Source organism: Catellatospora tritici (genome assembly GCF_019083965.1).
GTDB classification, from domain to species: Bacteria; Actinomycetota; Actinomycetes; order Mycobacteriales; family Micromonosporaceae; genus Catellatospora; species Catellatospora tritici.
The window spans coordinates 367,391-595,841 of the sequence record NZ_JAHRCY010000003.1; the positions used below are offsets into that span (position 1 = coordinate 367,391).

209 protein-coding genes (1 of these 209 only partly in view) are annotated in these 228,451 nt (G+C 71.9%); 139 read left to right on the forward strand and 70 right to left on the reverse strand.

Features of this window, described 5'->3' with window-relative positions; genetic code table 11:
• Positions 1–845: the 3' portion of an acyl-CoA dehydrogenase family protein gene (locus tag KUA19_RS08830; RefSeq protein WP_217395648.1), read on the forward strand. 787 nt of this gene lie to the left of the window's left edge; 845 of the gene's 1,632 nt are visible here — the last part of the coding sequence; its start codon lies beyond the left edge, outside the window; its stop codon occupies positions 843–845.
• 10 nt (positions 846–855) lie between these two features.
• On the opposite strand, the gene KUA19_RS08835 is transcribed toward KUA19_RS08830, so the two are convergent.
• Genes KUA19_RS08835 through KUA19_RS08845 form a run of 3 tightly spaced genes read right to left on the reverse strand, consistent with a single transcriptional unit; the run spans position 856 to position 2,081 of the window.
• Positions 856–1,308 (reverse strand): hypothetical protein, encoded by a 453-nt coding sequence (locus KUA19_RS08835; protein ID WP_217395649.1) that lies wholly within the window; start codon positions 1,306–1,308, stop codon positions 856–858.
• 12 nt (positions 1,309–1,320) lie between these two features.
• Positions 1,321–1,752, reverse strand: a complete 432-nt coding sequence (locus KUA19_RS08840; protein WP_217395650.1) for a hypothetical protein — start codon at positions 1,750–1,752, stop codon at positions 1,321–1,323.
• Positions 1,753–1,772: 20 nt separating this feature from the next.
• On the reverse strand, positions 1,773–2,081 hold the full coding sequence (locus KUA19_RS08845) for a DUF4190 domain-containing protein (RefSeq protein ID WP_217395848.1): 309 nt from the start codon (positions 2,079–2,081) through the stop codon (positions 1,773–1,775).
• A gap of 90 nt (positions 2,082–2,171) precedes the next feature.
• On the opposite strand from KUA19_RS08845, the gene KUA19_RS08850 reads away from it, so the two are divergent.
• Positions 2,172–2,900, forward strand: a complete 729-nt coding sequence (locus tag KUA19_RS08850; protein WP_217395651.1) for a Type 1 glutamine amidotransferase-like domain-containing protein — start codon at positions 2,172–2,174, stop codon at positions 2,898–2,900.
• A gap of 183 nt (positions 2,901–3,083) precedes the next feature.
• A complete protein-coding gene (locus KUA19_RS08855; RefSeq protein WP_308167385.1) occupies positions 3,084–6,338 on the forward strand; it encodes a carbohydrate binding domain-containing protein in 3,255 nt (1,084 codons plus the stop codon).
• Positions 6,339–6,434: 96 nt separating this feature from the next.
• On the opposite strand, the gene KUA19_RS08860 is transcribed toward KUA19_RS08855, so the two are convergent.
• Together KUA19_RS08860 and KUA19_RS08865 are read right to left on the reverse strand one after the other, a co-directional pair.
• The gene (locus KUA19_RS08860) at positions 6,435–7,061 is read right to left on the reverse strand and encodes a 4a-hydroxytetrahydrobiopterin dehydratase (protein WP_217395652.1); all 627 of its coding nucleotides are present in this window, start codon (positions 7,059–7,061) and stop codon (positions 6,435–6,437) included.
• A 122-nt stretch (positions 7,062–7,183) separates the two neighbouring features.
• The gene (locus tag KUA19_RS08865) at positions 7,184–7,822 is read right to left on the reverse strand and encodes a DUF2238 domain-containing protein (protein WP_308167386.1); all 639 of its coding nucleotides are present in this window, start codon (positions 7,820–7,822) and stop codon (positions 7,184–7,186) included.
• A 106-nt stretch (positions 7,823–7,928) separates the two neighbouring features.
• On the opposite strand from KUA19_RS08865, the gene KUA19_RS08870 reads away from it, so the two are divergent.
• Positions 7,929–8,546 (forward strand): M48 family metalloprotease, encoded by a 618-nt coding sequence (locus KUA19_RS08870; RefSeq protein ID WP_217395654.1) that lies wholly within the window; start codon positions 7,929–7,931, stop codon positions 8,544–8,546.
• On the opposite strand, the gene KUA19_RS08875 is transcribed toward KUA19_RS08870, so the two are convergent.
• Positions 8,522–8,962: an NUDIX hydrolase gene (locus KUA19_RS08875; RefSeq protein WP_308167387.1), complete on the reverse strand. Its 441-nt coding sequence runs from the start codon at positions 8,960–8,962 to the stop codon at positions 8,522–8,524. The two genes, KUA19_RS08870 and KUA19_RS08875, sit on opposite strands and share 25 nt — an antisense overlap.
• A 145-nt stretch (positions 8,963–9,107) precedes the next feature.
• Between KUA19_RS08875 and KUA19_RS08880 the strand changes: the two genes are divergently transcribed.
• Together KUA19_RS08880 and KUA19_RS08885 are read left to right on the forward strand one after the other, a co-directional pair.
• Entirely contained in the window at positions 9,108–9,626 is a 519-nt protein-coding gene (locus KUA19_RS08880) for a hypothetical protein (protein ID WP_217395655.1), read from the forward strand.
• A gap of 238 nt (positions 9,627–9,864) precedes the next feature.
• Positions 9,865–11,061, forward strand: coding sequence for a hypothetical protein (locus tag KUA19_RS08885; RefSeq protein ID WP_217395656.1), 1,197 nt, complete (start codon positions 9,865–9,867; stop codon positions 11,059–11,061).
• A 96-nt stretch (positions 11,062–11,157) separates the two neighbouring features.
• On the opposite strand, the gene KUA19_RS08890 is transcribed toward KUA19_RS08885, so the two are convergent.
• From KUA19_RS08890 to KUA19_RS08905, 4 genes are all read right to left on the reverse strand, one after another.
• Positions 11,158–13,320, reverse strand: a complete 2,163-nt coding sequence (locus tag KUA19_RS08890) for a transglycosylase domain-containing protein (RefSeq protein WP_217395657.1) — start codon at positions 13,318–13,320, stop codon at positions 11,158–11,160.
• Between the two features lie 70 nt (positions 13,321–13,390).
• A complete protein-coding gene (locus tag KUA19_RS08895) occupies positions 13,391–15,142 on the reverse strand; it encodes a serine/threonine protein kinase (RefSeq protein ID WP_217395658.1) in 1,752 nt (583 codons plus the stop codon).
• A gap of 204 nt (positions 15,143–15,346) precedes the next feature.
• The gene (locus KUA19_RS08900; protein WP_217395659.1) at positions 15,347–15,709 is read right to left on the reverse strand and encodes a PH domain-containing protein; all 363 of its coding nucleotides are present in this window, start codon (positions 15,707–15,709) and stop codon (positions 15,347–15,349) included.
• A gap of 29 nt (positions 15,710–15,738) precedes the next feature.
• Positions 15,739–17,238 (reverse strand): hypothetical protein, encoded by a 1,500-nt coding sequence (locus tag KUA19_RS08905; RefSeq protein ID WP_217395660.1) that lies wholly within the window; start codon positions 17,236–17,238, stop codon positions 15,739–15,741.
• 186 nt (positions 17,239–17,424) lie between these two features.
• On the opposite strand from KUA19_RS08905, the gene KUA19_RS08910 reads away from it, so the two are divergent.
• Positions 17,425–18,540 (forward strand): YihY/virulence factor BrkB family protein, encoded by a 1,116-nt coding sequence (locus KUA19_RS08910; protein ID WP_217395661.1) that lies wholly within the window; start codon positions 17,425–17,427, stop codon positions 18,538–18,540.
• Positions 18,541–18,611: 71 nt separating this feature from the next.
• Here KUA19_RS08910 and KUA19_RS08915 read toward each other — a convergent pair whose 3' ends face one another.
• Complete coding sequence (locus KUA19_RS08915; protein ID WP_217395662.1) at positions 18,612–19,100, reverse strand: glutathione peroxidase; 489 nt, start codon at positions 19,098–19,100, stop codon at positions 18,612–18,614.
• A gap of 111 nt (positions 19,101–19,211) precedes the next feature.
• Between KUA19_RS08915 and KUA19_RS08920 the strand changes: the two genes are divergently transcribed.
• Both KUA19_RS08920 and KUA19_RS08925 read left to right on the forward strand, forming a co-directional pair.
• On the forward strand, positions 19,212–19,667 hold the full coding sequence (locus tag KUA19_RS08920; RefSeq protein WP_217395663.1) for a hypothetical protein: 456 nt from the start codon (positions 19,212–19,214) through the stop codon (positions 19,665–19,667).
• Between the two features lie 152 nt (positions 19,668–19,819).
• Positions 19,820–20,980, forward strand: coding sequence for an acetyl-CoA C-acyltransferase (locus KUA19_RS08925; RefSeq protein ID WP_217395664.1), 1,161 nt, complete (start codon positions 19,820–19,822; stop codon positions 20,978–20,980).
• Here KUA19_RS08925 and KUA19_RS08930 read toward each other — a convergent pair.
• A complete protein-coding gene (locus KUA19_RS08930) occupies positions 20,977–23,841 on the reverse strand; it encodes an AfsR/SARP family transcriptional regulator (protein ID WP_217395665.1) in 2,865 nt (954 codons plus the stop codon). The genes KUA19_RS08925 and KUA19_RS08930 overlap by 4 nt on opposite strands.
• 471 nt (positions 23,842–24,312) lie before the next feature.
• On the opposite strand from KUA19_RS08930, the gene KUA19_RS08935 reads away from it, so the two are divergent.
• Entirely contained in the window at positions 24,313–25,281 is a 969-nt protein-coding gene (locus KUA19_RS08935; protein ID WP_217395666.1) for a GNAT family N-acetyltransferase, read from the forward strand.
• 1 nt (position 25,282) lies between these two features.
• Here KUA19_RS08935 and KUA19_RS08940 read toward each other — a convergent pair whose 3' ends face one another.
• The 4 genes from KUA19_RS08940 to KUA19_RS08955 all read right to left on the reverse strand — a co-directional run bounded on the left by KUA19_RS08940 (position 25,283) and on the right by KUA19_RS08955 (position 28,410).
• Positions 25,283–25,465, reverse strand: a complete 183-nt coding sequence (locus KUA19_RS08940; RefSeq protein WP_217395851.1) for a DUF4236 domain-containing protein — start codon at positions 25,463–25,465, stop codon at positions 25,283–25,285.
• A 49-nt stretch (positions 25,466–25,514) separates the two neighbouring features.
• The gene (locus tag KUA19_RS08945) at positions 25,515–26,387 is read right to left on the reverse strand and encodes a PfkB family carbohydrate kinase (RefSeq protein WP_217395852.1); all 873 of its coding nucleotides are present in this window, start codon (positions 26,385–26,387) and stop codon (positions 25,515–25,517) included.
• A gap of 99 nt (positions 26,388–26,486) precedes the next feature.
• Positions 26,487–27,464, reverse strand: a complete 978-nt coding sequence (locus tag KUA19_RS08950; RefSeq protein ID WP_217395667.1) for a Vgb family protein — start codon at positions 27,462–27,464, stop codon at positions 26,487–26,489.
• 64 nt (positions 27,465–27,528) lie between these two features.
• Entirely contained in the window at positions 27,529–28,410 is an 882-nt protein-coding gene (locus KUA19_RS08955) for a hypothetical protein (protein WP_217395668.1), read from the reverse strand.
• A 168-nt stretch (positions 28,411–28,578) separates the two neighbouring features.
• Here KUA19_RS08955 and KUA19_RS08960 point away from each other — a divergent pair, with 168 nt between their 5' ends.
• Entirely contained in the window at positions 28,579–29,370 is a 792-nt protein-coding gene (locus tag KUA19_RS08960) for a hypothetical protein (RefSeq protein ID WP_217395669.1), read from the forward strand.
• A 48-nt stretch (positions 29,371–29,418) separates the two neighbouring features.
• On the opposite strand, the gene KUA19_RS08965 is transcribed toward KUA19_RS08960, so the two are convergent.
• Together KUA19_RS08965 and KUA19_RS08970 are read right to left on the reverse strand one after the other, a co-directional pair.
• Positions 29,419–30,471 carry a S66 family peptidase gene (locus tag KUA19_RS08965; protein WP_217395670.1) on the reverse strand — a complete coding sequence of 351 codons (1,053 nt, stop codon included), beginning with the start codon at positions 30,469–30,471 and terminating at the stop codon, positions 29,419–29,421.
• A gap of 41 nt (positions 30,472–30,512) precedes the next feature.
• Positions 30,513–30,860 carry an Imm51 family immunity protein gene (locus KUA19_RS08970; RefSeq protein ID WP_217395671.1) on the reverse strand — a complete coding sequence of 116 codons (348 nt, stop codon included), beginning with the start codon at positions 30,858–30,860 and terminating at the stop codon, positions 30,513–30,515.
• Between the two features lie 343 nt (positions 30,861–31,203).
• Here KUA19_RS08970 and KUA19_RS08975 point away from each other — a divergent pair, with 343 nt between their 5' ends.
• Positions 31,204–31,626, forward strand: coding sequence for an NUDIX hydrolase (locus KUA19_RS08975; RefSeq protein WP_254549094.1), 423 nt, complete (start codon positions 31,204–31,206; stop codon positions 31,624–31,626).
• Here KUA19_RS08975 and KUA19_RS08980 read toward each other — a convergent pair.
• The 3 genes from KUA19_RS08980 to KUA19_RS08990 form a co-directional block, all read right to left on the reverse strand.
• On the reverse strand, positions 31,616–35,683 hold the full coding sequence (locus KUA19_RS08980) for a PDDEXK-like endonuclease domain-containing protein (RefSeq protein WP_217395673.1): 4,068 nt from the start codon (positions 35,681–35,683) through the stop codon (positions 31,616–31,618). The two genes, KUA19_RS08975 and KUA19_RS08980, sit on opposite strands and share 11 nt — an antisense overlap.
• Before the next feature lie 116 nt (positions 35,684–35,799).
• Complete coding sequence (locus KUA19_RS08985; RefSeq protein WP_217395674.1) at positions 35,800–36,213, reverse strand: PPOX class F420-dependent oxidoreductase; 414 nt, start codon at positions 36,211–36,213, stop codon at positions 35,800–35,802.
• Positions 36,214–36,223: 10 nt separating this feature from the next.
• Complete coding sequence (locus KUA19_RS08990; protein WP_217395675.1) at positions 36,224–36,865, reverse strand: TetR/AcrR family transcriptional regulator; 642 nt, start codon at positions 36,863–36,865, stop codon at positions 36,224–36,226.
• A gap of 48 nt (positions 36,866–36,913) precedes the next feature.
• Between KUA19_RS08990 and KUA19_RS08995 the strand changes: the two genes are divergently transcribed.
• Positions 36,914–37,618, forward strand: a complete 705-nt coding sequence (locus KUA19_RS08995) for an ABC transporter ATP-binding protein (protein WP_217395676.1) — start codon at positions 36,914–36,916, stop codon at positions 37,616–37,618.
• Complete coding sequence (locus KUA19_RS09000) at positions 37,611–38,348, forward strand: ABC transporter permease (RefSeq protein WP_217395677.1); 738 nt, start codon at positions 37,611–37,613, stop codon at positions 38,346–38,348. Before KUA19_RS08995 ends, KUA19_RS09000 begins: the two co-directional genes overlap by 8 nt.
• Before the next feature lie 205 nt (positions 38,349–38,553).
• Here KUA19_RS09000 and KUA19_RS09005 read toward each other — a convergent pair whose 3' ends face one another.
• The 3 genes from KUA19_RS09005 to KUA19_RS09015 form a co-directional block, all read right to left on the reverse strand.
• Entirely contained in the window at positions 38,554–39,636 is a 1,083-nt protein-coding gene (locus KUA19_RS09005) for a DUF5925 domain-containing protein (RefSeq protein ID WP_217395678.1), read from the reverse strand.
• 75 nt (positions 39,637–39,711) lie between these two features.
• Positions 39,712–41,175 carry a PhoX family protein gene (locus KUA19_RS09010; protein ID WP_217395679.1) on the reverse strand — a complete coding sequence of 488 codons (1,464 nt, stop codon included), beginning with the start codon at positions 41,173–41,175 and terminating at the stop codon, positions 39,712–39,714.
• 88 nt (positions 41,176–41,263) lie between these two features.
• On the reverse strand, positions 41,264–41,575 hold the full coding sequence (locus tag KUA19_RS09015; RefSeq protein ID WP_308167388.1) for a MazG-like family protein: 312 nt from the start codon (positions 41,573–41,575) through the stop codon (positions 41,264–41,266).
• 140 nt (positions 41,576–41,715) lie between these two features.
• Between KUA19_RS09015 and KUA19_RS09020 the strand changes: the two genes are divergently transcribed.
• Entirely contained in the window at positions 41,716–42,966 is a 1,251-nt protein-coding gene (locus KUA19_RS09020; RefSeq protein ID WP_217395680.1) for a DNA polymerase III subunit beta, read from the forward strand.
• 89 nt (positions 42,967–43,055) lie between these two features.
• On the opposite strand, the gene KUA19_RS09025 is transcribed toward KUA19_RS09020, so the two are convergent.
• A complete protein-coding gene (locus KUA19_RS09025) occupies positions 43,056–43,604 on the reverse strand; it encodes an NUDIX domain-containing protein (RefSeq protein ID WP_217395854.1) in 549 nt (182 codons plus the stop codon).
• 575 nt (positions 43,605–44,179) lie between these two features.
• Positions 44,180–44,974, reverse strand: coding sequence for a hypothetical protein (locus KUA19_RS09030; protein ID WP_217395681.1), 795 nt, complete (start codon positions 44,972–44,974; stop codon positions 44,180–44,182).
• Positions 44,975–45,129: 155 nt separating this feature from the next.
• On the opposite strand from KUA19_RS09030, the gene lysX reads away from it, so the two are divergent.
• From lysX to KUA19_RS09045, 3 genes are all read left to right on the forward strand, one after another.
• Positions 45,130–48,378 carry a bifunctional lysylphosphatidylglycerol synthetase/lysine--tRNA ligase LysX gene (gene lysX / locus KUA19_RS09035; RefSeq protein ID WP_217395855.1) on the forward strand — a complete coding sequence of 1,083 codons (3,249 nt, stop codon included), beginning with the start codon at positions 45,130–45,132 and terminating at the stop codon, positions 48,376–48,378.
• A gap of 284 nt (positions 48,379–48,662) precedes the next feature.
• Positions 48,663–49,529: a glycosyltransferase family 8 protein gene (locus KUA19_RS09040; protein WP_217395682.1), complete on the forward strand. Its 867-nt coding sequence runs from the start codon at positions 48,663–48,665 to the stop codon at positions 49,527–49,529.
• Between the two features lie 75 nt (positions 49,530–49,604).
• The gene (locus KUA19_RS09045; RefSeq protein ID WP_217395683.1) at positions 49,605–50,531 is read left to right on the forward strand and encodes a polysaccharide deacetylase family protein; all 927 of its coding nucleotides are present in this window, start codon (positions 49,605–49,607) and stop codon (positions 50,529–50,531) included.
• Between the two features lie 5 nt (positions 50,532–50,536).
• Here KUA19_RS09045 and KUA19_RS09050 read toward each other — a convergent pair whose 3' ends face one another.
• Entirely contained in the window at positions 50,537–51,481 is a 945-nt protein-coding gene (locus KUA19_RS09050; RefSeq protein WP_217395684.1) for a hypothetical protein, read from the reverse strand.
• A gap of 285 nt (positions 51,482–51,766) precedes the next feature.
• Here KUA19_RS09050 and KUA19_RS09055 point away from each other — a divergent pair, with 285 nt between their 5' ends.
• Entirely contained in the window at positions 51,767–52,540 is a 774-nt protein-coding gene (locus tag KUA19_RS09055) for a DUF2127 domain-containing protein (protein ID WP_217395685.1), read from the forward strand.
• Between the two features lie 39 nt (positions 52,541–52,579).
• Here the strand turns inward: KUA19_RS09055 and KUA19_RS09060 are convergent, their stop codons facing one another.
• Positions 52,580–52,981: a YidB family protein gene (locus KUA19_RS09060; RefSeq protein ID WP_217395686.1), complete on the reverse strand. Its 402-nt coding sequence runs from the start codon at positions 52,979–52,981 to the stop codon at positions 52,580–52,582.
• Between the two features lie 125 nt (positions 52,982–53,106).
• Between KUA19_RS09060 and KUA19_RS09065 the strand changes: the two genes are divergently transcribed.
• Positions 53,107–53,505, forward strand: coding sequence for a hypothetical protein (locus tag KUA19_RS09065; protein WP_217395687.1), 399 nt, complete (start codon positions 53,107–53,109; stop codon positions 53,503–53,505).
• Between the two features lie 144 nt (positions 53,506–53,649).
• Here KUA19_RS09065 and KUA19_RS09070 read toward each other — a convergent pair whose 3' ends face one another.
• From KUA19_RS09070 to KUA19_RS09080, 3 genes are all read right to left on the reverse strand, one after another.
• Positions 53,650–54,168 (reverse strand): 2'-5' RNA ligase family protein, encoded by a 519-nt coding sequence (locus KUA19_RS09070; protein ID WP_217395688.1) that lies wholly within the window; start codon positions 54,166–54,168, stop codon positions 53,650–53,652.
• A gap of 71 nt (positions 54,169–54,239) precedes the next feature.
• On the reverse strand, positions 54,240–54,983 hold the full coding sequence (locus KUA19_RS09075; protein ID WP_254548996.1) for an SIR2 family NAD-dependent protein deacylase: 744 nt from the start codon (positions 54,981–54,983) through the stop codon (positions 54,240–54,242).
• A 130-nt stretch (positions 54,984–55,113) separates the two neighbouring features.
• Positions 55,114–55,725 carry a DUF6220 domain-containing protein gene (locus KUA19_RS09080; RefSeq protein ID WP_217395689.1) on the reverse strand — a complete coding sequence of 204 codons (612 nt, stop codon included), beginning with the start codon at positions 55,723–55,725 and terminating at the stop codon, positions 55,114–55,116.
• Between KUA19_RS09080 and sigJ the strand changes: the two genes are divergently transcribed.
• The 3 genes from sigJ to KUA19_RS09095 all read left to right on the forward strand — a co-directional run bounded on the left by sigJ (position 55,724) and on the right by KUA19_RS09095 (position 58,176).
• Positions 55,724–56,665 (forward strand): RNA polymerase sigma factor SigJ, encoded by a 942-nt coding sequence (sigJ, locus tag KUA19_RS09085; RefSeq protein WP_254548998.1) that lies wholly within the window; start codon positions 55,724–55,726, stop codon positions 56,663–56,665. The two genes, KUA19_RS09080 and sigJ, sit on opposite strands and share 2 nt — an antisense overlap.
• Before the next feature lie 111 nt (positions 56,666–56,776).
• A complete protein-coding gene (locus KUA19_RS09090) occupies positions 56,777–57,274 on the forward strand; it encodes a SigE family RNA polymerase sigma factor (RefSeq protein ID WP_308167390.1) in 498 nt (165 codons plus the stop codon).
• Entirely contained in the window at positions 57,271–58,176 is a 906-nt protein-coding gene (locus KUA19_RS09095) for a hypothetical protein (protein ID WP_217395691.1), read from the forward strand. Before KUA19_RS09090 ends, KUA19_RS09095 begins: the two co-directional genes overlap by 4 nt.
• A 49-nt stretch (positions 58,177–58,225) precedes the next feature.
• Here KUA19_RS09095 and KUA19_RS09100 read toward each other — a convergent pair whose 3' ends face one another.
• Both KUA19_RS09100 and KUA19_RS09105 read right to left on the reverse strand, forming a co-directional pair.
• A complete protein-coding gene (locus KUA19_RS09100; protein ID WP_217395692.1) occupies positions 58,226–59,314 on the reverse strand; it encodes a serine/threonine protein phosphatase in 1,089 nt (362 codons plus the stop codon).
• Positions 59,315–59,374: 60 nt separating this feature from the next.
• Positions 59,375–61,465, reverse strand: a complete 2,091-nt coding sequence (locus KUA19_RS09105; RefSeq protein ID WP_217395693.1) for a prolyl oligopeptidase family serine peptidase — start codon at positions 61,463–61,465, stop codon at positions 59,375–59,377.
• A 220-nt stretch (positions 61,466–61,685) separates the two neighbouring features.
• Here KUA19_RS09105 and KUA19_RS09110 point away from each other — a divergent pair, with 220 nt between their 5' ends.
• Positions 61,686–62,726 carry a glucose 1-dehydrogenase gene (locus KUA19_RS09110; protein ID WP_217395694.1) on the forward strand — a complete coding sequence of 347 codons (1,041 nt, stop codon included), beginning with the start codon at positions 61,686–61,688 and terminating at the stop codon, positions 62,724–62,726.
• 186 nt (positions 62,727–62,912) lie between these two features.
• Here KUA19_RS09110 and KUA19_RS09115 read toward each other — a convergent pair whose 3' ends face one another.
• The 3 genes from KUA19_RS09115 to KUA19_RS09125 are packed head-to-tail and all read right to left on the reverse strand — an operon-like array spanning position 62,913 to position 66,060.
• The gene (locus tag KUA19_RS09115) at positions 62,913–63,698 is read right to left on the reverse strand and encodes an alpha/beta fold hydrolase (RefSeq protein WP_308167391.1); all 786 of its coding nucleotides are present in this window, start codon (positions 63,696–63,698) and stop codon (positions 62,913–62,915) included.
• Complete coding sequence (locus KUA19_RS09120) at positions 63,695–64,582, reverse strand: SDR family oxidoreductase (RefSeq protein ID WP_217395695.1); 888 nt, start codon at positions 64,580–64,582, stop codon at positions 63,695–63,697. The genes KUA19_RS09115 and KUA19_RS09120 overlap by 4 nt, the downstream gene beginning before the upstream one ends.
• On the reverse strand, positions 64,582–66,060 hold the full coding sequence (locus tag KUA19_RS09125; protein ID WP_217395696.1) for a flavin-containing monooxygenase: 1,479 nt from the start codon (positions 66,058–66,060) through the stop codon (positions 64,582–64,584). Before KUA19_RS09125 ends, KUA19_RS09120 begins: the two co-directional genes overlap by 1 nt.
• A 158-nt stretch (positions 66,061–66,218) precedes the next feature.
• Here KUA19_RS09125 and KUA19_RS09130 point away from each other — a divergent pair, with 158 nt between their 5' ends.
• Positions 66,219–66,842, forward strand: a complete 624-nt coding sequence (locus tag KUA19_RS09130) for a TetR/AcrR family transcriptional regulator (RefSeq protein WP_217395697.1) — start codon at positions 66,219–66,221, stop codon at positions 66,840–66,842.
• 63 nt (positions 66,843–66,905) lie between these two features.
• Here the strand turns inward: KUA19_RS09130 and KUA19_RS09135 are convergent, their stop codons facing one another.
• The gene (locus KUA19_RS09135) at positions 66,906–67,397 is read right to left on the reverse strand and encodes a MarR family winged helix-turn-helix transcriptional regulator (protein WP_217395698.1); all 492 of its coding nucleotides are present in this window, start codon (positions 67,395–67,397) and stop codon (positions 66,906–66,908) included.
• Positions 67,398–67,445: 48 nt separating this feature from the next.
• Here KUA19_RS09135 and KUA19_RS09140 point away from each other — a divergent pair, with 48 nt between their 5' ends.
• On the forward strand, positions 67,446–67,820 hold the full coding sequence (locus KUA19_RS09140; RefSeq protein ID WP_217395699.1) for a VOC family protein: 375 nt from the start codon (positions 67,446–67,448) through the stop codon (positions 67,818–67,820).
• Between the two features lie 402 nt (positions 67,821–68,222).
• Positions 68,223–70,346 (forward strand): glycoside hydrolase family 6 protein, encoded by a 2,124-nt coding sequence (locus KUA19_RS09145; protein ID WP_217395700.1) that lies wholly within the window; start codon positions 68,223–68,225, stop codon positions 70,344–70,346.
• 96 nt (positions 70,347–70,442) lie between these two features.
• Here KUA19_RS09145 and KUA19_RS09150 read toward each other — a convergent pair whose 3' ends face one another.
• Both KUA19_RS09150 and valS read right to left on the reverse strand, forming a co-directional pair.
• Positions 70,443–72,800: a transglycosylase domain-containing protein gene (locus KUA19_RS09150; RefSeq protein WP_254548999.1), complete on the reverse strand. Its 2,358-nt coding sequence runs from the start codon at positions 72,798–72,800 to the stop codon at positions 70,443–70,445.
• 197 nt (positions 72,801–72,997) lie between these two features.
• Complete coding sequence (valS, locus tag KUA19_RS09155; RefSeq protein WP_217395702.1) at positions 72,998–75,571, reverse strand: valine--tRNA ligase; 2,574 nt, start codon at positions 75,569–75,571, stop codon at positions 72,998–73,000.
• Positions 75,572–75,927: 356 nt separating this feature from the next.
• Here valS and KUA19_RS09160 point away from each other — a divergent pair, with 356 nt between their 5' ends.
• The 4 genes from KUA19_RS09160 (at position 75,928) to KUA19_RS09175 (ending at position 78,151) form a co-directional block, all read left to right on the forward strand.
• Positions 75,928–76,134, forward strand: a complete 207-nt coding sequence (locus KUA19_RS09160; protein WP_217395703.1) for a TM2 domain-containing protein — start codon at positions 75,928–75,930, stop codon at positions 76,132–76,134.
• 120 nt (positions 76,135–76,254) lie between these two features.
• The gene (trmB, locus tag KUA19_RS09165; protein ID WP_217395859.1) at positions 76,255–76,923 is read left to right on the forward strand and encodes a tRNA (guanosine(46)-N7)-methyltransferase TrmB; all 669 of its coding nucleotides are present in this window, start codon (positions 76,255–76,257) and stop codon (positions 76,921–76,923) included.
• Positions 76,924–77,169: 246 nt separating this feature from the next.
• A complete protein-coding gene (locus tag KUA19_RS09170; protein ID WP_217395704.1) occupies positions 77,170–77,367 on the forward strand; it encodes a hypothetical protein in 198 nt (65 codons plus the stop codon).
• Positions 77,368–77,638: 271 nt separating this feature from the next.
• Entirely contained in the window at positions 77,639–78,151 is a 513-nt protein-coding gene (locus KUA19_RS09175) for a hypothetical protein (RefSeq protein ID WP_217395705.1), read from the forward strand.
• A 144-nt stretch (positions 78,152–78,295) separates the two neighbouring features.
• Here the strand turns inward: KUA19_RS09175 and KUA19_RS09180 are convergent, their stop codons facing one another.
• Entirely contained in the window at positions 78,296–80,107 is a 1,812-nt protein-coding gene (locus tag KUA19_RS09180) for a tetratricopeptide repeat protein (RefSeq protein WP_217395887.1), read from the reverse strand.
• Positions 80,108–80,157: 50 nt separating this feature from the next.
• Between KUA19_RS09180 and KUA19_RS09185 the strand changes: the two genes are divergently transcribed.
• On the forward strand, positions 80,158–81,123 hold the full coding sequence (locus KUA19_RS09185; protein WP_308167392.1) for a ketopantoate reductase family protein: 966 nt from the start codon (positions 80,158–80,160) through the stop codon (positions 81,121–81,123).
• Here the strand turns inward: KUA19_RS09185 and KUA19_RS09190 are convergent.
• Entirely contained in the window at positions 81,118–82,020 is a 903-nt protein-coding gene (locus KUA19_RS09190) for a DMT family transporter (RefSeq protein WP_217395707.1), read from the reverse strand. The two genes, KUA19_RS09185 and KUA19_RS09190, sit on opposite strands and share 6 nt — an antisense overlap.
• Positions 82,021–82,090: 70 nt before the next feature.
• Here KUA19_RS09190 and KUA19_RS09195 point away from each other — a divergent pair, with 70 nt between their 5' ends.
• The 7 genes from KUA19_RS09195 to KUA19_RS09225 all read left to right on the forward strand — a co-directional run bounded on the left by KUA19_RS09195 (position 82,091) and on the right by KUA19_RS09225 (position 89,975).
• Positions 82,091–83,035, forward strand: a complete 945-nt coding sequence (locus KUA19_RS09195) for a LysR family transcriptional regulator (protein WP_217395708.1) — start codon at positions 82,091–82,093, stop codon at positions 83,033–83,035.
• Positions 83,036–83,046: 11 nt separating this feature from the next.
• Complete coding sequence (locus KUA19_RS09200) at positions 83,047–83,883, forward strand: SDR family NAD(P)-dependent oxidoreductase (RefSeq protein ID WP_217395709.1); 837 nt, start codon at positions 83,047–83,049, stop codon at positions 83,881–83,883.
• 115 nt (positions 83,884–83,998) lie between these two features.
• Positions 83,999–84,823, forward strand: coding sequence for an SGNH/GDSL hydrolase family protein (locus tag KUA19_RS09205; RefSeq protein ID WP_217395710.1), 825 nt, complete (start codon positions 83,999–84,001; stop codon positions 84,821–84,823).
• 252 nt (positions 84,824–85,075) lie between these two features.
• The gene (locus tag KUA19_RS09210) at positions 85,076–86,650 is read left to right on the forward strand and encodes a cellulose binding domain-containing protein (RefSeq protein WP_217395711.1); all 1,575 of its coding nucleotides are present in this window, start codon (positions 85,076–85,078) and stop codon (positions 86,648–86,650) included.
• Between the two features lie 282 nt (positions 86,651–86,932).
• Positions 86,933–88,939 carry an MDR family MFS transporter gene (locus KUA19_RS09215; protein ID WP_217395712.1) on the forward strand — a complete coding sequence of 669 codons (2,007 nt, stop codon included), beginning with the start codon at positions 86,933–86,935 and terminating at the stop codon, positions 88,937–88,939.
• 161 nt (positions 88,940–89,100) lie between these two features.
• Positions 89,101–89,547, forward strand: a complete 447-nt coding sequence (locus tag KUA19_RS09220; RefSeq protein WP_254549000.1) for a TlpA family protein disulfide reductase — start codon at positions 89,101–89,103, stop codon at positions 89,545–89,547.
• Positions 89,544–89,975 carry a DUF4395 domain-containing protein gene (locus KUA19_RS09225; protein WP_217395713.1) on the forward strand — a complete coding sequence of 144 codons (432 nt, stop codon included), beginning with the start codon at positions 89,544–89,546 and terminating at the stop codon, positions 89,973–89,975. The genes KUA19_RS09220 and KUA19_RS09225 overlap by 4 nt, the downstream gene beginning before the upstream one ends.
• 414 nt (positions 89,976–90,389) lie before the next feature.
• On the opposite strand, the gene KUA19_RS09230 is transcribed toward KUA19_RS09225, so the two are convergent.
• Positions 90,390–92,603 carry an ATP-binding cassette domain-containing protein gene (locus tag KUA19_RS09230; protein ID WP_217395714.1) on the reverse strand — a complete coding sequence of 738 codons (2,214 nt, stop codon included), beginning with the start codon at positions 92,601–92,603 and terminating at the stop codon, positions 90,390–90,392.
• A gap of 574 nt (positions 92,604–93,177) precedes the next feature.
• Between KUA19_RS09230 and KUA19_RS09235 the strand changes: the two genes are divergently transcribed.
• A complete protein-coding gene (locus KUA19_RS09235; protein ID WP_217395715.1) occupies positions 93,178–96,456 on the forward strand; it encodes a S8 family serine peptidase in 3,279 nt (1,092 codons plus the stop codon).
• A gap of 61 nt (positions 96,457–96,517) precedes the next feature.
• On the opposite strand, the gene KUA19_RS09240 is transcribed toward KUA19_RS09235, so the two are convergent.
• Positions 96,518–97,678: a lytic polysaccharide monooxygenase gene (locus KUA19_RS09240; protein WP_308167393.1), complete on the reverse strand. Its 1,161-nt coding sequence runs from the start codon at positions 97,676–97,678 to the stop codon at positions 96,518–96,520.
• A 255-nt stretch (positions 97,679–97,933) separates the two neighbouring features.
• On the opposite strand from KUA19_RS09240, the gene KUA19_RS09245 reads away from it, so the two are divergent.
• From KUA19_RS09245 to KUA19_RS09255, 3 genes are all read left to right on the forward strand, one after another.
• Complete coding sequence (locus tag KUA19_RS09245) at positions 97,934–98,461, forward strand: hypothetical protein (protein ID WP_217395716.1); 528 nt, start codon at positions 97,934–97,936, stop codon at positions 98,459–98,461.
• A 24-nt stretch (positions 98,462–98,485) separates the two neighbouring features.
• Positions 98,486–99,385, forward strand: a complete 900-nt coding sequence (locus KUA19_RS09250; protein ID WP_217395717.1) for a Gfo/Idh/MocA family protein — start codon at positions 98,486–98,488, stop codon at positions 99,383–99,385.
• Between the two features lie 81 nt (positions 99,386–99,466).
• A complete protein-coding gene (locus KUA19_RS09255) occupies positions 99,467–100,846 on the forward strand; it encodes a serine/threonine-protein kinase (protein WP_217395718.1) in 1,380 nt (459 codons plus the stop codon).
• Between the two features lie 99 nt (positions 100,847–100,945).
• Here the strand turns inward: KUA19_RS09255 and KUA19_RS09260 are convergent, their stop codons facing one another.
• A complete protein-coding gene (locus tag KUA19_RS09260) occupies positions 100,946–102,379 on the reverse strand; it encodes a GH1 family beta-glucosidase (protein ID WP_217395719.1) in 1,434 nt (477 codons plus the stop codon).
• Between the two features lie 689 nt (positions 102,380–103,068).
• Here KUA19_RS09260 and KUA19_RS09265 point away from each other — a divergent pair.
• Positions 103,069–103,824, forward strand: a complete 756-nt coding sequence (locus tag KUA19_RS09265; protein WP_308167394.1) for an SDR family NAD(P)-dependent oxidoreductase — start codon at positions 103,069–103,071, stop codon at positions 103,822–103,824.
• A 330-nt stretch (positions 103,825–104,154) separates the two neighbouring features.
• Here KUA19_RS09265 and KUA19_RS09270 read toward each other — a convergent pair whose 3' ends face one another.
• From KUA19_RS09270 to KUA19_RS09280, 3 genes are all read right to left on the reverse strand, one after another.
• Complete coding sequence (locus KUA19_RS09270; RefSeq protein ID WP_217395720.1) at positions 104,155–105,114, reverse strand: carbohydrate ABC transporter permease; 960 nt, start codon at positions 105,112–105,114, stop codon at positions 104,155–104,157.
• Positions 105,111–106,130, reverse strand: coding sequence for a carbohydrate ABC transporter permease (locus tag KUA19_RS09275; protein ID WP_217395721.1), 1,020 nt, complete (start codon positions 106,128–106,130; stop codon positions 105,111–105,113). The genes KUA19_RS09270 and KUA19_RS09275 overlap by 4 nt, the downstream gene beginning before the upstream one ends.
• 102 nt (positions 106,131–106,232) lie before the next feature.
• Complete coding sequence (locus KUA19_RS09280) at positions 106,233–107,576, reverse strand: ABC transporter substrate-binding protein (RefSeq protein ID WP_217395722.1); 1,344 nt, start codon at positions 107,574–107,576, stop codon at positions 106,233–106,235.
• A 359-nt stretch (positions 107,577–107,935) separates the two neighbouring features.
• Here KUA19_RS09280 and KUA19_RS09285 point away from each other — a divergent pair, with 359 nt between their 5' ends.
• The 3 genes from KUA19_RS09285 (at position 107,936) to KUA19_RS09295 (ending at position 110,389) form a co-directional block, all read left to right on the forward strand.
• Positions 107,936–108,139, forward strand: coding sequence for a cold-shock protein (locus KUA19_RS09285; RefSeq protein WP_217395723.1), 204 nt, complete (start codon positions 107,936–107,938; stop codon positions 108,137–108,139).
• Between the two features lie 319 nt (positions 108,140–108,458).
• Positions 108,459–109,232 (forward strand): trans-aconitate 2-methyltransferase, encoded by a 774-nt coding sequence (locus KUA19_RS09290; RefSeq protein ID WP_217395863.1) that lies wholly within the window; start codon positions 108,459–108,461, stop codon positions 109,230–109,232.
• A gap of 134 nt (positions 109,233–109,366) precedes the next feature.
• Positions 109,367–110,389 (forward strand): adenosine deaminase, encoded by a 1,023-nt coding sequence (locus KUA19_RS09295; RefSeq protein ID WP_217395724.1) that lies wholly within the window; start codon positions 109,367–109,369, stop codon positions 110,387–110,389.
• Here the strand turns inward: KUA19_RS09295 and KUA19_RS09300 are convergent, their stop codons facing one another.
• The 3 genes from KUA19_RS09300 to KUA19_RS09310 form a co-directional block, all read right to left on the reverse strand.
• Positions 110,390–110,842: a type II toxin-antitoxin system PemK/MazF family toxin gene (locus KUA19_RS09300; RefSeq protein ID WP_217395725.1), complete on the reverse strand. Its 453-nt coding sequence runs from the start codon at positions 110,840–110,842 to the stop codon at positions 110,390–110,392.
• A gap of 88 nt (positions 110,843–110,930) precedes the next feature.
• A complete protein-coding gene (locus KUA19_RS09305) occupies positions 110,931–113,897 on the reverse strand; it encodes an EAL domain-containing protein (RefSeq protein WP_217395726.1) in 2,967 nt (988 codons plus the stop codon).
• Positions 113,898–114,029: 132 nt separating this feature from the next.
• Positions 114,030–115,169, reverse strand: a complete 1,140-nt coding sequence (locus KUA19_RS09310; protein WP_254549001.1) for a class I SAM-dependent methyltransferase — start codon at positions 115,167–115,169, stop codon at positions 114,030–114,032.
• A gap of 168 nt (positions 115,170–115,337) precedes the next feature.
• Here KUA19_RS09310 and thrS point away from each other — a divergent pair, with 168 nt between their 5' ends.
• The 5 genes from thrS (at position 115,338) to KUA19_RS09335 (ending at position 120,059) form a co-directional block, all read left to right on the forward strand.
• Positions 115,338–117,386 carry a threonine--tRNA ligase gene (gene thrS, locus KUA19_RS09315; RefSeq protein ID WP_217395727.1) on the forward strand — a complete coding sequence of 683 codons (2,049 nt, stop codon included), beginning with the start codon at positions 115,338–115,340 and terminating at the stop codon, positions 117,384–117,386.
• A complete protein-coding gene (locus KUA19_RS09320; protein ID WP_217395728.1) occupies positions 117,383–117,853 on the forward strand; it encodes a GNAT family N-acetyltransferase in 471 nt (156 codons plus the stop codon). Before thrS ends, KUA19_RS09320 begins: the two co-directional genes overlap by 4 nt.
• Complete coding sequence (locus KUA19_RS09325; RefSeq protein ID WP_217395729.1) at positions 117,850–118,350, forward strand: HIT family protein; 501 nt, start codon at positions 117,850–117,852, stop codon at positions 118,348–118,350. Before KUA19_RS09320 ends, KUA19_RS09325 begins: the two co-directional genes overlap by 4 nt.
• Before the next feature lie 57 nt (positions 118,351–118,407).
• Positions 118,408–119,118, forward strand: a complete 711-nt coding sequence (locus tag KUA19_RS09330; protein WP_217395730.1) for a VOC family protein — start codon at positions 118,408–118,410, stop codon at positions 119,116–119,118.
• Positions 119,119–119,264: 146 nt separating this feature from the next.
• Positions 119,265–120,059 carry a polysaccharide deacetylase family protein gene (locus tag KUA19_RS09335; protein WP_308167395.1) on the forward strand — a complete coding sequence of 265 codons (795 nt, stop codon included), beginning with the start codon at positions 119,265–119,267 and terminating at the stop codon, positions 120,057–120,059.
• 147 nt (positions 120,060–120,206) lie between these two features.
• Here KUA19_RS09335 and KUA19_RS09340 read toward each other — a convergent pair whose 3' ends face one another.
• Entirely contained in the window at positions 120,207–122,366 is a 2,160-nt protein-coding gene (locus tag KUA19_RS09340) for an elongation factor G-like protein EF-G2 (protein WP_217395731.1), read from the reverse strand.
• Positions 122,367–122,503: 137 nt separating this feature from the next.
• On the opposite strand from KUA19_RS09340, the gene pgsA reads away from it, so the two are divergent.
• From pgsA to pdxS, 5 genes are all read left to right on the forward strand, one after another.
• The gene (pgsA, locus tag KUA19_RS09345; RefSeq protein WP_217395732.1) at positions 122,504–123,139 is read left to right on the forward strand and encodes a phosphatidylinositol phosphate synthase; all 636 of its coding nucleotides are present in this window, start codon (positions 122,504–122,506) and stop codon (positions 123,137–123,139) included.
• Entirely contained in the window at positions 123,136–124,032 is an 897-nt protein-coding gene (locus tag KUA19_RS09350; RefSeq protein WP_217395733.1) for a phosphatidylinositol mannoside acyltransferase, read from the forward strand. The genes pgsA and KUA19_RS09350 overlap by 4 nt, the downstream gene beginning before the upstream one ends.
• Position 124,033: 1 nt before the next feature.
• Positions 124,034–125,188 carry a glycosyltransferase family 4 protein gene (locus KUA19_RS09355; RefSeq protein WP_217395734.1) on the forward strand — a complete coding sequence of 385 codons (1,155 nt, stop codon included), beginning with the start codon at positions 124,034–124,036 and terminating at the stop codon, positions 125,186–125,188.
• A gap of 44 nt (positions 125,189–125,232) precedes the next feature.
• Positions 125,233–125,712 carry a hypothetical protein gene (locus tag KUA19_RS09360; RefSeq protein ID WP_217395735.1) on the forward strand — a complete coding sequence of 160 codons (480 nt, stop codon included), beginning with the start codon at positions 125,233–125,235 and terminating at the stop codon, positions 125,710–125,712.
• Positions 125,713–125,862: 150 nt separating this feature from the next.
• Complete coding sequence (gene pdxS / locus KUA19_RS09365) at positions 125,863–126,771, forward strand: pyridoxal 5'-phosphate synthase lyase subunit PdxS (protein ID WP_212831205.1); 909 nt, start codon at positions 125,863–125,865, stop codon at positions 126,769–126,771.
• A gap of 158 nt (positions 126,772–126,929) precedes the next feature.
• Here pdxS and KUA19_RS09370 read toward each other — a convergent pair whose 3' ends face one another.
• Positions 126,930–127,400, reverse strand: a complete 471-nt coding sequence (locus KUA19_RS09370) for an Lrp/AsnC family transcriptional regulator (protein WP_217395736.1) — start codon at positions 127,398–127,400, stop codon at positions 126,930–126,932.
• A 60-nt stretch (positions 127,401–127,460) separates the two neighbouring features.
• Here KUA19_RS09370 and KUA19_RS09375 point away from each other — a divergent pair, with 60 nt between their 5' ends.
• From KUA19_RS09375 to KUA19_RS09390, 4 genes are all read left to right on the forward strand, one after another.
• A complete protein-coding gene (locus KUA19_RS09375) occupies positions 127,461–128,753 on the forward strand; it encodes a trans-sulfuration enzyme family protein (protein WP_308167396.1) in 1,293 nt (430 codons plus the stop codon).
• A gap of 36 nt (positions 128,754–128,789) precedes the next feature.
• Positions 128,790–129,398 (forward strand): pyridoxal 5'-phosphate synthase glutaminase subunit PdxT, encoded by a 609-nt coding sequence (pdxT, locus tag KUA19_RS09380; protein WP_217395738.1) that lies wholly within the window; start codon positions 128,790–128,792, stop codon positions 129,396–129,398.
• A 40-nt stretch (positions 129,399–129,438) separates the two neighbouring features.
• Positions 129,439–130,191 (forward strand): YebC/PmpR family DNA-binding transcriptional regulator, encoded by a 753-nt coding sequence (locus tag KUA19_RS09385; protein ID WP_217395739.1) that lies wholly within the window; start codon positions 129,439–129,441, stop codon positions 130,189–130,191.
• A 95-nt stretch (positions 130,192–130,286) separates the two neighbouring features.
• Complete coding sequence (locus tag KUA19_RS09390) at positions 130,287–130,574, forward strand: 4a-hydroxytetrahydrobiopterin dehydratase (protein WP_217395740.1); 288 nt, start codon at positions 130,287–130,289, stop codon at positions 130,572–130,574.
• Positions 130,575–130,694: 120 nt separating this feature from the next.
• On the opposite strand, the gene KUA19_RS09395 is transcribed toward KUA19_RS09390, so the two are convergent.
• Positions 130,695–131,474, reverse strand: coding sequence for a VOC family protein (locus KUA19_RS09395; RefSeq protein WP_217395741.1), 780 nt, complete (start codon positions 131,472–131,474; stop codon positions 130,695–130,697).
• Between the two features lie 296 nt (positions 131,475–131,770).
• Between KUA19_RS09395 and KUA19_RS09400 the strand changes: the two genes are divergently transcribed.
• On the forward strand, positions 131,771–133,369 hold the full coding sequence (locus KUA19_RS09400; protein WP_217395866.1) for an MFS transporter: 1,599 nt from the start codon (positions 131,771–131,773) through the stop codon (positions 133,367–133,369).
• Between the two features lie 12 nt (positions 133,370–133,381).
• Positions 133,382–133,990, forward strand: coding sequence for a TetR/AcrR family transcriptional regulator (locus KUA19_RS09405; protein WP_217395742.1), 609 nt, complete (start codon positions 133,382–133,384; stop codon positions 133,988–133,990).
• Positions 133,991–134,061: 71 nt separating this feature from the next.
• Here KUA19_RS09405 and KUA19_RS09410 read toward each other — a convergent pair whose 3' ends face one another.
• Positions 134,062–134,832, reverse strand: coding sequence for an alpha/beta fold hydrolase (locus KUA19_RS09410; RefSeq protein ID WP_217395743.1), 771 nt, complete (start codon positions 134,830–134,832; stop codon positions 134,062–134,064).
• A gap of 178 nt (positions 134,833–135,010) precedes the next feature.
• Between KUA19_RS09410 and ruvC the strand changes: the two genes are divergently transcribed.
• The 8 genes from ruvC (at position 135,011) to KUA19_RS09450 (ending at position 143,901) form a co-directional block, all read left to right on the forward strand.
• Positions 135,011–135,550 carry a crossover junction endodeoxyribonuclease RuvC gene (ruvC, locus tag KUA19_RS09415; RefSeq protein WP_217395867.1) on the forward strand — a complete coding sequence of 180 codons (540 nt, stop codon included), beginning with the start codon at positions 135,011–135,013 and terminating at the stop codon, positions 135,548–135,550.
• Positions 135,547–136,143 carry a Holliday junction branch migration protein RuvA gene (gene ruvA / locus KUA19_RS09420; protein WP_217395744.1) on the forward strand — a complete coding sequence of 199 codons (597 nt, stop codon included), beginning with the start codon at positions 135,547–135,549 and terminating at the stop codon, positions 136,141–136,143. Before ruvC ends, ruvA begins: the two co-directional genes overlap by 4 nt.
• Entirely contained in the window at positions 136,140–137,204 is a 1,065-nt protein-coding gene (ruvB, locus tag KUA19_RS09425; RefSeq protein ID WP_217395745.1) for a Holliday junction branch migration DNA helicase RuvB, read from the forward strand. The genes ruvA and ruvB overlap by 4 nt, the downstream gene beginning before the upstream one ends.
• A gap of 193 nt (positions 137,205–137,397) precedes the next feature.
• Positions 137,398–137,685: a preprotein translocase subunit YajC gene (gene yajC, locus KUA19_RS09430; RefSeq protein ID WP_217395746.1), complete on the forward strand. Its 288-nt coding sequence runs from the start codon at positions 137,398–137,400 to the stop codon at positions 137,683–137,685.
• A gap of 99 nt (positions 137,686–137,784) precedes the next feature.
• Entirely contained in the window at positions 137,785–139,590 is a 1,806-nt protein-coding gene (gene secD, locus KUA19_RS09435) for a protein translocase subunit SecD (RefSeq protein WP_217395868.1), read from the forward strand.
• Positions 139,587–140,675 (forward strand): protein translocase subunit SecF, encoded by a 1,089-nt coding sequence (gene secF, locus KUA19_RS09440; RefSeq protein WP_217395747.1) that lies wholly within the window; start codon positions 139,587–139,589, stop codon positions 140,673–140,675. The genes secD and secF overlap by 4 nt, the downstream gene beginning before the upstream one ends.
• A gap of 101 nt (positions 140,676–140,776) precedes the next feature.
• Positions 140,777–141,334: an adenine phosphoribosyltransferase gene (locus KUA19_RS09445; RefSeq protein WP_217395748.1), complete on the forward strand. Its 558-nt coding sequence runs from the start codon at positions 140,777–140,779 to the stop codon at positions 141,332–141,334.
• 293 nt (positions 141,335–141,627) lie between these two features.
• A complete protein-coding gene (locus KUA19_RS09450; RefSeq protein ID WP_254549133.1) occupies positions 141,628–143,901 on the forward strand; it encodes a RelA/SpoT family protein in 2,274 nt (757 codons plus the stop codon).
• 78 nt (positions 143,902–143,979) lie between these two features.
• Here KUA19_RS09450 and KUA19_RS09455 read toward each other — a convergent pair whose 3' ends face one another.
• The 4 genes from KUA19_RS09455 to KUA19_RS09470 form a co-directional block, all read right to left on the reverse strand.
• Positions 143,980–144,126, reverse strand: coding sequence for a GPGG-motif small membrane protein (locus KUA19_RS09455; RefSeq protein ID WP_217395749.1), 147 nt, complete (start codon positions 144,124–144,126; stop codon positions 143,980–143,982).
• Between the two features lie 46 nt (positions 144,127–144,172).
• Positions 144,173–145,003: a peptidylprolyl isomerase gene (locus KUA19_RS44470; RefSeq protein ID WP_217395750.1), complete on the reverse strand. Its 831-nt coding sequence runs from the start codon at positions 145,001–145,003 to the stop codon at positions 144,173–144,175.
• A 144-nt stretch (positions 145,004–145,147) separates the two neighbouring features.
• Positions 145,148–145,978 (reverse strand): peptidylprolyl isomerase, encoded by an 831-nt coding sequence (locus KUA19_RS09465; RefSeq protein ID WP_308167398.1) that lies wholly within the window; start codon positions 145,976–145,978, stop codon positions 145,148–145,150.
• A 23-nt stretch (positions 145,979–146,001) separates the two neighbouring features.
• On the reverse strand, positions 146,002–146,961 hold the full coding sequence (locus KUA19_RS09470; RefSeq protein WP_217395751.1) for a peptidylprolyl isomerase: 960 nt from the start codon (positions 146,959–146,961) through the stop codon (positions 146,002–146,004).
• Positions 146,962–147,267: 306 nt separating this feature from the next.
• On the opposite strand from KUA19_RS09470, the gene KUA19_RS09475 reads away from it, so the two are divergent.
• From KUA19_RS09475 to KUA19_RS09485, 3 genes are read left to right on the forward strand one after another with little or no spacing between them, the layout of a single operon-like run.
• Entirely contained in the window at positions 147,268–147,957 is a 690-nt protein-coding gene (locus KUA19_RS09475) for an MBL fold metallo-hydrolase (RefSeq protein WP_217395752.1), read from the forward strand.
• Between the two features lie 35 nt (positions 147,958–147,992).
• Entirely contained in the window at positions 147,993–149,327 is a 1,335-nt protein-coding gene (gene hisS / locus KUA19_RS09480) for a histidine--tRNA ligase (protein ID WP_217395753.1), read from the forward strand.
• A 56-nt stretch (positions 149,328–149,383) separates the two neighbouring features.
• Positions 149,384–150,943 carry a glycoside hydrolase family 3 protein gene (locus KUA19_RS09485; protein ID WP_217395754.1) on the forward strand — a complete coding sequence of 520 codons (1,560 nt, stop codon included), beginning with the start codon at positions 149,384–149,386 and terminating at the stop codon, positions 150,941–150,943.
• A gap of 199 nt (positions 150,944–151,142) precedes the next feature.
• Here the strand turns inward: KUA19_RS09485 and KUA19_RS09490 are convergent, their stop codons facing one another.
• Both KUA19_RS09490 and KUA19_RS09495 read right to left on the reverse strand, forming a co-directional pair.
• Positions 151,143–152,462, reverse strand: coding sequence for a HAMP domain-containing protein (locus KUA19_RS09490; RefSeq protein ID WP_308167399.1), 1,320 nt, complete (start codon positions 152,460–152,462; stop codon positions 151,143–151,145).
• Entirely contained in the window at positions 152,459–153,154 is a 696-nt protein-coding gene (locus tag KUA19_RS09495; protein WP_217395755.1) for a response regulator transcription factor, read from the reverse strand. The genes KUA19_RS09490 and KUA19_RS09495 overlap by 4 nt, the downstream gene beginning before the upstream one ends.
• A gap of 35 nt (positions 153,155–153,189) precedes the next feature.
• On the opposite strand from KUA19_RS09495, the gene KUA19_RS09500 reads away from it, so the two are divergent.
• Positions 153,190–153,789, forward strand: coding sequence for a hypothetical protein (locus tag KUA19_RS09500; protein ID WP_217395756.1), 600 nt, complete (start codon positions 153,190–153,192; stop codon positions 153,787–153,789).
• On the opposite strand, the gene KUA19_RS09505 is transcribed toward KUA19_RS09500, so the two are convergent.
• Positions 153,731–154,753 (reverse strand): lytic polysaccharide monooxygenase auxiliary activity family 9 protein, encoded by a 1,023-nt coding sequence (locus KUA19_RS09505; protein WP_254549002.1) that lies wholly within the window; start codon positions 154,751–154,753, stop codon positions 153,731–153,733. The genes KUA19_RS09500 and KUA19_RS09505 overlap by 59 nt on opposite strands.
• A gap of 215 nt (positions 154,754–154,968) precedes the next feature.
• Here KUA19_RS09505 and aspS point away from each other — a divergent pair, with 215 nt between their 5' ends.
• Genes aspS through KUA19_RS09520 form a run of 3 tightly spaced genes read left to right on the forward strand, consistent with a single transcriptional unit; the run spans position 154,969 to position 158,340 of the window.
• Positions 154,969–156,762 carry an aspartate--tRNA ligase gene (aspS, locus tag KUA19_RS09510; protein WP_217395757.1) on the forward strand — a complete coding sequence of 598 codons (1,794 nt, stop codon included), beginning with the start codon at positions 154,969–154,971 and terminating at the stop codon, positions 156,760–156,762.
• Entirely contained in the window at positions 156,759–157,571 is an 813-nt protein-coding gene (locus KUA19_RS09515) for an SDR family oxidoreductase (protein ID WP_217395758.1), read from the forward strand. Before aspS ends, KUA19_RS09515 begins: the two co-directional genes overlap by 4 nt.
• 43 nt (positions 157,572–157,614) lie before the next feature.
• On the forward strand, positions 157,615–158,340 hold the full coding sequence (locus tag KUA19_RS09520) for a M50 family metallopeptidase (protein WP_217395759.1): 726 nt from the start codon (positions 157,615–157,617) through the stop codon (positions 158,338–158,340).
• A 121-nt stretch (positions 158,341–158,461) separates the two neighbouring features.
• Here the strand turns inward: KUA19_RS09520 and KUA19_RS09525 are convergent, their stop codons facing one another.
• Complete coding sequence (locus tag KUA19_RS09525) at positions 158,462–159,199, reverse strand: GNAT family N-acetyltransferase (protein ID WP_217395760.1); 738 nt, start codon at positions 159,197–159,199, stop codon at positions 158,462–158,464.
• A gap of 107 nt (positions 159,200–159,306) precedes the next feature.
• On the opposite strand from KUA19_RS09525, the gene KUA19_RS09530 reads away from it, so the two are divergent.
• The 14 genes from KUA19_RS09530 (at position 159,307) to aroQ (ending at position 173,912) form a co-directional block, all read left to right on the forward strand.
• A complete protein-coding gene (locus tag KUA19_RS09530) occupies positions 159,307–160,710 on the forward strand; it encodes a replication-associated recombination protein A (RefSeq protein WP_217395761.1) in 1,404 nt (467 codons plus the stop codon).
• Positions 160,707–162,947: a hypothetical protein gene (locus tag KUA19_RS42540; protein WP_254549004.1), complete on the forward strand. Its 2,241-nt coding sequence runs from the start codon at positions 160,707–160,709 to the stop codon at positions 162,945–162,947. The genes KUA19_RS09530 and KUA19_RS42540 overlap by 4 nt, the downstream gene beginning before the upstream one ends.
• A gap of 75 nt (positions 162,948–163,022) precedes the next feature.
• Positions 163,023–163,475 carry a DUF948 domain-containing protein gene (locus tag KUA19_RS09540; protein ID WP_217395762.1) on the forward strand — a complete coding sequence of 151 codons (453 nt, stop codon included), beginning with the start codon at positions 163,023–163,025 and terminating at the stop codon, positions 163,473–163,475.
• 1 nt (position 163,476) lies between these two features.
• A complete protein-coding gene (locus KUA19_RS09545) occupies positions 163,477–163,794 on the forward strand; it encodes a hypothetical protein (RefSeq protein WP_217395763.1) in 318 nt (105 codons plus the stop codon).
• 115 nt (positions 163,795–163,909) lie between these two features.
• Positions 163,910–164,368 carry a Holliday junction resolvase RuvX gene (ruvX, locus tag KUA19_RS09550; RefSeq protein ID WP_254549005.1) on the forward strand — a complete coding sequence of 153 codons (459 nt, stop codon included), beginning with the start codon at positions 163,910–163,912 and terminating at the stop codon, positions 164,366–164,368.
• Complete coding sequence (gene mltG / locus KUA19_RS09555; RefSeq protein WP_217395765.1) at positions 164,365–165,582, forward strand: endolytic transglycosylase MltG; 1,218 nt, start codon at positions 164,365–164,367, stop codon at positions 165,580–165,582. The genes ruvX and mltG (KUA19_RS09555) overlap by 4 nt, the downstream gene beginning before the upstream one ends.
• A gap of 131 nt (positions 165,583–165,713) precedes the next feature.
• Positions 165,714–166,973, forward strand: a complete 1,260-nt coding sequence (gene mltG, locus KUA19_RS09560) for an endolytic transglycosylase MltG (protein ID WP_217395766.1) — start codon at positions 165,714–165,716, stop codon at positions 166,971–166,973.
• Positions 166,961–167,791 (forward strand): shikimate dehydrogenase, encoded by an 831-nt coding sequence (locus KUA19_RS09565; RefSeq protein WP_217395767.1) that lies wholly within the window; start codon positions 166,961–166,963, stop codon positions 167,789–167,791. The genes mltG (KUA19_RS09560) and KUA19_RS09565 overlap by 13 nt, the downstream gene beginning before the upstream one ends.
• 220 nt (positions 167,792–168,011) lie before the next feature.
• Positions 168,012–169,256, forward strand: a complete 1,245-nt coding sequence (gene mltG, locus KUA19_RS09570; RefSeq protein ID WP_217395768.1) for an endolytic transglycosylase MltG — start codon at positions 168,012–168,014, stop codon at positions 169,254–169,256.
• Positions 169,257–169,368: 112 nt separating this feature from the next.
• Positions 169,369–170,469 (forward strand): glycerophosphodiester phosphodiesterase, encoded by a 1,101-nt coding sequence (locus KUA19_RS09575; RefSeq protein WP_217395769.1) that lies wholly within the window; start codon positions 169,369–169,371, stop codon positions 170,467–170,469.
• 210 nt (positions 170,470–170,679) lie between these two features.
• Positions 170,680–171,858 carry a chorismate synthase gene (gene aroC / locus KUA19_RS09580; protein ID WP_217395770.1) on the forward strand — a complete coding sequence of 393 codons (1,179 nt, stop codon included), beginning with the start codon at positions 170,680–170,682 and terminating at the stop codon, positions 171,856–171,858.
• Positions 171,859–171,869: 11 nt separating this feature from the next.
• Positions 171,870–172,376, forward strand: a complete 507-nt coding sequence (locus tag KUA19_RS09585) for a shikimate kinase (protein WP_308167400.1) — start codon at positions 171,870–171,872, stop codon at positions 172,374–172,376.
• Positions 172,377–172,381: 5 nt separating this feature from the next.
• Positions 172,382–173,458: a 3-dehydroquinate synthase gene (gene aroB, locus KUA19_RS09590; protein WP_217395771.1), complete on the forward strand. Its 1,077-nt coding sequence runs from the start codon at positions 172,382–172,384 to the stop codon at positions 173,456–173,458.
• Between the two features lie 19 nt (positions 173,459–173,477).
• Positions 173,478–173,912 (forward strand): type II 3-dehydroquinate dehydratase, encoded by a 435-nt coding sequence (aroQ, locus tag KUA19_RS09595; protein WP_217395772.1) that lies wholly within the window; start codon positions 173,478–173,480, stop codon positions 173,910–173,912.
• Positions 173,913–173,915: 3 nt separating this feature from the next.
• Here aroQ and KUA19_RS09600 read toward each other — a convergent pair whose 3' ends face one another.
• A complete protein-coding gene (locus tag KUA19_RS09600; protein WP_217395773.1) occupies positions 173,916–174,461 on the reverse strand; it encodes a hypothetical protein in 546 nt (181 codons plus the stop codon).
• A 54-nt stretch (positions 174,462–174,515) separates the two neighbouring features.
• On the opposite strand from KUA19_RS09600, the gene KUA19_RS09605 reads away from it, so the two are divergent.
• Together KUA19_RS09605 and KUA19_RS09610 are read left to right on the forward strand one after the other, a co-directional pair.
• Complete coding sequence (locus tag KUA19_RS09605) at positions 174,516–175,667, forward strand: branched-chain amino acid ABC transporter substrate-binding protein (protein ID WP_217395774.1); 1,152 nt, start codon at positions 174,516–174,518, stop codon at positions 175,665–175,667.
• A gap of 18 nt (positions 175,668–175,685) precedes the next feature.
• Positions 175,686–176,300: a hypothetical protein gene (locus KUA19_RS09610; RefSeq protein ID WP_217395775.1), complete on the forward strand. Its 615-nt coding sequence runs from the start codon at positions 175,686–175,688 to the stop codon at positions 176,298–176,300.
• 154 nt (positions 176,301–176,454) lie between these two features.
• Here KUA19_RS09610 and KUA19_RS09615 read toward each other — a convergent pair whose 3' ends face one another.
• Positions 176,455–177,747 (reverse strand): sensor histidine kinase, encoded by a 1,293-nt coding sequence (locus tag KUA19_RS09615; protein WP_217395776.1) that lies wholly within the window; start codon positions 177,745–177,747, stop codon positions 176,455–176,457.
• Positions 177,744–178,409 (reverse strand): response regulator transcription factor, encoded by a 666-nt coding sequence (locus KUA19_RS09620; protein ID WP_217395777.1) that lies wholly within the window; start codon positions 178,407–178,409, stop codon positions 177,744–177,746. Before KUA19_RS09620 ends, KUA19_RS09615 begins: the two co-directional genes overlap by 4 nt.
• Positions 178,410–178,534: 125 nt before the next feature.
• Here KUA19_RS09620 and efp point away from each other — a divergent pair, with 125 nt between their 5' ends.
• Positions 178,535–179,092 (forward strand): elongation factor P, encoded by a 558-nt coding sequence (efp, locus tag KUA19_RS09625; RefSeq protein ID WP_217395874.1) that lies wholly within the window; start codon positions 178,535–178,537, stop codon positions 179,090–179,092.
• A gap of 54 nt (positions 179,093–179,146) precedes the next feature.
• A complete protein-coding gene (gene nusB / locus KUA19_RS09630; RefSeq protein WP_217395875.1) occupies positions 179,147–179,563 on the forward strand; it encodes a transcription antitermination factor NusB in 417 nt (138 codons plus the stop codon).
• A gap of 155 nt (positions 179,564–179,718) precedes the next feature.
• Here nusB and bldD read toward each other — a convergent pair whose 3' ends face one another.
• Positions 179,719–180,210, reverse strand: a complete 492-nt coding sequence (gene bldD / locus KUA19_RS09635) for a transcriptional regulator BldD (RefSeq protein WP_212831120.1) — start codon at positions 180,208–180,210, stop codon at positions 179,719–179,721.
• A 366-nt stretch (positions 180,211–180,576) separates the two neighbouring features.
• Between bldD and pyrR the strand changes: the two genes are divergently transcribed.
• The 14 genes from pyrR (at position 180,577) to KUA19_RS09705 (ending at position 197,613) form a co-directional block, all read left to right on the forward strand.
• The gene (gene pyrR / locus KUA19_RS09640) at positions 180,577–181,134 is read left to right on the forward strand and encodes a bifunctional pyr operon transcriptional regulator/uracil phosphoribosyltransferase PyrR (protein WP_308167401.1); all 558 of its coding nucleotides are present in this window, start codon (positions 180,577–180,579) and stop codon (positions 181,132–181,134) included.
• The gene (locus KUA19_RS09645) at positions 181,131–182,039 is read left to right on the forward strand and encodes an aspartate carbamoyltransferase catalytic subunit (RefSeq protein ID WP_217395778.1); all 909 of its coding nucleotides are present in this window, start codon (positions 181,131–181,133) and stop codon (positions 182,037–182,039) included. Before pyrR ends, KUA19_RS09645 begins: the two co-directional genes overlap by 4 nt.
• On the forward strand, positions 182,036–183,343 hold the full coding sequence (locus KUA19_RS09650; RefSeq protein ID WP_217395779.1) for a dihydroorotase: 1,308 nt from the start codon (positions 182,036–182,038) through the stop codon (positions 183,341–183,343). The genes KUA19_RS09645 and KUA19_RS09650 overlap by 4 nt, the downstream gene beginning before the upstream one ends.
• Complete coding sequence (gene carA / locus KUA19_RS09655; protein ID WP_217395780.1) at positions 183,340–184,443, forward strand: glutamine-hydrolyzing carbamoyl-phosphate synthase small subunit; 1,104 nt, start codon at positions 183,340–183,342, stop codon at positions 184,441–184,443. The genes KUA19_RS09650 and carA overlap by 4 nt, the downstream gene beginning before the upstream one ends.
• Position 184,444: 1 nt before the next feature.
• Positions 184,445–187,801: a carbamoyl-phosphate synthase large subunit gene (gene carB / locus KUA19_RS09660; protein ID WP_217395781.1), complete on the forward strand. Its 3,357-nt coding sequence runs from the start codon at positions 184,445–184,447 to the stop codon at positions 187,799–187,801.
• Positions 187,802–187,898: 97 nt separating this feature from the next.
• Positions 187,899–188,912, forward strand: coding sequence for a quinone-dependent dihydroorotate dehydrogenase (locus KUA19_RS09665; protein ID WP_217395782.1), 1,014 nt, complete (start codon positions 187,899–187,901; stop codon positions 188,910–188,912).
• A 77-nt stretch (positions 188,913–188,989) separates the two neighbouring features.
• Positions 188,990–190,243 (forward strand): adenosylmethionine--8-amino-7-oxononanoate transaminase, encoded by a 1,254-nt coding sequence (locus KUA19_RS09670; protein WP_302498971.1) that lies wholly within the window; start codon positions 188,990–188,992, stop codon positions 190,241–190,243.
• 19 nt (positions 190,244–190,262) lie between these two features.
• Positions 190,263–191,108 (forward strand): orotidine-5'-phosphate decarboxylase, encoded by an 846-nt coding sequence (pyrF, locus tag KUA19_RS09675; protein ID WP_217395878.1) that lies wholly within the window; start codon positions 190,263–190,265, stop codon positions 191,106–191,108.
• A 210-nt stretch (positions 191,109–191,318) separates the two neighbouring features.
• A complete protein-coding gene (gene mihF, locus KUA19_RS09680) occupies positions 191,319–191,633 on the forward strand; it encodes an integration host factor, actinobacterial type (RefSeq protein WP_120320109.1) in 315 nt (104 codons plus the stop codon).
• Positions 191,634–191,955: 322 nt separating this feature from the next.
• Positions 191,956–192,570 (forward strand): guanylate kinase, encoded by a 615-nt coding sequence (gmk, locus tag KUA19_RS09685; protein WP_217395783.1) that lies wholly within the window; start codon positions 191,956–191,958, stop codon positions 192,568–192,570.
• Positions 192,571–192,606: 36 nt separating this feature from the next.
• Complete coding sequence (rpoZ, locus tag KUA19_RS09690; protein ID WP_212831103.1) at positions 192,607–192,873, forward strand: DNA-directed RNA polymerase subunit omega; 267 nt, start codon at positions 192,607–192,609, stop codon at positions 192,871–192,873.
• Positions 192,874–192,884: 11 nt separating this feature from the next.
• The gene (gene coaBC / locus KUA19_RS09695; protein WP_217395784.1) at positions 192,885–194,078 is read left to right on the forward strand and encodes a bifunctional phosphopantothenoylcysteine decarboxylase/phosphopantothenate--cysteine ligase CoaBC; all 1,194 of its coding nucleotides are present in this window, start codon (positions 192,885–192,887) and stop codon (positions 194,076–194,078) included.
• Positions 194,079–194,226: 148 nt separating this feature from the next.
• Positions 194,227–195,417 (forward strand): methionine adenosyltransferase, encoded by a 1,191-nt coding sequence (gene metK / locus KUA19_RS09700; RefSeq protein ID WP_217395785.1) that lies wholly within the window; start codon positions 194,227–194,229, stop codon positions 195,415–195,417.
• Positions 195,418–195,693: 276 nt separating this feature from the next.
• Positions 195,694–197,613 carry a primosomal protein N' gene (locus tag KUA19_RS09705; RefSeq protein ID WP_217395879.1) on the forward strand — a complete coding sequence of 640 codons (1,920 nt, stop codon included), beginning with the start codon at positions 195,694–195,696 and terminating at the stop codon, positions 197,611–197,613.
• A 170-nt stretch (positions 197,614–197,783) separates the two neighbouring features.
• Here KUA19_RS09705 and KUA19_RS09710 read toward each other — a convergent pair whose 3' ends face one another.
• Entirely contained in the window at positions 197,784–198,074 is a 291-nt protein-coding gene (locus KUA19_RS09710) for a hypothetical protein (RefSeq protein WP_217395786.1), read from the reverse strand.
• Between the two features lie 124 nt (positions 198,075–198,198).
• On the opposite strand from KUA19_RS09710, the gene def reads away from it, so the two are divergent.
• The 10 genes from def (at position 198,199) to KUA19_RS09760 (ending at position 207,661) form a co-directional block, all read left to right on the forward strand.
• The gene (gene def / locus KUA19_RS09715) at positions 198,199–198,756 is read left to right on the forward strand and encodes a peptide deformylase (RefSeq protein WP_217395787.1); all 558 of its coding nucleotides are present in this window, start codon (positions 198,199–198,201) and stop codon (positions 198,754–198,756) included.
• 4 nt (positions 198,757–198,760) lie between these two features.
• Positions 198,761–199,687: a methionyl-tRNA formyltransferase gene (fmt, locus tag KUA19_RS09720; protein WP_217395788.1), complete on the forward strand. Its 927-nt coding sequence runs from the start codon at positions 198,761–198,763 to the stop codon at positions 199,685–199,687.
• On the forward strand, positions 199,684–201,141 hold the full coding sequence (locus tag KUA19_RS09725) for an RsmB/NOP family class I SAM-dependent RNA methyltransferase (RefSeq protein WP_372451784.1): 1,458 nt from the start codon (positions 199,684–199,686) through the stop codon (positions 201,139–201,141). Before fmt ends, KUA19_RS09725 begins: the two co-directional genes overlap by 4 nt.
• 142 nt (positions 201,142–201,283) lie before the next feature.
• The gene (gene rpe / locus KUA19_RS09730) at positions 201,284–201,958 is read left to right on the forward strand and encodes a ribulose-phosphate 3-epimerase (RefSeq protein WP_217395790.1); all 675 of its coding nucleotides are present in this window, start codon (positions 201,284–201,286) and stop codon (positions 201,956–201,958) included.
• A gap of 29 nt (positions 201,959–201,987) precedes the next feature.
• Positions 201,988–203,007: a GGDEF domain-containing response regulator gene (locus KUA19_RS09735; protein WP_254549011.1), complete on the forward strand. Its 1,020-nt coding sequence runs from the start codon at positions 201,988–201,990 to the stop codon at positions 203,005–203,007.
• Between the two features lie 90 nt (positions 203,008–203,097).
• Positions 203,098–204,171 carry a bifunctional diaminohydroxyphosphoribosylaminopyrimidine deaminase/5-amino-6-(5-phosphoribosylamino)uracil reductase RibD gene (gene ribD, locus KUA19_RS09740; protein WP_217395880.1) on the forward strand — a complete coding sequence of 358 codons (1,074 nt, stop codon included), beginning with the start codon at positions 203,098–203,100 and terminating at the stop codon, positions 204,169–204,171.
• Between the two features lie 55 nt (positions 204,172–204,226).
• Positions 204,227–204,832, forward strand: coding sequence for a riboflavin synthase (locus KUA19_RS09745; RefSeq protein WP_217395791.1), 606 nt, complete (start codon positions 204,227–204,229; stop codon positions 204,830–204,832).
• Positions 204,829–206,079 (forward strand): bifunctional 3,4-dihydroxy-2-butanone-4-phosphate synthase/GTP cyclohydrolase II, encoded by a 1,251-nt coding sequence (locus KUA19_RS09750; protein ID WP_217395792.1) that lies wholly within the window; start codon positions 204,829–204,831, stop codon positions 206,077–206,079. Before KUA19_RS09745 ends, KUA19_RS09750 begins: the two co-directional genes overlap by 4 nt.
• The gene (gene ribH, locus KUA19_RS09755) at positions 206,079–206,576 is read left to right on the forward strand and encodes a 6,7-dimethyl-8-ribityllumazine synthase (protein WP_217395793.1); all 498 of its coding nucleotides are present in this window, start codon (positions 206,079–206,081) and stop codon (positions 206,574–206,576) included. Before KUA19_RS09750 ends, ribH begins: the two co-directional genes overlap by 1 nt.
• A 200-nt stretch (positions 206,577–206,776) precedes the next feature.
• Positions 206,777–207,661 carry a GerMN domain-containing protein gene (locus tag KUA19_RS09760; RefSeq protein WP_217395794.1) on the forward strand — a complete coding sequence of 295 codons (885 nt, stop codon included), beginning with the start codon at positions 206,777–206,779 and terminating at the stop codon, positions 207,659–207,661.
• Here the strand turns inward: KUA19_RS09760 and KUA19_RS09765 are convergent.
• Entirely contained in the window at positions 207,658–208,605 is a 948-nt protein-coding gene (locus KUA19_RS09765) for an NADP-dependent oxidoreductase (protein ID WP_254549012.1), read from the reverse strand. The two genes, KUA19_RS09760 and KUA19_RS09765, sit on opposite strands and share 4 nt — an antisense overlap.
• 90 nt (positions 208,606–208,695) lie before the next feature.
• Between KUA19_RS09765 and KUA19_RS09770 the strand changes: the two genes are divergently transcribed.
• From KUA19_RS09770 to KUA19_RS09820, 11 genes are all read left to right on the forward strand, one after another.
• On the forward strand, positions 208,696–208,959 hold the full coding sequence (locus KUA19_RS09770; protein ID WP_372451785.1) for a phosphoribosyl-ATP diphosphatase: 264 nt from the start codon (positions 208,696–208,698) through the stop codon (positions 208,957–208,959).
• 113 nt (positions 208,960–209,072) lie between these two features.
• Positions 209,073–209,918, forward strand: a complete 846-nt coding sequence (gene hisG, locus KUA19_RS09775; RefSeq protein WP_217395796.1) for an ATP phosphoribosyltransferase — start codon at positions 209,073–209,075, stop codon at positions 209,916–209,918.
• Positions 209,919–210,039: 121 nt separating this feature from the next.
• Positions 210,040–210,432, forward strand: coding sequence for a PH domain-containing protein (locus tag KUA19_RS09780; RefSeq protein ID WP_217395882.1), 393 nt, complete (start codon positions 210,040–210,042; stop codon positions 210,430–210,432).
• Positions 210,433–210,764: 332 nt separating this feature from the next.
• Positions 210,765–211,361, forward strand: coding sequence for a translation initiation factor IF-3 (gene infC, locus KUA19_RS09785; protein WP_217395883.1), 597 nt, complete (start codon positions 210,765–210,767; stop codon positions 211,359–211,361).
• A gap of 70 nt (positions 211,362–211,431) precedes the next feature.
• Positions 211,432–211,626 carry a 50S ribosomal protein L35 gene (gene rpmI, locus KUA19_RS09790; RefSeq protein WP_217395797.1) on the forward strand — a complete coding sequence of 65 codons (195 nt, stop codon included), beginning with the start codon at positions 211,432–211,434 and terminating at the stop codon, positions 211,624–211,626.
• A gap of 83 nt (positions 211,627–211,709) precedes the next feature.
• Entirely contained in the window at positions 211,710–212,084 is a 375-nt protein-coding gene (gene rplT / locus KUA19_RS09795; protein WP_217395798.1) for a 50S ribosomal protein L20, read from the forward strand.
• A gap of 5 nt (positions 212,085–212,089) precedes the next feature.
• A complete protein-coding gene (locus KUA19_RS09800) occupies positions 212,090–212,905 on the forward strand; it encodes a TrmH family RNA methyltransferase (RefSeq protein WP_254549013.1) in 816 nt (271 codons plus the stop codon).
• Between the two features lie 313 nt (positions 212,906–213,218).
• The gene (gene pheS, locus KUA19_RS09805; RefSeq protein ID WP_217395799.1) at positions 213,219–214,310 is read left to right on the forward strand and encodes a phenylalanine--tRNA ligase subunit alpha; all 1,092 of its coding nucleotides are present in this window, start codon (positions 213,219–213,221) and stop codon (positions 214,308–214,310) included.
• A 1-nt stretch (position 214,311) separates the two neighbouring features.
• On the forward strand, positions 214,312–216,792 hold the full coding sequence (gene pheT, locus KUA19_RS09810) for a phenylalanine--tRNA ligase subunit beta (RefSeq protein ID WP_217395800.1): 2,481 nt from the start codon (positions 214,312–214,314) through the stop codon (positions 216,790–216,792).
• A complete protein-coding gene (folP, locus tag KUA19_RS09815; protein ID WP_217395801.1) occupies positions 216,792–217,682 on the forward strand; it encodes a dihydropteroate synthase in 891 nt (296 codons plus the stop codon). The genes pheT and folP overlap by 1 nt, the downstream gene beginning before the upstream one ends.
• Before the next feature lie 9 nt (positions 217,683–217,691).
• Complete coding sequence (locus KUA19_RS09820; RefSeq protein WP_217395802.1) at positions 217,692–218,399, forward strand: dihydrofolate reductase family protein; 708 nt, start codon at positions 217,692–217,694, stop codon at positions 218,397–218,399.
• Positions 218,400–218,492: 93 nt separating this feature from the next.
• On the opposite strand, the gene KUA19_RS09825 is transcribed toward KUA19_RS09820, so the two are convergent.
• The gene (locus KUA19_RS09825; protein WP_308167402.1) at positions 218,493–219,752 is read right to left on the reverse strand and encodes an MFS transporter; all 1,260 of its coding nucleotides are present in this window, start codon (positions 219,750–219,752) and stop codon (positions 218,493–218,495) included.
• Positions 219,749–220,321 (reverse strand): ArsR/SmtB family transcription factor, encoded by a 573-nt coding sequence (locus KUA19_RS09830; RefSeq protein WP_217395803.1) that lies wholly within the window; start codon positions 220,319–220,321, stop codon positions 219,749–219,751. The genes KUA19_RS09825 and KUA19_RS09830 overlap by 4 nt, the downstream gene beginning before the upstream one ends.
• 192 nt (positions 220,322–220,513) lie before the next feature.
• On the opposite strand from KUA19_RS09830, the gene KUA19_RS09835 reads away from it, so the two are divergent.
• The 8 genes from KUA19_RS09835 to argH all read left to right on the forward strand — a co-directional run bounded on the left by KUA19_RS09835 (position 220,514) and on the right by argH (position 228,269).
• Positions 220,514–220,762 (forward strand): hypothetical protein, encoded by a 249-nt coding sequence (locus KUA19_RS09835; RefSeq protein ID WP_217395804.1) that lies wholly within the window; start codon positions 220,514–220,516, stop codon positions 220,760–220,762.
• A gap of 73 nt (positions 220,763–220,835) precedes the next feature.
• Positions 220,836–221,849 (forward strand): N-acetyl-gamma-glutamyl-phosphate reductase, encoded by a 1,014-nt coding sequence (gene argC, locus KUA19_RS09840; protein ID WP_217395805.1) that lies wholly within the window; start codon positions 220,836–220,838, stop codon positions 221,847–221,849.
• 55 nt (positions 221,850–221,904) lie between these two features.
• Positions 221,905–223,059 carry a bifunctional glutamate N-acetyltransferase/amino-acid acetyltransferase ArgJ gene (argJ, locus tag KUA19_RS09845; protein WP_217395806.1) on the forward strand — a complete coding sequence of 385 codons (1,155 nt, stop codon included), beginning with the start codon at positions 221,905–221,907 and terminating at the stop codon, positions 223,057–223,059.
• Positions 223,056–223,940: an acetylglutamate kinase gene (gene argB / locus KUA19_RS09850; protein ID WP_217395807.1), complete on the forward strand. Its 885-nt coding sequence runs from the start codon at positions 223,056–223,058 to the stop codon at positions 223,938–223,940. The genes argJ and argB overlap by 4 nt, the downstream gene beginning before the upstream one ends.
• A 67-nt stretch (positions 223,941–224,007) precedes the next feature.
• Positions 224,008–225,261 carry an acetylornithine transaminase gene (locus tag KUA19_RS09855; RefSeq protein WP_217395808.1) on the forward strand — a complete coding sequence of 418 codons (1,254 nt, stop codon included), beginning with the start codon at positions 224,008–224,010 and terminating at the stop codon, positions 225,259–225,261.
• Positions 225,258–226,178 (forward strand): ornithine carbamoyltransferase, encoded by a 921-nt coding sequence (gene argF, locus KUA19_RS09860; protein ID WP_217395809.1) that lies wholly within the window; start codon positions 225,258–225,260, stop codon positions 226,176–226,178. Before KUA19_RS09855 ends, argF begins: the two co-directional genes overlap by 4 nt.
• Before the next feature lie 19 nt (positions 226,179–226,197).
• A complete protein-coding gene (locus KUA19_RS09865) occupies positions 226,198–226,719 on the forward strand; it encodes an arginine repressor (protein WP_217395810.1) in 522 nt (173 codons plus the stop codon).
• Positions 226,720–226,856: 137 nt separating this feature from the next.
• Positions 226,857–228,269 (forward strand): argininosuccinate lyase, encoded by a 1,413-nt coding sequence (argH, locus tag KUA19_RS09870; RefSeq protein WP_217395811.1) that lies wholly within the window; start codon positions 226,857–226,859, stop codon positions 228,267–228,269.
• Positions 228,270–228,451: the final 182 nt, after the last annotated feature.

A 228,451-nucleotide genomic window follows, 5' to 3' on the forward strand; every position in this document is an offset into this window, starting at 1 on the left:
CCAGCGCCGAGCCGGAGTTCGACGGCACGGTGGCGTGGCTGGTCGGCGAGCAGGGGCGCGGCGTCGCCGTGATCATCGAGATGGTGTCCCTGACCCGCCTGGACTCCAGCCTCGGCTCGGCCGCGGGCATGCGCGCGGCCCTGGTCCAGGCCGTGCACCACGCCCGGCACCGGCACGCGTTCGGCGGTCCGCTGCTGGACAAGCCGCTGATGCGCAACGTGCTCGCCGACCTGGCCGTGGAGTCGGAGGCGGCGACGACGCTGGTGCTGCGGGTGGCGGGCGCGGTCGACCGGGCGGCGCGCGGCGACACCGGTGAGCAGGCGTTCGGCCGGATCGCCACCGCGCTGGCCAAGTACTGGGTGTGCAAGCGGCAGCCCGCGATGGTCGCCGAGGCCCTCGAATGCCTGGGCGGCAACGGGTACACCGAGGAGTCGGGCCTGCCGCGCCTCTACCGGGAGGCGCCGCTCAACGGCATCTGGGAGGGGTCGGGCAACGTCAACGCCCTGGACGTGCTGCGCGCGCTGGAGCGCGAACCGCACAGCCTGGCCGCGTACGAGCAGGAGGTCGCGCTCGGCCTCGGCGCCGACGACCGGCTCGACCAGGCGTGGCGGGAGCTGCGCAAGGAGCTCGCCGACCCCGCCGACGCGCAGCTGCGGGCCCGCCGTCTGGTGGAGCGGATGGCGCTGGTGCTGCAGGGCAGCCTGCTGGTCCGGCACGCCCCGGCCGCCGTCGCCGACGCGTTCTGCGCCTCACGCCTGGCCGGGGACCGGGGCCTGGCCTTCGGCACGCTGCCCCCGGGCCTGGACCTGGCGGGCATCCTCGCCCGTACGCCCCCGGCCGCCTGACCGGCCGGGCTCAGGCGACGTTGGCCGTGATGAGCAGCACCAGTCCGCAGAACGCCGCGACCAGGTGGATGACCTGCAGAGCCACGATCACATGGAGGTCCTCGCCGGGACTGCGGTAAGGAAGGGTGTGCTCGGGGTCGTCCGGACTTTTCGGACCGAAGTGCTGGTGACACACCTCGGAACGCTTGCTGTGCCTGCTCGCGTCGCGTAGGCAGTAGCCGACCACGAAAACGCTGAACACGCCGGTGGCCAGGAACACCATCGCCGCGCCGACGGTAGGCCCGACGGCGGGTGAGAAGTGGTAGTGCTTGCCGAGGTCCCGCCCCGCCAGGATCAGCATGGCAGCGACCAGGCCGTAGACCAGCAGCCCGGCGGCGCTCCAGAGCGTCGCCAGACGCTGGGCGCCGAGCAGCGCGGCGCGCTCCTCCTGCCAGAGCCGTAGGTGGAACTCGCGTTCGTCCATGGTCACTTCCTGTCAGCTCGTAGCGGTGGCGAACGCGCCGCACAGCGTCAGCAGGCCGAGCGTCGCGACAGCGAGGTGCACGCCCCACAGCACCACGTGCAGGTCGGTCGGAGCGGGCGCATCCGGACCCGTCGGGGGGTCGGTCAGCTCCAGCTGTTCGGCCAGGGCCTTGGCGCGCGCCTGCTGGCGGTAGCCGTGCCGCGCGCAGCTGACCAGCGCGGTCATGCCGGCCGCGGCGAGGCCGAGCAGCAGCACCGAGCCGAGCAGGGTCCGCAGGCTGAGCGCCTCGGGGTGGCCGTCGGCGAAGGCGGTGATTTGGACGCCGCAGATCACGACGGCCGCGACCAGGGTGGCGGAACTGAAGGTGGTCGCCAGCCGCACGCGGTGGCGGATCTCCTCGCGGGCGTCGCGCCAGGCGGCGAGCTGAAGCTCCTTCGGATCCATGAGCGCGTACGGTAGCCGAGTCAGAAGCCGTCCGGTGTCCCGCTTGTGGCCGTACCCCCGAAGACCGCCGCGAAGGTGGCGAAGAACGCCGCGTTGAGGCCGGCGAACGCGCAGAAGAACAGGAACGTCAGCAACATGATCCCGGTCAGCACCCAGCCCACGATGATCGCGACCTGCGCCATCTCGATGCCGCGCTCGCCGCTGACCGCGATCTGCTTCTTGGCCTCGGCGCCGAAGTAGATGCCCAGCGGCGGGAACACCATCAGCGCCAGGATCAGCGCCAGGATGGCGTACGTGTTGTACGGCGGCTGCGGTCGGTACGGCGGCATGCCGTATGGGTCGGTCACTGGGGTCTCCCGGAGTCGGTGGTCCCGAGGTTAGCGTCAGCGCGCCACCGCGCCGTGTGGCATCATCGCCCGGTGCGCCGACCCCAACAGATCTTCGCCGTGTCCGGACTCCTCAACCCGCCACCCGGCTACCCGCCCCGGTCGCGCAGCCTCCTGCTCGACCACGCGGTCTCGCTGACCGGGGTCGACGCGGCCCGCATCTGCTACGTGCCGACGGCGATGGGCGACAACCCGGCGCTGGTCGCCTCGTTCCTGGAGGCGTTCGCGGGCACGCCGCACACGGTGTCGCACCTGAGCCTGTTCCCGCAGCCCAGCGTCGAGAATGTGCGCGAGCACCTGCTGTCGCAGGACCTGATCTGGGTCAGTGGCGGCAGCGTGGTGAACCTGCTGGCGGTGTGGCGGGCGCACCGGCTGCCCGAGATCCTGCGCGAGTGCTGGGAGGCCGGGGTGGTCCTGGGCGGCGGCAGCGCGGGCAGCATCTGCTGGCACGTGGGCGGCTCGACGGACTCGTTCTCCGACGGGCTCGACCCGGTCACCGACTCGCTGGCGTTCCTCCCGTACAGCAACGGGGTGCACCACGACTTCCCGGAGCAGCCGCGGCGGGAGAAGCTGCACGAGTACATCGGCTCCGGCCTGCTGCCCGACGGCTACGCCACCGACGACGGCACCGGCCTGCACTACGTCGGCACCGAACTGGTCGAGGCGGTGACCCTGCTGGAGACGGCCGACGCGTACCGGGTGGAGCTGACCGAGGCCGGGGTGGTCGAGCGGCCGCTGGGCGCCCGCCTGCTGCGTCCGTAACGTCGTCGCCGCGACTCGCGGCTGCAAGAAGTTTCAAAAGGCACTCTCCACCTCGGAGGGTGCTTTTTGGCATGCCGGGACGTCAAGAAACCCTTTACAGTCCAGAAATCTGTTGCTAACTTTCAGAAACTTTCAACTGCCTTGCGCAAGGTCGAGGCGCGGGCCCTCATCAGGGAGCCATACGTGAGAACGCTCAAGCGTGCTCGCGGCCGGTGGGGCGTGCTGTTGCTCGCCGTCACCGGGCTGCTCGCGAGCCTCGTCGTGTCGGTGCCGCCCGCGTCGGCGGCCAACACCGTGACCGTCTTCTACCAGCCGTCGTCGACCTGGACCACGGTGAACATCCACTACGCGCCGACCGGCGGCAGCTGGACGGCGGTGCCCGGCGTCGCCATGGACGCCGCGTGCACCGGCTGGCGCAAGAAGACCATCGACCTGGGTACGGCCACCGGCCTGCAGGTCGTGTTCAACAACGGCAGCGGGACCTGGGACAACAACGGCGGCGCCAACTACGCGCTGGGCACCGGCAACGTGACCGTCGCGGGCGGCGTCAAGGGCACCGGTGACCCGTGCGCCACCACCGCGCCCGGCAACACCGTCACGGTCTTCTACCAGCCGTCGTCGACCTGGACCACGGTGAACATCCACTACGCGCCCACCGGTGGTAGCTGGACCACCGCACCGGGTGTCGCCATGGACGCCGCGTGCACCGGCTGGCGCAAGAAGACCATCGACCTCGGCACGGCCACCGGCCTCGCCGCGACGTTCAACAACGGCAGCGGGACCTGGGACAACAACGGCGGCACCAACTACGCGCTGGGCACCGGCAACGTGACCGTCGCGGGCGGCGTCAAGGGCACCGGCGACCCGTGCGCGACCGCGCCGCCCGGCAACAAGGCCACCGTCTTCTACTACACCAAGACCAGGGCGTGGACCACGGTCAACCTGCACTGGGCGCCCACGGGCGGCAGCTGGACCACCGCGCCGGGCGTACCCATGAACGAGACGGCCTGCACCGACTGGGTCAAGAAGACCGTCGACCTCGGCACCGCCACCGGCCTGGCCGCGACGTTCAACAACAACGCCGGGACCTGGGACAACAACGGCGGGGTCAACTACGCCGTCAGCGCGGGCACCGCGACGGTACGCGACGGCGTGGTGAAGAACGACGCCGTCGATCCCTGCAGCTCGGTCCCGCCGGACACGACCGCCCCGTCCCGGCCGACCGACCTGACCGCCACCGCGAACATGCTGTCCATCGCGCTGGCCTGGACGGGCGCCACCGACGACCGGGGCGTCACCGGCTACCAGGTGACCCGCACCGGCGGTGCGGCGGGCTCGGTCGTGTTCACCTCCACCGGCAACGCGTTCACCGACACCGCGCTCGCGGCGACCACGACGTACTCGTACACGGTCAAGGCCATGGACGCGGCCGGAAACCTCTCGGCCGCCAGCGCCGCGGCGTCGGCGACCACCGGCACCCCGCCGCCGGTGACCAGCGGGTCCATGCTCGGTGGCGACCCGCGCAAGGACAGCATCTACTTCGTGCTGACCGCCCGGTTCTACGACGGCGACGTGAGCAACGACCGGGGCGGCAGCCAGCACACCAAGTCGGGCAACGCCGCCAACAGCGACCCGATGTTCCGCGGTGACTTCTCCGGCCTCATCCAGAAGCTCGACTACATCAAGGGCCTGGGCTTCTCCGCGATCTGGATCACCCCGGTGGTGCTCAACCGGTCCGACTACGACTACCACGGCTACCACGGCTACGACTTCTTCCGGGTGGACGCGCGGCTGGAGTCGGCGGGCGCGTCCTACCAGGACCTGATCGACACCGCGCACGCCAAGGGCCTGAAGATCTACCAGGACGTGGTGTACAACCACAGCTCGCGCTGGGGCGCCAAGGGCCTGTTCACCCCGAAGGTGTACGGCGTCCGCGACACCCAGTGGAGCTGGTACTACGACGTGCCGAACCCGAACTTCACCTACGACGGCCTGTCGATCGAGCCGACCTCCGGCAAGAGCTACTACACCGGCGACCTGTGGTCCACGCCCGAACCGGCGGGCAACACCTGCCGCAACTGGGGCGTGTTCAGCGGGTTCTACAGCGCCGAGGGCTACAAGGTCTACAACTGCCAGTGGCCCAGCCCGACCTCGGGCATGTTCTCGGCGAACCTCTACCACCAGTGCTGGATCGGCAACTGGGAGGGCGAGGACGCGCGCAGCTGCTGGCTGCACGAGGACCTGGCCGACTTCAACACCGAGAACGCCACCGTGCAGCAGTACCTGATCAGCGCGTACGACCGGTTCATCGACATGGGCGTGGACGGGTTCCGCATCGACACCGCCGTGCACATCCCGCGCGTCACCTGGAACCGCCGCTTCCTGCCCGCGCTGGAAGCCAAGCTGGTCAGCAAGTACGGCGCGACCAAGGCCAAGGACTTCTACGTCTTCGGCGAGGTGGCCGCGTTCGTCAACGACAAGTGGAACCGCGGCTCGGTCAACCACTCGGCCCAGTTCTTCACCTGGAAGGAGCGCCGCGAGTACAGCGCCGACGACGTCACCGCGGCGATCGAGCAGTACAACTACGAGAACACCCTCGGCACCGCGGGCCAGCCGACCAGCACCAACGCGTTCCTCCAGGGCAACACGTACCACGCGCCGGACCGCACCCAGTTCAGCGGCATGAACATCATCGACATGCGCATGCACATGAACTTCGGTGACGCGCCCAACGCGTTCAACAACGGGCGCGACTCCGACGACAGCGTCAACGACGCGACGTACAACGTCGTCTACGTCGACTCGCACGACTACGGCCCGAACAAGTCGTCCACCCGGTACGCGGGCGGCACCGACGCGTGGGCCGAGAACATGTCGCTGATGTGGACGTTCCGCGGCGTGCCGACGCTGTACTACGGCTCGGAGATCGAGTTCCAGGCGGGCAAGCAGATCGACTGCGGCCCGACCTGCCCGCTCGCCACCACGGGCCGCGCCTACTACGGCGCCAACGTGGAGGGCACGGTCACCGCCGCCGACTACGGGGTCGTCTCCAGTTCGTCCGGGGCGGTCGCCACGACGCTGAGCAAGCCGCTGGTCAAGCACCTGCAGCGGCTGAACCTGATCCGGCGGGCGATCCCGGCGCTGCAGATGGGGCAGTACTCGACCGAGGGGGTGACCGGGTCGATGGCGTACAAGCGCCGCTACACCAGCGGCTCGGTCGACAGCTTCGCCCTGGTCACCGTCTCCGGCAGCGCCACCTTCACCGGTGTCCCCAACGGCGTCTACACCGACGCGGTCACCGGCACGTCCATCACCGTCACCAACGGCACGCTCACCGCCGCCGCCTCCGGCAAGGGCAACCTGCGGGTGTACGTGCTGTCCCTGCCCGGCAACCCCGCCCCCGGCAAGATCGGCACCGACACCACCTGGGCCCACTAGCCCCAGCGAGGTAAGGAAGGGCCCCTTCTTATCGCTTTACGCGGTAGAACGGGCCCTTCTTATCGCCGCACGGTGCCGGGCGCGGGAAGGGCTGCGCTATTCGCGGCCCTGCCAGGTGGCGATGCACGCCTCGTTGCCCTCGGCGTCGGCCAGGACCCACCACTTCGGCGCGTAGGCGTCGGTGACGAGGCGGCCACCCGCGGCCAGGGCGGCCGCTACCCGGGCCTCGGCCTGGTCGTGCGGGACGGCGAGGTCGATGTGGATGCGGTTGCGCTGCGGGCGCGCGACGTCCATGGCCTGGATCTCGAAGACCGGGCCGCGACCCGCAGGGTCGTACAGGAAGTCGTCGCCGAGCTGGTGATAACCGAGCAGCGCCCGCCAGAACGGCAGCACGTCCGTGCCGACGAGGGCGTCGATCGCGATGCTGAAGAGTTGCACGGCGGCGGGGTCGGCCGGGATGCCCAGCTTCGCCGCGGCGGCCGAGATCCGCCGGGCCAGCGCGACGTCGCGGCGGGTCAGGGTCACCGTGACGCCGTCGTGGCGCAGATCGACCCGGGGCGGGCGGTCCGCGTCCGCCACGAGCCGGCCGATCTCGCCGACCAGCGCCACGCCCTCGGCGAACGAACCGGTCCGGAAGCAGGCCGAGACCACGTGGTAGAGCACCCGCCAGTCGCCGACCCCGTCGGCCGCGTGGAACTGCCCAGCCGTCATCTGCTCAGACACGCCGCCCAACCTAACACCGTGACCGAGCGAGGTTTTTGCTCACGATGCCGGTGTCGGGACACGCCGTCGAACGCTCCGCCAGTGGCTCGCCCCGTCGACGGCTCCCACCGGCGGCCCCGGATTCATGATCGGTGGGGTTGGGATCGGGCCTGGAGCTGGCGGGAGTGGGGGTGGGACAGGACGGTCAGCGCGAGGAGGGCGCCCAGCAGCGCGCAGAGGATGTCCCATTGGGTGTCCCAGGGGTCGCCCTGGCCGCCGAGGAAGTCGGGGGAGCCCGCGGCGGTGAGGTAGGCACCGGCCCATTCCAGGAGTTCCCAGAGGGCGCTGAGGGACAGGCAGCAGGCGACGGTGAGCGGGGCCAGCCAGCGGGAGCCGCGCAGGGGCGAGGTACGCCACAGGACCTCGCGGAACGCGATCGCGGGGGCGAAGCCCTGCATGAGGTGGCCGAGGCGGTCGTACGGGTTGCGGGCCAGCCCGAACGTCTCCCGCGCCCAGTCGCCGAGCGGCGTCAGCGCGTACGTGTAGTGGCCGCCGTAGCACAGCACCACCGCCCACGCCGCCAGTACGCACAGCAGCAGCGGCGTCAGCGGGAACCGGCGGCGCAGCGCCACGATCGCGACCAGTCCGGCGACCACCCAGACCGTCTCCATGATCCAGGCACCGGTCCGGTTCGGTCGGATCCCCGACCACACGAGCACCCCCGTGACCAGGATGAGCAGGGCAAGCGGCAGGCGGCGCCAGAATGAAGGGGTGTCAACCACTAGCTGATTGTGGCGTAGCCGTCGCACAATGCGGATCATGCGTTGGTTCGGACTGCCGGGACTTCGGGGGGCACGCTGTCCGGTGCGCCCGCAGGAGCATGCCTGGGTGGAGTCGTCCCTCGGGTGGCTGGATCGTGAGTTCGGCCGTGCGCCACTGCTGGCACTGCCCGCCCGCCCGGCCGAGTTGATCCCGGCGGGCTACTCCGGTGGCCTGCAGGAGGCGCGCACCCTGGTGGACCTGCTTTGCTGGCGGATGGGCGTCGATCCGGTACGGGTCGAGCTGGAGCTGCACTCCCAGCCCGCCCCGCTGGGCCACCACCGGCTGCGCGGCGGCAACTCCGTGATCGGGGTCGGGTTCGCCCACGCCGCCACCCCGGACGCGCTGGTGGCCACCATCGCCCACGAGCTCGGCCACGTGCTGCTGGTCGGCGACGAGCGGCTCGATCCGGCCGACCCCGACGTCGAGGCGCTGGCCGACCTGGTGACCGTCTGGTATGGCCTGGGCGTGTTCGGCGCCGGGGCGGCCGTGCGCTGCGCCCGCCGCCGTCCGGGGCTGACGCTGCCGCGCTACTCGTACGCGCTGGCGCACTACGCCTGGCTGCGCGGCGAGACCGATCCGGTCTGGCTGTCCGACCTGCGGCAGGTCCCCCGCGCACAGGTGCGCCGGGGCCTGCGCCACCTGGCTCAGCGCGCGGGCAGTCAGCCCGCGGCCCACTCGCTGTAGCCGACGCCGTCGCGGTGGTGCGCCAGCGCCGCCGCGGCGTAGGGCACCATCGGCGTCGGCAGCTTGCGCAGGCCGAACCAGTGCAGGTCGGCGCACTTGTGCGGTTCGGCGTTGACCGGCGTGCCGTCCCAGCGGTCGACCGCGAAGAACAGGTGCAGGTACGGGTCCTCGCCGGCCAGGTGCTGGTGCATGGTGTGCACCAGCGTCGCGGCCCGCGGGTCCAGCGCCAGGTCCAGCTCCTCCTTGGTCTCGCGGGTCAGCGCGTCCAACGGGGACTCGCCGGGCTCCACGTGCCCGGCGGGCAGGTGCCACTGCCCGTCGGACCAGCCGGTGCCGCGCCGCAGCCCAAGCAGCACGTCGTCGCCGCGTCGCAGGATCAGGTGTACCGCGAGGATCGTCTGTGCCCGGTGTGCCACCTGCGCATTCTCGAACGCGTGTACGAGCCCCGTCAAGCACCGCCACGCCCCTCGCAGATGCGCGATGTTACTGGGGCGTCTTAGGATGCGCCGTCGGCCGGTGCGGGTATGCCGGCCGGGTCGCCATCCGAGAAGGAGCCACCCAATGACCTCTCCCGAACCGTCCGGCGCCCGCGTGGCCGCCGCTCTGCAGCCGCTGCGCGTGCTGTTCGTCCTCGCCCTGCTCGCCTACCCCGCGCTCTACCTGCTCTTCCGCTTCTTCGCCTGGATCGTGCCCGACGCCGGCAGCAGCACCCTCGCCTCGCGCTCGGTCGGGGCGGGCTTCACCGACCTGTTCCTGATGGCCCTGCCGCTGGTGGCCGTGCTGATCGCCACGCTGACCGGTCCGGTGCTGCCCGGCGCGCGCCTGTTCAGCCTGATCGCCCTGGCCGAGTACGCGTTCGCGCTGTTCTTCGGCGTGCTGGCATACCTGATCGGGCTCGGCATGCTGGAGTACATCGGCGTGTTCGACTACCTCGTGCTGACCCTGGCCCGGCTCGGCCTGATCACCCTGGCCGGGTTCACCGTGCTGCGCATCTTCATCGCCCTGGGGGGCAAGCTGACGGTCCCCGCCGCCCTCCGCACCCCCGAGGCACCTCAGGCACCTCAGGCTCCTCAGGCCTGACCCTCGCCCACCCCGCCCAGCGCGGCGGCGCCCCGGTCTTTCGCCGGGCGCCGCCGCGCTGCGGTTTCGGGGAAAGTGCGGGAATGCGGGCCCAAGGTTCGCGCAGATTCCCCGAAACCGCAGCACCGCCGACAGGGTCGCACACCCTGTGTGTCATGGTGTCGGGCGATTGACTGCCATTGATGCTGGATTGGCCTAGTGTGCGGCGGAAGGTACTCGGCCGAGCACGGGGAGCGCGATGGACGTCAGGAGCGTGGGGGGGACCAACCGCCTGCAGCCGGACTTCACCAGGGTCAACGAGCTGGCGGTCCGATCCGAACGGTTGCCGCGTCGAAAGAGTGACGCGGTGCTGCCGTTCCCGACCGGCATGTGGCTGTGGGTCGGCTCGGCCGCGCTGGTGCGGCTGGCCTGCTGGCTGGCCGGGGCAGCGGCCGCGGTGGCCGCCGTCTGCGCGGTGCTGGTGCTGCTCGGCGGGCGCGCCGCCGCCTGGTGGTGGCTCGGCGGGCTGGCCGCCGCCCTGATCGCGCTGTTGGCAGCCCCGGTGCGGGAGCTGCTCCGGCGCCGCGACGCCAAGGTCTGGCAGCAGGCCGTGAGCGGCGAGTACTGGTCCTGGCGGCGCCCGCCGCGCCGGTTCGAGCCCGCGCCCGCCCCCGCCCCGCTGCCGTCGTGGCTGCGCGATCCGTTGCACCGGCGACTGCTGGGTCTGATCCACCGGTCCGGCACCGCCTCGCACGCGGAGAAGCTGCGCTGGGCCGGGCGGTGGGCGCGCAGTCGGCAGCTGCGGCCGCTGGTGCCGCGCCTGGCGGCGCTGGCCGCGCTGTCGGTGCTGCTCACCGTCGCCGCGTGGCGCGCCGGCTGGATCGACGCGCGGCCGGGTCGGCTGCTGCCGGAGGGAACCGGACTCGGCGGGTACGAGCTCGACCCCACCGTCGCGCCCGCTGTGGACGTGGCGCTGGCCGCCGCTGCCGACTACGCCTGGCAGCTGGTCGACCTGGTGCCGCTGCTGCACCTGACCGAGGTGTTCGGCTGGACCCGTCCGACCACCCTGGCCGCCAGCGGGTGGCACAACGGGTTCGCCGAGGTGCTGCGGTTGGGCGTGCTGTGGCTGGTCGCGGTCGCGGTGCTGGCCCCGCCGCGGCGCCCGGTCGACGTCGACGCCCGGCCCCCGCTGCTGGCCGGGCAGGTCGAGCGGGCGCTGGTCGACGAGCTGGTGGCGGCCCGGCGGCTGCTCACGGCGGGCGGCGCCGACCGGCACGACCTGCGCCTGCTCGACGCGGCGTGCCGCCGCCTGCGCACCGAGCAGGTGTCGGTGCCCGCCCCGCACGAGACCTGGAGCATCGACGCGCTGTGCCAGGCGCTGGCCGTGGAGCAGTCCTGGATGACCGACTGGCGGGTGCCCGAGCAGCGCACCGGCGACGACCCGGGCGCCTGGTGACCGACGCCCCCGCGACCGCGCGCACTCAGGTTGCCGGGCAATCGGGCGGTACGAGGACACTCATACCGCCGATTGCCCGGCAACGTGGCGCCGCCGCTAGTTGAGGATCGCGTTGGAGGGCGGGTTGAAGTCGCGTACCGGCTTGCCCTGCAGGGCCGTACGCAGGGAGTTGGCCACCGCCTCCAGCGGCTTGTTGTAGTTGCCGTCGGTGGCCGCGTTCCGGGTGTTGTCCGGGTCGGCGATGAAGCTGGCCGCGGCGAGCTCGGGCGTGAACCCGACGAACCAGGCCGCCTGGGTGTTGTCGGTGGTGCCGGTCTTGCCCGCGACCGGGCGGCCGACCAGGCCGTACACGATGGAACCGGTGGACCAGTCGCCGCAGCTGCCCTTGGCGGCCTTGTAGCCCGTGACGCAGCGGGCGGCGTCGGTGGCGGCCCGGCCCACGTCCTGGCTGAACACCCGGGTGCACTGCGGGTCGGCGGCCTTGACGGTCCTGCCGTCCTTGGTCTTGTGGATGACGTCCGCACCGGTCGGGTCCTTGATCGCCATGACCGGGCTGGGCTTGCAGTACATGCCCTCGGCGGCCACGGTGGCGTACGCGTTGGCCATCTCCAGCGGCGTCGTGTCGGCCACGCCCAGGGTGAACGAACCCCAGCCGTCGGCGCGGGCCGGTGTGGCCAGCGACCGGTCGACGTCGTTGTGCCAGGTGAGGCCCACCTTCTCGGCCATCCGCACGGCCTTCTCGGCGCCGATGAACTGCTCCAGCTGCACGAAGTACGTGTTCACCGACTTGCCGAACCCGGTGTACATGTTCTGCTTGCCGGTCATGCTGCCGCTGGCGTTGGACGGGCACCACCGGTTGCCGCAGGCGGCCGGGCCGCCGGGCTCGACGACGTACTGCGAGACGTAGCGCTGCGGGGCGTAGAACGACTTGGACATCTTCAGACCCGAGTCCAGCGCCGCCAGCATGGTGAACATCTTGAACGTCGACCCGGCCTGGTAACCGGAGATGTTGCCGCCGCCCAGCAGCGGCGCCACGGTGTTGGGGTAGCTGCCCTTGATGCCCGCCGCCTGCTTGATCGGGTCGGAGTTCGCTCCGTTGCCCGACTGGTCCAGCGAGTAGATCCGGTTGACCGACATGGTGACCACTCGGCCGGTGCCCGGCTCGATCACCACGTTGCCGTACGCCAGCTTGCTGTTCAGCGGCTCGCGCTTGATCAGGTCCTCCTCGGAGAACGCCTGCAGCTTCGGGTCGAGGCTGGTCACGATCTGGTAGCCGCCGGTGCGCAGCGCGTCCAGGCGGTCGTTGGGGTTGGTGCCGAACGCCGCCTGCTGCTGCCACCAGTTCTTGAAGAAGTCGCAGAAGAAGCCCCAGTCGCGGTGGGCCGAGGGCACCGAGGAGCAGTCGTGCACGGGCTCGGTGAGCTTGAGCTTGATCGGCGTGGCGGTGGCGGCCGTGGCCTGCTCCGGGGTGATCAGCTTCAGCTCGGCCATCCGCCGGATCACGTAGTTGCGCCGGTCCAGCGCGGCCTGCGGCTGGTTGGCCGGGTCGAACGACGACGGCGCCTTGACCAGCCCGGCGAGCGTGGCGGCCTCGACCAGGGTCAGGTCCTTGGGCTCTTTGGAGAAGTAGATCTGGGAGGCGGCGTAGATGCCGTACGCTCGATGGCCGAAGTAGGCCATGTTGAGGTAGCCCTCCATGATCTGGTTCTTGGTCCAGTGGCCCTCCAGCTTGACCGCGAGCCGGATCTCGGTGAGCTTGCGCTCGGGGGTCTGCTCGGTGGCCTGGATCGCCTCGCCGGGCGTGCGCGCGCTGTCGCGCAGTGACATGCGCACGTACTGCATGGTCAGGGTGGAGGCGCCCTGGGCGACCTCGCCCTCGCGCCGGTTGGTGAGGAACGCGCGGGCGATGCTCTTCACGTCGACACCCATGTGTGAGTAGAACCGCGCGTCCTCGGCGGCGAGCACCGCCTGGGTGACCTTGGGCGACACGGTGCTGAGGGGCACGAACTTGCGATGCTCGTCGTAGAACATCGTGATGAGGGTCTTGCCGTCGTTGGCATAGACGTACGACGTCTGGCCGACCTGATGGTCGCGCAGCTGCGTGGGGAGCGCCTGGTAGATGTCGGACGCCTTCATCACGCCGAGTCCCGCGGGGACGGCCAGGGGCAGGGAGGCCAGCGCCAGTGCCGCGCCCCCCAGCACGCCGGTGCGCAGCAAGCCGCTGTAACGGCTGAAATGGCTGAGGAACCGCTGCACCATAGTCCCGAATATAGGCAGCGTAGACGGTCTACATGAGGAAGATTCACTGATCCTGATGCGGACTGTCCGGTCAGGCCGCGACGAACCAGACCCTCGCGTTGTTGAAGCGGACCTGCCACGGCGTGGCACCCTGCCCGTCGGCGGGCTGCACGCCGAAGATGATCCGGCCCTCGGGGAACTGCGCCTGGTCGTAGGCGCCGATCTGCTTGCCGCCCGCGAAGAAGCGGATCTTGTTCCCGCTGCCGGAGACCGCCACCCGGAACTTCGTGCCCGTCGACACCTTGGTCACGTACTTGTACGTCCGCAGCACCGTCACATCGTCGATGTCAGGCACCCCGTACCGCACCAGGTAGGCGTTGTCCTCGCAGGCCCGCAGCGCGTAACCCGTCGGGTCGTCGAAGCGGAAGAAGACCAGCGCGCACGAGCCCGGCCTGATCAGCGTCACATCGACCTCGACCCGGAAGTCGGCGAGCGTGTCCAGCGGCCCGCCACAGCGGTACGACCAAGGCTTGAGTGTCGTCGCCACATAGCCGGCGTCCTCGAACAGGCAGGTCGCCCCATCCTTGTCGTCGGTGCGCGTCGGCCAGCCGTCCGGCGCTGTCAGCGGGTCGACCAGGTCCGGCTTGGGCGGCTTCGGGCTGGCCGACGGTGATGGGCTGGCCGACGGGCTCGGCGACGGGCTCGGGCTTGGTGACGGGCTCGGGCTGGGCGACGGTGACGGCGAGGCCGACAGCGACGGGCTGGCCGAGGCCGCCGGTGCGGCGAACCCTGGCGGCAGTTGCAGCGCTCCGGTCAGCAGGGCCACCACCAGCCCGCCCAGCAGTACGGTCGAGGTGGCCAGGCCGAGCACGGCGGCGGTCCACCGGCCCCCGCGCCGGGGCAGCGGGCGGGGACCGCCGGAGGCGGTGTTGACCACGGCGAAGCGGCTGCCCGCGGCCGCCAGCGCCTCGGTCTGCCGGGGCAGCTGCCCCGCCGACAGCGCCCGGGTGGGGCCGGTGGTGAGCAGCCGGTCGAGCAGGTCCCGCGCGGAGGGACGGTCGGTCGGGTCCTTGGCCAGCGACGCCTCGACCAGCTCGCGCAGCGGTGCGTCCAGCCCGTCCAGGTCGGGGCGCTCGGTCAGGATGCGCACCGCGACGGCGGGCATCGAGTCGGCGGCGAAGGTGATCCGGCCCGTCCCCGCGTACGCCACCACGGCGCCCCAGGCGAAGATGTCCGCGGCCGGGGTCAGCGTCTTACGGGCCTTGCTGTCCAGCCGCTCCGGCGCCATGTACGCCACCGTGCCGATGAGCTGGTCGGTGCGGGTGTCGCCGGACTGGCCCTCGACCGCCCGCGCGATGCCGAAGTCGATCACCTTCGGGGTGCCCGGCGCCAGCAGCACGTTGCTGGGCTTGAGGTCGCGGTGGATCACCCCGGCCCCGTGGATCGCGGTCAGCGCGGTGGCCACCCCGATCGCCAGGCCGTGCAGGTTGGCCGAGGTCAGCGCACCGCGCTGCTGCACCACCGTGGACAGGCTCGGCCCGTCGACGTACTCGACCACCAGGTAAGGCGTGTCGTGGTCGGGGTCGGCGTCGAGCACCTCGGCGGTGCAGAACGGCGGCACCTGCTTGGCCCGCTCCACCTCGCTGCGGAACCGCTGCCGGAACTCCGGCTCCCCGGCCAGTTCGGCCCGGATGACCTTCAACGCGACGATGAGCCCCGAGGCCGACCGGGCCAGGTACACGTTGCCCATGCCGCCCTCACCGAGGCGGCCCAGCAGCGTGTATCCGCCGAGTTCCCGGGGGTCTGCGGTCCGCAGTGGCCGGTAGGGCTCAGGGCTCACCATGGTGCGCGGGCTCCCGTTCTGTCGCTCCCGTCAGACGCCGGGAACCGCGGGGTCGGCCGTGCACGTCCGGTCGCGACCCGTCCCCCGGCTAGGTCTGGCGACATACTGCCATCCCGCGGGCGGTCCCGGAAGTCCAGTAGATGACGCTGACGCGCAACCGAAGGTTGCTTGCGGACGGTCGCCGCGAGTGTCGGATCCCGACACTCAGCGCGTGATGCGGTGCAGGATCAGGTCGTGCACGTGGTGGGTCTTCTCGTCGCCGCGGAACTCCATCTGGTAGACGTGCGCGCCGACGTGGATCGCGATCGCACCGGTGGAGAAGAACTGCCCGGCCCAGGACCGGTTGCTCACCACGCTGACACTGGTGATCTTCGAGTACGGGATGCTGGTCAGCGCGACCTTCTTACCCACGAACGAGGTGTCCTGGATGATCACCCGTAGGTCGGTCAGACCGATGAAGCCGGTGCCTGTGCCGATGGCGTCGTACACGGCGATCACCTGCTCACCGGGCAGCAACCCGCTCTGGATCTGCTGCAGCTGCTCCTTGCGGTCGTACGTGACACTCATGGCCCGACCCTAGATCGGGCCCGCAACCGTCAGCCGCGGCTGAGTGTCCACACTCCACTGGCCTCGATCACCACGACCACCGTTCCGTGCGGCAGCACCGTCTCGCCGGTGAAGTCGCCCTCCTGGCTGAGCAGGCTCGCGCTTTCGGCGCCGTACGCCTGCACCGTGAACGGTCCCTGGCCGCGGTGGTCGAAGACGACCTTGGTGCTGTCGTCGGTGACCCGGGGCACCAGCAGCACCTGCGAGCCGACCCCGTTGGCGGTGCCGTTCCACACCGGCGACTCGGCCAACTGCCGCACCGTCATCTTCCACGGTCCGTCGGCCTTGATGCTGACCGCGGCGGGCTTGTCGTCGAGGTCCAGCGGCCGTACGCCGTCGTAGCTGTCGCCCGCCTCGACCAGGGTACGCAGCTGCGCCCCGTCCTTGTTCACCGTCTGCACCAGGAACGGCCCGGTGCCGCGGTAGCTCAGCAGTGCCGTGTGGTAGGCCCCGTTGAGGTTCAGCGGCACCACCTGCGGACCGGCGCCCTCGAACACCTGGTCCTGCGGCAGCGCGTCGGGAGGGTCCTGCCCGGTCTGCGGGCTGGGCACGGGCGCGGCCTGGGCCTGCGTCGACTGCCGTGGGCTCGGTGAGGCGACGACCTCGGTCGCGTCGGGCGCGGCCGACTCGACCACCGGATCGGCCTTGCTGTCCCCGGCCCGGTCGCGTGCCAGCATGACTCCGCCGACGCCCAGGCCCAGGCACAGCAGCAGCGCCACGCCCGCCGCTCCCGCCATCCACCAGCGCCGCCTGCGTTTCGGCCGGGCGTGGGTCGGCGTGTGCGCGTGGGTGAAGGCGCGCGAGAGCGCGTGACCCGGGCCGGCGGCCTCGTGCCGTCCATGGCCGGGCGCGTGCGTACGCGCGGCGGGCACCACCTCGCCCTGCAGTGCGACCGACTGCTCACCCTGCCGCGCGACCGGTTCGGGCCCGGACGGTGCGGCCGAGGCGGCCGAGGCGGCGATCCGCGCGCCGACCGGCTCGGGTGCGGCACCATCGGGTTCGGGGGATGCCTGCCCGTTCGCCTGCGCGTCGGTGGTCGAAGGCGCGAGCGTCCGCGCTTGATCGGGGGCTGGAGACTCCGCCACGGCGTCCGTCGCGGACTCGGCGACAGGGCGCGGTTCGGCGCCAGGGAATGGTTCGGCGACACGGCGCGGTTCGGCGACACCGTGCGGTTCGGCGAGACCGTGCGGTTCGGCGACACCGGGTGACTCGGCGACGGGAGTCGGGACGACCAGCGGGGCGGGCGGTGGCACCTCGTTCGGGTCGGTCTCCTCGAACCCGTCGGACCACAGCTGGTCCAGTGGCGTGTCCTCGTCGTCGGGGAGCAGCGCGTGCATGAGCTGGGTCGGGTCGTCCGCACCGTCGCTGACCCAGAACTGCCAGTCGTCCGGCGGTGCGGGCCAGGACGGATCGGGCTTCCAGCCGGGCGGGGGCGTCCAGTCTTCCGGCGGTGTCGGCCAGCCCGGTGGCGATTGGTACTTCCACCCCATCACGTAACCCCCGTCGTGTGCGTGTCGCGGTCGGTGCACTGTCTGGCGGGGGTGTCCCGATCATACGGCGCCGGGCGGGGGCGGCGTGGGTGATCCACAGGGGACACGGAGGTGTGGGGCGACCTTGTGGGGGTATGGCGCGCGGTGATGTCATACACCTCGATGGCAGGACAGGGTGGAGGCGGCGTGGCACGGAACAGGGAACCGGGGCGGGCCTACCGGGAGCGCCTGGTCAGGTTGCTGGCGAAGGGGCCTGACCGCCCGTCCCAGCTCGGCGTGCGCTCCTGGCTGCGCATCACCTTCCGCACGGTGGCCGAGTTCATCGACGACGATCTGGCCGACCGGGCCGCCGCGCTCACCTACTACAGCGTGCTGTCGATCATTCCGGGCCTGCTGGTGCTGGTCGCGGGCGTGGGCCTGTTCGGCAGCAAGACCACCGCGGCCGTCGCCGAGAACATCAGCGAGCTGACCCCGGGCCCGGCCCAGCGGGCCGTGCTGGACGTGCTGAACGAGCTGCGCTACGACCAGCGCGCCGCCGGGGTGGCCTTCGCGATCGGCATCGGCCTGGCGTTCTGGTCGGCGACCAGTTACACCGGCGCGTTCATGCGGGCGGCCAACGTCATCTACGACGTGCCCGAGGGGCGGCCGGTGTGGAAGACGGTGCCGGTGCAGCTGTTCGTGACCGCGGTGACCGGCCTGACCCTGGCGGCCAGCGCGCTGGCGGTGGTGTTCACCGGCCGGGTGGCCACCCACGCCGGGCGGGCGCTGGGCGTGGAGGAGACGACGGTTCGGGTCTTCGACATCGTCAAGTGGCCGGTGCTGATCATCGTGGTGAACCTGCTGCTGGCCCTGCTGTACTGGGCCGGGCCCAACGCGCGGCAGGCCGGGTTCCGGTGGATCACGCCGGGGACGATGGTGGCCATGGTCGCCTGGATCGCGGCGTCGGCCGGGTTCGCGTACTACACCACCACGTTCGACTCGTACAACCGCACGTACGGCGCGCTCGGTGGAGTGATCATCTTCCTGGTGTGGCTGTGGCTGACCAACGTCGCGGTGCTGCTCGGGGCGGAGTTCGACGCCGAACTGAGCCGGGCCAGGGCGATCGCGGCCGGGCTGCCCCACGACGCCGAGCCGTACCTGCCGCTGCGCGACGTGCCCCGTCAGCCCGTCCCCGGCCAACCGCCGGTGCTGCCGGAGGGCGGACCGGACGTGATCGAGGGCGACCTCGTGGACGAGGGCGGGCCGGTGGACGAGGTCGTACCGGTGGAGCCGGACGAGCCCGCCCCACCGGCACGCGCCTGACTCAGCGCGCCTGACTCAGCGCGCCTGACTCAGCGCGCCTGACTCAGCGCGCCTGACTCAGCGCGCCTGACTCAGGCGGCCAGGGCCTTCTCGACCGCGTCGACCAGCTCGGGCGACTCGGGCGTGGTGCGTGGGCGCAGCCGAGCCACGACCTGGCCGTCGCGGCCGACCACGAACTTCTCGAAGTTCCACTGGATGTCCCCGGCGTCACCCGCGGCGTCCGGAACGGCGGTGAGCAGGTCGTAGAGCGGGTGCCGTCCGGCGCCGTTGACCTCGACCTTCTCGGTCATCGGGAAGGTCACGCCGTAGTTGACGTCGCAGAACTCGGCGATCTCGTCGGCGCTGCCCGGCTCCTGTCCGCCGAACTGGTTGCACGGCACGCCCAGCACGACCAGCCCACGCTCGGCGTAGTCGGCGGCCAGCTGCTGCAGGCCGGTGTACTGCGGGGTGAGACCGCACTTCGACGCCACGTTGACGATGAGGACGGCCCGTCCCCGGTACTGCGCGAGGTCGGCGTCGGCGCCCTGCAGGGTCTTGATCTGTACGTCGTAGATGCTCATAGCGGCCAACCTTAGCCGCCGGAAACGCGGTGACCCGGTGTGCCGAGCGGCTCGGCGGCCTCCACCGTTGGGCCGGTGGTGCGATGGCGGGAATCTGCCACGATGTCGTTCATGACGAGCATCGAGCCCGACACATCCCCGTCGACCGCCGCCCGCGCCGCCCGCACCTCGCTGGCCGCCCTGCTGGCGACGGCGGTGTGGCTGGGGATCGCGTTCGGGCTGGTGCGCGGCCAGGGCTGCGAGGGCGGCATGGAGTGCCTCGGCGACGCCCTTCTGATCATCTTCGGCTGCCTGCTGGCCGCGGCGGTCACCATGTGGCCGCTGCTGGTGCTGTTCCGGGTGCGTCCGGCCTGGCCGGTGGCGCTGGTCGGTCCGGTCGTGTTCGTCTGCTTCGCCGTGGCCGTGATCCATCTTGAGATGGCGGCGGACTGGCCGGGCGGGTGGGTGCTGGCCATCCTGCTGGCGTACGCGGGCGCCGCGGTGCTGGTGGACCGGCGCGCCAACCGGGGTGCCAAGCTCGTGGTGCTGCTGATCGCGGCCGCCGCCCTCGCCACCCGCCTCCGCTGACCCGGGCCCCAAGATCGTTCAAGTTGCCGGGCAATCGGGCGTATCTTGGCCCTTCATCCCCACGATTGCCCGGCAACTTGAACGATCAAGGGGCGTGATCGGGACCGGGGACACCGCGCACAGCGGCGGTTACCGCGCAGTAGGCTTCGGGCATGCGTGATGCGGTGATCATCGGAGCTCTTCGCACGCCCATCGGCCGGCGCAACGGCGGCCTGTCCGGCGTACACCCGGTCGACCTGGCCGGGCAGCTGCTGGAGGACCTGGGCGACCGGACCGGGTTCGACCCCGCCGACGTCGAGGACGTGATCCTCGGCTGCGTGTCGCAGAGCGGCGAGCAGTCCTGGAACATCGGCCGCAACGCGGTGCTGGCGGCGGGCTGGCCGCAGACGGTGCCCGGCACCACCCTGGACCGCCAGTGCGGCTCCAGCCAGCAGGCGGTGCACTTCGCCGCCGCGACGGTGCTGTCCGGCCAGGCCGACCTGGTGGTCGCCGCGGGCGTGGAGTCGATGAGCCGGGTGCCGATGGGCTCCTCGGTCGGCGAGCTGGGCGTGCCGTACGGCCCGGCCGTGCGCACCCGCTACGCCGGGGTCGAGGGCTTCGCCGGGGACGCGCCGGTGCCGTTCAACCAGGGCGTGGGCGCCGAGATGATCGCCCGTAAGTGGGGCTTCTCGCGTACCAGGCTCGACGAGTACGCCCTGGCCAGCCACGCGAAGGCGGCCGCGGCCAGCGACGGCGGCCTGTTCGCCGCCGAGATCGCCTCCGTCGGTGACGTGCACACCGACGAGGGCATCCGCCGCGAGACCTCGCTGGAGAAGCTGGGCCAGCTCGCCACTCCGTTCCACCCCGAGGGCGTGGTCACCGCCGGGACGGCGTCGCAGATCTCCGACGGCGCCGCGGCGGTGGCCGTCACCACGTCCGAGTGGGCCGCCGCGAACGGCTTCACCCCGCTGGCGCGCATCCACACCGCGGTCGTCGCCGCCGACGACCCGGTCGTCATGCTGACCGCGCCGATCCCGGCCACCGCCAAGGCGCTGCGCCGGGCCGGGCTGACCATCGCCGACATCGGCGCGTACGAGGTCAACGAGGCGTTCGCGCCGGTGCCGCTGGCGTGGCTAGCCGAGACCGGCGCCGACCCGGACCGGCTCAACCCGCGCGGCGGCGCCATCGCGCTGGGCCACCCACTGGGCGCCAGCGGCGCCCGGCTGATGACCACCCTGCTGCACCACATGCGCGACAACGACATCCGCTACGGACTGCAGACCATGTGCGAGGGCGGCGGCATGGCCAACGCCACCATCCTCGAACTGCTCTAATCGCGGCAGTCGACCCGGCCCTCGAGGTCGGCCAGCAGCTCACGCACCCGCTCGGCGTGGGCGTGGCCGATACCCTCCAGCACCGCCAACGCCTCGCGCCACACCTGCGCGGCGGACTCGGCGTCGTCGGCGGCCAGGTACGCCTCGCCGAGCCGGGTGGCGACCGTGCCCCGGATGTACGGGTCGGCCAGGTCCCGCCACATCAGCAATGCCTGCCGGTAGCATTCGACAGCCCGCGTCACGTCGCCCTTGGACAGGTGGATGAAGCCGAGACTGTCCCAGGTCATGCCCTCGTTGTAGTGGTCGCCGAGCTCACGCAGCAGCGCCACCGCCGCCTCGCAGGCGCGCAGCGCCTCGTCGTGGCGGCCCAGCATGGCCAGGAACCAGCCGGTCGAGTTCAGGGTCTTGGCCTGGCCGGACAGGTGCCCCATGGCCTCGAACACCTCCAGCGCCCGCATCCCGTGGTGCAGCGCCTCCTCCCAGCGCTCCTGCTGGTCGAAGACGAGCGACAGGTTCAGGTGCGCGTGCGCCAGGCCGGGGTCGTCGCCGCAGCGGGTGAACAGGTCGATCGCGGCCGCGAACTGCTCCTTCGCCTCCTCCTGCCCGTCGGACCAGCTCAGTGTGCAGGCGTAGGAGTGGTGCAGGTACGCCTGCGCCCGCGGGTCGCCGGTCCGCCGGGCCGCCGCCAGCCCGATGCGCTCCACCTCGCGATGCTCGATCAGTCGCCCCCGGCGATCGGCCGGGATGTAGCAGCACCAGACCAGCTGCCACGCCTGCGTGTCGAAGCCGCCCGCCGCGGCGAGCCGGACGACGCCGTCCAGCGTCGCCTCCTCCTCGGCATGCCACGCGATGGCCTGCGAATAGTCGGCGAATGTGACCGGTTCGGCGCCCGGAACCGGCTCCGGCGGGGCGATCGAGTGCCGGTGCGGGTAGAGCGCTGTCGAGCAGCGGTAGGCGCTGACGAGGTAGTGGTCGATCATGCGGATGGTGGCGGCCAGCCGCTCCTCCTGCGGCTCCGCCGCCCGCACCAGCTCCGCGGCGTACGCCCGCAGCAGGTCGTGGCAGCCGTAGCGCCCCGGCACCGGCTCGGTGATCAGGTGGGCCAGGGCGAGCTCGTCCAGCAGCGGCCGCACCTGCGCCACGGTCGACCCGGCCAGCGCCGCCGCCGCCGGGGCCGCCAGGTCGGGGCCGGGATGCATGCCGAGCAGCCGCAGCAGCCGGGCCGCGTCCGGGCTGAGCTCCCGGTACGACCACGACAGCACCGCCCGCACGTCGGTCACCGGGTCCTCGCCGGCGAACGCGTCCAGCGCCCGCGCGGCGGCGGGCAGCTGCCGGGCGACCTCGGCCAGCGCCAGCTGGGGCCGCGTCGCGCAGCGGGCCGCCACCACCGCCACCGCCAGCGGCAGCCGTGCGCAGCGGCGCACCAGCTCGTCGGCGGCGTGCGGCTCGGCCTCGACCCGGGCGGCACCGATCCGCCGGGCCAGCAGTTGCCGGGCCTCGGCCGGGCCGGGCAGGTCCAGTGCCAGCAGATGCGCCCCGTGCGAGGCGATCAGCGCGGGCAGCGGGTTGCGACTGGTCAGCAGGGCCAGGCAGCCGGGCGAGCCGGGCAGCAGCGGGCGGACCTGCTCGGCGTCGCGCGCGTTGTCCAGTAGCACCAGCACCCGCCGCCCGGCCAGGTGGCTGCGAAACAGCGCGGCCCGCTCCTGGGTGCCGGACGGGATCCGCTCCGGCGGCACCCCGAGCGCGTCCAGGAACGCGCGCAGCGCCTGCGCCGGGGTGACCGCCTTGCCGGTCGGGTCGAAACCGCGCAGGTTCAGGTACAACTGGCCGTCGGGGAACCGGTCGGCGACCCGGTGGGCCCAGTGCACCGCCAGCGAGGTCTTGCCGACTCCGGCGGTGCCCGCGATGGTCGAGATGACCGTGCCGGTCGCACCGTCGGCGGGCACCAGTGCGTCGAGGCGCCGCAGGTCGGCCGCTCGACCGGTGAACACGGGCAGGTCGGCGGGCAGCTGCGCCGGCACCGCCGAGACCGGCTCGGCGGTAGCGGCGGGCGGCGGGGGCGCCGGTGGAGTGGCGGCCTCGACCGGCTCGTCGAGTTCGGCCAGGTGGCACGCGCCGATGTCGGCCAGGCGCGGGTCGTCGCGCAGCAGCGCGGCGTGCAGGGTCCGCAGCGTCGCGCCCGGATCGGTGCCGAGCTGCTCGGCCAGCAGCTCCGCGGTGTCGTGGTAGACCCGCAACGCCTCGGCCGGGCGGCCGCCGCGGTGCAGCGCCAGCATCAGCAGCGCCCGCAGGCCCTCCCGGTACGGATGGGCCTGGGTCAGCGCGGCCAGCTCCGCCGCGGCCGCCGCGTGGCGGCCCAGGTCCAGCGCCAGCCACAGGCTGTCCTCCCGCACCTGCAGATATGCCTCGGTGAGCTGCCCGACGTGGTCGGCCAGCACGTCGTCGAGGCGCACGTCGGCGTAGGGCTCGCCGCGCCACAGCGCCAGCGCCTGCCGCAGCAGCTCGTCCGCGGCCAGGACCCGCCCCTCGTCCCGGGCGGCCCGGCCCTGCTCGGCCAACGTGGTGAAGCGCAGCCAGTCCAGCTCCTCGGGGGCCGCGACGATGCGGTACCCGGCCGGGCCGTGCTCGATCCGGTCGGCCAGGGTGCGGCGCAACCGGTGCACGTACACCTGTAGCGTCTTGCGGTGGCTCAGCGGGGGCTCGCCGTCCCAGATCAGGTCGGCCAGCCGCTGCGCGCTCACGGGCTGCCCCACCCGGCTGAGCAGCACTGCCAGCAACCGCCGCTGGAGCAGGCCCGGCACGGCCACGGGCCGGCCGTCGATGTGGACGGTCAACGGCCCGAGGACGCCGAATGCGATCAACGCGCCTCCAAGGTCAGGAAGAGTCTGCTGGGCGGTTGCGTGCTCGCGCAACCAGAATGCAACCGGTATCGGCCACCATGAGCGCGCGGGCAAAGCGCAGCTGTTTGTCGGTCTGGACACGGGGGTGGACCGCCGCAGTCGGCTGGCGCTCGCACGCGGTGGTGCGCCGGCTGCGGGTCAGGACGCCGGCAGCTTGGCGCGCACCCTTCCATCACTGGTCACCTCCCCGTTGCCCGGCACCGTAGCGGACCCGCGCATCCCATGGTCATCTGTGGATCCGGCCAAGTTGTTTGTCCGGGGTGGCGTCACACGCCAGTGGCCTGTCCAATGGGGTTGCCGGTGTCACCGGTCGAGTTGTCCGTGGCCAGCCGCGCCACCGGGTGGGAATCGCTCGCCCCGAAGCGGGGATCACCCGACCAGGAGCGGCATTCGCCGTTGACGGTTGGTCGATACGGCACTAGAAAGCGGTCTATGGACCTGACGCCCTTCGACGCCGCAGACGCCGACTCCGACGCCGTGGCGGACTGGCACCGGGTGCACGAAGCGGCGGCCGCCGTCGACGACCCCGACCACCCGCACCTGCCCGAGGCGGCGCTCGCGGCGCGCCTGGCGGCCCCGCCGCCGAGCACGCGCACGCGGCACTGGCTGGCCAAGGACGGTGACGAACCGGTGGGCACCGCGACGCTGTCGCTGTCGGACCGGGAGAACCTCGACTGGGGCTTCGCCGAGGTGGTGGTGCATCCGGCGTACCGGCGGCGGGGGCACGGCACGGCGCTGCTGACGGCGGTCCGGGCGGGCCTGGCCGAGGCGGGTCGTACGACGCTGGTGTTCGACGTGGGCGCGGAGTCGGCCGGGTCGGCGTTCGCGGCGGCGGCCGGGGCGCGGCGCGCGCAGACGCTGTGGGAGTCCGAACTGGACCTGGTGCGCGCCGCCGACGAGCTGCCCGACGACCGCGAACCGGCGGGCTACCGGGCGGTGCGCTGGTCGGGCGCGGCCCCGGACGAGCTGGTGGCGTCCTATGTCGCCGCCGCCGAGGCGATGGGCGACTCACCCGACGGCGGGCTGGGTTACCAGGTGGCGCCCGGCAGCGTCGAGCACACGCGTGCGGTGGAGCAGTGGTGGGCCCGGCGCGGGTGTCAACTGCGCACCGTCGTCGCGCTGCACGAGGGCACCGGAGTGGTGGCGGGACTGACCGTGGTCGCCGTCCCGCTGCTGCACCCGCAGTTGGCGTACCAGGAGGACACGGCGGTGGTGCCCGCGCACCGCGGGCACGGCCTCGGCCTGTGGCTCAAGGCGCGGATGGTGCGCTGGCTGGTGGCCGACGGGATGGTGGTGCGGCGCATCCGCACCACCACCGATCCGTCCAACACCCACATGCTCGACATCAACGCCCGACTGGGCTTCCACCGCACCCGCGTACGCGAGCAGTGGGTGGGCTGACTCAGTCCTTCGGCGCCTTGTCCTGCTTCCAGGACAGCGGGCCGGGCAGGTCGACGCGGTGGGCCCTGGTCTTCGAGTTCCACGACCAGCGACCGATCTTGAACGTCCACGACGACAGGCCGTTGCGCGTGAAGTTCAGGCGCAGCGGGCCGATTCTCATGACCTTGCGGAACACCAGACTCATGCCTGCCATGTAACCGCTCCCGCGCCACCGCAAACCCGCCTCGTCCACATCAGCCGGTGACGGCCGCGCCCGCCCGTTCGCGCAGCGTGACCAGGTCGAGCGGGGCCATCTCGGTGGCCGCCACGGTGCAGGCGTGGGCGCCGCAGAGGGTGGCGTAGCGCACACAGTCGGCGGTGGGGGCGCCGGACAGCCAGCCGTACAGGAAGCCGCTGACGAAGGCGTCACCGGCGCCGTTGGAGTCGACCACCGGCGCGGGCGGCGCCGTCGCGGCGAACCGGACCGGGGCCGACGCACCGCGTTCGAGCAGGTGGCCGCCGTCTGCTCCGGCCGTGGCCACCACGACGCGGGCCCGCCCGTGCGCGACGATCCGGCGCAGCACCGGCTCGGGGTCGGCCAGCGCCGCCGCGGACAGGAACACCACGTCCGCGGCGTGCGCGAACGCCTCGTGGTACGGGTTCTCGCCGTCCCAGTTGTGCAGGTCGGTGGAGACGGTCACCCCGGCCCGGGTCAGCCGCGCCAGGGCGTTGGCGCCGGGGTGGGTGATGCTGACGTGCACGTGCCGGGCCGCGCCCGCCAACCGGTCCAGCAGCTCGGCGGGGAAGTCGGCGGTGCCGTCGCCGCGGCCGACGTCGTAGAGCGACAGCCGCCGCCCGTCCGGGCCGACCAGGTTCACCGCGCGCTTGGTCCCGCCGGGGGAGGGCAGGGCGGTGAACGGCACGCCGTGGTCGTCGTGCAGCCGCCGCACCAGCTCGCCCTCGTGGTCGTCGCCGATCGCGTCCAGGTGATGGGTGCGCAGGCCCAGGGCGTGCAGGCCGAGGGCGACGGCGTCGCCGGTGTGCCCGGCGCGGGTGGTGATCGTCGGGACCATGTAGCTGTCGGCGTACGGCAGGGGCAGCTGCGGGGTGTAGACCAGGGTGTCCACCCCGGCGCCGCCCAGTACCAGTACATCCAGTTCGGGGGAGGTTACATCCAGCTCAGAAGAGGTGCTGTTCACCGGCGCAGGTTAGCCGCCCCGCACGGGTCAGGGCAGGGGCACCCGGTAGATCCCGTCCTGCGACACCGAGGACACCCACAGTTGTCCGCCCACCACGACCGCGTCGACGTTGGCGGCGTCGCGCAGCGGCCGCGCCCCGCCCAGCACGGTGCGCCGCAGCTCCTTCGGCGTGGCCGGGTCGGTCGACAGCTCCAGCACGGTCGGCCCCTGCGTGGCCACCACGAACAGCCGCTCACCCACGGCGAACACCGCGTCGGGTTCGCCCGCGACGGCGACCCGGCCCAGCACCCGCAGGCTAGCCGCGTCCACGGCCACCACCTCGCCGCCGCCGGTGCAGGTCACCCACACCACGTCGCCGCGCACCAGCAGGCCCTGCGCGCCGTCGCACAGCTTCGGGCTGGTCTCGGCCTTGCCCGACGCGTCGACGCGGGTCAGCGTCCCGGCGCCGTACGACGACACCCACACCTGTCCGCCCCCGACCGTGACCAGTCGCGGCCCACCCGTGATCCGGATGTCGGCCACCTTGCGGCCGGTCCGGTCCAGGCGGCTGAGCATGCCCGCGTCCTGGCGCACCAGCCACACCGAGCCCAGCCCGACCGCGACCCCCTCCGGGCCGTCCGGGGCGGGCACGTCGACCCTGACGGTGCCGGTGGCGGTGTCGATGCCGAGCAGGTGGCCGTACCGGAACAACGAAACCCACAGCAGGTCCCCGTCGGCGGCCAGCCGCAACGGCGTACGTCCCACCGGGACGGTGCGCACCACCGCGCCGGTGGCCGGGTCGAGCCGCACCACGGCGTCGCGGTCGGCGCTGGCCGTCCAGACGCCGCCGTCGGCGGTCACCGCCAGCCCGATCGGCGAGTCCACGGGCACGCCCGGCCCGGCCGGGGCGCTCGGCGAGGCCGTCCGCGCCGGGGGCGGGGTGTGCGCGGGCTCGGCGCAGGCGGCCACCGACAGCAGCGTGGCGGCCAGGGCCGTGGCGGCGGCGGTGAGCGTACGACGGATCATCCGAACAGCCTGCGGGCCCCGGGACAAGACCAGGGCGCGCCCGTGCTCCGGTTCGGTAACGGCGTCAGTGACCGGCGCCTGACGGCGGGGTGGGCTCGGGCATCGCCGTCGCCATGCCGGTGACCGCCGCGGCCTGGCCGGTGCGCTCCCGGTAGCGGCGGCGCAGCCACTTGACCACGCCGAGCACCGACACGCCGAACGCGCTGAGCAGGCCGCCGAGGCCCAGCAGCACCTGCCACGCGGTCGCGCCGGTCGACTCCCACCAGTAGGTCGAGGTGCTGGCGACCGGGAACCGCATGGTGAACACCTGGTCGGGCATCAGGTTCTCGCCGGTCTCCCCGGCCAGCGTGGAGACCACGAAGGTCAGCGTGTAGTCGCCCGGCTCGTCGGCGCGCACGTCCCAGATCCAGTTGGCCGCGTCGTCGGCGGCGACCACGGGCTGAACGGGGTTGGAGATCGCCTCCAGTTTTCCGGGCAGCTGCGAGGACAGCCGCACCCGGATCCGGGCCCCGGTCATCACCTGCGGCAGCGGCGATGCGGTCGCCTGCGGCGAGGCGCTGGGCTGCGGCGAGGCGCTGGGCTGCGGTGAGGCGCTCGCCCCGGCCGGGGCGGTCGGCGACCCGATCGGCCCGCAGACGGTGGACATCGGCCCGCAGATGGTCGCCTTCACCTGGTACGTGGAGCCGACCTCGGGTGCTGTCGGCCCGTCGAGATCGATGTGGCCGGGCACCAGCTTCGCCCGGTCCGCGGCCACTTGGTCCTGGTAGGCGACCTGCACCCGCTGGGCCTCCTGGGCGCCGCCGGGCATGGCGCTGTTGGCCTCGTTCTCCGCCGCGCACCCGGCCAGCACCCCGAGTGCCAGCAGGGCCGTCACCGCCGGCAGGCCGGTCGACCGGATGTTCCCGCGCCGCCCCGGCAGTGTCGTGGTGCCCCGCCTCGCCCCCATACCGCTGTCCTTTCCGGACGCATCGTGCCTCGTCGACGGCGTTCAGCGTACGACGGCGGGGTCCGGCCCCGCGTCCCCACCCGGCGCGGTTCGCGCGAGGGGACTACGCTGCCGGTCCGTCACCCGTGGAAACTCGTTCGCCGGGATCTCACCGGGAGAGGAAGTGTTATGAAGCCGTCACGTCTGCCAGTGCTGGTGCTGGGCGCGGTCGTCCTCACGGCCGCCGTGGCCGGATGCAAGGGCCAGCCGACCGATCCGGGTCCGCGTCCGTTGTCGACGGTCTCCGCGGCGGCCCCACCGGTCGCGGACAGCGTGCCGCCCACCGAGGCACTGGCCGCGGCCTCGGCCAAGATGAAGTCGCAGAACGTCAGGTACGCCATGAACATGGTCGGCAGCGCCGTCTCGATGACGGGCAAGGGCGCCGCCGACGTGACGAGCCACAGCTCCAGCGCCGTCTTGGAGATCAACGCCACCGGGCAGAAGCTGACCACCGAGACGCTGCTCGTCGGCGACGACATCTGGCTGCGCTTCCAGGGTCTGCCGTCCCTGCCCAAGCAGTGGATGCACATGAAGGTCAGCCAGCTCAAGCCCGGCAGCCTGACCCGCAGGGCGCTGGAGGATCCGGCGTCGGTCAGCGCGATGCTGAAATCGGCGTTCGACGTCAAGAAGTCCGGTGAGCGTGGCTTCGAGGGCACCGTCGACCTGTCGAAGTCGCCGACGATGACGCCGCAGATGCTCGCGGCTCTGGGCGACAAGGCCGACGCGGTGCCGTTCCGGGTCACCCTCGACGACCAGGGCCGGGTCTCGGTGATGACGGTCGACATGAGCGAGATCGGCAAGGCCGCGGGCGTCACCATGATGAAGTTCGAGCTCTACGAGTACGGCGAGCCGGTGCAGATCAATCCGCCGCCGACCGCCGACGTGATCGAGATGCCCGCGAAGCTGCTCGCGGCGCTGTGACGCACGACCGACCCGCGGCGGGCACGGCTCGCCGCGGGTCGGTGGTCGTCAGTAGTACACGCTGATCCGGCGGTCGACGGCGTCGACCCGCACCGGGTTGCCGATCGGCACGATCAGTTGCGGATCGGTGTGGCCCACATCCAGGTCGAACACGAGCACCGCCGCGGGGGCGTACGTCCGCACGGCCCGCAGCACCGCCGCGCGCTGCTCGTCGCGGTACGCCGCCTTGGCCGTCGCGTCGTTGCGCCGGTCGAAGTTCCAGGCCTTGGCCCGCCCCACCAGGATCGCGCCGAACTTGCCGAGCAGTCCCCGCTCGCCCATGTTGCGCAGCACGCGGAACACCTCCGTGGCCGGCGGCATCTCCTCGGACGTCTCGATCAGCAGCACGTGCCCGGCGAACGCCTCGGCGGGACCGACCCGGTCGGCCTGCAGCAGCCAAGAGATGATCTCCAGGTTGCCGCCCCAGCACGGGCCCTCGACCACGGCGCTCGGGCCGTACCAGTGCCAGCCGCCGACCGGTTCCAGCGGCGACGTCCGGGTCAGGGCGGCGGGGTCGCTCCAGTTCAGCACCTCGTCGCCGGATTCGGTGGCGGGGGACAGCTCGTACCAGCCCTCGGTGAACAGGGCGGCCCGCAGGCTGTCCAGTGTGGCCGGATGCGTCGAGCCGCCGCGCCCGAGGTGCACCATCACCGACCCGCCGTGGTAGGACACCACCCCGGCGTGGAACAGCGCGTTGAGCAGGTTGGTGTTGTCGGAGTAGCCGAAGAACGGCTTCGGGTCGGCCCGCAGCACCGCGGGGTCCAGGTGCGCCACGACGGTGATCTGGTCCTCGCCGCCGATGGTGGCCAGCACCGCCCTGATGGACGGGTCGGCGAACGCGGCCTCGAGGTCGCGCGCCCGGTCCGCGGCCGAGGCGTGCTCGGCGCGGGTGGTCGGGTACTCCACCGGGACCAGGCCGAGCTCGTCGCGTAGCCGGGCCAGGCCCTGCTCGTACACGTGCGGGAATTGTGCGGGGGAGCCGTGCGACGGGGAGAGCACCGCGACCCGGTCACCGGGACGCGGTTTCGGGGTGCCGACCATGGGCGTACGGGGAGCTGCCATGGCCGGGACGCTAGCCCAGGCCGCGGCCGGCCCGCACCCGATTAGTCGAGCAGCCCCTGCTCCTCGGCGCGGGCGATCGCGTCGGCCAGCACGTCGAGGTCGACGGTCGCCTCCCGGATCACCGCGGCCACTTCCAGCAGCGGGTCGTCGCTCCGTGCGGTCACCGAGAACAACCCGGTCTCGGAGTCGAACTCGATCTGGTCGAGGATCTCCGGCACGCGGTCGGCGAGCATCACCTGCACCACGCCCTCCCAGGCGTAGCCGTTGCCCTCCCAGCCCTGCTCGTCGAAGATGTCCACATAGTCATCGAAGTCATCGAAGATCAGGCTGTACTCGCCGGAGTCACTCTCCATCAGGCGGCACGGCGCGAAGTCGTGGTTGCTCGACATGACCGCGAGCATAGGCGCTTCGATGCACCGGCGATGTTTCGCCGAAGGGCCGACTTTGCCTCCTCCGTTCGGCCAAAACCGGCGCTCAAGCCCCACCCTCGGTCCCGCACGACCCTGAGTGACCCCCACCACGTCCAAGATCGGCTCAAGTTGCCCGGCAATCGGGCGTATGACCGCACCGCTTTCGCCCAGTTGCCCGGCAAGTTGAGCCGAGCCTGACGGCGAGGTCGGGCGGCGGGGTCGGCATCGGCGCTGAGCTGCGCCCGGGTCCGGACGGGAGGATTGGGTGGGACGGCCATCTGTGCGGCCGCGCCGGAACATGGCAGGCTTTTGTGTCGTGACTATGGTCAGGCAATGGCAGCGGGTCTCGGCGTACGGTCTTGCGCGCGAGGGTGACACCGTGCTGCTCGTGCAGATCGGCCGCAGCTCGCACGGCGACCTGGGCAAATGGATGCCGCCCGGCGGCACCATCGAGCACGGCGAGCACCCCGCCGAGACCGTGGTGCGCGAGTTCGCCGAGACCACGGGCCTGCAGGTGCGGGTGGACGGCCTGCTGGACGTCGGCTCCGACCACCGCGAGCTCGCCGGCGGCCTGGACTTCCACGGCGTGTTCATGCTCTACGCGGTGACGGTCCTCGGCGGCGACCTGCGCCCCCAGCCCGACGGCATCATGGTCGAGCCGAGCTGGCACCCCGCCGCCGAACTCGACTCCATCGCCATGCTCGACGCCGTACGCGACGTGCTGCGCGCCGCCGTCAAGAAGTAGGTCGGGCCTGCCGAACGGCGGCGCGGATCGTGTCGGTGACCTTCGCGGTGCGCCGGGGGACGCCCAGCTCCTCGGTCGCCTCGGCCACCACCTCGTCCTCGGTGCGGTTCAACCCGTCGCTCTCGATCCAGCGCACCAGCTCCACCAGCGTCTGCTCCGGCAGGTCGGCGACGCCGACCCCCGCGGGCAGCTCCGGCCGGGGCAGTCGGCGCGGGGCAGCCGAGGTCAACCGGATCGTCACCGCGTCGGCCAACTGCTGCGGACCGGGCAGGTCCGATCCGGCCACCGCCAGGTCGTACGCGGCGCGCGCCTTGGCGATCTCCAGGTCGCGCTGCCGGGCCCAGTCCGTCGACCAGATCCGGTGGAACCGCCAGCCCAGCCGCTCCAGGTGCTGCTGGCGCAGCCGGTCACGGTCACGCACCGTCGGCGACGCGTGGTACGTCGACCCGTCGGCCTCGATCGCCAGCACCGGACGGCGCGGATCGGCCGGGTGCGTGGCCGCGAAGTCGATCCGCTGACCGCCCACGCCGTGCCGGGCCACCAGCGGAATGCCCGCCTCGGTCAGCCTGGCGAACACGTCGGCCTCGAACGGGTTCAGCACGGTGGTGTCGGCGGTGACGGCGCCCCGGGGGCCGCCCGCGGCGGCGTACTCCAGGAAGTCGCGCAGCATGATCGCGCCCGGGGCGCGCAGCTTGGCCGGGTCCAGGTCCAGGTGGCTGAACGAGCTGACCACGGTCATCCGCCGCCGCGCCCGGGTGATCGCCACGTTGAGGCGCCGGTGCCCGCCCTTGGTGTTCAGCGGCCCAAACCGGTAGAGCACCCGCCCGTCCGGGCTCTTGGGGTAGCCGACGGTGAGGATCACCGCGTCGCGCTCGTCGCCCTGCACCCGCTCGATGTTCTTCACGAAGAACGGCTCGTGCCCGTTCTCGCCGAAGAACGGCTCCAGCTCCGGCCGCCGGGCCAGCGCCCGGCGCAGCGCGGCGTCGACGCGTTCGGCGTGGGTGATACCCATGGTGATCACGCCCAGCGACTCGCCCGGCCGCTGCTGCGCGTGCGCCAGGATCAGCTCGACCACCTTGCGCACCTCGGCGTTGCTGCTCTCCAGGTTCGCGGGGACCGCCGCGGCCGCGGCCGCCGCCACCGCCGCCGGTGAGTCGGCGTCCATCGGCTGCCCGGACGCGGCCGCGGCCGCCAGCGGATCGGCGACCAGCACGTGGCTGATTCCGTCGCCGATGTCCGCCCCCGGGAACGTGGTCAGCGCGTTGCCGCTCGGGCCGTAGATGTGCGCGTTGGAGAACGCGATCAGCCGCTCGTCCCGGCTGCGGTAGTGCCAGGCCAGATGGCGCACCTGCGGCAGCGGCAGCGTGTGCGCGAACGCCTGCAGCAGCGACTCCACGTCGTCGGACAGGGCCGTGCCGTCCTCGCTGTCGGACAGGTCGCCCTCGGCCCGGTTGAAGAAGTCCGTCGGCGGCAGCTGGTGCTCGTCCCCGGCGACCACCACCTGGCGCCCGCGCATGATCGCGGTGACGCCGTCGACCGGCTCGACCTGGCTCGCCTCGTCGAAGATGACCACGTCGAACAGCACCCGCGCGGGCAGCACCTGGCTGACCAGCAGCGGGCTCATCGCCCAGCACGGCTTCAGCGCGGTGAGCGCATCCGGGGCCTGCTCGAACAGCCGCCGGATCGGCAGGTGCCGGATCTTCTTGGCCGCCTCGCGGCGCACCAGCTGCTGCTGTTCGGGGTGGGCGTCGAGCACCCGCATCATGTTCAGCGCGGACAGGTGCCGCACCCGCTGCGCGGCCGAGGTGATGTGCGCGGCGTCGGCCAGGTGGAACCGGTTCACCGCGGCGTGCAGGGCCGTACCGTGGAACGCCGACAGCTCGGGATCGGACAGCCGTACCTCGTCCAGGATCGAGCTGTGCCAGGCGTGGTCGAACGCCGCGCCCGCCACCGCGGCGTCGCCGCCGCGCCCGGCCAGGTCGTCCAGCAGCCGGTGCGCCTGCCAGCGCACCACCTGCTCGGCCAGCTCGTTGCGGCGCGCGGTGTGCAGCAGGTCGGTCTGGTCCAGCGCCAGCCGGTCCAGCTCGTCCTGCAGCGCGCCCAGGTCGCCACCACCGCCGTCGGCCTGGCCGCCCGGATCCGCGGCGGCCTCGACCGGCACGTACGTGCGCAGCCGGGTCAAGGTCGCGTCGACGCGCGCGAACTCGGCCGTGGTCGGTGCCAGCGCCGGATCGGTACGCGGCGGCTGCCCGTCCAGGCTGACCACCCGCCACCGGACCAGCTGGTCGGCGGCGGCCGCCAGGGCGGTGTGCAGCTCGGCCGGGCCCGGCCGACCGGCGCCGCGCCAGAACTCCCGGATCTGCTTGACGATCCGGCGCCGCGCCCAGAAGCCCAGGCCCGCGCGCTGCTCGCCCTCGGCGGTGGCGCGCAGCCACAGCGGCAGGTCCGCCTGGAACACCGCCGCGTCGAAGCGGGCCAGCGTCGCGTCCACCTCGGACAGCAGCACGCACATCTTGCGGGCCGAGGCCAGCGTCGCCGGGACGGCCAGCCCGAGCCGGGCCGCGAGCGTGGCCAGCTGCGGCCGCAGCCGCTCGAGCGCGGGGGCGACCTCTCCGGCCAGCGTGAACGCCTCCTGCGCGGCGGCGCGGTCGCGGAACGTGGCCCGCACCCACGGCCCCGGCCCCGGTTCGGCGTCGAAGGCGCCCAGCTGCGCCAGCTCCACCACGGTGGCACGCAGCCGGGGCGCGGCGTCGGCGTCCAGCGCCGTAAGCAGCTCACCCTTCCAGCGCTGCCGGGTGACCGCCGCCGGATCGGTGCCGACCAGGCGCGTCTGCAGGTCGTACGCGGACAGCCCCCAGGGCTGGTGCACCGCGTGCAGCGCGCTGTGGTGGCGGGACAGGGCGGTGCGCGACTCGGTCAGGTCGCGGTCGGTCTGCTCGGTGGTCGGCCGCGACTCGTGGCGCGCCCGCTGCAGCCGCGAGTCCAGCGCGCGGGCCAGCTCACGGCGGCTGGACTGGTCCCCATGCAGGTTCTGCACCAGGTCGGACAGGCCCACGTGGGCCAACCGGTCGAGCACGGCGTCGATCGCCGCCCGCTTCTCGGCCACGAACAGCGCGGTGCGCCCGCGCGCGGCCAACGCCATGATCATGTTGGCGATGGTCTGGCTCTTGCCCGTCCCCGGTGGACCCTTCACCACCAGGTGGTGCCCGGCCACCGCCGCGTTCACCGCGTAGCTCTGCGACGAGTCGGCGTCCAGGACCAAGAACTCGTCGGACGGGGCGACATGGTCGGGCTGGTCCACCGGGATCGGCTCGGTCGCGTACAGCGAACCCAGCGCCTCCGGGTCACCGGCCAGCGCGGCGATCACGTCACTGTCGGACAGCAGCCGCGAATGCTCGGTGATGTCGGTGACCATGGGCAGCTTCTCGTACAGGAACGTGCCTGCCAGCAGGTGCGGGGCGATCGCGAACCCGGGCACGTCCTGTGCCGCCTTGGCCAGCCGTTCGAACAGCGGCGCCGGGTCGTACACGCCGTCGGGCAGCGCGTCGAGCAGCTCCTCCGGGTCGACCACGAGCCCGTGCTCCTTGGCCAGCTTGAACAGCAGCACCGGGTTGACCGTCGGCTCCGGATCGGCGGTCAGCGCGAACTCGGTCTCGGCCGCCGAGGTGGTCCGGATGACCAGCCGGTGCAGCAGCACCGGTGCCCGCGGCGTACGCCCCTGCTCGTGCCAGGTCGCCAACCCGCTGGCCAGGTAGCCCGCGTCGACGCCGCGCTCCTCGGCCAGCATCCGCATCCGGGTGCGGATCGTCTTGGCCCGCCGCATCGCGTCGGCGTGCGCGGGCTCCTCTGGGAACAGTTGCCGCAGGGTGACCTGCCGCCCGGCCAGCAGCATCGTGAGCGCGGCCGGGCTGGCCCCGTCCAGCTGCAGCGTGCCCGCCTTCAGGTCGCGGTAGTACGCGAGCTGGTTGCGGCCGGAGTCGTCGATGAGCGAGTCGGCCCAGCGCCGCGCCGCCGCGGCGACGTGCGGCCTGGCCATCGGGGAGACGGGCGAAGTCACCGCTTCACCATCGCATCCCACCGCACCCCCCACCAACCGCACCCACCGCCCGCCGGTAAGGAAGGGCCCCTTCTTATCGCTTTGCGTAGAAGAAGGGCCCCTTCCAAACGCCGAAGTCAGGGGGCCATGCCGTAGCGGCGGGTGACGTGTAGGCGGATGACGAGGCGCTGGTCGGCGACCATGGCGTGGCGGTAGTCGGCCCAGTCGGGGTGCTCGCCCCGGATGCCCCGGTACACCTCGATCAGCTCCTCGACCGCCGCGTCGCCGGGCTCGGCGGCCACGGCGGACAGCTCCACCACGCCCTCGGCGACCGCGTACCACCCGCCGTCGGCCGTGCTGACGTACAGGCTCGCGCGCGGATCGCGCCGCAGGTTGCGCACCTTCGCCCGGTCGGCGGTGCTGGAGATCCGGATGAGGTCGCCTTCTCGCAGATAGTCGACGTTGGACAGTTGCGGCCGCCCGTCGCGCTTGAGCGCCACCAGCGCCCCGCGCCCGCTGGCGCCGATCAGGTTCCACAGTGCGTCGGTCATGCCCCCGAGGCTAGCCAGCCGCGGGCACGTGGCGCCGGATCACGTGGAGCAGGTCGTCCAGGTTCGCCTCGAACTCGGCGTCCCAGTCGGCGGGGCGGGCCAGCAGGTCGGCCAGCGCTCGGTGTGCGGGGGCGTCGTCGCCGAGCGACCGGCCCCGGTCCCACCGGTCCGGGCCGGGGCTGAACCGGCCGCTGACTTCGCCTGCGGCGAAGCCGAGCACGGCGGTCGAGACGAAGCGCTCCAGCCTGGGCACGCGCTGCGGCGGCACCCCGGCTTCCAGCAGGGCGGCGTAGAGGCCGTCGACGAGCCGTACCGCGTCGGGGGTGACCGAGGCGCGGGCCAGCAGCAGGCCGAACGTCTCGGGGTGGCGCCGGGCCAGGCCGCGTACCGCGCGGGCGATCGCGCGCAGCCGGTCCTCCCAGCCGCCGCCGCTGCGCGCGGCGGGCAGCAGCTGCGCCAACAGCAGGTCGACCAGGCCGTCGAGCAGCGCGTCCTTGCTGCCCACATGGGGGTACAGCGCCATCGGCGTCACCCCGACGCGGGTGGCCACGGCCCGCATCGACAGCGCCGCCAGTCCCTTCTCCTCGGCCAGCGTGAGCGCGGCGGTGAGGATCTCGCGGCGGCGGTCGGTCTCGACACCCTGTTCCGGCATGCTCTACAGTGTAGATCTATACGGTGTAGATCACAAAGGAGACAGGCCTTGCTCACCGCGTACGACCTGCGCAAGCGCTACGGCGCCAGCACCGCCCTCGACGGCTTCGACCTCACCGTCGCCCCCGGTGAGATCTGCGGCCTGATCGGCCACAACGGCGCCGGGAAGAGCACCTTCGTCGAGATCGTCACCGGCCTGACCCGCCCCGACTCCGGCACCGTCACCATCGGCGGACAGCCGCCCGCCCGCGCCCGCCACCTCGTCGGCGTCGCCCCCCAGGAGATCGCGCTCTACGTCTCCGTCACAGTCGAACGCAACCTGCGCCTGTTCGGGGGCCTGGCCGGGCTGCGTGGCCCGAGCCTGCGCACCGCCATCGACGACACCGCCGCCGCGCTGGGCCTGTCCGACGTGCTGCGCCGCCCGGTCGGGCTGCTGTCGGGCGGCCAGCGCCGCCGCACCCAGGCCGCCGCCGCGATGCTGCACCGCCCACCCCTGCTGCTACTCGACGAGCCCACCACCGGCGCCGACCCGCTCACCCGCGCCGCCCTGCTCACCCTGGTACGCGACCACGCCGCCGCCGGCGCCGCCGTCGTCTACACCACCCACTACCTGCCCGAACTCGTCGACCTGCGGGCCACGCTCGCGGTCGCCGCGCGTGGGCGCGTCATCGCCCGGGGCGGCCAGGACGAACTGCTCGCGGGCCACGAAACCCTCGACGACCTCTACCGGACCCTGGCGGTGAACCATGCGTAGCGCGGTGCTCATCCGGCACAACCTGGCCCTGCTGGCCGCCGAGCCCGGCGCGGTGATCAGCCGCATCGTGATGCCGCTGGCCATCATCACCGTGCTGCGCCCGCTGTACACCGCCGCCATCGGCCCGCAGGGCACCGCGTACGCCGTGACCGGGGCACTGGTGCTGTTCTCGCTGCTCGGACTGTCGATCGTCGGCGGCTCGCTGCTCACCGAGCGGACCTGGCACACCCTGGACCGGGTGCGCACCACCCCGGCCCGGCCGATCGAGATCCTGGTCGGCAAGGCGGTGCCGCTCGGCGGGGTGCTGCTGGCGCAGCAGGCGGTCGTGTTCTCGTACGGCGTGGTGGTCATGGGGATGCGCGTGGCGCGACCGGACCTGCTGGCCCTGGCCGCGCTGGCCTGGGCCGCCACGCTGCTGGCGCTCGGCGCGCTCGCGGCGATGCTGGTGCGCAGCCACAGCGAGCTCGGCGCGGTCAACGACCTCGGCGCGCTGGTGCTGACCACGCTCGGCGGCGCGATGGTGCCGCTGTCGCTGCTGCCCGCGTGGGCGCGAGCGGTCGCGCCCGCCTCGCCCGGCTACTGGGCCATGCGCGCCATGCACGGCGCGGTCACCGGCGCCGCCGCCACCACCGCGACCAGCGCCGCCGTCCTCATCGGCGTCGCCACGGCCGCCGCCACCCTCGCCGCCTGGCGCATGTCCCGCGGCTGGGGCCGCTCCCGCCTCCTCTGACCACCGGCGCGCACGCCCCACCCAACGTCACCCGAGTTGCCGGGCAACTGGCCGAATGACCGCCCAAGATACGCCCAACTGCCCGGCAACCCGACTGGCCACCGCCCGCCCCGCCTGATCTGGACGGGCGCGGCGGGCGTGGCGGCGCGACGGTGGGTGGGCGTGGCGGCGCGACGGTGGGGCGTGGCGTGGTGGGTGGGTGTGATCAGAGGTAGCAGCCGGTGGCGGGTTCGGGGGTGTGGGGGAGCAGGTCGCGGTCGCCGCGTTGGAGGGCGAAGAGTTCGGCCAGCGTGGCACCGCCGGAGTTCAGACCCACCGAGGTGCCGAGCCAGGCGCTGGCCTGGGCGAAGGGCAGCGGGCCGACCTCGATCTGGGCCAGGCAGCGGCCGGGTCGGACCACGGCCGGGTGCAGCCGGGCCAGCGGCTCGTTGGTGGTCAGGCCGACCAGTACGTCGCGGCCCTGCGCCAGCAGGCCGTCGGTCAGGTTCAGCAGGCGTGACAGCGCCTGGCCGCTGGAGGCCTTGGCCGCCGAGGAGATCAGCTCGTCGCAGTCCTCCACCAGCAGCAGCCGCCAGCGCCGCTCCTCGTGCTCGTCGTCGCCGATCGCCACCTCCATCAGGTAGCTGGAGTCGTGGAACAGGTTCTCCGGGTCGAGTACGCAGTCGACCTGGCACCACGACGACCATGCCTGGGCCAGCGCCCGCAGTGCCGTGGTCTTGCCGGTGCCGGGCACGCCGTGCAGCAGCAGCAGGCGGCCGGAGATCGAGTCTGGCGTGAGTGTCATCAGGCGCTCCAGCGACGCGGCGACGTCGCTGGCGTAGTTGTCCCGGATCGCCGCCCAGGACGGCGTGGTGATCGGCCGGGTGCTGCGCTGCGCGCCGCGCTTGGCCGAGTGGTGCCAGAACCCCATCGAGACGCTGTCGGCGCGCTCGGCGTGCTCGTCGCGGGCGCCTCGGGTGGCGTCCTCGAGTATGCGCAGCGCCAGCTCCTCACTGGTCGCGGTGACAGTGACCTCGGCGACGCCGCCACGCCAGCGCGCGGCCCGCAGCGTCCAGCCGTCACCGGCGGCCAGGTGGCTGCGCAGCCCGTCGTCGGTGGCCACGCGTAGGACGTGGCCGTCGGCGGGCAGCAGCGGGGCGTCCTTGCGCACCTTCGGCAGCCGGGCGGTGTGCGCGTACGGCTGGTCGCCCGTGCTGAAGGGGGCCAGGATCATCGCGTCGACGATGTCGCGCGGGGTGTCGGCGTCGTCGAGGGTGAGGTTCGTCGGCAGCTGCGACAAGATGCCCATACCAGTGATGATCTCGCAAGTGGACCCGTCGCCATAGCAGTTTTCGCCGGGCCGCGCAGCCACGCGCTCAAGAATTCACACGCCTAAGCGCGACCACGGTCCCCAGATGGCGAACGTCATCCCGTGTACGGCCTGCACGTTGACGAACAGCGTGTGCCCGTCGGGGCTGAACACCGACCCCGCGAACTCGTCCCGGTGGCGCGGATCGCCCACGCTGCTCACGATGCGGTTGAGCGCGATGTCGAACAGCCGCCCGTCGCGGGTCAGCCCGCGTACGTAGTTGTTGTGCTCGCCGTCCTCGCACAGGATCAGCGTGCCCGCCGCGCTGGCGGTGATGTTGTCGGGGAAGTCCAGCCCATCGGTGTGCGGCGACTGGAACACCAGCCGCAGCACCTGCTCACGCGGCTGGTACGCCCACACCTGCCCGCGCCCTTTGCCGAAGCCCTCGACCGCGGGACCCACGCTCTTCTCCCGCGCGCCGCCGCCCTGCGTGGAGGTGAAGAACACCGTGTCGTCGTGGTAGACCGAGCCCTCCAGGCGCGAGAACCAGGCCGCGCCGCGCTCGCGCGCCTGGTTGCCGACGTGGCACAGGGCGTCGCCGTTGGGCGTCGGCGCGTGCCGGCCCACCGCGTACGGGTACGTCGGTGCCGGATCGTCGATGTCGACCCACTCCACCGGGTACACCACCCCGGGCCGCTGCGCGGCCGCCAGGTTCGCCTCCCTCCGCCCGACCACGCGCAGCGCCTGCAGGCGCCCGCCGTCGGCCAGCCCCGGGCGTCCCGAGCCCGCCTCGACGAACACCCGCTCCGGCGGCAGATAACGGTAGAAGCAGCTGGCGTACGCGAAGTTGTCCTCGGTCAGGTAGAGCACGCCGTCGCGGGGGTCGTACGCGACCGACTCGTGTGAGAAGCGGCCCGCCGCGGTGATCGGCTCGGCCGCCGACCGGCCCTGCTGCGGCACCTCGAAGATGAACCCGTGCCGCTGTGTCAACGCCAGGTTGGGCGCCCCGCTGTAGTCGGGCGCCACGTCCGGGCCGTTGACGGTCTCCTCGCAGCTGATCCAGGCGCCCCACGGCATGCGGCCGCCGCAGCAGTTGCTGGCGGTGCCGCTGAGACTCGCGTACGCCCGGACCACCTCGCCGTACCGCGTCACCTCGACGGTGCTGGTGCCGCCCGCGCCCATCGGGTCGTAGGTCGCCGCCGCGGGGCCGAAGGCGGGGCCCGGTTCCTTGATCTCGTGGTTGCGGATGAGCACCGTGTTGCCGTCCGGGCCGGGGAAGGCGGCCATCCCGTCCGGGCGCCCCGGCAGCACGGTGCCGTCGTCGAGGTGCACAGGCTGTTCGGTGTCGTGAAACGAGCGGTACGCGAACCCGTCCGGCAGCCACAGCCGCACCAGACCGTCGCGCTGGTCGGCCGTGGCGGTCAACCGCGCCCGGACGGGTCTGGCCGGCGCGGACAGGAAGCCCGCGAACGGCCCGGCGGCGCTCAGCGCGCCCACCGCGGCCCCACGCAGCAGCGTACGCCGGTTGATGTCCACCATCGCCGTCCCCCGGGTCGGGTGCAGGACTACGACAGGTGGAACGAGCGAGCGCGGCCGTGATCACGCCGATGTGACGCGTTCGGCCCGGTCAGCGCGGCAGCCGGTCCAGCACCTTGGCCGCGCACGCCGACAGCACCTGCGCCGGGTCGAAGCCCAGGCTCTCGATCGCGACCAACGCCGACAGCGCCACGTCGGCCAGTTCGTCGGCCACCTCGCGGGGCGTGTGGGTGACGCCCTTGCGCGGATTCTGGCCGGTGACCCCGATCCAGGCACGGGCCGCCTCGCCCGCCTCCTCGGTCACCTTCAGGATGCGCATCGTCTGCTGCTGCGGGCCGTTGCCGTGATGCTGGTTCAGCCAGCGCACCGCCGCGGCCACCGCCGCCCTGCTCGTCTCGTCCACGCAGCCACCCTAGGCGTGCCCACGTCCCGAACGTTCGCGACGGGTGTCGTCGTATCCCTGGGCGTATCGGTATCCCTGGGCGTCTCGGTGGCAGGAGCGCTCGCGCCAGGGTTGTCGTACCCCCGGCCTAGCGTGCGGCCATGAGCCTGGACCTGAGCCTGCCCACCGCCCTGCTGGCCGACGCGGCCGCCCGGCTGCTGCGGCTGCTGCCGGTGCGGGCGATCCGCCCCGGGCTGTCCGGCGTGCTGCTGCGCGGCGTCGGAAACCGGCTGGAGCTGCACGCCACCGATGGCGAGGCCGCGGCGAGCGTGGAGCTGCCCGCGCTGGTGCACACCGACGGCGAGGCGGTGCTGTCACGCCGCGCGCTGGCCGACACACTCGCCCACCTGGAGGCGCCGCAGCTGCGGGTCGCGGTCGAGGGCAGCCGGGTGGCCCTGCGTACGCCCGGGGCCCGGTTCGCGCTGCCCCGGCTCGAATCCGCCGCCTCGGCTCCCGCCGGCGTTCCGCCCGCGCTCGGCACGGTGCCCGGCGCCCGCTTCGCCGCGGCTGCCGCCGCTGTGGCCGCTGCCGCCTCCCGCGAGGAGGCGCTGCCACTGTTCACCGGCGTACGGCTCCGCTCGACTGACGGGCGCCTGTCACTGCTGGCCACGGACCGCTTCCGCCTGGCCACCGCCACCCTGCCCTGGCAGCCCACACCAACCACCACCGGCCCGACCCCGGCCCCGGCCCTGGCCCCGACCTCGACCTCGGCCGACCCCGCCGCCGCGGTCGGTCCGGTCCCGGCCGAGACCGCTACCGCCACCGCCACCGCAGCCGAAGCCGCTGCCGGGGCTGGCGCGGCAGAGCTGGACGTGCTTGTGCCCGCGACGCTGCTGGCCGAGGTCACCCGGCTCTGCGCCTCGGCGGACGCGGTCACCCTGCACGGCGGTGACGGCCGCTGCGCGCTGTCCTGGCCCGGCTGGACCGTGACCGCGCCCTCGCTGGCCGCCACGTTCCCCGACGCGCAGCTGCGGCGCCTGCTGGAGGCCGAGCCCGCCGCCGAGGCCGTCGTCGACGCCGACGAACTGGCCCACGCGGTCCGCCGCGCCGCCCTGTACGCGGGCCCGACCGGCGGAGTCAGCCTCGACATCGCCGACGGGCAGCTGCGCGTACAGGGTCGGGACGCGCAGGCCGGGGAGTCCGACGAGACGCTGAAGGCCGAGACCTCCGGCGACCGGCTGACCCGGCACTACCAGTCACGCTTCCTGCTGGACGCGCTGCGCCCGTTCGCGGGCGGCCCGGTGCGTCTGCGACTACAGGCCGCTCTGCGTCCCACGGTGTTCAGCGCGCGCGAGGCCACCGACACCGACCTGCGCTACCTCGTCGTCCCCCTCCGCCGCGACCCCGAGTAAACGAGTAAGGAAGGGCACCTTCTTATCGCTTTCCGAGGTAGAAGGGCCCCTTTCTTAACCACGCACGCTCGTGGCCTGCCGCGTGGCGATCAGATGGTGGGTGCGGTGCCGGTGGCTCGCAGTTCGACGGCGAGGTCGACCAGCTCCGGGTACCACAGGCCGTCGGACAGCAGCAGCTCGCGGGCTTCGGCCAGGTGGACGGAGCGGACCTCGACGACCTGCTCGGCGTCGGCGGGGTTGAGTGGCGCGGCCTCGACGCTGACGTCGGCGTAGCACCACAGCCACGCCTGGCGCGGATGCGGATGGTGGGGGCGGTACGGCTCCGGCAGGTCCGATACGCACAGGTGCGCGCCGATCACGTGCAACGGCCCGTGCAGCACCGCGCCCGCTTCCTCCAGCAGTTCGCGGGCGGCGCACTCGGTCAGCGGCTCGTTGGCCTCGCGGCTGCCGCCGGGCAGGAACCACACCGGCCGCGCGTCGCGGCACAGCACGATCCGGTCGCCGTCGAACCCGACCACGTGCACCTTGGTGACCAGCTCATCCGGGGGGTTGTCGGTGGAGAACTGCCCGTCCACGCCCGCCCAGTTCCAGCGCTGGGGTGCGAACAGCAGGGGGAAGCGTTCGATCACCCCCGGCATGCTATCGACGCCCCGCACTGTCCGTCCGCCCGCGCCGACCACGCCAGCCCCGCACCAACCGCGTGCCCGCATCCGCGCCCCGCGCCCCGCCGCGCAACGCCACGCCCCGCCCCGCGCCGGGCTACGCCCGCGTCGGGCCGCGCCCTGTCGGGCCGCGCCCTGTCGGGCCGCGCCCCGCACCCGCATGCCCACTGCGCGCCCGCAGGTCGCGATCTTCGCCGTGTTGGAAGTGCAGTTTCGGGGAAACTGCGCGAATGGCGCCCAAGATTCGTGCAGTTTCCCCGAAACTGCAGCAACGGCGCGGGCGGGGCGCGGCCGGGGGGCGGCACGCGCGCAGCGCAGCGTGGCGTGGCGTGGCGTGGCGCGGCGCGGGGCGCGGGGCGTGGCGTTGCGCGTGGCGTGGCGTGGCGTGGCGCGGCGCGGGGCGCGGGGCGTGGCGTTGCGCGTGGCGTGGCGTGGCGCGGCGCGGGGCGCGGGGCGTGGCGTTGCGCGTGGCGTTGCGCGGCGCGGCGCGGGGCGTGGCGCGGGGCGCGTGGCGTGGCGCGGCGGGGCGTGCGTGGGTCCTGGGGTGGCGGTCAGTGGGTGTGGTCGTCGTCGGGGGTGGCGTCGGGGCGGCCCGCGACGAGTTCCTGGATGCGGATCTTGGCGCGGATGGCGGGCCCGCGCAGCTGGCGTTCGCGCCAGTCGGCGCGGGCCAGCTTCGACTCGGCCTTCGGGGTCTCGGCGAGGTAGCGCCAGCGTGCCCAGGGCGAGTGGGGCCGGGCCAGTCGGATGGCGCCGACGTACAGCAGCACGGGGACGAAGATGCCCAGCAGCCCGGTCCAGATCTTGCCTTTCAGCAGGGTGATCGCGCACAGACACAGGTGGATCATGGCGCCGACCCCGGCGATGGCCCAGCCGACGGCGCCGGGGCCGAGGGCGCGGGCCTGGATCAGGTCGTCGATGCCGACCGGGCGCAGTCCGAGCACGAGCAGGCCGGTGAGGGCGATGGCGACGAAGACGGCGTCGATGGAGGTGCGGCCCGCCTCGGACCAGTACACGTCGTCCAGGTGCAGGATCAGGGCGAACTCGTCGAGCACGAGCGCCGATCCGATGCCGAACAGCCCGGCGGCGAGCGAGCGCCAGCCCACCAGGTCGTCCGGGATGGCCAGCCCGATCACGCCGCCGACCAGCATGAAGATCACACCGAAGACGACGTGGTGGATGTGCATGCCGCCGGGGGTGACGTTGCCGGGCCACCACTTCACCTGTGCGCGGATCATGCGGACCGAGAACCGGATGAACGCGAAGCCGACGATGAACCCGGAGAAGAAGCAGAACAGGGGCAACCGCCCCGTTTCCACGACCGTGCGATGGAACCAGTCCGACACCCGGTACCCCCACCCCGGAGCTTTACTCGTATTCGCCATGTTAGGGCCATCCAAGTGCCATATGTTCGGAGTTGACGCTGCTCAGGAGGAGTTGACGCTGCTCAGGATCGGGGTGCCCGGTGGACGGACACGCACACGGCGGCTGGCGCTCGAAGGTGCCGCACGTCTTCGCGCTGGTCCTGGGCGTGGTGGCGGCGATCAGCGCGCTGGCGGCCTTCGGCGGGGCGCTGGGCAACAGCACCCAGCCGGTGCGCCGGGTGCTGGACGACGTGCTGATCCCGGTGCCGGCCAACCTCGCGTACGCGGCGTTCATGGCGGTGCTCGCTGGCGCGACGGCCCGGCGCAAGCGGGTCGCCTGGTGGACCCTGATCGTGTACTTCGTGGTGGACGCCGTGGCCAGCCTGCTGGCGCTGGGTCTGATCGCCTTCCTGCCCGACGCGAAGCTGGTCGACGACGCCGGTAAGCCGCTGTTCAGCGGCTGGGGCCGGGTCGCCACCACGATCAGTGTGGGCATCGCCGTACTGGCGTTGGTGGTGCTGTTCCTGGCCAAGCGCGAGTTCTACGCCCGGGTGCGCAAGGGCGCGTTCTGGCGCGCGCTGCTGGTCTTCGCCGCTGTCGCCGCGGTCGGCATCGGGCTTGGCTACAGCCTGGTCGCCGCGTTCCCGGGCACGTTGCAGGGGTTCCAGGAGCAGTTCACGTACGCCGCCGAGAAGGTGCTTGGCGGCGCGTTCGCGTTCGACGTGACCCGTGACGGGGAGGCCTCCGGCGCGGTCAACCTGATCCTGGGGCTGTTCGGCGCGATCGCGGTCTTCGCGGGCCTGTTCACGCTGCTGCGCTCGCAGGAGGTCGCCTCCGTGCTCGGACCGGAGGAGGAGGCGCAGGTCCGCGGGCTGCTGGACCGCTACGGCGAGCGCGACTCGCTGGGCTACTTCGCCACCCGGCGGGACAAGGCGGCGATCTTCTCGCCCAGCGGCAAGGCCGCGGTCACCTACCGCGCGGTCAACGGGGTGAGTCTGGCCAGCGGGGACCCGATCGGTGACCCCGAGGCCTGGGACAAGGCGATCGGGGCGTGGCTGACGCAGGCGCGCGGCTACGGCTGGACGGTGGCGGCGATGGGCGCCAGCGAGGAGGGCGCCACCGCGTACCACCGGGCCGGGTTGAAGGTGATGGAGCTCGGCGACGAGGCGATCCTGTACGCCGATCAGTTCGCCCTCGACGGCCGCGAGATGCGCGGGGTGCGCCAGGCCGTCAACCGGGTCGAACGGTCCGGTTACACCGCGCAGGTGCGCCGCCACGCCGACATCCCGCTCGACGAGATGCGGGAACTGGCGAGGCTGGCCACGAGCTGGCGCGACACCGACAGCGAGCGCGGCTTCTCGATGGCGCTGGGTCGCCTGGGCGACCCCAACGACAGCCGCTGCGTGCTGGTGGAGGCCCTCGACGGCGCGGGGCGGGTGGTCTCACTGCTGTCGTTCAGCCCGTGGGGCAGGCGCGGCCTGTCGCTGGACCTGATGCGCCGGGACAAGCACGCCGAGAACGGGGCGATGGAGTTCATGGTCGCCTCGCTCATGGCGGCCTGCAACCGGCTGGGCGTGGACCGGGTGTCGCTGAACTTCGCCGCGTTCCGGTCGGTGTTCGAGGAGGGCGCGCGCATCGGCGCCGGGCCGATCCTGCGGGCGTGGCGACGGCTGCTGCTGTTCTTCTCGCGCTGGTGGCAGCTTGAGTCGCTGTACCGGTCCAACGCGAAGTACAACCCGACCTGGGTGCCGCGGTTCCTGTGCTTCGGCGAGCGGCGTGAGCTGGCCAAGGTGGGTCTGGCCTCGATGATCGCCGAGGGTTTCGTGAGCATGCCTGGCACGCCGGTCGCGCCGCTGGACGCCACCGGGGTGGCGCCGCTGGCCGCGCTGCCCGGGGCCGAGCCGGAGGCGGTCGCCGGGCACGAGGTGGGCGACGAGGTCAGCGAGCAGATGGCGGTACGGCTGGCGAAGCTGGAACGGCTGCGCTCCGACGGCGTCGACCCGTACCCGGTCGGCTTCAAACCCACCGCGACCTGCGCGGACGTCGCGGCCCGGCACGCCGGACTGCCGCCGGACACGCACACCGGCGACATCGTCAGCGTGGCGGGCCGGTTGATGCTCATGCGCGACCACGGCCGGATCGCCTTCGCGACGATCCGCGACTGGAGCGGCGACCTGCAGCTGATGCTCGTCACGGACATCGAGGCGTGGACGGCGGCGGTCGACATCGGCGACCAGGTCGGCGCGACCGGCGAGGTGGTCACCACCAGGCGTGGCGAGCTCTCGGTGCACGTGGACTCGTGGCTGATCACGGGCAAGTGCCTGCGCCCGCTGCCGGACAAGCACAGCGGCCTGACCGACCCCGAGGCCAAGGTGCGTCAGCGCTACCTGGACCTGATCACCAACAGCGGCGCCCGCGACCTGTTGCGGGCCCGCAGCGCGGCCGTGCACAGCCTGCGCGAGTCGTTCACGGGACGCGGCTTCATCGAGGTGGAGACGCCGATCCTGCAGCGCATCCACGGCGGCGCCAACGCCCGCCCGTTCACCACCCACATCAACGCGTACGACCTGCGCCTGTATCTGCGCATCGCGCCCGAGCTGTACCTCAAGCGGCTGGCGGTCGGCGGCGTGGAGAAGGTGTTCGAGCTGGGGCGGACGTTCCGCAACGAGGGCGTGGACTACAAGCACAATCCCGAGTTCTCGATGCTGGAGGCCTACCAGGCGTACGCCGACTACGACTCGATGCTGACGCTGACCCGGGAGGTGGTGCAGTCGGCCGCGACGGCTGCCAACGGCGAATGCGTGATCATGCACGATGGGCAGGCGCACGACGTCTCGGGCGACTGGGCGGTGCGCACGGTCGACGAGGCGATCTCGGCGGCACTGGGCGAGGAGGTCACCGCCGACACCGACGTGGTGATCCTGCGCAAGATGTGCGACGCCGCCAAGATCCCGTACGACCCGAAGTGGGGCCGTGGCGCCGTGGTGCTGGAGATGTACGAGCACCTGGTCGAGGGCAAGACCGTCATGCCCACGTTCTACAAGGACTTTCCGACCGACGTGTCGCCGCTGACCCGCCAGCACCGCCGCGATCCGCGCCTGGCCGAACGCTGGGACCTGGTCGCCTTCGGCACCGAGCTGGGCACGGCGTACTCGGAGCTGACCGATCCGGTGGAGCAGCGGCGGCGCCTGACCGAGCAGTCGCTGCTGGCGGCGGGCGGCGACCTCGAGGCGATGGAGCTGGACGAAGACTTCCTGCAGGCGCTGGAGTTCGCCATGCCGCCGACCGGCGGCCTGGGCATCGGCGTGGACCGCCTGGTCATGCTCCTGACCGGCAAATCCATCCGGGAGACCCTCCCGTTCCCGCTCGTCCGCGCCTCCCACTGACTCCGAGCCTCCCCCCGAACCGACCTCCGCGCCTCCCCCCGACCTCCGCGCCTCCCCCCGACCTCCGCGCCTGGCCCTCTGCGCCGCGCGTTCAAGATCGCGCAAGTTGCCGGGCAATCGGGGGTATCCGGGGCACTCTTTCGCCCGACTGCCAGGCAACTTGCACGATCTTGGCCCGGGGCACGACGACACGGTCGGCCGAACCGGCAGAAGTTGCTGCAAGTTCAGTCATCTTTTGAAATGAAATAACATTCACGTGCGGCTTTCTTGCTATACCGGCGGGCATGGATATCGCCTTCGCCGTGGACGAGACGTACGCCGAGCACGCGCAGGTCGCGATGGAGTCCGTGCTGGAGTGCCACCCCGGCCGTGACGGCATCGTGTTCTGGCTGCTCACCACCGACGACGTGGCCAAGACCAGGAGTGGCCACCTGGGCCGCCAGCTCGACGGCCGCGCCGAGCTGCGCCTGCTGACCTGCGGCGACGAGTTCCGCAGCCTGCCGGTGGCCGAACCGGACTGGCTCGACTACCTCAGCCCTGGCATGTACCTGCGCCTGCTGCTGCCCGAACTGGTCGGCGACGGCCCGCGTCGCCTGCTCTACCTCGACGCCGACACTGCGGCCTGTGGCGACCTGGCGCCGCTGTGGACGGTTCCACTGGACGAGCAGCTGGTGCCGCTGGACGAGCAGCTGGTGCCGCTGCACGAGCAGCTGGTGCTGGGGGCGGTGCGCGACGCGTACAACCCCACCCTGGACGCCCAGGGCGGCATCCCGGGTGCCGGACCTGACGTCGACGGTGGCGCGGCGTACTTCAACTCCGGGATGCTGCTGATCAACCTGGCCGCGTGGCGCGCGCAGGACGTGACCGGCCGGTGCCTGGACTACCTCGCCGCCAACGCGTCCCGGCTGCGCTTTCCCGACCAGGACGCGCTCAACCTGGCCGCCTCCGGCCGCTGGCTGCGGCTGCCGCACCGGTGGAACCACATGCGCAGCTACGACCTGGAACCCGGCCCGGACGCGCCGTGGCCCGACACCGACGTGCGGATCATGCACTTCGCGGGGCGGCGCAAGCCCTGGACCGAGGGATTCCGCCCCGGACACCGCCTGGCCCGCTACCGACGGCTCGCCGCGGCCGTGGCGGCGTACGCGTAGCCTTCTCTGTCCGATCAGGCCTGCCTCATTTGGACTGTTTGTTATGTTATGCAAACAGAGGTCGGTGGAGGTGCCATGAGCGCCGGAGCGAGACCCCGGAAGGCGAGCCGAGGACTGCTCGCCGTGCTGGCCCTGGTCGTGGTGGTGCTCGGAGCCGGATTTCTGCTGGGACGCGTCAGCGGCGGACTCGGGGCAACCCAGGCCTGGCTGAGCCGGGTCGGCCCCGACGGGCACGGGGAGGACGTCGTAGACGTCGGCGGGCGCCCGGCCGCGTTGCCGCCGCTGCCGCCCCGGGCCGAGCCGATCACCGGGCCGGGGCGCCCGCCGCTGGCCCCGCAGCGTTTCGGTCCCGCCGGCAGCCGCTACACCACCGGCACCCCGGAGGTGGCGCTGACCTTCGACGACGGTCCGGATCCCACCTGGACCCCGATCGTGGTCGCGCTGCTGCACGAGTATCGGGTCAAGGCGACGTTCTGTCTGATCGGCGCGAGCGTGGCGAAGTATCCGCAGCTCGTACGGGACATCGTGGCGGAGGGTCATACGCTGTGCAACCACAGCTGGTCCCACGACCTGAAGCTCGGCCAGCGCGAGCCCGACCACATCCTGGCCGACCTGCGGCGCACCAACCGCGCCATCCAGGCCGCCGCGCCGGGCGCGCGCGTCTCCTATTTCCGGCAGCCCGGCGGGGTATGGACCAAGGAGGTGGTTGCGGCCGCCCGGGAACTCGGTATGACCGCGCTGCACTGGCAGGTCGACCCGAAGGACTGGGTGCTGCCGCTGAAACGGCCCGCCGAGATCGCGGCCTTCGTCGACGCGGCCACCCGCGACGGCTCGATCGTGCTGCTGCACGACGGCGGCGGAGACCGGGGCGGCACCGCCATGGCGCTGCGCACCATTCTGCCGACCCTGCTGGCCAGGTTCCACCTGGCCGCGCTGCCCCCGGGTGTGGACCCGCCCCGCCGATTCGGCCTGGACCGGCCCGAACACCCGGGGCAGCGATAGGGGAACTACCGGTTGATGGCGTCGACGACCTGCTGCGCCCGCCACTCGTGCTTGGCGTAGGCGTACGGGAAGCCGGAGATCTGCACCGCCTGCACGGCGTCGGTCAGCGCCATGTTCTGCCAGCCGTACACGTTGACCAGCGCCTTGTAGAACTGGGTCGCGGCGTACTTCGGCTGCATCAGGTCACGCACCGCGCCCCAGCCGGAGCTGGGCCGCTGCTGGAACAGGCCGACCGAGTCGTGGTCGGAGCCCTGGCCCTCGTTGGTGTAGTCGTACGACTCCGGCAGCACCGTGCTGGCCAGGTTGTACAGGTTGCTCTCCTGCATCGAGCAGGCCACGGCCAGCACCATCGCGCGCTCGGGCAGCTTCATCGCCTGGGCGGCCTGCACGATCGCCTGCGCGTTGCGCATCTGGGTCAGGTCCAGCCCGGCCACCGGCGTCAGCACGACAGCCTTCGGCTTCGGCTTCGCCACTGCCTTCGGCTTCGGCTTGGCCACCGCCTTCGGCTTGGCGACGACCTTGGGCTTGGCCACGGTCTTGGGCTTGGTGACCGTCTTCGGCTTGGTCACCGACTTCGGCTTGGCGGCCGCGGCCACCGCGCCCTTTGGTGCCAGCTGCACGATCTCGGCAGCCATGCGCTGGATCCGGTCGAACGAACGGCTCGCCGCCTTCTCGGCGCCGTCGTGGCTCTCCCGGCTGACCGCGGCGCGCAGCGCCACAGCGGTCGCCACGGAGTGGTCGGGCTCCGGGGTGTCGGCACCGGCGACGACGCCGCCGAGCGCGGCCGCGCCCAGCATGCCGGCCAGGCCAGTGACGGCCAGCGCGCGCCGGGGGTCGACCGCCCGCAGGCGGGCCACCAGAGCCTTGAGGGATTCGGTACGGGGGTTCTGGCGGGCGACCACGGGGGAGTGGTCGGTCCCGCACTGCTCGTGTGCTTCATTGCCACGCATTCGGCGATCCTAGAAAGGGTTCTTGCCAGTGCCCACCTGGGAATAGTGATGGAGTTCACTGTCACGCGGGGCGAAGGCCCTGGTAAGGGGCCTCTTCGGTTCGTCCGGCTGAGGTGTCACTAGTACGTTCGGCCGAGGTCCGCCCGGCAGGCGGCGCCCGCCGTTACGAGCTGATTGGTCAGCCTCAGCGGCGGAAACAGACCTGCCGCGACGATCGGGACAGGTCGTCCCCTGCTGGTGGCGCCTGCCCGATAGCGTGGGGACGACCTTGGAGGGAGGGTGGCGGTGGACTGGAATCTGCTGGCCTGCGCCCGGCACCACCTCACGTACGCGCCGGATGAGCCGGAGCTGCGCGAGCACCTGCACGTGGCCACCCCGGCGGGAGCGGCCTGGCGCTGCCTGCGCTGCGGTGATTTCGTGCCGGGCAAGCCGCGTGCGTCCGGCCCCGCCGACGACGCCCCGGTGCCCATGCGGGGGCAGCTGCTGCGCGACGCGGTGATCCTGCGGCTGCTGGCCGTCGAGCGGTTCCTGCGCGGCCTGCTGCTGGTGCTGGCGGGCTGGGCCGTGCTCCGCTTCCGCAGCCACCAGGGCGAGGTACGGACCCAGTTCGACACGACGCTGCCGCTGCTGCAGCCGCTGGCCGACCGGCTGCACTGGAACCTGCGCGACTCGCCGCTGCTGCACCTGGTCGAACGGGCGCTGGCCACCGAGCCCAAGACGCTGACGCTGGTCGCGCTGGGGCTGTTCGGCTACGGCGGGCTGCAGATGGTGGAGGGGGTCGGGCTCTGGCTGCTCAAACGCTGGGGCGAGTACCTGGCCGCCGTGGCGACCTCACTGTTCATTCCACTCGAGGTGTACGAGCTGATCGAGAAGGTCACCTGGGTGCGCGTCGCCGCCCTGCTGATCAACATCGGTGCGGTGGTCTTCCTCGTCTACCGCAAGCGCCTGTTCGGCGTACGCGGCGGCCACGCGGCGGCCGAGGCCGAGTACCACCACGAGAGTCTGCTGCAGGTTGCCCGCGCGGCCAGCATGGCCACCGCACGCGAGGAGCCCGCCTGAACGAGCAGGCGGGCTCCGGTCCTTCGGATGCGGGCAGGGCTACTGGGCGCCGCCCATGAACTTGCCCATCATCTGCTGCAGCTGCTGCGGGTCCGGCAGCTGGCCGTTGGGCGTGGCCTGGTCGATCAGGCCCGGCAGCACCTTGGCGAGGTCGTCGGCCGCCTGGCGCGGGGTGGTGCCCGCGTCGGCCGCCGCCTGCTCGAGCACGCCGCCGCCGAGCGCCTGCTGCAACTGGGCGCCGGTGACGGGCTCGTTCTGGCCGGTGCTGACCCACGACTGCGCCTGCTGGCCGAGGCCGGCCTTGTTCAACTGGTCCATCAGGCCGGCCATGTTCGGCGCGCCGCCCTTGCCGCCGCTCAGCTGACCTAGCAGGCCCTGGACCAGCTTCTGCACGGTCGGGTCGCTCATCAGCTTCATGATCTGGTTGAGGTCGACTGCCATTTCCCCGTTACCCCCGTTTCGGTGAGCTGACGCTCTTCCCCGACCTTAGGGGGTCGGCCGTGCACACGCGGCAAAAGTAGCGAAACGGCCATATTGGATAGGAGTGTTCGTCCAGAATGTGCCGCATGACGGATTACACCGACCAAGAGCGCCAGACCCTGCGTACCGCCGCCTTCGGCGCCATGTATCTGGTCTCCAGTGCCGACCCCGGCTTCTTCGCCAGTTTCAAGGAGAGCATCGCCGGGGCCAAGGCCCTGGCCAACACCTCCACCGAGCTGCGCGACGTGCTCAAGACCGGCGGACTGCCGGAACTGCCCAAGGGCTCGTCCGGCGAGATGGAGTCCGGGGTGATCAGCGCGCTGCAGCAGTCCGCCGCGATCCTGCAGGCCAAGAACCCGCAGGAGCTGACCGAGTTCCGCAACGTCATCAGCGCCGCCTGCGACCAGGTCGCCAACGCCTCCGGCGGAGTCAAGGACACTGAAACCGCCGCCATCGCCAAGGTCAAGGCCGCCATCGGCGCGTGACCGCGCGCTCGATCATCCAAGTTGCCGGGCAATCGGGCGTATCTTGGGGCGCCTTTCGCCCGATTGCCCGGCAACTTGACCCGATCTTGGCGGCCCCGGCCCGGCCCGGCCCCGGCCTTGGTCTCGGCTCGGGGTGGGTTGGGGTCAGGATGGGAGTGGGTGGTAGAGGTCGCGGGAGTGGTCGGCCACGGCCGCGCCGGTGAACGTCGCCTCGATCGGCAGCACGTCCAGGCACAGGCGGATGGCGTCGGTCATCCGGACCAGGGGCACGCGCATCGACAGGGTGCAGTGCGGCACCCACGCCCCGGGCTGGTAGAACGAGCCGGTCTCGATCCCGGCGGCGGTCAGCCGGGCGTGCACGGCCGCGTGGTGGGCCAGCAGCTCCGCCGTCGGCACCGGACCCAGCCAGAGCACCCGGCCCAGGAACTGCCCGATGTGGTCGAAGGTCAGCTGCAGCGGGGGCGCGGCAGGCAGGTCGCCCAGCGCCTCCTGTACCGCTGGGCCGTCCAGCACCTCCGCGCTGGTGATCGACAGGTGCGGCCGGTGCTTGCGGTGGGTCAGGTCGCGCAGGCTGGGGATACCCTCGTCCTCCAGCGCGTTCCAAAGCTTGCGCAGGCGGAACGTGGTGGCCTGGTCGAAGTAGAGCTCCAGCGCGGCAGTCATGATCCAGAAGATATCCGGTATCACCAAACGAATTAGCCGCCCACCGGCGCGTTCCCGGCGGGCGGCCCCGGTCAGTCCGGGTGGGCAGCCAGCAACTCGCGCACCAGGCGCGGCACCGCCGTCCCGATCGGCTCCCGCACCACCTCGTCGGCGACCCCGTCGTACGGCGTCGGCTGCGCGTTCACGATCGTCGTGTGCGCGCCCTCCGACATCGCCAGCGCGCACATCGACGCGGCCGGCTGCACCGTCAGCGACGTGCCGATCGCCCAGAACACCTGGCACGCCTTGGCGATCGCGGCCGCGTCGGACAGCTTCTGCCCGTCCAGGTTCTCGCCGAACATCACCGTGCCCGCCTTGAGGATGCCGCCGCAGCTCAGGCAGCCTGGGTCGGGGTCGCCCGCCTCGACCCGGTCCAGCGCGTCGCGCATCGTGCCCTGCTCCCCGCAGCGCATGCAGCGCACGGAGAACATGGTGCCGTGCAGCTCGATCACCTTGCGGGGGCTGAAGCCCGCCTTCTGGTGCAGGCCGTCGATGTTCTGCGTGATGATCCGCACCGGGAACCCGGCCCGCTCCAGCTCCACCAGCGCCAGGTGGGCCGGGTTGGGCTGGGCCTGCCAGGCGGCGTTGTCCCGCCGGGCCAGCCACGACTTGCGGCGGATCGCCCGGTCGGCCATGTAGTGCTGGAACGTGAACAGCTTCTCGGCGTCCGGGTCGCGGGTCCAGACGCCCTGCGGGCCGCGGAAGTCCGGGATGCCGGAGTCGGTCGAGATCCCGGCTCCCGTGAGCACCGCGATCATGGGCTTGCGCTCGTTCATCGCTCCATGGTTTCAGTGCGGGCAAGCAGATTAGAGCGCGGGCAGGCAGATTAGTGCGCGGGCAGGCAGATTAGTGCGCGGGCAAGCAGATTTGAGCGCGGGCAGGCAGATTAGAGCGCGGGCAGGCAGATCAGTCGGCCGCGCCGCCGCCGTTCGAACGGCGGCGTGCCAAGGCCCAGGACGGCCCCGCCTGCCGGAAGATCGTCCAGGTCGCGGCGAGGAGGGCGATGCCGCAGACCGCGTGCAGGCCGAAGACGAGCCCGCCGACAGCGCTGCTCGACGCCATGGCGACCTTCGCGATCACCACCTCGACCGTGGCCAGCCCGGTGACCAGTACCGCCAGCCAGGTCAGCCGCCTCGGCATGCGGGCCAGCGCCGCGACGACCGCCATGGCCATCGGCAGGAGGAAGATCACGTACCCCAGCGCATGGTGTGGTCGATACGCTGCGCGATCGGGGCCAGTGCTGAACCCGCCGCTCGCCGCGAAGTAGAACTGGGCCACGACGACCAGCAGGAGCAGGGTCGCCAGTCCGGCGAAAGCCTTGCGCATGGGGGGCTCCTCGGGGTGCTCGAATCGCGGGTGGATCATGCCGGCGTCGGCGTCGCTGTACTTTCGGGTGCGCCAGATGATGTCTGCGTGTCCGACGACGCAGTCCTGCGGGATGTGAGGCGACGTGCCCTGCCTCACATCCGGGCCCGCTGCCTCGTCGGACTGACGCCGCCGCGACCAGGGAGCCGACATGACCACCCCGTCCGAGCCAGGAGTGGCCCAGACCGATCCGGGTCTTGGCGCGATCATGCGCGAGCGGCGTCAGCTGATCAATCTCGGCTACCGGATGCTCGGGTCTCTGGTCGAGGCGGAGGACGCGGTGCAGGAGACCTATGCCCGCTGGTACGCCATGTCCCCGTCCGAGCGGGACGCCATCCGGTCGCCCGGCGCCTGGCTGACGACGGTGGCCAGCCGCATCTGCCTTGACCTGCTTGGTTCGGCACGGGCGCGGCGAGAGCGCTACGTCGGCGAGTGGATTCCCGAGCCGCTGCCCGAACCCGCCGAGTGGGCCACCGGGCGCCTGGGCGGTGCCGCCGCCGATCCCGCCGACCGGGTCACCCTCGACGAGTCGGTCACCATGGCGTTCCTCGTCATGCTCGACTCGTTCACCCCGGCCGAGCGCGTCACGTTCATCCTCCACGAGGTCTTCGGCTACTCCTTCGCCGAAGTGGCCGAGATCGTGGGACGCACTCCGGCCGCGTGCCGCCAGCTCGCCTCCTCGGCCCGGCGTCGCGTTCGCGCGTCGCAGCCCGCCCCGACCCCGGCGGCGCAGCACGCCGGCATCGTCAGGGACTTCAAACAGGCGTGGGAAGCCAAGGACATCAATGCCCTCGTCGGCCTGCTCGACCCCGGTGCCACGGCTGTCGCCGACGGCGGTGGCGTGGTCAGCGCGGTGCTCGGCCCGATCGACGGCAGCGAGCAGATCGCGCGTTACGCCGTCGGCATCGCCACCTGGGCGCCCGGCATGACGATCCTGGAGCGTATGGTCAACGGCCGACCGGGCCTGGTGGCTCAGCGCGACGGCGTCACCGTGGTGGTGATGGCGTTCGAGATCGTCGACGGCCGGATCAAGCACATCTGGGGCGTACGCAACCCCGACAAGCTCCGGTCGTGGACGGTCGTGGACCGATGAACAGGTTGCCGGTCCGCGATGTCGGCGACGAATGGTCTGCCTGTTTTCCTCGTGAGGCCAGGGCAACCTTTTGCCGACCTTGGGTTGTTGAGGTGCGGAAGGAGGCCGGCCGTGGAGGATTTCGACACGTACGTCATGGCTGCGTGGCCACGACTGGTGCGTTCTGCCTGGCTGCTCACCGGAGACTGGCACAAGGCCGAGGACCTGGTGCAATCGGTGCTGGCCAGGGCTTACGGTCGCTGGCCGCGGATCAGGGGCGACGCGCCTGACGCGTACCTGCGGGCCATGCTCGCCACCACGTTCCTGAGCTGGTGGCGGCGGCGGTGGCGGGACGAGGTGCCCTCGGCACGACTTCCTGAGAGCGCGGCGGTCGACGCGGTGGCGCGTTCGGAGCTGCGGCAGGTGCTTCGCGAGGCCCTGTTGTCGCTTCCGCATCAGCAGCGTGCCGTGCTGATGCTGCGCTTTCACGCCGATCTCACCGAGGCCGCGACCGCTGAGGCGCTCGGCATCGGGATCGGAACAGTCAAGTCCTACACCGCCCGTGCGCTGGCCACCCTGAGGCAGCATCCAAGCCTGCAGAGCCTCATCCTCGAAGGAGTTTCGCGGTGACTCCCACCGAGCTGGGGCAGATCTTCGATGACGCGACCGCCGACCTTCCGCCTGGGGTGGCCCTACCTCCGCTGGACGCCATCCACGGCCGGGTCAGGCGCCGCCGGGCCGGGCTCGTCAGCGCGGTCGCCGCTGTCGCCGTACTGGCCGTGATCGGCGTCGCCGTTCCGCTGCTCGGCCCGAGCCGTCACGACAGACCCCAGCCGGCGCTGCAGCCTCCCCGGATCGGCTGGCAGTTCGGCATGGTCGACGGCACGAAGCTGTCGATCTTCGCCACCGCACTGGGTGACTGCACGGTCCTGCGCGATGCCCGGACGGAGCTGGGGACCTCCGGTGACAGCCTGACGATCAGCCTCTACGGCACCCCGGCCCGGGGCGAGGACTGTATGGAGACGGGGTTCCAGCAGGTGAACGTCGAGCTGCCCGAGCGCTTCGCCGGAGGCCTCATCCGCGACGGAGCCGACGAGCAGCTCAGGCCCGTCTACGACCGCGCCGAGCTTCCGCCGGGTTTCCGCGGCGGAGCGGTGCCCAGCTTCTCCTGGGGCGTGGAGAGGCGCGACCGCGGACCCGTGGAGTTCACCGGCCAGTTCCAGCTGCAGGAGAGTGTCACCGAGCCGCACGGGATTGTGCAGATCGGCTTCAAGGGCATGGGACTCGTGCGGATTCCGCTCGACAACTCGGTCGGCGAACCCGTGACCTTGGGCTCGACCGCTGGCTGGCTGGTCCGGGACGAGCGCGACGGCTACCGCTTCGTCTGGCAGAGACCCCGAGGCGACGCCGCAGGCCTCTGGATCGGCTACGAGATCGGCTACCGCGGGTCGCCGACGAAAGGTCCCGTCTATACGCGGTCCGAGCTGCTCGACAGCCTGCGTTCGCTGGGCTGGGCCATGACGTCCGCGTGAGCGTCGGGGCACGGCGCGGCCGGCGTGGCAGCCCGATCACGTCGGCCGTTCACCGGGACGCCGCGGCCAGGGCCTGCGCGAGTTCGACGGCGGGGAAGGGGAGGGCGCGGCTGTCCTGGTGCAGCGGCCAGTAGAAGTCGTTCATGACCACGGCCACCGCCGCGTGCCGCCGGACCAGCGCCTGCGCCCAGTCGGGCAGCTCGGGGCAGGGCCGGCCGTCGGCGCAGCGGCGTACCAGGTCGAACCGCTCGGGCCACCCGGTCAGCCCGCTCAGCGCCCGGACCACGCTGTTGACCAGCTCCATCACCGCATAGCACCGGTCGTGGTCGCGGTGGGCGGCCAGGAACTCCCGCTCCGCCCCCGACAGTTCGAACCGGGGCGAGGTGGCCAGCCCCAGGTCGCCGAAGTAGAGCCGCTGACCGTCGGTGAGCACGTTGCGGAAGTGGTGGTCGAAGTGGACCAGCTCGCCGCCCAGCAGCGGCAGCTGCGCCAGCAGCTCGCGCTCGACCATCGCGTACGCGGCCGCGCCGTCGCCGGCCGCCACCCGCGCCGACAGCCAGTCGGCCAGGTTCCACGGCAGGTGCTCCAGGAACAGCACCACGCTGGCGGTCGACCCGGTGACCGCGGCCAGGCGCCGCCGGACCTCGTCCGAGCCGTGGAAGTACGCCACCGTCAGCTCCGGATCGGCGTGCTCCTCGGGGGTGGTCTGCGGTGGCTGCCCGTCCAGCACCCGCCAGTGGTGCAGCAGCGGGAAACCCGCCGCGCGGCCGCTGGTCACCCAGCCGTTGGCCAGCTCGTGCGCGGCCACCTCGCGCCACACCCCGAAACCCGGCCCGCCCACGCCGTACTGGCAGAACAGGGGCAGGTCGAAGAGGTTGGCGGTGCTGCGGACGTGCCGGCGCTCCAGGTCGGTCACCGGGATTCGCTTGGCGAAGACGCGTACGCCGTCGACGTCCAGGACCGTGTTGACGCCGCCGATGCCCGCGCCGAGCACGGGCGCCTCGTCCAGCAGCCGGGCCAGCCGCGCGTCGCTGAGCAGGGCCAGCGCGGTGGCGGCGGTGGCGTGCCGGGCCAGCCGGGCCGGGCGCGAGCGGTCGAGGGCGTCGAGGGCGTCGAGGGCGTCGAGGGCGTCGATCATCGGGTCAGCCTAGGCGCACGGCCGGTCACGGGCTGCCCCCGTGACCGGCCGGGCGCGGTGTCAGCCGTCCGCGCGGGTGTGCGCGGCGAGGAAGGCGAGCTGGTCGGCGTACAGGTCGATGCTGCGGGAGATCGACGCGCTGCCGTGCCCCACGTCGCCCTCGCGCCGCAGCAGCACCGGCGCGCCCGTGCTGGCGTGCTGGAGTTGTGCCGCGAGCTTGCGCGCGTGCAGCGGGTCGACCCGGGTGTCGCTGTCGAACACCGTGAACAGCACCGCCGGATACGCGGTGCCCTCGTGCACGTTGTGGTACGGCGAGTAGGCCAGCAGCCAGTCCAGCTGCTCGGGCACGGCGGCGCTGCCGTACTCCCCGGCCCAGGTGGAGCCGAGGCCGAACAGCTCGTAGCGGACCATGTCCAGCAGCGGCGCCGAGCAGACGACCGCGGCGTACCGGTCGGGCCGCTGCGTCAGCGCCGCGCCGACCAGCAGGCCGCCGTTGGAGCCGCCCCAGATCGCGAGCTGCTCCGGGGTGGTGACGCCGTTGTCGACCAACCAGTCCGCGGCGGCGTGGAAGTCGTCGAAGACGTTCTGTTTGTGCGCGAGCATGCCCGCGCGGTGCCACGCCTCGCCCTCCTCGCCGCCGCCGCGCAGGTTGGCCACCGCCCAGACGCCGCCCGCCTCGATCCAGGCGATGGCGCTGGGGGAGTACCACGGCGCGAGCGAGACGTTGAAGCCGCCGTAGCCGTACAGGACGGTCGGGCGCGGACCGGCTTCGCGGCCGGGCGCCGAGACGACGAACATGTGCACGTCGGTGCCGTCGGCCGAGGTAAAGCTCACCTGGGTGGTGGTCAGCTGGGGCGCGCACGACGCCCCGGGCGGCCCAGCCCACTTCGAGACCGACGCGTCCCGGCCGTCGAACCGGTAGACGGTACCCGGGCTGGTGTAGTCGCCGTAGCTGAACCAGGCCTGGTCGGCCCGGTCGGCCCGGACGTTGAGCGGGCCGATGCTGCCCAGGCCCGGCAGCGCGACCTTGGACAGTTCGACGCCGGTGTCCAGGTCGTGCAGGGTCAGCTCGTCGATGGCGTGGCGAGTGGTGTTCACCAGCAGCACCGGCTGCTCCAGCGAGGTGCCGTCGAGGATCTCGTAACCGTTGAGCACCGCGTCCGGGTCCTGACCGACCAGGTCGGTCCAGTGCGCGTAGTCCAGGTGCGCCGGGTCGGTGGTGCACAGCCGCCAACGCGGGGCGTCGCGATTGGTACGCAGGTAGACCCGGTCCCCGTGGAAGTACGGGAAGGTCAGCGCGTCGACGCCGACCTGCAGCGGTCGCAGGTCCGGCGCGTCGGCGGGCGAGGCGGCCAGGTCGGCGATCCACACGTCGTTGCGTGGGTCGGTGCCCTGGTTCTCCTGCACCCACAACCAGCGGCCGTCGCGGGAGACGTTGGGATAGAAGTAGCGTCCGCGCGGCGACCCGTCGCCGAGGATCAGCGGGTCGGTGTCCGGGTCGGTGCCCAGGCGGTGCAGGTAGACCCGGCGGTGCAGCTTGGCCTCGTCACCGGGCACCGAACCGGGCGCCAGGAAGCGCGAGTAGTAGAAGGCGGCGCCGCCGGGCAGCCAGGCGATATGGGTGTGCCGCATGCGCCCGATCGGCCCGTCGACGATCTCGCCGGTGGCGACGTCGAGCACGCGCAGTTGCGGCTCCTCGGTGCCGCCGACGCTGAGCGCGTACGCCAGCAGCGTGCCCTCCCAGGACGGGTAGAACCAGTCCAGGGTGGTGGCGCCGGAGGGGTCCAGTGCGCCGGGGTCGATGAGCACGCGCTCGGCGCCGTCCGGCTCGATCACGTGCAGCACGGCGTGGTCCTGCTCGGCGGTGCGACGCAGGAAGAAGCCGCGCTCGCCGTACCAGCGGGGGGCCGTCACGGCGCCAACGGCGAGCAGCTGCGACAGCCGCTCGTGCAGCGCGGCCCGGTCGGGCCAGCTGGACCTGGCCGCGGCGAGCAGCTCGTCCTGCCCGGCCGACCAGGCCTGGGTGCGGGGGTCCGCCGGATCCTCCAGCCACCGGTACGGATCGGCGACCAGCCGACCGTGCAGCTGTTCGACCAGGTCAAGCCGCGGTGCGGGGGGCGGATTGACGGAGGGTGTCGTGGGGGTGGACATAACGTCAAGTCTGCCCGACTCCCGCCACGTTCTCGCGTGCCCGCTTCGCGCGTGCGAACACCGGACCAACGGGCGTGCGAACAGCGGATCAGCGGCGTGCGAACAGCGGACCAGCGGGCGTGCGAACAGCGGATCAGCGCGCGGGCGAACAGCGGACCAGCACCCGCGCGAACACCGGATCAGCGCGCGGCGGCAGCGCCCGACCCTTAGATTCAGACCTATGCGTGGACTCATCGTCGAGGCAGGACAGGCGGACTCGGCCCGCCTCGTCGACGACCTGCCCGAACCCGACCCGGCCGAGGGTCAGGTACTGGTGCGGGCGCTCGCCGTCGGCATCTGCGGCACCGACCGCGAGATCATCGCGGGGGAGTACGGCACCGCACCCGGCCCCGATGGGCGGCTGGTGCTCGGGCACGAGTCGCTGGGCCGGGTGGTGTCCGACGACTCCGGCCGCTGGCAGCCTGGCGACCTGGTCGCGGGCATCGTTCGGCGCCCCGACCCGGTGCCGTGCCGCAACTGCGCGGCCGGGGAGTGGGACATGTGCCGCAACGGGCAGTACGTCGAGTGCGGGATCAAACAGCGGCACGGGTTCGCCCGCGAGCGCTGGCGCACCGAACCCGACTTCGCCGTCGGCCTGGACGAGTCCCTGGCCGAGGTCGGCGTGCTGCTCGAACCCGCCAGCGTGGTGGCCAAGGCCTGGGAGCACATCGAGCGCATCGGCGCCCGCGCGACCTGGGAGCCGCAGTCCGTCCTGGTCACCGGCGCCGGTCCGATCGGGCTGCTGGCGGCGTTGCTGGGTCGTCAGCGCGGGCTGGAGGTGCACGTGCTCGACCGCGCCGAGAGCGGGCCCAAGCCCGACCTGGTCCGGCGGCTGGGCGGCACATACCACACGGGCTCGGTGTGCGACCTGCCGCTGGAACCCGACGTCGCGCTGGAGTGCACCGGCGCGCCCGTGGTCATCGCCAACGTGATCAGCCAGGTCGGGCCCAACGGCATCGTCTGCCTGGCCGGGGTGTCCAGCGGCGGGCGTCCGCTGAGCCTGGACGTGGCCGAGCTGAACCGCGAGGTGGTGCTGGAGAACAACGTGACGTTCGGTTCGGTCAACGCCAACCTGCGCCACTGGCAGGCCGCCGCGGCCGCCTTGGCCGCCGCCGACCGCGAGTGGCTGTCCGCCCTCATCACCCGCCGCGTCCCGCTCGCCGACTGGCGAGACGCCTTGGACCATCGCCCGGACGACATCAAAGTCACCCTCGAGTTCTGAAAAGGAAGGGCCCCTTCTTATCGCTTTCCGTAGTGGAAGGACCCCTTCTTAATCAGCGGTCCGCCGCGCCTCCAGGTGTCCCGGGCGTGATCAGGAAGCTGTGGCCGCGACACGCCGTCGAACCGTGCCACAGGTTCATGATCGACGCGGAGGGGGGTGGGATGGAGCGGGCGGCGGGAGGCGGGGTCAGGGGGCGGCGCGGGTGGTGGTGGTGAGGATGGTGGTCGTGACCAGGGCGGGGTCGTCGGACATGGGGACGTGGCCGCAGCGGGGCAGGGTGACGTGGACGGCCTCGGGCAGGCGTTGGCGGGCGATGGCAGCCTGGCCGGGGAGCAGGACGCGGTCGCGGTCGCCCCAGGCGACGGTGACCGGGCAGGTCGGCGTGCCGCGATAGTGGTACTCCGGCGCGGAGCGGGCCACGGACCGGAAGCCCGCGCCGTCGCGCATCGCCCGCGCGTCGTCGGCGGCCCGTTCGGCGGTCAGCCGCCCGGGGCGGTGCATCAGCATGCCGAAGGCCAGGCTGCGGCCGGGGCGGGCGCTCAGGTGCGCGCGGACCAGCGGCGGCGGCAGCATCGTGCCCCAGCGCAGGGTGTTCAGCACGGTGATGGCATACCGCTGGTGCCAGGGGCGCCAGAAGCCCGCCGGGGCGAACGCGGTCGCCGAGGCCACCGCCCCGGCGGCGGCCAGTTCCAGCGCGATCGACCCGCCCAGACTGTTGCCCGCCACGTGCGGCCGGTCCAGGCCCTCCCGTCGCAGCCACTTCGCGATCAGCGCCACCGTCGGGGCCATGCCGTCGGGCATGCCGCCGTCGGGCACCGGCGAGCGACCGAAGCCGGGCAGGTCGATCGCGATCACGTCGTGTACGGCGGCCAGCCGGTCCAGCACCGGTTCCCAGGCGCGCCAGTGGTGGCCGATGCCGTGGATCAGCACCAGCGGGGTGCCGCTGCCGCGGCGCTCGTACGCGACCCTCACCGCCCCACCTCCTCCGCGCTGTGCGCGCCGAATGCCCGCCCCAGCTCCGCCACCTCGGCTTCCATCCGGGGCACCAGCTCGCGCGACTGCCGGGTCACGGCGGCCCCGCCCAGCCGACTGTTGATCACCGTACGCAGCGCCTGCACCACCGCGATCGACCTCGGTACGTACACCCGCCGACCGCGTCGCTCCAGGCCGCGTACGAATGCCCGCGCGCACCGGTCCACCGAGGTGATCGAGCCGACCGGCCACGGCATCCGCCCCAGCGCGGCCCGGAACGACGGCAGGTCGGCGCGGGCGTCGCGGACCAGGTCGGTGTCGATCCAGCCCGGGTGGGCGGTGCCGACGGTGACCCCGTGGTGGGCCAGCTCCAGCCGCAGCGCGTTGCCGAAGTGCTCCACCCCCGCCTTGGCGGCGCAGTACGCGGCCATCCCCGGCAGCGCCGCGAACGCCGCCGTCGACGAGACCAGCAGGTAGTGACCGCGCGCCGCGATCATCGGGGTGGTCGTCGCGGCGACCGTGCGCATCACCCCGATCAGGTTCACCTGCACGGTACGGGCCAGCGCCTCGATGTCGCCGGTGGCGACCGTACCGAGGCTGGCCACGCCCGCGTTGGCGACCACCGCGTCGATGCCCTCGAACCGCTCCAAAGTCCCGGCGACCGCCCCGGCCAGCGCCGCCGAGTCGGTCACGTCCGCCTCGAACCAGGCCGCCTCCCGGCCGCCGCCGGTCAGCTCGGCGGCGAGCTCGCGCAGCAGCAGCGGTTCCAGCCCGACCAGGGCCAGCCGGGCGCCGTGGGCGGCGGCCAGCCGGGCCGTGTCCGCCCCGATGCCCCGGGCGGCCCCCGTGATCAGCACGGTCTTCCCGGCCAGTCGCCCGCGCATCAGGACCTCCCCGCGGTCGCGCCGACCGACCGGTACGCGGCGGCGTCGAACCGGCGGGTTCGCAGCCAGTACGACCAGGTGTAGCCCGGCCATAGAGTCGAGTTGCGACCGGTGCCGTCCAGGTACCAGCTGCGGCAGCCGCCCGAGGTCCACACCGTCCCGCGCATGCGCCGGTCCAGCTCGTCGTTGTATACCCGCTGCGCCCGCGCGGTCGGCTCGATGGGGGCGCCGGTGCGGTCGAGGTGGCGCAGCGCGCCGAGCAGGTAGTCGAGCTGCGCCTCGATCATGAAGACGACCGAGTTGTGGCCGAGTCCGGTGTTCGGGCCCAGCAGCAGGAACAGGTTCGGGAAGCCGGTGACGGTGGCGCCCCGGTAGGCGTACATGCTGCCGTCCCAGTGCTCGGCCAGGGTGCGGCCGTCGGCGCCGCGGATGGCGCGCGCCATCGGCAGGTCGGTGACGTGGAAGCCGGTACCGAAGATGATCGTGTCGACCGGGTGCTCGCGCCCGTCGGCGGTGACCACGCCGGTCGGGGTGACCCGGCTGATGGCCTCGGTCACCACCTCGACGTTGTCGCGGTTGAGCGCCGGGTAGTAGTCGTTGGACAGCAGCACCCGCTTGCAGCCCATGGTGTACGCCGGGGTCAGCTTCGCGCGCAGCGCCGGGTCCGGGATGGAGCGGCGCAGGTGGCGCCGGGCCATCGCCTGCCCGAACCGCATCAGCGCGGGGCGCAGGAACGCGGTGCCCTGGAGCTCACGCGCCCAGTAGACGGCGGCGCGGGCCAGCTTCTGCGCGCCGGGCACGTGCCGGTACACGGCCCGCTCGAATCCGGTGATCGGCCGGTCCCGACGCGGCAGCACCCAGGCCGGGGTGCGCTGCAGCAGGGTCAGCTGGGCCACGCCGGGCGCGATCCGCGGCACGAACTGGATCGCCGAGGCGCCGGTGCCGACCACGGCGACCCGCCGCCCGGTCAGGTCCAGGTCGTGGCGCCAGCGGGCGGAGTGGAACACCTCGCCCCGGAAGTCGGCCAGTCCGGGCAGGTCGGGAACGCTGGGCTCGGTGAGCGGCCCGCCGGCGGCCACCAGCACCTCCGCCGTGTACGACCCCCGCGAGGTGTCCAGGCGCCACACCCGCCGCGTGTCGTCCCAGGCGGCCGCGCGCACCTCGTGTTCGAGGCGCAGGTGCGGGCGCACGCCGTGCCCGTCGGCGACCCGGCGCAGGTACGCCCAGATCTCCGGCTGCGGGGAGAAGCTGCGCGACCAGTCGGGGTTGGGCGCGAACGACAGCGAGTACAGGTGCGACGGCACGTCGCAGGCGCAGCCGGGGTACGTGTTGTCACGCCAGGTGCCGCCGACGTCGCTGCCCCGGTCGAACACCAGGAAGTCGCGGTAACCGGCACGACGCAGCCGGATCGCCGCCCCGAGACCGCCGAACCCGGCCCCCACCAGGGCGATTCGGGTATGGGTGGCGCTGCTGTCCACGGCTCACCCCCTCTCCCGAAGTCTGACCCAGCCGTTGGTACCAGCCGGTACCAAGGTCTTCGCCGAAATTACCACCGCGTAACACGGCGCGGAAGGGTGTGTTCTCGCAGCGTCGCGCCGGTACAGTCGGCAACCGTTCCAGCACTTCCGGAGGAGCCGTGGCCGCACCCACGAGAACGGCCCAGACCATCCGTCGCGACCTCACCGGCGCGCTCGCGACCTGTGTATCCGAGAAGGGATACTCCGCTACCACCATCGCCGACATCGTCGCGCTGGCCAGGGTGTCCAAACGCACCTTCTACGAGCACTTCGCCGACAAGGAAGAGTGCCTGATGGCGCTCTACGAACACGTCTGCGCCCGGCTGATGCTGATCATCCGCGCGGCGGCCAGCGGCGACCAGCCGTGGCCCCAGCGCATCAGCGACGGCGCGGCGGCCTACCTCGGCGCGCTGGAGACGATGCCGTCGTTCACCCGGACCATGCTGATCGAGGTGCAGGCGGCCGGGCAGCGGGCGTTCATGCTGCGCCAGCGCACGCTGCAGGGTTTCGCGCAGACGCTGGTGGACATGGTCGAGGTCGGACGGCAGCACGATCCGAGGCTCGAGCCGCTGGCACCGGCGCAGGCGCTGGCGATCGTGGGCGGCATCAACGAGCTGCTGCTGCACGCGATCGACCCGTACGCGCCGGTGGTGGAACCGGACGACGGGCGCGACGGGCGGTTCGCGGCCCTGCACGCCGACGTGGTCCGCCTGATCTCGGCGGTGCTGAGCTTCCGCCCCTGAAACTTCCACCCGGACCGCGGGTACCCCGGTGCGCCGCGGTGTGGCGCGGCAGGGCGGTGCGGGTCAGGCGGTGGTGGTCAGGCGGGTGGCGATGAGGTGGGCGGCGCGATCCAGGACGGCGAGGTCTTCGGAGGAGAGGCCGTCCAGGAGTGCGGCCACGGCTCGCACCCGTTCGGCGCGGCCCCGCTCCAGTACCGTCCGCCCCGCGTCGGTGGCGGTCACCAGCACCACTCGCCGGTCGTCGGGGGACGGTGCGCGCGCGGCCAGTCCGGCCGCCTCCAGGGCGGTGACCAGCTTGGTGATCGCGGGTGGGGACACCCGCTCGATCTCGGCCAGCCGGCTCATCGGCTGCGCGCCCCCGAACACCAGCACGGACAGCAGTGACGCCCGGGGCCCGTCGAGGTCCATTCCGACGTCGGTCGCGGCGGCGCGCCGCAGCAGCCGCAACGCGGCCGAGTGCAGCGCGTTGGCAGTGCGGTGCCGGTCGTCGTCGGGCAGGTCCGCGGGCGGACCGGGCAGCCGACCGGGTTGACGGGCGTCCACGCTCGATGCCATCCTTCACCCTGGTTAACATTTTACGTAGGTTAAGTATAGGGGAAGCCAATGGCGCTCGGACCACTGGGCCAGGTCCACATCAGTGTCACCGACATCGACCGCTCGGTGGCCTTCTACCGCGACGTGCTCGGCATCGTGCTGCTGTCCCGGGTGCCGGGGCAGCCGATGGCCTTCTTCGCCAGTGGCGACGTGCGGCTCTACCTCGGCGTGCCGGAATCACCGGAGTTCGCGAGCAGGGTGACGCTGTACTTCACCGTCGCCGACATCGAGGCCGAGCACGCGCGGCTGCGCGCGGCCGGGGTGTCGTTCGTGGACGAGCCGCATGTGGTGCATAAGGACGGCGCCTCCGAGTTGTGGATGTCGTTCCTGCGCGATCCGGACGGGCACCACCTGGCGCTGATGCAACAGCGTTCCGCCGAGTGAGACGACGCCGCCCCGGGGCTACCGCCGGGGCGGCATTTGGTCGCTTTTGGGCGCCCCGTCAGGAGATACGTGGGAGCGCGACCACTGCTGGTCAAGGCTGTACGCTCGATCGTCGGGGAAATCGACGGACAGTGTTGTGTCGGCCATGTTTCCTGTGCGACTATGAAGCCCGTTCGTGGGGAGCCGAACACGCGAACTCATCGCCGAGGGCAGCCCGGTGTCTCATCGGGACGGCGGTGGCACGGACCGTGATGCGGTCGCGTGCGTCACCTTGCAATGCCCGGCCGGGCCGGGAACCTCCGCTCCATCCCAGTGCTTTCGTGCGCGGCCATCCTCCCGGCCGCCGTGGGAGCGCTACCGCGGTCTCGTCCGGGATCGCGGGATCTGCCCAAGGAGATGGCAATGAAATTCCCGATCAGGCTCACCGGAAGGCGCAAACTGGCCGCCTTCACCGGTGCCAGCGCCCTCGTGGTCGCCAGCCTCGTCACGCTCCCCGCGACCCTCGCGCACGCCGCGCCCGGTTGCGACATTTCGTACACGACGAGCGACTGGACCGAGGGGCCCGGCACCGGCGGCTTCACGGCCGCCATCGTCGTGAAGAACACCGGTGACGCGATCACCAGCTGGTCGCTGAAGTTCGCGTACTCGGCCGGGCAGACCGTGACCCTCCCGGGTTGGTCGGCCACCTGGTCGCAGTCCGGCGCCAACGTCACCGGCACCAACCTGTCCTACAACGGCAGCCTCGCCACGGGTGCCTCGACCAACATCGGCTTCAACGGCCGCTGGTCCGGCAGCAACCCGAAGCCGACCGCGTTCACCCTGAACGGCGTCACCTGCACCACCGGCGGCGGCACCACCAGCCCTTCGCCGAGCACCTCCGCCAGCCCGAGCCCGAGCCCGAGCGCCAGCCCCAGCGCCAGCCCGAGCCCGAGCAGCGGCACCAAGTCGATCATCTTCGCGCCGACCTCGACAGTGGTCGCCGAGGGTGCGAGCAGCTCGGTCACCGTCAAGCTGAGCTCGGCCCCCACCGCGAACGTGACGGTGGCGCTGGCCCGGACCGGTGACACCGACATCTCCGCCCCGACGTCGGTGACGCTGACCCCGTCCAACGCCGTCGCCGGCGTGGCCGTGGCCGTCGCCGCGGCCGAGGACAGCGACCAGACCAACGGCACCGCGACGATCACCGCGTCGTCCTCCGGTTACACCAGCGCCACGCTGGCGGTCACCGAGTCCGACAACGACCAGGTCGGCAAGGTGGACAACCCGTACTCCGGCTCGACCGGCTACGTGAACCCGGAGTGGAAGGCCAAGGCCAACGCGGAGCCCGGCGGCAGCCGGGTGTCCAACACCTCCACCGCCGTGTGGCTGGACCGGATCGCCGCGATCGCCGGCAGCTCGTCCAGCATGGGCCTGCGGGCGCACCTGGACGCGGCTGTCGCGCAGGACGCCGCCAACGGCGCCACCCCGCTGACGGTCATGTTCGTGATCTACGACCTGCCCGGCCGTGACTGCTCGGCGCTGGCCTCCAACGGTGAGCTGGGCGTCGACGAGCTGCCCCGCTACAAGTCGGAGTACATCGACCCGATCGCCGCGATCCAGGCCGACTCGAAGTACTCGGCGCTGCGGATCGTCAACATCATCGAGATCGACTCGATCCCGAACCTGGTGACGAACCTCAACGTGGCCAAGTGCTCGACCATGAACCAGAACGGCGGCTACGTCAAGGGCATCGGTTACGCGCTGTCCAAGCTCGGCCCGATCGCCAACACCTACAACTACATCGACTCCGCCCACCACGGCTGGATCGGCTGGGACACCAACTTCGGCCCCACCGCCACCAAGCTGAAGGAGGCGGCGACCGCCGAGGGCAGCAACGTCAACTACGTCCACGGCTTCATCACCAACACCGCCAACTACTCGGCGCTGACCGAGCCGTACTTCACCATCAACACCTCGGTGAACGGCACCTCGGTCCGCCAGGCCAAGTGGGTCGACTGGAACTTCTACGTCGACGAGCTCACCTTCGCGCAGGCGTTCCGCACCCAGCTGGTCTCGGTCGGCTTCAGCTCGACCATCGGCATGCTGATCGACACCTCGCGCAACGGCTGGGGCAACTGCGTGCAGACCCCGTGCCAGTCGATCCAGACGACCCGGCCCACCGCCGCGTCGACCTCGACCAACGTGGACACGTTCGTCAACCAGTCGCGCATCGACCGCCGCATCCACGCCGGCAACTGGTGCAACCAGGCCGGTGCGGGCATGGGCGAGCGCCCGAAGGCCGCTCCGGCCGCCGGTATCGACGCGTACGTGTGGGTGAAGCCCCCGGGCGAGTCGGACGGTTCGAGCAGCCTGATCCCGAACGACGAGGGCAAGGGCTTCGACCGGATGTGCGACCCGACCTACACGGGTAACGAGCGCAACGGCAACAGCATGACCGGCTCGCTGCCCAACGCCCCGATCTCGGGGCAGTGGTTCTCGGCTCAGTTCCAGCAGCTCATGGCCAACGCCTACCCGCCGCTGTCCTGATCCGCTGACCTGGCGGTGAAAATCCGCTGACAGGTACGGCGAAAGGCCCCCTTCTCCGCTCGCGCGGGGGAGGGGGCCTTTCGCCGTACCGGATGGTCAGTGACGCCAGCGGCTGGGCCGCGGACTCGGCGTGTCGGTGTCGGCCGAGGGGCTCGGCTGCACCGACGGAGTCGGCTTGGCGGTGGGTTTGGGCGTGGGCTTGGTGGGCTTCACACTGTGCGGCTTGCCCTGATTCTTGTCGTCGCCCTTGTTGTCGTTCTTGCCGTTGTTCTTGTCGTTGTTCTTGTCGTCCTGGTGCTCGTCGCGGCTCGGCGAGGGCGCCACGCTCGGCGACGGCTCGGGTGACGGTTCGATGCCCGGGTCGTCGCCGCGGTGCTGGCTGTCGGCGACCACCAACGTGCGGGTCGGCGCCACGAACTGCTTGACCTCCAGCGGCTTGGAGCCGGTGGCCAGGGTGGTGGCCACGGCCCGGTAGACCTGGGGCAGGACCGCCGCGCCGACCTTGTCCACGGGGCTGTCCGGGTTGGCGGCGATCGCCGCGGCGGCCAGCTGCGGGGTGTACGCCACGAACGTCTCGGTCATGTTGTCGGTCGAGCTGCCGGTCTTGCCCGCGACCGGGCGCCCGCCGATGAGCTGCGAGACGGCCGTGGCCGTGCCGCCGTCGCAGCCGTGGTACGCGCTCTGCTGGCCCACCGGGCAGCGCGCCGCGTCGGTGGCGGCCCGCGCCACGTCGTCGCTGATCACCTGGCGGCAGTCCGGCCGCGCCACGTCCAGCTCCGCCCCGGCGCCGGTGGTCACCGAGCGCACCGGCACGGGCGTGCAGTACTGCCCCTCGGCGGCGAGCGTCGCGTACGCGTTGGCCAGGTCCAGCGGGGTGGTCAGCGAGACGCCCAGGGTGAACGAGCCCCAGCTCGCCGCGCTGCTGCGGGCCCGGTCGGCGTCGCCGGAGTCGCGGAACTGGATGCCGAGGCGCTGCGCCATCTCCACCGCCCGGTCGGCGCCGACCTGCTGCTCCAGCCACACGAAGTACGTGTTCACCGAGCGGCCGAAGCCGGTCCACATGTTCCGCTCGCCGTCCATGAAGCTCGGGTTGGCGTTCTTGGGGCACCAGAAGCCGTCGCAGCTGGTGGTCTCGCCGGAGTCCGGCCACTGGGTGACCAGGCGGCTGGGCGAGTCGAAGCTGGTGTCCAGGGTCTTGCCCTGCTCCAGCGCCGCCAGCATGGTGAACATCTTGAACGTCGAGCCCGCCTGGTAGCCGTGCGCGGTGTCGGCGCCGGCGATCAGCTGGTTGACGGTGTTGCCGGGCTTCTCGACCGGGTTGTAGTGCCGGTTGACCGCCATCGCGAGCACCCGGCCGGTGCCGGGCTCCACCACGGCCATCGGCAGGGCGCGTTTGTTGGTGTACCCGTACACCTTGACGACCTGCTGCTGCGCCTCGGCGGCGATGGCGGGGTCGAGTGTGGTGACGATGCGGTAGCCGCCCAGCTTCAGCGCCTGCACCCGGGCCTCGGGCGTGTCGCCGAACGCGGGCTGCGCCTTCCACCAGGTGCGGAAGTAGTCGCAGAAGAAGCCCCACTCGTTCTTCGAGGCGACGCAGTCGTTGGGGGACGAGCCGCGCTTGAGCACCGGGGCGGTGGCCTTGGCCTGGTCGGCCTGCTGCTGGGTGATCGCGCCGGTGCCGACCATCGCCGCCAGCACGTACTCGCGGCGGCCCACGGCCCGGTCCAGGCCCTGCGTCAGCGGGTTGTCCGCCTCGGGCGCCTGGAGCAGGCCCGCGAGCAGGGACGCCTCGCCCAGGGTGAGGTCGGCGGCGTTCTTGGAGAAGTAGGTGTGCGCGGCGGCGTCGACGCCGTACGCGCCCGCGCCGAAGTAGGCGATGTTGAGGTAGCGCTCCAGGATCTCGTTCTTGGAGAGCTTCTGCTCCAGCGACAGCGCGTACCGCGCCTCACGGATCTTGCGGGAGGCGCTCTGCTCGGTGGCGGCCTCGCGCTCCGCGGGGGTCAGCGCCGGGTCGTTCTTGAGCACGTTGCGGACGTACTGCATGGTCAGCGTCGAGGCGCCCTGCTCGACCCCGCCGCTGGTGCCGTTGGCGACCACCGCGCGCAGCACGCCGCGCACGTCCACGCCGTGGTGGGTGTAGAAGCGGGTGTCCTCGGCGGCCACCACCGCGTCGCGCATCGCGGGGGCGACCTGGTCCAGCGGCACGTCGCGCCGGTTCTGGTCGTAGAACGTGGTGATCACGGTCTTGCCGTCGTTGGCGTACAGGTAGCTGGCCTGGGCCGTGGTGGGCTCGCGCAGCACCTGCGGCAGCGACTCGTAGGAGGGCGCGGTCTTCTCGATGGCCCAGTCGGCGAGCGCGGCCGCGGGGGCGGCGGCCGCGACCAGCACGACACCCGCCACGGCGGCGACCACGGCGATCTTGGTCAGTCGCTTGGCCAGGGGTTTTCGCGACATGGCAGCACCTTCGGGGGAGGGACGGGGCTGATCAAGACTGCCCCGTCCCACGCCGTTCCCCTGGGACATGTGGTGCACATCCCATTTTTTTCATTTAGCACCCAACTCGGACTCTTCCCAGGTCAGCGGTGTTGAGCCAGGGTTAAGAAGGGCACCTTTTACCACGTATTGCGATAAGAAGGTGCCCTTCCTAACCCTCACAGCGTGACGGTGAGGCTGGGGCCGCGGGTGATCGTGGTGATCACGCCCGCGTCGCGCACGTCGGCCTCGATGGCGTCGTAGCGGGTGTCGGTGGGCAGGGTCAGCGTCGACACGGCGGTCCGCATCGACACCTTTGCCGCGGACTTGGCCCGGCGCACCGACTCGATCGCCTCGGTCGCCGCGGCCAGCACGGCAGGGTCACCCGCGCCGTCGAGCTCGGCCGGCGTGGGCCACGGGGACCGGTGGATGCTGCCGTCGTGCCACCACGACCAGGCCTCCTCGGTCACGAACGGCAGCACCGGCGCCAGCAGCCGCAGCAGCGTCGACAGCGCGGTCCGCAGGGCGAGCCGGGCCGAGTCGGCGGCGGCCGCGCCGTGCTCGCCGTAGGCGCGCACCTTCACCAACTCCAGGTAGTCGTCGCAGAACGTCCAGAAGAAGCGCTCGGCGGCGGCCAGGGCGCGACCCTGGTCGTACTGCTCCAGCGCTTCGGTGGCCTCGGCGAGGACCGGGCGCAGCGCGGCCAGCAGGGCTCGGTCCAGCGGCTGCGTGATCGTGGCGCCGGGGGCGGGTTCGCCCAGGCCGAGCACGAACCGGGTGGCATTGAGGATCTTGGTGGCCAGGCGGCGGCCGATCCGCATCTGGCCGGTGTCGAACGCCGTGTCGGCGCCGGGGCGGGCGGCGGCGGCCCAGTAGCGCACCGCGTCGGAGCCGTACTCGTGCAGCAGCCCCACCGGGGTCACCACGTTGCCCACCGACTTCGACATCTTCTTGCGGTCGGGGTCCAGGATCCACCCCGCGATCGCGGCCGTACGCCACGGCAGCACGCCGTGCTCGGCGTGGCCGCGCAGCACGGTCGCGAACAGCCAGGTACGGATGATCTCGTGCGCCTGCGGCCGCAGGTCCATCGGGAACACCCGCGCGAACAAGTCCTCGTCGAAGCCCCAGCCGCCCGCGATCTGCGGGGTCAGCGACGACGTCGCCCAGGTGTCCATCACGTCCGGGTCGCCGGTGAACCCACCAGGCCTGCCGCGCTGGTCCTCGGTGTAGCCGGGCGGGGTGTCCGAGCTGGGGTCGATCGGCAGCGTGTCCTCGGCGGGCGTGATCGGGCGGTCGTGCGCGGGCTGCCCGTCGGCGTCCAGCGGGTACCACACCGGGATCGGCACGCCGAAGAAGCGCTGGCGGCTGATCAGCCAGTCCCCGGCCAGGCCCTGCACCCAGTGGTCGTACCGGGTGCGCATGTGCGCGGGCTGCCAGGTCAACTCCTGCCCCCGGGCGAGCAGGGCGGCGCGCAGTCCGGCGTCACGGCCGCCGTTGCGCAGGTACCACTGGCGCGTCGGCACGATCTCCAGCGGCTTCTCGCCGCGCTCGTAGAACTTCACCGGATGCTTGATCGGCTCCGGCTCGCCCAGCAGGTCACCGGTCTCGCGCAGTAGCGCGGCCACCTGCTCGCGGGCCGAGGCGGGGGCCAGCCCGGCCAGTCGCGCGTACGCCGCCCGGCCCCGCTCGTCCAGGTGCTCCGGGGCGTCGGCCAGCAGCCGCCCGTCGAAGCCGAGCACCGGCCGGGTCGGCAGGTCCAGCTCGCGCCACCAGATCACGTCGGTGGCGTCGCCGAACGTGCAGATCATCGCGATGCCGGTGCCCTTGGCCGGGTCGGCCAGCGGATGCGCCAGCACCGGCACCCGGGCGCCGAAGCCCGGCGTGCGCACGGTCGTGCCGAACAGCGGCGCGTAGCGGGCGTCGTCCGGGTGCGCCACCAGCGCCACACAGGCGGGCAGCAGCTCCGGGCGCGTGGTCGCCACGACCACCGGGTTGCTCTGCGTCGCCACGACCACCGGGTTGCTCTGCGTCGCCACGATGATCGGTTCGGCCGCGGCGCCGTCAGGGTGGGCCGCGGCGCCGTCGGGGTGGAAGGCGATCCGGTGGTACGCCCCCGGCCGCTCCCGGTCCTCCGTCTCCGCCTGCGCCACCGCGGTACGGAACGTGGTGTCCCACAGCGTCGGCGCCTGCGCCTGGTACGCCTCCCCGCGCGCCAGCGCCCGCAGGAACGCCCGCTGCGACACCGCCCGCGCCCGCGCGCCGATCGTCGTGTAGAGCAGCGACCAGTCCACCGACAGCCCCACCAGCCGGAACAGCGCCTCGAAGGCGCGCTCGTCCAGCTCGGTCTGCCAGGCGCACAGCTCGGTGAAGTTGCGCCGCGACACCGGCACCTGCTCGCGGCCGGGCGTCTCGGGCGGCGTGAAGTCGGGGTCGTACGGCAGCGACGGGTCGCAGCGCACCCCGAACCGGTGCTGCACCCGGCGCTCGGTCGGCAGCCCGTTGTCGTCCCACCCCATCGGGTAGAACACCTCGCGGCCGCGCATGCGCTGGAACCGGGCCAGCACGTCGGTCTGGGTGTACGAGAACACGTGCCCGATGTGCAGGGACCCGCTGGCCGTCGGCGGCGGGGTGTCGATGGCGAACACGCGCTCGCGCGGCGCCGTGCGGTCGAAGCGGTAGAGCTGGTCGGCGTCCCAACGCTGGGACCACTTGTCGGCCAGCCCGTCGATCGAGGGCTTCTCCGGAAGGCTCATGACCTCACCTCGGTGGGTATGGCGCCCGTACGCGAGAGAGAGGTTGGGTGACCACCGCGCGCGTCGGGCGCGGTGATCGAAGGATTACGCGCGGCCCGGTTCGGCTACGCGTACGACCGAGAGGGTCGATGCGGGGAGCGCGTGGGTCATGGCTCCTCCTTCGGCATCGACTGTGCGGCATCGGTCTGCTGTCCATGATGCTAGCGGCTCGGCGGGGTCGGCGCACCCGTCCCCCGAACGCATGATCATTGTGGCCGTTGTGGCGGATGTGATGGAGCGCACAGGTTGCTACGTTCCCATTCCCGCCGTCCGGCTGTCGGCGGGAATCCGAAAACCCCTCGACAGAAGGAACCCCCGTGAACAGCAAGTCCTGGCTTGTGACCGTGCTGCTCTGCTTCTTCCTCGGCGTGCTGGGCGTGCATCGCTTCTACGTCGGCAAGGTCGGCACCGGCATCCTGCAGCTGATCACCTTCGGTGGCCTCGGCGTATGGACGTTCATCGACTTCATCATGATCCTGATCGGCAAGTTCAACGACAAGCAGGGCCAGCCCCTCGCCCGCTGAACCGGCACCGGCAGCCCCGCCCGCCCTCTGGCGAGCGGGGCTGCCGCGTCCCCGGCGCTGTATCCTGACTGTCTTGTGACCACCTCTGACCTCGCCGGTGCGCTGCCCGACGGCCGCCACATGACCCGCATCACCACCTTCTACCCGCGTCGCGGGCGGGTGAGCGGGCGGCACGAGGACGCGCTGACCCGGCTGTGGCCGCGCTACGGGGTCGACATCGCGCAGCCGTGGACCCCGCTCGACCAGCAGTCGCTGTTCGGTCGCCGGGCTCCGCTCGTGCTGGAGATCGGCTCCGGGATGGGCGACGCCACCGCCGCGATGGCCGCCGCCGACCCCGCCCGTGACTACCTGGCGGTCGAGGTCTTCCCGCCCGGCCTGGGCAACCTGCTGGCCGTGGTCGAGGAGCAGGACCTGCCCAACGTGCGCGTGGCCCAGGGCGACGCGCTGCACCTGGTCCGGCACATGCTCGCCGAGGGCAGCCTCGACGCCGTGCACGTCTACTTCCCGGACCCGTGGCCCAAGGCCCGCCACCACAAGCGGCGCCTGATCCAGCCCGACACCGTCGCGCTGCTGCGCTCGCGGCTGGCCGTCGGCGGCGTGCTGCACTGCGCCACCGACTGGGCCGACTACGCCGAACAGATGGCCGAGGTGCTCGACGCCGACGAACACCTGGTCAACCTGTACGACGGCTACGCACCCCGCCCCGGCCACCGGCCGCTGACCAAGTTCGAACAGCGCGGGATCGCCGCCGGGCGGCAGATCTTCGACCTGCTCTACCGGCGCGGCTGAACACGACCCCGGCACGCCCGTCGCGCGGGTGCGGATGATCGTGCGGCCTGCTAGGCTCCTGGCCATGTACATCTGAGCGTGATCCCACGCTGCGCGCCTGACGCGCGCCGAGCGTGCCGCCGCTTCGAGCCTCGAGGCCGAACCCGTCCGGGACGTCGCCGCGACGCACGGCTCGTCCTGACCCGTCTTTGCACGCCCGCTGCCCACACGGCAGCCGTCGGCGTACCCGCATCCACAGGAGACACCATGCGTGAAGATCACAGCTCGCCGTCCGACGCGTCCGAGCCCGCCGAGACCGAGGAGCCCCAGCCCATGAACCGGGCCGAGCGCCGGGCCAAGGGCAAGGGCCAGAACCAGCAGCAGGCGCACGGCAAGCAGGCGTTCGTGCCGAAGAAGACCCAGGGCGGCGGCCCCCGTCTCTGGGCCAACCGCCGCGCCGGCTGACCGCTTTCCTTCCCGGCCCCGTCCGGCCCGCCGCAGGTTTCGCGGGGCCGGGCGGGGCTTCACGCACTTCCCGCTGTTGCGGAGCGGATTTCTGCGCTTTCCCCGAAGCGGCAGGAATCCGGGGTTCTGTTCGTGCGGTTTCCCCGAAACCGCATCCTGGAGCGGGGCTTGGCGCGGGCTTGGGCGGGTGGGAATGTCGGGGGAGGTGCCTACAATCCGCCGACATGAAGACACCGACCACTGTGGACGGGCCTCCCGCGGCGGTACCCCGATGACCGCCCCGGCCACGTACGCGCAGCGCCTGGCGCGCATCGAGGCCCACATCGCCGCCCATGACCTGGCCGAGGCCGCGTCCGAACTGGTCAGTCTGCGCCGCGGTGGCGGCATGGCCGACAGCGCCGGGGAGACGAGCCTGCCCGGCATGGCCGCGGCCCTCCCACCCCCGACCCTGATCGCCCTGGTCCGAGCCCTGCTCGCGCACCGGGGCACCGACGGCGGCTGGCACACCGATGCCGTCCTCGGCGCCCTGTGCCCCCTGCTGCCGCCGGAACTCCCGCCGGACCTGGTGCGCGACCTGCTGCTGTTCGCCGCCGACAGCGCCTACGACATGCCGGTGATGACGCTGGCCGGGCTGGTGGCCCAGCAGTTGCGGCACGGCCCGCTCCCGCAGGCGCTGCTGGGGACCATGCACCGCCGCCAGCGCGAAAGCCTCTGGCTGCGCCAACTCACCGCCCGCGCCGCCACCTCCACCTCCACCTCCACCTCCACCCACGACCCCACCTGACCGCCCGCCGCCCGCCGCCGCCCGAAGATCGTCGCCTTCGGTCAATCCGGCCACTCCAGGCAGCTGTTTTGACCACCAGTGGCGATCATCGAGGATGCTCACCGCTCATGGTCGGCGTTTGCGGTCGAATTGTGGGCGGTGGTGTCAGCGTTCGGTGCAGACGGCGGGAGCCATGACCATCCGGTCGGCGGCGTACGCGAGGGTGATGGTCAGGCAGTAGTCGCGGTCCGGGTCGAGCCCGGGGACGGTCACCACCTCGGTGCCCGCCGGCAGCGACTGCAGCGGTCGCATCGGCTGTCCGGCGAACGCGACCGACACGATCACCGGCGCCGCCACGTTCGCGGGATAGGTCCAGGACAGCTGGATCTGCCGTCCCTCGTCGTGCAGGGTCAGCCCGTACACGGCGGGCGGGGTCGAGGGGCCGACCGGGCCGGGGGACGAGGGCTCGGCGGGCTGCTCGGAGCCGTTGACCAGGATCAGGGTGACAATGACGGCGGCGATGGCCACCAGCGCGGCGACCACCGCCAGCCCGGCGGCGAAGCGGCCTCGCCGCCGCCCGGTGGGCTCGGTGCGGGGTGGATCGTCCCGGTACGGCCGCCGATCAGGGAACACGGGCCGATCGGCGAACGCCGGACGGCCGGTGACCGGTGGCCCGGCCGGGTACCGGCCGGGCGCGACGGGCGCGGCCTGCGTGCCGAAGGTGGTCAGCAGCGGCGCCGGGGCGGCTGGGGGCGTGGGGCGGGGGGATGGGCGCGGACCCCGGCCCGGTGCCGGTCGGCCGACGCCCGGGGTGGGCTCGGGCTCGAAGATCTCGTCATCGGGCCAGTGGTCGGTGGAGGCCCGGCCCGCGTGCCGCGGAGTGGACACCTCGACCAGTGGTTCGGCGTAGGAGCCGGTGGTTCGAGCGCTCGCGCCCCGGTCGTCGGGGTCGCCGGTCAGGGGCCAGGCGTCGGTGCCGGTCGCGCTCGCTGCCCAGCCGTCGAGCTGGTCGGGTGTCGTGGCCCAGCCGTCGAGCTCGTCGCGTGTCGTGGTCCAGCCATCAGTGGCGGTGAACCGGCGCTCGGCGGCGGAGTCGTCGTCGGCATGCCACTCGTGGGGAGCCTGGGGCTGCGGCCAGGTGTCCGGCGCGGGGGGTGGGGCGGGGGGCCACGCGTCGGGTTCGGCGGTCCGGGGCGGCGGCCAGGTGTCCGGCGGTTCGGGTGCGGGCGGGTACGCCGAGCCGGTGGGCGGGGGCGGATCGTCGTCGTCGGGCTCGGCGGTGGGGTCGACACCGCAGTGGTGGTGCGGGTCGGCTTGGGCGCGGGTCGCCGAATGGAGCAGCCGGTGCAGGTCGTCGCCCGGGGGCAGCTCGACGGCGTCGGTACGGGCCTGGGCCAGCAGCCGGTGTGCCTGGTCGAAGTCACCGCAGTCGCGCCACATCCCGGCCAGCCGGACCAGCATCCGGATCGCGGTCGGATGCCCGGCGCCGTGCCGCTGCTCGTACGCGGCGACGACGTCGGCGAGCTGGTCGCGGGCCTGTTCACAGCGTCCCCGGGCGTGGTCGACCACGGCCGCGTCGGCGCGGGCGGCCAGGGTCCGGTCGCCGCGGTGGCCCTCGACCCGGGTGAGGTCCTCGACGAGCTGGGTGTAGAGCAGCCCGGCCCGGCCGAGCGCCCCGGTGCGGTGCTGGGCCAGCGCGAGCAGCCCCAGCGCGTGCAGGGTGCGCCGGTCGAACTCGCCGTGCTGCAGCCGGGCGGCGGTGTGCGCGTACGCGGCCCAGGTGCGGGCCGTGTGCGGCTCGTTGAGCTGCAGCATCACTCCGGCGTACAGCGCGGCGGTGTCCGCTTCGGACTCGTCGGCCGAGTGCGGATCGGCGTGCGCGCGTGCCAGCTCGTCGCGCAGCAGCTGCTGGGCGGCGGGAAAGTCCAGCCGGGACACGAGCTGCCGAGCTTGAGCCAGCCTTCCCCCCTCAGGCATGCAGCCATCGTGCCCGCTGCGGCACTGTCTGTGAAGTAGGCTGCGTGATCGTGCGTTTCCTGGTGTACGGCGCCGGTGCCGTGGGCGGTGCCGCCGGTGCCCTGCTGCACGCGTCCGGCCACGAGACGGTGTTGCTGGCCCGGGGTGCCCACCTGGCGGCGATACAGCGTCAGGGGTTGACCCTCGCCACGCCGGAGGACACCCGGACCCTCCCGATCGCCGCCTACGCCGACCCGGCCGAGGTGCCGCATCCGGTGGACGCGGTGCTGCTGGCGATGAAGGGCAACGACACCGAGGCGGCGCTGCGCGCCCTGGCGGCGACCGTCGATCCGGCCACGCCGGTCGCCTGCCTGCAGAACGGCGTCGCCAACGAGCGCGCCGCCCTGCGCCTGTTTCCGAACGTGTACGCGATCTGCGTCGCCTTCCCCGCGACCCACCTCGAGCCCGGGGTCGTGGTGGCGCACAGCGCGCCGACCCCCGGCATCCTCGACCTGGGCCGCTACCCGTACGGCGTGGACGAGGTCGCGCAGCGGATCGCCGGGGCGCTGCGCGACGCGGGATTCGCTGCGAGCCCGCGCCCGGACGTGATGCGCTGGAAGTACCGCAAGCTGCTGGTGAACCTGTCCAACGCGGTCGACGCGGTGTGCGTGCGGGACGAGGCGACAGCCGAGCTGGGCGAGCTGCTGCGGGCGGAGGCGGTCGCGGTGCTCGACGCGGCGGGGATCGACCACGCGTCGGCGGAGGAGGACCGGCTGCGTCGCGGCGACACGATCCGGCGGCAGGACGTGCCGGGCACGCCCCGGGGCGGCAGCTCGTCGTGGCAGAGCCTGGCCCGGGGCACCGGCAGCATCGAGGCCGACTACCTCAACGGCGAGATCGTGCTGCTGGGGCGGCTGCACGGGGTGGCCACGCCGTACAACGAGCACGCCCGGCGGGTGGCGAACCTGTTCGCCCGGCAGGGGCGGCCGCCGGCATCGCTGCCGGCGGCGCAGTGGCGGACGCTGCTGACGTCATGAGGTGGTGGCGGCGGCTCGCAGCGCGGGCTGTCGCGGCGCGGCCGGGCGGGTGGCCAGCCAGGAGCCGCCGAGGATGAGGGCGAACCCGGCCAGGGTGCTCGCGTGCATCGGCTCGCCGAGCAGCAGCACGCCGAGCAGCACCGCGACGGCGGGGCTGGTGTAGGAGACCAACCCGGCGGTGCCCGACCCGGCCAGCGCGATCAGCCGGTAGTAGAGCAGGAACGCCGCAGCCGTGCTGAGCAGGCCGAGCACCAGCACCGCCCCGACGGCGGAGGCGCCCGGCAGCCGGGTCGGCGCGGTGACCACGGCGAGCGGGGCCAGCAGCGCGGTGGCGATGCCGGTGGTGCCGGTGACTACGCCCAGCGACGGCACGTCGGCCAGCCGCTTCTTGACCAGGGTGGTGGCCAGCGCGTACGAGATTCCGGCCAGCAGCACCAGTCCCGCGCCCAGCAGCTGCGAGCCGGTGCCGCCACCGAGGTCGAAGCCGACCGCCGCGGCCACCCCGACCAGGCCTGCGAGCAGCCCGAGCAGCTTGCGCCGGTCGGTCCGCTCGGCCGGGTCGACGCGCAGCGCCAGGGCGGCGATGGCCAGCGGCTGCACGGCCAGCAGCAGGGCGGTGAGCCCGGAGCTGACGTGCAGCTCGCCGTACGTGATGAGCAGCTGCGGCGCGACCACGTGCACGATCGCGAGCAGGCTGACCGCGCCCCAGCGGCCGCGCAGCGGGGCCAGGGCCCGGGCGCGTACGGCGATGGGCAGCAGCACCGCGACCGCGACGACGGTGCGGCCGAAGGCGACGGCCACCGGCGGCAGGTCGACGAGCGCGACCTTGATGAACAGGTACGGGATGCCCCACAGCACGGACATCGCGGCGAGCAGCAGCCAGGCTTGACGTTTCATGCGTTCAGCCTGCAAGCTCGCAGGCATAAGCAGTAGTCATTACTTGCTTCATGACCTTTAAGGAATACTGATGATCGACGTCCAGCGGCTGCGCATCCTGCGGGAGGTCGCCGCGCACGGCAGCTTCAGCCGGGCCGCGAACGCGCTGCTGCTCACCCCGTCGGCGGTCTCACAGCACATCGCGGCGCTGGAGCGCTCGGTCGGCACGCCCGTGGTGGCGCGCGGGGCGCGCGGCACCGAACTCACCCCGGCGGGCCGGGTGCTGGTCGAGTCGGCCGAGGTGGTGCTGGCCGAACTCACCCACGCCCGGGTGCGCCTGGACCGGCTCGCCGAAGCCAATCCCGACCATCTCGCGGTGGCCACGTTCATCAGCGGCGGCCAGCGGCTGCTGCCGCCCGCGCTCACCCGACTGGCCGAGTCCCACCCCGGCGTGGAGACCACGGTGCTGGAGCACGAACCCGAGGAGAGCCTGGCCCTGGTCCGGCAGGGAAAGGCCGACCTCGCACTGGCGTACCACTTCGACGGGCCGCCGCCGGTGCGCCCCGGCGACCGCTCGGGTCTGCTGTGGACGCCGCTGCTGGACGACCCCCTGTTCGTGGTGCTGCCCCCGGGTCACCCGCTGGCCGACCGGGACCGGCTCGCCCTGGCCGACCTGGCCGAGCAGCGGTGGGTGCAGGGCTGCCAGAGCATCGCCGACATGTTCGCCGGGTACGCCGCCATCGCCGGGTTCGCGCCCCGCATCTCCTGCCGCGCCACCGACTACGGCTTCGCGCTGTCGCTGGTCGCCGCGGGGGTCGGCATCGGCGTGGTCCCGTTCGTGGCGCTGACCACGGCGCCACCGGAGGTGACCGCGGTGCCACTGTCCGGTCCGGCCCCGACCCGCTACCTGGGCGCGGTCACCGCCAGCCGCCGTACCCGCCCCATCACCCAGGACCTGCTGCGCGCGCTCCGACAGACGGCCGCGACCCTCCACCCGGCACCCGCGGCCGGTATGGTGGCGCGCACGACGACGTAGGGAGCGGCCGGATGGCACGGGCGATCGCGGGGCTGACCGTGGCGGTGACCGGTGCCGCCCGGGGCATCGGGGCGGCGATCGCCGCCGAGTTGGCCGCCGCGGGTGCTCGCGTGGTGCTCGGCGACCTCGACGAGATCGCCGTGACCGCGACCGCCGCCACGCTGCCGGGCGACGCGCTCGCGGTGGCGCTGGACGTGACCGACCCGGCCTCGGTGGCCGCTTTCCTGGACCGGGCCGAGGAGGCCTTCGGCCCGGTGGACGTGCTGGTCAACAACGCGGGCGTGATGTGGGTGGGCCCGTTCGGAGCCGAGCCGCACGCGGCCGCCCGGCGCCAGTTCGACGTCAACGTGCACGGGGTGCGGCACGGCTTCCTCGCCGCCGCGCCGCGCATGCGGGCCCGGGGTCGCGGCCACATCGTCACGGTCGCCTCGGCCGCGAGCCGGATCAGCCCGCCCGGCGAAGCCACCTACGCCGCCACCAAGCACGCCGTGTACGGCTACGCCCTGGCCGCCCGGCACGAGCTGGCGGGCAGTGGGGTCCAGGTGACGGTGGTGATGCCGTCGGTGGTGGAGACGGAGCTCGCGGTGGGCACCAGCCACGGCTCGGTGCGGCGGCTGACCCCGGCCGAGGTGGCGCGAGCGGTGCTGGGGGCGATCCGGCGACCCCGCTTCGAGGTGTTCGTGCCGGGGCGGCTCGGCCCGTTGACCCGGCTGTTGGCGCTGCTGCCGCAGGGCGGGCGGGACCTGGCGTACCGGTTGCTGGTACCGGACCAGGTGGTGCTGCGCGACGAAGCGGCCCGGGTCCGCTATCAGGACGAGGCGGGACTGTCCGAACGGGATGCCCGATAGGGACGAACGTCTTGTGACCTAGGTCACCTAGATATTACCCTTCGGTAACCGCGTGCCCGCGCGGGAGTCGTACCCCCGTCCGTGTCTTCTCCGTCCCCCCGGAAGGCAGGCCCCCATGCGCCTCGCGCGCCCCTCCCTCGTGCTCGCGGCCGCCGCGGCCGCGGTCATGCTGCTGGCCAGCCCGGCCGCCGCCGCCGTCACCCCACCCAACTCCATCGCCAGCATGGGTGACTCGATCACCCGCGGCTTCAACGCCTGCGGCTGGTACACCGACTGCACCGCCCGGTCGTTCAGCACCGGCAACTACGCCTCGGTCAGCAGCCACTACTCGCGGATCCTGGCCAAGAACTCCGCCATCAGCGGCAAGAACTACAACGACGCCAAGAGCGGCGCCAAGGCCGCCGACATGCCCGGCCAGGCGGCCACGGCGGTCGGCCAGAACGCGCAGTACGTGACGATCCTGATCGGCGCCAACGACGCCTGCACGAGCTCGGAGGCGTCGATGACCTCGGTCGCGTCGTACCGTGCCTCGATCGACTCGGCGCTGAACACGCTCAAGTCCGGGCTGCCCAACGCCAAGGTGGCGCTGATCTCCATCCCGGACGTCAAGCGGCTGTGGCAGGTCGGCAAGGACAACTCCTCGGCCCGCTCGACCTGGTCGCTGTTCGGGATCTGCCAGTCGCTGTTGGCGAACCCGACCTCGACCGCGCAGGCCGACGTGGACCGCCGCGACCGGGTGCGGCAGCGAGTCGTCGACTTCAACACCCAGCTCGCCCAGGCCTGCGCCGCGTACGGCCCGAACTGCGACATCGACGACAACGCGGTCTTCAACTACCCGTTCGTCCTGTCGCAGGTCAGCACCTGGGACTACTTCCACCCGAACACCTCGGGCCAGGCCGTGCTGGCCCAGGCCTCCTACGCCGCCGGCTTCGGCTTCTGAGGGTTGAGGAAGGGCCCCTTCTCATTGCTTTCCGTAGCAGAAGGGGCCCCTTTTCACGCCGCCGCGCGGCTGCGAGCACCGGGCGATGGTGGCACAAATAAAATCGACAACACTCTTTACTGTTAACAGTCTTAAACCTTAGGGTGTACCCAAGCTCATGAGCGCCTGAAGTCCCCAAGCTCGCCGTCGGGCGACGTGCTCCCCGAAGCCGTCGCCCGCCGCGCGCTACACGACGAAAGGGCTCCCCCCGCCATGAGAAGATCCCTGCGCGCCGGTCTCGCCACCCTCAGCGTGGCCCTGATCGCCGGTGCCGCCTCCCTCATCGGTTCCACCCCCGCCTACGCCGCCACCGCCGCCTTCACCAAGGTGCAGGACTGGGGCACCGGCTACGAGGGCAAGTTCACCGTCACCAACAACACCTCCAGCACGATCACCAGCTGGAACGTCCAGTTCGACCTGCCCAGCGGCGCGACCATGGGCACCGCCTGGGACGCGGTCGTCACCAAGTCCGGCCAGCACGTCACCGCCGCCAACGCGGGTTGGAACGGCACCATCAACCCCGGCGGCACCGCCTCGTTCGGCTTCAATGTGAGCGGCTCCGGCAATCCGCTCAACTGCACCGTCAACGGCGCCTCCTGCGGCGGCGGCACCCCGCCCTCCTCGCCGCCCCCGGCCGGGGTCCCCGGCAAGCCCGGCAACCCGTCGGTCGGCACCGTCACCAACAGCTCCATCGCGCTGAGCTGGGGCGCCTCCACCGGTACGGTCACCGGTTACCGCGTCTACGAGGGCACCACCGTGCGGGCCACCGTCACGGGCACCTCGGCGACCATCACCGGGCTGGGCACCTGCACGGCGCACACCTACACCGTGAAGGCGTACAACGGCAACGGCGAGTCCGCGGCCAGCAACGCGGCGTCGGCCACCACCACCGGCTGCACCACCAGCGGCTTCAAGGGCGCCGCGCCGTACTACTACGTCGGCTGGGGCAACCCGCCCACCCCGAGCACGGTCATGTCGGCCACCGGCATCAAGTGGTTCACGATGGCGTTCGTGCTGTCGGGCGGCGGCTGCACCCCGGCCTGGGACGGCAGCCGTCCGCTGACCGGCGGCGCCGACCAGAGCACCATCAACGCGATCAAGGCGGCGGGCGGCGACATCGTGCCGTCGTTCGGTGGCTGGAGCGGCAACAAGCTCGGCCCGAACTGCTCCACCCCGGCCGCGCTGGCCGGGGCGTACCAGCAGGTCATCAACGCGTACAGCCTGAAGGCCATCGACATCGACATCGAGAACACCGACGAGTTCGAGAACGAGGTCGTGCAGGACCGCATCCTCAACGCGCTGAAGATCGTCAAGCAGAACAACCCCGGCATCAAGACGATCATCACGTTCGGCACCTCCACCACCGGCCCGTCCTGGTGGGGCACCCGCCTGATCAACCAGTCGGCGGCGCTGGGCACCAACATCGACATCTTCACCATCATGCCGTTCGACTTCGGCGGCGGCGCCAACATGTACCAGAACACGGTCAACGCCGCCGAAGGGCTGAAGACCGCCCTGAAGACGGCGTACGGCTGGAGCGACGCCACCGCGTACGCCCACATCGGCATCTCCGGCATGAACGGCCTGTCCGACCAGCAGGAGCTGACCAGCACCGCGACCTGGACCCAGATCCGCGACTGGGCCAACAGCCACGCCATCGCGCGGCTGGCGTTCTGGTCGGTCAACCGCGACCGGGGCTGCGCCGGTGGCGGCGTGGTCTCCAACTGCAGCGGCATCGCCCAGTCCGACTGGGACTTCACCCGCATCACCGCCGGCTTCACCCGCTGACCCGGTCGACCGCGCGGCCGGGTAACCGGGTAACCGGGTGACCGGGTGACCGGGTGACCGGGTGACCGGGTGACCGGGTGACCGGGTGACCGGGTGACCGGGTGACCGGGTGACCGGGTGACCGGCGCGAGCGCCGTCCAGATCCACAAAGTTGCCGGGCAATCGGGCGTATCGGTGGTCAAGATACGCACGATTGCCCGGCAACATGAGCGATCAACATGGGGCGGGACCGGTTCGCGGGAGATCGCCCGCGCGCATAAAGCGGACAATTAGTGTGAACGCATGGACCGCAGTGGCGAGCTCAGCTCGGCACGCCGCAACGCCGTGTTCCTCACGGTCGCGCTCGGCATGCTGCTGGCGGCGCTGGACCAGACGATCGTCGGCACCGCGCTGCCCACCATCGTCGGGGACCTCGGCGGAGCCTCCCACCTCTCCTGGGTGGTGACGGCCTACCTGCTGGCCGAGACCGTCGCCACGGCCCTGGCTGGCAAGTTGGGCGACCTGTTCGGGCGCAAGACGCTGTTCCAGGTCTGCATCACGATCTTCCTGATCGCCTCGTTCTTCTGCGGCTTCGCCCACAACATGGCCTGGCTGATCGCCTGGCGCGGCGTACAGGGCGCGGGCGCCGGCGGCATCCTGGTCACCGCGATGGCGCTGATCGCCGACTACATCCCGCTGCGCGAACGAGGCAAGTACCAGGGCGCCCTGGGCGCGGTCTTCGGCGTCGTCACCGTGCTCGGGCCGCTGCTGGGCGGCCTGTTCACCGACCACGCCTCCTGGCGCTGGGCCTTCTACGTCAACATCCCCGTCGGCATCGTCGTGATGATCGTCTGTGCCGTGTCGATGCCGAAGCTGCCCACCGTGGCCCGCCCGATCATCGACTACCTGGGCATCGGCGCCATCGCCGTCGCCTCGACCTGCCTCATCCTGATGACCAGCTGGGGCGGCACCGAGTACCCGTGGGGCTCGGCCACCATCATCGGCCTGGGCGTCGGCGGCCTGATCGCACTCGCCCTGTTCGTCTGGATCGAGCTGCGCGCCCGCGAGCCCATGCTGCCCATGCGGTTGTTCGGCAACCCCGTCTTCACCGTCTGCGGCATCCTCAGCTTCATCGTCGGCTTCTCCATGTTCGGCGCGCTGACCTTCCTGCCCACCTTCATGCAGTACGTCCAGGGCGCCTCGGCCACCGCCTCCGGCCTGCGCATGCTGCCGATGGTCATCGGCCTGCTGATCACCTCGATGGCCAGCGGCACCATCGTCGGGCGCACCGGTCGCTACAAGTGGTTCCCGGTGGTGGGCGGCCTGGTCACCGCGCTGGGCATGTACCTGCTGTCACTGATGGACGCCTCGACCAGCCTGGCGGTGGAGTCGGCCTTCCTGTTCGTGCTGGGCCTGGGGCTGGGCATGAGCATGCAGGTGCTCACCATCGTCGTGCAGAACACCGTCAGCTACCACGATCTCGGCGTGTCCACCTCCGGCGTGACGTTCCTGCGCACGCTCGGCGCCTCGTTCGGGGTGGCGCTGTTCGGCACCGTGTACGCCCACGCCCTCGGCCAGCAGATCGAGCGGTTCGGGCCGATGCCCGCCGGGATCGACCTGCGTGTGCTGGAGAGCCCCGCCGGGGTGCGCTCGCTGCCCGAGCCGCTGCGCGCGCTCGTCGTCGACGGGTACGCCGAGGCGCTGCAGACCGTGTTCCGGACCGCCGTACCCATCGGGCTGCTCGCCGCCGCGGTCGCGCTGCTGCTCAAGCAGGTGCCGCTGCGCGACACCGCCCGCGCCGCCGCCACCGATCTCGGGGAGGGCTTCGGCATGCCCGACGGGGGCGACCGCGAGGAGAACCTGGAACGCGCCATCGCCACGGTATGGCGCCACCGCGGCCCCACCGCCGCCCCCGGCGTGCTGGCCTCCGCCGGGATCTCCGGCGGCATCGGCCTGGCCTGGTGCCTGTCGCGGATCGTGCTGTTCGCCGAGCACTACGGCCGGGCCCGGGTCGACCAGATCGCCCGTCACTACCACCTGCCGCCCCAGGTGCTGTGGCCCGCCTACCAGCGCTGCATCGCCGACGGCTACGTCACCTCGGCGGGCGGCGACGTGGCCCTCACGCCACGCGGCGTCGCCGAGTACGACCGGATCGCCGCCGCCTGGCGCCAGTGGCTGTCCGGCGAGCTGGCCGACTGGGAGGACGCCTCCGACACCGACTTCGCCGACGCGGTCCGCTCCGCGGCGCGCCAGCTGGTCTTCGAGGACCAGACACTCGCCCTCCCCGAACACGCCGCCCCCCGTACGTAAGGAAGGGCCCCTTCTTATCGCTTTCCGTAGTGGAAGGGCCCCTTCTTGACGCCGATCCCCGCTGCGCTGCGATGTGGCGGCGATGTGGCGCGGATGTGAACCACGTCCGTTCCTCGGGACGGTGCTCGGATCATGGCCGGGGTACGTGCCACGCTGAGGGGATGAACGGGACCGGTGCGGTGGTGGCGGTGGTGGCGTTGGTCGCCGCGACCGTCGCCGGGCTGGTCCACCGTCGGCGCGCGGGTACCGTACGTCAGGTGTCGAACGACGACGGCCACCCGGCACTGCTACGCGAGCTCGGGGTCCCCACGGGGACCGTCACCCTGCTGCAGTTCTCCTCCGCGTTCTGTGCGCCCTGCCGCGCCACCCGGGTGATCTGCGCGCACGTGGCCGAGACCGTGCCCGGCGTCGCCCACGTCGAGATCGACGCGGAGAGCCGCCTGGAAGCGGTGCGGGCGCTGGACATCTGGCGTACGCCCACCGTCCTGGTCATCGACGCCACCGGCCGGATCGCCGGGCGGGCCCAGGGCACCCCCACCCGGGCGCAGGTGCTGGCCGCCGTGGCGCCGCTGCTGTCCGTCGCCGACCCCGAGAAGAGTTCCGCATGACCGACCCCCGTGGCCCCCGCTTCGGCGCCGTCCTCACCACGATCGTGCTGGTGGCCGTCCTGCTCACCGGATCCGGCCGGCTGGTGCTGGCACAGGCGGCGGTGTTCGCGGTGACGGCGGCATGGCCGCGCCTGGGGCCGTACGGGCTGCTGTACCGGGTACTGCTCGCCCCGCGTCTGGCCCCGCCCACCGAGCTGGAGCCGCTGGCGCCGGTGCGCTTCGCGCAGCTCGTCGGGCTGGTGTTCGCGCTGGTCTCGGCGGCCGGTTACCTGTCCGGTGCCGCGGTCGTCGGGGCGATCGCGGCCGGGTTCGCACTGGTCGCGGCGTTCCTGAACGGTGCGTTCGGACTGTGCCTGGGCTGCGAGCTCTTCCTGGCGTACCGCCGCCTCACCGGCCGCCCCCTCGCCGCCCGCGTCCCCATCGCCTGACACTCCGTCACCCCGTCGCCGCGCCATCCTGGCGCCCCGCCACCCTGCCACCGCGCCACCCTGCCGCCCCGACATCCCGCCGCCCTGGCGTTGGTGCGCCGATGCGTGCAGGTTCGGGGAAAGTGCCGGAATCTTGGCCCGTTTTCGTGCAGTTTCCCCGAAACTGCACGCAGCCAACGCAGCCAACGCAGCCAACGCAGCCAACGCAGCCGGGCGACCGCGGCCAGCGCGGCGACCGGCGCGACCCGGGCGACCGGGCCAACCGAGGCGACCGGGCAACCGGGTGATCACGGTGTCAGGGTGGTGACACGCCGTCGAACACGTCCATTAGTTCATGATCAACGGGGTGGGAAAAGGGGCCCCGCGGGCCGGTGGGGCGCCGCGGGGCCGGGTGGGGCTGGGTGGGGGGCTGGGTCAGGAGCGGCCGGGTTCGAGGCGGCGCATGGCCAGACGGGTGAGCAGGGTGAGGACGACCATCTGTACGACGATGAAGACGATGGCCCGCCACCAGGTCTCGGCGCTGTGTGTGAACAACGGATCCTGGAACAGCTTCGGCAGCATCTTGCCGACGTCGACGGTGGCCGCCGCGGCGCTGAAGCCCCACCGGGTCGGGAAGATCCAGGCGATGATCTCCATGATCTGGTTGCCCGCGAGCAGGAACAGACCGCCGGAGAAGACCAGCTGGGCCATGACCACCACGACCATGATCGGCGTGGTCTGCTCGCTGGTCCGCGCCAACGCGCTGATCAGCAGGCCGAGCACGGTCGACACCAGCGCCACCGCCACCATCGCGACGATGATCTCAACGGTCTGGCTCGGGATCACCAGGTACTCCGACGGCGTGCCCTTGAACAGCGCGAGGTAGACGAACAGCGCCACCTGCGCGGTGTTGATCAGGAAGAACACCGTCAGCTTCGAGCTGAGGTACGCCGCGGCCGACAGGCCCACCGCCCGTTCCCGGGCGTAGATCGGGGCCTCGCCGACGATCTCGCGCATCGACGCGGCCGTACCGATGAACGCCGCGCCGGTGACGAGCACCACCAGCAGCTGCATCGCCTCCAGCGTGATGGTGCGCTGCATGGCCAGGCCGTGCTCACCGGGCACGGTGTATGACAGACCGGCCAGGATCAGCGGCATCGCCAGCAGGAACAGGCTGAACCCGCGATCGGAGAAGATCACGTTCAGCATGCGCAGGCACAGCGTGAAGTACTGCCGGATCGGCGCGCTGGGGTTGCGGGCGAACAGCCGGAACGTGCGTTTGTCCATGTTCACGGTGCCGGGCTTGGCCGCGGCCACGTTGGGCCGGATGCGTACGCCCTGCGCGTCCACGCCCGCCGGGGCGGCGGGTTCGGCATCGTCGGCCGGGTTGACCGGCAGCTCGACGGCGCCGGTGTCCAGCAGCGTCGGCTCGTCGGTGCGCTGGGTGGGGATCGCCGCGACCGGGTCGGCCGGGGCCTGCTCGGCGGCGGGCGCCGGGGCGGGCTCCTGCCGGGTGACCGGGGCGACGGCGCTGACATAGCGGGCGTACAGCGGGGAGTTGCGGAAGGCGCGAGTCCACCGCTCCGGCTCGTCGGTGATCTTGGTGAAGACGTCGGCGTAGTCCTCGGCGCCGAAGAACTCCAGCAGCTGGTCCGGCGGGCCGAAGTAGCCCATGGTGCCGCCCAGGCACATCACCAGCACCCGGTCACACATGTCCAGGTGCAGCACGCTGTGGGTGACCACGACGACGGTCTTGCCCTTGTCGGCGAGCTCGCGCAGCTCGGTCATGACGCCCTTGTCCAGCGCCGGGTCCAGGCCCGAGGTGGGCTCATCCAGGCACAGCAGCGACGGCTCGGTGAGCAGCTCCATCGCGACCGAGGCGCGCTTGCGCTGACCGCCGGAGAGGGTGTCGATGCGTGCCTTGGCCCGGTGGCTCAGGCGCATGGTCTCCATGACCTCGTTGACCTTGGCCCAGCGGACCTTGCGCGGCACGTCGTCGGCGAAGCGCAGCGCGGCGGCGTACCGCAGGGCGGTGCGGACCTTGAGCTGCTTGTGCAGCACGTCGTCCTGGGGCACCATGCCGATGCGGTAGCGCAGTTGGGCGTAGTCGGCGTATAGGTCGTGCCCGCCGTACCACAGGCGGCCCTGGGTGGCCGGGCGCAGACCGGTGAGCGCCTTGAGCAGCGTCGACTTGCCGCAGCCGCTGGGCCCGATGAGCGCCAGCAGGCTGCCCTCCTGGAGGGAGAAGCTGACGTCGTCGATGAGTATTTTGTTGTCTATGCGCACGGTCAGGTCGTCGGCGACGATCGAGGCGGGGCCGGTGTCGATGTGCTCGTGCAGCCGTCCGCCGTCGAAGAGCATCTCGTGGCGGCCGATCGAGACCAGGTCCCCGGCGTGCAGCGTGGTGGCCTTGACCACCTGGCGTCCGTTGAGGAACGTGCCGTTGCGGCTGCCCAGGTCGACGATCTGGTAGGCGTTGCCGACCCGGCGCAGCTCGGCGTGGTGTCGCGAGGCCTGCAGATCGCTGATGACTATGTCGTTGTCGCTGTCGCGTCCCAGGCGGGTGCGGGCGGCGCCGTCGGCGGCCGCCGGTCCGGCGCCGGCCGGCGCCGCGGCCGACTGGGCGGAGGTGGAGGGGTCGTTGGACACCCGGTCATCCTTGCGGCAAGGTCAGCGCAGAGCAAGCGCCGTATGGCCGGAATGGGCCGCCGTCAGGAACACGACCGGGGGATGTTCCCTGACGTGATCACGGCCACGATCCTCGGCAGTGGGGCGGATCGGCGCTAAGGTGGTCGAGGTCGGTGCGTGGACAGTGTCCCCGGGCCTCAAATACAAAGCCTTCACGGAATACCGTACGGCTGGAGCCGTGTCGCGCCACTCGCCGCGAGGCGACCGCACGCACCGACCATCTACTTCCTTGAGCCGCGCCCTGCCCAGTGGCGCGGCTCTTTCTCGCCGACCGCCCGCCCCGGATCCCGATCAGCTCCGGAGCGGGCGGTCTTTTCGGCACCGCCAGGCGATACTTCGGCGAGAGTACCAACAAAATAGCCCTCCATCCATACCCCGGCGCGCCGATTCCGGCCCGCCCGTGGGCGTCGGCTCGAAGAATCTTGAGAATTCGTGGAACCCAACGGCACGTCTGCCGCGTGTACGCATTGCGATGCATGAGTACCTTGCGTCGTGAGTGGACAGTCTGTAACAGACGCCGAATGGGGGAGCGCGCATGCGATCTCGACGGATGCTGGCCGGCATACTCGCCGCCGCCGTCGTCACATCGTTACTGGCCGGGGAACCGGGCATGGCAGGGCCGCAACCGGCCGCCACCGCCCGCACGGGTTCGGGCCAGCAGCAGGCTCAGGCAGTCGGACGCACGGTCACCCTGGTGACCGGCGACCGGGTGACCACGCACGGAGACGAAAGGATCAGCATCACCCCGCGCGAGGGTGTGCAGTACCTGCGCTACACCCGCGCCGGACACCGTTACGTCATCCCGACCGACGCGCTGCCGATGCTGCGCGCCGACCGGCTCGACCTGCGGTTGTTCGACATCACCGGGCTGCTCGCGGCCGGTTACGACCGCCGTGACTCGCTGCCGCTGCTGGTCTCCGGGGTCGGCAGCACCGCCGCCGCGCCCGCCGGGCTGACCGTCACGCGTCGGCTGTCGGTCCTGCGCGGGTACGCGGCCAAGGCGCCGCGCGCCAAGCTCGGGTCGTACTGGAAGAATCTGAAGTCGGCCGGCGGCAACGCCCGCGTGGCCAACCCGGGCAAGGTCTGGCTCGACGGGCTGCGCAAGCCCAGCCTCGACGTGAGCGTGCCGCAGATCGGCGCGCCCGCGGCCTGGGCGGCGGGCTTCGACGGCACCGGCGTGAAGGTCGCGGTGCTCGACACCGGCATCGACGCGACCCACCCCGACCTGGCCGGGAAGGTGGCGGCGGAGCAGAACTTCGCCACCGAGTACGAGGACGGCCTCGACCACGTCGGTCACGGCACCCACGTCGCCTCGACCATTGCCGGTTCCGGCGCGGCGTCGAGCGGCAAGTACAAGGGCGTGGCGCCCGGGGCGACCCTGCTCGACGGCAAGGTCTGCTTCGAGGGCGGCTGCGCCGAGTCGTGGATCCTCGACGGCATGCAGTGGGCCGCCGCCAACGGCGCCGACGTGGTCAACATGAGCCTCGGCGGCACCGACGGCCCCGAGATCGACCCGATCGAGCAGGCCGTCAACGACCTCACCGCCTCGTCGAACATCCTGTTCGTCATCGCCGCGGGCAACGCCGGCGGCGACGAGACGGTCGGCTCGCCCGCCAGCGCCGACGCGGCGCTCGCGGTCGGCGCGGTCTACAAGAACGAGGACCTGGCCGAGTTCTCCAGCCGGGGTCCGCGCGTCGGCGACGCCGCGCTCAAGCCGGAGATCACCGGGCCGGGCGTGGACATCGTGGCCGCCAACAGCAAGGACGGCTTCCTGGGCGAGCCCGGCCAGCCATACACCACGCTGTCGGGCACCTCGATGGCCACTCCGCACGTGGCCGGTGCCGCGGCGCTGCTCACCCAGGTGCACCCCGACTGGTCGGCGGAGCGGCGCAAGACCACGCTGATCGGGTCGGCGGCGCCGAACCCGGCCATCGACGGCCCGTTCGCGCAGGGCGCGGGCCGGGTCGACGTGGCCCGCGCGATCAACCAGTCGGTCACGGCCGAACCTGCCGTGGTCAGCCTGGGCCGCCAGGAGTGGCCGCACGGCGACGACACCGTCGACGTGCGCACGGTCACCTACCGCAACGGCGGCGCGGCCGACGTCACGCTGGCGCTGGCACTGGACACCGCGGCTCCGGCCGGGTATTTCTCGCTCAGCGCGAGCACGCTCACCGTCCCGGCGGGCGGCACCGCCTCGGTGCAGCTCACCTCGGACGTGCGCGGTGGCACCGCGACCGGCTACTTCGGCGGCCGGATCACGGCCACCGCGGGCGCGGTCAAGGTGACGACTCCGTTCGCGGTGGACCGCGAGGAGGAGAAGTTCACCCTCAGCCTGCCGCACCTGGACCTGGCGGGTCAGCCGGCCACGGACTACCTGACCATCCTGTACAACCAGGAGACGGGCAAGGAGCTGGTGCTGTTCGGCGGCGAGAACCCCGACACCGACCTGCGTGTCCCGGCGGGCACGTACCTGCTGTTCAGCTGGCTGCCGACCGAGACCGGGGTCACCCAGCTGGTGTACCCGCGCCTGGTGGTCACCGGGGCGCGCACGGTCACCATGGACGCGCGCGACTCCGGCGTGTTCGACGTGACCGTGCCCGATCCCACCGCGATCGCCGTCTCGGCTGACATCAACGTCGAGTTCCCGTCGGTCAACGGTGGCACGATCGGGGTCGGTGCGTCGGTCGGCGGCTATGAGAACCTCCGCTCGGGACCGCTGGACGGCGAAGCCGTGCCGGGCCTGCTGTCCTGGACCGGCGGCACGTTCGCGCAGGTCGACGCGGACGGCAACGCGTCGGCCAGCCCGGTGATCTACAACGGCGCCTGGTGGCAGTCGGACCGCATCATGACCGGCTTCACCAAGCACCTGAACGTCGGTGACTTCGCCAAGGTGCAGGCCAAGCACTACGCCCACGTGCCGGGCGCGCTCGGCTTCAAGGGCGCGATCGCCTGGATCCCGGGCGCCAGTAGCGCCTCGGCGCTGTCCATCGGCACCGAACTGCCCTACTCCCGCGCCGAGTACTACACCGGCGACGTGACGTGGGAGCCCATCTTCGACGAGGTGCTCATCGGGGAGGAACAGTTCTCGTACGTCCAGTCGCTGTATGGCGGCAGCAAGCAGTACCAGACCGGGCGCACCTACCAGGAGACCTGGAACCAGGCGGTGTTCGGGCCGGTGCTCACCCGGGACGAGCGCTACGCCGATGTGCTCCGCGAAGGTGACCTCCTGCTGGTGGGTCACGGGCCGTACGGCGACGCCGCCGGCCACACCGGCGGCGGTGACTACACCTCGGCCCGCACGGCCGTCTACCGCGACGGCGCGCTGCTCGTGGAGACGGCCGAGCCGTTCGCCTTCCTCGAGGACGTGCCGGCGGCGCCGGGCCGGTTCCGGATCGAGTCCTCGGTCGAGCGGGGCGCTCCGGCGATCCTGTCGACGAAGGAGAAGACGGTCTGGACCTTCCGCTCCGGCCACACCGACGAGCTGACGCGGCTGCCGGTCACGGCGCTGGGCTTCGCGCCCGCGCTGAGCGACCGCAACACCGCGAAGGCGGGCAGCCTGGCCGTCATCCCGGTGACGCCGTGGCAGCAGTTCCAGTCGGGTGCGGGCAGCCTGCGCAAGCTGACCGTGCAGGTGTCGTTCGACGACGGCAAGCACTGGGTGAAGGCGCCGGTGCTGCACCTGGGCGGCTGCTGGCTGGTCACGGTCCTGCACCCGAACAAGGCGGGGTTCGTCTCCATCAAGGCCGCCGGTGAGGACAGCAAGGGCAACACCGTGGAACAGACGATCATCCGGGCGTACCGGCTGGTCAAGTAACCGCTGAAAGCGGCGGCGGGGGTGGCCTTCGGGCCGCCCCCGCCGCTGTTTTCGCGTTATCTCACGGGCTGGTGCAGGTCAGCGTCGGCGCGTTGTTCGTGCCGGTGTGCGCGCCCAGGAACCCGAACGAGGTGCTGCCGCCGCCGGGGATGGCGGCGTTCCAGCTCACGTTCTTGAACGTGGCCACCGCCCCCGACTGCGTGTAGGTGCTGTTCCAGCTCTGCGACACCGTCTGCCCGTTGGCGAACGTGGCCTTGACGGTCCAGCCGTTGAGCTGTGCCGTGCCCGGGTTGCGCACCGTCACCTCACCCTGGAACCCGTTGCTCCAGCTGTTGGTGACCGCGTACGTCGCGGTGCACGCCCCGGTGGGCGTGCTCGGTGCCGGGCTGCTCGGCGCCGGTGAGGCGGACCGGGACGGCGACACCGACGGTGACGGCGAAGCCGACCGGGACGGGGACACCGACGGCGACGGGGAACCCGCCGACGACGGCGACACCGACGGGGCCGGGGACTGGCTCGGCAGCGGGTTGTTGATGCCGGTCACCTGGCCGGTGCCGCCGTCGAAGACCACGTCCGAGCAGCCGTAGAACGTCTCGGTGCTGTCCGACCGCTTCCACACCGAGTAGATGACGTGGCGGCCGGTCTTCACGGGCAGGTTGCCCGACCAGTAGTAGTAGCCGTCCGGCGCCGGGCCGGACATCGGCGGGTGGTCGACGCTCAGGAACGGCTGCTCTTCCATGTCTGCCCAGGTCAGCGCCTGGTTGGGGTTGTAGCCGTCCTTGGTGACGTACAGGTAGAACCAGCCCGGGTGGGCGGCCCAGTTGCTGTAGCGCCAGTTGTGGTTGGCCCCCGAGGTCAGGTGGGTGAGCGGCCAGTCGCTGCGCGGGGCGTCGAATCCGGCGTACTTGGTGAAGCCGCCGCTGCACAGCGCACCGTCGGGGATGAAGCCGCGGGTGCGGCCCGCCCCGTCGGAGCGCAGCACGCCGAACCAGTCGTAGAACGGCTGGGTGCCGCCCACGGCCGCGGCGTTCTGGCAGGCCCCGTTGGTGGGCTTGATTTCGCCCGTGCTGCTCTTGCCGTCCACATAGCACAGGTAGGTGCGGCTGCCCGGGGTGAGCAGCGCGCCGTGCGCCGCCGCCGGACCAGGGTTGAGGAGCATGGTCGCCACTCCGGCGGCCAGTGCCGCGGTCGCCGCGATCGCGGCCACCTTGAATCTGTTCACGTGCTGTCCTTTCCAGCACGGACACGCACCGCACGTCGGCGGGACGGGCCGTGCTGCGACTGCGGAGTCATCCCTGCCGGCACCGAACGCGGTGCGGGCAGAGCGGGGGACGGTCCGTCGCGTCGAACACGGCTCACGCGCGTGCCGCGGCGCGCCCACGGGTGCCCTCGCGGCGCCACGGCATCGACATTGCACCATGTATGTACCGGTCAAGCAATGGTTGCGCAGTGCCATCGGCTTTGCGACCATGTGCCGGTGTCGATGACCGCACTGCGCCGCAACACGTGGTGGGTGCTGCCGGAGCTGCTGGCGCTCGCCTTGGTCGCGGCCCTCTCGCCGCTGCTGAGCCCGGTCGACCTGGACGCCGCGCTGGCCGAGCGGGTGACCCAGGTGCTGGAACTGTCCACCCCCGCCGAGCACCACGACCACGGCCACGAGGTCAAGGCCGACGACCAGGTCATCTGCACCGCCGAGACCATGGGCTACGAGCCCGCCGACGCCCGCACCGTCGCCGACGTGCGCCGCGTCTACGCCTACTACCTGTGTGCCGCCGGGTCGCCCGGCCAGCCGTGGGACTTCGCCTCGCGCATCTCCGGCCCCGTCGTCGTCGAACTGACCGAGCCGCCCGTGGTGCGGATCGCGCAGGCGGGGCAGGGCTACCCCGACCGGGTCCGCGCCCTGCTGCCCGACCGGTTGGAGGCCCGAGCCTTCAACGGCTTCGTCGACCACGACCTGCCCAAGCGGGTGCTCGAACGCTATGAGGACGAGGTCGCCAACCGGTGATCGCCGCCCACTAGGGTGATCACCATGCGATTCGGGTTGTTCGGGACGGGCCATTGGGCCCAGGTGACGCAGGGCGCGGCGCTGGCCGCGCACCCCGAGGCCGAGTTGGTCGGCGTGTGGGGCCGGGACCCGGCCAAGACCGCCGCGCTCGCCGAAGAGCTGGGCGTGCGGCCGTACGCCGACGCCGACGCGCTCATCGCCGACTGCGCGGCCGTCGCCGTGGCGCTGCCGCCGGACGTGCAGGCGCCGCTGGCCGTCCGCGCCGCCCGCGCCGGGCGCCACCTGCTGCTGGACAAGCCGGTGTCGCTTACGGTCGCCGACGCCGACGAGGTGGTCCGGGCCGTCGCCGACAGCGGCGTGGCCAGCGTGGTCTTCTTCACCGCCAGGTTCGATCCGGAGGTGAGCCAGGCCCTGGAGACCGCCGCGGCGGCCGGGGGCTGGAGTTCGGCCCGGGTCATCATGTACGGCTCGATCTTCGCCCAGGGCGGCCCGTACGCCGGGTCGCTGTGGCGGCGTGAGCACGGCGGCCTGTGGGACCTCGGTCCGCACGCGCTGTCCCGGCTGCTGCCGGTGCTCGGCCCGGTGGCCGAGGTGTCGGCGCTGCGCGGCGCGCAGGCGACCAGCCACGTGCTGGCCCGCCACGACAGCGGCGCGGTCAGCGTCCTGCAGCTGACCCTGGACGCGCCGCCCGCCGCGCAGCCGTTCGGCTACCAACTGTTCGGCGACGCGGGCGTGGTGGATCTGCCCGGCGGCTCCGGTGATCCCGTGGTCAACTTCGGCCAGGCGATCGACGAACTGCTGGCCCAGGTCCGCTCCGGGCGGCCCGGACACCCCTGTGACGTGCGCTTCGCCCGCGAGGTCGTGGCGGTGCTGGCCGCGGCCCAACGCTCCGAAGAGGACGGTCGCACGGTCGCGGTGCGGTGACCGGCGGGTAGCGCAACGATCATGCAACTGTGTCGACGCGGGCGTTGACACCGGTGCCGATCATGCCGCAACGTGCGGTGCGTGACCGAACACGATTTCCTCATGCGTGCCGGGGATCTGCTCGCCGGCCGCTACCGCCTGATCGATCGGATCGGGGCCGGTGGAATGTCGGTCATCTGGCGGGCCAAGGACGAGACGCTCGACCGGCTGGTGGCGCTGAAGATCCTCGACCCGGTGCTGGCCGGGGACGAGCGGCTGCGTGAACTGGCTCGCCGGGAGGCGTGGGCGGTGGCGCGGCTGAACCACCCGGACGTCGCCGGGGTGCACGACTTCGTCCGCGACACCACCGCCGACGGCGAGGAGATCGCCGTCATCGTGCTGCAACTGGTCGCGGGCGAGCCGCTGGCCGACCGGATCGCGTTGGGGCCGCTGCCGTGGCGCGAGGCCGTGCGCATCGCCGGACGGGTGGCCACGGTGCTGGAGGTGGCGCATCGCCGGGGCGTGGTGCACCGCGACATCACCCCGGACAACATCATGCTGCACGGCGAGCAGGTCACGGTGCTGGACTTCGGCATCGCCGCGCGGGTCGGCGAGCCCGACGACGACAGCACCGGCGCCAGCTTCGGCACCCCCGCGTACGTCGCCCCGGAGCGCCTGGACGGCACCCCCGCCCAGCCCGCCACCGACGTGTACGCCCTGGGCGTGGTGCTGTTCGAGATGCTCACCGGCCACCCGCCGTTCCGGGTGGCGGGCTGGGACGACGTCGCCGCCGACCACGGCCCGGTCACGATGCCGCAGGTCCCGGGGCTGCCCCGGACGGTGGGTCGCCTGGTCACGGAGTGCCTGCAGCGCGACGTGGCGCGGCGGCCGTCGGCGGCCGAGGCGGCCCGGGTGCTGCGCTCGGCGCTGATGAGCCCCGGCCGCAAGCGGCTGGTGCCGCTGGGACTGACCGTCGCCGCGCTGGCCGCACTGGGGCTGCTGGTGTGGCTGCTGCCGCTGGACGACACCGACCGGCCCGGCGCGGTGACCGCCTCGCCGACCACCTCGCCCAGCGCGACGGCCTCGCCCACCGTGGCGCCGTCGGCCTCGCCCAGCGGGTCGGCCTCGCCGTCGGTATCCGCGAACTGGCCCCCCGGCTATCCCACCAAATCACCCCCGCCGCCCCCGTCTCCGCTGCCGTCGGCGGCGGTGCTGACGGTGGCGCAGGCGCGCGACGCGGCTCTGTACAGCCTGGAGCTGGCGCAGTCGCAAGCACAGGTGCGCTCCGATGTCGCCACGGACATCGCCAACGTGATCCGCAATATCGCCCAGAACAAGCACACGGGCGACCTGCTGCGTCAGGAACTGGCAGGCCTCTACGAGAAGATCGACCAGCGGGAACAGGAGCACACCCTCGCCCCGGAGGCCGCCCAGCGGCTGCGTGGCGACGTGGCGGCGCTCGGTCGGGCGCTTGGCGCCTAGCCGGCGCACGGAAAACATTGGGGGCCGGGCGACCAGTGGTCGCCCGGCCCCGTCACCCGCCGGCGTGGACTCGGTGGTCGCCCACCGGCGGGGAAACTTTCACAAGCCGTTGGCGCGAATCACGTCGCTGTACCAGTCGGCGCTGTCCTTGCGGATCCGTCGCTGCGTGGCGTAGTCGACGTAGACCAGGCCCCACCGCTGGTCGTAGCCTTCCGCCCACTCGAAGTTGTCCATGAGCGACCACACGTGGTAGCTCTCCAGGTTGACCCCGTCGGTGATGGCGCGGTGCGCCTCGGCGAAATGGTCGCGCAGGAACGAGATCCGGCCCGTGTCGCGGACCCGGCCGTCGCGGCCCAGGGTGTCCGGCGTCGGGAGCCCGTTCTCGGTGATGGTCAGGGCGATGTCGCCGTAGTCCTTCTTGATGCGCATGAGGATGTCGTACATGCCCTCGGGGTAGATCTGCTGCCAGAACGCCTCGGTCGTCGGGTACCGGGTGACGGTGTCGCCCTCGGCGGTGACGTACAGCGGGGTGTAGTACTGGACCGCGAGCAGCTCCACCGGCGAGTTGATGACCTGCACGTCGCCGTCGAGGATGTACTTGTGTATCGGGGAGTACGAGGCCAGGTCGTCCAGGACGTCCTGCGGGTAGCTGCCCTTGAGAATCGGGTCGAGGTAGAGGCGGTTCTCGTACCCGTCGTGCAGCACCGTGCGGGCCTGGGCCTGCGGGCTGTCGTCGGCCGGGTAGCAGGGGTGCAGGTTGAGCGCGGGGCCGATCCGGCCGGTGGTGCCCAGGTGCGGGCGCATCGCCTGCACGGCCAGGCCGTGGGCGAGCAGCTGGTGGTGGGCCACCACGTACGCGGCGCCGGGGTCCTGCTTGCCGGGGGCGTGCGTGCCGGACAGGTAGCCGTTCTGCACGATCGTCTTGGGCTCGTTCAGGGTGAGCCAGTTGGGCACGACGTCGCCGAGTGCCTGCGCGACGGTGGCGGCGTACTCGGCGAAGCGGTAGGCGGTGTCGCGGTTCTCCCAGCCGCCGAGATCCTGCAGCTCCTGCGGGGTGTCCCAGTGGTAGAGGGTCACCATCGGCGTGACGCCGCGGTTGCGCAGGCCATCGGCCAGTCGCTTGTAGAAGTCGAGACCCTTGCGGTTGACCGGTCCGGCGCCGGTCGGGACGACCCGCGGCCAGGACACGGAGAAGCGGTATGACTTGAGGCCCAGCTCCCGGATCAGGTCCAGGTCGTCGGCCCACCGGTGGTAGTGGTCGGCGGCGACGTCTCCGGTCTCGCCGTTGCGCACCCTGCCGGGGATCCTGCAGAAGGTGTCCCATACGGACTGCCCGCGTCCGTCGACGTGCGCCGCACCTTCGATCTGGTACGCCGAGGTCGCGGCGCCCCAGACGAAACCGTCGGGGAACCGCAGGGCCGGCGCCGCGGCGAGGGAGGGATCGGTCCCGTCCTCGCCGGCGTTCGGGGCGCCGGTGGCGACCGATGTGGAGGTCGCGGCGCCGCCGGGGGCGGCGCTGGGGGTGCCTGGCATGTGGTGCTCCTCAAATACTGGGAAAGGGCTGATCATGGGTGGGAACGCTCCCATGATCGGGTACAGTTGTCCCTATCCCGGTGACGGGTGGAGATGTGGTGGTCGGAGTTTCGCAAAGGTGGCGCAAGTCTGGTGCTGATGGGCGTCAAGGCGGACAATGCATCCCGATGGTATGGGAGCGGGGAAGGGCAGTCCCCGCCCCCATCGGGTGCTCACGCCCTGTGCCTGCCGGGCGGCAGGGTCACGAGGCAGCGTGACGCGCGGGAGCCGTTGGCACGCGACGTAGTCGCGAGCTTCACCTCCTCTCCGGCACCCGGAGGGAGGTCGGTCGCCGGTCGTAGGGAGATCGGCGACCGACCGCCTCGGGGAGCGGCCGGCGATGGCGTCCGGGCGGGCCATCGACGGGACTAATTCTTACATTGATGAACATCCGTGGAAGCGTTCCCATGGACGTTTGTTGAGACGATAGCGACTCCTGAGCCGGAGGGGAAGACCCTTCATCGCCCCAGAATCTGTAGGCAACCACCTGGAAATCCTTGGCTGGTAACCGATGTGGCCGCTACCTGCGGAAGCGCTCCCACGGCTGAAGATCGATGTGTCGAGCGTGTTTCCACATTGACACGATGTCGGGCTTGCCCGGGTTCCCGAGCCCTCCCGGAGTGCCGGATCTGTCCGGTATGGTGGGTCGCGTGATCTTGGATAGCGAACAGCGACCGCTCGCCGTGGTCAGCGGCGGCGGCACCGGAATCGGCGCGGCCACCGCGCTGGCGCTCGCGCGGCGGGGACACGACCTCGTGCTGCTCGGACGCCGCCCCGGCCCACTGGCCGAGGCCGCCGCCGACCTCACCAAGCAGACAGACGCGTCGGTCAGCACCTTCGACGTCGATCTGTCCGACCCAGACGCCGTCGCCGACCTCGCGGCACGGCTGACCGGTCGCGCCGTCGACGTGCTGGTCAACAACGCGGGCGGGTTCCACGCCCGCGACGGTGAGGGCCTGGCGGCCACGGCCCGCAACTGGCGGGCCACCTTCGACACCAACGTGCTCACCGCCGTGCTCCTCACCGAGGCCCTCACGCCGCTGCTGCGGCGTCCGGGTGGCCGGGTGGTGCTGCTGAGTTCGATCGCGGCCCAGCGGGGCGGAGGCGGCCCCTACTCGGCCGCCAAGGCGGCTCTGCACGGCTGGGTGATGGACCTGGCCGTGCGGTTCGGCCCCGAGGGTGTCACCGCCAATGTCGTCGCCCCCGGCTACGTCGCCGACACGGAGTTCTTCGCGGGCCGGATGACCCCGCAGGGCCACGCCGATCGGGTCGCCGCGACCCTGGTGGGTCGGGCCGGGACGCCGTCGGACATCGCCGAGGCGGTCTGCTGGCTGGCCTCCGAGGCGGGCGGCTACGTCACCGGCCAGATCATCAACGTCAACGGCGGCTCCGTCCTCGGCCGCTGACCCGCCACCCGACTCGGCCCGCCACCCGACCCGACCCGGCCCGCCACCCGACCCGCCACCCGACCCGACCCGGCCCGCCACCCGACCCGACCCGGCCCGCCACCCGACCCGACCCGGCCCGCCACCCGACCCGACCCGGCCCGCCACCCGACCCGACCCGGCGCGCCATTCCGCCGCGCCCCCGCGCCCGCGTCGCGTGGGCGGGCCGTAATGCAGTTTCGGGGAAACTGCGCGAATCCGGGCTCGGATTCCTGCAGTTTCCCCGAAACTGTGCGGGGATGGTGGGGGGCGCGGCCGGCAGCGGTCGCGCCCGGGGGCGGAGGGGGCGGGTCAGCCCTTGACGGAGCCGGCGAGCAGGCCGCGGACGAAGTAGCGCTGCAGGGACAGGAAGACGATCAGCGGGACCACGATGGAGACGAAGGCGCCCGCCGTGAGCCGTTGCCACTCATTGCCACGCGTACCCGCCATCTCCGCCAGGCGGACCGTCAGCGGGGCGTTCTTCGGGCCGCCCGCGAAGATGAGCGCGACCAGCAGGTCGTTCCATACCCACAGGAACTGGAAGATGGCGAACGAGGCCAGCGCGGGCACGATCAGCGGCAGCACCACCGACCGGAAGATCTTCGCGTGGCTGGCGCCGTCGACCTTGGCCGCCTCGACCAGGTCGCCGGGCAGCTCGGACATGAAGTTGTGCAGCAGGAAGATGCCCAGCGGCAGCGCGAAGCAGGTGTGGGCGAACCAGACCGTGATGAACTTGGCCTCGTTCTCCAGCTCCCACGCCGGCAGCAGCTGGAACCCGTCGATCGCCACGCCCTTGGTGAAGAACTGCAGCAGCGGGATCAGCGCCATCTGCAGCGGCACGATCTGCAGCGCGAAGATGCCGATGTAGATCCAGTCGCGGCCGCGGAAGCGGGTCCAGGCCAGCGCGTACGCCGCGAGCGAGCAGAACGCCAGCGGGAACAGCACCGACGGGATCGTGATCACCAGCGAGTTGATGAAGAAGCTGGCCAACCGTCCGGAGGAGGCGGTGGTGCCGAACAGCACCTCCTGGTAGTTGTCCAGGGTCAGCTTCGGGTCGCTGAAGAAGTTCCACCAGCCGTTGCTCTTGATCTGGTCCTCGGGCCGCAGCGAGGAGATCAGCAGGCCGAACGTGGGCACGGTCCACAGCAACGCGATCACCAGCGACACGGCACTGGCGGTGCGGCTGGTCAGACGCTTGCGCACCCGTCCGACCGGGGTGGCGGGCACCTCGGCCTCCGGCATCGCCACGATGGTCTCCGACCCCGTGCTCATCGCACTCCCTCCAGCCGACGGCGGCGCATGACCCGGATCTGGTAGATCACGATCGGGGCGACGAGTACGAACAGCAGCACCGCCAGCGCGGCGCCCTTGCCCTTCTCGTCGAAGCGGAACGAGTAGTTGTACATCTCGTTGGCCACCACGCTGGTGCCGAACTGGCCGCCGGTCATGGTGCGAACGATGTCGAAGACCTTCAGGGTGCCGATGGAGATGGTCACCATGACCACGACCAGGGCGGGCCGGATGCTCGGCACGGTGACCCGCCAGAACATCTGCCACGGGGTGACCCCGTCGATGCGGGCGGCCTCGACGATGTCGCCCGGGATGGCCTTGATCGCCGCCGACAGCACCACCATGGCGAACCCGGCCTGGATCCAGACCAGCACCGCGATCAGGAACAGCGTGTTCCACGGCCCGTCCAGCAGCCACTGCTGCGGGGTGCCGCCGAGCGCGACCACGATCTGGTTGAGCAGGCCGATCTGGTCCTCGCCCTCCTGGCGGTAGGCGTAGATGAACTTCCAGATGATGCCCGCGCCGACGAAGGAGATCGCCATCGGCATGAAGATCAGCGACTTGGCGAACGACTCGAACTTCGCGCGGTCGACCATGACGGCGTAGACCAGGCCCACGGCGGTGGAGACGCTCGGCACCAGCAGCACCCACAGCACAGTGCTGAGCAGTACGCCGTAGGAGACGGGGGTGGAGCTGAAGTCGGGCAGCATGCCCGAGGTCTTGTCCGTGAACATCCAGACGAAGTTGTCGAAGCCGACGAACTCGGTGGAGTCCTTGTTCATGAAAGCCAGGATCAGGGTGCGGATCGCCGGGACGATGAGGCCCACGGTGAGCAGGGCGCCGGCCGGGAAGAGCAGACCCAGCGCGACCCAGCGGTCCTTGCGGCTGGGCAGCACGTCCAGCACCAGCAGCAGCAATCCCACCACGGCCGCGAAGGCGATGACGCCGTACAGCAGCATCATCAGCTTCGGGCCTTCGGCGGTGAAGTCGAAGTCCACGCGGTCTCCTCGTCGGCCGGTCGGGAGGAAGACTACGCCGTGTGGGTCCGAGCGGACCCACACGGCGCAGATTTCATGATCAAAGGATCATGCGGAGCCGAATCACCGCGGCCAGGACGCCTCGATGGCGTCGAGGGTGGTCTTGGTGTCCTTACCGTTGATCCACTCGGTCATGCCCTTCCAGAACGAGCCCGCGCCGACCGCCGCCGGCATCAGGTCCGAGCCGTCGAAGCGGAAGACCGACTTCGGGTCCTGCAGGATGCCGACCGCGACCTTGTCGATCGGGTTCTCGACGTTGTTGACGTCCAGGCCCTTGTTCGCCGAGATCCAGTTCTTCAGCTTGGCGCGGCCGTTGGCCCAGTCGGAGGTGGCCAGGTAGGTCTGCACCGCCTGGACCTCGGGACGGTCGGTGAAGGCGCCGACGAACTCGCCGCCGCCCAGCACCGGCTTGCCCTTGGCCGGGTCGATGGCCGGGAAGTAGAACGCGAACGCGTCGCCGTCGGCGGAGACGTTGGTGCCCTTCGGCCACTGGTTGGCGTAGAAGGACGCCTGGCGGTGCAGCGCGCACTTGCCCTCGACGATGGGCAGGCCGCCCTCCTGGAACGCGGTGGTGGCGATCGACTTCACGCCGCCGTAGCCGCCGTTGACGTACTTCTCGTTCTTGAGGATCGAGCCGACCCGGTCGGTCGCCGAGACGATGCGCGGGTCGTTGAACGGGATGGCGTGCTTGACCCACTGGTCGTACACGTCGGCGCCCTGGTCGCGCAGCAGGACGTCCTCGATCCAGTCGGTGGCCGGCCAGCCGGTCGCCTCACCGGACTCGATGCCCGCGCACCACGGCTTCATGCCGCTCGCGGCGATCTTCTCGCTCAGCGCGATCATCTCGTCCCAGGTGGTGGGGACGGTCCAGCCCTTCTCCTTGAAGGTCTTGGGCGAGTACCAGACGAACGACTTCACGTTCGCGCCGAGCGGGGCGCCGTAGAGGGTGCCGTCGACGGTGCCGTACTTGAGCCAGTCGGGGGAGAAGTTCTTCTCCGCCATGGTCTTCGTCTTGTCGCCGGCGGCCTTGAGCTTGCCGCCCTTGGCGAAGAACTCCAGCAGACCCGGCTGCGGCATGAAGGCCAGGTCGGGCGCGTTGCCGCCCTCGACGCGGACCTTGAGCTGGGCCTCGAACTCGCCGGACCCCTCGTACTCGATCTTGACGCCGGTGCAGTCGGCGAACGCCTTCCAGGACTGCTCCAGCAGCCCGGCCTCGGCGTCGCGGATGGGGGAGTAGATCGTGACGGTCTTGCCGGCGATGCCGGTGTAGTCCGTGTACGCCGCGCACTCGGGCTTGTCGAGATTGCCGGTGGCGTCGGGCTTGTCCGAACTGCCGCACGCGGCCGCGGACAGAGCCAGCGCGACCGCGCCCGAGAGGGCGAGCAGACGCCGGTGTCTGATGGACATGGAGTTTCCTCCTCGATTTCGTTGTCGGAGCGCAGCCCGATGGAGCCGGACCACACGCAACGTGACGCAAGATATGCAAACGCTTTCCATCTCACGCTGTCCAGCGCTCACCACAGTAAGGTTCGTAACGATTCGGAAACCAGCTCGTGTTCAGTGGGATGCGTAACTAGTGCCACCTGGAGTGCTTCCCCTCGGCGTGGTGAGCTACACTGAATCTTGGTTTTTGTGTATGTGGTTTGCTCGCGTTGCCCTCCCTGAGAGTCACCCTCCTGTGAGAGCCGCCGGTGCCGCTGCTCAAGTGGCCAAACCCCCGCACGAGGTGTGCGGCGCGGTTCGTTTTGTGCAAGGAAATGGTGAAAATGGCTCAGGGAACCGTCAAGTGGTTCAACGCCGACAAGGGCTTCGGCTTCATCTCCGTTGACGGGGGTGGCGCTGACGTCTTCGTGCACTTCTCCGCAATCCAGAGCGGCGGCTTCCGCAGCCTGGAGGAGAACCAGCGCGTCGAGTTCGAGATCGTGCAGGGCGCCAAGGGCCCGCAGGCCGACCAGGTGCGCGCACTCTGATCTGCTGACACGTGGACGGGCCGGTTTCGACCGGCCCGTTTCTCGTTCCCGCGGGCGTCGCGCCCGCGGCGGAGCGAACCGAGCCCCGCATGCCGCCTGGCATGCGGGGCTCGCTGCTGTCCGGGCACACCACGCGACCCCGAAGCCGGGGTCGACCGCAGTTTCGGGGAAACTGTGCGAATCCCGTCCAAAATTCCCGCACTTCCCCGGAAACTGCGCTCACACCACCACCGGGAGCGCTTGATGATGGCGCGCGGAGAGAGCTAGTCTCTTAGCAAGACGGACGTACGGTTTGCTAAAGCTGCTCCCGGAGGACGACATGTGGAACCCCGACATCTACCTGCGCTTCGCCGACGAGCGAGGGCGACCGTTCCACGACCTGCTCGCGCGGATCGCCGCCGACGATCCGCGCGAGGTGGTCGACCTCGGCTGCGGACCGGGCAACCTGACCGAGACGTTGGTCACCCGCTGGCCGCGAGCGCGAGTGCGGGGTCTGGACTCGTCGCCCGAGATGATCGACAAGGCTCGGGCCGGCGCGGGCAGCGTGGCGTACGAGGTGGCCGACGTCCGCGAGTACGTCCCCGCCCCCGACGTCGACGTGATCACTACCAACGCCGTGCTCCAGTGGGTGCCGGGTCATGAGCGCCTGCTCGCCGCCTGGGCGGGAGCCCTGCGGCCCGGTGCGTGGCTGGCCCTGCAGGTGCCCGGCAATCAGGACGCTCCCGCTCATCTGGCCCTGCGCGACCTGTGCGCCGCGCCCCGCTGGGCCGACCGGCTCGGGGAGCTCAACGACGCGGTCCGCCGCGTCCCCGACGCCACCGGCTACGCCCGGCTGTTGCGCGAGGTCGGCTGCGACGTCGACGCCTGGGAGACCGAGTACCTGCACCAGTTGCCTGAGGGCGGGCCCGAGCACCCCGTCCTGACCTGGCTGAGCGGCACGGCGCTGCGCCCGGTTCGCGCCGCGCTCGACGACGCCGACTGGGCCGAGTTCCGGGCGCAGCTCCAGCCCGCCCTGGCCCGCGCCTACCCGCCGTACGCGGGAATCGTCGACTTCCCCTTCCGCCGCGTCTTCGCCGTCGCCCGCAAACGCTGACCACCCCGAAGATCAGCCGATGTGCCGGACATTCGGGCGTATCTTGGCCGGTCATACGCCCGGTTGCCCGGCAACTTGGCTGATCTTGCGTGGGCACTTCGGGTGGGGGCGGGGCCGCTTAGTAAGGTGCCCTCATGGCTGATCTTGCCGGTTTTGTCGCCGGGCTGCCCAAGGCGGAACTGCACGTCCACCACGTCGGCTCCGCCTCACCCCACGTCGTGGCCGAACTCGCCGCGCGCTACGAGGGCGACACCCGGGTCCCCACCGACCCGGCCCTGCTCGCCGAGTACTTCACCTTCACCGACTTCGCCCACTTCATCCAGGTCTACCTCAGCGTCGTGGACCTGATCCGCGACGCCGAGGACGTGCGCACGCTGACCTACGGCATCGCGCAGGACCTGGCGGCGCAGCAGGTCCGCTACGCCGAGCTGACCATCACGCCGTTCTCCAGCGTCCGGCGGGGCATCCCGGCCGAGGCGTTCTGCGAGGCGATCGAGGACGCGCGGGTGCGCGCCGAGCGTGAGCTGGGCACGGTGCTGCGCTGGTGCTTCGACATCCCCGGCGAGGCGGGCCTGGAGGCGGCGGAGCAGACCCTGCGCATCGCGCTCGACCAGCGCCCCGAGGGCCTGATCAGCTTCGGGCTGGGCGGGCCGGAGATCGGCGTACCGCGGCCGCAGTTCAAGCCGTACTTCGACCGGGCGCGGGCGGCGGGGCTGCGCAGCGTGCCGCACGCGGGGGAGACCACGGGCGCGCAGACGGTGTGGGACGCGCTGACCGAGCTGGGCGCCGAGCGCATCGGCCACGGCATCTTCGCCGCCCAGGACCCGAAGCTGCTGGCGCACCTGGCCGAGCACGCGATTCCGTTGGAGGTCTGTCCGACCTCCAACGTGCGCACCCGGGCGGTGGCCGAGATCGGGCAGCACCCGCTGGCCGCGATCGTGGCGGCCGGGGTGCCGGTGAGCATCAACTCCGACGACCCGCCGATGTTCGGGACCACCCTGAACCGGGAGTACGAGGTCGCGGCGGGCCTGCTGGGCCTGTCCGAGGCGGGCGTGGCCGAGCTGGCCCGCGCCGGGGTGCGGCAGTCGTTCGCCCCCGACGCGGTCAAGCGCTCGCTGCTGGCCGAGATCGACGCCTATCCGGCGGCGCGGGCCTGATCAGACTTTGTGCAGGGTGCGCACCTTGCGCCAGATCGAGGCGTCCAGGGCGCCGGCGCGGTTGGAGAACGACACAGCCGGCACCCGGATCGGGTCGGTCAGGTCGAGGTAGCTGTCGTGGTCGGCGTCGGAGTCCCAGGTCCGGGTCGGGATCACGATGTGATCGCGCCGGTGTGACTGGTCCTGGCTGGTGATCTTCAGCACCTCGTACGACCCGGCGCGGCCGCGCAGGACCAGGCAGGGGCGCACCTTGTGGCCGGTGCCGTCCTCATACGGCACGTCGGCCCACCAGATCTCCCCGGGCTGCGGCCCGCCGACCGGGGTGCCGGGGCGGCTCGGCGCGCCGGGGCGGCCCGGCTTGCGTCCCGGGCGGGTGGGGGTGGGGCGCCGCCGCAGCCACCAGACGATGGCGGCCAGCGCGAGCAGCGCGATCACGGCAATGGTCAACCACATGAGCGCCGAGTCTAGGTGTGCCGTCCCGCGGCGCCGCAATCGATCAGGAAGTCGTGCCGCCGACACGCCGTCGAACCGTGCCACAAGTTCATGATCGGCTGAGGGAGGGGGTGAGGAGGCGGAAGGCGGCGTCGGGGGGGACGGGGCGGGAGAAGAGGAAGCCCTGGCCGTAGCCGCAGCCGACCTGAATCAGCCGGTCGCGCTCCTCGGGGGTCTCGATGCCCTCGGCGATGAGCTCCAGGCCGAGGTTGCGTCCCATCAGCACGATGGTGCGGACCAGCTCGCCGCTGCGCCGGTCGGTCGACAGCCGCGACACGAACGACCGGTCGATCTTCAGGGCGTCGATCGGCAGGCGGTGCAGCGCCTCCAACGACGAGTACCCGGTGCCGAAGTCGTCGATGTAGAGCCGGCAGCCGACCTCGTGCAGCGCGTCGAGGATGTCGCGGGCCGGGCCGACGTTCTCCATCACCACGCCCTCGGTGATCTCGATGGCGAGGCTGCCCGGGGGCAGGTCGTGTCGGCGCAACGCCCCGGCGACGTCGTCGAGCACGGTGCCGGCCCAGAACTGGCGGTTGGACACGTTCACCGCGATGGACAGCCCGGCCGGGGTGCCCTCGCGGTGCCAGGTGGCCAGCCGCCGCGCGCACTCGTCGATCACCCAACGCCCGATCGGCACGACCAGGCCGGTCTCCTCGGCCACCGGCATGAACGCGCCCGGCACCAGCAGCCCGCGCACCGGGTGCCGCCAACGGATCAGCGCCTCGAACGAGCGCACCGCCCCCGTACGCAGCGCGACGATGGGTTGGTAGTGCACCTCGAACTCGTCACCGTCGATGGCTTGGCGCAGTTCGGTCTCGATCTGCATCCGGCTCACCGCGCGGTCGTGCATGGTCGTGTCGAACATCGCGTGGCGGCCCTTGTGCGCCGACTTGGCCGAGTACATCGCGATGTCGGCGTCGCGCAGCAGGTCCTCGGCGTTGAGGTAGCGACGGCTGCTCATGGTGATGCCGATGCTCGCGGTGACCACCACGTCCTGGCCGTGCAGCTGGAACGGCTGCGTCAGCACCCGGTGCAGCCGCTCGGCCACCTGCGCCGGGGTGTGCGGGGCGTCGATCTCGTCCAGCAGCACCAGGAACTCGTCGCCGCCGAAGCGGGCCACGGTGTCGGTGTCGCGCAGCGCGCCCTTGATCCGGCGGGCGACCTGTTTGAGCAGCCGGTCCCCGGCGGAGTGACCCATGCTGTCGTTGACCACCTTGAACCCGTCGAGGTCGAGGAAGAGCACGCCGAACGGGCGGCCGTGCGGGCGGCGGAACTGGCGCATCGCCTGGCGCAGCCGGTCCAGGAACAGCGAGCGGTTGGGCAGTCCGGTGAGTTCGTCGTACAGCGCGGCGATGCGCAGCTGCTCCTTCTGCCGCAGCGACTCGCTCAGCAGCGCCTGCCGGTCCAGCGCCACGGTGAGCAGCGCCGCCCACTGGTTGAACGATTCCCGGCCGGTCGCGCCGGTGGTCGACACCCGGTCCACCACGGCCAGCCAGCCCCAGTCGCTGGTGCCGTTCTTGACCGGCACCACGAACGTCACCAGGCCGTCGCCGAGCAGGCGCGGGTGGCACAGCCGCGCCGGCGGGAACTCGCTCACCGGCAGGGACGGTTCGGCGGCGGCGGGCGAGGCGTGTCCGGCCTCGAACAGGCTGGCCACCTCCAGCACCGGGTCGGCCTGGGTCGGCGGCAGTCCGCCCGCCCACAGGCCCAGGCAGCCGGCGCGCACCTCGGTGCGGCCCAGCCACTCCAGTCGGGCCGGTTCGCGGTGCCCCCGCAGCAGGTCCATGCCGACCTCGTACTGGACGCTCAGGTCCTCGCGCAGTCCGGCGCTCTCGTGGAACAGCGTCCGGCCGCGCATCTGGGTCAGCGCCAGCAGCACCGGCATGGCCTGCGCGCCGTGGCAGCGGATGAGCTCGGCCACCTCGTACAGCACCTCGGCCCGGCCGCCGAGCCGCAGCAGGTCCGTCAGCGCCGCCCGCAGGCCGGACGCGGCCGAGGTGTCGGCGGGGGGCACGTCGGCGTCGCAGCCGACGCCTCGGTCCCGCGCCGCCGCGACCACTGTCTCGGCGGCGCGCCTCAGCACGATCGTGTCCGCGGCGGACAGCGTGCCGTGCACCGGCGTGACCAGCTCGGCGATCCGGTCGGCGAGGTGTTCCGGCCGCTCCGGCACGGCCTGCGCGTACGGCGTACCGGCACAGCCGCACGACTCGCGCACGATCAGCGAGGTCGGCACCGTGATCCGGCCTTGGGGCGGCGGCTGGCCGTCGATCATCGCCAGCAGGGTGCGGGCGGCCGTCTTGCCGATCATGTCCATGGGCTGGCGGACACTGGTCAGCCTGGGCGTCAGGTACGACGACGAGCGGATGTCGTCGTAGCCGATCACGGCCTGGTCCTCGGGCAGCCGCAGGCCTGCCTGCTCGAACACGCGCATCAGGCCCGCCGCGTTCTCGTCGGCGGCGCAGACGACCGCGGTCGAGGGCAGGCCGTCGGTGATCATGAGGCGGGCCGCGGCCTCGCCGCCCGACGTCTGGTTGTCCGTCGCCGGGTAGACCAGGCGCGGGTTGTACTCCAGGTCGTGCTGGCGCAGTGCCGCCTGGTAGGCCTCGTGGCGCTCCTGCACATCCACGGTGCCCAGGTGCCCGACGAACGCGATTTGCCGGTGCCCGTGGGCGACCAGGTGCGCCACCGCCTCGCGGACGCCGGTGCGGTTGTCGGGCATGACCACGGGCAGGTCGAGGCCGGGCATGGGCTGGCTGACCAGCACCACCGGCAGCCCGGCCGCGCGCAGCTCGGCCAGGTAGCGAGGCGACACGGCGCGCAGCACCACGACGAATCCGCGCACGTGCCGCGAGGCCACCGGGTGCACGAGCTCGCTCGGCTCGGTGATCTCGATGTGGTCGGTGCCCGCGTCGAGCGTCTGGACCGCGATGACGCTCGTCCCGGCCTCGGCCGCCGTCGCGACGATCCCGGACAGCACGCCACCGAAGTACCAGCCGCCGAGAAAAGGCGACAGCACACCGACCGCCGGTGGGAAGTCCGCGGCGGTCCGTCGTCCAGACAGACCGTCGGGACGAGCCACTGGCGAAGCGGCGTCCGGCGACACCTACAGACGGTACCGCGCCAACCCGGACATACTTCGGAAAATGGTTCAAGGCATGCGGAGCACCCACCGGTACGCCTGCACCAGGCCGGTGTCGAAGCTCGCCGCCGAGCCCCACAGGAACAGCCGGAACCGCCGGTACAGCGGATCGCCCCAGCGGCGCACCACCTCGTCGCGGGCCGCGTCGAGCCGCCGCGCCCACTCGGCGCAGGTCAGGTGGTAGTTGTGCCGGTCGTCCTCGACGCTGACCAGCTCGAACGGCGACCGGGCCACCTGGCGCAGGTACGAGTGCAGCACCAGCGGCGAGGACTTGCCCGGGTAGATGTAGCGGCTCATGAACGTGGACACCCGGTGCTTGGCCCGCATCGCCAGCGCGTCGAGGTAGACGTGCCCGCCCGGACGCACCAGCTCGGCGTACTTGCGCAGGGTGGCGCGGTAGTCGGGCAGGTGCTCGGTCACGCCCATGTTCACGATCGCGTCGTAGCGGCGCGGCGCCTCGTAGCGCAGCAGGTGCTGCCGGACCACCTGGGCGGGCAGCTGCTCGCGGGCGAACAGGTCGGACAGGTAGCGCTCGGACTCCTCGGCCAGCGTCAGCGTGGTGACGTGCACGCCGTGGCGGGCGGCATACTCGGAGAAGGCGCCCCAGCCGCCGCCGACCTCCAGGATGTGGTCGCCGGGGGAGACCTTCAGCGACTCCAGCGCGAGCTTCATCTTGCGGGTCATCGCGTCCTCGAGCGGCTCGTCGTCGCGCTCGAACACGCCCTGGGTGTAGCAGCGATGCCGGGAGTCCATGAAGGTGAGGAAGAACTCCGACTCCTCGTCGTAGTGCGCCGAGATGGCCCGCCGGTCGTGCTCGGCCCCGCCGAACCGCAGCGCCGGGGCGAACCGGGCCAGCCAGGCGATGGGGTGGCGGTCGTGGAACATGCCGCGGATCTTGAGGGCGGCCATCAGGTCGCCCTCGAAGTCCAGCCAGCCGCGCAGGTAGGCCACGCCGATCTGGAACTGGTCGAGCCCGGCCAGCGCCTTGGCGCCACGCGGGTCGGTGACCACGACGGTGAAGGCGGGATCGCCGGTCCCGACGGTGTGCGCCCCGTCCGCGTGACGGACCGCGAACGGGGTCGCGGACCGGCCGGAGAAGTATTGCTGGAAACGACGGTCCAGCGTACGACCGAGATCAATGCTCGTCATAGCGCCAATGTAATGGCGGTGAAACGACCCCGAAAGGGGTCACGGGTGAACGCGGCACGACGGGAGCGGCCCACGGCACCGGCTGACCGGTAACCGGCATGATCGGTACGCCCGATAGCATGGCCGGAGCCGGACAAACCGCTGAGACCACTCTTCAAGGAGATCATCGTGAGCGCACCGATCAGCCCGCCCGCCGCCGACCCCGTCGTCGTCGCGGCCGGGACGACGTGCGCCGACGCGATCGCCGCGGCGGGCCTGCCGGTCAACGGCGCCAAGGCGATCGTCGTGGTCCGCGACCCGGAGGGCCGCCTGCGCGACCTCGACTGGGTCCCGTCGGTGGAGACCTCGGTGGAGCCGGTCGCGATCGACTCGCCCGACGGCCTCAACGTGCTGCGCCACTCGACCGCGCACGTGCTGGCCCAGGCGGTGCAGGACGTGTTCCCGGAGGCGAAGCTCGGCATCGGGCCGCCGATCGAGAACGGCTTCTACTACGACTTCTCCGTGCCCAAGCCGTTCCACCCGGACGACCTGGACAAGATCGAGAAGCGGATGCAGGAGATCGTCAAGTCCGGCCAGCGCTTCCAGCGGCGCCGGTTCGACTCCCTGGAGCAGGCCAAGGCCGAGCTGAAGGACGAGCCGTTCAAGCTCGAACTGGTCGACATCAAAGGCGACGCCGGCGACGACGTGATGGAGGTCGGCGGCGGCGAGCTGACCATCTACGACAACTTCGACGCCAAGACCGGCGACCGCCGCTGGGGCGACCTGTGCCGGGGCCCGCACCTGCCCAGCACCCGCCTGATCGGCGCGTTCAAGCTGATGCGCTCGGCCGCGGCGTACTGGCGCGGCTCGGAGAAGAACCCGCAGCTGCAGCGGGTCTACGGCACCGCGTGGCCGACCCGCGACCAGCTCAAGGACTACCTGAAGCTGCTGGAGGAGGCGGCCCGCCGCGACCACCGCAAGCTCGGCACCGACCTGGACTTGTTCAGCTTCCCCGACGAGATCGGCTCGGGCCTGGCCGTCTTCCACCCCAAGGGCGGTGTGATCAAGCGCGAGATGGAGGACTACGTCCGCGCCCGCCACATCGAGGAGGGCTTCCAGTACGTCGGGACGCCGCACATCACCAAGGAAGGCCTCTTCCACACCTCGGGTCACCTGCCCTACTACAAGGAGACCATGTTCCCGCCGATGGACATGGAGGGCAGCGACTACTACCTCAAGGCCATGAACTGCCCGATGCACAACCTGATCTACCGCTCGCGCGGCCGGTCCTACCGCGAGCTGCCGATCCGGCTGTTCGAGTTCGGGTCGGTGTACCGGTTCGAGAAGTCGGGCGTCATCCACGGCCTGACCCGGGTGCGCGGCTTCACCCAGGACGACTCGCACTCCTACGTCACCAAGGAGCAGGCGGCCGCCGAGATCAAGCACCTGCTGGACTTCGTGCTCGGCCTGCTCAAGGACTTCGGCATCACCGACTTCTACCTGGAGCTGTCCACCCGCGACGACACCAAGCCGGACAAGTTCGTCGGCTCGGAGGAGGACTGGGCGACCGCGACCGCGGTGCTGGAGCAGTGCGCCGTGGAGACCGGCCTGCAGCTGGTGCCGGACCCGGGCGGCGCGGCCTTCTACGGCCCGAAGATCTCGGTGCAGGCCAAGGACGCGATCGGCCGCACCTGGCAGATGTCGACCATCCAGTACGACTTCAACCAGCCCCGCGGCTTCGAGCTGGAGTACCAAGCCGCCGACGGCACCCGCCAGCAGCCCGTGATGATCCACTGCGCCAAGTTCGGCTCGATCGAGCGCTTCATCGGCGTGCTCACCGAGCACTACGCGGGTGCCTTCCCGGCGTGGCTGGCGCCGGTGCAGGTGGTCGGCATCCCGATCCGCTCCGACGACGAGGCCGGGCACACCGCGTTCCTGTACGACTTCGTCGCCCGCCTGCGCAAGGAGGGCATCCGGGCCGAGGTCGACGCCTCCGACGACCGGATGCAGAAGAAGATCCGCAACGCCCAGCAGCAGAAGATCCCGTTCATGGCGATCGTGGGCGACCAGGACCTGGCCGACGGCACCGTGTCGTTCCGCTACCGCGACGGCTCGCAGCGCAACGGCGTGAGCCTGGACGAGGCGGTCGCGCACGTGGTCGAGGTGGTGCGCTCGCGTACCAACGCCGGTCCGTCCGCCGGTGTGGCCGAGGTTGTCGAGGCGGGCGACGCGGCGTGAGCACGCGCACGCACGAGGCCGGGTACGTGCTGGACACGGACCCGGCCCGGCTCGATCTCGACGCCGTCGAGCAGTGGCTGCTGCGCGAGGCGTACTGGACCTCCGGCCGCGACCGCGAGGTCATGGTGCGGTCGCTGGCCGGGTCCACGGTCTACGGCCTCTACGCGGCCTCCGGTGCCCAGGTCGGCGTGTTCCGGGTGGTCACCGACGGCGCCACCTTCGCCTGGCTGTGCGACGTCTTCATCGACACCGCGCACCGGGGACACGGGCTGGCGCAGTGGGCGGTGGCGGTGATCCGCGACGAGCTGCAGGCGCTGGGCGTACGCCGGATCATCCTGGCCACCGCCGACGCGCACGGCGTCTACGCCAAGGTCGGGTTCGCCCCGATGGCCCGGCCTGAGCGCTGGATGGAGCTCGACACCCGGCCGGTGATCCCGACCATCGCCCCGCGGCAGGCCGCGGCATGAGCACCGCCGACCCCGACGGCCTGGAGCGGCTGTGGACCCCGTGGCGGATGGCCTACGTCAGCGGCGGCACCAAGCCGGAGGGCTGCCCGTTCTGCGTCGCGCCGCAGACCGACCCGGACGGGCTGGTCGTGGCCCGGGGCGAGGCGGTGTACGCGGTGCTCAACCGATTCCCGTACAACCCGGGGCACCTGCTGATCTGCCCCTACCGCCACATCGACGACTACCCGGAGCTCGACCTGGCCGAGACGGCTGAGCTGGCCGAGTTCACCAAGACGGCGATGCGGGTGGTCCGCAAGGTGTCCAACGCGCACGGGTTCAACATCGGCCTGAACCAGGGCAGCGCCGCGGGCGCCGGGATCGCCGCGCACCTGCACCAGCACGTGGTGCCGCGCTGGGGCGGCGACAACAACTTCCTGCCGGTGGTGGGGCGGACCAAGGCGCTGCCGCAGTTGCTCACCGACACCCGCGACCTGCTGCGGGCGGCCTGGCCGAGCTGACGGGTCTCCTGTCGAGCCGACGGGTCGTTGTCGTACCCGTCGGGAAGGATCGGGGCCATGATTGGCACCCTGTACAGCGTCGTACTCGACACACCTGACCTCAAGGGACTCAGCTCGTTCTACGCGTCCCTGGCCGACCTGACCGAGAAGTACGCCGACGAGAACTGGGTCTCGCTGCGGGCCGCCGACGGCACCAGGCTGGGTTTCCAACGCGCCGACGACCATGTGCCGCCGCGCTGGCCCGACCAGGCCCACCCGCAGCAGCTGCACCTCGACTTCCGCGTGCCCGACCTGGTCGCCGCAGTCGAGCGGGCCGTGGCGCTGGGCGCGACCCGGCTGCCGGGCGGCGGTGACACGTACACCGTGCTGGCCGACCCGTCCGGGCACCCGTTCTGCCTGTGCCAGGGCGAACCCGACGGCGACACGACCATCGCCGACGTGGCCCTGGACTGCCCGGCCGCGGGCGAGCTGGCCCGCTTCTACAGCGGACTGCTCGGACTGCCGGTGACCTGGGAGGGCGAGGGCGGCGCCATGATCAGCGCCGACGGCAAGCTCCCGGTCATCTTCCAGCAGGTCGAGAACTACTCGGCACCGCGCTGGCCGGACCCGGCCCACCCGCAGCAGCTGCACCTGGACATCGAGGTCGCCGACATCGAGGCGGCCGAGCGGCAGGCACTGGCGTTGGGCGCGGTGCGCCTGCCCGGCGGCGGTGACAACTTCCGGGTTTACGCCGACCCGGCCGGTCACCCGTTCTGCCTGGTCTGGTAACCCCACCGACCTGTCAAGATCAACGGAGTTGCCGGGCAATCGGGCGTATCTTGACCGGTTGGGCGCCCGATCGCCCGGCAACTTGAGCGATCACGAAACACGGGAATCGGCGCCGTGGCGCCACGCGAGGCCGCACCATCGGCGTTGTGGGGTTATCGCGGCGGGGGCTGCTGCGCGGGGGGCTCGTCGGGCTCGGCGGCGCCGCGGCCGGGGTCGCCGCGGCGCGCGGTCGGGACTGGGTCGGTCCGGACCGGTTGCCGCTGGACGGGGGGTTCGCCCCGGCAGGCAACGAGCTCGGCTGGCACGAGCGCGGCGCGGTGAGCGTGCTGTGGCACGTGCGCACCGAGCAGCCGCTGGTGGCGCTGACCTTCGACGACGGCCCGGCGCCGGACTGGACGCCCCGGGTGCTCGACACCCTCGACCGTCTCGCCGTCCCGGCCACGTTCTTCCTGGTCGGCGAGCGGTTGCGGCGCCACGCCGCCCTGGTGCGCGACCGGTACGCCCGGCATGAGGTCGGCAATCACACCTGGGCGCACAAGGACCTGGCCCAGCGCGACGAGAAGGGCGTACGCGACCAGCTGCGGCGCTGCCACGACACCGTCGCCGACGTGCTCGGCCGGGAACCGACCCTGCTGCGCCCGCCCTGGGGGCATCTGGGCGGTACCACGCTGACGGTGGCCGAGGAGCTGGGCTACGACGTGGTGATGTGGTCGCAGCGGATGCGTGAGGAGGCGTTCGCGGCCGACCCGGGCGGGATCGTGGCCGACACCGTTGCGGCGGCCCGGCCGGGGGCGGTCATCCTGGCCCACGACACGGGCGGGCGGGGGCGGTTGATCACCATCGACTACCTCGCCGACATCGTCGCCGGCCTGCGCGACCGCGGCCTGCGTCCGGTGACCGTCTCCGCCCTGCGCGCGGCGGCGACCCCGCACCTTCCCTGATTGACGGTGGCCTATGCGGAGGAAAGTACGGGTGCGGTGGCGCACTTGGCATTGACGCTGGCCTATCCGGAAGACGGAAATCGTCGAGTCGTCTTCTGGATAGGCCAGCGTCAATGTAAAACGAGGTGTGGGAGAGGATGGGAAGGGTCAGCGGGTGGTGTGTTCCTTGCGGGCCTGGTCGGCCAGGTGGCTGGGCATGGGCTCGTACCGGGCGAACTCCCGGGTGAACATGCCCGCCCCGGCCGTCATCGACCGCAGATCCACCAGGTATCGCTGCAGCTCCAGCGCGGGCACCTCGGCCCGGATCTGGGTGCGCTCGCCGCCCGACGGGTCCGACTCCGACCCCAGCACCCGGCCGCGGCGCCCGGACAGGTCGCTCATCACCGCGCCGACCGCCGTGTCCGGCACCGTGATCACCACCTCGTCGACCGGCTCCAGCAGCGCGATCTGTGCCTTCTCCGCCGCGTCCTTGAGCGCCATGCTGCCCGCCGTCTGGAACGCCGCGTCGGAGGAGTCGACGCTGTGGGCCTTGCCGTCGACGAGCGTCACCCGGAAGTCGACTACCGGATATCCGGCGACGATGCCCCGCTCGGCCTGGGCGCGTACGCCCTTCTCGACGCTGGGGATGTAGTTGTGCGGGATCGCCCCGCCCACGATCTTGTCGACGAACTCGATCCCGGTGCCGCGCGGCAGCGGCTCCAGTTCGATCGCGCACACCGCGTACTGCCCGTGCCCACCGGACTGCTTCACGTGCCGGCCGTTGCCGCTGGCCGCGGCGGTGAACGCCTCGCGCAGCGCCACCTTCGCCGGTTCGGTGCTCAGCTCGACACCGCCGGTGCGCAGCCGGTCGAGCACCACATCGGCGTGGGCCTCGCCCATGCACCACAGCACCAGCTGGTGGGTCTCCGGGTTGCGCTCCAGCCGCAGCGTCGGGTCCCCCGCGACCAGCTTGGCCAGGTTCTTGGCCAGCGCGTCCTCGTCGGAGCGGGTCTTGGGCACCACCGCGACCGGCAGCAGCGGCTCGGGCATCCGCCACGGCGCCACCAGCAGCGGCTTGTCCTTGCCGGAGATGGTGTCGCCGGTCTCGGCGGCGTTGGACTTGGTGATCGCGCAGATGTCACCGGCCACGCACAGCGGGACCTCGCGCAGGTTGGCGCCGAGTGGGGAGTACAGGTGGGTGATCCGCTCGTCGGCGTCGTGGTCGGGGTGGCCGCGCTCGGCCAGCCCGTGGCCGCTGATGTGGACCGGGGTGTCGGGGCGCAGCGTGCCGGAGAAGACCCGGACCAGGCTGACCCGGCCCACGTACGGGTCGACGGTGGTCTTGACGACCTCGGCCACCAGCGGCCCGTTCGGGTCGCACTCCAACTCGTCGCGGGGTGCGCCGTCGACACCGGTGACGGCGGGCAGCGGGTGCTCCAGCGGGGTCGGGAAGGCCCGGGTCAGCAGCTCCAGCAGGGCGTCCAGGCCGACGCCGGTGGCGGCGCAGACCGGCACCACCGGGTGGAAGTGGCCCCGGGCGACCGCCTTCTCCAGGTCGTCGACGATCACCTGCTGGTCGATGTCCTCGCCCGCGAGGTATCGGTCCATTAGGGTCTCGTCCTCGCTCTCGGCGATGATGCCTTCGAGCAGCTCGCCGCGGGACTCCTCGATCGCGGGCAGGTGCTCGGCGTCGGGTTCGCGCACCTGGGGCGGGTAACCGCCGGAGTAGTCATACACCCGCTGGGTGACCAGGCCGATCAGGCCCTCCACCGACTGGCCGTCGTCGCCGTGCATGGGCAGGTACAGCGGCTGGATCTCCTCGCCGAAGACCCGCTGGCACAGCGCCAGCGCCTCGTCGAAGTCGGCGCGCGGATGGTCCAGGCGGCTGATCGCCACGGCGCGGGGCATGCCCACGGCGGCGCACTCGTCCCACAGCGCGGCGGTGGCGGCGTCCATGCCGTCGGCGGCGCACACCACGAACAGGGCGGCGTCGGCGGCGCGCAGGCCCGCGCGCAGCTCGCCGACGAAGTCGGCGTAGCCGGGCGTGTCCAGCAGGTTGATCTTCACGCCGTCGTGGCTGAGCGGAGCGCACGCCAGCGCGACCGAGCGCTGCTGCTTGACCGCGGCCGGGTCGTTGTCGCTCACGGTCGTGCCCTCGGTGACACTGCCCGCCCGGCTGATCGTGCCGGTCGCCGCCAGCAGCGCCTCCACCAGCGTGGTCTTGCCGCTGCCCGCGTGCCCGACCAGCACGACGTTGCGCACCTCCCGCGGCTGCTGCGCGACCTGCGCCGGAGCCTGCGAGACCTTCTCCTTGTCACCGCGCGCCATGCCGCCGCCTCCTGTCCACGTGTTGGTTACTGCATTGTTTCCGATCCCACACCCTTCGGGCGTTCGGACACAACCCTGGCATGCCCGTGTCGCCGCTGTCGGCGCGGGTGGACGCCACCGCTATCGTTAGCGCCATCATGGCGAAGATCTTCAGCGTGGTCGGCAAGGCGGGCACCGCCAGGCTGCTCGACCCCCTCAGCCGGGCCCTGCTGCGCATGGGCGTCAGCCCGAACGCGGTCACGGTGCTGGGCACCGCGGGTGTGCTGGCCGGCTCGTTCACGTTCGTCGCGCACGGCCACTTCCTGGCCGCCACCATCGCGATCACCGTGTGCGCGCTGACCGACGTCATGGACGGGTCGATGGCCCGCCAGCGCGGCACCGCCAGCCGGTACGGCGCGCTGCTCGACTCGACCATGGACCGGATCGCCGACGGAGCGATCTTCGCCGGCCTGATCTGGTGGTTCGCGACCATCGACGACCGGCCGACCCTGCTCGCCGCGCTGATCTGCCTGGTCGCCGGGCAGGTCGTGTCCTACGTCAAGGCACGGGCCGAGGGGCTGGGCATGGCGTGTCACGTCGGCCTGGTCGAGCGCGCCGAGCGGCTGATCATCATCGGTGTCGGCGCGCTGCTGACCTCGGTCGCCGGGCTGAGCTGGGGCCTGCCCGCGTCGCTGTGGCTGCTCGCGGCGGGCTCGATCTTCACCATCTGGCAGCGGATGTGGCACGTGTACAAGTTGGAGCAGGCGCATACCACCGGCGGTGACGCCGCGTGAGGGACCGTCTGGTCGACCTGAGCTACGCCGGCGGTTGGCGGCTGGTGCGGGCGATGCCGCACCGCGCCGCGTCGGCTCTGTTCCGGGCCGGGGCGGACCGGGCCGCGGGCAAGCGCGGACCGAGCGTGCAGCGGCTGGAGCGCAACCTCAGCATCGTGCTGGGCCGCCCGGCGCCGCCGGAGCTGGTGCGCGCCGCGATGCGCTCGTACGCCCGCTACTGGCTGGAAGCCTTCCGCCTGCCCTCGCAGAGCCCCGCCCAACTGCGCGACGGGTTCCGGCTGCACGACTTCGACAAGCTCGTCGCCGCGCACCAGGCCGGGACCGGCGCCATCGTCGCGCTGCCGCACGCGGGCAACTGGGACGCGGCCGGGGCCATGGTCACCGCGCACGGGCTGCCGCTGACCACCGTGGCCGAGCGGCTGCGCCCCGAAGGGCTCTACCAGCGGTTCCTGGAGTTCCGCGAGGGCCTGGGCATGAGCATCATCCCGACCACCGGCGGCAACGGCTCGCCGGTCGACCTGCTCGCCGAGCGCCTGGGCCAGGCGCACATCGTGCCGCTGCTGGCCGACCGGGACCTGTCCGCGCGCGGGGTCGAGGTGGAGTTCTTCGGCGGCCGCACCCGGATGCCCGCCGGTCCGGCACTGCTGGCGCTGCGCACCGGCGCCCCGCTGTTCCTCGTCGACATGTGGTACGAACCCGACGCTCCCTGCGGCCGGGTAGTCGGACCGCTGCCTCTGCCCGATCCCGGCGCCCCCCTCGACACGCGCGTGCGCCTGCTGACGCAGCAGGTCGCCGACGGCCTGGCGCGCGGCATCGCGGCCAACCCGGCAGACTGGCACATGCTGCAGAAGCTGTGGCTGTCCGAGCCGGGCGCCGCCGACCCCAAGGAGTGACGTGCGGATCGGAATCGTCTGCCCGTACTCGCTCGACGTGCCGGGCGGCGTGCAGTTCCACGTCCGGGACCTCGCCGAGACGCTGATCTCCATGGGCCACGAGGTGAGCGTGCTCGCCCCGGCCGACGACGACCAGCCCCTGCCGCCGTACGTGGTGGCCGCCGGGCGGGCGGTGCCAGTGCCGTACAACGGCTCGGTGGCCCGGCTGAACTTCGGCCCGCTGTCGGCCGCCCGGGTGCGCCGCTGGCTGCACCAGGGCGACTTCGACGTGCTGCACGTGCACGAGCCGCTGGCGCCGAGCCTGTCGCTGCTGGCGGTGATGTCGGCGCGGGGGCCGGTGGTGGCCACCTTCCACACCGCGATCACCCGCTCCCGGGCCCTGGCCGCGGTGCAGGGCGTGCTGCAGGTGGTGTTGGAGCGCATCACCGGCCGGATCGCGGTCAGCGAGCTGGCCCGCCGCGTACAGGTCGAGCACCTCGACGGCGGCGCCGTGGAGATCCCCAACGGCGTGGCGGTGGCCCAGTTCGCCGGGGCGACGCCGCTGGACGGCTGGCCGGGGGAGTGCGGGCCGGGACATGGCGGCACCGTCGGTTTCCTGGGCCGGTTCACCGAGTCGCGCAAGGGCTTCGGCGTGCTGGCCAAGGCCCTCGAGGAGCTGATGCCCCGGCGCCCCGGGCTGCGGCTGCTGCTGGCCGGGCCCGGCGACCTGGCCGATCTGGACCTGCCGGACGTGATCAAGCAGCGCACCACGTTCCTGGGCAAGGTGTCGGAGCAGGACAAGGCGCGGATGCTGCGCAGCGTCGACCTGTACATCGCGCCGAACACCGGCGGCGAGTCGTTCGGCATGATCCTCACCGAGGCGATGGCGGCGGGCGCCCCGGTCGTGGCCACCGACCTGGACGCGTTCCGGCGGGTGCTCGACGGCGGCAGGGCTGGAGCGCTGTTCCCCAACGGCGACTCGGCCGCGCTGGCCGAGACCATCTGCGCGCTGCTGGACGACGAGCCGCGCCGCCAGGCGCTGGTCGACCACGCGACCAGGGTGATCTCCGCGTATGACTGGCCGGTGGTCGCCGAGCGCGTGCTGGAGGTGTACAACTCGGCCATCGAGGCGTGCGGTGAGACGGTGCGGGGAGCCGAGCCGCCCGCCGGGTGGTAGCCGGGGACATCACCGCGTCACGAGTCCCCACTACGATGCCCGGCATGGGTTGGGTGATCGGCGTGGTGGCCTTCGTGGTCGTGGGTGCGTCCTACGTCACGTGGGTCGCCGGGCGGGTCGACCGGCTGCACGCCCGCGCCGCCTCGGCCGGGCGGGCCCTGGACTCCCAACTGGTGCGCCGCGCCGCCGCGGCGGCGGTGCTGGCCGAGGCCGCCCCCGGTGACCCCGAGGCCGCCGACCTGTACGCCGCCGCCCGTGCCGCGCTGGACGCCCGCGACGACGACCGCGAGGCGGCCGAGAACGACCTGACCCGGGTGCTGCGCAAGCAGGCGCTGGACCCGGAGTCCCCGGATGGTGCCGCGGTGGTGGCGGCGGGCCGCCGGGTCGCGCTGGCTCGGCAGATGCACACCGACCTGGTACGCGGCGCGTTGGCGGTGCGCGGCCGCCCCCTGGTGCGCCTGCTGCGCCTCAACCGCAAACACCCCCGCCCCTCGTACTTCGACATTGACGACCCGACTGAGTAACCGGGTGTTGTGACGGCTGTCACGTCGCGGGCCACGGGGGTTCGATTGGCTGTCGGGTGGCCCGCGTGGGCGCACGTACCATGGACAGTGCAGGGCTTTGTCCGACAAGCCCGGTAGATACCTTCCGTCCGCGAGGAGAGCCGCGACACCATGTCTGCAACCGAGTCTTCGAACGTACCGGTCACCGGCACCGCCCGCGTCAAGCGCGGCATGGCCGAGATGCTCAAGGGCGGCGTGATCATGGACGTCGTCACGCCGGAGCAGGCGAAGATCGCCGAGGACGCGGGCGCCGTCGCCGTCATGGCGCTGGAGCGCGTGCCCGCCGACATCCGCGCCCAGGGTGGCGTCTCCCGGATGAGCGACCCCGACATGATCGACGGCATCATCGCCGCCGTGTCGATCCCGGTGATGGCCAAGGCCCGCATCGGCCACTTCGTCGAGGCGCAGGTGCTGCAGGCCCTCGGCGTGGACTACGTCGACGAGTCCGAGGTGCTGACCCCGGCCGACTACGCCAACCACATCGACAAGTGGCAGTTCACCGTGCCGTTCGTGTGTGGGGCCACCAACCTGGGCGAGGCGCTGCGGCGCATCACCGAGGGTGCGGCCATGATCCGCTCGAAGGGCGAGGCCGGCACCGGTGACGTCTCCAACGCCACCACCCACATGCGCAAGATCCGCGCCGAGATCAAGCGGCTGACCACGCTGCCCGAGGACGAGCTCTACGTTGCGGCCAAGGAGCTGCAGGCCCCGTACGAGCTGGTCAAGGAGGTCGCCGAGACCGGCAAGCTGCCGGTGGTGCTGTTCACCGCGGGCGGCATCGCCACCCCGGCCGACGCCGCCATGATGATGCAGCTCGGCGCCGAGGGCGTCTTCGTCGGCTCGGGCATCTTCAAGTCCGGCAACCCGGCCCAGCGCGCCGAGGCGATCGTGAAGGCCACCACCTTCTACGACGACCCGGACGTGCTCGCCAAGGTCTCGCGCGGCCTGGGCGAGGCCATGGTCGGCATCAACGTCGACGAGATCCCGCAGCCCCACCGCCTCGCCGAGCGCGGCTGGTGAACTGACCCGTGCACGCAGCGGCCGCCGTCCCCCTCCCGGGACGGCGGCCGCTGTCGTCTGTCGCCGTCGGTCAAGGTCGCGCAAGTTGCCGGGCAATCGGGGGTGATCGGACCCATGATTCGCCCGACTGCCCGGCAACTTTGACGCTGGTCTTGGGCTTACTGGCCGGTGATGTCCCACTTCTTGACGTGGTCGAAGATGAGTTGGGTCTGCAGGTGGGCCACCTCGCGGCGGGAGGTGAAGCCGTCGAGGATCAGGCGCTGCAGGTGGGCGGCGTCGCGAACGGCCACGTGCACCAGGAAGTCGTCCGGCCCGGCGATGTGCGACAGGGCGAGGGTCTCGGGCAGGTCGAGCGCGAACCGGATGAACGGTTCGACGACGTCGCGGTTGTGCGGGCGGACGCGCACCGCGATGTAGGCCTGCAGCGGCCGCCCCAGCGCCGCCGGGTCCGCCTCGGCGTGGAACCCGACCAGCACTCCGCGCCGCTGCAGCGAGCGCACCCGCTCCAGACAGGTCGAGGCGGCCACGTTCACCTTCGCGGCCAGGTCCTTGTTCGAGATCCGCGCATCGTTCTGCAACTCGCGAACAATCGCCAGGTCGATCGTATCGAGTGCGGGGTTCTCGGCCATGCGCCGAATGATATTCAGACCTTGTTGAGCTGTGCCGAAGAACTGCCCATGATCTGCGCCATGACGTACGCCGCCGACACCCGTGCCGTGCACGCGGGCCGCGCCGACCTTGCCGAGCTCGGCGTCCACGCGCTGCCGCTGGACTTCTCCACCACGTACCCGATGCACGACCAGGTCGCCGCGGGCGCGGCGCTGGGCGCCTTCGCCGAGGGCGCGGCCACCGCCGCCACCCCGGTCTACCAGCGCCTCTACAACCCGACCACGGCGCGCTTCGAGCAGGCCCTGGCCGATCTGGAGGGCACCGAGACCGCGGTGTCGTTCTCCTCCGGCATGGCCGCGATCACCGCGGTGCTGCAGGCGGCGTGCGTGCTGTCCGGCAAGCGCCACGTGGTGGCGGTACGCCCGCTCTACGGCGGCACCGACCACCTGCTCGCCACCGGCCTGCTCGGCCTGACCGTGACCTGGGTCGACCAGGACGAGGTCGGCACCGCGCTGCGACCCGACACCGGCCTGGTGATCGTGGAGACGCCGGGCAACCCGACGCTGAGCCTGGTCGACATCGCCACCGTCGCGATCCAGGCGGGCGAGGTCCCGCTGCTGGTCGACAACACCTTCGCCACGCCCGTGCTGCAGAACCCGGCCAAGCTGGGCGCAGCGTACGTGGTGCACTCGGGCACCAAGTACCTCGGCGGGCACGGCGACGTGCTCGGCGGCGTGGTGGCCTGCTCGCAGGAGCGCGCCGCGGCGCTGCGCCAGGTCCGCATCCTCACCGGCGCGGTGCTGCACCCGCTCGGCGGCTACCTGCTGCACCGCGGCCTGTCCACGCTGCCGCTGCGGGTCCGTGCCGCCCAGGCCAGCGCGGCGATGCTCGCGGTCCGGCTGGCCGTGCACCGCGGCGTGGCCAAGGTGCACTACCCGGGCCTGCCCGGCAACGACCCGCGCGGGCTGGTCGGTCGCCAGATGCGCGGCCCCGGCGCGATGATCGCGTTCGAGACCGCCGGTGACGCCGCCGCCGTCGTCTCGCACCTGAAGCTGATCACCCCGGCGGTGAGCCTGGGCTCGGTCGACACCCTGATCGAGCACCCGGCGCTGCTGACCCACCGCCTGGTCGACGAGGCGGGCAAGGCCACCGGCGGCATCACACCGAGTCTGCTGCGTATGTCGGTCGGCCTGGAGGACCCCGAGGACCTGTGGGCCGACCTGGACCAGGCGCTGCTCGCCGCGTCGCGGGTGACTGTCGCCGTCCCGGCCGCGGTGCCTGTCGCCGCGGCGCCCGCCTCGACCGAACCGGGCTGGGCGATGCGGGCCACGTCGGCGCAGGCCGAGCCGGAGGCGCAGCCGGTCGCGGCATAGACTCGAAATACAGTGGATGATCTTCTAGGAGGACCTGTGTCTGATCTCGTCATCGGCGTGCTGGCGCTGCAGGGCGACGTGCGCGAGCACCTGGCCGCGCTGGCCGAGTGCGACGTGATTGGGCGCCCGGTGCGTCGGCCCGAGGAGATCGCGGGCATCGACGCGCTGGTCATCCCGGGTGGGGAGTCCACCACCATGAGCAAGCTGGCGGTCGCGTTCGACGTGTACGAGCCGATCCGCGAGCGCCTGGCCCAGGGCATGCCGGCGTACGGCTCGTGCGCCGGCATGATCATGCTCGCCGACGAGGTGCTGGACGGCCGCCCCGACCAGAAGACCTTCGGCGGCATCGGCATGACGGTGCGTCGCAACGCGTTCGGCCGCCAGGTCGACTCGTTCGAGGCGCCGGTGGTGATCGACGGCCTGGACGGCGACCCGGTCCACGCGATCTTCATCCGGGCGCCGTGGGTCGAGTCGGTCGGTCCGGACGTGGAGGTGCTGGGCCGGGTGGAGTCCGGACCGGCCACCGGTAGGATGGTCGCGGTCCGGCAGGGCAACCTGCTGGCGACCTCGTTTCACCCGGAGCTGACCGGGGACCTGCGGGTGCACCGCCTGTTCGTGGACATGGTGCGTGCCCGGGTCTCCTGACCGCCAGGGGACGCTTCATCTCGCGCTGACGGAGGATCGTATGTCCGGCCACTCAAAGTGGGCGACTACCAAGCACAAGAAGGCGGCAATCGACGCCAAGCGGGGCAAGCTGTTCGCCCGCCTCATCAAGAACATCGAGGTGGCGGCGCGCACCGGCGGCGGGGACCCGACGGGTAACCCGACCCTCTACGACGCGATCCAGAAGGCCAAGAAGAGTTCGGTCCCGAACGACAACATCGACCGGGCGGTCAAGCGCGGTTCGGGTCTGGAAGCCGGCGGCGCCGACTGGCAGACCATCATGTACGAGGGCTACGGCCCCAACGGCGTGGCGATCCTGATCGAGTGCCTGACCGACAACCGCAACCGGGCCGCGACCGAGGTGCGCGTGGCGCTGACCCGCAACGGCGGCAGCCTCGCCGACGCGGGCTCGGTGGCCTACATGTTCTCGCGCAAGGGCCAGGTCATCGTCCCGAAGAACGGCCTGTCCGAGGACGACGTGCTGGGCGCGGTGCTCGACGCCGGCGCCGAGGAGTGCAACGACCTGGGCGAGTCGTTCGAGGTCATCAGCGAGGCCACCGACCTGGTCGGCGTACGCACCGCGCTGCAGACCGCGGGCATCGACTACGAGTCGGCCGAGTCCACCTTCGTCCCCAGCATGCAGGTGCCGCTGGAGGAGGAGGGCGCCCGCAAGGTGCTCAAGCTGATCGACGTGCTCGACGACTGCGACGACGTGCAGAACGTGTGGGCCAACTTCGACATCTCCGACGAGGTCATGGAGAAGATCGAGGACTGACCGGCTTCTCCGATCGGGGGCACTTCTCGCCACAATGTGGGCGAAGTGCCCCCGATCAGCGTGTGCGGCGCCGAATCTCGGACATCATGGTTCCTATGGTCGAACTGTTGAACCCGGGGGAGCTGGAGCGCGGGCTGACCGGCCTGCAGGGGTGGACCGGGGACGTGCACGAGATCTGCCGGACCGTCAACCTGCCGAGTTTCGCCGCGGCGCTGGACGCCGTGGCGCGCGTGGGTGAGCTCGCCGAGCGGATGAACCACCATCCCGACATCGACATCCGCTACCGGACGCTGATGTTCCACTGCGCCACCCATGCCGCCGGTGGCGTGACGGACCTCGACCTGCGCCTGGCCGCCGAGATCGACTCCATCCTCGCCGGGTGAGCACAGCCCGCACGCCCCGCGCGCGGAGGTAAGGAAGGGCACCTTCTTATCGCACGTCAGTGTAGAAGGGCCCTTCCCAACGTCTGCCGCGCGCAGCGGCAAGCCCGCCCGCGACCGCGCTCAGCCCGCCAACCGCTCCGCCACCACCCGAATCACCGCGAACACGCCCCCCTGCGGGTCCTCGCAGACGGCGAAGCGGCCCGGCGGGATGTCGGTCGGCGGTACGCACACGGTGCCGCCCAGCTCGCGGACGCGCTGCGCGGCGGCGTCGGTGTCGGCGACGTGGAAATACACCATCCAGTGCGGCGGCAGATCGGCCGGCCACTCATCGCCCTCCATCGGCATCATGCCCGCGATCGAGCGCCCCGCCACCTGCCATTCGGTATAGGTCACCGACCCGAACGGCAGGTCGTGGGCGTCCCAGCCGAACACGCCGCCGTAGAACTCCTTCGACCCGTCGACGTCGCGGGTGGTCAGCTCGTTCCAGGCCAGCGTGCCGGGCACGCGGAAGACCTGGCCACCGCCACTGGTGCCGGGCTGCCACACGGCGAACATCGCGCCCGCCTGGTCCAGGAAGACCGCCATCTTGCCGTGCCCGTGCACGTCGAACGGCTCCAGCAGCACATTGCCGCCCGCCTCGGCGACCTGCTGCGCCGTCTGCTCGGCGTCGTGCACCTCGACGTACGTGGTCCACAGCGAGGGCTGTCCCTCGCCGCCCTCGATCGGGCCCGCGCCCGCGACGGCGCTGCCGTCGAGGCGGAAGGTGGTGTATCCGCCGGCCTCAGGTTCCGGGGACACCTCCGCCTCCCAGCCGAACAGATCGGTATAGAACTCGGTCGCCGCCTTCAGATCGGTCGTGCTCAGATCGACCCAGGTCGGGACGCCGAATGCGTTGGCCATCAACAACTCCCTCCGCGCAGGGCGGGCAGCGGTGCTCGTCCGCACGACGCTGTCCCGCCACCCGATGGTGGCACGCGAATCAGGCCGAACCTGACGAATCCGACACCATCGCCGTGTCGATAGGACGGTGCTGGTCGGGGCGGTGCGGCCAGGCCGAGACCGGGGTAGGTGTCACCCGTTCGAGCGATGGGGGAGTGTGCTGGGTCACTTTCGATACGGCACCGTTTCGTATCGGTGAGGGGTGGCGTAGCGTTCCCCATACGATACGAGACGTGCCCGTATCGAAACCCTGGGGGATGAACGTGGAATCTGCGCCGCAGACCGCAAACCCGAGACGCTGGGCCATCCTGGCCGTGCTCGTGGTGAGCCTGCTCGTGGTCGTGCTCGACAACACCGTGCTCAACGTGGCGATGCGGACGCTCGCCGACCCCGTCCACGGCCTGGGCGCGACCCAGAGCCAGCTCGAGTGGGCGATCAACTCATACACCCTCGTCTTCGCCGGTCTGCTGTTCAGCTTCGGGGTGCTGGGTGACCGCTGGGGGCGCAAGCGCTTCCTGATGCTGGGCCTGCTGGCGTTCGCGGCGTCGTCGCTGCTGTCGGCGTACAGCCAGGATCCCGGCCAGCTGATCGCGGCCCGTGCCCTGATGGGCGTCGGCGGCGCGGCCATCATGCCGGTGACCCTGTCGATCATCGCGAACGTGTTCGAGCCCCGCGAGCGGCCCAAGGCCATCGGCATCTGGGCCGGCGCGGTCGGCCTGGCCGTGGCGATCGGCCCGCTGCTGGGCGGCTTCCTGCTGGAGCACTACTGGTGGGGCTCGGTCTTCCTGATCAACGTGCCGATCATCGCGCTCGGCCTGATCGCGGTCGCGGTCCTGGTGCCCGAGTCGCGTGACCCCCGGCCGGGCCGCATCGACACCCCCGGCGTGCTGCTGTCGGTGCTGGGCCTGGTCGCCCTGGTGTACGGCATCGTCGACGGCGGCGAGCACGGCTTCGGCCGGGCGAGCGTCCTGGGGTCGATCGCGCTGGGCGTGGTCGTGCTCGCGGCGTTCATCTGGTGGGAGGCGCGCACCACGCACCCCTCGCTGGATGTGCGGCTGTTCCGCAACGCCCGCTTCTCCGCCTCGGTCACGGCCGTCGGTCTGATCTTCTTCGCGGCCATGGGCGGCCTGTTCTTCATCAGCTTCTACCTGCAGCTGGTGCGGGGCTACTCGCCGATGCAGACCGGCGCGCTGCTGGTGCCGTTCGCGGTGGGTCAGCTGGTGTTCTCGCCGCTGAGCAGCACCGTGGTCAAGCGGTTCGGTGTGCGCGCCACCGCGGCGACGGGCCTGCTGCTGGCCGCGGCGACCTTCGGCCTGCTCAGCACGCTGCAGGTCGACACGCCCGTCTGGATCGTGGCGGTGAGCTTCTTCCTGCTGGGCACCAGCATGGCCAACGTGATGCCCCCGGCCACCAACACCATCATGGCCAGCCTGCCCCGCGAGAAGGCGGGCGTCGGCTCGGCCGTGTCCAACACGGTGCGCCAGGTGGCCTCGGCGCTGGGCATCGCGGTGCTGGGCTCGATCGTCGCGGGCATCTACCGGGACCGGGTCGAGGGTGCCACCACGGCGCTGCCGCCGGCGGTGCGCGACGTCGCCGGCGAATCCATCTCCGGCGCGTACGGCGTCGCCGAGCGCCTCGGTGCGGCGGGCAAGTCGCTGACCGTCGCCGCCGACGACGCGTTCGTGCACGCCATGCACTGGGCCTCGATCGGCTCGGCGCTGGTGGCCCTGGTGGCGGCGGCGGTGGTGCTGCGCTGGATGCCCGGTCGGGCCGAAGCCGCCCCGGCGGTTCCCGGTCAGGGCCACCCGGTCGACGACCGGTCGCATCGCGACGCCGAGCTCGCTCAGGTCGGGTAAGGTTCGGTCACCATGACTGAGCTTGCCGACACCACGGCAACGGCGGCTGCGCGGACGCAGGGGCGTCCGCGCAGCTCCCGTGCGCACGACGCGATCATCGAGGCGGTGCTCGACCTGCTCGCCGAGGGCGTCAGCGTCGAGGCGCTGAGCATGGAGGCGATCGCCGCGCGGGCCGGAGTCGGCAAGGCCACCATCTACCGGCGCTGGCCCGGCAAGGACGAGCTGCTGCTGGAGACCTTGGTCAAGCTCAAGGGCACGCCGCCGCAGCCGCGCGGGGAGTCGCTGCGTGAGGACCTGATCCAGCTGCTGGCGGTGGTGGGGCACAAGGACGAGCGCACGGTGAAGATCATGCCGTGCCTGTGGCCGGAAGTGGCCCGCAGCGAGGCGGCCTGGCGGATCTGGCAGGAGATGGCCGAGCCCCGGCGTGAGGTGATGCGCCAGGTGCTGCGGCGCGGGGTCGCCAGCGGGGAACTGCGCGCCGACCTCGACATCGAGATCGCGGTCACCGCGCTGATCAGCCCGGTGCTGATGCACCGCATGCTGCGCTGGAACCCGGCGCTGGACGGCGACGCGCTGCCGGCGCAGATCGTCGACATGGTGCTGCGCGGCATGCTCGCCTGAGCCACGTTCAGCGGACGTAGGAAGGGCACCTGCCACCGCGTGTCGCGGTGAGAGGTGCCCTTCCTCGCTGCTCAGGCTGTGGGGGAGGGTGGCAGGGCGGGGGCGTTGGCGGCGAGGAAGTCGGCCAGGGCCAGGGTGAGCGGGCTGGTGCCGCTGCCGAGCAGCTCGACCCCGTGGAAGGTGCCGGGGCCGTACACCAGCTTCTTCGTGGTGGCTGGGGTGAGGTCGTACAGCTCCTTGGCCATGCGGGTGAAGCTGCCCTCGCCGTCGCCCGCGCCGTAGAACACCGGCATGGTCAGCTTCGGGGCGGCGTCCAGCGCGTTCCCGCTGAACACGGTCGGCGCGGACAGTGCCACCACCGCCGTCGGCGCGGGTGTGACGGTCGGTGCGGCGATCAGCACCGCGGTGCCGCCCATGGAAGCGCCCATCAGCACGATCGAGGTCGCCCCGTCGGCGCGCAGCACCATGGCGGCCGCCGCCACCTGCTGGGCGTTGGTGGAGGATCCGCCGAACGAAACGCCGAAGCTGCCGAAGTCGAAGAGCAGCACCCGGTAGCCGCGCTGCACCAGCACCATGCCGTAGTCGAGCCACTGGCAGACGTCGCCCCCGTTCTGGTGTGCCAGCACCACCCCGGTCCGGCCGGTGCCCAGGATGATCCCGCCCAGGTCGGCGCCGATGTCGGAGCCGAAGCGGGTCTGCCGGACACCGTCGGGCAGACCGCAGTCGGCCCCGGAGTTCAGGCCGGTCGGGCTGGGGGCCGGGGTGGGGGTGCCGGTGCACGCGGTCACGGCCAGTACGGCGGCCAGCGTGCCGAGCGCGGCCAATAGCCTGCGCGGTCTCACCATGTCTCCTCCGAGGGATGCGGGGCGGGAGGCGCCGGGAACGCTCCCACGACATCGTAGTCACCACATAGGACCGTGAAACGGTTGTCGTACGGCGGTGCGGTGGCGCGGACGAAGTCGGAGGCGTCCACTAGGGTGTCGTACACACGTACGGCGACGGGAGTGACCACAGGTGCAGGTGCGGCAGCGGCGGGTGCTCGGCGTCGACCCGGGACTGACCCGATGCGGCGTGGGCGTGGTGGAGGGCGTGCCCGGCCGCCCGTGCGCGATGGTCGACTACACGGTGGTCACCTCCGACCCAGACCTGGACCTGGCCGACCGGCTGCTGCACCTGGACACCAGCCTGGCCGAGCTGATCCGGATCCACCAGCCCGACAGCGTCGCGGTCGAGCGGGTGTTCGCCCAGCACAACGTGCGCACGGTGATGGGCACCGCGCAGGCGGCGGCGGTGGCGGTGCTGGCGGCCGCGCGAGCCGGGCTCCCGGTGCGCACCTACACTCCCAGCGAAGTGAAAGCGGCCGTGACCGGCTCCGGTCAGGCCGACAAGAAACAGGTCACCTTGATGGTCACCCGGCTGCTGCGGCTGGACGCCCCGCCCCGACCGGCGGACGCCGCCGACGCGCTGGCGCTGGCCATCTGCCACATCTGGCGCGGCGGCACCCGTGACCGCCTGGGTGAGGCCGTTCGCAAGGCGACGTCACGAGGAGAGACACGATGATCGCGAGTGTTGCCGGGGTGGTGGCCGCGGTCGGCGCGGACACGGCGGTGGTGGAAGTGGGCGGCGTCGGCCTGAGCGTGCACTGCGCGCCGGGCACGCTGTCGGCGCTGCGGGTGGGCCAGCCCGCCCGGCTGGCCACCACGCTGATCGTGCGGGAGGACTCGCTGACCCTGTTCGGTTTCGCCGAGGACGACGAGAAGCAACTGTTCGAGCTGCTGATGACCGCCACCGGGGTGGGGCCGCGGCTGGCCCAGGCGGCGCTGGCGGTGCACACTCCCGACGTGCTGCGGGCGGCGATCGCGCACGGCGACACCGGCGTGCTGACCAGGGTGCCGGGGATCGGCAAGAAGGGCGCCGAGCGCCTGGTGCTGGAGCTGCGCGACAAGATCGGTCCGGTTTCGGCCGTACCGGTGCAGGGCGGCCGCCCGACTGCCTGGACCGAGCAGGTCCGCCAGGGCCTCATCGGCCTGGGCTGGAGCGCCGCGCAGGCCGAGCAGGCGGTGTCGGCGGTGGCCGAGACCATCGACGGCACCGTGCCGCCGATCCCTGACCTGCTGCGCCAGGCCATCCGGATGCTGGGCAAGTCGCGATGACCGATTCACTGGTCAGCGCGCTGGCCTCGCCCGAGGAGCGCGACGCCGAGGCGTCGGTGCGCCCGAAGCGGCTGTCCGAGTTCGTCGCCCAGGAGCGCGTGCGTGAGCAGTTGGAAGTGCTGCTGCACAGCGCGATGCGCCGGGGCACCCCGCCCGACCACATTCTGTTCTCCGGCTCGCCCGGCCTGGGCAAGACCACCCTGGCCATGATCGTGGCGGCCGAGCTGGGCGGCGCCCTGCGGATGACCTCCGGCCCGGCGATCGAGCGCTCCGGCGACCTGGCGGCCGTGCTCACCAGCCTGCAGGCCGGGGACGTGCTTTTCATCGACGAGATCCACCGCATCGCCAAGCCCGCCGAGGAGCTGCTCTACAGCGCGATGGAGGATTTCCGGGTCGACGTGATGGTCGGCAAGGGGCCGGGCGCCACCGCGATCCCGTTGGATCTGGAGCCGTTCACGCTGGTCGGCGCGACGACCCGGGCGGGCCTGCTGACCGGGCCGATGCGCGACCGGTTCGGTTTCGTGGGGCACATGGAGTTCTACAGCTCAGCCGAGCTGGCGGTGCTGCTGCAGCGCTCGGCGCGGATTCTCGGGGTGGCCGCCACCACCGAGGGCATCGTCGAGATCGCCGGGCGCTCGCGCGGCACACCGCGTGTCGCCAACCGCCTGCTGCGCCGGGTGCGCGACTACGCCGAGCTGCGGGCCGACGGCGTGGTCACGGTGTCGGCCGCCCGCGCGGCGCTGAAGGTGTACGACGTCGACGACGCGGGCCTGGACCGGCTGGACCGCGCGGTGCTGGTCGCCCTGGTGGAACTGTTCGGCGGCGGACCGGTGGGTCTGTCCACGCTGGCGGTCGCTGTGGGTGAGCAACCCGACACGGTCGAGGAGGTGGTGGAACCATTTCTGGTGCGTGCGGGCCTGCTCGCGCGTACGCCCCGGGGCCGGGTCGCCACCGCCGGTGCGTGGCGGCATCTCGGGAAAAATCCCCCGAATGGTACTTTCGGGTCAGGTACCACCGGGGTACCCGACCTGTTCTCCGCCGACAGTCAGCCGGACACCTGACCACCTGGCCGGGCCGTGATCTTAACGTGATCCGCACCGCAAGTGTGCGATCGTCAGCACACCGACTAGACTTCGCGCGGTCCGAACGGACGACAGTCGCCACCGACGGCGCGCGAGGCTGCGCCGCGGGGCCATGTGGAAAGGTCACATCGTGGGTGGTTCATCGGGCGGCGGGGGCTGGACTCCGCTCCTCATGATCGCGCTTCTCTTCGGCCTGATGTACTTCATGTTCATCCGGCCGCAGTCCAAGCGCCGCAAGGAGGCCGAGTCGATGCAGAAGGCGCTCGGCGCGGGCGACAAGATCATCACGATCGGCGGCCTGTACGGCACGGTGGTGGGCGTCGACGACGAGAGCGTCACGCTGGAGATCTCGCCCGGTGTCACCGCGCGCTACGCGCGTCAGGCCGTGGGTCGCGTGGTCTCGCAGACGACCGCACCGACCGAGCACGTGGTGGACAACCCCGTGCAGGAAGACAAGTAAGGAACCCCCACGCCACGGCCGCGTCCCGGCCGTGGCGTACTCCCATCCGACACCCATTCCCAGAAGGACTCGACAGCCGTGGCACCACCTCAGGGACAGATGCGCCCCGGGCGGCAACTCGCCTTGCTCGGCGCCATCTTCGTCATCCTCGCCAGCCTGGCCTGGTTCGGCGGAAAGGGCGGCTTCAGTGACCGCCTGGCCCCCCAGCTCGGACTCGACCTCGTCGGCGGCTCGCGGGTCACCCTCAAGGCAGTGACTGACAACGGGGCTCCGCCCAAGCCCGAAGAGCTGGAGCAGGCCCGCCTGATCATCCAGGACCGCGTCGACGCGCTCAACGTGTCCGAGGCCCAGGTCGTCACCCAGGGCAACAACCTCATCGTGATCCAGGTCGCGAAGAAGGAGAACGACGCGATCCGCGATGTCGGCCAGGCATCGCAGCTGTTCTTCCGCAAGGTCATCAACGTGACCGACGGCAGCGGCGCGGCGACCGCCCCGGCGCCGAGCCCGTCGGTCTCCGCCTCGACGAGCCCGTCGGCCTCGGCCAAGCCGAGCGCCTCCGGCACCCCGTCGCCCAAGGCCTCCGGGTCCGGCGGCGGCGGCGCGATGGCCGCCGCGCCCAGCGCGAGCCCGTCCGCCTCGGCCTCGCCCGCGGCGACCCCGGCCGCGCAGGACCCCAAGGCTCCGGTGACCGAGGCGCAGGTGCAGGCCAAGGTCGGCAAGGCCGCGTGGGACGCGGCCAAGGCGCTGACCGCCGTGCCGACCGACGCCGCCGCGATCCAGGCGCTCAAGCCGTTCGCAGACCTGAGCCCGAACGAGGTCGGCGTCCTGCCGACGGAGATCCAGTTCTACGTGCCGCAGGTGACCTGCGACAAGCTGGACGGCCGCGTGGCCGGCTCGATCCGTGACGCGAGCAAGAAGGTCGTCGCCTGTGACGGCGTCGGCAAGAACCTGCTGGACGTGGCCAAGGTCGCCGGCACCGACGTGGACACGGCCACCGCGGGCATCGAGCAGGGCACCAGCCGCTGGGTGGTCAACCTGACCTTCTCCGGTGCGGGCCAGGACAAGTGGACCAACCTGACCAAGGAAGCGTTCAACAACACCGGCGATCCGAAGTGCGACCCGGCTGCGGTCGACACCGACGGCCGGTGCCGCGTCGCGGTGGTGCTCGACAACAAGATCCTTTCGGCGCCGGCCATCCAGGGCGTGCTGACCGACCGGTCGCAGATCACCGGTGACTTCACCGTCGACACCGCCAAGGCGCTGGCCGACGGCATCACCTACGGCTCGCTGGCGATGACCTTCGAGCCGCAGGAGACGCAGACCATCACGGCGACCCTGGGTGGCGAGCACCTGCAGGCGGGTCTGCTGGCGGCGGGCATCGGCCTGCTGCTGGTCGTGATCTACTCGTTCTTCTACTACCGCCTGCTCGGCACGGTCATCACCCTGTCGCTGGCGCTGTCGGCGGTGCTGACCTTCCTGGCGCTGGTGGTGCTCGGCCGGACCATGGGCTTCACGCTCAGCCTGGCCGGTATCGCGGGCTTCATCGTGTCACTGGGTGTCGCGGCCGACTCGTTCGTCATCTACTTCGAACGACTCAAGGACGAGATCCGCGAGGGTCGTGCTCCGCGCAGCGCGGTCCAGCGGGCCTGGACCCGGGCGCGTCGCACCATCCTCACCGCCAACGCGATCTCGCTGCTGGCCGCGTTGGTGCTGTACCTGGTCTCCACCGGCGCGGTGGCGGGCTTCGCCTTCGCGCTGGGTCTGGCGACCCTGATCGACCTGATCGTGGTGTTCCTGTTCCGTTACCCGATCATGGCGTTGTTCGCCCGCACCGACGCGTTCCTGTCCCCGCGCGTCAGCGGCCTCGGCCGCGTGCTGCACGAAGCCAAGGAGGCTAAGGCATGAGTGGTCTCGCATCCCGCCTCTACCGCGGTGAGGCCGGACTCAAGATCGTCGAGCGGCGCAAGCTGTGGTTCGGCGTGGCCGGCGGCGTGCTGCTGCTGGCAGTGCTCAGCCTGGTGCTGATCGGCTTCAAGCCGGGTATCGAGTTCTCCGGCGGCAACCAGTTCCAGGTGCCGGTCTCGGCCGGCTCGCTGGCCGACGTCGAGCGCACCGTGGACGACGCGGTCAAGGCGGTCAAGCCCGACGCGACGCTTGTTCCGGCGCAGCAGATCGGTAACGCCGTTTACCTGATCCGCACCTCGGCGCTGGACACCGAGCAGGCCAAGACGGTCAAGGAGTCCATCGCCACGAAGCTCAACATCGAGCCGAAGGCGATCAGCGACGACGTCGTCAGCCCGGCGTGGGGTGAGCAGGTCACGCAGCAGGCGCTGCTGGGTCTGGGCATCTTCCTGCTGGTGGTCACCGCGTACCTGATCATCCGGTTCGAGTGGCGGATGGCCGCGGCCGCGGTCGCCTCGCTCATCTTCGACCTGGTCGCCACCGCCGCGGTCTACTCCGTGGTCGGCTTCGAGGTCACGCCGTCGACCGTGATCGGCTTCCTCACCATCCTCGGTTTCGCCCTCTACGACGTCGTCGTCGTGTTCGACAAGGTGCAGGAGAACACCCGTGGCATCACGGGCTCCAGCACCACGACGTACGCCGAGGCGGCGAACCTGGCGCTGAACCAGACCTTCATGCGGTCGATCAACACCTCGCTGGTGGCGCTGCTGCCGGTCGGCGGCCTGCTGTTCATCGGCGCCGGCCTGCTGGGTGCGGGCACGCTGAAGGACCTGGGCCTGGTGCTGTTCATCGGTATGGGCATGGCGGTCTACTCGTCCCTGTTCTTCGCCACCCCGGTGCTGGTGTGGCTGAAGGAGATGGACCCGGTCATCATCAACCACACCCAGCGGGTGCGCGCCCGTCGGGCGGCGGTGGCCAAGTCGGCCGACGTCCCGGGTCAGCCGGTCGTCGTCGGCGCCACCTCGGCGCCGAAGGCCGGGGCCAAGCCGGTCCGTCCGGGCGGCCGCCCGACGAGCAAGCGTCGCTGACGCGCACGTTTCACCCACAGGCCCGGCACCCCTCGAGGTGCCGGGCCTGTCCCGTGTGTCCCGGGCGGCACCGTCTGGCCGGTTGCCGTTAGGGTGAGCGCGTGACGAACGATGTGCTGCAGGGTGACAGCGGTCCGGCCACTGCGGCGCGCGTGGCCGAACTGGTCGTCGACGTGCCCGACTTCCCGCAGGCTGGGGTCATGTTCAAGGACCTCACCCCGCTGTTCGCCGACGGGCCGGCCTTCCGCGAGCTGATCGACGTGATCGTGGACCACTACGGTGCGGACACCTTCGACGTGGTGGTGGGGGTGGAGGCACGCGGCTTCGTCATCGCCGCCGCGGTGGCCTACGCGGCGGGCAAGGGCGTCGTCCCGGTCCGCAAGGCGGGCAAACTTCCCCGACCTGCCCACTCCGCCTCGTACGCGCTGGAGTACGGCCAGGCTACGCTGGAGATCAGCGAGGGCTCGTTCACGTCCGGCCAGCGGGTGCTGGTCGTGGACGATGTGCTGGCCACCGGTGGCACCGCCGAAGCGACGCTGGACCTGGTCGAGCGGTCCGGCGGGCAGGTGGCCGGATTCCTGGTGCTTATCGAGCTGGGTTTCCTGAACGGCCGCGAAAGGCTGACCGGACGGCCCGTACACGCACTGCTGCGGGTCTGAGCTGAGCCGACGCGCACGATCCCAGGTAGCATGGGCTATCCGAACCTCTTCTGAAGGAGCGGCCGTTGTCTTCCGAAGTCGCCCCGAACGTGGCCGTGGCCGAATCGGCGCAGGCCGGCGGCGGTGCCCCGGCCAAGGCGACGAAGGGTGCCTCGGCCAACTCCACCGGTGACACGGCCGCTAGCGGTGTGGCCGCCAAGGCCGCGGCCGACCAGCCGGTGGCCACGGCGCCCGCCGAGGACGGCAGCGCCGCGCCGGAGGTGCGGGCCGCGCCCGGCACCAACCAGCTCGGCATGTTCAGCACCGTCCCGTCGGGGCGGCGGGTGCGGGCGCGCCTGTCGCGCTTCAACGCGCCCTGGCAGTCGGCCAGTGTCAGTGAGGAGCTGGAGCCGCTGATCGCGGCCCACCGTGCCGCGCACCCCAAGGCCGACATCAAGGTCCTGCAGAAGGCGTACGAGACGGCCCGGCAGTGGCACGAGGGCCAGTTCCGCAAGTCCGGCGACCCGTACATCACGCACCCGCTGGCGGTGGCGAGCATCCTGGCCGACCTCGGCATGGACACCACCACGCTGGTCGCGGCGCTGCTGCACGACACCATCGAGGACACGCCCTACACGCTGGAGCAGGCCCGCGCCGACTTCGGCGACGAGGTCGCGCTGCTGGTCGACGGCGTCACCAAGCTGGACAAGGTGAAGCTCGGCGACTCGGCCAAGGCCGAGACGATCCGCAAGATGGTCGTCTCCACCGCCAAGGATCCGCGCGTGCTGGTGGTGAAACTGGCCGACCGGCTGCACAACATGCGTACGCTCACGTTCCTGCCGCAGGCCAAGCGGGAGCAGAAGGCGCGCGAGACGCTGGAGATCCTGGCCCCGCTGGCGCACCGCCTCGGTATGAACACGGTCAAGTGGGAGCTGGAGGACCTGTCCTTCGCCACCCTGTTCCCGAAGCGGTTCAAGGAGATCCAGCGGCTGGTCTCCGACCACACCCCGCAGCGGGACAACCTGCTGCGGGCGGTCACCGATCGGGTGCAGTCCGACCTGCGCGGCTCGAAGATCAACGCCAAGGTCACCGGGCGCCCGAAGCACCTGTACTCGATCTACCAGAAGATGATCGTGCGCGGGCGCGACTTCAACGAGATCTACGACCTGGTGGGTGTGCGCATCCTGGTCGACACCGTCCGCGACTGCTACGCGGCGCTCGGCGTGATCCACGCGGCCTGGCAACCGGTTCCCGGCCGGTTCAAGGACTACATCGCCATGCCGAAGATGAACTTCTACCAGTCGCTGCACACCACCGTGATCGGCCCCAACGGCAAGCCGGTGGAGATGCAGATCCGCACCCACGCCATGCACGGCACGGCGGAGTACGGCATCGCGGCGCACTGGAAGTACAAGGAGGGCGCGAAGAGCTCCTCCTCGACGGTGGTCGGCCCGTCCAGTCACATCGACGGCATGACCTGGCTGCGGCAGCTGCTGGACTGGCAGCGGGAGACGTCCGACCCGGGTGAGTTCCTCGACGCGCTGCGCCACGACCTGTCCAGCCAGGAGGTCTTCGTCTTCACGCCCAAGGGCGAGGTCATCGCGCTGCCCAACGGCTCCACGCCGGTCGACTTCGCGTACGCGGTGCACACCGAGGTGGGGCACCGGTGCATCGGCGCCCGGGTCAACAGCAAGCTGGTGCCGCTGGAGTCGGTGCTGTCCAACGGCGACGTGGTGGAGATCTTCACCTCGAAGTCCGAATCGGCCGGGCCGACGCAGGACTGGCTGGGCTTCGTCAAGTCGTCGCGGGCACGCACCAAGATCCGGCAGTACTTCAACAAGGAGCGCCGCGACGAGGCCATCGACGCGGGCAAGGACTCCCTGGCCCGCGCCATGCGCCGGCAGGGCCTGCCGCTGCAGCGCCTGCTGACCGCGGGCGGCCTGCTGGCCATCGCGCGTGAGCTGCACCTGAGCGACATCACCTCGCTCTACGCCGCGGTCGGCGAGGGGCAGGTGTCGGCCCAGTCGGTGGTGCAGCGCCTCGTCGCCGGGTACGGCGGCGAGGAAGGCGCGATCGACGACATCGCCGAGAGCACCGTGCCCACCCGGCCCAGCCGGACCCGGGCGCCCGGTCACGACCCCGGTGTCCAGGTCCAGGGCGTCTCCAACGTCTGGATCAAGCTGGCCCGCTGCTGCACCCCGGTGCCCGGCGACGCGGTCTACGGGTTCATGACCCGCTCCGGCGGCATCTCGGTGCACCGCGAGGACTGTGTGAACACCCCGGACCTCAAGGCGCAGCCGGAGCGCCTGGTCGAGGTGACCTGGAAACCCACCGCGGGTTCGATGTTCCTGGTCGCGATCCAGGTGGAGGCGTTGGACCGGCACAAGCTGCTGGCCGACATCACCCGGGCGCTGAGCGAGGAGCGGGTGAACATCCTGTCCGCGACGGTCACCACCACCCGCGACCGGATCGCGGTGAGCCGGTTCAGTTTCGAGATGGCCGACCCCAAGCACCTGGGCCACCTGCTCAACGCCGTACGCGGCGTGGAGGGCGTGATGGACGCCTACCGGGTGACCTCCGGCGCCTGAGCCCGGGTAGGTCAAGCAAAGGCGCCCGCGGTAGGTCAAGCAAAGGCGCCCGCGAACGTGTCGCGGGCGCCTGCTGCGTCAGTGGGTGAAAATGCTCACCCCACCTGGGCCGACCAGCAGCCCGATGACGATGAGGACGATGCCCCAGAGGATCTGGCGTCGCACCAGCGCGAAGATGCCGGCGACGACCAGGATGACGGCGAGGATCCACAGCAGAAATGTCATGTCCACACCTGCCTCTCGTCCCCATTCTAGGTCGAATCGGGTCAGATCAGGCCGGGTCCGTGATCGTGATCGTGTTGATCAGCACCGGCAGCTTCGGCGTGCCGTCCTCGGCCGCCTTGCCGTCGCGCACCGCGCCCGCCCGGCCGACCGCCGTCACCAGGTCCATTCCCGCGGTGACCCGGCCCAGCACGGTGTAGTCCTGCGCGAGCTCGCTGGGGCCCCAGACGATGAAGAACTGGCTGCCGGTGCTCTCCGGCATGCCGGTGTCCGCCATGGCCACCGTGCCCACCGGGTACGCCTTGGTCGGGTCGGTGACGTTCGGCAGGTTCTCGTCGGCGTACTTGTACGTCGGACCGCCCATGCCGGTGCCGGTCGGATCACCGCACTGCAGCACGCTGATGCCCCGGGTGGTGAGCCGGTGGCAGCTGCTGCCGGCGAAGAACCCGTGCGAGGCGAGGTACGACATGCTGGCCGCGGTGCAGGGCGCCTTCGCCGTGTCGATCGCGATCGTGATCACGCCACGGTTGGTCTTGATGGTCATGGTCTGGCTGCCCCGGGCGGGGACGGTGGTCGACGGGGTGCCGACCTCCCGGTCGTAGCCGGGGACGCTGCTCGGCTGCCACTTGCACAACGCCGTTCCGGCGGGCGCCGCCGGTGCGGACTGCCCGAGGGGCGCCCGGGGGGCTTGAGGGCCGGCGGCTTCGTCGACCGCGTCGCCGACGCGCAGCAGCAGGACGACCGCGGCGCCGACCAGGCACAGCAGCAGGGCGACGATGGCGGAGACGACCACGACGATCACCCAGACACGGGTGCCCCGGCGTTGCGGCGTTGGGGCGGTGAACTGGTTGGGCTCAGGGGTCCAGGGTGGAGTGGCCACGAGAAACGTCTCCTGTCGGCGGGGGACCGCAGCGTAGCGCGATATCGCTCGTCTTCGCTCTCCTGGCCGGTCGCGACCGGTGCCGGACACGGAGCAGGGCGGGCCCGTCGACGGGCCCGCCCTGCTCGCGGTGTGGTGCGTGGGTCAGCTCGCGCTGGGCGGGGTGACCGTCAGCGAGGTGATGGTGACCGGGTTCTTCGGCTCACCGTCGGGCGCGGACTTGCCGTCCTTGACCGCACCGGTCTCGCCGATCTTCTTGACCACGTCCAGGCCCTTGGTGACCTTGCCGAGCACGGTGTAGTTCGGGCCGAGCTGGCTGGTGTCGTACACGATGAAGAACTGGCTGCCGGTGCTGCCGGGCTGGCCGGTGTTCGCCATGGCGATGGTGCCGGGCGGGTACGCCGTGGTCGGGTCGGTGACGTTGGGCAGGTTCTCCTCGGCCATCTTGTACGACGGGCCGCCCATGCCGGTGCCGCTCGGGTCGCCGCACTGGAGCACCTTGATGCCCTCGGTGGTGAGGCGGTGGCACTTGGTGTTGTCGAAGAACTTCTTCGACGCCAGGTACGTCATGCTGGCCGCGGTGCAGGGCGCCTTGGCGGTGTTGACCTCGACCTCGACCGTGCCCGAGTTCAGGGCGATGGTCATGGTCTGGGTGCCCTTGGTGGCGATGTCCTTGGTGGGCGGCGTGCCGACGTCCTTGAGGTTCTTGTTCGCCGTCGTGTCCTCGGGCGCCCAGGCGCACTGCTGGGCGACCGGCGAGGGGCTGGCCCCGGCGGCGGCGGCGCCCTTGTCGTCGTCGCCGGACATGGCGGTCACTGCCCACACCACACCGCCGACGACGAGCAGCAGCGCCAGGCCGGCGCCGATCACGGCGTTGCGCTGCTTGCGCTTGCGCGACTCCTCCAGCCGTTCGCCCATCTGGCGCTCGAGCCGCGCGCGAGCCGCGGCACGCTGGCGCTGGATCGTGGAACTCACGGGTCTGTCCTCCTGCTAACTGATCAACTGGCGGCGGAAGCCGACGCGGTGGGCTTGGGGCTGTCGCTGGGGGCGGCGCTCGCCGACGCCTGCGGCGAGGCGGGATCCGACGGCGCCGGCGCGGTGCTGTCGACCACGGTCAGCGTGGTGATGACGACGTCCTTCTTCGGCTTCGTCTTGCCGCCGTTGCCGTTGTCGATGGCGCCCTGCTCCGCGATCTTCTTGATCACGTCGAGCCCGTCCTTCACCTTGCCCACGATGGAGTAGGTGTCGGTGGTGTTCGAGTCCTGGTAGAAGATCAGGAACTGGCTGCCGGTCAGGGTCGGCTGCATCGCGATGGTGCCGGCCGGGTAGCGCGGCGCGGCGGCCGGGCTGGGCGACGCGCTCGGGGCGGCCGAGGCGCTGGCCGACGGCGCGGCCGACGGGTCCGCCGACGCGGCCGGGGCGGCCTCGGCGGGCTGGTTCTCGGGGTACCAGCCGTAGGCGGCACCGCCGTTGCCCGACTCCGACTTGTCACCGCAGCGCAGCGCGAACTGCTCGGCGCCACGGGTGATCTCGTGGCACTTGGTGTTGTTGTAGTACCCGCTGTCGGCCAGGTACTTCAGGCTCGCCGCGGCGCACGGCGCGAGGCCGCGGTCGAGCTCGGCGACCACGTTGCCGCTGTTGAACGCGATGGTCATCGCCGACGTGCCCGAGGTCGGCATGCCGTTGGCCGCCGGCCTGCCCACATCGTTGAGCTGCGTGTTCGCCGCGGTGTCGCGCGGGTCCCAGGTGCACGTCTCGGCGACGGGAGTCTCCGCGGGCTTGGCGTCGAAGACACCGAAGCTCCACATGCCCAGAACCGCGACGACCGCGATCGCGAGCAGACCGCCGAAGACCGCCTTGAGCTGCCGCGAGCGGCGCGTCGACTCGGCCCGCCGGACGAGTTGCCGGTCGACCTTGGCGCGTGCCAGCTTGCGCTGCCGGGTATTGCTCGAAGCCACCCGACTCCTCCTGTCACCATTGACCGCGGCAGCCAAAGCCACCGTGTCACCTTTATCACGTTAGGGGTGGTGTGTCGGTATCACGCGCCGTCGGCCGTGGCCGTATCGGTTTGCGTGGGCCGCGCCACACGTCGAGCGAGTGTACGGGTAAACGCTGGGAAACGGTTATGCGAGTCCGCCGAACATGACCGATCATCAGTTCCGAGGCGTGAGCAGCGTCGCGCGAACCCGTCGGGTGTCCGGGACCGGTCCCGTCCGCCGCGAGCACTAGGCTGGGCCGTACCAGTGGGAAAGGGGATTGTCGTCGTGCTTGTCGTGGGCTTTCCGGCACAGGCGTTCGGGACCAACTGCTACGTGGTCGCCCCAGCCGCCGGGGAGCAGTGCGTCGTGGTCGACCCCGGTATCGGGGTGGTCGACCGGCTCGACGAGGTGCTGGCCCAGCACCGGCTGCGGCCCGCCGCGGTGATGCTCACCCACGGCCACCTCGACCACACCTTCTCCGTGGCGCCCGTGTGCGGCGCGCGCGGGATCACCGCGTGGATCCACCCCGACGACCGGGAGCTGCTGGCCGACCCGGCCAAGGCGCTGTCGATGGATCTGACCGCCATGTTCGGCGGGCGCCTGCCGTATGCCGAACCCGACGACGTCGCCGAGCTCAAGGACGGTGCCGTGCTGTCGCTGGCCGGGCTGGAGATCACCGTCGACCATGCGCCGGGCCATACCGGCGGGTCGGTGATGTTCCGGCTGCCCGGCGCGGACGGCGAGCCCACCTGCTTCTCGGGTGACGTGCTGTTCCGCGACGGCATCGGTCGCACCGACCTGCCGGGCGGCAGCGACGCGCTGATGGCGGCGAGCCTGCGCGACAAGGTGCTGACGCTGGCCGACGAGACCGTCGTGCTGCCCGGCCATGGCCCTTCCACCACCATCGGCCGTGAGCGCGCGCACAACCCCTGGCTGCGCGGTCTGGGTTCGCCCGGACCCCGCCGCGGCCTGTAATCGGCGCGACTTTTCATCTTTCAGGAGCCCACCTCATGAGCAAGATCATGCCGTTGTCCGGTTTTCCCGAATGGCTGCCCGCGCAGCGCGTCATCGAGCAACGGTTCATCGAGCGCATCCAGCGGACCTTCGAGCTGTACGGCTTCGCGTCGCTGGAGACCCGCGCCGTCGAACCGCTGGACCAGCTGCTGCGCAAGGGCGAGACCTCCAAGGAGGTGTACGTGCTGCGGCGGCTGCAGGCCGACCCGAACGACACCTCCGACGCCAGCCTCGGCCTGCACTTCGACCTGACCGTGCCGTTCGCCCGCTTCGTGCTGGAGAACGCCGGCAAGCTGCACTTCCCGTTCCGCCGGTACCAGATCCAGAAGGTGTGGCGCGGCGAGCGCCCGGCGGCGGGCCGCTACCGCGAGTTCATCCAGGCCGACATCGACATCGTCGACCGCGACACCCTGCCCGCGCACTACGAGGCCGAGCTGCCGCTGGTCATCGGCGACGCGCTCGCGGGCCTGCCGGTGCCGAAGGCGACCATCCTGGTCAACAACCGCAAGGTGCTGCAGGGCTTCTACACCGGCGCCGGGATCGAGGACCCCGAGGCCGTGATGCGGGTGCTGGACAAGCTCGACAAGATCGGCCCGGCCGGGGTCATCGCCGAGCTGGCCACCCTCGGCGTGGCCGAGTCGCAGGCCAAGCTGTGCCTGGCCCTGGCCGAGATCTCGGCGCAGGACGCGTCCTTCGTCGACGAGGTGCGCAAGCTCGGCGTCACCGATCCGTTGCTGGAGGAGGGCCTGGCCGAGCTCGCCATGGTCGTCGAGGCGGCCAACGAGCACTCGCCCGGGTTGTGCCGGGCCGAGCTGAAGATCGCCCGCGGCCTGGACTACTACACCGGCACCGTATACGAGACGCAGCTGGCCGGGCTGGAGCGCTACGGCTCGCTGTGCTCGGGCGGCCGCTACGACAACCTGGCCGAGTCCGGCAACGACCGGTTCCCCGGAGTCGGGCTGTCGATCGGGGTGAGCCGTCTGCTCGGCGCGCTGTTCGGCGAGAACGCGCTGACCGCGAGCCGGTCGGTGCCCACCGTGGTGGTCGTCGCGGTGGCCGCCGAGGAGGATCGGCGCACCGCCGACCGCATCGCGGCGACCCTGCGCTCGCGCGGCATCGCCACCGAGGTGTCGCCCAACGCGGCCAAGTTCGGCAAGCAGATCCGCTTCGCCGAGCGGCGCGGCATCCCGTACGTGTGGTTCCCGGGCCAGGACGGGGCGAGCGACACGGTGAAGGACATCCGATCGGGCGAACAGGTCGAGGCGGGCGCCGGACAGTGGAATCCACCGAGTACCGATCTGCAGCCCACGGTGGAAGGTACTTTTAATTAGTAAACTTTAGTAATAGTGTTGTGGCCTCCATACCCGAACCGGGGGGCTGCACGCGCATGACCACGACAGATCACCGCACGTCCCCGGCGCCCGCCGTCCCCGCGCCGGGGACGCGTCGTCCGCTGCACGACCGTGGCCTGTTCCGGTTGGCCGACGCGGTCCTGCAGCCCGGCTTCGTGGGCACGACCCCGCCCGAGTGGCTGCGCCGCAGACTCAACGACGGCCTCGGCGGCGTCGTGCTGTTCGCCCGCAACATCGTCGAACCGGTGCAGCTCGCGGCGCTGACCGCGGCCCTGGTCGCGGAGAACCCCGACATCGTCATCGCCGTCGACGAGGAGTCCGGCGACGTCACCCGCCTCGACGTGGCCACCGGCAGCCGCCGCCCCGGCAACCACGCCCTCGGCGCCGTCGACGACCCGGCGCTGACCGAGGCCGTCGCCGCCGACATCGGCGCGCAGCTCGCGGCCGCGGGCATCACCATGAACTACGCGCCCACCGCCGACGTCAACAACAACCCGAACAACCCCGTCATCGGGGTGCGGTCCTTCGGCGCCGACCCGGCCCTGGTCGCCCGGCACACCGCCGCCTGGGTGCGCGGTCTGCAATCCACCGGCGTGGCCGCCTGCGCCAAACACTTCCCCGGCCACGGCGACACCGGCGTCGACTCCCACCACGGGCTGCCGATCATCGAGGTCGACGCCGCCCGGCTCGGGCTGGTCGAACTGCCGCCGTTCCGGGCCGCCATCGACGCGGGCGTACGTTCGATCATGACCGCGCACCTGCTGGTGCCCGCGCTCGACCAGCAGCGCCCCGCCACCATGAGCCCGTCCGTGCTCGTCGACCTGCTGCGCGAACAGCTCGGCTTCACCGGCCTCATCGTCACCGATGGCATCGAGATGGCTTCCGTCTCCGAGCGGTACGGCCTCGGCGGCGCCGCCGTGCTCGCCATCGCCGGCGGCGCCGACGCCATCTGCGTCGGTGGCGAACGCGCCGACGAAGCCACCGTCGAACTGCTGCGCAACGCCATCGTCGACGCCGTCGTCAGCGGCGAACTGCCCGAGAGCCGCCTGGTCGAGGCCGCCGAGCGGGTGGCCGCGTTCGCCGCCGACAGCGCCGCGCTGCGTACCGCCCGCGCCGCCGCCGCCGCCCAGTGGGAGGCCGCCAACCGGCCCACCGTCGGCCTGGACGCCGCCCGCCGCGCCCTGCGCGTCAGCGGTGAGCAGCGGCTGCCGCTGCCCGGCCCCGCGCACGTCATCGAATTCACCACCGCCACCAACCTCGCCATCGAGGCGAGCACGCCGTGGGGGGTCGGGGAGCCGCTGCGCGCGCTGCGGCCGGACACCACGGTGATCCGACTCGGCGAGGAGAGCACCGTCGGGGAGGTGCTGGCCGGGCTGAACGGCGGCACTCCGGTGCTGGTGTGCCGGGATCCGCACCGGCACCCGTGGCTGCGTGAGCTGCTGCACGGCGTGGTGGCGGCGCGACCGGACACGGTCGTGGTGGAGATGGGCGTACCGGCGGGGGAGCCGGTGGGCGGGACGCACGTGGCGACGTACGGCGCGGCCGCGGTCTGCGGTCAGGCCGCCGCGGAGCTGCTGGCGGGCCACGCCGCCTGATCCACCGCCCGCGCCCGGCACCTGGCGACACCGCCGTCCGTGCCGGGCGCCTCGGCGCGCCCGCGAACGGACGCGCGCCCGTCGTCGCGCCACCCAAGATCGGCTGCAGTTTCAGGGAAAGTGCGTGAATCCTGGGCCGCTTTCCCGCAGTTTCCCCGAAACTGCAGCCTCCGCCCGGCGGGCGAGGGCGGGTGGGCGGTCAGGTGGGCAGGCCGCGGCGGAAGCGGGTGGGGGCGAGGGCTGGGGTCGGCGTGGCGGGGGCGAGAGTGACCGTGATGCGGGCGCCGCCGAGTTCGCCGCGGTCGACCGTCACCGCCCCGCCCGCCTGACGGGCGACCCGGACCACGATGTCCAGGCCCAGACCGGTCGAGCCGCCGCCGCTGACGCCGCGCCGCAGCGCGGCCTCCGGGTCGGCGATGCCGGGGCCCGCGTCCTCGACCACCAGCCCGCTGCCGGTGACCTCCAGGCGGAAGCCGGTGCCCTGCGGGGTGTGCCGGAATACGTTGCCGACCAGGGCGTCCACGGCGCCGATGACCTCGGCGCGGGGCACCGGCAGCCAGACCGGGCCGTCGGCGCCGTGCACCTGCCAGGGGCGGCCGTGGTCCTCGGCGAGCACGGACCAGAACGCCAAACGGTCGGCGACCACGTCGACCAGGTCTGTCTGCTCGGCGGCGCGTTCGGCGACGGTGCGGCGGGCCCCGGCGATGATGGCGTCGATCTCGGCGTCGAGCGCCAACACCGCCTGCCGCATGCGGTCGCTGGCCGGGCCGGGCGGCAGCGCGTCGGTGTCCAGGTGCAGCGCGGTCAGCGGCGTGCGCAATCGATGCGACAGGTCGGCGGCGCGCTCGCGCTCGTCATTGATCACCGCGTTGAGGCGGTCGGCCATGGCGTTGAACGCCTCGCCGACGTCGAGCAGGTCGGGCGGGCCATCGGGCCGCACGCGTACGGTCAGGTCGCCGGCGCCGATGGCGCGGGAGGCGGTGGCCAGCGAGCGGGTGGCCCGCACGACCCGGGCGCCGAGCCGGTCGGCCAGCACCACCGACGCGGCGACCAGCAGCGTCGCCAGCACGCCCATGGACCACCAGGCGGTGGCCACGCCACGGGTCAGGTCGTCGGCGGGCACGAACACCTCCACCACCGCCGTACGACCGCCGTCCAGCGCCGCGGGCTGCAGCAGCACCACGCCGCCGGTGACCTCGACGGTGAGCGCCCCGCCGCGCGCGGCGACCACGTCGACGTCCTCGGGCCGGGCGTGGGTGGCGCCCAGCGGTTCGCCGTCGGGCAGGTGCACCGCCATCCGGTGCTGCGGCCCGGCGACGGTCGCGGCGACGGCACGGGCCAGTTCGGCCCGGTCGGCGGCCACGGTCATCGCGGTGACCGCGGCCGCGGCCTGCTGCCGAGCGTCGACCAGGGCGCGGTCGGCGGCGATCTGCTTGGTCACCAACGCCAGCGGCACCAGGAACGCCAGCGCCACCATCGACGTCACCGCGAGCGTGCCGCGGGCCAGCACCGCTCTCACGACGGGGGCACCAGCATCACGCCGACGCCGCGGATCGTCCGCAGCATCCGCGGCTGCGCGGCGGACTCGCCGAGTTTGCGCCGCAGCCAGGACAGGTGCACGTCGAGGGTCTGGTCGGCGCCGACGAACGGCTGCTGCCACACCTCGGTGAACAGTTCCCGGCGGGTCACCACGCGCCCGACCCGGGCGGCGAGGTAGGCCAGCACGTCGTACTCCTTGCGGGTGAGGGTGAGGGGGACGCCGTTGAAGGAGACGGTCCGGGTGCGCTCGTCCAGGCGCAGCGGCCCGATCTCCACGACCGTGTCGGGGGTCTCGGTGCGCGGCTGGGTGCGCCGCAGCACCGCCGCGACCCGCGCGGTGACGTGCGCGGCCGAGAACGGCTTGGTCATGTAGTCGTCGGCGCCGGAGTTGAGCAGACGGATCGCGTCGTGCTCGCCCCGGCGGGCGGTGGCGACGATGACGGGGACGTCGCTGACGGCGCGCATCATCCGCAGCGCGTCGGCTCCGTCCAGATCGGGCAGACCGAGGTCCAGGATGACCAGGTCGGGGCGGTCTCCGTGCTCGCCGGTGAGCGAGCGCAGTCCCTGCAGCGCGGTGCCGACGGTCTGCACGGCGTAACCGGCGGTGGTGAGCGCGTTGCCGAGGGCGTCGCGAATGGTGGGGTCGTCCTCCACGACGAGTACGAGGGGCATGGTGGGCACCGTAGCGGAAGCGGTTAGATAGCGGGATGGGTTCGCGGTGGCCGGTCGGTGTGCGTGCGGTGCTGTACGTGTCCGGCTGGGCGGCCGCCACGGCGGTGGCGGCGACGGTGGTGTGGATCGGGCTGCGCCCGGTCCTGGCCGCGGCCGTGCCCGAGCCGGTGCCGCTGTCGCTGGAGTCGGTGCGGTCTCCGGCCGTGGCGCCGTCGCGCCCGGTCGTGCCACCCGCCCCGTCCCGTACGCCGTCACCGCAGCCCTCCGCCTCGTCCGTGCCGTCCGCCGCCCCGTCCACCGGGCCGTCCCCGAGTCGCCGCCCGCCTGCCGCCACCCCGAACCCGAAGCCCTCGCCGTACGAGACGGTGGAGGGCTGGCAGGTGGTGCCGGAGAAGGACGGCTCGGTGTCATACCTGCGCAGCTTCGCGACCTCCGGCGGCGACGCGGTGATCCGCATCGCCGCCGAGACCGTGCACCTGGTGTCGGCGACGCCGCGCGGCACCTACCAGGTGGCGGTGTCGCAGACCGAGGACAACCGCCTGGTGGTGCAGTTCTACGACACCGGCCGCCAGTTCATCATCGATACGATGTGGTGGCAGGAGAAACCTTGGGCGCAGGTTTCGGACGTCTCGTGAGCAGCAGTCCGAGCAGCGTCACGAACCCGAGTGCCACCAGCGTGACGCCCAGCAGCGCCCACCGCCACACCACTGCGCCCGTGCGCGGCAGCTGATCGTCGCCGGGGTTCCCGGTGTCCTCGCGTACGTCGCCGGGTGCCGGTGACGTCCCGGTCGACGGCTCGCCCGCGGTGGCCGAAGGTGACGCCTGCGCCGACGGTGCGGCCGGTGTTGGCGAAGGCGAGCCGGGCGAGGGCGAGGTGGGCGAGGGTGAGGCGGGCGCCGGGGAAGCCGGGGCCGGACGGCTCGCGGCAGGCGACGGCAGCGGCGGGGCCGGGTCGCCCGCGACCGCGCCGAAGACCACGTCGGAGCAGGTGTAGAAGGCTTCGGGGCTATCCGAGCGCTGCCAGATCGTGTAGATCAGGTGGCGGCCGCGCTTGTTCCCGGGCAGGTCGCCCGCGAGCTGGTAGACGCCGTCGACCAGCGGCGGGTCGGTGCTCCGCAGGAACGGCTGGGCTTCCAGGTCGGCCCAGGCCAGCGGCTTGGCCGGGTCGAAGCCGTCGCGGGTGACGTACAGCTCGAAGGTGCCCCGGTGCGGTGCGGTGCCCTTGAACCGGAAGGTGAAGCGGCCGGACGTCGGCAGGGTGGTGGTCGGCCAGTCGGCGCGGGCCAGGTCCAGGCCGCGGTACTTGTCCCGCCCGGCGCTGCACAGCTTCCCGTCCGGGATGATCGTGCGGTGGCGGCCCGCGGCGTCGCCGATGTTGACCTCGTTCCAGTCGTACAGCGGCTGGGTGCCGGCCGCGGCCACGACCGCCCGGCAGACCGGGCTGGTCGGCGACTCCGGGTTCTCCTGGTAGCACCACCACGCCCGGCTGGCCGGGTTGGTCATCGTCCCGTGGGCGTACGCGCCCGAGGTCGGCACCAGGGCCGCCAGCGCGCCGCCGAGCACCGCGGCCGCGACCGCGAGCGGGGTCAGTCGAGTCATGGGCCTGAGCCTCGGCCAGCCCAGGGCGGCCCGGAAGCGGACTAAGCGCATCTTCGGCGCCCCTTCAGGATCATTTGAGGTCAGGCCGCCCGGCCACGTCGGCGGCCCGGCGACGGCACCGCGCGCGACGGGGGGCACCGGGGCACATGCGAGAATGACGGCTGGCGGACCCGGCACCCCGGGACGCCGCGAGGCCGCATTCGAAGGAGAGATCCGTGATCCGCACCCATACCGCCGGAAGTCTGCGTGCCGAGCACGCCGGACAGACCGTCACCCTCGCCGGGTGGGTGGCCCGGCGACGCGATCACGGCGGCGTGACCTTCATCGACCTGCGCGACGCCTCGGGCATCGTGCAGATCGTGTTCCGCGACGAGGCCCAGGCCCACGCGCTGCGCAACGAGTACTGCGTGAAGGTGACCGGCAGCGTCGGGCTGCGCCCGGCGGGCAACGAGAACCCCGAGCTGCCCACCGGCGCCATCGAGGTGACCGTCGCCGAGCTGACCGTGCTCAGCGAGGCCGCCCCGCTGCCGTTCCCGATCGACGAGCACGTCACCGTCGGCGAGGAGGCGCGCCTGCGCCACCGCTACCTCGACCTGCGCCGCGGCAACCAGGCCAGGGCGATCCGGATGCGCTCGCGCGCCAGCGCCATCGCCCGCGAGGTGCTCGGCGCCCGCGACTTCCTGGAGATCGAGACCCCGACGCTGACCCGGTCCACGCCCGAGGGCGCGCGCGACTTCCTGGTGCCGGTGCGGCTGCAGCCGGGTGCCTGGTACGCGCTGCCGCAGTCGCCGCAGCTGTTCAAGCAGCTGCTGATGGTGGCGGGCATGGAGCGCTACTACCAGATCGCGCGCTGCTACCGCGACGAGGACTTCCGCGCCGACCGGCAGCCCGAGTTCACCCAGCTCGACATCGAGATGTCGTTCGTGACCCAGGACGACATCATCGAGCTCGGCGAGGCGATCGTCGGGGCGCTGTGGAGCGAGCTGGCCGGGTACGACATCCCGACGCCGCTGCCGCGCATCACCTACCACGACGCGATGAACCGCTACGGCTCCGACAAGCCCGACCTGCGCTACGCGGTCGAGCTGACCGAGCTGACCAGCTACTTCCAGGGCACCGAGTTCCGGGTGTTCCAGGCCGAGTACGTCGGCGCGGTGGTCATGCCCGGCGGTGCCGCGCAGACCCGCAAGGAGCTCGACGGCTGGCAGGACTGGGCCAAGGCGCGCGGCGCCCGGGGCCTGGCCTACGTGGTGCTCGACGCCGAGACCGGCGAGGCCCGTGGCCCGGTCGCCAAGAACCTGTCCGAGGCGCACCTGAACGGGCTGGCCGACGCGGTCGGCGCCAAGCCCGGCGACGCGGTGTTCTTCGCCGCGGGCAGCCGCCGCCACTCGCAGGAGCTGCTCGGCGCGGCCCGGATCGAGATCGCCAAGCGGGCGAACCTGATCGACGAGTCGGCCTGGGCGTTCTGCTGGGTCGTCGACGCGCCGATGTTCGAGCCGGTGGACGTGCCGGGCGAGGGCGTCATCGAGGGTGCCTGGACCGCGGTGCACCACCCGTTCACCTCGCCGAACGAGGAGTGGATCGACAACTTCGAGACCGCTCCGGACCGGGCGCTGGCGTACGCGTACGACATCGTCTGCAACGGCAACGAGATCGGCGGCGGTTCGATCCGTATCCACCGCGGCGACGTGCAGAAGCGGGTGTTCACCCTGCTCGGCATCACCGACGAGGAGGCCAAGGACAAGTTCGGCTTCCTGCTCGACGCGTTCGCCTACGGCCCGCCGCCGCACGGCGGCATCGCGTTCGGCTGGGACCGGGTCTGCATGCTGCTCGCCGGGGTCGACTCGATCCGCGACGTCATCGCGTTCCCGAAGTCCGGCGGCGGCTTCGACCCGCTGACCGGCGCGCCCACCCCGATCACGGCGCAGCAGCGCCTGGAGGCGGGCGTGGACGGCAAGCCGAAGGCGCCGGGCGAGGCCAAGCCCAAGGCAGAGGCCGCCTCGGCATGAGGCTCCTGGTCACCGGGGGTTCGGGATACACCGGTGGCCGCCTGGTCGCCCTCGCCCGCGCGGCGGGCCACGACGTGACCGGCACCAGCCACTCCGCTCGCGCGGAGGGGCTGGTGCCGGTCGACGTCCGGGACCGGGCGGCCGTCGACCGGCTCGTCGACGAGCTGCGGCCCGACGCGGTGGTGCACACCGCGTACGTCCAGGGCGACTGGCACGTCACCGCCTCCGGCGCGGCGCATGTCGCCGCGGCGGCGGCCCGCACCGGGGCGCGGCTGGTGCACGTCTCCTCCGACGCGGTGTACGCCGGCCGCCCGCAGCCCTACACCGAGGCCGACCCGCCCAGCCCCGTCTACCCGTACGGCGCGGCCAAGGCGGCCGCGGAGACCGTGGTCGCCACCGTGCACCCGGCCGCCGCGATCGTGCGCACCTCGCTGATCGTCGGCGACGACGACTCCAAGCAGCACCAGCTCGTGCTGGACTTCGCGCTGGGTCGCCGTACCGGCGTGCTCTTCACCGACCAGGTGCGCCAACCGGTGTCCGTGGACGACCTCGCCGCCGCGCTGCTGGAACTGGCGGCCGGCGACTTCCGGGGCGTGCTGCACGTGGCCGGGCCGGACGCGGTCTCCCGGCACGAGCTGGGGGTGCTGGTCGCGGCGCGGCACGGCATCCCCGCCGACCGGGTCCCGGCCGGACGCTCGGCCGAGCTGGTGGCGGCCGGGCCGCAGGAGGTGCGGCTGGACCTCACGCTGGCCCGGGCGGTGCTGCGGACCCGGCTGCGGCCGCTGGACGAGGTGCTGGCGGCCGTCTGATCGGCCCGTGTACGGCATCGGCGGGCGCCGGTACTGTCTGCTGATGCCGTACCCCCTCGGGCAGATCCTTGCCGCCCAGCCGGCCCCGCCGCTCGGCGTCATCACCGGCGCCGCCGTGATCGCGCTGGCGTTGGTCGTCTACAACGTCACCTGGCGCCTGGTGCGCAACGCGGTCACCATCGCCCACGAGGGCGGGCACGCCGCGGCGGCGGTGCTCACCGGCCGCCGCCTGCGCGGCATCCGGCTGCACTCGGACACCTCGGGGCTGACCATCATGCGCGGCAGGCCGACCGGCGTCGGGATGGTGTTGACGCTGCTGGCCGGATACCTGTCCCCGGCACTGGTCGGGCTGCTCGGGGCCTGGCTGCTGTCGCGTGGGCTGATCACGCTGCTGCTGTGGATCTGCATCGTCCTGCTGCTGGCGATGCTCGTCATGATCCGCAACTGGTTCGGGGGGCTGCTGATCCTGGCGACGGGCGGCGCGGTGTTCGCCGTCTCCTGGTACGCGCCGACGCCGTGGCAGGCGCTGTTCGCGTACACGGGGGTGTGGTTCCTGCTGTTCGGCGGGGTGCGGCCGGTGATCGAGGTGCAGTTGCACCGGCGGCGCGGGACCGCGAGCCGGTCGGACCCGGATCAGCTGGCCGCCCTGACCCGCCTGCCCGGCGGGCTGTGGGTCGCCTTCTTCCTGCTGTGCACGCTCGGGGCGCTGGCCATCGGCGCCTGGCTGCTGGACGTCCTCCCAAACCCATCGACCTGGCCCACCCGCTGACCCCACCCACCCACGGGCGGGTGGACGACCCCGAGTCGAGTTGCCGGGCAATCGGGCCATTGACGGCTCAAGATACGCCCGATTGCCCGGCAACTTGAATGATCAAGGGACGGGGCGCCGGTCAGTCGGTGAGGCGGATGGAGGTGCGGGGGATGGCGTTGGTGTAGCCGAGGCGCTGGTAGAGGCGGATCGCGCCGGTGTTGTCGGCCATCACGCCCAGCGAGCACAACCCGAACTCCGCCAGCAGCAGCCGGGTCACCGCGGCGGTGAGCGCCGCGCCGTAGCCACAGCCCTGCCGGTCGGCGGCCACCCCGATCCCGGCGAGGAAACCGACGTCGTGGGCGGAGCGGTCCCCGGCCACGGCGACGAGCCGGTCGCCCTCGCTGATGCCGTACCAGCGGCGGATGCGCGGGTCGCCGGGGCGGCTGGTGCTGTGCGGCAGCGCCTCGTCGAGCACCGCGTCCACGGCCGCGTGTTCGTCCGGGTCGAGGGCGCGTACCGAGGCCTCCCCGGGCAGCGGCTGCGGGGCGAGCGTGGTCCACATGAAGTCCCAGTCGTCCTGGATCACCACGGGCAGCCGCCGTGCGACCGCCTCGGCGGGGACGCGGGGCAGGTGCAGCCACCGGGTCTGGGCCAGTGCGCCGGCGTCCGCCAGCTGTCCGAACACCTCGATCGCCGCGTGGGTGTCGCCGAGTGAGGCCGCGACCGGGCCCCACGGGCCGAGCGCGGTCCAGACCAGGGCGCCGTCGTGTTCGTAGCCGTGAACCTCGGCGCCTCCGGCGGTCAGCCGGGCGTAGGGGTGCGCGTCGAGCCGGTCCAGCAGAGCGGGGCGCCCGGTGAGAACGGGGTGCAGGGGCATGGCCGTCACCCTAACCGGGCACTGCCCAGCGCCGGTCAGGGGCGGTGACGGTCACTCACGAAGATCGGCTGAGGCGCGCGGCGGGGGCGCCGGGTATCGTCTGCGTGATGCATGACGAAGGCCTGTTCCCGTTGGAGCCCGCGCCGCCGGCGCACCGGGGCGCCGCGCCAGGGTTCGAGACGCCTTCGGCCGACGCACCCCTCGCCGTGCGCATGCGTCCGGCCAGCCTGGACGAGCTGGTCGGGCAGGAGCACCTGCTGGCGCCGGGAGCGCCGCTGCGCCGCCTGGTCGCCGGGGGCGCGCCCATGTCGGTGATCCTGTGGGGACCGCCCGGCAGTGGCAAGACCACCATCGCGCACCTGGTCGCCGGGGCCGACGACCGCACCTTCGTGGCGATGTCGGCGCTGACCGCCGGGGTCAAGGAGGTGCGCGAGGTCATCGACACCGCGCGCCGACGCCGCCGCTCCGGGGGCGCCCCGACCGTGCTGTTCATCGACGAGGTGCACCGCTTCACCAAGACCCAGCAGGACTCGCTGCTGGCCGCGGTCGAGGACCGTACCGTCACGCTGCTGGCGGCGACGACGGAGAACCCGTACTTCTCGGTGATCTCGCCGCTGCTGTCGCGCTGCGTGCTGCTGACCCTCAAGCCGCTGGACGACGCGGCGGTGCGGGCGCTGGTGCGCCGCGCGCTGACCGACGAGCGCGGGCTGGGCGGTGCGGTCACGCTGGCCGCCGACGCCGAGGACCATCTGGTACGGCTGGCCGGCGGCGACGTGCGCAAGGCGCTGACCGCGCTGGAGGCGGCGGCCGGGTCGGCGCTCGCGCTGGCCGAGGACGGCACCATCCCCGAGATCGACCTGGCCACGGCCGAACGGGCGGTGGACACCGCGGCGCTGCGCTACGACCGGGCCGGTGACGCGCACTACGACGTGATCAGCGCGTTCATCAAGAGCATGCGCGGCTCGGACGTGGACGCCGCCGTGCACTACCTGGCCCGGATGCTGACGGCCGGTGAGGACCCGCGTTTCATCGCCCGCCGTCTGATCATCTTCGCGTCCGAGGACGTCGGCCTGGCCGACCCGACGGCACTGACCGCGGCCACCAACGCCTCGTACGCGGTGCAGCACGTGGGCCTGCCCGAGGCGCAGCTCAACCTGGCCCAGGCCGTGATCCACCTGGCCACCGCGCCCAAGTCCAACGCGGTCACCACGGCGATCTTCACCGCGATCGCGGACGTGCGCGCGGGCAAGGCCGGGGCGGTGCCCGCGCACCTGCGCGACGCGCACTACGCCGGGTCGAAAGGGCTGGGCCACGGCATCGGCTACCGCTACCCGCACGACGACGCCCGAGGTGTCGTGGCACAGCAGTACCCACCCGACGAACTGGTCGGGGTCGACTACTACCGTCCGTCCGGACACGGCACCGAGCGGCAGATCGCCGAGCGGCTGCCGAAGCTGCGCCACGCCGTACGCGGCGGCGGGGCGGCGAAGGCAGGGGAGGAGAGCCGATGAGCAGGTCACGTGACGACGCCACCGACGGTCGCGGCCGCAAGAAGGGCCGCGGCGAGGCCGAGGAGGTCTCCCAGGAGGAGACCGGGTGGCTCGACGACCTGCGCAGCGCCAAGCAGGGCAAGGACCAGTTCGACGACGGTGACTTCACCGAGGGCGGCAGCAACCGCTGGAGCAAGCTGAGCGCCCTCAGCGACGACGCCCCCGCCCGTCCGGGCGCGACCGGACCTGCCCGTGGCGCCGACGCCGGGCGCCGCCGCGGCGAGGACGAGCCCGCGGCCGGGCGTCGGCGGGCCGACGACGAGCCGACCGGTGGAGTTCGACGGCGTGGCGAGGACGAGTCCACGTCCGGCCGTCGCCGGACCGAGGAGCCGCCCGCCGGTGGTCGCCGTCGGGTGGAGGACGATCTGCCCGCCGGTACTCGTCGTCATGTCGAGGACGAGCCGCCCGGTGGTGGTCGTCGTCGGTTGGACGATGAGCCGTCGGGTGCCGGGCGTCGGCGTGCCGACGACGAGCCGACCGGTGGCATCCGACGTCGGGCCGAGGACGAGTCGACGCTGTCCGGTCGTCGCCGGGCGGAGGAGCCGCCCGCCGGTGGTCGCCGTCGGGTGGAGGACGATCTGCCCGCCGGTGCCCGTCGCCGCGTCGAGGACGAGCCGACCGGTGGTGGTCGTCGTCGGTTGGACGATGAGCCGTCGGGTGCCGGGCGTCGGCGTGCCGACGACGAGCCGACCGGTGGCATCCGGCGCCGGGCCGAGGACGAGTCGCCGACCGGACGGCGGCGGGCCGAGGACGAGTCGCCGACCGGACGGCGGCGGGCCGAGGAGGAGCCGCGGCGTGGTTTCGGTGAGCCGGATCCGTCGCGCCGGGTGCCGCCACCGGTGGAGCCGCCGGTCGGGCGTCGTCCCGATCCGGCTCCGGTGCGCAAGCCCAGCACCGAACCTCCGCTGGTGCGTCGCCGTGAGATCGACCTGACCGGTGACCTGCCCCGGATCACCAACACGCCGCCCGCTGACGGTCCGCGCGGCGGGGTGCGCCCGCCCGTTGCTCCCGGTGGTGCCGTGCCGCCCGGCCCGCCCGTGGGCCCGATGCCCGGCTCGCCCTCGGTACGGACCGGCCGTCCGGTTGAGCCGCGTGGCGATGCCGGACGCCCGACCGCACCGGCGCGCCCGGACCGCTCAGCCGCTCCGGTGTCCCCGGCCCGCCCGCCGCGCGGGACAGCCGACCGCGGCCCCGCCGTACCCGGCGGTCCTGGCGCTCCCGTCGGTCCCGCCGGTCCTGGCGCCCCCGTCGGTCCCGGCGGTCCCGTCGGTCCCGGCGGTCCGGTTGGCCCCGGTGGCCCAGGTGGCGGTATGGCCATGCCCGGCTTCGGTGGGCTGCCCGGCGAGGCGCTGGTGCCCGCGGGTGGCGCACCCGGCGGGGGCAAGCGGCCGCCCGTGCAGCCGATCGCGGTACGCCCGCCGGACCCGGCCGCCGTCGTGCCGCCCGGTGACCGCCGCCCCGGCCTGGCGGTCGGGGTGGAGGTCATTCGCGGGGCCCGCTCGGAGGTGCGCAAGCAGCTGCGCGAGCAGCAGCGGCTGCGGATGTGGACGCTGATCGCGCTGGTCGTGCTGGTCGTCGGCGCGTTGCCGTTCTACTTCGTGCTGCGCGCGGCGACCCGCGACCCGGTGCTGACCGCGCTCGACGCGCTCGAGGTGCCGTCGTGGGCGGTGATGTCGGACAAGACCGTCGACAACATCTCCGGCAGCCGCTGGTGCCTGATGGAGTGTCGTTACCGCGAGCGCTCGCTGCAGTCGCAGCGGGAGGACGCCGAGACCGCCAAGGCGTACGAGCAGGCGCTGACCGATGCCGGATGGGTCCGGTGGCAGGTGTCCAGCTGCCAGGCCGAGGGCACCGGTGTGTACTCCTGCTGGCGCCGCGACGAGTTCACCCTGGACCTGTGGGTACGTCCGATCACCACCGAGCAGTGCACCGAGCTGCTGCGTAACCGGCCCCCGGGCGGACCGGCCGACCCGAGCGCCTCGCCCGGCGCCGAACCGGCCCCGGACGCGTCGCCGAGTTCGTCGCTGCCCGCGGAGTGCCAGGGCTCGCAGGTCACGCTGAAGGTGGTCAACACGATCGCCGACGAGCGGATCGGGCACGAGAACGAGCCGACCGGCGACCCCGAGGGCGGAACCGGCGACGAGGAGCCGGAGCCGGACGCCTCGGGGCTCCCGTCGCCGACACCGTCGGCGGGCTGAGGTCCATCTGCCGCGCCGCGCGGACAGACGGGCGGTAGGGTCAGGCGTCGGACAATACGGTGTGGAGGCTTGGGGATGTCTGGAGGCGAGATCGCGGCGTTGATCGCGGCCGGCGCTTTCGCGATGCTGGTGCTGGTGCTCGCGGTGCCCATCCTGCGGCTGCGGCACACGGTCGACGCCGCGACGGTGACGCTGCGGCAGGTCAGCCAGAAGACGGGGCCGATCCTGGACAACGTCAACCTGACCGTGGACAACGTCAACACGGCGCTGGGTCAGGCGCAGGTGACCCTCGATGGGGTCAACGTGCAGCTGGCCAAGGTCGACGTGGTGACCCAGCACCTGGCGGCGACCACGGCGAACGTGTCGAACCTGGTCAGCGTCGTGAGCGCGACCGCGGCCAGCCCGCTGGTGAAGGCGGCCGCGTTCACGTACGGGGTGCGCCGGGCGTCCGCCGCGCGCAAGCAGGCCGACGAGGAGCGCTCGGTGCGCGACGAGCTCAAGTCGCGCAAGCGCACCCGGCGGGGCTGACATGTTCCGCAGGCTGCTGTGGCTGGGCGTCGGCATCGGCATCGGCGTCGTGGTGGTGCGGGTGGTGACCCGCCAGGCGAAGAAGTTCACCCCGGCCGGGCTGGCCGGCTCGGCGCAGGAGTCGCTGGGCGGCATGGCCGGTTCGGTGCGCGGGTTCCTCGACGACGTGCGCGACGGGATGACCGAGCGCGAGGACGAGATCCTGGCGGCGTTCAGCGACGGGGTGTCGCTGGAGCAGGTGCAGCTGCCCTGGGCGCGCGGGGTGGGCACGCGGTTCAACCAGTTCAAACACGAGCTGGGCGAGTACTACGAGAAGTAGGCACGGCGGTGGCCTGGCCACCGCAGCACGTCCGGAGGGCGCTTTCCGTGAATGTCGGAGGCGCCCTTCGTGGTGTGCGGGGACGATGACGAGGACGAGCGCAGGGGTGAGGGTCATGGCGTGGAGCAGGGGTGTACGGCTGGGCGTGGACGTCGGCACGGTGCGGGTGGGGGTCGCGGTGTGCGATCCGGACGGGATCCTGGCCACGCCGTTGGTGACGGTGGCACGCCGTCTGGAAACGGATGAATCTGTCATACCGGCTGATATGTTGGAGATCGCGCGCCTGGTGGCCGACCACGGCACGGTGGAGGTGGTGGTGGGGCTCCCGCTCAACCTCGCCGGAGTCGAGGGCCCGGCCGCCACGCACGCGCGGGCATACGCCGACAGGCTGGCCGCGGTCATCGCGCCGGTGCCGGTGGTGCTCACCGACGAGAGGATGTCCACGGTCGCGGCGACCCGGCGTCTCTCCGACCGCGGCGTCAAGGGCAAGCGGCAGCGAGCTGTCGTCGACCAGGCCGCCGCGGTGGAGATCCTGCAGGGGTGGCTCGACCTGCAGCGAAGGCGAGCAGGATGATCGACGAACTGGACCTCGCGTTCGACGACGACCACAACGGTGACGGCACCCGGCAGGGGCGCCGCAAGCAGCGCAAGCGACGGCGGCGCAGCCTGCGGCACACGCTGCTGGCGATGGGCATGACGGTGCTGCTGCTGATCGGTCTCGGGCTGGGAGCCTGGTTCGGGTACGCCAAGGTCCGTGACGCCTTCGTCACCCCCGACTACAGCACCTCCGCCCACGGTAGGGCGGTGTCGGTGGTGGTCCGGGCCGGGGACACCACCGCCGACATCGCCCGCGCGCTGACCGAGGCCGACGTGGTCAAGAGCGAGAAGGCGTTCGTCGAGGCGGGTGCGCGCAACCCCGACGCGCTGCGCATCCAGCCCGGCCACTACACCCTGCGTACGCACATGAGCGCCGACGACGCGCTGAAGATGATGCTCGACCCGAAGAACCGCGTCGTCAACGGCGTGACCATCCCCGAGGGCCTGAGCACCTTCCGCGTCTACGAGCTGCTGGCGCAGAAGACGAAGATCCCGGCGGAGAAGTTCGCCGAGGCGGCCAAGGACCCGGTCGCGTTGGGCGTGCCGGAGTGGTGGTTCAACCGCAGCGACAAGAAGCACTACCCGCCGTCGGTGGAGGGTTTCCTGTTCCCGGAGACCTACGACTTCGCCCCGGACGCCGACGCCGAGACCATCCTGCGCACGATGGTCAACCACTTCCTGACCGTCACCGGCGAGCTGCACTACGCCGAGCAGGTGCAGTCCGAGCTGGGTGGGATCACGCCGTACGAGGCGCTGATCGTGGCCAGCCTCGCCCAGGCCGAGGCGGGCAACGCCGACGACCTCGGCAAGGTCGCCCGGGTCGCCTACAACCGGGTCTACAAGCGCACCGAGGACCTGACCTGCGCCTGCTTCCAGTTCGACGTGACCGTCAACTACGCCCGCGAACTCAAGGGCAAGGACCCCAAGGCGTCCAAGGACTTCAGCGTCGAGGAGCTGAACGACCCGAAGAACCCGTACGGCCGCAACGCCGAGGGCATGATCCCCACCCCGATCAACAACCCGGGCAAGGCCGCGCTGGAGGGGGCCATGGCGCCGCCGAAGGGGGACTGGTACTACTTCGTCGCCGTCGACAGGGCGGGCCACTCGGCCTTCTCGAAGACGTTCGAGCAGTTCTGCGAGGACAACGACAAGGCGGTCAAGAACGGGGTGCTCAAGCACAGCTCGTGCTGAACCGTCTCGTCCGTATTTGCGTAGAAGATGCCTGCGACCAGGGCATTTTCAGGCCATGCGCATGGCGCTCCGAGGAACGTTCGCGTGTAACGTAGCCGCCGTTGACGGACCCGTACACGAGAGGCGTTCAGATGACGGACGAGCTGTTCCTGCCGTTCGACGAGCATCCTGACCGCGACCGGCGGCGGCGTCGGCACGCTGTCGAGGACCAACCTCGCGACCCCCGCCGCAAGAAGAAAAAGAAGAAGAAGCGCGGCCGCGGCCGCTCCTGGATGGCGCTGCTCCTCTCCGTGATCATGCTGGGGTGCCTGGGCGGCATCGGCTACTTTGGGTACGACAAGATCTCCTCGTACTTCATCACTCCCGACTACACCACGGCCGCAGCCTCGGCTGAAGTTCAAATCGAGATCAAACCCCACGCGCAGGGTCTTGATATGGCGAAGACACTCAAGGCTGCAGATGTCATCAAGAGCGAGAAGGCCTTCGTCGAAGCGTGGGACGCAAATCCGAAGGCAAAGACAATCCAGGCGGGGTTCTACAGACTGCGGGTGCAACTCAGCGGTGCCGATGCGATTCTGATGCTCCTGGATCCTAGGAACAGGATCGTCAAGGGCATCACCATCCCCGAGGGCAAGATCAGCCTCGAGATCTTCGACATCCTGTCCAAGGGCCTGGACATCCCCGTCGCCGACTTCGTCGCGGCCGCCAAGGACCCGATCGCGCTGGGCGTGCCGGACTGGTGGTTCAACCGCAAGGACAAGAAGCCCTCGGCCAAGGGCACCAAGGGCGCCATCGACGGCTTCCTGTTCCCGGCGACGTACGAGTTCCCGCCGAACGTGACGGCCAAGAGCGCCCTGCAGATCATGGTGCAGAAGTTCCTCGACGTCACCACGAAGATGGGCTTCGTCGACACGGTCCAGGCCGACCGCGGCATCTCGCCGTACGAGGCACTGGTCGCGGCCTCCATCGCGCAGGCCGAGTCGGTCTTCGAGAAGGACATGGCCCCGGTCGCCCGGGTGCTCTACAACCGGGTCTACACCGGCGACTTCCCGTGCAACTGCCTGCAGATCGACAGCGCCGTCAACTACTGGATGCGCCTGTCGGGCAAGCTGCCCAAGGACTCCAACGACATCGTGCAGTCCGAGCAGCACAACAAGAAGGACCCGTACAACACCTTCGACTTCTCGGGCATGCCGCTGGGGCCGATCAGCAATCCGGGTGAAGCCGCGCTCAAGGGCGCCATGGACCCGCCCAAGAACGATTACATGTTCTTCATGACGATCGACTCCAAGGGCACCATGGGCTGGGCGAAGACCTGGTCGCAGCACCTGACCAACATCCACAAGGCGTGCAGCAACGGCATCCTGTCGGGCGGGTCGTGCAACCAGTGATCCAGCGCCGGGCCGCGGTGCTCGGCAAGCCGGTCGGCCACTCGCTGTCGCCCGTCCTGCACAACGCGGGATACGCGGCGGCGGGGCTGACCGGCTGGTCGTACACGGCGATCGAGTGCGCCGAGGCCGAGCTGCCCGACCTGGTGTCGGGCCTCGGCCCGGAGTGGGCTGGGCTGTCGCTGACCATGCCGCTCAAGGAGGTCGGCCTGACCGTGGCGACCGAGGTCCGGCCGGTGGCCGCGGCCCTGGGCGTCACGAACACCCTGGTCCGGCTGCCCGACGGCGGCTGGCGGGCCGACAACACCGACGTGCCCGGCATGGTCGCGTCGCTGCGCGAGGCCGGGGTCGACGCCGTGGCCGACGTCGCCGTGCTCGGCGCGGGCGGCACCGCCCGCGCCGCCGTCGCGGCCGCCGCCGAGCTCGGCGCGGACCGGGTCGTCGTCTACGCCCGCCGCCCCGAGGCGATCGACGAGCTGCGCCCGGTCGCCGAGCGGCTGGGCATAGCGCTGGCCGGGGCGGGCTGGGACCGCGCCGCCGACTGCGCCGCCGCCGACGTGGTCATCTCGACCGTGCCCAAGGGCGTCGCCGACTCACTCGACGTGCCGTGGCGGGCGGGCACCGTGCTGTTCGACGCGCTCTACCACCCGTGGCCGACGCCGCTGGCCGCCTCGGCCCAGCGGGCGGGCTGCGGCATCGTGTCCGGCCTCGACCTGCTCTGGGCCCAGGCCCTGGGCCAGTTCGAGCAGTTCACCGGGGTCCCCGCCCCAGCCGGACCGATGCGCGAGGCGCTGCTCGCCGCATGGCGGGCCCGCGCCTGACCCGTCGGCCGCCGCCCTTCGCCGCGCCGGTCCACGGGGTGCCGCACGCCACCGCAGGTGCGGCGCGGCTCGTGGCACCCCGCGCCGCGGGTAGCTCTACTCGGGACACCGGAGATCGCCGCGCCTCGGTTAGCCTGTGCCCTGTCGACGACACCAGAGGTGCCCGGCCGGACTCCTCGGGCTACGCCAGCCCCCGGCCGGAGCCGGAGAGGGCGCTGCGATGACCGAGGACCTGTTCGCCGAGATCGAGGCGGAGCGGCAGCGACGGCCGATCCGGGGTCACCGGCGCGGCGCATCGGGACGGCGTCCGGACCGGTCCCGCTCCGGTCGCGGGCGGTCGAAACTGGCCCTGCTGCTGGCGCTGGTGCTGCTGGCCGGGCTGGGTGTGGGCGGCTGGGTGGCGTACGACAAGGTGCGGTCGATGTTCGCGGTGCCCGACTACGCCACCGAGGCGCAGTCGACCGAGGTGACCGTCGAGATCAAGGAGGGCTCCTCCGGCGGTGACATGGCCCGCGCCCTCAAGGCTGCCGACGTGGTCAAGAGCGAGCAGGCCTTCGTCGACGCCTGGCAGGCCAACCCGCGCGCGGTCACCATCGGGCCTGGCGTCTACCGGCTGCGGGTGCATCTCAGCGGGGCCGACGCGGTGCTGGCGTTGCTGGACAAGGCCAACCGGATCGTCAACGGCATCCTGATCACCGAGGGCATGGTCACCGTCGAGATCTTCGCGCTGCTGTCGAAGAGGCTTGGCATCCCGAAGGCCGACTTCGTCGCGGCCGCCAAGGACCCGATCGCGCTGGGCGTGCCGCAGGAGTGGTTCGAGCGGCAGGACAAGCGCAAGTCGGCGCTGAACACGGCCGGTGCGCTGGAGGGGTTCCTGTTCCCGGCGCGCTACGAGTTCCCGCCCAACGTCACCGCCCGCGACGCGCTGCGGCTGATGGTGAAGAAGTTCCTGGACGTCGCCGACCGGCTGGACTTCGTGGACCGGGTGCGCGAGGAGCGACACATCTCACCGTACGAGGCGCTGATCGCGGCGTCGGTCGCGCAGGCCGAGTCGGCCCATGAGCAGGACCTGGCCCGGGTCGCCCGGGTGCTCTACAACCGCGTCTATGCGAACATGTACTCACTCTGCCACTGCCTGCAGGTCGACAGCGCCATCAACTACTGGCTCAAGCTGCAGGGCAAGGACCCGAAGAACTCCAACAAGATCAAGCAGAGCGAACTCGCCGACAAACGCAACCCGTACAACACCTACGTCGTGGACGGGATGCCGATCGGGCCGATCAGCAACCCGGGCGAGGCGGCGCTCAAGGGCGCGATGGACCCGCCGAAGACCGAGGAGATCTTCTTCGTGACCGTCGACAAGCAGGGGACCATGGGGTACGCGACCGACGACGCCGGTTTCCGCGCCATCGTGCGGCAGTCGTGTGGCAACGGGGTGCTCGTCGGCTCGATCTGCGACGTCTAGCCGGGAAACGCCCCGCGAAGTTCGTCGGCCCGTCACCTGGCGGTCCACCTCGGGTCGCCGCGGTCGCCTGGACTCACCTCGACATGCTCGCCGCCTGTGGAGGTGCAACAGAATGGACCGCCGGAACCTGTTCGTGGTCGGGGCGCTCGGCGCGGCCGTGGCCGCCCCCGCGCTGATCGGCGCGCCCGCCTGGGCCGGGGATGATGACCGCATGCGTCCCTCGACCCGCCGCCCGCTCGTCATCGGCCACCGCGGCGCCAGCGGCTACCGCCCCGAGCACACCCTCGCCTCGTACGAACTGGCCGCCCGTATGGGTGCCGACTTCATCGAGCCCGACCTGGTCAGCACCGCCGACGGCGTGCTGGTCGCCCGGCACGAGAACGAGATCTCCGGCACCACCGACGTGGCGTCGCGCCCCGAGTTCGCCGCCCGCCGCGTCACCAAGACCGTCGACGGGATCGGCATCACCGGCTGGTTCACCGAGGACTTCACCCTGGCCGAGCTGAAGACGCTGCGCGCGGTCGAGCGGCTGCCCGCCGTCCGCCAGCGCAACACCGTCTACAACGGCCTGTTCGAGGTGCCGACGTTCGAGGAGGTGCTGGAGCTGCGCGAGAACCTGTCGCGCGAGCTGCGGCGCGAGATCGGCGTCTACCCGGAGACCAAGCACCCGACGTACTTCGCCGGGATGGGGCTGGCGCTGGAGGGGCCGCTGGTGGCGGCGCTGCGTCGGCACGGCCTGGACCGCCGGGACGCGCCGGTGTTCGTGCAGTCGTTCGAGGCGGCCAACCTGCGCCGCCTGCGGTCGGAGTTCCGGGTCAAGGCGCCGCTGGTGTTCCTGGCCGGGGCGGGCACGCCCTTCAACGACCCGCGCCCGTACGCCGACTACCTGTCCCCGGCGGGCCTGGCCGAGCTGGCCACGTTCGCGCAGGGCATCGGGCCGGAGAAGACGATGGTGATCGGGCGGCTGGCCGACGGAACGCTCGGTGAGCCGACGGCACTGATCGCCGACGCGCACCGGGCCGGGCTGAAGGTGCACCCGTACACGTTCCGCGCCGAGAACCAGTTCCTGCCCGTCGACCTGCGCAACGGCACCGTCGCCACCGACTACGGCCGCCTGCTCGACGAGCTGGCCGCCTATATCGCCGCCGGCGTCGACGGCTTCTTCACCGACAACGCCGACCTCGGCGTCCTCGCCCGCACCCTCGCCGCCTGACGCTCGCGCCCGGCCGCCCGCCCGCCCAGCCGGGCGGCCGGGCGGGCGGGCGGGTCAAGGTCACCCAAGTTGCCGGGCAATCGTGCGTATCTTGCGACCGCATACGCCCGATTGCCCGGCAACTTGAACGATCTAGGGCGGGCGTCCCGTCTGGTGGCATCGGTGGGGCGCGGGGCGGGGGTGAGCGCGGGGCGTGACAGACTGGTGATCGTGTTGCGATGGCTGACCGCAGGGGAGTCGCACGGGCCGGCGCTGGTCGCCGTGCTCGACGGAGTGCCCGCCGGAATCGAGATCACCAGTGACGTCATCGGCGGGGAGCTCGCCCGCCGCCGCCTCGGCTACGGCCGCGGCGCACGGATGGCGTTCGAGCAGGACGTGGTGACGATCATCGGCGGCGTACGCCATGGCCTGACCCTGGGCAGCCCGGTCGCGATCGAGGTCGGCAACTCGGAGTGGCCCAAGTGGCAGACCGTGATGGCCGCCGACCCGGTCGACCCGGAAGTGCTGGCCGCGCAGTCGCGCAATGCCCCGCTGACCCGGCCCCGCCCCGGCCACGCCGACCTGGCCGGGATGCAGAAGTACGGCCACACCGACGCCCGCCCGATCCTCGAACGGGCCAGCGCCCGCGAGACCGCCGCCCGCGTCGCCGTCGGCACCGTCGCCAAGGAGCTGCTGCGCCAGGCGTTCGGCATCGAGATCCTGTCCCACGTCATCGAGCTGGGCTCGGTCGCGGCCAAGCCCGGCCTGGTGCCGGTGCCCGGCGACACCCCGCGCATCGACGCCGACCCGCTGCGCTGCCTGGATCCGCAGGCCAGCGAGCGGATGGTCGCCGAGGTCGACGCGGCCAAGCGCGACGCCGACACCCTCGGCGGCATCGTCGAGGTGCTGGCCTACAACGTGCCGCCGGGCCTGGGCACGCACACCCAGTGGGACCGCAAGCTGGACGCGCGGATCGCGACCGCGCTCATGTCGATCCAGGCCATCAAGGGCGTGGAGATCGGTGACGCGTTCACCCAGGCCCGTTCGCGCGGCTCGGTGGCGCACGACGAGATCGTGCCGACGCCCGAGGGCGTGAAGCGGGTCACCGACCGGGCCGGTGGCCTGGAGGGCGGCATCACCTCGGGTGAGCCGCTGCGCGTGCGCGCCGCGATGAAGCCGATCTCGTCGCTGAACCGGGCCCTGTCCACCGTGGACGTCACCACCGGCGAGGTCGCCACCGCGATCAACCAGCGGTCGGACGTGTGCGCGGTGCCCGCCGCGGCGGTCGTCGCCGAGGCGATGCTGGCGCTGGTGCTGGCCGAGGCGGCCACGGAGAAGTTCGGCGGCGACTCGGTGGCCGAGATGCGCCGCAACCTCGCCGGATACCTCGACAACCTGCTGATCCGCTGAGGAGGACCCCCGTGACCAAGCCGTTGTGCGTGCTCGTCGGCGCGCCCGGAGCGGGCAAGACCACCGTCGGGCAGCTGCTGGCACAGCAGTACGGGGTCGCGTTCCGCGACACCGACGCCGACATCGAGGCGGCCGCGGGCAAGCCCATCTCCGACATCTTCATCGACGAGGGCGAGCCGCACTTCCGCGAGCTGGAGTCGGCGGCGCTGGCCGCGGCGCTGGCCGAGCACGACGGCGTGCTGGCGCTGGGCGGCGGCGCGGTGCTGGCCGAGGCCAACCGAGCGCTGCTCGCCGGGCACACGGTGGCGTACCTGAGCGTGGAGCTGTCCGACGCGGTGCAGCGGATCGGGCTGGGCGCGGGACGGCCGCTGCTGGCCCTGAATCCGCGTGCCACGCTGCGGTTCCTGCTCGACCAGCGACGGCCGCTCTATCAGGAGGTCGCGACGGTCACCGTGGTCACCGACGGGCGCGGCCCGGAGGAGATCGCGCAGGAGCTGTCCGAGCTGCTGAAGGGCTGAGACGCGTGAGCGAGGACATCCGCATCCCGGTCGGCGGTGAGCGGCCGTACGAGGTGGTCGTCGGCGACGACGTGCTCGGCGAGCTGCCCGGCCTGGTCAAGGGCGCGGCCCGGGTGGCCGTGCTGCACCCCGCGCCAGTGCGCGGCTGGGCCGACCGGGTCCGGGACGTGCTCGCCGCCGCGGGCGTCGAGGTGACCATGATCGAGGTGCCCGACGCCGAGGCGGGCAAGACCGTCGAGGTGGCCCAGCGCTGCTGGGAGGAGCTGGGCGCGGCGCAGTTCACCCGCTCCGACGCGGTCGTCGGCGTGGGCGGCGGCGCCGCCACCGACCTGGCCGGGTTCGTCGCCGCCTGCTGGCTGCGCGGCGTGGCCTGGGTGCCGGTCTCCACCAGCGTCAACGGCATGGTCGACGCGGCCGTCGGCGGCAAGACCGGGGTGAACACCGCCGCCGGGAAGAACCTGGTCGGCGCGTTCTACCCGCCCGCCGGGGTGCTGTGCCCGGTGCCCGCGCTGGCCACGCTGCCCGACGCGCAGCTGCGCGCCGGGATGGCCGAGGTGGTCAAGGGCGGCTTCATCGCCGACCCGGTGATCCTCGACCTGATCGAGGCCGACCCGGTGGCGGCGCTGGACCCGGCCGGGCCGGTGCTGCGCGAGCTGATCGCCCGCAAGATCAGCGTCAAGGCCCGGGTCGTGGGCGAGGACCTGCGCGAGTCCGGCCTGCGCGAGATCCTGAACTACGGCCACACGCTCGGGCACGCCGTCGAGCGGCTGGAGGCGTACCGCTGGTCGCACGGGCACGCCGTCAGCGTCGGCCTGGTGTACGCGGCACGCCTGGGCGTGCTGACCGGCCGCCTCACCGAGGCCGACGAGCAGCGCCACCGCGACATCCTGCGCTCGCTCGACCTGCCCGTCACCTACCATGCCGGAGCCTGGGACGAACTGCGCGCGGTGATGTCGGTGGACAAGAAGGCGCGCGGCCGGGCACTGCGGTTCGTGCTGCTCGACGGCGTCGGCCGCCCGGTGACCGTGCCCATCGACGACGAGGCGCTGCTGGCGCGGGCCTATGCCGCCGTCACCCCCTGAGCAGGCTGGGAGCGCCGACATGAAGGTGTACGTACTCAACGGAGTCAACCTCGGCCGCCTCGGCACCCGCCAGGTCGACGTGTACGGCATGACGTCGTACGCGGGCCTGGTCGAGCTGTGTGAGAAGACCGGGGCGCTGCTGGGGCTGGACGTCGAGTGCCGCCAGACCGACAGCGAGGCCGAGCTGGTGGGCTGGCTGCACCAGGCCGCCGACGAGCGGGCCGCGGTGCTGCTCAACCCGGGCGCCTGGAGCCACTACTCGTACGCGGTGCGCGACGCCTGCGCCATGCTCAACGGTCCGCTGGTCGAGGTGCACATCTCCAACATCCACGCCCGCGAGGAGTTCCGGCACCACTCGGTCATCTCGGCGGTGGCCACCGGCGTCATCTGCGGCCTCGGCGTGGACGGTTACCGGCTGGCGCTGGAGCACCTGTTCAACCGCCTCAACGCGTAGCCGTCAGCGTAGCTTCGCGGCGGCGGCGGGCAGGGTGCCCGGCGACGGTCCCGCGCGGGTGCCCACGGGTGTGACCGCGAACCACCTGCCGTCCAGGCCGTGGCCGAAGGTGTCGCCGGGCATGCGGTCGCCGCGGTAGCCGTACAGCGGCCAGCCTGCCAGGGTGAGCTGGTAGCCCCCGTCGGGGCGCAGCACCGAGCCGATGAGCTGCCGGTCGATGCCCTCGACCCGCACCGGGTCGGTGGCGGGCACCGGCAGCCAGCCCGCCACACACTCGTCCACGCACACCGCGCGCGAAGGCGCGGCCGAGTCGCCGTCATAGCGGTAGAGCACGTACCCCTGCACGTCGATGACGATCCAGCCCAGGGTGTCGGAGCGGATCCCGAACAGCGCCGGGTGCGGCGGGGAGGCCCGCGGCGGTGACGGCTGGGCGGTCGGGGCGGTCGGCGAGGTACTGTCGCAACCCGCCAACACGGCTATGAGCAGCGACAACGTCGCCGCCAGGGCGCGGCGCGCGACCGGGCCCACCGTTTCCACCGGGTTACTCATCCAATCCTCACGCACGTCGGTGCAGGATTGGCACCTTACGGGAGAAGGAGGGCTGTGCGAACCCCGGCTGTGCGTACCCGCTGGACCCTGACGGCGCTGCTCGGGCTGGCCGCGCTGGCCGGCTGTGACGCCGCCGCGCCGGTGGCCGCCCAGCCTGCCGCCTGCGACCGGGCGGTGGCGGTGTTCGGGCCGCTCAGCGGGGACTCGGCCGACCTGGGCGGCAACATCCGCTCCGGCGCGGCGCTGGCCTTCGCCGAGTACAACCAGCGCCACCCCGACTGCCAGGCGCGGCTGCTGGACTTCGACTCCCAGGCCGACCCGAAGCAGGCCCCGGCGCTGGCCCAGCGGCTGGTGGCCGATCCGCGCATCGTCGGCGTGATCGGTCCGGCGTTCTCCGGGGAGTCGGAGGCGGCCGGGCCGCTGCTGGCCCAGGGCGGCGTCCCGATCCTCACCACCTCGGCCACCCGTACCAACCTCAGCCTGCGCGGCTGGGCCACCTTCCACCGGCTGCTCGGCAACGACGCGGCCCAGGGCCCGGCCGCGGCCCGCTACATCGACGCGGTGCTGCGCGGGCGCAAGGTCTTCGTCATCGACGACGGCGGCGCGTACGGTCAGGGCCTGGCCGACGAGGTCGCCGCGACGCTGAGCGGGCGGGTGGTGCAGCGGGCCGTGGTCGCGCCCCGGCAGCTCGACTTCTCGGCCGTGGTCAGCCAGATCCACTCCGCCGGGGCCGACGTGGTCTTCTACGGCGGCTACTACTCCGGCGCGGGCACGCTGCTGCACGCCATGCGCCAGGCCGGGGTGAAGGCGGTGTTCGTGGCCGGCGACGGCGTCAAGGACGCGGGCTTCATCCGCGCCGCGGGCGTCACCGCGGCCCAGGGCGCCATCATCACCTGTGCCTGCCTGCCGCCCGAGCGGGCGTCGGGCGGCTTTCCGGAGCGCTACCGCGCCGCGTTCGGCCGCGACGCCGCGACCTACAGCGCGGAGGCGTACGACGCCGCCACCATCCTGCTGTCCGGCCTCGAAGCCGGGCACACCGACCGCGACGCGCTGGAGCGCTGGGTCGACGCCTACACCGCCGACGGCGTCACCGGTCGCATCCAGTTCACCCCACAGGGGGAACTGGTCGACGGGGCGGTGGTCGTCTGGGCGTACCGCGTCCACGACGGCCTCGTCACCACCGACCAGCAGATCCCGAAGCCCTGAGCACGAGAGGAGCCCGACGTGGCCACCACCCTGATCGCGACCGCTCCACCGAGCACCGCGCAGGCGCTGCACCAGGCGCTGGCCGATGCCCCCGGCGGGGCGTACCCGCTGCTGGAGGCGGCACTGGGCTGGCACGAGCTGCGCCCGTCCGGCTGGCACCGCACCGACGCGCCCGCCCGCGCCACCGCCGTCGCACAGGTCCCCACCGAGGTCGCCGCGACCCGGCTGGCGAGCCTGCTGTCCACGCTGACCTGGGCCAGTGTCGCCCCGGCCGGAGCCGGCTGGCGGGTGGAGGTGCCGGTCGGGTCGTATCACCGGATCACCCGCGCGCTGACCGGCGCCTGGCGCAGCCGCGAACACGTCCTGGCCACGCCCGGCCGGGGGATGGAAGGGCACCAGGCCGCGATCGGGTTGTGGCGGATGGCGCTGCTGGTCGGCTCGCCCGAGCTGCATCCGGGGGCGCTGGCGGTGCGGGTCGGCTCGCCCGCGACCGCGCAGATCCTGGTCGTGGCGGCGCGACGGCTCGGGCTGACCGCCCTGTCCGACGGCCCGTGCGACGGCCGCCACGCGGTCCGCGTCCTCGGCCGCGACCACGTCCACCAGCTCCTCGGCGAAGCCACCGCCCGCCGCTGACCTGGTACACGGGACGGCGGCTCCACCGGACCGGCTCCGGGCGGACCGGCTCCGCACCCCCCTAGCATCGACGCTGGCCTATCTGGAAGACGATTCTCGTGGAAATGTCCTCTGGATAGGCCAGTGTCGATTGAAAACAGGACGGGGACGGCGGTCAGCGGGGCGGGTCGGGTGGGAGGGTGAGCACGGCTTCCGTGCCGCCGTCGGGGGACCGTTGCAGGCGCAGGGTGCCGCCGTGCAGCTCGGCGACCCAGCGCGCGATGGCCAGCCCCAGCCCGGTGCCGCCCGTCGCGCCTGGCCGGAACCGCTGCCCGGCTTCCACGTCCTCGCCCATCCCGGCCCCGGAGTCGCGCACCGTGATGACTCCGTCGTGCACCGCCAGCGAGATCGCGGCGGGCGCGTCCCCGGCCCGGCCGTGCTGCACCGCGTTGTGGATCAGGTTGCGCAGCGCGATGCGGACCAGGGTGGGGTCACCGGAGGCGACCGTGGCAGCGGTGTCGGCGACCGCGGTGTGCGGCGGCTGTACGGTCTCGGCCAGCACCTCCTCGGCGAGCTGGTCGAGGCGGAAGCGCTGGCGTTCCAGGTGCCGCAGGCCCGCGACCAGCCGGGCCCGGGTGAGCAGCGCGGCGACGGAGTCGGTGAGCCGGTCGGTGGCGCCGATGACCCGGCGCAGCGCCTCGGGTTGCGCCCTCGGGTCGGCCAGCGCCGACTCGGACACGGCCCGGATCACCGTCAGCGGCGTACGCAGTTCGTGCGCGGCGTCGGCGACGAAGCGCTCCTGCTGGGTGAGCGCGTCGGCGATGGGCTGGGTGCCGCGGCGGGCCAGCATCCAGCCGCCGAGGCAGGTCATCGCGGTGAACGCGGTGCCGCCCACGACCAGGGCCAGCGCGAGCTTGCGGTGCGCGGTCTGGCCGGGGCTGGGGTCGGCCACGGCGATCACGGTCCCGGCGACGGCGTCGGTGTCGGTGTGCCGGAACGGCACCGCGAGCAGGTGGACGACCTCGTCGCGCTCGTCGGCGACGGTCGCGACGGCGTCGACGGCGGTGCGGCGCACCTGGCGGGCGGGGCCGATCAGGGTGTCGGGCGGGATCACGGCCAGGTGGGCGGGGTGGGCGAAGACCAGGCTGAGATCGGTGCGGTCGGCCTCGTACACGAAGACGGCGGTGGAGCCCTGGGCGACCGCGTTGTCGAACAGCTTGTCCAGGCGCAGCACGCCGGAGTCGTAGTACAGCAGCGCGACGGCGGTGCCCGCGGTGCGGTGCAGGTCGGCGGTGACCGCCTCGGCGCGTTGGCGCTCGTCCACGACCAGGGCGACCGCGCCCATCCCGGCCAGGCCGATCAGGTTGAGCGCCAGCAGCAGCCCGGTCAGCCGCAGGCGCAGGCTGAACAGCCGCTCGGCGGTCTGCAACTGCCGCCCGGTGCCCGGGGGGCGGGCGGTGCGCCTCATCCGTCGAGGTCCACGCGGTAGCCGGTGCCCCGTACGGTGGTGATCACGGGCGGGTCGCCGAGCTTGCGCCGCAGCTGTCCGACGACCACGTCCACGACGTTGGAGGCCGGGTCGGCCAGCTCGTCCCAGCAGTGTTCGAGCAGGTCGGTGCGGCTGACCACGGCTGGCCTGCGCACCAGCAGCAGCTCCAGCACCGAGAACTCCTTGGGCGTGAGCGTCAGCAGGATGCCGTCGCGGCGCACCTCGCGCCGGGCCGTGTCGACCTCGACGTCCCCGACGCGCAGCACCGGCGCGACCGTGCTGCCCCGGCGGCGGCACAGCGCCCGCACTCGCAGCACCAACTCGGCGGCGACGAACGGCTTGACCACGTAGTCGTCGGCGCCCGCCTCGAACCCGGCGAGCCGGTCGGTGACGTCGTCGAGCGCGGTCAGCATCAGCGCCGGTACGGCCAGGCCCGCCTGGCGCCGCCGCCGCAGCTGCCCGGCCGAGTCGCCCTCGGGCAGGATCCGGTCCAGCACCAGGCAGTCGTAGTCGTTGACACTCATCCGCAGGTCGGCCTGGCTCCAGTCAGCGGCCTGGTCCACGGCGAAGCCCACCGAGCGCAGCGCGGTGACGACCACGCCGCGCACCTCCGGATCGTCCTCGACCACCAGCACCCGCACGGGCGCGAGGTTACACAGGTCGCCCAGGGCCGGGCCACCCGTGCCGAGCGCGTGAGATCACGGGCCGGTAAACTCGTCTGGTCTGTTCTTTCTCAACTAACTGATCATGTAATGGGAGCATGGCTGTGGCCACCACGAACGACCTCAAGAACGGCATGGTGCTCAACCTCGACAAGGAGCTCTGGGCTGTCGTCGAGTTCCAGCACGTGAAGCCTGGCAAGGGTCCGGCGTTCGTGCGCACGACGCTCAAGCACGTGCTCACCGGCAAGGTCGTAGACAAGACCTTCAACGCGGGTACCAAGGTCGAGACCGCCAACGTCGACAAGCGTGAGATGCAGTACCTGTACCCCGACGGCGAGGACTTCGTCTTCATGGACCTGGACACCTACGACCAGATCCACGTCCCGGGCGAGACCGTCGGCGACGGCGTGAACTTCCTCCTGCCGGAGGCTCGGGTCATCGTCGCCACCCACGAGGGCGTCCCGCTGTACGTCGAACTGCCGACCAGCGTCATCGTCGAGGTCACCTACACCGAGCCGGGCCTGCAGGGCGACCGCTCCACCGGCGGCAACAAGCCCGCCACGATCGAGACCGGCGCCACCGTGCAGGTGCCGCTGTTCATCACCACCGGTGAGAAGATCAAGGTCGACACCCGGGACAGCCGCTACCTGGGCCGGGCCTGATGTCCCCTGCGACCCATCGGGGGATGAGTCGTGGCTGAGGCACCGAAGGCGCAGATGCCCGCCCGGCGCAAGGCGCGCAAGCGGGCCCTCGACGTCCTGTACGAGGCCGACCTGCGGGATCTGCCGATCCCGCGGGTACTGTCGGCCTACCTGGAGCGGATGGAGAGCCCCCGACCGGAGCACCTGCCCTACGCGGTGTCCCTGGTCGAGGGCGTGGACCGCAACCTGGACCACATCGACGAGACGATCGCCACGTTCGCGGAGGGGTGGACGATCGACCGGATGCCGGTGGTCGACCGCAACCTGGCCCGCATCAGCGTGTACGAGCTGCTCTACGTCGACGAGATCGACGACCCGGTGGCCATCACCGAGGCGGTCGAGCTGGCCAAGGAGCTGTCCACCGATGACTCCCCGCGCTTCCTCAACGGCCTGCTGGGCCGGATCGCCGACTACGCGCCGCGAAAGCACTAGTCGCCAGCGTCGCCCGCGGTAGCGGCCGCTCGGTGGTATCCGCAGCGCAGCGGAGGATGCCGCCGATTAAGGCCGCGGGAGCGGCGAGCATGTCGCAGGACGCGAAAGCGGCCGTCCCCCACGGTGGGGGACGGCCGCTTTCTTGTCCGCTCAGGTCAGCTGCCGGCGAAGAACGCCCGCGGGTCGGCCACGAGCACCCCGTGGTCGGCCAGGCGCTCGATCAGCTCGCTGGGGGTGCAGTCGTAGAACACCGCCAGCGCCTGCAGATCGACGGCGCGGATGGACAGCACCCGGCCGTTGTAGTCGCCGCGCTGCTGCTGGATGGCGCGGGCGTACCGCGCCACCGAGGCGAGGTCCTCCTTGGCCTGGTCGTACAGCCGCTCCAGGTCGAGGACGATCTTGCTGGTGGCCTCCTGGCGCGGCGCCGGACCGTCGGGCAGCAGCTCGCCGACCGGCACGCGGTAGAAGTCGGCCAGCTCGGCCAGACGGGACACCGTTACGGCGCGGTCGCCACGCTCGTACGAACCGACGACGACGGCCTTCCAGCGCCCGTTCGACTTCTCCTCGACCCCCTGCAGCGACAGACCCTGCTGCTGCCGGATCGAGCGCAGACGCGCCCCGAGGGACTTGGCGTAATCAGACGGCATTCCGACACTCCCAGCTGTGGGCCGGGGTGGTTTCCCCAGCGATCGCTACGCAGCGTGACGGTACGGCGGTAACGTCGCGTTGGTCAAGTGCTGGCTGCCTACTAGTTGAGACAACCTCATCCGAAAAGTCTGATCAACTAAGCTGATCAGCCAGGGTGACCGGTGTGAGCTGCGGCTCGTTACGCACCCTGCGTCGGGTTCCGTACCCCACGCTGCTAAGTTTACTGAGATGACGGTCCGCGATCTCGGTCGCGTAACCGTTGACCTCGACATCCTTTAACGACCCGTCCAGTGAGGCGGGGAAGGAGGTCTGCCTTGGCGCGCCCAACGACAGACGAGTCGTCCGCTCCACTGCAGCAGGTGCCCGTGCAGGCACCCTCGAAGATCGTTCTCGCTGCCGCCGACGTGCAGCGGGTCGTGGACCGCATCGCCCACCAGATCCTGGAGAAGACCCAGGGCGCGGGCGACGTGGTCCTGCTCGGCATCGCCACGCGCGGGGTGCCCATCGCCCGCCGCCTGGCCGAGCGCATCCGCGCGTTCGAGGGCCGCGAGATTCCCGTCGGCACGCTCGACATCACCCTTTACCGCGACGATCTGCGCCGCAACTCCATTCGTGCGGTGGGTCGCACCGAGGAGCCGCCCGGCGGCGTCGACGGCCGTCGGGTCGTCCTCGTCGACGACGTGCTCTTCTCCGGGCGCACCATCCGCGCCGCGCTCGACGCGCTCAGTGACCTGGGCCGCCCCGCCGCCGTGCAGTTGGCCGTGCTGGTCGACCGCGGCCACCGGCAGCTGCCCATCCGGGCCGACTACGTCGGCAAGAACATCCCGACCGCCCTGTCCGAGCAGGTCAAGGTGCGGTTGCAGGAGATCGACGGCAGCGACGAGGTCGTACTGACCGCCGGGGTAAAGGACAAGCAGGCATGAAGCACCTCCTCTCCGCCGCCGACCTGGACGCGGCCACCGCGACCGAGATCCTCGACATCACCACCGAGATGGCCAGCGTCTCCGGCCGCGAGATCAAGAAGCTGCCGACGCTGCGCGGCCGCACCGTGGTCAACCTCTTCTACGAGGACTCCACCCGCACCCGGATCTCGTTCGAGGCAGCGGCCAAGCGACTGAGCGCCGACGTGATCAATTTCTCGGCCAAGGGCTCCAGCGTGACCAAGGGCGAGAGCCTCAAGGACACCGCCTGGACGCTGCAGGCCATGGGCGCCGACGCCGTGGTCATCCGCCACCCGGCCTCCGGCGCCCCGCACCGGCTCGCGGGCTGGGTCAGCGGCAGCGTGCTCAACGCCGGGGACGGCACGCACGAGCACCCGACGCAGGCGCTGCTGGACGCGTACACGATGCGCGCGCGGATGGGCCGCCTGGACGGGCTGCACGTGGCGATCGTCGGCGATGTGCTGCACAGCCGGGTCGCCCGCTCCAACGTGCTGCTGCTCAACACCCTCGGTGCCAAGGTCACCCTGGTCGGGCCGCCGACGCTGGTGCCGACCGACCTGAGCAGCGCGGTGCAGGTCTCCTACGACCTGGACGCGGTGCTGCCGCAGGCCGACGTGGTGATGATGCTGCGCGTGCAGCGCGAGCGCATGACCGACTCGTACTTCCCCTCGGCGCGGGAGTACTCGCGCCGCTACGGCCTGGACGGCGCGCGCCTGCGCCGGATGCCCTCGCACGCGATCGTGATGCACCCCGGCCCGATGAACCGGGGTATGGAGATCACGCCCGAGGTGGCCGACTCGCCCCGCTCCACCATCGTCGAACAGGTCACCAACGGCGTCTCCGTACGCATGGCCTGTCTCTATCTGCTGCTCGGAGGTCGTTCGTGAGTGTCGTGGTGATCAAGGGTGCCCGCATCCTCGGGGGTGACCCGGTCGACCTGGTGCTGCGCGACGGCGTGATCGCCGAGCTCGGCACCGGCCTGTCGGCCGACGGCGCGACCGTGGTCGACGCCGCCGGCCTGGTGGCCCTGCCGGGGCTGGTCGACCTGCACACCCACCTGCGTGAGCCGGGCCGCGAGGACGCCGAGACGGTGCACACCGGCTCGCGCGCCGCCGCCCTGGGCGGCTACACCGCCGTCTGCGCCATGGCCAACACCTCGCCGGTCGCCGACACCGCCGGTGTGGTCGAGCAGGTCTACCGACTGGGCCAGGAGGCCGGGCTGGTCGACGTGCAGCCCATCGGCGCGGTCACCATCGGCCTGGCCGGGGAGCGCCTGGCCGAGCTCGGCGCGATGGCCGACTCCGCCGCCCGGGTGCGCATCTTCTCCGACGACGGCCACTGCGTGTCCGACCCGCGCCTGATGCGCCGGGCGCTGGAGTACGTCAAGGCGTTCGACGGCGTCATCGCCCAGCACGCCGAGGAGCCCCGGCTCACCGAGGGCGCCCAGATGCACGAGGGCGACGTCTCGGCCCGGCTCGGGCTGACCGGCTGGCCCGCCGTGGCCGAGGAGTCGATCATCGCCCGGGACGTGCTGCTGGCCGAGCACGTCGGCGCCCGCCTGCATGTGTGCCACGTCTCGACCGCGGGCAGCGTCGAGATCATCCGGGTCGCCAAGGCGCGCGGCGTTCGGGTCACCGCCGAGGTCACCCCGCACCACCTGCTGCTCACCCACGTCAAGGCCGAGTCCTACGACCCGGTGTACAAGGTGAACCCGCCGCTGCGCACCGACGCCGACGTGGCCGCGCTGCGCGAGGGCCTGCGCGACGGGACCATCGACATCGTCGCCACCGACCACGCCCCGCACGCCGCCGAGGACAAGGAGTGCGAGTGGGCGTACGCGCGCCCCGGCATGCTCGGCCTCGAAACAGCCCTGCCCATCACGCTGGAGGCGTTGGGTGAGCAGAGCATCGGCACGCCGGCAGAGCCGGCGATGTGGGACCTGATCGCCGAGCGCATGTCCCGCGCCCCGGCGCGCATCGCCGGGCTCGACAACCACGGCCACGACCTGAAGGTCGGCGCGCCCGCGAACCTCACCCTGATCGACCCCACGGCGCGGTGGACGGTCGAAGAGACCGGGCTGGCCAGTCTCAGCCACAACACGCCGTACGCCGGGATGACCGTGCCCGGCCGCATCGTCGCCACCTTCCTGCGGGGCGTGCCGACCGTGCTCGACGGAAAGGTGCAGAAGTGACCGAAGCAATCTTGGTCCTGGAGGACGGGCGGACGTTCCGGGGCGAGGCGTACGGCGCCGTCGGCGAGACGTTCGGCGAGGCCGTCTTCACCACCGGCATGACCGGCTACCAGGAGACGCTCACCGACCCGTCGTACCACCGCCAGGTCGTGGTGCAGACCGCGCCGCACATCGGCAACACCGGTATCAACGACGAGGACGACGAGTCCGACCGCATCTGGGTCGCCGGCTACGTGGTCCGCGACCCCGCCCGGGTCCCGTCGAACTGGCGCAGCAAGATCGACCTCGGCACGAAGCTGGCGCAGGCCGGAGTGGTCGGCATCAGCGGCATCGACACCCGGGCGCTGACCCGGCACCTGCGCGAGCGCGGCGCGATGCGCGTCGGCGTGTCCAGCACCGAGACCGACCCGCGGGCGCTGCTGGCGCGGGTGCTGGAGCAGCCGCAGATGTCCGGCGCGGACCTGTCCGCGCAGGTGACCACGCCGCGGACGTACACGGTCGACGCGGTCGGCACGCACCGGTACACGGTGGCCGCCCTGGACCTGGGCATCAAGCGCAACGTGCCGCGGCGGCTGGCCGTCCGCGGTGTCACCACGCACGTGATGCCCGCGAGCTCGACCATCGACGAGCTGCTCGCGGTCAGCCCCGACGCGGTCTTCTTCTCGCCCGGTCCGGGCGACCCGGCCACCGCCGACCACCCGATGGAGCTGGCGCAGGAGGTGATGCGGCGGCGCATCCCGCTGTTCGGCATCTGCTTCGGCAGCCAGATCCTGGGCCGGGCGCTGGGCTTCGGCACGTACAAGCTGGGCTACGGCCACCGGGGCATCAACCAGCCGGTGATGGACCGCCTCACCGGCAAGGTCGAGGTGACCTCGCACAACCACGGCTTCGCGGTCGACGCGCCGCTGGAGGGCGTGGTGGAGACCGGGTTCGGCCGGGCCCAGGTCAGCCACGTGTGCCTGAACGACAACGTGGTGGAGGGTCTGCGGTGCCTGGACGTGCCCGCCTTCACCGTGCAGTACCACCCGGAAGCGGCAGCGGGGCCGCACGACGCGGACTACCTGTTCGACCGGTTCGCTGAGCTGATTGAGGGTAAGTGAGATGCCGAAGCGTTCCGATCTGAAGCACGTCCTGGTCATCGGCTCCGGCCCGATCGTCATCGGCCAGGCCTGCGAGTTCGACTACTCCGGCACCCAGGCGTGCCGGGTGCTGCGCAGCGAGGGCCTGCGGGTCAGCCTGGTCAACTCCAACCCGGCCACGATCATGACCGACCCGGAGTTCGCCGACGCCACCTACATCGAGCCGATCACGCCGGAGTTCGTGGAGAAGGTCATCGCGGCCGAGCGCCCGGACGCGCTGCTGCCCACCCTGGGCGGCCAGACCGCGCTGAACACCGCGGTCGCCCTGCACGAGGCGGGTGTGCTGGAGAAGTACGGCGTCGAGCTGATCGGCGCCGACATCGACGCGATCCGCCGCGGCGAGGACCGGCAGCTGTTCAAGGAGATCGTCGCCAAGGCGGGCGCCCGCCTCGGGCTGACCGGTGACCTGGTGCCGCGCAGTCGCGTCTGCCACTCGATGGACGAGGTCCGCGACACCGTCGCCGAGCTCGGCCTGCCCGTCGTGATCCGGCCCAGCTTCACCATGGGCGGCCTCGGCTCCGGCATGGCGCACACTCCCGAGCAGCTGGAACTCATCGCGGGCAGCGGCCTGGCCGCCTCGCCGGTGACCGAGGTGCTGATCGAGGAGAGCGTGCTCGGTTGGAAGGAGTACGAGCTCGAGCTGATGCGCGACAAGCACGACAACGTCGTGGTCATCTGCTCGATCGAGAACATCGACCCGATGGGCGTGCACACCGGCGACTCGGTGACCGTGGCTCCGGCGATGACGCTCACCGACGTCGAGTACCAGAACATGCGCGACCTGGGCATCGCGGTGCTGCGCGAGGTCGGCGTGGACACCGGCGGCTGCAATATCCAGTTCGCGATCCAGCCGGACACCGGCCGCATCGTGGTCATCGAGATGAACCCGCGCGTGTCGCGCTCCAGTGCGCTGGCCAGCAAGGCCACCGGCTTCCCGATCGCCAAGATCGCGGCGAAGCTGGCCATCGGGTACACCCTCGACGAGATCCCCAACGACATCACCCTGAAGACCCCGGCGGCGTTCGAGCCGTCGCTGGACTACGTGGTGGTGAAGATCCCCCGGTTCGCGTTCGAGAAGTTCCCCGGCGCCGACCCGGAGCTGACCACCACCATGAAGTCGGTCGGCGAGGCGATGAGCCTGGGCCGCAACTTCTCCGAGGCGCTGAACAAGGCGATGCGCTCGATGGAGACCAAGGCGGCGGGGTTCTGGACCGCCCCGGACCGGTTCGGTTCGGTCGAGGAGGCCCTGGAGGCGCTGCGCATCCCGCACGACGGCCGTCTCTACGCGGTCGAGGAGGCGCTGCGCCACGGCGCCACCGTCGCGCAGGTCACCGAGGCCTCCGGCGGCATCGACCCGTGGTTCGTGGACCAGATCGCCGGGCTGGTTGAGCTGCGCGAGCAGATCCTGGACGCGCCGGTGCTGGACGCGCCGCTGCTGCGCAAGGCCAAGCGGGCCGGGCTGTCCGACCGGCAGCTCGCCGCGCTGCGGCCGGAGTTCGCGGGCGAGGACGGCGTACGCACGCTGCGGCACCGGCTCGGGGTGCGCCCGGTCTACAAGACCGTCGACACCTGCGCCGCCGAGTTCGCGGCCACCACGCCCTACCACTACTCGTCGTACGACGAGGAGACCGAGGTCGCCCCGAGCGACCGGCCGAAGGTGCTGATCCTGGGCTCCGGCCCGAACCGCATCGGCCAGGGCATCGAGTTCGACTACTCCTGCGTGCACGCGGTCATGGCGCTCAAGGGCCGGTACGAGACCGTCATGGTCAACTGCAACCCGGAGACCGTGTCGACCGACTACGACACCGCCGACCGCCTCTACTTCGAGCCGCTGACCTTCGAGGACGTGCTCGAGGTGGTGCACGCCGAGCACAGCTCCGGCCTGGCCGCGGGCGGTCCCGGCGTGGTCGGCGTGATCGTGCAGCTGGGCGGGCAGACCCCGCTGGGCCTGGCGCAGCGGCTCAAGAACGCCGGGGTGCCGATCGTGGGCACCAGCCCCGAGTCGATCCACCTCGCCGAGGAGCGCGGCGCGTTCGGCCGGGTGCTGGCCGAGGCCGGGCTGCGGGCACCCGCGCACGGCACCGCGACCAGCTTCGCCGACGCCAAGAAGATCGCCGACGAGGTCGGCTACCCGGTGCTGGTGCGTCCGTCCTATGTGCTGGGCGGGCGCGGCATGGAGATCGTGTACGACGACGCCACGCTGCGCGACTACATCGGACGCGCCACCGACATCTCGCCCGAGCACCCGGTGCTGGTGGACCGGTTCCTCGACGACGCGATCGAGATCGACGTGGACGCCCTGTGCGACGCCGACGGCGCGGTCTACCTCGGCGGCGTGATGGAGCACATCGAGGAGGCGGGCATCCACAGTGGCGACTCCGCCTGCGCGCTGCCGCCCATCACCCTGGGCAGTCGGCACCTGAGCGTGGTGCGCGAGTACACCGAGGCGATCGCCCGGGGCGTGGGCGTGCGCGGCCTGCTCAACGTGCAGTACGCGCTCAAGGACGACATGCTCTACGTGCTGGAGGCCAACCCGCGCGCCAGCCGGACCGTCCCGTTCGTCTCCAAGGCCACGGCGGTGCCGCTGGCGAAGGCGGCCGCGCGGATCATGCTGGGCGCCACCATCGCCGAGCTGCGTGCCGAGGGCATGCTGCTGTCGGCTGCGCCGGACGGGGCACCGCGCGACGGCGGGCTGCTGCCCGAGGGCTCGCCGGTGGCGGTCAAGGAGGCGGTGCTGCCGTTCAAGCGGTTCCGCACCCGCGCGGGCAAGGGCGTCGACACGCTGCTCAGCCCGGAGATGAAGTCGACCGGTGAGGTCATGGGCATCGACACGGCGTTCGGACACTCGTTCGCCAAGTCGCAGGCCGCGGCGTACGGCTCGCTGCCGACCAGCGGCAAGATCTTCGTCTCGGTGGCCAACCGCGACAAGCGCGGCATGATCTTCCCGGTGAAGCGGCTGGCCGACCTCGGGTTCGAGATCGTGGCGACGGTCGGCACCGGCGAGGTGCTGCGCCGCCACGGCATCGTCTGCGAGGTCGTCGGCAAGCACAGCGAGGACGCCGAGCGCGACGCCGTGTCGCTGATCGCCTCCGGCGAGGTCAAGATGGTGATCAACACGCCGCAGGGCTCGGGCGCGTCGGCCCGCTCCGACGGGTACGAGATCCGCAGCGCGGCCGTCGCCGCCGACATCCCGTGCTGCACCACCGTCCCCGGCGCCGCGGCCGCGGTCATGGGAATAGAGGCGCTGATCCGCGGCGACATGACCGTCCGCCCGCTGCAGCAGCTGCACGCCGTCATCCGCCCGGAACTGGCCGCATGACGGCCTTGATCAGCGGAGTTGCCGGGCAATCGGGGGTATTCGGCCCTGCCGAGTGCCCGATTGCCCGGCAACTTGACCGATCTTGGAGGGCGGGGGCGTGACGGTGTTCGAGAAGGTGGCTCGGCCGGTGCTGTTCCGGCTGGGCGGCGGGGACGCCGAGCACGCGCACGAGTGGACGCTGCGCCGCCTGGCGGCGCTGTCCGGGCGTCCGACGCTGTTGGCCGCGCTGCGGCGGCGCTACGCCACGGCGGCGCCGGTCGAGGCGTTCGGGGTGCGCTTCCCGAACCCGGTGGGCCTGGCGGCCGGAATGGACAAGAACGGGGTGGCGCTGCGCGCCTGGCCCGCGCTCGGTTTCGGCTTCGTCGAGGTCGGCACGGTCACCGCGCACGCCCAGCCCGGCAACGACCGGCCGCGCCTGTTCCGGCTGCCGTCCAGCCAGGCGGTCATCAACCGGATGGGCTTCAACAACGAGGGCGCGCACGCGCTGGCCAAGCGGCTGGCCCAACTGGGCCCGCTGGGCGTGCCGCTGGGCATCTCGCTGGGCAAGTCCAAGGTGACCCCGCTGGAGGACGCCGTGGCCGACTACCGGGCGTCGTACGACGCGCTGCGCGACTTCGGCGACTACTTCGCGGTCAACGTCTCCTCGCCCAACACCCCGGGCCTGCGCAGCCTGCAGGACAAGGATTCGCTCGACGCGATCCTGGCGGCGCTGAGCGGTCCCAAGCCGGTGCTCGTGAAGATCGCCCCGGACCTGACCGAGCAGGCGATCGCCGAGCTGCTGGAGGTGTGCCTGGCACGGGGGGTGGCCGGTCTGATCGCGACCAACACGACCCTCAGCCGCGACGGCGTGGCCGCCGCCGACCAGGGCACCGCCGGGCAGGCCGGTGGGCTGTCGGGCGCGCCGCTGACCGAGCGGGCGCACAAGGTGGTGTCGTTCGTGCACACCGAGACGGCCGGGCAGTTGCCCATCGTCGGTGTGGGCGGGCTGATGACGCCCGACGACGTGACGCGCATGTTCGACGCGGGCGCGAGCCTGGTGCAGCTCTACACGGGGTTCATCTATCACGGCCCGGCCCTGGTCCGCGCCGCCGCGAGGCGGGCCGCCCGGTGACGGCGACGAACGTCAAGAAGGGCACCTTCCTCGGCGCGGAGCGAGTGGAGGGTGTCCTTCCTTTCACTCAGGACGAGTTGCTGGCGCTGGACCGGGCGCACGTGTGGCACCCGTACGGTCCGATGCCGGGCACGCGTGACCCGCTGGTCGTCGACAGCGCCGAGGGCGTGCGGCTGCGGCTGGCCGACGGGCGGGAGCTGGTCGACGGGATGTCGAGCTGGTGGGCGGCGATCCACGGGTACCGGCACCCGGTGCTCGACGCGGCCGTCACCGACCAGCTGGGCCGGATGAGCCACGTGATGTTCGGCGGGCTCACCCACGAACCGGCGGTGCGGCTGGCCCGGACCCTGGTCGACATCACGCCGGACGGGCTGGAGCACGTGTTCCTGGCCGACTCCGGTTCGGTCAGCGTCGAGGTCGCCGTCAAGATGTGCCTGCAGTACCAGGTGTCGCGCGGGCGCCCGCAGAAGCGGCGACTGGCGACCTGGCGCGGCGGCTACCACGGCGACACGTGGCATCCGATGAGCGTGTGCGACCCGGAGGGCGGCATGCACAGCCTGTGGGGCGACGTGCTGCCCCGGCAGGTGTTCGTCGGCGTCCCGCCGGTGGAGTTCGACCCGTCCTATGTGGCCGAGCTGGACGCTGCCCTGTCGGCGCACGCGCACGAACTGGCCGCGGTGATCGTGGAGCCGCTGGTGCAGGGCGCGGGTGGGATGCGTTTCCACCATCCGGGTTACCTGCGTGAGCTGCGGCGGCTGTGCGACGAGCACGACGTGCTGCTGGTCTTCGACGAGATCGCGACCGGCTTCGGGCGTACGGGGAAGCTGTTCGCGGCCGACCACGCCGGAGTGACCCCGGACGTGATGTGTGTCGGGAAGGCGCTCACAGGCGGATATCTGACACTCGCGGCCGCACTGTGCACCTCGGAGGTGGCGCGCGGCATCTCCACCGGCACGGTGCCGGTGCTGGCGCACGGGCCCACGTTCATGGGCAATCCGCTGGCCTGCGCGGTCGCCAACGCCTCGATCGAGCTGCTGCTGGCGGGCGACTGGCGGGCCGAGGTGGCCCGGATCGAGGCGGGACTGCGCGCGGGGCTGGCCCCGGTGGCGGACCTGCCCGGCGTGGTCGATGTACGCGTGCTCGGCGCGATCGGCGTGGTGCGGCTGGACCACGAGGTGGACCTCGCGGCGGCCACGGCCGCGGTGGTGGCCCACGGCGTGTGGCTGCGCCCGTTCCGGGACCTGATCTACACCATGCCGCCGTTCGTCAGCTCCGATGCGGACGTCGCGGCGATCACCAGGGCGATGGCGGCCGCGGCCGCCGCCGCGTGAACAGGCAGGAGTGAACGTGATGGAGCCGTTCGGCGCCCGGCTGCGGGCAGCGATGGACGAGCACGGACCGCTGTGCGTGGGTGTGGACCCGCACGCCTCGTTGCTCAGGCAGTGGGGGCTCGGCGACGACGTGGCGGGTGTCGCCTCGTTCTGCGCCACGGTGGTCGACGCGTTGGCCGGTCGGGTCGCCGTGGTCAAGCCGCAGTCGGCCTTTTTCGAGCGATTCGGGGCCCGTGGGGCTGAGATTCTTGAGTCAACTATCCGACAGTTTCGGGAGGCCGGAACCCTTGTGCTTCTCGACGCGAAGCGTGGGGACATCGGCTCGACGGTCGCGGCGTACGCCGACGCGTACCTCAATCCATCGAACCCCATGTATGTCGACGCGATCACCGCGAGTCCGTTCCTGGGTCTCGGATCGCTCGCACCGATGTTCGAGTCGGCGGCCGCGCACGGCGGTGGCGTGTTCGTTCTCGCGCTGACGTCCAACCCGGAGGGTCCCTCCGTGCAGCACGCTCGCAACATCGACGGCCGTACCGTCGCGCAGACGATCATCGACGAGATTTCCCAGCTCAACGGTGGTGCCCAGCCGATGGGTAGCATCGGTGTCGTGGTCGGGGCGACCATCGGCGAGACCGGTCACGACCTGTCGAAGCTGGGCGGCCCGATCCTCGTTCCGGGGCTTGGGGCGCAGGGCGGTACCCCCGATGATCTTCGTTCGATCTTCGCCGACAACCTCGGTTCGGTGCTCCCGTCGTACTCCCGGGAAGTGCTCGGCGCGGGACCGTCGACGCAGGCGCTGCGCGACGCGGCATCCCGGGCGCTCGATGCCTGCGTGGCCGCATTGGGACATCAGGGCCGCTCGTGACCTTTCCGTGATCATGCGCGGTGACGTTGCCGAAAACGCCTCCGACCGCTAGGTTTCCCGGCGCTGGGCTGATCTGCCTGCGTGGCTGTGGCCACGCATGCGTTTCACCTGCGACGCGGGTGTCATGCGAACTTTCCGGTGGGAGGTGCGCGTGTCACCACACACGTCGGCGATCCCGTCGACGTGAGGAAGAGGACCTGAGGAGAACTGGTGCCGCTCCCGTCACTGACCCCAGAGCAGCGCGCTGCCGCGCTGGAGAAGGCCGCGGAGGTCCGTAAGGCTCGCGCTGAGCTCAAGGAGCAGCTCAAGCAGGGCAAGACGACCCTGGCCGCCGTGCTCGACCGGGCCGAGGGCGACGACGTCGTCGGCAAGCTCAAGGTTTCGGCCGTGCTGCAGGCGCTCCCCGGTATCGGCAAGATCCGGGCCACGCAGATCATGGAGAAGCTGAAGATCGCCGACAGCCGCCGTCTGCGGGGCCTGGGCGACCAGCAGCGCAAGGCTCTGCTGGCCGAGTTCGCGGCCTGAGCCGTCGGACCGTCAGTACCGAGCTGAACCCCCCACCGCGGACGGACAACCGTACGCGGTGACCGGCCCACCGGGCGCCCAGGCGCCCGGAAGGCCGAAGGAACCTCGGAGTCTCCACCGGGCGGTCTCACACACCGGCGGTGTGGCCCCGGGTTCCACGGATCGTCGCCCAGCGGCGCTGTCGCATCGACAGCGCCGCTGGTTCGTTTCTGTCGGTGACGGACCCTTTCGGCCCGTTCGCCGGTGCGAAATCGCTGTGACGTGAGTCTTGACACCGGGGGGCGGCTGCCACGACCACTCCTCGATTGGGTAGAAATTGAGAATGGAAGACGTCGCACCGCTCGCCGCCAGAGCGGCCGCGCCCGCCCGACTCACCGTTCTGTCCGGTCCGTCCGGTGTCGGCAAGGATGCCGTCATCGAGGTGATCCGCAAGCGCAACCCGTGGGTGTGGCTGTCGGTCTCGGTGACCACCCGCCGCAAGCGCGACTACGAGGTCGACGGCAAGCACTACACGTTCGTCTCCCGTACCGAGTTCGAGCGCCTGGTCGACGGCGGGATGCTGCTGGAGTGGGCCGAGTTCGCGGGCAACCTCTACGGCACGCCCCGGGCCGCGGTCGAGGGACGCCTGTCCGCCGGGATCCCCACCCTTCTCAAGATCGACCTTCAGGGCGCGCGCCAGGTCCGCGACACCATGCCCGACGCCCAACTGGTGTTCCTCGCCCCGCCCAGCCGGGAGGAGCTGCGTCGTCGGCTCATCGGCCGCGGCACCGAGGACCCGGACACCATCCGCCGCCGGTTGGCGCACGCCGACGAGGAGCTCGCCTCCGAGTCCGAGTTCGACGTGACCGTGGTGAACGACTACCTCGAGCGTGCCGCGGACGAGTTGGTAGGATTGCTCGGTTCGCCGGTCCTCGCCTCCGCGCGCCCGCGTATTTAGCCGACCGGCACACTTCGAAGACTAAGGACTGACACCGTGGCTGGAACCGTCGCCGATCCCATTGGCATCACCAACCCGCCGATCGACGAGCTGCTCGACAAGACCTCGTCGAAGTACGCACTGGTGATCTTCGCGGCCAAGCGCGCGCGGCAGATCAACGCCTACTACAGCCAGCTCGGCGAGGGCCTGCTGGAGTACGTCGGCCCGCTGGTGGAGACCACCCCGCAGGAGAAGGCGCTGTCCATCGCCATGCGCGAGATCAACGCCGGCCTGCTGACCGCTGAGCCGACCGGCGAGGCCTGAGCATCCCGTCCATGGCTCGGATCGTGTTGGGCGTCAGTGGCGGCATCGCCGCGTACAAGGCCTGTGAGCTGCTCCGTCTGCTGACCGAGTCCGGGCACCACGTGCGCGTGGTGCCCACCGAGGCCGCGCTGCGCTTCGTCGGCGCCCCCACCTGGGAGGCGCTGTCGGGCCAGCCGGTCGCCACGGGCGTCTGGGACGACGTCCCGCACGTGCCGCACGTGAAGCTGGGGCAGAGCGCCGACCTGGTGCTGGTCGCCCCGGCCACGGCGGACCTGCTGGCCCGCGCCGCGCACGGGCTGGCCGACGACCTGCTCACCAGCACGCTGCTGACCGCCCGGTGCCCGGTGGTGTTCGCCCCGGCGATGCACACCGAGATGTGGGAGCACCCGGCCACCGCCGACAACGTCGCCACGCTGCGCCGCCGCGGCGCCGTGGTGATCGAGCCCGCCGTCGGGCGGCTCACCGGCGTCGACACCGGCAAGGGGCGCCTGCCCGACCCCGCGCAGATCTTCGCGATCGCGCTGCGGGTGCTCGCCCGGGGCGCCCAGCCGGTCACCGACCTGGCCGGACGGCACGTGGTGGTCACCGCGGGCGGCACCCGCGAACCGCTGGACCCGGTGCGATACCTGGGCAACCGCTCGTCGGGCAAGCAGGGCTACGCCTTCGCCCGCAGCGCGGTGGCCCGCGGCGCCCGGGTGACGCTGGTCGCGGCGAACGTGGCGCTGGACACCCCGGCCGGGGTGGACCTGGTGCGGGTGGGCACCACCGCCGAGTTGCGCGAGGCGGTGCTGGCCGCGGCCAAGGACGCCGACGCGGTCGTGATGGCGGCGGCTCCGGCCGACTTCCGCCCTGCCGTATACGCCGATCAGAAGATCAAGAAGCGGGACGACGGTGCCGTGCCGGTCATCGAACTCGCGGTGAACCCGGACATCTCGGCCGAAGTCGGCGCGAGCAAACGTCCTGGTCAGGTGCTTGTCGCGTTCGCCGCGGAGACACATGACGCGATTGCGCACGCGCGCGTAAAACTGCAGCGCAAGCGGGCCGACCTGATCGTGGTCAACGAGGTCGGCACCGATAAGGTCTTCGGCGCCGACGACAATCAGGCGGTCGTCCTCGGCGCCGACGGCACCCGGGATGACCTGCCGTCGCAGAGCAAGGACGCGCTCGCCGACGCCGTATGGGACCGCGTCGTCGCGCTGTTGTAAACAAAGATCACTCTGTGTCCCGCTTTGCGGACGCGTGGCCGTCCAATGCGTGTCTGATCCGATCGCGTTGACTAGACTTCTCGGCCAGGACGCACATGGCCGCAAAGACCATTGGCCACAGTCAGCCATCGCAGTATTGGAGAGTCGAGTGGCACGTCGCCTGTTCACCTCGGAATCGGTCACCGAGGGTCACCCGGACAAGATCGCCGACCAGATCAGTGACGGCATCCTGGACGCGCTGCTGCGCCAGGACCCGCGGAGCCGCGTCGCGGTGGAGACCCTGATCACCACCGGCCAGGTGCACGTGGCGGGTGAGGTGACCACGCAGGCGTACGCCGACATCCCGACGATCGTCCGCGACACGATCCTCTCGATCGGCTACGACTCGTCCAAGAAGGGCTTCGACGGCGCCTCCTGCGGCGTCAGCGTGTCCATCGGCTCGCAGTCGCCCGACATCGCCCAGGGCGTCGACAGCGCGCTGGAGCACCGCTCCGGCGAGGGCGCCGACACGCTCGACCTGCAGGGCGCCGGCGACCAGGGCATGATGTTCGGCTTCGCCTGCTCGGAAACGCCCGAGCTGATGCCGCTGCCGATCGCGCTGGCGCACCGCCTGGCCCGCCGCCTCACCGCGGCCCGCAAGGACGGCGCGATCCCGTACCTGCGCCCCGACGGCAAGACCCAGGTCACCATCGAGTACGACGGCTTCAAGCCCGTCCGCCTCAACACCGTGGTCGTCTCCTCGCAGCACGCGCCCGACATCTCGCTGGAGTCGCTGCTGACTCCCGACGTGCGCGAGCACGTCATCGCCCCGGAGCTCGACGGCCTGGGCCTGGACACCGAGGGCTACCGGCTGCTGGTCAACCCGACCGGCCGCTTCGAGATCGGCGGCCCGATGGGCGACGCCGGTCTGACCGGCCGCAAGATCATCGTCGACACCTACGGCGGCTACTCCCGCCATGGCGGCGGCGCCTTCTCCGGCAAGGACCCGTCGAAGGTCGACCGCTCGGCGGCGTACGCCATGCGCTGGGTCGCCAAGAACGTGGTCGCCGCGGGGCTGGCCGAGCGCTGCGAGGTGCAGGTGGCGTACGCCATCGGCAAGGCCAAGCCGGTCAGCCTGTTCGTGGAGACCTTCGGCACCGAGGCCGTGCCGGTCGACCGGATCGAGAAGGCCATCGGCGAGGTGTTCGACCTGCGCCCGGCCGCGATCATCCGCGACCTGGACCTGCTGCGCCCGATCTACCAGCAGACCGCGGCATACGGTCACTTCGGCCGCGAGCTGCCCGACCTGACCTGGGAGCGCACCGACCGCGTCGCCGACCTGAAGTCCGCCATCGGCTGACCTGCTCCGCTCCAACCCCGGCAACCGTGCCCGCTACGGCCGGGAGCCGGGGTGGACGACTCCGCTTTTGATCGACGCTGGCCTATCCAGAAGACGGGTTTCGATTATCCGTCTACTGGATAGGCCAGTGTCGATTCAAGGGGGGCTGGGGCAAGGAGGCGGCGGCGCCGCGAGGTGGGGGAGGCCGGGGTTCGGGTGGGCGTCGGAGCGGTCTGGTAGGAACACCCCGTGACCGCCGTACGCAAACCGCCGCGCGAGCGGCAGCCCGCCCCGGAGCTGCCCGTCGCCCGCGTCTGCGTAGACGTCCCGCTGCCGCACCTGGACCGCCCCTTCGACTACCTGGTGCCGACCGAGCTGGCCGAGTCCGCCCAGCCGGGCGTGCGGGTCAAGATCCGTTTCAGCGGCCAGCTCGTCGACGGCTGGCTCACCGAGCGCGTCGCGCGCACCGAGCACGAGGGCAGGCTCGCCTGGCTGGAGAAGGTCGTCTCCGCCGAACCGGCGCTGGACCCCCACGTGCTGGCCCTGGCCCGCGCCGTCGCCGACCGGTACGCGGGCAGCCTCGCCGACGTGCTGCGCCTGGCCGTGCCGCCCCGCCAGGCGAAGGTGGAGACCCCCGCCGCCGGGGGCACCCCCGAGCCGCCGGAGCTGCCTGATCCGGGCGGCTGGAGCCGCTACCCGGCCGGGGCCGCGTTCCTGCGCGGGCTGGCCGAGGGGCGGGCGCCCCGGGCGGTCTGGTCGGCGCTGCCGGGCGAGCAGTGGCCCCGGCGCCTGGCCGAGGCGGTGGCGGCCACCCTGCACGGCGGCCGCGGCGCGGTGGTCGTGGTCGCCGACGCCCGTGACCTGGACCGCCTGGACACCGCGCTGACCGCGCTGCTCGGCCCGGACCGGCACGTGGCGCTGACCGCCGCACTGGGGCCGGGCGAGCGCTATCGGCGGTTCCTCAAGGCCCGCCGGGGTGAGGTGGCGGCCGTGGTGGGCACCCGGGCGGCCGCGTTCGCGCCGGTGCCCGACCTGGGCCTGGTGGCGATCTGGGACGACGGCGACGACCTGCACGCCGAGCCGCGCGCGCCGTACCCGCACGCGCGGGAGGTGCTGCTCACCCGCGCCCAGCAGACGGGCGCGGGGGTGCTGGTGGGTGGCTTCGCCCGCACGGCGGAGGCGCAGCAGTTGCTGGCGACCGGCTGGGCGCGGGAGGTGGTGGCCACCCGCGAGGAGCTGCGCCGGGCCGCGCCCGGAGTGCAGGCGGCCGACGACAGCCAGCTCGCCCGCGATCCGGCCGCCGCGTCGGCCCGGCTGCCCAGCCTGGCCTGGCAGGCGGCTCGGGAGGCGCTGGCGGCGGGGGCGCCGGTGCTGGTGCAGGTGCCCCGGCGGGGGTATGTGCCGTCGGTCTCCTGCCAGGAGTGCCGCGAGCGGGCCAGGTGCGCGCACTGCTCCGGACCGCTGGCGCTGGGCGGCTCGGGTCAGGTGGCCAGTTGCCGGTGGTGCGCGCGGCCCGCGGCGGGCTGGACCTGCCCGAGGTGCGGCGGCCGCCGGCTGCGCGCGGCCGTCACGGGGGTACGCCGTACCGCCGAGGAGTTGGGTCGGGCGCTGCCGGGGGTGCCCGTGCGGACCTCGGGCCGCGACGGGGTGCTGGCCGAGGTGCCCGACGAGGCGTCGCTGGTGCTGGCCACGCCCGGGGCCGAGCCGGTGGCGCCGGGCGGCTACGGCGCGGTGCTGCTGCTGGACACCTGGGCGCTGCTGACCCGGGCCGATCTGCGCGCCACCGAGGAGGCGGCGCGGCGCTGGTTCAACGCGGCGGCGCTGGCCCGGCCGGCGGGGCGGGGCGGCCGGGTGGTCCTGGTCGCCGAGGGTTCGCTGGCGCCGGTGCAGGCCCTGGTGCGCTGGGATCCGGGCTGGCTGGCCGAGCGCGAGCTGGGGGAGCGGCGTGAGCTGGGGTTCCCGCCGGCGGCGCGGCTGGCCACGCTGACCGGCACGGCCACGGCGGTGGGGGAGCTGATCGAGCTGGCCCGGCTGCCGGAGTCGGTGCAGGTGCTGGGTCCGCTGCCGGTGGACGAGCAGCACGAGCGGATGCTGCTGCGCACCGCGCGCGGTGCCGGGCTGTCGCTGGCGCGGGCGTTGCACGAGGCGGCGGGGGTACGCAGCGCGCGCAAGGCGCCGGACCCGGTGCGGGTGCAGCTTGACCCACATGAACTATGACGACTAAGTTGTGATCGGAATCCGATGTGGATTCCCATCGGGTGGCGCCGGGTCCGGGGGTGGGACGCCGTCGCCACCCGATCGACATGCTCGCCCGCTAACGCGGCTTGCTCGGTGGAATCCCGCGCTCCGGATTCCACCGAGTGGCCGCTACCGTGGGCGACGAACCGTCACATCGCGTGCACGACGTCCAGGTTGTGGAAGATCGGACCCTTGGCAACCAGGGCCGCCATCGCCTTGGCCAGCTCGCCTGTCTCCGGCTTGTCGCTGTTGGCCATCGCCTCCTCGTACGAGGGGAACTCGATGATGGTCAGGTAGCGGCGCGGATTGTCGCGGTCGCGGGTCACCCGCAGCAGGCGGAACGGCGGCGGGCCGTCCATGTCCTCCTGGCGGGACTCCATCAGCGCCTGGATCTCGTCGAAGCGGTCGGTCTCGTACTCGATGATCTGGATGAAGCCCATGGTGCCCTCCTCATGTCGAAATCAGGACAAAGCTAACCCTGGGCGACCGATGGCGCAGCCGGACATCAGACACTCCGTAGACTGATCAGGCATCCCTTTCCGCCCTGTTCAGGAGACGACGCCCGTGACCGTTCAGCCCATCCGACTCTTCGGGGACCCGGTGCTGCGTACCCCCGCCGACGAGGTGGTCGACTTCGACAAGGAGCTGCGCACCCTCGTGCGCGACCTGACCGAGACCATGCGCGACGCCGGAGGCGTGGGCCTGGCCGCCCCGCAGATCGGCGTGGGCCTACGCGTGTTCAGCTTCGACGTCGACGACGTGGTCGGGCACCTGATCAACCCCGTGCTGCACTTCCCCGACGAGGAGGAGATGGACGGCGACGAGGGTTGCCTGTCCGTGCCGGGGCTCTACTACGACACCAAGCGGCGTGCCAACGTGATCGCCAAGGGCTTCGCCGAGTCCGGCGACCCGATCCAGATCGTCGGCACCGGCCTGATGTCGCGCTGCATCCAGCACGAGACCGACCACCTCGACGGCGTGATCTTCATCGACCGCCTCGACACTCAGTCGCGCAAGACCGCGCTGCGCGACATCCGCCGCGCCGACTGGTACGACCCCACCCGCACCGTGGTCAAGGTGTCCCCGCACGCCGCCCCGAGCCCGTTCGGCCTGGGTCGGTGAGCTGATGCGCATCGTCTTCGCGGGCACCCCCGAGGTGGCCCTGCCGTCCCTGGACGCGATCGCCGACTCCGACCACGAACTGCTGGCCGTGGTCACCCGCCCGGACGCCCCGTCCGGGCGGGGGCGGCAGCTCGTCCGTTCGCACGCGGCCGCGTGGGCCGACGAGCGCGGCATCGAGGTGCTCACCCCGCAGCGCCCGCGCGAGCCCGAGTTCCTGGACCGGCTGCGCGAGCTCGCCCCCGACTGCGTGCCCGTGGTCGCCTACGGCGCGCTGGTGCCGCCGGTGGCACTGGAGATTCCGGTGCACGGCTGGGTCAACCTGCACTTCTCGCTGCTGCCCGCCTGGCGCGGCGCCGCGCCGGTGCAGCACGCGGTGTGGCACGGCGACGAGTTCACCGGCGCCTCGGTGTTCCAACTGGAGGCGGGCCTGGACACCGGCCCGGTGTTCGGCACCCTCACCGAGGTGATCCGCCCCACCGACACCTCCGGCGACCTGCTCGGCCGCCTCGCCGTCGACGGCGCGGGCCTGCTGGTGACCGTCCTGGACGCGATCGAGGCCGGTGCCGCGCGCGCCGTGCCGCAGCCCGCCGACGGGATCACCCTGGCGCCGAAGATCACGGTCGAGGACGCCGAGGTGCGCTGGGACGAGCCCGCGTTCGCGGTGGACCGGCGCATCCGCGCGACCACGCCCGCCCCGGGCGCGTGGACCACGTTCCGGGGCGAGCGGGTCAAGCTCGGCCCGGCGTCGCCCGCGCCGGACGCGCCCGCGCTCAAGCCTGGCGACCTGCTGGTGGAGAAGAAACGCGTGCTGGTGGGCACCGCGACGGCGCCGCTGGCGCTAGGCGAGGTCCGGGCGGCGGGCAAGAAGGCAATGGCAGCGGTGGACTGGGCCCGCGGAGTGCGGGTCGGTACGGAGGACAGCTTCTCGTGACAGGTTTCCGTGGAGGCAGGACCGGTTCGTCGGGGCACCCGCCGCGACACGACCGTGACAGCCAGGCCGGGCGCGGGCCGCGCGCCGGGCGGCCCGCGCACGATCCGGCCCGGATGGCCGCCTACCAGGCACTGCTGGCGGTGCACCGCGACGACGCGTACGCCAACCTGATCCTGCCGTCGCTGCTGCGCGAGGCCGGACTGTTCGGCCGCGACGCCGCGTTCGCCACCGAGCTGACCTACGGGACGCTGCGTACCCGGGGCACCCTCGACCTGATCATCGCGGCGGCCGCCGACCGGGACGTGTCCCGGATCGACCCGCCCGCCCGCGACGCGCTGCGTCTGGGGGCGTACCAGGTGCTGCACACCCGGGTGCCCCCGCACGCCGCGGTCGCCTCCACGGTCGACCTGGTGCGCTCGGTCGCGCCCGGCGCGGCCGGGTTCGCCAACGCGGTGATGCGGCGCATCACCGAGCGCGACCTGGACACCTGGCTGGCCGAGGTGGCCCCGGCCGAGGACGAGGACCCGATCGGGCACCTCGCGGTGACCGGCTACCACCCAGAGTGGATCGTGCGGGCGTTCCGGGAGGCGCTGGGCGGCGACCTGGGCGAGACGATGCGGCTGCTGTCGGCCGACAACGACCGGCCCGAGGTGCACCTGTGCGCCCGGCCGGGGCGGGCCGACGCGGGCGAGCTGGCCGACCACGTCGGCGGGCAGCCGGGCGCGTTCTCGCCGTACGCGGTGTATCTGCCCGGGGGCTCGCCCGGTGACCTGGTCGAGATCAAGACCGGTCGGGCGCACGTGCAGGACGAGGGCAGCCAGCTGGTGGCCGCCGCGCTGACCGACGTGCCGCTGGACGGGCGCGACGAGCGGTGGCTGGACCTGTGCGCGGGCCCCGGCGGCAAGGCGGGGCTGCTGGCGGCGCTGGCTGCCCAGCGTGGCGCCCACCTGACCGCGGTCGAGGTCACCGAGCACCGCGCCGCCATGGTCGCCAACGCCGTGCGCAACCTGCCCGCGACCGTGCTGTGTACCGACGGCCGCAGTGTCGGCAGCGACCACGACCTGCCCGAGGGCGGGTTCGACCGGGTGCTGGTCGACGCGCCCTGCACCGGGCTGGGCTCGCTGCGGCGGCGGCCGGAGTCACGGTGGCGGCGCCAGCCCTCCGACCTGCCGCCGCTGACCAAGCTGCAGCGGGAACTGCTCGGCGCGGCGCTGAAGGCGGTCCGGCCCGGCGGGCTGGTGGCGTACGTCACGTGCTCGCCGCACCTGGTGGAGACACAGGTCAGCGTCGCCGAGGCGGTGCGCCGGGCGGGACTGGACGTGGAGTTCGTGGACGCGCGGACGGCGCTGCCCGCGGGCATGCCGGGGCTGGGGGACGGGCCGACGGTGCAGCTGTGGCCGCACCGCCACGGCACCGACGCGATGTTCCTGGCCCTGCTCCGCCGCACCGCCTGACCTGTGGGGAAGGGCCCCTTCTTCGTCGTATTCCGAGAAGAAGGGGCCCTTCATTTCGTCGTTCGGGGTCGGCTGAGTGGGTGGGGGGTGGGGGATTGGGTGCGGGTGTGGGGGGTGGGGCAGCGTACGTAAGCTGAGCAGCGTGACCGGACCGGACATCGTCATCGCCCCCAGCATTCTCGCCGCCGACTTCGCCAATCTGGCCGCCGAGGCGAGAGCCGTCGAGGGTGCCGCGGACTGGCTGCACGTGGATGTCATGGACAACCACTTCGTGCCCAACCTGACCATCGGCCCGGCCGTGGTGGCGAGCCTGCGGGCGACCACGGCCATCCCGTTCGACTGCCACCTGATGATCGAGGACCCGAAGCGGTGGGCGCCGGGCTACGCGGAGTTGGGCGCGTACAACGTCACGTTCCACGCCGAGGCCTGCGCCGACCCGGTGGCCCTGGCTCGCGACCTGCGTGCGGCGGGCAGCAAGGCCGGGCTCGCGATCGACCGTGACACCCCGGTCGAGCCGTACCTGGAGCTGCTGCCGCACTTCGACACGCTGCTGATCATGACGATCAAGGCGGGCTTCGGCGGCCAGCGTTTCCTTCCCGAGCTGCTGGACAAGGTGCGGCTGGCCCGCCGCCACGCCGACGCGGGCCACCTGGAACTGCGGATCGAGGTCGACGGCGGCATCGCCGACGACACCATCGCGGCGGCGGCCGAGGCGGGCGCCGACGCGTTCGTCGCCGGAACCGCGGTCTATGGCGCCAGCGATCCCGCCGAAGCCTGTCGTAAACTGCGGGCTCTGGCGCGAGCGGCCACCCGCTAGGCCACATCGGACAGTGGAGGCACGACGGTTTGACCACTGAACCACACGGCAGTGCCGCCGAGGTGATCCTGGTCGTCGACGACGACCCCGACATCGTGCGGGTCGTCGAGGTCAACCTGCGCCTGCACGGCTTCGACGTGATGACCGCGCACAGCGGCGCCGAAGCGCTGGACGTGCTGGAGAACCGCCGCCCCGACCTGGCCATCGTGGACCTGATGATGCCCGGTATGGACGGGCTGGAGTTGACCCGGCGGCTGCGCGCCGACCCGATGGTGACCGCGCTGCCGATCATCGTGCTGACCGCCAAGGCGCTCACCTCCGACAAGGTGGCGGGCCTGGCCGCCGGCGCGGACGACTACGTGGTCAAGCCGTTCGACACCTCGGAGCTGATCGCCCGGGTGCGCGCCACGCTGCGGCGCAACCAGGAGGCGCGCGAGGTGTCGCCGCTGACCGGCCTGGCGGGCAACACCCGCATCCTGCGCGAGATCGCCGACCGGCTGAAATCCGGCACCGACTACGCCGTCTGCTACATCGACATCGACCGGTTCAAGGCGGTCAACGACGTGTACGGCTTCGGCCGGGGCGACCAGTTCATCAGCTCCCTGGCCCGCTCGCTGCGCCGGGCCACCGTCGCCGCCGGGCTGCCCCCGGCCTTCCTCGGCCACGTCGGCGGCGACGACTTCGTGGTGGTGTGCCACCCGCTGCAGCTCAAGCCGATCACCACCAAGGCGATCCTCGACTTCGAGGCCGCCGCCGACGAGCTCTACGACCCGATCGACGCCGCCCGCGGCTACCTGGAGATGGTCGACCGGCGGGGCAAGGTGTTCGAGGTCAACCTGGTCACCCTGTCCATCGGCGTGGCATTGTCGACCATGCGCGTGTTCGAGCACCCCGGCGAGGTCGTCGCGGTCGCGTCGGAGATGAAGACGAAGGCCAAGAAGGTGCACGGGTCGTACGTGGCGATCGACCAGCGGACCGATCGGCTGGTGCTCCCCTCCCAACGTGAACCGGAATCCGATGCCGCCGCCGAGGCAGGCTCCGGCGCGTGACACACTTGCGTCCCGTCGCCGTCCCTGGCCTGCCCGTGACGCGACGACGGCATGCCGAGGGAGGAGCGAGCGCGGATGGGGCAACTGCCCATGGTCAGCCCGGCTGAGGACAAGGCGATGGCGCGCGCGATCGAGCTCGCCGCCCGCGGTCTGGGTGCCACCAGCCCCAACCCGGTGTTCGGCTGCGTGATCCTGGACGCGTCCGGCCAGGTGGTGGGGGAGGGCTTCCACGCGTACGCGGGCGGCCCACACGCCGAGATCGTGGCCCTGGCCCAGGCCGGGGAGAAGGCGCGCGGTGGCACCGCCGTGGTGACCCTGGAGCCGTGCAACCACACCGGGCGCACCGGCCCGTGCGCGCAGGCGCTGATCCGCGCGGGCGTGTCCCGGGTCGTGATCGCCGTGGCCGACCCGAACCCGCTGGCCGCCGGGGGTGCGCAGGCGCTGCGCGACGCCGGGGTCGAGGTGGTCGTCGGCGTGCGCGCCACCGAGGCCGAAGAGGGCAACATCGCCTGGCTGACCTCGGTGCGGCGCGGGCGGCCGTACCTGATCTGGAAGACCGCCGCGACCATGGACGGGCGCGCGGCCGCCGCCGACGGGTCCAGCATGTGGATCACGTCCGAGGCGGCGCGGATGGACGTGCACCGGCTGCGCGGCACCGTCGACGCCATCATGATCGGCGTGGGCACGGTGCTGGCCGAGGACCCCCGGCTCACCGCCCGCGACCTGCGCACCGGCAGCCTGGCCATCCGGCAGCCGCTGCGTGTGGTGATCGACTCGCAGGGGCGTACCCCCGCCGACGCCCGCGTGCGCGACAGCGCCGCGCCGACCCTGATCGCCACCACCGCGCTGCTCGGCGCGGACGCCGACGGCCGGGTGGACCTGCGGGCGGTGCTGCGTGAGTTGCACCACCGGGGCATCCGCAGCGTCCTGCTCGAGGGAGGCCCGCACCTGGCCGGTGCGTTCCTCGCCGCCGGTCTGGTAGACCTGATCGTGTCGTATGTCGCACCCAAGCTGCTCGGCGACGGCCCCGCCGCGCTGGTCGGCGCGGGCGTGACAACGGTCACGGACGCCATCGATCTGGAAGTGTTAGATGTTGACCGGGTCGGGCCGGATCTCCGGCTCACCGCACGTCCGCGGGTGAACGCGGACAGCGGCAACCTTTAACGTCCCCGGGGACGCCAGACGAATAACGCCGCGAGGGCGCGGCATAGGAGGACCAGTGTTCACCGGCATCGTGGAAGAACTCGGCGAGGTGCTGGGCCTCAGCTGGCAGGGTGACGGGGCGGTGCTGACCGTGCGCGGTCCGCTGGTCGTCGCCGACGCCAAGCACGGCGACTCCATCGCGGTCAACGGCGTCTGCCTGACCGTGGTGTCCACCTCGGGCGACACCTTCGACACCGAGGTGATGAAGGAGACGTTCGATCGCAGCTCGCTGGGCGGCATCGCCCCCGGCGACCGGGTCAACCTGGAGCGCGCCGTCAGCGCCCACACCCGGCTGGGCGGCCACATCGTGCAGGGCCACGTCGACGGCGTCGGCACCATCGCCGCCAAGCAGCCCGGCGGCGGCTGGGAGGATGTCCGGATCCTGCTCCCGGCGGGCCTGTCGCGGTACATCGTGGAGAAGGGCTCCATCACCGTCGACGGCATCTCGCTGACCGTGGTCGCGATCGACGACGAGTCGTTCACGGTGAGCCTGATCCCGACCACCCTGGAGCTCACGACGCTCGGCCACAAGGGCCCCGGCGCGCAGGTGAACCTGGAGGTCGACGTGATCGCCAAGTACGTCGAGAAGCTGGTCGCACCGCACCTGAAGGACCGCGCATGAGCGAGCACGGTAAGCGAGGACTGGACTCGATCGAGGACGCGATCGCGGCGATCAAGGCGGGCAAGCCCGTCATCGTCGTCGACGACGAGGACCGCGAGAACGAGGGCGACCTGATCTTCGCGGCCGAGATGGCCACCCAGGAGCTGGTCGCGTTCACCGTCCGCTACACCTCGGGCTACATCTGCGTGGCGATCACCGAGGACGAGGCCGACCGGCTCGACCTGCCGCCGATGTACTACACCAACCAGGACCGCCGCGGCACCGCGTACTGCGTGACCGTGGACGCTCGCGAGGGCGTCTCCACCGGCATCTCCGCCGCCGACCGGGCCCGCACCCTGCGCCTGCTCGGCGACCCGCAGACCCGCTCGGCCGACCTGGCCCGCCCCGGCCACGTGGTGCCGTTGCGCGCCAAGACCGGCGGCGTGCTGCGCCGCCCCGGCCACACCGAGTCCGGCGTCGACCTGGCCCAGCTCGCGGGTCTGCACCCGGCCGCCGCGATCTGCGAGATGGTCAACGACGACGGCACCATGATGCGGCTGGGCGACCTGAAGGCGTTCGCGGCCCAGCACGAGCTGGTGCTCATCAGCATCGCCGACCTCATCGCGTACCGCCGCCGCACCGAGCAGCTGGTCACCCGGGTCGTGGAGGCGCGGCTGCCCACCGAGTTCGGTGACTTCACCGCCGTGGGCTACCACGCCGCGCACGACAACGCCGAGCACGTCGCCCTGGTGTACGGCGAGATCGGCGACGGCGAGGAGGTGCTGGTCCGGGTGCACTCGGAGTGCCTGACCGGCGACGTGTTCGGCTCGGTGCGCTGCGACTGCGGTCCGCAGCTGCACGCGGCCATGCAGCGCGTCGCGCAGGAGGGCCGCGGCGTGGTGCTCTACGTGCGCGGGCACGAGGGTCGCGGCATCGGGCTGCTGCACAAGCTGCAGGCGTACCAGCTGCAGGACGCCGGGCGCGACACCGTCGACGCCAACCTGGACCTCGGTCTGCCCGCCGACGCCCGCGACTACGGCACCGGCGCGCAGATCCTCTATGACCTGGGCGTACGCACCATGCGGCTGCTCACCAACAACCCGGCCAAACGCGCCGGGCTGGAAGGGTACGGCCTGCGCGTGATCGGGCGGGAGGCGCTGCCGGTCCGCCCGCACCCGGAGAACCTGAAGTACCTGCGCACCAAGCGCGACCGGATGGGCCACGACCTGGACCTGTCCGGCCTGGACGACCTGGAAGGGCTGAGCTGATGGCCGGTCACGGCGCCCCCGAACTGAACACCGTCGACGCGGCCGGGCTGAGCCTGGGCATCGTCGCCACCCGCTGGCACGCCGAGCTGGTCGAGCAGATGCTCGAGCGAGCCCAGGCGGCCGCCAAGGCCTGCGGCGTGGACGAGGTGACCGTCGCGCACGTGGCGGGCTCGGTCGAGCTGCCCGTGGTGGCCCAGGCCCTGGCCCGCCGCCACGACGCGGTGGTGGCCCTGGGCGTGGTCATTCGCGGTGAGACCGCCCACTTCGAGTACGTCAGCCAGTCGGTCACCGAGGGTCTGACCCGGGTGGCGCTGGACGAGTCGACGCCGGTGGCGCACGGGGTGCTGACGGTGGACAACGTGGCGCAGGCGCGCGACCGCGCCGGGCTGCCGGAGTCGAGCGAGGACAAGGGGTGGGGCGCGGTCGTGGCCGCGCTGGACGCGGCCGTCGCGCTGCGCGACATCAACCGCAAGAACCGCACGGTCGGCTTCGCCTGACCCGACCCGCTTTTTAATTGACGCTGGCCTATCCAGAGGACTGGTTCCGAGAATCCGTCTACTGGATAGGCCAGCGTCAATGCTAAGTGTGCGGTCGTGCCACTGGATAGGCCAGCGTCGAAGTCGGGCGTGCCGAGGTCGCGGCCGCGTCGGCTGATCGGGGGCTGGTGGGGGTTGCGGGTGGGGCGTACACCTGAGGGATGTCGGTCGATCGGCTCCGCCTGCTGCCGCTGATCCTGGTCGCGCTCGTCGCGGCGTGCACTCCCTCCACGCCGGTGCCCACCCCGCCCGCCTCCCCGGCGGGCAGCGCGGCCGCCTCGTCGAGCGCCGCCCCCGGACCCACCACGGAGCCGGGCGGCTCGTCGGCCCCGGCGGGCGCGCTGGCCGTCTACTACCTGGCCAGTGACAAGGGCGACCCGAAGCTGGTGCGCGAGTTCCACCGGCTACCCGTCGGCGACGGTTCCCCGGCCGCGCGGACCAAGGCCGCGGTGACCGAGATGCTCGACGGCCGCACCGCCTACGACCCCGACTACACCAGCCTCTGGCCCGCGAGCGCGCGGGTGCGCGCCACCTCCGTCGAGGGCGACACGGTGACCGTGGACCTGTCCGGGGCGGCGGTCAACGGCGCGGGCAGCCTCGGTTCGGTGCAGGCGGTGCAGCAGCTGGTCTGGACCGCGACCGCCGCCAGCGGCAAACCCGCGGTGCGCGTCCTGCTCGACGGCGCCCGCGTCGACGAGCTGTGGGGCCATGTCGACACGCGCGATCCGCTGCGGCGCGCCAACGCCGCCGACACCCTGCTCCCGGTATGGCTGATCGACCCCCAGCACGGCGCCACCGTCGGCCGGGAGTTCACCATGCACCTGGCCGGGATGGTGTTCGAGGCGACGGTCAACTACGAGATCCGGCGCGGTTCCACGGTGGTGAAGCAGGGTGCGGTGACCCTGTCGGCGGGCGCGCCCGCCCAGGGCGAGGCGAAGGTGCCGGTGACCCTGGAGCCGGGCACGTACGTGATCGAGGCGTTCGAGATCTCCGCCCGGGACGGCTCCCGCCAGCACCAGGACAACCACACGATCACGGTGCGCTAGTCGACGGTCAGCACGATCTTGCCGCTGGTGCGGCCCGCCTCGCCGAGTTCGTGCGCGCGGGCCGCCTCGGCCAGCGGGAACGTGGCCGCCACCAGCGGGTGCAGCCGCCCGCCGGCCACCAGTTCGGCGACGGCCTCCAGCGTGGTGTGGTCGGGCTCGACGAGCAGGCCCGCGCCGCGTACGCCCAGGGCGGTCGCCTTGGCCCTGGTCTGTTCGGCCGTGCCCGCGTTGAGGATGCCGACGAGGATCCCGCCGGGGCGCAGCGTGCGCAGCGAGCGGTCCTCGTACTCGCCGCCGATGGTGTCGAGCACCACGTCGATGTCGCGGGCGACCTGTTCGAAGTCGACCGCCGTGTAGTCGATCGGTTCGTCCACGCCCAGCTCGCGCAGCAGCCCGTGCTTGGCCTCGCGCGCGGTGCCCAGCACGTACGCGCCGTGGGCCTTGGCGATCTGGACGGCCAGGTGGCCGACCCCGCCCGCGGCGGCGTGCACCAGCACCCGCTGTCCCGCCTGGACTCGCGCGGTGTCGACCAGGGCCTGCCAGGCGGTGAGCGCGGCCAGCGGCAGCGCCGCGGCGTGCACGTGGTCCAGTCCGGCGGGTTTGCGCGCGAGCTGCCGGGACGGCGACGTCACGTACTGGGCGTACGCCCCGGCCGCCAGCGGGAAGCGGGGCATGCCGAAGACCTCGTCGCCCACCTCGAACCGGGTCACGCCGGGTCCGAGTTGTTCGACCACCCCGCTGACGTCCCAACCGACCGTGAACGGCGGATCGCCGAACGCACCGCCCCGGCGGCGCACCTTCCAGTCGACCGGGTTGACCCCGGCGGCGTGCACTCGCACCAGCACCTCGGTGGGCCGGGGGTGCGGCCGGTCGACCTCGGCCAGGTGCAGCACCTCGGGTCCGCCGAGCGCGTCCTGGCGGATGGCGAGCATGCGTTCGGTCATACCCCCATGATCCCCGCCGCGTCGTCCCAGCATGTGCCGACGCGGCCGGGTGCGCCCGGCGGCCGCGCGGCGATCGGGCAGAATGTCGGCGTGAAGACGTTCGAGGAGCTGTTCGAGGAGCTGCAGGCCAAGGTGGCCGCTGGTGACCCGGCCTCCGGCACGGTGAAGGCGGTTCGCGCCGGCGTGCACGCGGTCGGCAAGAAGGTCGTCGAAGAGGCGGCCGAGAGCTGGATGGCGGCGGAGCATGAGGGCCCCGAGCGGGCCGCCGAGGAGATCTCCCAGCTGCTGTACCAGACCCAGGTCCTGATGCTCGCCGCAAACCTGTCCCTCAAGGACGTCTACCGACATCTCTGATCCGCCACCGCCCTTTCCTGGTTGATCATGAACTTATGGCACGGCTCGACGGTGTGTCGTGCCCACAACTTCATGATCAACTCATCGTGACGTGATCTGAGATGAGTCGAACAATGCTGCGTATCGCCATTCCCAACAAGGGGACCCTCTCCCGACCGGCCACCGAGATGCTCAAGGAGGCCGGGTACCGCCAGCGGGCCGACGACCGCGACCTGGTCTGCGTGGACGCCGACAACGACGTCGAGTTCTTCTACCTGCGCCCCCGCGACATCGCCACCTACGTCGGCTCCGGCGACCTGGACCTCGGCGTCACCGGCCAGGACCTGCTGGTCGACTCCGGCTCGCCGGTGACCGAACTGCTCACCCTCGGCTTCGCGCGGGCGACGTTCCGCTTCGCCGCCCCGCCCGAGACCGTCCGGGACCACGGCGACCTGGACGGACGCCGGGTGGCGACCGCGTTTCCGGGCGTCGTGGCGCGCTACCTCGACGAGCGCGACATCAAGGCCGACATCGTCAAGCTCGACGGCGCGGTGGAGAACGCCGTGCGCCTGGGTGTGGCCGACGCCATCGCCGACGTGGTCGAGACCGGCGCCACGCTGCGCCAGGCCGGACTCGTCCCGCTGGGCGACCCGATCCTGGTATCGGAGGCCGTGCTGATCGGCCGCCTGGACGCCGCGCCCAACGGCGCCGTCGGCCAGCTGCTGCGCCGCCTGCAGGGCGTGCTGGTGGCCCGGCGCTACGTGATGCTCGCCTACGACGTACGCGCCGACCGCCTCGACCGGGCCGTGGCGCTGACCCCGGGCATCGAGTCGCCGACCGTGTCGCCGCTGCACCGTGAGGGCTGGGTGGCGGTGCAGGCGATGGTGCTGCGCGGCGAGGTGCACCGGATCATGGATGAGCTGTACGAGATCGGCGCCCGCGCCATCCTGGTCACCGACATCCACGCCTGTCGACTGTGACCGTGCCCACGGCCCGTCCGGCGGGGCGCCTCGGTGCGCCGACCCGGACGGGCCGTGTGCCAGACTCGTCGGCGTGACTGACGCGCAGCGTGTGACCTTCCGGCCCCGGCGCACCCGGACCATGGCCATCGTCGCCGCGGCCGCCGTGGCGCTGCTGTTCGCGGTGATCGGCACCGCGCTGACCACGGTCGGCCACGGGGTGTTCCGCACCGGCGACCAGGCGGCCATGGTCGGCCTCGGCGTCGTGTTCGGGCTGGGCATCCTGTCGCTGGCCCGGCCCCGCGTGGACGCCGACGCCGCGGCGATCCGGGTCCGCAACATCGTCGGGGCGTACGAGCTGCCCTGGGGCGCCGTCCGCGCCATCCGCCTGGAGCGCAACCAGCCGTGGCTCAGCCTCGAGCTGGAGAACGACGACACGGTGTCGGTGCTGGCGGTGCAGGCGGTCGACAAGAAGCACGCGCTGCACGCGGTCCAGGAACTGCGCCGCCTGCACTCGGCTGCCCGCGCGGCCTGACCCCGCCGCCCGTATCGCCTGACCCCGCCGGGTGGTGCCCCCGGCCTGTGCTACTGTGGGCAGGTCGACCTGTGGGCTGTGCCGTGCGAGAGCACCGGTAGCAAGTCCACGACAAGCGGGGCGCCTGCTCCCACCCGATCGCCACAGAGCGTTTTGGGTCCGGTCACCTGGTAGGGACGTTCTCCGTCCTGAGCTCAGGTTGTGCACTTGGCGTGCGCATTGACCGGTCGAGCGGGCCCAGGCATATGCCTGGGCCTTCTGCTTTCGGTCAGACGCCAAGCACGTCCCCGGGTGTGGTTTCGGGGGCGTGGAACACGATTTGAGGAGGCCACATCAGCGTCGAGCCACGCGTCAACGATCAGATCCGGGCACGAGAGGTCCGACTGGTCGGCCCTGAGGGTGAGCAGGTGGGCATCGTCCCACTGGAGCGCGCCCTGCAGCTGGCCGCCGATGTCGACCTGGACCTGGTCGAGGTTGCGCCCATGGCACGTCCTCCGGTCTGCAAGCTCATGGACTTCGGCAAGTTCAAGTACGAGAGCGCGCTCAAGGCCCGGGAAGCCAGGCGTAACCAGCAGCAGACGGTCATCAAGGAGATGAAGCTCCGACCGAAGATCGACTCGCACGACTACGAGACCAAGAAGGGTCACGTCGTGCGGTTCCTCAAGGCCGGGGACAAGGTCAAAGTGACGATCATGTTCCGAGGCCGCGAGCAGAGTCGCCCGGAGCTGGGCTTCCGGCTCCTGCGCAAGCTCGAGGAAGAGGTCGCGGAGGTCGGTTTCGTCGAGTCGTCGGCGAAGCAGGACGGCCGAAACATGATCATGGTGCTGGCGCCGCACCGCGGTGGCAAGGTCGCCGTCGCCCGCAAGGGCGAGGACGATTCGCTGCCCGACGCGGACGAGACCGTCGCCGAGCCGACGGCGCAGGCCTGACGCCTCGATGAGGCACCAGCCGCCCGGCCCCCGCCGGGTGGCCACTCAGTAATCAGGGGAGAACCTCGTAATGCCGAAGATGAAGCGCCACAGTGGCATGGGCAAGCGGGTCAAGGTGACCGGCTCGGGCAAGATCCTGCGTCAGCAGACTGGCCTGCGCCACCGCCTGGAGGTCAAGGCCTCCAGCGAGACCCGCAGCCTGAGCGGCACGGTGGAGGTCGCCAAGGCCGACTTGAAGCGCATCAAGAAGATGCTCGGCCGCTGACGCGCGCCAAACGAAACGGGCGGAACCGGTAGCACCACCGACCCACGCCGGTTCCACACGCAGACCTACCAAGGAGAAGACGAATGGCACGCGTCAAGCGGGCGGTCAACGCCCAGAAGAAGCGCCGCACCCTGCTCGAGGCCGCCAGCGGTTACCGGGGCCAGCGCTCCCGCCTGTACCGCAAGGCGAAGGAGCAGATCCTCCACTCGATGCAGTACGCCTACCGCGACCGCAAGGACCGCAAGGGCGACTTCCGGCAGCTGTGGATCACCCGCATCAACGCGGGGGCTCGCGCCAACGGCATGACCTACAACCGCCTGATCCAGGGCCTCAAGCTGGCCGGTGTCGAGGTGGACCGCAAGATCCTCGCCGACATGGCCGTCAACGACGAGGCGGCGTTCGCCGGCATCGTGGCGGTGGCCAAGAAGGCCGTCGCCGAGGCTCAGGCCGCCGCCTGATCCCGTTGACCCAGCACCACTTCCGACCCGGGGACCCGCTGTTCACGCAGCGAACTCCCCGGGTCGTTTCCGCGGTCAAGCTGCTGCGCCGCCGTGACCGGGACAAGGCCGGGCGCTTCCTGGCCGAGGGTCCGCAGGCGGTCCGCGAGGCGCTGGCCGCCGGGGCGGTACGCGAGCTGTTCGTCACCGAGTCCGGCCGCACCCGCCATCGCGACCTGCTGCGCGGCGAGCCGTTCTCCGTCGTCACCGACGAGGCGATGGACGCCCTGGCCGACACGGTCGTGCCGCAGGGCGTGGTCGCCGTCTGCGACCTGCTCGACGTCGCCCTCGACGCGGCGCTGGCCAAGCGGCCGAAACTGGTCGCGGTGGCGGTCGAGATCCGCGATCCGGGCAACGCCGGTACGGTCCTGCGCACCGCCGACGCCGCCGGGGCCGACGCGGTGGTGTTCGCCGGGGACGCGGTGGACCCGTACAACCCCAAGTGCGTGCGCTCCTCGGCGGGCAGCCTGTTCCACCTCGACGTGGTCCGCGCCCCCGACGCCGCCGCCACCCTGGCCGCCCTGCGCGGGGCGGGCCTGCGCACCCTGGCCACCTCCGGCTACGGCGCCGCCGACCTCGACGACCTGATCGACGACGGCTCGCTGGCCGCGCCCACCGCCTGGCTGTTCGGCTCCGAGGCGCACGGCCTGCCCGACGACCTGCGTGACGCCGCCGACGCGGCCGTCCGGGTGCCGATCCACGGGCGGGCGGAGAGCCTGAACCTCGCGGCCGCCGCGGCGATCTGCCTCTACGCCTCCGCCCGCGCCCACCGCCCGAGGTAAGGGAGAGCCCCTTCTTATCGCGCGAAGGGCCCCTTCTTATCGCGCGTAGCGGAAGGGCCCCTTCTTAACCCCGCGACACGGTGCGCAGGCGGCGGCGGGGCGAACGGGGATGCGGGCCGGACTCGGCGGGCGGTATCCTGTGGAGCGTGACAGAGCGCCTCTCCTTTAGTCAGCCCGCCGGTGGCGGGCGGCGGGACTGACTGCGCTCAGCTCCTTTCCTCCTGAGATCCGCACCGGTGGGCTGCGGCGAAGCCGCGCGCGTCGTGGCTGAGCCACGCGCCTAGACTGATCCGGTTGCCGATCTGGAGTTCTGATGACATACCGTCACGATCCGTACGACCCGAAGCAGGTCGCGATGCTCGACCCCGCCGCGCTCGACGACGCCGTCGCCGCGGCGGCCAAGGCGTTCGCCGAAGCATCCGATCTGGACGCCCTCGCCGTGCAGAAGGCCGCGCACCTGGGCGACCGCTCCGCGGTGTCGCTGGCCCGCCGTGAGATCGGCGCGCTGCCCCCGGCCGCCAAGGCCGACGCGGGCAAGCACGTGAACCAGGCCCGCACCGCCGTGCAGGCCGCCTACGACGAGCGCCTGGCGGTGCTCGAGGTGGAGCAGGCGCAGCGGGTGCTGGCCACCGAGCGCGTCGACGTGACCCTGCCCTGGGACCGCCGCCCGCGCGGCGCCCGCCACCCGCTGACCACGCTGATGGAGCGGGTCGGCGACCTGTTCATCGGGATGGGCTACGAGGTCGCCGAGGGCCCCGAGGTGGAGCTGGAGTGGGCGAACTTCGACGCCCTCAACATCTCCCCGGACCACCCGGCCCGCGGCCTGATGGACACGTTCTGGGTGCAGGCGGCGCAGTCCGCCACCGGGGCGACCGAGTCGGGCCTGGTGCTGCGTACGCACACCTCGCCAGTCCAGGCCCGCACCATGCTGACCCGCAAGCCCCCCATCTACGTGGTGGTGCCGGGCCGGGTCTACCGGACCGACGAGCTCGACGCCACCCACTCGCCCGTGTTCCACCAGGTCGAAGGCCTGGTCGTGGACAAGGGCATCACCATGGCCCACCTCAAGGGCACGCTGGACCACTTCGCCCGCGCGATGTTCGGCCCGGACGCGCGGACCCGCTGGCGGCCGCACTACTTCCCGTTCACCGAGCCGTCGGCCGAGTTCGACGTGTGGTTCGCCGAGCACCGCGACGGCCCGCGCTGGGTCGAGTGGGGCGGCTGCGGCATGGTCAACCCGAACGTGCTGCGCGCCTGCGGCATCGACCCGAACGAGTACTCGGGCTTCGCGTTCGGCATGGGCATCGAGCGGACGCTGATGTTCCGCAACGGTCTGAGCGACATGCGGGAAATGATCGAGGGCGACGTGCGCTTCACCCGCGCGTTCGGCATGGAGGTGCACTGACATGAAGGTTGGCCTTTCCTGGCTGCGGGAGTACGTCGACCTGCCCGCCGACCTCACCGCCGCGGATCTCGATCTGGCGCTGAACAACCTCGGCATCGAGGTCGAGGAGATCCACGACCAGCGCCACTCGGTGCAGGGCTCGCTGGTGGTCGGCAAGGTGCTGACCGTTGAGGAGCTGACCGGGTTCAAGAAGCCGATCCGGTTCTGCACCGTCGACGTCGGCCAGGCCAACGGCACCGGCGCCCCACAGGAGATCATCTGCGGGGCCCGCAACTTCGCCGAGGGCGACCTCGTCGTGGTCATCCTGCCCGGCGGCGTGCTGCCCGGCGGGTTCGAGATCGGCGCGCGCAAGACGTACGGGCGCAACTCGCACGGCATGATCTGCTCCGCCGCCGAGCTGGGCCTGTCCGGCGACCACGACGGCATCATCATCCTGCCGACCTCGGTCGACGCGGTGCCCGGCGACGACGCCCGCGCGGTGGTCGGCCTGGACGACATCGAGGTGCACGTCACGGTCACCCCCGACCGCGGCTACCAGATGTCGGTACGCGGCCTGGCCCGCGAGCTCGCCCATGCCTTCAAGGTGCCGTTCCGCGACCCGGGCCTGGCGCTCGCGCCCGGTGCGACCGCGACCCCGGCCTGGCCGGTCACGGTGCTCGACACCGAGGGCTGCGACCGGTTCGCCGCCCGCCAGGTGCGCGGCATCGACCCGGCCGCGCCGACCCCGGCCTGGATGGCCAAGCGCCTGCTCACCGCCGGTGTCCGGACGCTCGGACTGGCCATCGACATCACGAACTACGTGATGCTGGAGCTGGGCCAGCCGATGCACGCCTTCGACGCCGACCGGATCACCGGCGGCCTCGTGGTGCGCCGCGCCACCGAGGGCGAGAAGCTGACCACCCTCGACGGCCAGGCCCGGGTGCTGTCCGCCGAGGACATGGTGATCTGTGACGACACCGGTCCCGTGTCGCTGGCCGCCGTCATGGGCGGGCAGACCTCCGAGGTCGTCGACGGCACGGCCAACGTGCTGTTCGAGGCGGCGCACTGGGACCCGACCATGGTCGGCCGGACCGCGCGGCGGCACAAGCTGTTCAGCGAGGCGGCCAAGCGCTGGGAGCGTGGCGTCGACCGGCAGCTGTGCCTGGTCGCGATCGAGCGCGCGGTGTCGCTGCTGGTCGAGCACGGCGGCGGCCAGGCGGCCGCGGACATCCTCGACATCAACCACGCCCCGGACCCGGTCATGATCTCCATGCCCGGCGACCGGGCCAGCCGTTTGATCGGCGTCGACTACTCGGTCGACCGCGTCGGTGACCTGCTCACCGAGGTCGGCTGCGACACGGCCGTGTACGACGACCACGTCGACGTCATCCCGCCGTGGTGGCGCCCCGACCTGCGCGAGACCGCCGACCTGGTGGAGGAGGTGGTGCGCCTGGACGGGTTCGAGAACGTGCCCAGCGTGCTGCCGATCGCTCCGCCCGGCAACGGCCTCACCCCGTCGCAGCGGCGCAAGCGGACCGTCGGTCGGGCGCTGGCCGAGCAGGGGTACGTCGAGGTGCTGTCGTACCCGTTCGTCTCCGCCTCGGTGCTGACGACCCTGGGCCTGCCCACCGAGACCGTCAAGCTGGCCAACCCGCTGTCGGACGAGGAACCGCTGATGCGGACCAGTCTGCTGCCCCCGCTGCTGGCGGCGCTGCGGCGCAACGTCGGCCGTGGCCAGCGCGACCTGGCCCTCTACGAGCAGGGCCTGGTCTTCCTGCCCGACCTGTCGGCCGGTGTCCCGCCGGTGATGGGGGTGGCCGGGCGGCCCGACCCCGCGCTGTGGGAGAAGGCCAACGCCAGCGTCCCCGCCCAGCCGTGGCACGTCGCCGCGGTGCTGTGCGGCGAGTTCGAGCGTTCCGGCTGGTGGGGCGCGGGCCGGGCGGCGTCCTGGTCCGACGCCGTGCAGGCGGCGCGCGACGTGCTGTCGGCCGCCGCGGTGCCCGCCGCCTCGGTGACGATCAGCGCCGCGGAGAAGTCGCCGTGGCACCCGGGCCGGTGCGCCGCGATCTCCGTCGACGGGGTCGTGGTCGGCTACGCGGGCGAGCTGCACCCGGCTGCCTGCGCCGCGTTGGACCTGCCCAAGCGCACCTGCGCGATGGAGCTGGACCTGGACGCGGTGCCGCTGCCGGGCACCACGCCCGCGCCGGTGTTCTCGACGTACCCGCCCGCGCTGATCGACGTGGCGCTGGTGCTGCCCGCGGCGGTGCCCGCGGCGCAGGTCGAGGCGGCCCTGACCGAGGGCGCGGGTCCGCTGCTGGAGTCGGTGCGGCTGTTCGACGTGTACACGTCCGACCAGCTCGGGGCCGAGCAGCGCTCGCTGGCGTACAAGCTGACCTTCCGGGCGCCGGACCGCACGCTGACCGTCGAGGAGGCCGTCGCCGCGCGCGACGCCGCCGTGGCGGTCACGGCCGAGCGTTTCGGCGCGGTGCTGCGCGGCGCCTGATGTTCATCCCCGAACTGATCGCACCCAAGCGGGTCATCGCCGGACGCGAGTTCGACTTCGACCGCCAGGTCGCGGTCATGGCGGTGGTGAACCGGACCCCCGACTCGTTCTACGACCAGGGGGCCACGTACGCGCTGGACAAGGCGGTCGCGGCAGTCGATGCCGCGGCCGCCGCCGGCGCGGACTGGATCGACATCGGCGGGGTCAAGTTCTCGCCCAACGGCGGGGAACTGCCCGCCGAACAGGAACTGGACCGGGTGCTGCCGGTGGTGCGGGCCGCCGCCGCGCGGCACCCGCACCTGGTGATCAGCGTGGACACGTTCCGCGCCGACGTGGCCCGCGAGTGCCTGGACGCGGGCGCGCACGTCGTCAACGACACCACCGGCCTGCACGACCCGGCGCTGGCCGACCTGGTCGCCCAGCGCCCCGGCACCCAGCTGATCATCACGCACAGCCTGGCCAAGCCGCGCACCCACTACCCGAAGCCGCAGTACGCCGACGTCGCCGGGGAGATCGCCGCGTTTCTGCGGGCCCGCGTCCAGGTCGCGCTGGATCGGGGGGTACGGCCGGAGCAGATCGTCATCGACCCCGGTCACGACCTGAACAAGAACACCTTCCACACCCTCGAACTGACCCGGCGCATGTCCGAGATCACCGCCATCGGCTACCCCTGCCTGGCGGCGGTCTCCAACAAGGACTTCGTCGGCGAGACGCTGGACCGCCCCCGCGAGCAGCGCCTGTCCGGCAGCCTGGCGGCGGCGGTCACCTGCGTCCTGCTCGGCGCCCGCATCGTGCGCATGCACAACGTCGCCGAGTCCGTCGACGCGGTGCGCATGACCGAGGCGATCATGGGCTGGCGGCAGCCGGCCTACACCGTGCACAACATGTGAGGGGCGTGGATGCGCAGGCTGTGGCCCGTACCGGAGCAGGAGCTGGACCAGGAGGGGCTGCTCGCGGCGTATCCGCGCGGCGAGCGGGCGCTGGTCCGGCTCAACATGGTGTCGTCGCTGGACGGCGCGGCGACCCTCGGCGGGCGCTCCGGTGGGCTGGGCAGCCCGGCCGACCAGGCGCTGCTTGGGCTGCTGCGAGCGCAGGCCGATGTGGTGCTGGTGGGGGCGGGGACGATCCGGGCCGAGGGGTACCTCGGGCCGCTGATCGGCGACGCCCTGGTCGCGCTGCGGGATGCCGCCGGGTTGGCGCCGCATCCACGGCTGGCGATCGTCAGCGGCCGCCTCGACCTCGACCTCGACGTGCTCACCACGTCCCCGGCGCGTCCGCTGCTGGTCACCTCGGCCGAGGCCGTCGTGCCACCGGCCTTCGCGGCGGCCGCGGACGTGGTTCGGGGCGGTGATCCGGCGGAGATGCTGGCCGGGCTGCGCGAACACGGCCTCGGACAGGTGCTGTGCGAGGGCGGACCGGGGCTGGCCGGGCAGTTCGCGGCGGCGGATCTGCTGGACGAGGTGTGCCTGACGCTGAGTCCGGTGCTGGCTGGGCCGGGGGCCTCGCGGATCGTGGCGGGGGAGGCGGCGATGGAGCCCCGGCGGCTCGCGCTCGCGCACACCCTGACCGACGGCACCCACCTGTTCCTGCGCTACCGCCGCCCATGATCTGAAATCGTGGACGCTGGGTGCTGCCCTGACAGCTCCCAGCGTCCACAATCCCGGATCACTCCCGCGACCAGGGCCGGGTCGCCCGGCCGGTCAGGCCGGGACCGGCTCCGCTGCTGCCGGAGCGGTCGCGGGCGTGGGCGCGTGCAGACTGCGCACTCCCCGCGACGCCACCATCGCCAGCACCACCACCGCGTTGATCCCGGCCGCCGCGAGCAACGCGTTCGAGGTGCCCATGGCGGCAGCGGCCGGACCGGCCGCGATCTGCCCCAGCGGCACCGCGAGGATCGACCCGAGGATGTCGTACGCGTACACCCGGGCCAGCCGGTCCGACGGGATGTGCTGCTGTAGCGACATGTCCCAGGCGATGGCGAACTGCTCCACCGCCGCCCCGCTGAGGAAGCCGACCACGGCCAGCACCGCCAGCGACCCCGGCCACTGCGCCAGCGTCACCAGGAACACCACCTCGGCCAGCATGCACACGGACCCGACCAGCAGCGGCCGCCGCAGCTTGAGCCGCAGCGCCACCAGCGCGCCCGCGACCATGCCCGCGGTCTCGACGGCGAGCACCAGACCCCACCCCGAGCGCCCGATGGTGCCGTCGGCGACGGTGGGGCCGAGCACGTTGAACCCGCCGACCCACGTCGCGTTGAGGATCATGAACGCGAGTACGACGATCCACACCCAGCTGCGCGAGGTGAACTCGGTCCAGCCGACGCGCATGTCGGCGAGCATCCCCTGCCGGGGGGCGGCGCGGTCGCGTACGTCGGTGACCCGGACCAGGGCGAAGAACAGCGCGCCGACGGCGAAGGTGACCGCGTCGACAGCCAGGCCCCAGCCGGGTCCGGCCGCGGCGACGAGCAGACCGCCCAGGGCCGCGCCGCCGATCATCGCGGCGTTGCCGGACAGGCGGTTGAGCGCGTTGGCCTGCTGGAGCAGGTCACCGGGGACGGTCTGGGGCACCAGGGCGGCGGTGGCGGGCAGGGAGAACGCGCTGACCATGCCGTTGACGGCACCGAGCGCCATCAGCAGCGGGACGGTCGCCGAGCCGGTGAGCACCAGGACCGCGACGGCGGTCTGGGTGGCGGCGGCCAGGAGGCTGGAGCCGACCATGACCAGGTGCCGGGGCAGCCGGTCGGCGATGACGCCGCCGAACAGCACGAACACGACGTTGGTGAGCGACCGGGCGCCGACGACCAGGCCGAGGGCGCTGGCGGAGTGGGTCAGGTCGAGCACGGCGAAGGCGAGCGCGATCGGGGCGATGGCGTTGCCGAGCAGACTGATCAGGCGGCCGAGGGCGAGGTTGCGGAACGCGGGGTGGCGCAGCGGGGACAGGGCGGCGGCGAGGGTCACGGTTCTTCCATTCGGAACAGGGCAATCGTGGCGCTGACGTGCAGCGTTCCGGGGGTGTGCGGGCGGCGGGCGCGGCGGTGCAGGTCGTCGCCGGCGGCGGCGATCCGGTCGCGGATCTCGCGCCAGTCGTCAGGGTCGACCCAGAACTCGGCGTCGGCGAGGAAGTTTCCGCGGGCGGCGAGCATGGACCGGGCACGCCGTTGCAGTTCGGTGGCGAGCGCGGCGTAGACCAGGCGGGAGCCTTCGGGGTCGCTGACGGGCTCGGGCCGGTCGGGGTGCAGGACCAGATCGCGGTCGAGGTCGTATCGGTAGCGCTTGGCGCGGCCGCCGCGCACCTGCTCCTGCTCGGCGACGGTGATGGTGCCGTTGGCCAGCAGCAGGCGCAGGTGGTAGCTGGCGTTGGCGTGGGTGAGGTCGAGTTCGCGGGCGACCTCGGCGGCGCTCATGGCCGCGCCGGTGAGCAGCGACAGGATGCGCAGCCGGATCGGGTGGGCCAGAGCGCGCAGCCCGCCGGTGACGGCCCGCAGGGACGGCTCGTCGACTGGAGCGTCCGCATCTCCCAAAGACATGTTGGGGAGTCTAGGCACACCTTTCGGCGACCGTCAAAGAGTTATTGGGGAGTCGGCGGACGGGGGTGAAGTTCTCCCGTCGTTCACGTCCGTCGGTGGGCACGTCGCGCCGTGGTTCGGGCAACCTGGGTCCGGGATCCAGTGGAAGCTGGAGATGGGGGTCGGGTGGGGGAGCGGTCGACGGAGGTGGACGTGGAGCGGCACGAGCTGGTGTTGGCCCTGCTGGAGTCGGGGCAGCCGCCCGAGTCGTTCCAGATTCCGGGCGTGCACGAATACCTGCCGCCGCACACCGAGTTCTGGTTCCTGCGGCAGGCGGGGCCGCGCTGGGAGGTCGGGGCGTACGCGCGCGGCGAGTACGAGGTGCGCGAGTCCTTCGACAGCGAGACCGCGGCCTGCGCCTGCCTGTTCGAGGTGCTCGTGGGCACGCCCCCGCTCGGGTGAGTGACCGGCACCTCACTTGCATGAAAATGCAGCGGGCCGTATTCTCATCACTAATAGTTATGCGGAGGTTATTATGGGAATCCGGGTCGCGGTCGCCGGTGCCAGCGGATACGCGGGCGGCGAGCTGCTGCGCCTGATCGCCGGGCACCCCGAGTTCGAGCTCGTGGCAGCCACGGCGCACAGCCAGGCGGGCAAGCCGCTCGCCTCGGCGCACCCCCACCTGACCGGACTCGACCTGACCCTAGTCGAGACCGCCCCCGACGCGTTCGCCGACGCCGACCTGGTCTTCCTGGCGCTGCCGCACGGCGAGTCCGCCGCGCTGGCCGCCATTCTGCCCGATACAGTCAAGGTTGTCGATCTGGGCGCCGATCACCGGCTGCACGACGCCGACGCCTGGGCCCGCTACTACGGCGGCGCCCACGCCGGCGCCTGGGTCTACGGCCTGCCCGAGCTGCCCGGCCAGCGCGCGAAGATCGCCGAGGCGCACCGGGTCGCCAACACCGGCTGCTACGCCGTGGCGATCACGCTCGCGCTGGCGCCGCTGCTGCACAGCGGGTTGGCCGACGCCGACGACGTGGTCGTGGTGGCGGCCTCCGGCACCTCCGGCGCGGGCAAGTCCGCCAAGACGCACCTGCTGGGCAGCGAGGTCATGGGCGACCTCAGCCCGTACAAGGTGGGCGCGCACCAGCACGTGCCCGAGATCAAGCAGGCCACCGGCGCGCGCTCGCTGTCGCTGACGCCGGTGCTCGCCCCCATGCCGCGCGGCATCCTGGCCACCGTCACCGCCAAGCCCACCAGCTGCGACATCACCTCCGCGGTGGTCCGCGCGGTGCTCGCCGACGCATACGGTGACGCGCCCCTGGTGCACCTGCTGCCGGAGGGGGCCTGGCCGCACACCGCCGCCACCCTCGGCTCCGGCGCGGCGCACCTGCAGGCGACCCTCGACGTCGACAGCGGCCGGATCATCGTGGTCAGCGCCATCGACAACCTCGGCAAGGGCGCCGCCGCGCAGGCGGTGCAGAACGCCAACATCATGTTCGAGCTGCCCGAGACCGCTGGCCTGTCCGTGTACGGGGTGGCACCGTGAGCGCGAGGAGTGCAGCGAAGCGGAGCCCCGCAGTCGCGAACGAAGGGGTGGCACCGTGACCGTCACCTCGCCCAAGGGCTTCCGGGCCGCCGGGGTATCCGCCGGGCTGAAGGGCGCCGGGAAGCTGGACGTGGCGCTGGTCGTCAACGACGGCCCCGACGCCACCGCCGCGGCCGTCTTTACCGGCAACCGGGTGAAGGCCGCGCCGGTCATGTGGTCCCAGCAGATCATCAAGGGCCGCGCGGTCAAGGCCGTGGTGCTCAACTCCGGCGGCGCGAACGCCTGCACCGGGCCGGGCGGCTTCCAGGACACCCACGCCACCGCCGAGTCGGTGGCCCGCCGCCTGGGCGGCATGGGCGCGGGCCAGGTCGCGGTCTGTTCGACCGGCCTGATCGGCGAGCGCCTGCCCATGCCCAAGCTGCTGTCGGGCATCGAGGGCGCGGCCAAGGCACTGGCCAAGGCGGGCGGCTTCGCCGCCGCCGAAGCCATCATGACGACCGACACCCGGCCGAAGGTGGTCGAGCTGACCGGCGACGGCTGGACCATCGGGGGTATGGCCAAGGGCGCGGGCATGCTCGCCCCGTCCCTGGCCACCATGCTGTGCGTGCTCACCACCGACGCGGTGGCGGGCGCCGACGCCCTGGACGAGGCGCTGCGCGAGGCCTGCCGGGTCACCTTCGACCGGCTCGACTCCGACGGCTGCATGTCGACCAACGACACCGTGCTGCTGCTGGCCTCCGGCGCCTCCGGCGTCGAGCCCACGCAGGAGGAGCTGACCGAGGCGGTCACCGCCGCCTGCCGCGACCTGGCCCAGCAGCTGCTGGCCGACGCCGAGGGGCACACCAAGCAGGTCGCGGTCGAGGTGGTCAACGCCGAGACCGAGGACGACGCGGTGGAGGTCGGCCGGGCGGTGGCGCGCAACAACCTGGTGAAGACCGCGCTGTTCGGTAGGGACCCGAACTGGGGCCGCATCCTGGCCGCGGTCGGCACCACCGGCGCGGTGTTCGAGAGCGACGAACTGGACGTGGCGATCAACGGCGTGTGGGTCTGCCGCTCCGGCGCCGCCGCCGAGGACCGGGCCAAGGTGGACCTGAGCGGAGTGCAGGTGAAGATCACGATCGACCTCAACGCCGGTGACGAGTCGGCGACCGTGTGGACCAACGACCTGTCCCACGCGTACGTGCACGAGAACTCGGCGTACAGCTCATGACGCCGCAGGAGCGGGCGCAGGCCTTGGTCGGGGCGCTGCCGTGGCTGAACCGGCTGCGCGGGGCGATCGTGGTGGTCAAGTACGGCGGCCACGCCATGACCACGCCTGAGCTGCGTGAGTCGTTCGCCGCCGACATGGCTTTTCTGCGCGCCGCCGGGCTGCGCCCGGTGGTGGTGCACGGCGGTGGCCCGCAGATCTCGGCCATGCTGGACCGGATGGGCATCGCCTCGGAGTTCAAGGGCGGCCTGCGGGTCACCACCGCCGAGGCGATGGAGATCGTGCGGATGGTGCTGCTGGGCATCGGCAAGGACCTCGGGGCCCTGATCGGCAGGCACGGCGTGCGCTCGGTCGGGCTGTCCGGCGAGGACGGCGGTCTGATCACCGCCGTACGCCGCGGGACGGTCGTGGACGGGCAGGAGGTCGACCTCGGCCAGGTCGGTGACGCGGGCGAGGTCGACACCGCGCTGCTGCACGGTCTGCTCGACAAGGGCGTGGTGCCGGTGGTCTCCACCGTCGCCCCCGACGAGCACGGCGTGCCGCACAACCTCAACGCCGACACCGCCGCCGCCGCGCTCGCGGTCGCGCTGGGCGCCCGCAAGCTGATCGTCCTCACCGACGTGCCCGGCGTATACGCCAACTGGCCCGACACCTCCACCCTGCTTTCGCGGTTGTCCGCCAAGGAGCTGGAGGTGCTGTTGCCGACCCTGTCGGCGGGCATGGTGCCCAAGATGGAGGCCTGCCTGCGCGCCGTACGCGGAGGCGTGCCCGCCGCGCACGTGGTCGACGGCCGGGTGCCGCACTCCACCCTGCTGGAACTGTTCACCGACGAGGGCTTCGGGACCATGGTCGTGCCCGACGCCGAGCTGGAGGAAGCGTCGTGAGCGAGCGAAGCGAGCGAACCATGTGGTGTGGCAGTCATGCCGCCGACGAGCGAAGCGAGGAGAAGGCATGACTCTCACCGACCGGTGGAAGCAGTCGATGATGGACAACTACGGCACCCCGCCGCTGGCGCTGGTCAGCGGTAAGGGCGCGGTGGTGGTCGACGAGTCCGGCCGCGAGTACGTCGACCTGCTCGCGGGCATCGCCGTCAACGCGCTCGGGCACGGCCACCCGGCCGTGGTGGCCGCGGTGACCAAGCAGATCTCGCAGCTGGGGCACGTGTCGAACCTGTTCGTGGCCGAGCCGCCGGTGGCGCTGGCCGAGCTGCTGCTGGCGCTGACGGGGCGCCCCGGTCGGGTGTTCTTCGGCAACTCCGGCGCCGAGGCCAACGAGGCCGCGTTCAAGCTGTCCCGGCGTACCGGCCGCACGAAGATCGTCGCCGCGCAGGACGCGTTCCACGGGCGGACCATGGGCGCGCTGGCGCTGACCGGCCAGCCGGGCAAGGCCGACCCGTTCCGCCCGCTGCCGGGCGACGTCGTGCACGTGCCGTACGGCGACACCGCCGCGCTGACCGCCGCCGTCGACGGGGATACCGCGATGGTCATCCTCGAGCCGATCATGGGCGAGTCCGGCGTGCTGCCCGCACCGCCCGGTTACCTTGCCGCCGCCCGCGAGCTGACCGCCAAGCACGGCGCGCTGCTGGCCCTGGACGAGGTGCAGACCGGCATCGGCCGCACCGGTCACTGGTTCGCCCACCAGGCCGAGGGCGTCTCGCCCGACATCATCACCCTGGCCAAGGGCCTGGGCGGCGGCCTGCCGATCGGCGCCACGATCGCCTTCTCCGACGGCGCCTTCGCGCAGACCCACCCCGGCGGCGCCGCGGCCCTGTTCACGCCCGGCCAGCACGGCACCACCTTCGGCGGCAATCCGGTCGCCTGCGCCGCGGCCCTGGCCGTGCTGCGCACCATCGCCGCCGACGGGCTGCTCGACCACGTCAAGCGGATCGGCGAGCGGATCCGGCGCGGCATCGAGGCGCTGGGCCACCCGCTGGTCTCCGGCGTACGCGGGGCCGGGCTGCTGCTCGGGATCACACTGACCGCCCCGGCCTCCGGTGCACTGGCCAAGGAGCTGCTCGCGGCCGGGTTCATCGTCAACGCCAACCAGCCCGACGTGATCCGGCTCGCTCCACCGCTGATCCTCACCGCCGAGCAGGCCGACGCCTTCCTGGCCGGGTTCGCCCACGCCCTCGACTCTCTCGGTGCCACCGCCGTCCCCGAGCAGGCCGTCCCTGCCGACGCTCCCGCTCAGGAGAAGACCGCATGAAGCATTTCCTCAAGGACGACGACCTCAGCTCCGCCGAGCAGGAGCAGGTGCTCGACCTGGCCGACGTGTACGCCGCCGACCGGCTCGGCAGCCGCACCGCCCTGGACGGGCGGGCAATCGCGGTGCTGTTCGAGAAGCCGTCGCTGCGCACCCGGGTCTCGTTCGAGGTCGGCATCTCCGAACTGGGCGCGCACGCGGTGCTCATCGATGCCACCAACACCCACTTCGGCCGGGGCGAGACCATGTCCGACGCGGCCAAGGTGCTGTCGCGCTACGTCGACGCCATCGTCATCCGCACCTTCGAGGACACCCGGATCGAGGAGCTGGCCGCCGCGGCCACCGTGCCGGTCGTCAACGCGCTGACCAACAGCTTCCACCCGTGCCAGGTGCTGGCCGACCTGCAGACCGTGCGGCAGCGGCTGGGCAGCCCCAAGGGCAGGACCCTGACGTACGTCGGCGACGCGGCCAACAACATGGCCCACTCGTACCTGCTCGGCGGGGCGGTCGCGGGCATGCACGTGCGCATCGCGGGGCCGCACGGGTTCACCGCCGACCCGGCGATCGTGGCACGGGCGGCGGCGATCGCGGCCCGCACCGGTGGCTCGGTCACCGAGTTCACCGACGCCAAGCAGGCCGCCGCCGGGGCCGACGTCATCGCCACCGACACGTGGACCTCCATGGGCCACGAGGGCGACGGGCTGGACCGGATCACCCCCTTCCTGCCGTACCAGGTCAATGACGCGCTGCTCGGCCACGCCCACCCGGACGCGATCGTGCTGCACTGCCTGCCCGCCCACCGGGGCGAGGAGATCACCGACGAGGTGATGGACGGACCGGCCAGCGCCGTGTTCGACCAGGCGGAGAACCGGCTGCACGCCCAGAAGGCGCTGCTGACGTTCCTGATGACACAGTCCTGAGAACCAGGGGTGATGCCCGATGACCGCACCGCAGACCCGCACCGCGCGCCATGCCCGCATCGAGGAGCTGATCCGGGGCGGCGGCGTGACGTCGCAGACCCAGTTGGGCGAGCTGCTGGCCGCCGACGGCGTCCAGGTCACCCAGGCCACGCTCTCGCGTGACCTGGAGGAGCTGGGCGCGGTCAAGGTACGTGGCCGCGACGGCGGCCCGGCGGTCTACCTCATCCCCGAGGACGGGCACCCGGCGCTGCGCCCGGCCACCATGGGCCCGGCCCGGCTGATCCGGCTGCTGCGCGAGGTGCTCAACGGCACCGACCACAGCGGCAACCTGGCCGTGCTGCGCACCCCGCCGGGTGCGGCCCATTACCTGGCCAGCGCCATCGACCGCAGCGGCCTGCCCGACGTGGTCGGCACCATCGCCGGCGACGACACCATCTTCGTCGTCGCCCGCGGCGCCGACGCCGGAGAAGCCCTCGCCGCCAAGTTCCAGTCCTGGGCCCTGGACACCACCCCCGTCGACGACACCGACGACCCCCTCTGACCGCCACCGACCCTAACCGACGCGTCGATCATGAACTTATGGCACGGTTCGACGGTGTGTCGCCGCCATAACTTCATGATCGACGCGTCGCCTTGTACACGGCAACAGCAGCATCAGCAGCGAGAGAGGAACAAAGCATGACCAGGCTCTGGGGAGGGCGGTTCGCCGACGGACCGGCCGAGGCGCTGGCCCGGCTGTCGGTGAGCGTCCACTTCGACTGGCGGCTCGCCCCGTACGACATCGCCGGGTCACGGGCCCACGCCCGGGTGCTGGCCGCCGCCGGGCTGCTCGACCCCGACGAGCTCGGGCAGATGCTCGCCGCGCTCGACGACCTCGACGCCGCCGTCGCCACGGGCACGTTCCGGCCCACCATCGAGGACGAGGACGTGCACACCGCCCTTGAGCGCGGCCTGCTCGAGCGCCTCGGCACCCTCGGCGGCAAGCTGCGCGCCGGACGCTCCCGCAACGACCAGGTCGCCACCGACCTGCGGCTGTACCTGCGTGACCACGCCCGCGGCCTGGCCGGTGCCATCACCGAACTCGCCGAGGCGCTCACCGACCAGGCGTCCCGCCACGTCGACACCCCCGCCCCGGGCATGACCCACGTGCAGCACGCCCAGCCGGTCACCTTCGGGCACTGGCTGCTCGCGCACGTACACCCGCTGCTGCGCGACCTGGAGCGGCTGCGCGACTGGGACCACCGCGCCGCCGTCAGCCCGCTCGGCGCCGGTGCGCTGGCCGGTTCGGGCCTGCCGCTGGACCCGGTGGCCGTCTCCAAGGAGCTGGGCTTCCGCACGTCGTTCGCCAACTCGATGGACGCCGTCAGCGACCGCGACTTCGTCGCCGAGTTCCTCTTCGTCACCGCGCTGCTCGGGGTGCACCTGTCCCGGTTGGGCGAGGAGGTGGTGCTGTGGACCTCGTACGAGTTCGGCTGGGTCGAGCTCGACGACGCCTTCGCCACCGGCTCGTCGATCATGCCGCAGAAGAAGAACGCCGACATCGCCGAGCTGGCCCGGGGCAAGGCCGGTCGCCTCATCGGCGGGCTGGTCAACGTGCTGACCATGCTCAAGGGCCTGCCGCTGACCTACGACCGGGACATGCAGGAGGACAAGGAGCCCGTCTTCGACGCCCTCGACACGCTCAGCCTGGTGCTGCCCGCGCTCACCGGCATGATCGGCACCATGACGGTACGGACCGACCGCCTGGCCGCCTCCGCGCCCGTCGGCTTCTCGCTGGCCACCGAGGTGGCCGACTGGCTGGTGCGCAAGCACGTGCCGTTCCGCGACGCGCATGAGATCACCGGCAAACTGGTGGCCCTGTGCGCGCTGCGCGGCTGCGAACTGCACGAGGTCAGCGACGCCGACCTGGCCGCGGTCAGCGAGCACCTGGACCCCTCGGTGCGCGACGTGCTCACCGTCGGGTCGGCGCTGGCCGCCCGGATCACGCCCGGCTCCACGGGCCCCGGCCCGGTCGCCGACCAGCTCGCCGCCGTCCAGGACCACCTCAAGACCTGGCACGACTGGTCCGCCGAATCGGTCGTCCCCCGCTGACCCAACCGGCCCCCGCGCACCTGGGCCGCGCCACCACCCGTTTTCCGTAGACGTCGGCCCAGCACAGTGCCCCGGAAAAGATCACTACCGGGAACCGGACAAGATCACTTTCGCGGTGCTGGGCCGGGGTCAACGGAAAGAGCGGGACGCCCACGAGGCGATCGGACGGGCCGGGATGTGCG

Excerpts from the sequence above, each read along its gene's own strand:
- aroQ (WP_217395772.1), top strand. The coding sequence starts at position 173,478 with ATGAAGGTGTACGTACTCAACGGAGTCAACCTCGGCCGCCTCGGCACC.
- KUA19_RS09300 (WP_217395725.1), bottom strand. The coding sequence starts at position 110,842 with ATGTGGTTGACCATTGCCGTGATCGCGCTGCTCGCGCTGGCCGCCATC.
- KUA19_RS09215 (WP_217395712.1), top strand. The coding sequence starts at position 86,933 with ATGGACCGCAGTGGCGAGCTCAGCTCGGCACGCCGCAACGCCGTGTTC.
- KUA19_RS09395 (WP_217395741.1), bottom strand. The coding sequence starts at position 131,474 with ATGGCCAACGCATTCGGCGTCCCGACCTGGGTCGATCTGAGCACGACC.
- KUA19_RS08970 (WP_217395671.1), bottom strand. The coding sequence starts at position 30,860 with ATGTCGAGCAACCACGACTTCGCGCCGTGCCGCCTGATGGAGAGTGAC.
- KUA19_RS09540 (WP_217395762.1), top strand. The coding sequence starts at position 163,023 with ATGTCTGGAGGCGAGATCGCGGCGTTGATCGCGGCCGGCGCTTTCGCG.
- KUA19_RS09450 (WP_254549133.1), top strand. The coding sequence starts at position 141,628 with ATGTTCAGCACCGTCCCGTCGGGGCGGCGGGTGCGGGCGCGCCTGTCG.
- bldD (WP_212831120.1), bottom strand. The coding sequence starts at position 180,210 with ATGCCGTCTGATTACGCCAAGTCCCTCGGGGCGCGTCTGCGCTCGATC.
- KUA19_RS09830 (WP_217395803.1), bottom strand. The coding sequence starts at position 220,321 with ATGTCTTTGGGAGATGCGGACGCTCCAGTCGACGAGCCGTCCCTGCGG.
- KUA19_RS09405 (WP_217395742.1), top strand. The coding sequence starts at position 133,382 with ATGACTGAGCTTGCCGACACCACGGCAACGGCGGCTGCGCGGACGCAG.
- mltG (WP_217395765.1), top strand. The coding sequence starts at position 164,365 with ATGATCGACGAACTGGACCTCGCGTTCGACGACGACCACAACGGTGAC.
- ribD (WP_217395880.1), top strand. The coding sequence starts at position 203,098 with ATGGTCAGCCCGGCTGAGGACAAGGCGATGGCGCGCGCGATCGAGCTC.
- KUA19_RS09025 (WP_217395854.1), bottom strand. The coding sequence starts at position 43,604 with ATGCCGGGGGTGATCGAACGCTTCCCCCTGCTGTTCGCACCCCAGCGC.
- KUA19_RS09400 (WP_217395866.1), top strand. The coding sequence starts at position 131,771 with ATGAACGTGGAATCTGCGCCGCAGACCGCAAACCCGAGACGCTGGGCC.
- KUA19_RS09195 (WP_217395708.1), top strand. The coding sequence starts at position 82,091 with ATGATCGACGTCCAGCGGCTGCGCATCCTGCGGGAGGTCGCCGCGCAC.
- KUA19_RS09330 (WP_217395730.1), top strand. The coding sequence starts at position 118,408 with ATGATTGGCACCCTGTACAGCGTCGTACTCGACACACCTGACCTCAAG.
- KUA19_RS08920 (WP_217395663.1), top strand. The coding sequence starts at position 19,212 with ATGACGAGCATCGAGCCCGACACATCCCCGTCGACCGCCGCCCGCGCC.
- KUA19_RS09145 (WP_217395700.1), top strand. The coding sequence starts at position 68,223 with ATGAAATTCCCGATCAGGCTCACCGGAAGGCGCAAACTGGCCGCCTTC.
- trmB (WP_217395859.1), top strand. The coding sequence starts at position 76,255 with ATGACCCGCATCACCACCTTCTACCCGCGTCGCGGGCGGGTGAGCGGG.
- rpmI (WP_217395797.1), top strand. The coding sequence starts at position 211,432 with ATGCCGAAGATGAAGCGCCACAGTGGCATGGGCAAGCGGGTCAAGGTG.
- argB (WP_217395807.1), top strand. The coding sequence starts at position 223,056 with ATGACGCCGCAGGAGCGGGCGCAGGCCTTGGTCGGGGCGCTGCCGTGG.
- KUA19_RS08915 (WP_217395662.1), bottom strand. The coding sequence starts at position 19,100 with ATGAGCATCTACGACGTACAGATCAAGACCCTGCAGGGCGCCGACGCC.
- KUA19_RS09000 (WP_217395677.1), top strand. The coding sequence starts at position 37,611 with ATGCGTAGCGCGGTGCTCATCCGGCACAACCTGGCCCTGCTGGCCGCC.
- mltG (WP_217395766.1), top strand. The coding sequence starts at position 165,714 with ATGACGGACGAGCTGTTCCTGCCGTTCGACGAGCATCCTGACCGCGAC.
- KUA19_RS09520 (WP_217395759.1), top strand. The coding sequence starts at position 157,615 with ATGCCGTACCCCCTCGGGCAGATCCTTGCCGCCCAGCCGGCCCCGCCG.
- folP (WP_217395801.1), top strand. The coding sequence starts at position 216,792 with ATGTTCATCCCCGAACTGATCGCACCCAAGCGGGTCATCGCCGGACGC.
- KUA19_RS09750 (WP_217395792.1), top strand. The coding sequence starts at position 204,829 with ATGAGCGAGCACGGTAAGCGAGGACTGGACTCGATCGAGGACGCGATC.
- KUA19_RS09180 (WP_217395887.1), bottom strand. The coding sequence starts at position 80,107 with ATGCCTGAGGGGGGAAGGCTGGCTCAAGCTCGGCAGCTCGTGTCCCGG.
- yajC (WP_217395746.1), top strand. The coding sequence starts at position 137,398 with ATGATCGCGCTTCTCTTCGGCCTGATGTACTTCATGTTCATCCGGCCG.
- KUA19_RS09295 (WP_217395724.1), top strand. The coding sequence starts at position 109,367 with ATGGCTGATCTTGCCGGTTTTGTCGCCGGGCTGCCCAAGGCGGAACTG.
- KUA19_RS09455 (WP_217395749.1), bottom strand. The coding sequence starts at position 144,126 with ATGACATTTCTGCTGTGGATCCTCGCCGTCATCCTGGTCGTCGCCGGC.
- KUA19_RS09390 (WP_217395740.1), top strand. The coding sequence starts at position 130,287 with ATGGTCGAACTGTTGAACCCGGGGGAGCTGGAGCGCGGGCTGACCGGC.
- KUA19_RS08985 (WP_217395674.1), bottom strand. The coding sequence starts at position 36,213 with ATGACCGACGCACTGTGGAACCTGATCGGCGCCAGCGGGCGCGGGGCG.
- KUA19_RS09060 (WP_217395686.1), bottom strand. The coding sequence starts at position 52,981 with ATGGCAGTCGACCTCAACCAGATCATGAAGCTGATGAGCGACCCGACC.
- KUA19_RS09515 (WP_217395758.1), top strand. The coding sequence starts at position 156,759 with ATGAGGCTCCTGGTCACCGGGGGTTCGGGATACACCGGTGGCCGCCTG.
- KUA19_RS09525 (WP_217395760.1), bottom strand. The coding sequence starts at position 159,199 with ATGCCCCTGCACCCCGTTCTCACCGGGCGCCCCGCTCTGCTGGACCGG.
- pdxS (WP_212831205.1), top strand. The coding sequence starts at position 125,863 with ATGTCTGCAACCGAGTCTTCGAACGTACCGGTCACCGGCACCGCCCGC.
- KUA19_RS08890 (WP_217395657.1), bottom strand. The coding sequence starts at position 13,320 with ATGGTGCAGCGGTTCCTCAGCCATTTCAGCCGTTACAGCGGCTTGCTG.
- pheT (WP_217395800.1), top strand. The coding sequence starts at position 214,312 with ATGAAGGTTGGCCTTTCCTGGCTGCGGGAGTACGTCGACCTGCCCGCC.
- KUA19_RS09615 (WP_217395776.1), bottom strand. The coding sequence starts at position 177,747 with ATGAGGCGCACCGCCCGCCCCCCGGGCACCGGGCGGCAGTTGCAGACC.
- KUA19_RS09225 (WP_217395713.1), top strand. The coding sequence starts at position 89,544 with ATGACCGACCCCCGTGGCCCCCGCTTCGGCGCCGTCCTCACCACGATC.
- KUA19_RS09105 (WP_217395693.1), bottom strand. The coding sequence starts at position 61,465 with ATGTCCACCCCCACGACACCCTCCGTCAATCCGCCCCCCGCACCGCGG.
- KUA19_RS09290 (WP_217395863.1), top strand. The coding sequence starts at position 108,459 with ATGTGGAACCCCGACATCTACCTGCGCTTCGCCGACGAGCGAGGGCGA.
- KUA19_RS09270 (WP_217395720.1), bottom strand. The coding sequence starts at position 105,114 with ATGAGCACGGGGTCGGAGACCATCGTGGCGATGCCGGAGGCCGAGGTG.
- rplT (WP_217395798.1), top strand. The coding sequence starts at position 211,710 with ATGGCACGCGTCAAGCGGGCGGTCAACGCCCAGAAGAAGCGCCGCACC.
- KUA19_RS09065 (WP_217395687.1), top strand. The coding sequence starts at position 53,107 with ATGACGGATTACACCGACCAAGAGCGCCAGACCCTGCGTACCGCCGCC.
- KUA19_RS09010 (WP_217395679.1), bottom strand. The coding sequence starts at position 41,175 with ATGGTGGACATCAACCGGCGTACGCTGCTGCGTGGGGCCGCGGTGGGC.
- KUA19_RS09200 (WP_217395709.1), top strand. The coding sequence starts at position 83,047 with ATGGCACGGGCGATCGCGGGGCTGACCGTGGCGGTGACCGGTGCCGCC.
- KUA19_RS09020 (WP_217395680.1), top strand. The coding sequence starts at position 41,716 with ATGAGCCTGGACCTGAGCCTGCCCACCGCCCTGCTGGCCGACGCGGCC.
- KUA19_RS08965 (WP_217395670.1), bottom strand. The coding sequence starts at position 30,471 with ATGGCAGCTCCCCGTACGCCCATGGTCGGCACCCCGAAACCGCGTCCC.
- KUA19_RS09600 (WP_217395773.1), bottom strand. The coding sequence starts at position 174,461 with ATGAGTAACCCGGTGGAAACGGTGGGCCCGGTCGCGCGCCGCGCCCTG.
- KUA19_RS08950 (WP_217395667.1), bottom strand. The coding sequence starts at position 27,464 with ATGATCCGTCGTACGCTCACCGCCGCCGCCACGGCCCTGGCCGCCACG.
- secD (WP_217395868.1), top strand. The coding sequence starts at position 137,785 with ATGCGCCCCGGGCGGCAACTCGCCTTGCTCGGCGCCATCTTCGTCATC.
- KUA19_RS09210 (WP_217395711.1), top strand. The coding sequence starts at position 85,076 with ATGAGAAGATCCCTGCGCGCCGGTCTCGCCACCCTCAGCGTGGCCCTG.
- KUA19_RS09250 (WP_217395717.1), top strand. The coding sequence starts at position 98,486 with ATGCGATTCGGGTTGTTCGGGACGGGCCATTGGGCCCAGGTGACGCAG.
- KUA19_RS09855 (WP_217395808.1), top strand. The coding sequence starts at position 224,008 with ATGACTCTCACCGACCGGTGGAAGCAGTCGATGATGGACAACTACGGC.
- KUA19_RS09370 (WP_217395736.1), bottom strand. The coding sequence starts at position 127,400 with ATGGCCGAGAACCCCGCACTCGATACGATCGACCTGGCGATTGTTCGC.
- KUA19_RS08835 (WP_217395649.1), bottom strand. The coding sequence starts at position 1,308 with ATGGACGAACGCGAGTTCCACCTACGGCTCTGGCAGGAGGAGCGCGCC.
- coaBC (WP_217395784.1), top strand. The coding sequence starts at position 192,885 with ATGGCTCGGATCGTGTTGGGCGTCAGTGGCGGCATCGCCGCGTACAAG.
- KUA19_RS09175 (WP_217395705.1), top strand. The coding sequence starts at position 77,639 with ATGACCGCCCCGGCCACGTACGCGCAGCGCCTGGCGCGCATCGAGGCC.
- KUA19_RS09375 (WP_308167396.1), top strand. The coding sequence starts at position 127,461 with ATGACGTACGCCGCCGACACCCGTGCCGTGCACGCGGGCCGCGCCGAC.
- KUA19_RS09780 (WP_217395882.1), top strand. The coding sequence starts at position 210,040 with ATGGCCATCGTCGCCGCGGCCGCCGTGGCGCTGCTGTTCGCGGTGATC.
- KUA19_RS09170 (WP_217395704.1), top strand. The coding sequence starts at position 77,170 with ATGCGTGAAGATCACAGCTCGCCGTCCGACGCGTCCGAGCCCGCCGAG.
- pyrF (WP_217395878.1), top strand. The coding sequence starts at position 190,263 with ATGGAGCCGTTCGGCGCCCGGCTGCGGGCAGCGATGGACGAGCACGGA.
- KUA19_RS09235 (WP_217395715.1), top strand. The coding sequence starts at position 93,178 with ATGCGATCTCGACGGATGCTGGCCGGCATACTCGCCGCCGCCGTCGTC.
- KUA19_RS09865 (WP_217395810.1), top strand. The coding sequence starts at position 226,198 with ATGACCGCACCGCAGACCCGCACCGCGCGCCATGCCCGCATCGAGGAG.
- KUA19_RS09760 (WP_217395794.1), top strand. The coding sequence starts at position 206,777 with ATGTCGGTCGATCGGCTCCGCCTGCTGCCGCTGATCCTGGTCGCGCTC.
- KUA19_RS09140 (WP_217395699.1), top strand. The coding sequence starts at position 67,446 with ATGGCGCTCGGACCACTGGGCCAGGTCCACATCAGTGTCACCGACATC.
- KUA19_RS09285 (WP_217395723.1), top strand. The coding sequence starts at position 107,936 with ATGGCTCAGGGAACCGTCAAGTGGTTCAACGCCGACAAGGGCTTCGGC.
- nusB (WP_217395875.1), top strand. The coding sequence starts at position 179,147 with ATGCCCGCCCGGCGCAAGGCGCGCAAGCGGGCCCTCGACGTCCTGTAC.
- KUA19_RS09070 (WP_217395688.1), bottom strand. The coding sequence starts at position 54,168 with ATGACTGCCGCGCTGGAGCTCTACTTCGACCAGGCCACCACGTTCCGC.
- KUA19_RS08940 (WP_217395851.1), bottom strand. The coding sequence starts at position 25,465 with ATGAGTCTGGTGTTCCGCAAGGTCATGAGAATCGGCCCGCTGCGCCTG.
- KUA19_RS09040 (WP_217395682.1), top strand. The coding sequence starts at position 48,663 with ATGGATATCGCCTTCGCCGTGGACGAGACGTACGCCGAGCACGCGCAG.
- KUA19_RS09045 (WP_217395683.1), top strand. The coding sequence starts at position 49,605 with ATGAGCGCCGGAGCGAGACCCCGGAAGGCGAGCCGAGGACTGCTCGCC.
- ruvB (WP_217395745.1), top strand. The coding sequence starts at position 136,140 with ATGACCGATTCACTGGTCAGCGCGCTGGCCTCGCCCGAGGAGCGCGAC.
- hisS (WP_217395753.1), top strand. The coding sequence starts at position 147,993 with ATGAGCAAGATCATGCCGTTGTCCGGTTTTCCCGAATGGCTGCCCGCG.
- pheS (WP_217395799.1), top strand. The coding sequence starts at position 213,219 with ATGACATACCGTCACGATCCGTACGACCCGAAGCAGGTCGCGATGCTC.
- ruvA (WP_217395744.1), top strand. The coding sequence starts at position 135,547 with ATGATCGCGAGTGTTGCCGGGGTGGTGGCCGCGGTCGGCGCGGACACG.
- ruvX (WP_254549005.1), top strand. The coding sequence starts at position 163,910 with ATGGCGTGGAGCAGGGGTGTACGGCTGGGCGTGGACGTCGGCACGGTG.
- KUA19_RS08895 (WP_217395658.1), bottom strand. The coding sequence starts at position 15,142 with ATGGTGAGCCCTGAGCCCTACCGGCCACTGCGGACCGCAGACCCCCGG.
- argF (WP_217395809.1), top strand. The coding sequence starts at position 225,258 with ATGAAGCATTTCCTCAAGGACGACGACCTCAGCTCCGCCGAGCAGGAG.
- KUA19_RS08885 (WP_217395656.1), top strand. The coding sequence starts at position 9,865 with ATGGACGTCAGGAGCGTGGGGGGGACCAACCGCCTGCAGCCGGACTTC.
- gmk (WP_217395783.1), top strand. The coding sequence starts at position 191,956 with ATGGAAGACGTCGCACCGCTCGCCGCCAGAGCGGCCGCGCCCGCCCGA.
- KUA19_RS09500 (WP_217395756.1), top strand. The coding sequence starts at position 153,190 with ATGGGTTCGCGGTGGCCGGTCGGTGTGCGTGCGGTGCTGTACGTGTCC.
- sigJ (WP_254548998.1), top strand. The coding sequence starts at position 55,724 with ATGACCACCCCGTCCGAGCCAGGAGTGGCCCAGACCGATCCGGGTCTT.
- KUA19_RS09280 (WP_217395722.1), bottom strand. The coding sequence starts at position 107,576 with ATGTCCATCAGACACCGGCGTCTGCTCGCCCTCTCGGGCGCGGTCGCG.
- KUA19_RS08935 (WP_217395666.1), top strand. The coding sequence starts at position 24,313 with ATGGACCTGACGCCCTTCGACGCCGCAGACGCCGACTCCGACGCCGTG.
- KUA19_RS09530 (WP_217395761.1), top strand. The coding sequence starts at position 159,307 with ATGCATGACGAAGGCCTGTTCCCGTTGGAGCCCGCGCCGCCGGCGCAC.
- argC (WP_217395805.1), top strand. The coding sequence starts at position 220,836 with ATGGGAATCCGGGTCGCGGTCGCCGGTGCCAGCGGATACGCGGGCGGC.
- KUA19_RS09340 (WP_217395731.1), bottom strand. The coding sequence starts at position 122,366 with ATGGCGCGCGGTGACAAGGAGAAGGTCTCGCAGGCTCCGGCGCAGGTC.
- KUA19_RS09075 (WP_254548996.1), bottom strand. The coding sequence starts at position 54,983 with ATGAACGAGCGCAAGCCCATGATCGCGGTGCTCACGGGAGCCGGGATC.
- KUA19_RS09080 (WP_217395689.1), bottom strand. The coding sequence starts at position 55,725 with ATGTCGGCTCCCTGGTCGCGGCGGCGTCAGTCCGACGAGGCAGCGGGC.
- KUA19_RS08840 (WP_217395650.1), bottom strand. The coding sequence starts at position 1,752 with ATGGATCCGAAGGAGCTTCAGCTCGCCGCCTGGCGCGACGCCCGCGAG.
- KUA19_RS09325 (WP_217395729.1), top strand. The coding sequence starts at position 117,850 with ATGAGCACCGCCGACCCCGACGGCCTGGAGCGGCTGTGGACCCCGTGG.
- KUA19_RS08990 (WP_217395675.1), bottom strand. The coding sequence starts at position 36,865 with ATGCCGGAACAGGGTGTCGAGACCGACCGCCGCCGCGAGATCCTCACC.
- mltG (WP_217395768.1), top strand. The coding sequence starts at position 168,012 with ATGACCGAGGACCTGTTCGCCGAGATCGAGGCGGAGCGGCAGCGACGG.
- KUA19_RS08955 (WP_217395668.1), bottom strand. The coding sequence starts at position 28,410 with ATGGGGGCGAGGCGGGGCACCACGACACTGCCGGGGCGGCGCGGGAAC.
- KUA19_RS09220 (WP_254549000.1), top strand. The coding sequence starts at position 89,101 with ATGAACGGGACCGGTGCGGTGGTGGCGGTGGTGGCGTTGGTCGCCGCG.
- KUA19_RS08905 (WP_217395660.1), bottom strand. The coding sequence starts at position 17,238 with ATGGGGTGGAAGTACCAATCGCCACCGGGCTGGCCGACACCGCCGGAA.
- KUA19_RS09190 (WP_217395707.1), bottom strand. The coding sequence starts at position 82,020 with ATGAAACGTCAAGCCTGGCTGCTGCTCGCCGCGATGTCCGTGCTGTGG.
- KUA19_RS09310 (WP_254549001.1), bottom strand. The coding sequence starts at position 115,169 with ATGACGAGCATTGATCTCGGTCGTACGCTGGACCGTCGTTTCCAGCAA.
- carB (WP_217395781.1), top strand. The coding sequence starts at position 184,445 with ATGCCGAAGCGTTCCGATCTGAAGCACGTCCTGGTCATCGGCTCCGGC.
- KUA19_RS09385 (WP_217395739.1), top strand. The coding sequence starts at position 129,439 with ATGTCCGGCCACTCAAAGTGGGCGACTACCAAGCACAAGAAGGCGGCA.
- KUA19_RS09150 (WP_254548999.1), bottom strand. The coding sequence starts at position 72,800 with ATGTCGCGAAAACCCCTGGCCAAGCGACTGACCAAGATCGCCGTGGTC.
- KUA19_RS08925 (WP_217395664.1), top strand. The coding sequence starts at position 19,820 with ATGCGTGATGCGGTGATCATCGGAGCTCTTCGCACGCCCATCGGCCGG.
- KUA19_RS42540 (WP_254549004.1), top strand. The coding sequence starts at position 160,707 with ATGAGCAGGTCACGTGACGACGCCACCGACGGTCGCGGCCGCAAGAAG.
- KUA19_RS09645 (WP_217395778.1), top strand. The coding sequence starts at position 181,131 with ATGAAGCACCTCCTCTCCGCCGCCGACCTGGACGCGGCCACCGCGACC.
- KUA19_RS08900 (WP_217395659.1), bottom strand. The coding sequence starts at position 15,709 with ATGAGTGTCACGTACGACCGCAAGGAGCAGCTGCAGCAGATCCAGAGC.
- KUA19_RS09360 (WP_217395735.1), top strand. The coding sequence starts at position 125,233 with ATGGGTTGGGTGATCGGCGTGGTGGCCTTCGTGGTCGTGGGTGCGTCC.
- KUA19_RS09765 (WP_254549012.1), bottom strand. The coding sequence starts at position 208,605 with ATGACCGAACGCATGCTCGCCATCCGCCAGGACGCGCTCGGCGGACCC.
- ribH (WP_217395793.1), top strand. The coding sequence starts at position 206,079 with ATGGCCGGTCACGGCGCCCCCGAACTGAACACCGTCGACGCGGCCGGG.
- fmt (WP_217395788.1), top strand. The coding sequence starts at position 198,761 with ATGCGCATCGTCTTCGCGGGCACCCCCGAGGTGGCCCTGCCGTCCCTG.
- KUA19_RS09100 (WP_217395692.1), bottom strand. The coding sequence starts at position 59,314 with ATGATCGACGCCCTCGACGCCCTCGACGCCCTCGACGCCCTCGACCGC.
- secF (WP_217395747.1), top strand. The coding sequence starts at position 139,587 with ATGAGTGGTCTCGCATCCCGCCTCTACCGCGGTGAGGCCGGACTCAAG.
- KUA19_RS08880 (WP_217395655.1), top strand. The coding sequence starts at position 9,108 with ATGACCTCTCCCGAACCGTCCGGCGCCCGCGTGGCCGCCGCTCTGCAG.
- KUA19_RS09050 (WP_217395684.1), bottom strand. The coding sequence starts at position 51,481 with ATGCGTGGCAATGAAGCACACGAGCAGTGCGGGACCGACCACTCCCCC.
- hisG (WP_217395796.1), top strand. The coding sequence starts at position 209,073 with ATGCTGCGTATCGCCATTCCCAACAAGGGGACCCTCTCCCGACCGGCC.
- KUA19_RS09505 (WP_254549002.1), bottom strand. The coding sequence starts at position 154,753 with ATGACTCGACTGACCCCGCTCGCGGTCGCGGCCGCGGTGCTCGGCGGC.
- KUA19_RS08960 (WP_217395669.1), top strand. The coding sequence starts at position 28,579 with ATGAAGCCGTCACGTCTGCCAGTGCTGGTGCTGGGCGCGGTCGTCCTC.
- KUA19_RS09710 (WP_217395786.1), bottom strand. The coding sequence starts at position 198,074 with ATGGGCTTCATCCAGATCATCGAGTACGAGACCGACCGCTTCGACGAG.
- KUA19_RS09575 (WP_217395769.1), top strand. The coding sequence starts at position 169,369 with ATGGACCGCCGGAACCTGTTCGTGGTCGGGGCGCTCGGCGCGGCCGTG.
- KUA19_RS09495 (WP_217395755.1), bottom strand. The coding sequence starts at position 153,154 with ATGCCCCTCGTACTCGTCGTGGAGGACGACCCCACCATTCGCGACGCC.
- KUA19_RS09205 (WP_217395710.1), top strand. The coding sequence starts at position 83,999 with ATGCGCCTCGCGCGCCCCTCCCTCGTGCTCGCGGCCGCCGCGGCCGCG.
- pgsA (WP_217395732.1), top strand. The coding sequence starts at position 122,504 with ATGGCGAAGATCTTCAGCGTGGTCGGCAAGGCGGGCACCGCCAGGCTG.
- KUA19_RS09545 (WP_217395763.1), top strand. The coding sequence starts at position 163,477 with ATGTTCCGCAGGCTGCTGTGGCTGGGCGTCGGCATCGGCATCGGCGTC.
- KUA19_RS09110 (WP_217395694.1), top strand. The coding sequence starts at position 61,686 with ATGCGTGGACTCATCGTCGAGGCAGGACAGGCGGACTCGGCCCGCCTC.
- KUA19_RS09005 (WP_217395678.1), bottom strand. The coding sequence starts at position 39,636 with ATGGGCATCTTGTCGCAGCTGCCGACGAACCTCACCCTCGACGACGCC.
- KUA19_RS09135 (WP_217395698.1), bottom strand. The coding sequence starts at position 67,397 with ATGGCATCGAGCGTGGACGCCCGTCAACCCGGTCGGCTGCCCGGTCCG.
- valS (WP_217395702.1), bottom strand. The coding sequence starts at position 75,571 with ATGAGCCTTCCGGAGAAGCCCTCGATCGACGGGCTGGCCGACAAGTGG.
- KUA19_RS09120 (WP_217395695.1), bottom strand. The coding sequence starts at position 64,582 with ATGCGCGGGCGACTGGCCGGGAAGACCGTGCTGATCACGGGGGCCGCC.
- KUA19_RS08845 (WP_217395848.1), bottom strand. The coding sequence starts at position 2,081 with ATGCCGCCGTACCGACCGCAGCCGCCGTACAACACGTACGCCATCCTG.
- KUA19_RS08975 (WP_254549094.1), top strand. The coding sequence starts at position 31,204 with ATGGTCAGGCAATGGCAGCGGGTCTCGGCGTACGGTCTTGCGCGCGAG.
- KUA19_RS09260 (WP_217395719.1), bottom strand. The coding sequence starts at position 102,379 with ATGCCAGGCACCCCCAGCGCCGCCCCCGGCGGCGCCGCGACCTCCACA.
- argH (WP_217395811.1), top strand. The coding sequence starts at position 226,857 with ATGACCAGGCTCTGGGGAGGGCGGTTCGCCGACGGACCGGCCGAGGCG.
- KUA19_RS09485 (WP_217395754.1), top strand. The coding sequence starts at position 149,384 with ATGACCACGACAGATCACCGCACGTCCCCGGCGCCCGCCGTCCCCGCG.
- KUA19_RS09820 (WP_217395802.1), top strand. The coding sequence starts at position 217,692 with ATGCGCAGGCTGTGGCCCGTACCGGAGCAGGAGCTGGACCAGGAGGGG.